Raw genomic sequence first — 179567 nt, 5'->3', positions numbered from 1 at the left:
TCAGAAATGAGTCAGAGCCCCAGTCCAACGCCGATTGACACCTTTCCTTCTTTGTCACCAAGGAGAAGACGGTCGCGTTCGTGCTTACGTCTGAGCGCTTCAATGCCGTCGTCATTGATGTCGGCCGACAGGAAATTGAAGCGGCTACGACGCGCCTCAGAGACTTCAACACCGCCTCATTTCCTTCTTCCGAGTCGCTCAGCCTCTACAAGACGCTCTTGCGTCCTCTCGAACGCTTTGGCATGAGCGAAGCAAGCCAGATAGGCATCGTCCCGCACGGCCCTCTGCACTACTTGCCATTCGCCGCGCTCTCGGACGGTTCCAAATACCTTGGTGAGCGCACACCGCTATTCTACTTGCCGAGCGCCGATCTTTTCGGGCTATCCGGTTCTGTGGGTAGCCCGAGAATCGTTCCGATTGCCGCTTTCGCCCACAGTCGAGGGTCGTGTCCCCGGCGGTGGTGTAGCTCGGTAGAGCAAAGCCGCCCGGACGCGCGCCTCAACTAGCGCCGTAGCGGGCGGGCGGCTTTGCGGTGGTCACCGGCAGTTCTCCGGTAGGATCGGGTTGCGACACGCCAACGCAACCGAGGAACCACCGATGACCGACGATATGATGAACCTGCGCACGCTCGTGGAGAAGACCCCTGATGCCGATCTGTTGCGCGAGATGATCGGCTTTGCTGCCCAAAGGCTGATGGAGCTCGAGGTCGAAAGCCAGACCGGGGCGGCTTACGGCGAGAAGAGCCCCGAGCGTCTGGCCCAGCGCAACGGTTACCGCGACCGGATATGGGAGACCCGCGCCGGCGCGGTCGAACTGCGCATTCCCAAGCTGCGCAAGGGCTCTTACTTCCCGGGTTTCCTGGAGCCGCGCCGGATGGCCGAGAAAGCACTCACCGCCGTGGTTCAGGAAGCCTATGTGCAGGGCGTCTCTACCCGCTCGGTCGACGATCTCGTCCAGGCGATGGGGATGAGCGGCATCTCCAAGAGCCAGGTGAGCCGGCTCTGCGCGGAGATCGACGACAAGGTGAAGGCGTTCCTCGCCCGGCCGATCGAGGGCGACTGGCCGTATCTGTGGATCGACGCCACCTACGTGAAGGTGCGCCAGAACGGGCGCATTGTGTCGGTCGCGGTGATTGTCGCGGTCGGCGTCAACAACGACGGCCGACGCGAGGTGCTCGGCATGGACATTGGTCCCTCCGAGGCCGAGACGTTCTGGACGGCGTTCCTGCGCAAGCTCGCCCGCCGGGGCTTGCGTGGCGTCAAGTTGGTCGTCTCCGACGCCCATGAGGGCATCAAGGCCACCGTCGCCAAGGTGCTCAACGCCAGTTGGCAGCGTTGCCGCGTGCACTTCATGCGCAATGCATTGGCCCATGCCGGCAAGAGCGGGCGGCGCGTCGTCTCTGCCTTCATCGCCACCGCGTTCGCCCAAGACGATGCCGAGGCCGCAACAGCGCAGTGGCGCAAGGTCGCCGACCAGCTTCGCCCCAAGCTGCCCAAGCTTGCCGGCTTCCTCGACGAGGCCGAGACCGATGTGCTTATATGACGTTCCCCCCGCAACACCGGACCAAGCTGCACTCGACCAATCCGATCGAGCGCCTCAACGGCGAGATCAAGCGCCGCACCGAGGTCGTCGGCATCTTCCCCAATGAAGACGCCATCGTCCGCCTCATCGGCGCGATCCTGCTCGAGCAAAACGATGAATGGGCCGTCCAGCGCGCCCGCTACATGACGCTGGAAACCATCGCGCCGTTGAGCGATGATCCCACCGTCAGCCTTCCGGCGATCGCCAGCTGACCTGCCCGGCTCTTGCCGGTGAACGCGGTGACCCACCGCCAGCTACACCACGCAACGGGACACGATCCAGTCGAGCGGGCCAAGCGCGCCTAGAGTACGCAGCGACGGAGGCGGAGAACATCGCTGCTGATTACGGTGTCGCGGCCCTAACTGGTGCCGCGGCTACCGCGACGGCCTTCAGGGCCGCAGCGGCATCGGCCTCGCGATTGCACATCGCGGCTCACGGTGTGCTCAATCCAATTCAGCCTGCGTTCTCGAGATTACTACTCGGACCTGACGACCGATCGGACGGTATCGTCAATCTCTATGAGATTCCGGGCCTTCCAATCATAGGTGTTGATCTTGTCACTCTCAGCGCATGTGACACCCAACTGGGACGTCGGAGCGTGGGCGACGAGGTAGCTGGAATTAACCGGGCTTTCCTGGCAGCGGGCGCCCGCACGGTCGTGGCCTCGCTGTGGACCGTCGATGACGAGGTGGGCGCAATCCTCATGAGGCGTTTCTATGAAAATCTTCGCGCGGGAATGTCGAAGGCGAAAGCATTGCAAGCCGCGCAAACTGCCATCCGCGCCGACCATCCGTCTCCGTACGATTGGGCGAACTTCGTCCTTAACGGAGATCCCGGCGCGGAAATCCTTCCTTGATCGTTCGGAACCAATTGCAGGCAAATATGATCATGCGCAAAGCCTTCGCGGCGCTCATGCTACTTATCCACCTACCGGGTCTCAGCCATGCAGACGAACTTGCGGCTAACCTCGTCGTGGCGGTGCAGGGCAAGGTGGTAGTCCGTCGACAAGCCTGGACGGGCACCTCGCCGGTGGTAGTGGGAATGGTACTTCGGCTCGGAGATTTCCTTGCCTCCGATGGCGGTGGTAAGGCATCAATCCTATGCGCCGACCTGACGCTCGTCACAACGGGTGACTTGCCGGCGGGCGTCCCCTGCCGCCCAGGTGGCCAACCCGAACTGCGCTGGAACGGCGCACGTGTCGCCCCGGCCCGCGCGGCTTCAACCGATTTTCCGAGACTTCTCTCTCCTAGGGCCACGGACCTCATGGACGGCCGGCCGAAGATGGTGTGGACCGCTGCTGCAGGTGTCAGTTCCTATCAAGTCTCGATCGAGGGTCCTAACTTCACATGGACTTCGCCTGCTTTGAACGGCACTGAATATGTTTATCCGACTTCCGCACCTACCCTCAAAGCAGAAACTGACTACCAAGTCGTGGTCCGCGGTGGCGGACGCAGTTCGAGGGAGGAGGGGGCGCCTGGGTCCGGATTTCGTCTGCTTGGAACAACCCGTCGGACGGCCGTCGGCGACTTCGAGAGGCGCATAGGGAAGATCCCGTTGACCGATCAGGCCCATCGATTTGCCTTGGGTCACCTCTATGCATCGCAGCGGCTCCTTTTGATGGCGATAAGCGCACTCGGCACTCCGAACGACGTAGCAGGGCTCGTATTCCTGGGCGACCTTCAACTCAGACTTCAAAGGCCTGATCTCGCGATTGAGGCATTCAGAGGAGCGGTCTCAATTGTCTCAGCGGACGATCTGGAAAACGGTGCATACGCGCGCAAAACGCTCGCGAGGCTCCTGCTTGGCACTGATGACGCGCAGGCGCGAAAACTCCTCAACGAGGCCTCGCAGCGTTACGAAACTCTAGGCGATCGCGATTCACTCGCCGAGATCACCCGCTTGCTGAAGTGAACGTGCGGCCAACTTAAGTCTACTTTCGACAGGCTACTTTCGACGCTTCTTGGTCTGTGGGGGCCGCAAGATCGCTACGTCCTCAATTCGGCGCACCTCACGGCGACCGGAAGCGCTTCTGCCGCCGGCGCCAAAGGTGTCGGCCTTCATTACGGTGGCGCCGAACGCAAGGCCGGTGATTTTCTGGAGTTCCGCAACACTGAAGTGATATTTCTTGATCTTGTCGTACGGCAACGGCTTCGAAACTGCCTCACCACGAAGCAGAGCCTCGGGAACGTAGTCTATCAGGGGTGACTGGTCCGCAACCAAAGCGGTGGCTTGAAGTTCATTGTTCTCGACCCTCAGCAACAGTTTCCAGAATTGCCGAGGCGCCTTGAAGCCGCGCATCTCCTGCCGGCCGCGGTCCCATGGGATGTCGTTCTCGTCGTCGAACACCGCCCCGGTAAAGACGCTGACCCGTTCGCGCTCGGCGCGGGCATTCGTCAGCACGAATTCTTCGAGTGCTCGCCAATAGAGATTTCCACCCGGATGGACAGCTTGCTTCTCCGAGGCGGCTCGCATTTCCGCATTCGTGCCCTGCTTGAATATTCCCATGTTGAAGAAACCTACTTGCGGAGAGCAGTTCGTCACATGGAAGGTATCGGCGTTGGCAAATTTGATGATACTTTCGTCGTCACCCCACAACGGATCCTGCCTACGCGTCAAATGGCCTTTCTGGAACATCCGGTTGCGATGCCCGCTCGTTCGCTTGTCGAGTATCTGATTTCCCTGAGCATCGAAGGTCGTCTGCCCCTCGTAGAAGTCCCTCGGCGTCTGCTCGTCGTCGCGGATGCGGTGCTCGGGAAACCATAGCTCGGATGCTTCGGACGCGTCGTCTCCGTCGATGCCCATCATTGGGTCGGTGATCTTGCCCGTCGAGCGGTCGTAGTCCTTCGATGTCGCTCCATCGATGTTGACCGCCGAGACGAAGGCAAGCTTTCGGGCTCCGTTCATGATGACGCTGTAGTGATGGTACTTCAGTTCGTAAGGATCCTCGTTGCGGCCGACCCTCAGGTTTTTGGCGGCAAGCTTGGCGAGATCGCGCGATAGCTTGGGAAGTGGAACTTCGGCACCAGGAAGGAATTCGGGATCGTAACCATCCCTGTCGGAATAGTCCGGATCGAGTTCGACGCGCGCCTCCGCCGCGCCGGTCCCCGGCGCGGATGCCGCCGCTGAAACCATTTGCGCTGATGGCGCATCGCCGAGCCTAATCGAGACCGACAGTGGAATGTTCCAGGTCGCCACACCGTCATGGACATGGGCGACCATCGGCGTCGATTGCACCCGCGCCGATGCCTCGCCAGCCGTTTGTGCGCTCGCGGCGGGCGCATCACTGGACAATCCGAGTTGCAATGCCTCGTCGATCAGCGACCTTGGCCCCGACTGAAGCGAAGTCCGCAAAGTGGTAAGGTCGGAGGAGATGGAACTGGCTCGGATTCCTTCATTGACCGTCTTGGGAATCGTCTTGCCGTTCTCGTCTGTCAGTTCGCGGTGTGGCGTACCCCAATGATGCAGGGCTACGAGCGCGAACTGAACGTTGAGTACAGGCGACCCCGAGGACCCGGGCTCGGTGTCAGCAATATAATCCAGCGTCGTACCACTCCTGGCCACCAGTTGGTTCTCGCGAATGACCGCTTCCTTGGGTCGGCCGTCGGGATGTTGGATGATATTGACGAAGTCTCCGAGCTGATGCTTGTTGCGGGCAGCGCTCACGGGAAGATATCCCAGCGCCGCAAGCTCCGTGGCTCCGGAAATTCGCCGGCCGAGCGCAACCACCGTGTAGTCCAGATCGTCTTGACTGTTGGTGACGAAGCAGCTGGTCGGTTCGAACTCGTAGGTCGTTGGGGCGAGCATTCTGCCGCCTACATCGCGCTCGTATTCGAACTCTGCGACTAGGGCTGCGGCCTCGGCTTCCGATCCGATGACATGGTTGTTCGTCATCATAAGGCGGGGCGAAATCAGAAAGCCTGTTCCGAGCGGAGCACCGTCCTTCGTGACGATGCGTGCGACTGCCCGCGCCGCTCGGCGGCCGCGCTCAAAGAAGGCGACGTCGACGAAATCGACCGTCTTTCCCCAGATGCGCTCGGCTCCCTCGTCGGGTCTCGCGACGACGCGGGCAGCCTCGTCCAGGGATACGCCAGTTCGGGCCTGCAGCACCTGCACCTTTCGTGAGTTCTCGTATTCTGCGTCGCCAGGCCTTCCCGATTCGATTGCGCTCACGGAATGGCGTATCTGTGCGATGGCGTCGGTGATCCGCTTCCTCGCAGCGTCTGCTATTCTCGGTGGGGCTTTCATCGTGACCTACCTTCAAAATGTAACGCAATCCTCGAACGTCTAAGACAGAACTTCCGCGCGCCAGGAACGAGGGGCTTGGGGGCGATCCAAATCACTTTGCGACGATCATGCTTCTGAATTTCTTCTCGCTGCATTTTTCGCCATCCGTTTTTCCGTCATCGCTCAATATCTGCAGTTCCGAACGGTTCGGAACGAGAAACAGCGCTTCCGGGTTGAAGCCGGAGAAGTCGGTTCCAGCGACCGGGGTCGGGTCATCGGCCGTTCGACCTGACCATCTATAGAGTTTCGAAACACCACTGCCGTCGATCGGGCCTGCAACGATCAGATAGCCGTCGCCGTCCCTTTCGAGACTCCTTATTCCCTGACCCTTGAGATCGATCTCGATGGGAGCGCCGAGAGATGCACGCGAACCCTGAACCACAGACCCGGGATTTTGGAGCGGTACGATCAACGCCTTTCCGCCCGGCACTGGATTGCGGAATCCGATGAGAAGCCCCCCATCGGCTGTCGAGGCTAGACCTTCGATGCTCAGTCCGCCCGGAGATTTCGGCGGAAGCTTCGCAGCGTCCGCCAGCCTGTATTTCGCAAGGCTGGGGAGTTTCGCGAGATCGTCGACCAACAGACCGTAGGGCTTTCCGACCGGCGTCACCGTCGGAACCCGCCCGCCCACGATTTCCGTGGCGAAGAACCGTCGGCGGCGCTCCTGAACCTTGCCGTTCTTGTTGGTCCCGTGCGACGAAATCCAGTAGATCCGCGATCCGACGACCGCTGATCCCTCCAGATCGGACTCCTTGTCTTCGTCGGTGCCGAGAAACTGCCACACGGGGACCGCCGAGACCGGATCGGGCAGGTCGCGTCGATATATCTGCAGCGTGTTATGCTCGTCGTCCGCGACGATGAAATGATCCTGATCCAGAGGCGCGGCCGCGGACGCATCGCAGATTCCTCGGTAGCTGATTGCGTTCTGCGCATTCGTCGGTGAGGTGAAGAGCAGGAAGGCGAGCGCCGCGAGGATCAAAATTTGCGCGCTATCGGGGACTGAAGTCCGCTTCATCGCAATTCCTCTCCCGGGACGTCGGCCATGAAAGGCAAGCGGCGACGCAGGGCCTCCCGCATTGGCGCACTGCCCGTCATACCCTGTTCATCCGGAAACTGGGGACCTTGCTCGGCTGAGCTTGCAACGCGAAGCCCATATTCTCCTTCGCGGTATCGGCGTTCAAGGCCAGCACTGCCCTGATCTCATTCACATCGTCACTGAACAAGACCTTGTCCGTGAACTGCTTCAGTCCGGCATCGTCCAAGTTCAGGCGCTGACGTATCCCGAATTTCAGGATTGAAGGAATGAGGACGTCCAGTTTGATTCCCGGCGTCTTCAGCGCCGTGCCTTCGTACGCAGCCTCGGTCTTCCAATACCCGCTTTTGTCAAAAAAAATCATCGGCGTAAATTCCTTTGCCGAGCCCGCGTAATAGTTTCTCTCCACATCCTGGAATACCTCTCGCATCGTTCCGCCGCCTCCCTGGCCATAGACGATGCCTGCCCGCGAATTGTTCACCAGCGCCTCTTCCCGAAGGCTATTCTGGAAATATTTGGCGTAGTGGCTCGCAAACGGCATTGTTGGCTCCGCGCCGTAAAGCCATGTCGGGATCGCCACGCTCAACGGCAGGATCGGCGGCGCGTAGGAGCGCACCTCGAGCGCGGATTGCAGCCAGTCCCTCGCCTTCTCGACGTCAGCGATCTTTTCCCTCTTCACGGTCCCGTCGTGATCGAACAGACCGTCGAGATTTCCGTAGCTGGGATATTTTCCGAGTTTCGCGAGCGCCTTTTCGAGATCCGAAGCGTCGTTCTTTGAAAAAGCCACACCCAGGTGAGCCGCTTCCATGATGCCGGGACCTCCCCCCGTCACGATGAGATAGCCCTCCTCGGAAAGAGTTCTCGCCAAGTGCGCGATGTCAGCAAAGGCTTGCCCGCCCCTTTTTGCAGCGTGCCCTCCCATGATGCCCAAGAGCGGCCGCCTGACCTCCCCAAGAAACCGCTTCAGAGCGTCTGCAAGGTCAGTATCATGATCCGCCTGCGCTTTGCGTATCTCGAGCGATGCTGGTACCGGGCCGCCGTCCTTTGAGAATTGGCGAAACACGGCGAAATCGCGGGTCAATGTAAAGCCGAGCCGATCGAATGGATTGAAGCCCTCGAGAAGCTGTGCCGATGTGTAGAGCCCTTCCGCACTCTTGAGCCGCATCGTCGACCTTTCCCTGTCGTGAAATCCAAGAAGCGCAATGAATTAAGTCGACCACCTGTCGTCCTGAATTCCGAGGTGACGCGCGGTTCGAAGATCAGGGCCAGATAGCGTTGAGCAGTTCAGCCAGCCTGGCACCTGCCTTTGCCAGTTGTCGCCGTTTGATAGAGTCTTGGGCTGCCAGATACGCGTTTCGGTCGTCGAACGCGACGGTCCAGTGTTGGGGCGACACGAACTTGAAATTGGCACCCTCGAAAGCGTAGTGAGCCACGGCGACGGTGTCCGAAGCCCATAGAGCCGGCCAATCCTCGACAACTCCTCCGCTTGGCGGGGTCGATCTGGCAGCGGAAAGGAGTGCGGGAGTTGCGGCCTCCCCGAGGTCATCGGGGATAGCGTCCCATTCCGTGTGGAATGGGGTGTGTTGGTCGCGGATATTGTTTCCACCCACGGTGTCGGTCGATGGGTCGATGCGATGGACGGCGTCGGGATCCACCAAATGTCCGTGGGTGTCGAGGTACACGGCGGCAACATGCAAGGGCTGGTGAAGATCTCCCAGAAAATGGGAGAGCATGAAAAGCGCCTCCTTCTTGTCCGCTATCGAAAAAGGGGCCGTCGCCGGCCGGTCTTTCAACACCGATATGGCGGCAGAGACTGCGGCAACGAGGTCGTGCTCGCTGGTGCCGAGAAACCCTCGATCGAACCGGTCGCGCTCGATGGCGATGTCGTCGAAATGATACGTGTTGTGGCACCCCCGTTCCTGGCCCGTCGGCGGATAAACGCATTGAGTCCAGTTCCGCCCGACATAATCCTCCATCCGTTTCTGCTCGCCAGAGGTCCGAAACGAAGTGCATGGGATTTCGTACTCCGGATGATTGGGGTTTTCCTTGTATTCGAAGGTGCCGTCGTCGTTTCGCACGACGCTCTTCACGCAGTCGGCCCATGGGCCGGCGATCCGGAGTTCGAAGCCAAGTATCGTCGCGACCTGTAGCTTCGCGCGTGGGTTCAACAATTGATCCGCAATGGATCCCACGATGCGGTGCCCCTGAAATCCCCAGGCGGAGGAGGCGGTCGGACAGAATACCCAAAGCAAGAAATTGAGCGAGAAAATGATTCTGAGCATATGAGCCTTGCTCGTCATCTAAACAACAAATTGTATCGTGCCCGCCGAGGTTGTCGTTGTCAACTAATTCGCGAAGCCGCTGAACCTATCGAGCCGAAATGCTTCGGGCGCTTTGGCCCTTGGATCCAGCGACATGTCCGCAAGCATGGCGCCGATCGCGCTGGCGAACTTCGCCCCGTGACCGGAGCAAGGCGACGCGACGATGATGCGTGGATCGTCGGGAAGTCGGGCGATGATAAATTCGTTGCCGTCGTCCGGACGCAAGTCCGCCCACAGCGTGTTGGTATATAGGCCTTGCTCTCGAATTGAACCGTCGGTACACGCGGCATGAGCCGTGCGAGGATCCGCGAGTCTCACCCACACTTAGAGGGTCGAACCCGATTACATCGGCCCCACGGCGCGAAAGCGCGTAGAACGCCGAACTTCCCATCAAGCCGAGGCCGACTATGGCGATTTCGCATAGGCGGCCGTGGCGGGATATTCCTTCTCGCCTGTCGCGACGATCGTTAACCCGCCCTGGAGTGACGCGAACGATAGCGGGGTGATGCGCCACACCAAGCGCATTCGCGGTTGGGGTTTTCGCTGTAAGCCATTGATCCGTAATGATCGGATATTGGCCCAGTTGGAAAAATTCGCTTGAGAAATCAATGGCGGTAGCGTGTCTCTTAATCAGCGGGTCCCAGGTTCGAGCCCTGGTGCGCCCACCAAGCTTTTCAATAGCTTAGGTGTTTGTCACGGTCGTCATTCCGACAGACGGGTCGTGTCTATTCCGACAAACCGGCTGCCTTTGTTCTTTCCTCTCGCCGTTTCTTCGTGCCGGAAATTAGCTGTTTCCGTGTGCGCTTCGCATAGGTCGGCAACTGCCGCGACGAGCGATGGCGGCCAGCGGCTCTGAGCTCGGCGTCCGTCAGATCGCTGTCGGCTCCCTCGGTAAAGCCGCCGTGGCGGAATGATGTAAAGGACAGCTCTTCCCGAAGATCCGCTGCACGGACGATCTTCTTCACGACCCCGCGTAGATAGCGAAGATCCTGCTTGGCTGTGATCCAGGGCAGCAGGGTAGATGACCTCCGGTGCGAATGGTCGCGTCGAAAGACCAGGCCGGACACGGTCGTCTGCTTGATCTCGTCGAGCTCAGCCATCAGCTCCGGGAATAAGGTCTCGCCTGTCTCATCGAACAGTGGCCACCAGGCTTCCTCGCCATTCTTTGGATGGACGATGCGAACGCTATTCGGACGTTCTTTCGGTCGGTAGTGACTGATCTCGAGCGCACCGAACACGATCCCTACAGCGAGCACGACTTCGGCTCTGTCTCCGTCGATGGCACCAATCTCTTCTGGAAAATCGACTACTACGACCTTTCGCTTCAGTACGGCTCGAACGATCCGTCCGATCCAGCACAAACCGCGCGCGTGCTGACGATCATGCTGGCCGAGGAGTACTAAAGACAGGAAAAGAGCGGTCGGATCCCGCGACCCGACCGCTCTGGTGTCACAGTCAGAACGCGCGCCGTAAAAAGACGGATACTGCGCGATTTGGAAGGTGAGCAAGCGGACGCGCACCGGTCGCACATCGGGCGTCACATCCCCAGAGAGATTCGGCTAGGTCGCCGTTTCGCCCGTCCTATTGTAAAGACCAAAAAGATGTCTCAATATCTCAAGTTGTGTGGGGCAAACCAAAAATCTCTCAGTTCGAACGAGTTGTACCGGTCATTTCCCGCCGCCGCACCATTAGTTGAATTTTGTTATGTCATCTGACCAGCAATCTCCTACAGGAGACGAACTGCTCGCCACAGGTGGTGGCAACGCGACGGCTGCCGGGGTCAGCTTCCAGGCCGCGGTCGGTGCCGCCTTCGCGTCCCGCCTTCTTGCGGACCGCAACCTCGATGAGAGGCTTCGGCTTGGCAACGCTGCTCTGCGCTCAATTCGCTTCGAGACCGAAGCTCCGCTGGACGACGTTCTCGTCGAGACCAGCGCCGGAGGCTGGGTCTTCATTCAAGCAAAGACAAGCCTCTCGCTTTCCACGAAACTCGACAGCGAACTCGGAAAGACGGCTGAACAAATCGTCCGGCAATTTCAAGCGAGCGCTTCCGGGACCGGCGCGCGTGGCTGGGACCGTCCCTTCGATCCCGAACGGGACCGAATGCTCATCGCCGTTGGGTCTGATGCCCCCGGCACGATTAAGCGTGACTTGGCGGCTGCGCTGACCTCCTCTCAGGCACCCGCCACCGCTCCTCTACCTCAAGCTCAGCAGCAAGCACTCGACAAAATGCGCGCGCTGCTTGCCAGCGCGTGGCAGCAGATCAACGGCGTAGCCCCCGGCAGCGACGATCTTGATTCCATTCTGCGGTTCCTTTCGATCATCGATTTCAATCTGGATGGACCAGACCGCACCGCAGCGGTCGAAACCCTCGCGCACGTCACGGAGAACGCGGCCGACGCATCGGCGGCCTTCTCGACGGTCGAACGCCTATGCGAGCGCCTTATGGCGACCAGACGCGGCACCGACGCTGCCGAACTTCGCCAAGCGTTGGTAGGCCGTGGCGTGCGGCTTCGTGCTGCCCCTACCTATCGGCTCGATGTTGAACGCCTGCGAACCTACAGTGCGCGCGTTCAGGCGCACCTGACCCAATATGAAGAGACCAGAGTTGGCGATGTCGAGATCAAGATCGAGCGCGACTGCACAGCCGCGACCGTCGAAGCGGCCCGCGACGGATCGCTGGTTCTTGTCGGCGAACCCGGCGCAGGCAAAAGCGCCGTCGTCAGCGCAGCCGCCGAACGTCTCCGCGCGGCAGGCAACGAAGTCATAGAGCTGGCGGTCGATCGCCTGCTTGTCGAGTCTCTCGACGGACTTCGGATCGCGCTTGAACTGGATAACGGCGTCCGGCAGGTTCTCGAAAACTGGCCCGGCGCCGGGCCCGCCTTCCTATTCATTGATGCGCTTGACGCCACCCGAGGCGGCAAGAGCGAGGCCGTGTTCCGCTCGCTGATCTCGGAAGTGCTCGAACTGCCGGGCAACCGCTGGCGCGTCATCGCATCAATCCGGACCTTCGATCTCAAACTCGGCGAGCAATTCAAAAACCTGTTCGAAGGCGAGCCGCCATCAGACCGATACGTCGATTCCGCGTTTCGCAATGTACGCCACCTCCACATTCCGCGCTGGTCCGATGACGAGCTCGGCCAGCTCAGGCAAAGGGCCCCCTTGATCGCGGCTGCGCTCGATCGCGCTGGCGATCGTCTCCGCGATCTGGCACGCGTGCCTTTCAATACGCGTTTGCTCGCCGATCTGATCGGCGATGGCGTGTCTCCGGACGTGTTCGGCGGCGTGAGCCTCCAGGTCGAGTTGCTTGCGCTCTACTGGCAACATCGTATCACCCCTCTCGGCAGCGGCGCCGACTTGTGTCTGCGAACTGCCGTCGGGCAGATGATTACCAACCGCGGTCTGCAAGCGAACCGCTTGACGGTCGCGCAGAGCGACACAGCGGCGTTCGATCATCTCTTGCGCAATAGCGTGCTCATCGGTGTATCCGGTAATCGCAACGTCGCGTTTCGCCATCACATCCTGTTCGATTATGCCGCCAGCCGCGTCTTCATCGATCCCGCGGATGTCGAAGGCACAGGCGACCTCTTGCGCCGGGATCGCGGCCTCGGACTAATGCTGGCGCCAGCGCTTTCCTATGCGCTGCAAGATTTGTGGGTTACCGTGTCAACCGGCCATCAGCAATTCTGGCAAGCCGTCGCGCATTTTGCCGGTGACCATACTTCCGATCCCGTTGCGCGCAGCGTCGCCGCACGCGCGGCATGTGAGCTGCCAGCTATCGCCGACGACATGCACGGCTTCACAGCGCTCCTTTCAGGAACTTCGGCCACACAACGCCTGGCGTTTCAAGCTTTCTCCCATATTGTCGGCGCTCTTTCCGTGAGAATCGAAGATGGCCAAGCGCTCCAGCTTGGTCCCTGGTGTTCTCTCGCATCTGCGGCCAGCAACCACATTGCCGATATCGCGTGGCCGTTGCGCACGTTGCTCTTTCTGCTCTCCGAGCGGACCTTAACGCCGCAGCAACGGGCTGAGCTCGGACTGGCCTCGCGTCGGCTCCTCGACTACGCCATTCGCCAGACCGGCCAATGGTCCCAGATTGCGTCGGCCGCCGTCGGTTTCGTCGCAGACACCTTCGAAAGCGACATCGTCGCATCGCGTCGCTGTCTGGAACAGCTCCTAGCGCCCGACCGCCTCCGCGAGCACGCCCATGAAGAAATGCCGTGGCTGGCGCGGAAGGTGCTCAAGATCGGGGACGGAGACCCTTCGTTTGTACCCGATATCTACCGGGGTGTTTTTAGTCACGCCGTCACGGAAGACGAGACGACCTATATAGGGGACAGCCAAATTCTGCCGCTGAGCAGTAACCGGCGGCAGGACTACGAGATGGCGCGATGGACATTGAAGGAAGCCTTTCCGAGGTTCCTTCAAGCGCACGCCATCGAGGGCGTCCACGCTCTCGTGGCCGCTCTCGACGCATATGTCGAAAACACACATCCGCTGGACGAGTCCGCCGAAGAGATTGCCGTTCGCGCGGGCGCTTCGACCGGCAGGCTCATCGACGACCGCAGCCACATCTGGGCCTGGAACCCGAACGACAGGCACAGCGATAACGCCGTTAGTCTTGTCCAGACATTTTCAGCACGCTTGAGAGAGGCAACCGAAGACGAAGCGCTCCAATTGGCCCGCGAAGTGATCGCCCACAACCGGCTGGCGGTCCTCTGGTCGCGATTGTTCCAGGCGGCCTCCACGCGCGGCGGATTGCTCGCCAATCTGCTTTGGCCGTTCGCTGCACAGCGCCCTTTCCTTGTGTCGCAGGACACCACGAAGGACGCGATCGATCTAATCGCATCGGGTTACGCTAGGCAAACGGTCGGCGTCCGTGAAAGTTTTGAACGCGACGTGCTCGCCATCGATTTTCCGCTCTCGCGCGCCCCGGAAAGAGCCAGACAGCATTTCCAGCAACGGGTTTTTAGGACGATTGGCATCGATCATCTGGTTACCGCGGAAGCTCAGCAGATTGTCCGGGACGCCCCCGCAAATGCCGACCAGCCGAACCGCCGTCCATTCGAGATCTCGTCGTGGTCGGGCAACGGCGGAGACCGTTATTGGTGGCTGCGCGAAGACAACGTTGACGTCACCGCCTCGCCGAATGCCGAACTCCTCGCTCAACTCGAAGACGTCAACAGCCAGTTCGGCCTCGATCCGCAAGGCCCGCTTACAGCCGACCCGCTTGAGGGTGTAGCACTGTTGAGCGCCCTGTGGCGCTCAGCCGAGGAAGCGACCGGCGCAGAGGGAGCCAAGGTCGTTTCCTACGCCAAGGATATCGTCGGCCGCGGCTGCACAAAGCTGTCCGAAAACACCGATACGCTGCGGGCGCGGCCCGACGCGATCGCCGCGCTCTGCGATCTGCTCAACACGCTGCTCGCCGATACGACACCAAATATCACCGAAGAAGACGAATCCAAGGACGAAACCGCGCTTGCCTCTGTTCGAGGCGGCCGGGTCGATGGCGCTGAATCCGTCATGAATCTCTGCCGCGTCGATGCCGAGACAGCGGCACGTTTCCCCGACGACTTGCGCCGTCTGGTGCGCGATGCCCATCCAGCCGTCCGGTTCGCCGTCGCATGGCGGCTTGTCATGCTTTGGGATACTGCCCGCGACCTCATGTGGGAACTTGCCGACATCTTTGCCGAGCATGAGACCAACCCGCGCGTCCTGCGCTTCTTTGCAGATTTTTTGACGCGTGTTCTTCACGCCGATCCCGCGCGCGTCGAGCAGTTCGTGTTCACCGTCCTGCCGAAGGCCGAGCAATTCCAGGCCGAGGACAAGAATGATGTGATGGAAGCGCTCGGCAGCATTACCGCCATTCTATGGGTAACGCATACTCGTAGCGCGGCACGAGCGCGCCTCGATCTATGCCTGTCGGATTTGCCAGCCCATGAGCCCGAAATCAGCCACGCCATTCATTCGATCCGTGGTGGTCTTGTTGTCGGTTACGGTACAAACGACGCGAACGATGCCGCGATACGGGCGCGGTGCCAGCAATTCGCAGCCGAACTTGTTGGGGCGTGCGCAACCGGTCTGCAACGGTACTTCGACCTCCCGCGCGAGGATCAAACTCCGGCCGCGAACGCAACCGCAACCAAGTTCGCGAAGCTGCTGGACAACATGTGCGATCAATTCTACTTCGCGTCCGGAGCATTCCGTGACAACGCGAATGAGGAGGAGCCGCTCGCCGACGACGCGGCGAAAACAACGTTCCTTAATGACAATTACGCGACCTTCCACCGGATCGGTGATGTTGGCACGCCGCACACGATCTTTCATTTGATCGAGATGCTCGGCTACTTGATCCCCGCCGATGCCCCGCGCGTATTCGACCTCGCCGCTCATGCGCTGCTCACAGCCGGACGCCAACAACGGTTCCAGTTCGAGTCGCTTGGCGCCGACCGCTTTGTCCAAGTGATAGGTGTCTTTCTTGCCGATCACCGCGAAGTCTTCGACGATCTTGAGCGCCGGGATCAACTGGTTGCCTGCCTCGAAGCGTTCGTCGACGCCGGATGGCCTTCCGCCCGGCGTCTCCTCTATCGCCTGCCGGAATTGCTCTAGTGAACGGGCCCCGCGACAAGGCACGCTTCAAGACCACGCTCCACGACGTCTTCGAGGCGTTCAAGTCGCGGTCGGGCGGATCGGGGCCGCCTGCTTTTATCGGCGCGGCCTATCGCGACCCGCTGGAGCATACAACCCGGCGATATGTCATCGACGACATCCTGGCCGCGCTGGGCTGGGATCTCGGACGGTTGACACGAGAGATCGTCGAAGAGGCCCGCGCTCAAGGCGACACCACGCTCTTCCTTGACTATCTGGGCGTCAATCCCACGACACGAGCTCCTTTGATCATTGTGGAGGCCAAAGCGTGGGCAAAACCACTGGTGTCGCCGTCATTCGGCGGCGCCGCTCAACAAGTTCTCACAAGCCCCTCAAGCCATGAGGCTTTGATCGCCAAGGCTATCGAGCACTGCAAAGCCGGCGGCCAGCCCAACCAATCACCGGTCATCCTCGAATGGGCGCAATGGTTACATAAACTCCACCAATACGTAACGACGCTCCACAGGGAGAGCGGCCACGTTGTGCAGTGCCTCGCCATTACGGCAGGCCGGTGGTGGGTCATCTTTACAGACCCCTATGAAACTTTCGTTGCCCGAGGCAACGTCACCCCGGCCAATATCCGCGTCATCGACGAACGAGATGCCGTCGCCCGCTCCGACGAGATTTTCGATCATCTCGCGCGTCAGGCCCTTATCAACGATCCACCAGACTATATCCAGCCGAGCCAACTGTCGACCTACGCTTCTCCTGCGGATATCGCCCGGCTCTTTCATGCGCTTTGGATCGCGCGCAAACGAGACGGCGCGCACTTTGATGCGTTCCCACAAATCAACCTCTATCCGGCAGTCGTTCTCGAACGCCGGGATGGCCAACTGATCTCCATCATCGATAACCGCCGCCCCCGCATCGCGGTGCCTCACGACTACAACGACCTGACGCGACATTTTCAGGAAGTCGAGGCCAGTTCGGTTGCGCTCCTGCAAACCGTGAATGGCGAATTGAACACGGCGCTTTCGGCCTCATCCCTTTCTGCCTTTCCGGGATTTTCCACATTGGCGAACAGTCGAGTCCCGGCCGTCGCCTCGCAGACCGCGACGTTCTTGAAGGCATCGCCTAAGCCAGACGAGTTCTTGCTCGTTACGGGCACCAATACCCACTATTGTCTGCCGCGTCCTACCGTCGATCCATGCGCCGGGCACAATTGGAGTGACTGCCTTACCCTTCGAGAGAACAAACTAAGCGCGCCGGTGGTAAGCCGTAGTTTTGAGCCGGCATCGTTTTTTACGACGCTTGAGCTTCACCATTGCGCACACCTTGGTATGCACGATCGACGCGAGCGCCAATGCCAGATCGCGCCATTTGAGGAGTTTCTGTGTTGTCGAGCCTGCGTCTTCCAACGCACCTGTTGGCAAGCCGCGGAGCAGGCTCGCCTACCCTGTGGCGTTGCCGCACCTGCTGCTGCGCAGACTGTGCCGCACGCTACAACGGCAAACTAGGACTTTAATCACCAGCATGCTCATCAATACGGAAGCTTTTCCAAACGATATTGAAACCGCAGTCGACTGGGTCAGCGGCTTAATTGGCGCTGCCGTCGATAAACGCGTGGCCGGTTTCGAGCAGCAGGAACGAACTAATCCGCTTTTGGCGTCCCACTTTCGTAATAACTTCCCATTAGAATTTGCCCTTGCCAAGGCGAGGAGATACCGCAAGAGCACCGGGCGACTCCCGCGCGACGCTGAATATGACGCACTCTACAGCTTTCTTATTCCGGCCCATCGAATTCACAGCGCGCTTCCACGGGAGGTGAAGGGGCCGTTCGAAGGGCGCCTGCGAGAAGCCGTGAACGGCCTCAATGGAGCGCGGCCATTTTCGTATGAAATCAGCATCGCAACCCATCTCATGCAAAAGGGATGGGACGTCGAATTCATCGACTATTCGGGAGCTGCGCGCTTCGACCTTCTGGCGCGTCAGGAGGCTGTCGAGATTGAGGTCGAGTGCAAGACCACCTCCGGCGACACCGGCCGAAAGATCCACCGGCAGGAGGTGAACCGCTTGGCCGACTTGCTGCTGCCAATTACGCAGCAAGTCGCGACCGAGCCAGGTTGCCACCGTATCCTGATCACAGTCCCCGACCGGCTTGGCAAATCGATACAGGAACTATCGGCCATCGCTTCGGTGGTCGCCACAGCCGTGCAAGATAAGGGCTCGGCGTCAAGTGAACTCGCCCGCGCGGACTATTCGTTCGATGGAATCGATCGGTGGCCCGAGCCGGGCGATCCCGATTTTCTGCCTTTCTTTGAGCAGCGCTTCGGCTTTCGTAACGCCAATCTTCTTTTTCAAGGCAAACACGGCGTTTCCGTTGCGGCCGTCATGATACGAAGCGCGAAGGCGGACTCGGTGGTCGATACGATCTCCAGCCAGGCTAAAGAAGCCGCCGATCAGTGCAGTGGAACGCGGCCCGCTTTAATTGCCCTGCACTTAATCGATGAGCTCGACAACTCCGACCTTCGAACCATGCTGAAAACGCCGAACGGGCTGCACGCGATAATGCATGCCCTCCTGAAAGGAGGGACACGTCGGCATGTCGATTCCGTCGCCTTCACCGTACCTCAAGTAACACAGACCGATGGTTCGGGGGCAAGATGGCGCTCCGGCAATCTTGTGATGCTGAATAATCCGGCGCCTCTTTTCCCTTGCGAAGAAGTAAGATCAATCTTCCGTCCTGGACAAAATTAGCTTCGCCTCACGCGCGGCGTCACATTTATAGATCTTTCAATCACCGCATGCTGGCTTGGCGCTCCAGATACCTGTCAGCAAGACCGGTCACTTCTCTCACTTCGCGCCCATGAGCGATGTGAAAGCCTGCGCAAGTCCGAAGGACTATGCGCGGGAGGTCGCTCTGGCAGCCATCCGGTCTGGACGGAAATCGGCGACCGACCTTCCGGGGCAGCTCGCGCTCTTCTGACGCGGATCAGACGGGAAGCCGCGCATGCCGAGGCATGCGCGGCTTTTCGCGTCCAGGCAGATAGTTCGCCGAGCGTCTCCTTTGGCGCTATTCTCATGGAATCGATTCATCCAAAGGACATGCGGTCAGACCTATGGCTTTTCCGATCGGGCCAGACCCTCGCTCTGACCAGTCAGAGACCGACTTTCTTATTCAGGACCCATTTGGGTTGCGACGAGCCGTGACGCCGGTCTTTGCCTTTGACCTGCGCGATGGAATGCTCGTCGACCCAGTCAATGGGCAGTCGATCGGCCTTGGAACATCCTTCTACGTCACGCCCTTCGGCCATCAGCTTTCGGCGATGCATGTCATCACCGACTTCCTGAATGGGCTGGGCGTTCCGATCCGGCCAGGGCCTGATAAGAAGCTGGTCCAGCCTGATCGTACATGGATCGGAATCTATCAAGATCCCGGCCTGGTCTATGGCGCGACACTGGCGGGCAGCGTGTTGCTGGCGACGGATTTCGTCATGTTCCCGTTCGATCAGTCCCAGCATCCGTTGGCCGTGACGTTTACGTCGGAGCAACTCAATCACGTCGAGCCCTCGCTCGATCTTGCGAGCTGGAACGTCTCCGGCCTCAACGAAAAGAGGACGACATTTCTTCCGATGCGGATCGGTCGCGCCCGCCTCGCCGAAGGTGATCGCGTGATGGCCCTGGGCTATCCGGGAATAAAGAGCTGGCGGCGTCCGGGCGCGCGAATTGTCTCGTTCGAAGAAGAGATGCGGGGATCGATTGGCCGGGTTACGAAGATCGATCGTACGTGGGATCAAGCCCGCAAGGTCTGGCCGACTTTTACGGTCGATGTGCACTGGAAGCCGGGAATGAGCGGCGGTCCGGTCTTTAACGAGAGCGGCGACGTGGTCGGGATCGTTAGCCGTGGCGGCGCTGTAGCTGGCGAAACAGCCGGATGGGGACATGCCTTGTGGCTCGAAGCCTTGCCTTACAAGCAAGACATCTATGGCTGCATTGACCCGCTGAATCCGGGGTGGATATGCGGCTGGGGCGTCTGCAACAATTCGCAGTCGCTCGTCGAGCTTTTCCCGACACAGGAAGCCGCCAACGCCTTCGCCCAAACTCATGGGCCGGGCTTGAGCGTGCGGTATGTTTCGACACAACATCCCGCACGGCTCGTGCGACCGGCGCGCTGATCATGGCGACCAGTCGCGCCGCGCCAGGACGACGCGAATATTGCGCAGGTTGATCAGCGCGGTTTCCCGTTCGGGCGAGCCTTCCGGCAGATTCGCCAAGGCGTTCGTGATCCGTGCCGCGAGAGTGCAAAGTTCGATCCGCGTCAGGCGCATCAGTTCGTTGATTGTCTGCGTCTGCATCATATCCTCCGTCGTTTCTCGACCGCGCTAATCGCGGCCTTCTGACGGAGGCCGTTGCGACGAAGGGGGCGGCTGAATCGCTTGCGACGGGAACGAAGAGGACGAGCGCTTTAGCGCTTGCAGCCGTTAGCCGACTAACGGTGCGAAAAGGCCAAAAGAAGGACGGGGTTGGTGTGGTGGGACGGGGTGATGATGTGTGCTACGCTGGCAATCCAAATGCGAAAAGCCTAAGCAGCGCTCGAACCATCTGGCGGTGCCACGCGCAGGGAGAATTGTGATTTGATCGGTTGGGAGCGAGAACCCTTCGAGCTGATTAACGAAGGTCTGTTTCGGGTTACGAGTCCTGGGCCTTTGCACGCGCCAATCGACAGCTTTTCCATTCGTCGAAATGAAAAGCTCGACCTCATTCTGGAGACGCGCGCGCCGGCCGACGCCCAATCATCGGCACCGGAAATCCCTTCAGGCACGGTCCGCTTGAATACCGATGCCGTAGAGCTAACGAATATTGCGGGCATCAGAGCGGTGCTGAGCGGTATTCAGCCATATTCCGTCAATAAGTCGCATCACTACGAGAAGAACCAGCATGTCTTGACGGAAGAGTCGCGCGTGCATCGAATAGATGCCGTTATCGATGGCGGCAAGACGCCTGCCTACACCATTGATTGGCTGGACAACGTTCCGCATTTTCACTGGCCGGACACCATCCGGACGGACGTATCAACCATCACGACCCGGCGTATCGCCGAAAATAATGACGGCATAACTCTGACCAGTTCTGAAGGCAGAGAAGGCTTCGGTCGACACGCTGCGAAACTAGCCGTCGCGGGCACGAATGCGTTTCTTTGCGCGCTCGACCGCGAAGAAGCCGCGGGCCGTTTGAGGCCGGGATGCATCATCTATCTCGGATCGCCGGACGATGAGTTTCGCAAGCGCGTAAGGAATGCCCTTTCATTCGCGCTCGGCGCATTTCTCGTTGACCTCGGCAGCGTGGCTTACACAGACGAGTGGGAGGTGCAGTCCTTCCGATTGAACAGCGCGTACAGCATCGGAAGGAGAGTCTTCGATTTACCGGTCCTGCATCCTGCGCCACTGCATATGAACTGGCAGCACGGCATCGATCGTTTGTTTCTCAACCGCATCGTGAATTCCATCATCGGGAAGTATGACGAACTCGATTTTGGCAATCTAGCGTGGGCCTACTGGCATGCGCTATGCGCAACACCGCACATTGCGGGTGTCCATTTCGGCGCGGCCATCGAAGCGTTGCAGCGACGGTATATCACGGCCAATCCTACGAAAGTTCAGACGAAGATCATTGCCGATCGGGCTATCTGGACCAAGTTCAACGATGAGATTGACGGCGTGATAGCTCAATCGAAACTGCCGGAAGAGAGTAAGTCCGCGCTACGTCAAAATGTCGGCTCCCTAAACAAGGTTCATCAGAAGGCCAAAATGGACGCTCTTCTGCGAGACATTGGCATCGTTCTCGGACCAGAGGAGGCGCTGGCCTGGAAGCGCCGGAACGATGCAGCTCACGGCAATGAGATGGAAGCCGGAGGAGAGCTGTCCCTTATTCAGGATAACAGGCTGCTGAAGGTCGTCTTTCATCGCATGTTGTTGCGGATCACGAACGCCAGCGACCTATATTTCGACTACGCGACGCCCGGCTTTCCCATGAGACGCCTCGCTGATCCGGCGTCGTCGGGCATCTAATTTGGACCAAAGCCCGAAGGCATGTCGTCCGCACGTTCGGCCCCGCCAGTCGACCTCTATCTGAACTGAATGACAATGCGGCCTCCATTGCCGATGTCCCTGACGGTGACGGTGCGCAAGCCGATTCCATCGCCAAGATCGACATTCTGAACTTCTATATCAAAGATGGGATCAATCGGAGTTACGAACGCGACATCTTCTGCGCCGTCGTAACTGCACGAGGCAACGCCAAAGACATGGCCGCTTTCATTGAAAACAGGGCCTCCGCTCGAGCCACCGTGAAGATGAATGTTCGTTAGATAGTATGGCGGGGTCAATCTGCTTGATGGACCTCGGTCCTTGTAGATCTCCTGCAACGTCCCGTCATAGAACGCCGGTTGTATGTGCAAAAGTTCAGTGCCATTCGGCTGAGGGCGCTTTGCGTGAAGCGGATACGCCCAGGTACTGATCGGAGATCCAATTGCCGGAGCGGCGCATTCCAGCGAAAGCACTTTCGCGCGAAATACATTCCCCGTTTTGTTGTCGAATATTTCGTGGGGCACACCAAAAGCCAAATCGGCAGTCGGGTGAACAGCGAAACTCCAAATGGGCCGAAAGACCAAGAGCCCGTTCGTCAGTGCGTAGACAAGGCCAACGGAATTCTCCGACCTGGACATCGCTTCCAGCGCTTCCAATGCGACGTGTTTCGCCGTAGCAAATCCTCCGTTCGGAAGCAGGTAGAACCCTGTACCTATCAGAGTGCCGTCTCCGGCTCCCCTCAAGCTCAACGGCGCGGCTGAGGATCGCGCCACAATGGCGCATATCGCCAGGCGGCCGTCAAATTCATCGCGGTCAATGTTCGCGATTCGCCAAGATCCGTCGGGAGCCGTTCCGGGTAAAGGAGGCAGTTTGCTTTCAGACATGGAGCTGGTCACTCGTCTCTAATATTTCCCGCAATGATCTCGTGGATCAGGTAGTCGCCCCACACGAGCCCAATCTGGGCCTCGTGCGGGTGGTCGGTCGGCACTCGACCGGAATAAACGCCTATGAACCTGTTCAGCGGCGTATCCACTAGGGCGACCATGCCGGGCTCGACCATGTGATTGGTCCAGCTTCGGCGGATGACCGGCGCGCCGGACATGCCAGGCCGGGAAGCGGTGTCGACCAGCATGTAATCCGTTGTCTGCCGGGCGAGCTGCGGTTCGGATGCGATGCTTCCCCGCTTCCAGACGGGATAGGCGGGCGGTTTGATCTCGAACGGGTAGCCGAGGATGAACACCTCCATCCCAACCTCAATACGAAGGGCCGCATTGGCCAGGACGTTGAGCGGGTAGAGGGAGATAATCAGTTCTTCCGGTTTGAAAGGAATGGGCAGGACGGCGACATCGACACGCCTACCTGGATGCACCAACCATAGCGGCTTGTCATCGTCGTCTCTGATCTTGATGTCCCATTGCTGCTTGTCGAACGAACCGGTCTGGATGTTGAAGAGCGTGCGGAGGAGGTTTGGGCGGCCTGCGTCGGGCCTCAGATTTTTTCCCGTGAAGAAGTCGCGCATGGAGAGCACGTGCCAGTTGGTCACCAGGTAGTATTTTTCCTGAATCTTCCACATGAATCCCGTGCCCTGCCCAAGCCGGGTGTCATTGAAATACTGCTCAAGCGGAACGGTCGTGAGTGTGAATTGATCGAGTGTGATCATCGCTTTGCTCGTGTCCGATTCAAGTGGTGCGATGCATGAGGGTAGCGCAACGGCGCGGCGCAGATAAAGCCAAATCGATGCAGATATAGGCGTGTCCAGCTTTGCCGGAACAGGCGCTACCCACCCGCTTTCGCGAGTGTCGTCCCTAGCTATAAGTGCCGTGGCATTTCTTGTACTTCTTGCCCGAGCCGCAGGGACACAATTCGTTGCGGCCGGTCTTCTTTGGTCTCGCTTTACTCTTACTCGGCGCGGGAAAATTGCTTATGGTTTTTATCTCGGACTTCAGCCCCGCCGTCTCAAAGAATCTTAAACCTTTGTTCTGTTCTTCGTAGAACCGGCGTTGTTTATCCGGCCACTCCTTGCAATTTAGCAAGACAAAATCTTCTGAGTTCCTTGTCGAGAATTTCGGCGCATCAATGCCGATACCCACGATCTTCGAATATTGCGAGAATTTATTGCGTGCCACGCCGCATGCGATTTCGAGGATTGCACGGCGCTTCGGCCGATACTGTGTTTCGTAATCGTCCGTGCCCTTATTGCGTATCTGCAAAAACACGTATGCCGTCGTTTTGTAGAAAGACGGCATGAGCGATATGTTGCGTGTAACCGTTCCTTCGAGGTCCGGAAAATTGTTGATGGCCCTTTGCATTGCTCTTGCAAATTCACGCCTTGCAAAGCGCGGCTCCTTCGCATTTCAAAAATCGCGCTCTGCGATTCAAAAATTCGCATCGCCAAGCAGGGTGCCGTCAAGCGCATTTTGCGACGTTAATTGAAGCAGTTCGTCCCAGAGATAGGAGGCTTGATCTGCGAGCTTCTTCCGCTTGTAAACATCGGAAGATCTGAATCCCTCCCACTCGCCTTCCGCAATTATGACGCTGTTATATCGCGCGTCCTCTGTACCGATGAAGTGCGATTCAGCGGCGTCGTCAAAATTGCCGTAGTAATGCGCCAACAAGTCTTCTTCGCCGGCATAGGAAATACTGTCGTATTTCGCTATTGCGGCCTCCTTGGCAACTATGTAGCTCGTAAAATCATAGAAGGTATCCAGCTCACCGAGCATGATATCGACGGTATGGCTGTCGAATAGATGAACCGGCTCCGCGCGTTCGAGATGAACCACGAACGGAACCGGAGACGGGGTATCATAGCCATCATCGCTGTAGATGATTCCGAGACTGCCCGACACGTTGTCGGCCGAGTATGATTTGCAGGCCTCGCTAGCGCCGTGCGCGACAATGATCGTGTGAACGAAAATGTCACCTTGCGAAAGCTTTACGGGAAGAGGCACAGTGCATGCTGCGTCCAGATATATCTTGTCTCTGTTTTTCAGAACATGATTTCGAGCTTTTTTCGCGCTCTTGATCTGCTTCGAAATTGCTTCCTTCTTCCATCGCTCCCAGGCGAGATTAAAGTCGCCCACATCCCCCATAAGGGCTTTGGTCTCTCGGTCGAAGAACAAATAGACGTGATTCTCGAACACGGCGATCAGGTCGCACAGCTCCTTTCCGCTCTCGCGATAGGGATTTGGATAGCTCCACAATTTCAGAAACGTGCGGTCGCAGAGTCGCGACAGGTACTGCTCGGTCGAGGTGAGTCCTAGCGACTTGGAGATTGCGGCCGTCACGGCGGGAGTCTCGCATTCCTCCTGTGGCGTTTCAGTAGAGCTCATCGACATCGCGCTTCGCTATTGGGGGTTTATGTGATCGTACCACGTTTCGCTATACGAGTTCGTTGAACAACCATTTTCTAATCATGTTTTCCGGTTCGCAAGCAGCTCCTGGGCGTCCCCTCTGGGTTGGGCTGTCGTGAACCGAACCCGCACGCGGTTTCGGCCCTGACGGGCTTCCATCCCTGACGCAAGTCTTAGTGTGTTTCTCGCCAGGGGCACTCGGTCCCGCGTCCCGCCGTTCGGCGGCGCTATCTGAATGCGCTAAGCGTCGAGCGCGGCGATCCCGCGCCCAGCGACAAGCAATTGCTTGAGTATGTTTCGTGGGCGGAGACCAATCGCATTCCGCTTCAATCCGAAGGCCGACAGCCGGATGGCAGAGAGCGTTCGAGAGAGGTTGTCGAGATTGAGACTCATGTGCTGGGCGAACGCGCGCCAAGACGCGATGTTGCCGATCTCATCGGTGGCGGGGACTCGCAGCGATCGGGAAGATTGCGGACTCTCTTGCCCCACATCGGAAACGATGTGGGGCTTTGCTATCTCACCCTGCTACGAGTTGTCCTCGGGCCGCTGGGGACTTGCTCGCCCGTCTTCGTCGCTGGATAGTCGACTAGCCAAGTGTTGCGAGACAACAAGCGCCGCCTCAGGGTACTGGCATTCATTCCCAAGTGGAGCTGCCGGTGGCAGTTTGGGCAACAACCGCACGCATTTTCGGCCGTATCCGGCCCTCCTTCGCTGAGCGGCCGAACATGGTGCACTTCCAAGAACGGTTCACCATCCGTTGCCACGAACGGCGCGGGCGCTTCGCACATTTCGCATTTGCCCGCAGCTCGTTTTAGAACCCATGCGATGACATTAGGGTCTCGCACGAACTTTTCGGTTGCCGAAAGTAACTTCCTGACGCTGCGCGAACCCGGCGGGGCTTCGGACATGGCGTTCGCTATTTTCTGGCGCGCGGCGATGACACGAGTGGCAAGCGCATCGTCGTCGGCCGTAGGACTTTCGAATTCTTTCGACCGTCCCCATTGCTCATTGACTAATTCAATCAGGGAGGCTTTGACACCGCCGATATTCTTCATTGGTGCATATCCCGTGGCCCGCTTTAGTCCTAATTCGTCGAGCACTGCTGAGATATTTTGCATTCTAAACTCGTAGGCACTTTCAGAGCGCGATGCGAGCCCTTGCTCCAAGGCCTCATTCCTCAAGTCGGTTTTGCTGATCCTCTGCCCTCTCGCTTCGGCAGTGATGAGCTTCCAATAGGCGACGACGCACACCTTTAACTCGGCGCTTGACCATGGCAGTCCATGCGAAGCGCTTTTGAGTCGTTCAAACGTGACTCCTAACCTACCATCGCTCGACCTAAGGAAAGCTTTGAAGCCGGCTTGTCGCCACTGGTCGCGGCGCGATCGATGATGATCCTCCGTGTTCGCCCAAAACTGGGGCTTTGATGCTTCGGCCGGCAAGCCGCCAACCATCTCTGAAATGTGCTCCAGGGAAAGCCAAAAACGTTCGGTTTTCTGCGCCTTCAGGTAGTCGCCCAGCGGAGCGTACTTGCTATTCACTGCAGGCATGCCGGTTCGGTTCCTCTGTCAAGCTTGTAGTGCGGTGGCCGCGTTAGCAGGCGCGCGAACGCAAAGAAATGCGCAGAACGAATGGCCATTTACGGGGGTAATTGTGCTGCAAGCGCCGGCTCTTCGCTTCTGCCCGGCGGCGGCGCATCTGCAGGGGGCGGATCAGAATAGAACTGCTTGAAGTCATTATGTTCACGAAGTGCTTCCGGCCGATAGTTGCCGACTTTGTCGCCTGCGCAATCAACAATCGTTTCCAGCGCAAACCGGTCCTTCACCGTCGGATGAACCTTTGCCTGCGGCGGAATAGATCGCTTGATGATCTCATAGTTGGCGTTAGCCAAAAGGCCTCGCAGCAGGCGGGGCAACCGCTCCCTGAATGCATCAATTGTATCTCGTGTACCTGCAATTTCGCTGTGCTGCATGCTCGTCGCATCAGGATAGAGATGCAACGGTGTGCCGGTGGTGCCCGTATCTGCGATGGCTTTACCGTTGACCGTCACCGGTCCGAACTTGATCGGATGGTCCAGGGTGAGGATCTCCTCCAGCATCCAGTGTAGCGAGATATCGGAAAGTCGTGACTCCGTCTCCGGATAGCTGCCACCGATATCGGAGTGGTTGCCAGCAAACCAGGCTTGCGACAATTGCGTGCTGTCGGCCTGACCCCAGGTGACGCGGTCAAAGTCCTTCCGCCGTTCATCGATGGCGTTGGCCGAACGGGCTGTGCCGACATATTTCGATAAGAGACGGTCGAAGTTCCCTGACTTCCATTCGGCCTGATGGGAATGTTTGTCGCCCTTGTTTGGGAAATCGTAGATCGTCTTGGTGTATTGCGTGCGCTGCCTGTAAAGAAACCAAACAACCGACAGCGTCACAAGGACGACACTTATCGCAAGCTCCGACCACCAGAAGCCGAAGTCAAAATAGTACTTTGCGATCATCGACGGCACGATTGCGAGGACAGCGGACGCGACTCCGGCGACTCCGGTGAAGAGAAGCGTCAGGCCTGCCTGAATCAAAAACCTGCGCATGCCGCTCGCGCCGAGCGCCGCGACTGTATCAAAAACACCAATAAAGTAGGCCGCCGCGTTGGACCTGTCCTCGTCGGCATCCTCACCGACAAAATTTGATCCATACTTCGCGCGAAACCTTCGGGCCTGTTCGTCACGCTCGGTCTCATATTCGCCGCGTGCATGTCCCGCACCGTGCTCATAGACGGTTTCAACCGCTTCCCTGGCGATATCATGAACCTGCTTTCGGTAACGCAGCAGTGAGCCATTCTCCGCCTTTGTTGGAATGCCACACAGCATGATCGTGTTGGCAAGGCAGCGGACGGTATATGCACCACGACTGAAGCCGATCAGGTAAATCCTATCGCCTTCCTTGTAGTGATTGATGATAAACTCGTAGCAGTCGGCCATGTTCCGGGTGATGCCGCGACCGGTCACAGACTGCAGCAGCTTGTCGATCTTGCGTATGATGCCGGTCAGTCCGCTGGCACCACTGTCTGTTCCTAGACCAGGATCATAAAAGCAAACCTGTTCGGTGGGGTCGATCGGGTTGTCCGGATGTACGCGGGATGATCTGTACATCTTGTAAACGTTGCTGATGCGTTGCTCAACTCGAACGCCCCCGTCCTGGCCTGTGCCGTCAGAATAAACGACAATGTTCTTCGGCATGAAAAAGCATCTCCACTGAGCGAGCAGCGAGCGTCATCAAGCGACCATACGCCACCGTAGTTGAGTCTAGCCAAAGATCCTACCCCCACGTGAACTGAGCCAGTCGAGGCGGCCGTCGTGCGGTCTGGTCGCTCCCGTTGCCCGGTCAGGACACCAACACGGCCTGATGAAGGTCGGAAGTTAGAAGGGCTGCGCGTGCCCGCAGGGCGTCCAACCGTATCCCGGAGGGAGCCCTCGGTCGGAGCCTCCTTGCAGTCCCGCTCGTATCTGCCCCGTCTTTTTGGACTCCCGACCGGTCGCGATTGGCGTGGCCGGAAAGACCAACCGGAGATACACAAACCAACACCAAGAAGAGCCGTCCGACCCACACTGTCTACGTTGTGGAAGGTGAAGGTGACTCGGACTTCCGGACCAAGATCGGCGCGGCATGGGCGCACGAGGAGGCGCGATGAGCGCCGCCTCCGGCAACGGTTCGTCTCGTCACATTGCACTCCCGTTTGGAGATCAGCACCATCCGGCCGGTGGTAAGGTCGGGGTGAATAGGCCAGCAGCGCGGGCCGGTAAGGGCATCCGTATCCAGCGCGTGGAGAAGAGAGTGAGCGCGAACCGCAAAAGCTCGCACTCCTTGTGTAAGGCAGAGCAGACTCCGGCTTTTGGCCGGCCTTTAGCGGACATGATTGCCGCTATGGCTGACCTCCGCCTATCGGAGATGGCCGACATTATCACCAAAGGCAAAGAGCGCTTCCGTCGGCCTCTCTCCGTCGGACGGAAAGGCGAGGATCGTGGATGCGCTGTCGCATCCACTCCTCAGCTGGCGAGCTTGCCCGACACCCTCGCGAACTGAGTACGAACGAAAAGTGGACGTATCTGGTGCGGTTTCTGGTGCGGCGGCCGCGCTGCAGGCAACGAAGACCAAGCAAGATGCTGATATTCTTGGTGGGCCCGGCAGGACTCGAACCTGCAACCAGACCGTTATGAGCGGCAGGTTATCGATCAGCTTCGTTGATTTTGCTGCGTTTTCGTTTCAGCTCGCTCGCATTCGTTGCGTTCTGACGTGGTCGTTTCTGGTGCGAAGCTGGTGCGGTCGATAGCCATCCGTCGAGACCGCAAGCCGGCGTCGCATTCGGCCGTATGATCTTGCGGGGGGCCATGGCCAAATTGGAAATCGACGATCTGTTTGAACACCGCTTACCGGTATGCGCAGAAGCGAGTTTCCTGACCATTTCTGATAGCCTCTTTGTCATCCCATCTAAACTATTGCGGTTTCTAACGAAACCCTGCCAATTCGTTCGAAGGTAGTAGCCCTTAAGCAACGGGATGAGGTAGGGTTAGGCGCTGGCGTAGTAGGGGAAGGCACCTATGTCGGAGGAAGTCGCCTACGAGGCGCGGCTTGTCGAGAGCTTTGTGCCGCCGCCGCTGCGCCTCGCCGCGTCTGGCGCCGCCACGTCCACCGATGGCGATATGGCGCTGCTATGGTTGGACGTCGTCGGTTTCACACGTATCACCGGCCATCTCGTAGAATCCGGGCCCGCCGGCATCGAACAGATGGCGGTGGTACTGGAGCGGCATTTCGATACCCTGATTGGCAACATTGTTGCGCACGGCGGCGAGCCATTCATGTTCGCAGGCGACGGTTTGCTCTCGGGCTGGCGATGCAGCGCCGATGCGCCACGTGAGGCGGTGTTGCGCGCTGCCGCCTGCGGCCAGGCTATCCTGTCATCCCCCGGCGCCGCATTGCCCGCGGGCGACACGCTCCAGTTACATGCGATCCTTGCGCTCGGCCCTTCTCGCACCGCCGAGGTCGGTCGCGCGACAGACCACTTTCATGTGACGGTGGGTGGCGGGCTCGCCGATCTCCAGGCGACGAGCGTCAGGCGTGCCGCCGGCCGTTTGTTGCTATCGCCTGCCGCGCGGGCGGCGCTGGGGGATGCGGCTGAAACGGTAGAAGACGAGTCGGGCACCGTAATCCTCTCCGCGCTGAACATCGTGCCGGCACCGGTGCCTCTGGTCATACCGCCGCTCTCGCCTTCCGCCCGCGAACACTTTGCGGCGCTTGTCCCGCCACCTATCCGCAGCCGGCTTGAGCGACGGTATCTCGATTGGGCGGCCGAGCTGCGCCGTGTCACCGCCGTGTTCATCGCCCTTTCGAACTTCGATCAGGCTTCCCCCGATAGTCTGCAACAGCTCGAGTTAGTCGCGGCGACGGTCGGCCCAGTCGTGCGCCGACACGACGGTTTCGTGCATCAATTCCGAGTCGATGAGAGCGGCGCGACCCTTTTCGTGCTCTTTGGCATCCCTCCCGTCGCCCATCCCGACGACTCGGTCCGAGCCGTGCGGTGCGCCATCGACCTGCGGGATGCGCTGCGCGGGATGGGTCATCGCTGCAGTTTCGGTGTCGCTACAGGGCGTGTTTTCTGCGGCCTGATCGGCAACGACATATTTCGCGCGTGGACCACCTATGGCGAGGCGATCAACCTCGCGGCGAAGCTAAAAAGTCCAGATAGCATTCAGTGTGATCAGGCCACCTATCGGGCCGCGCACGAGTCAATTGCCTTCGATCCTGTCGGTCTGCGCGGTCTACGCGGTCTGAAGCCTACCGTTTCGGTCTGGACGCCGCAGCGTTATGATCGCGCCGAGGCGCTTGTCCCCATGCAAGGCAGAGAGCGGGAGCTGGCCGAACTGGTAGCTTCAATCGATGCCGCCGCTGACGGCGCAACGCGGCTTGTGCTGGTCGAAGCGGAAACTGGCATGGGCAAATCCCGTCTTCTCGCCGAATTCCAGCAGCGTACGCCTGCCTCGCGCGTCGTCGTGCTCAACGGCTACGCTGATCGGATCGAACGCAATGTGCCCTATCGTGGTTGGCGGGATGTTCTGGCGCGACTTCTGGGCGTCGATCTGGCCGCGGCCGATACGGCGCAGCGTGAAGCTGTGCTGGCGGCTCTTGGGCCGGAATTTGCCGCGCAAGCCGCGCTCCTTAACGTCGTTTTTTCGCTCGATTTTGCCGAGACGAGTGATCTGCAGGCGGTTACGCTTCTACAGCGTGCACAGTTGCGTCTTGCCCTGCTGGTCGATCTTCTGCGTCGCGCTGCCGCCGCGCGGCCGCTACTGGTCTCGATCGACGACGCGCACTGGCTAGACGACGAGAGCTGGCTGCTGGTCGAGGCAGCGGTACGCGACGTACGCGGCCTTTGCCTGGTGCTGGCCATGCAGCCTCTCGAGGACGATACTCGGTTGGAGCGGCTTGCGGCCGCGGGAGCGCGGCGACTTCGGCTGGGCGAGCTTTCGGACGAGGATCAGGAGCGCCTCGTGCTGGCTCGCCTTGGCGCGGAGCGGTTGACCGAGGAGCTTTCTGCGCAGGTGCGCGGCCGTGCTCGCGGCCATCCGTTCTTTTGCCTGGAATTGGCGCAGGCACTGCGCGACGATGGACTGATCGAGGTCATAGGTGGCACCTGCCACATTGCGCCCCGCGGCAATACCACTGACCTGCCTCTGCCGGATTCGGTCCAAGGTACCGTAATGCGTCGCATCGATCGCCTCGACCCCGAGAGCCAGGTCACGCTGAAGGTAGCAAGCGCGGCAGGTCTTCGCTTCCCGACCTTGCTAGTCTCCGATGTCCATCCGACAGCACGCGGAGAGCAGATGACGGTAGCGCGCCATCTGGCGCTGCACGACCGCGTTGGTCTTCTGCTGCCCGAGCAAGTTGACGAGCGGGAGGGCTACGCTTTTCGTCATGGCATCATACGCGACGTCGCCTATGAGTCGATGCTCTATGCCCAGCGTCGGCAATTGCATCGCGAGATCGCGCTTTGGAACGAGGCTGCCTCTGCCTCCAACAGGTCCCGCGTCTACGCGCTCCTGGCCTTTCATTGGGAAGCGGCTGGTGAGACCGCACGGGCCACGGACTACCTCCGGCTCGAAGCGGAGCGCGTGTTCGGCGCTGGTCTGGTCCGCCAGTCAATCGAGATAGGGTTGCGAGGGGCGCGCTTGCTCGGCGGCGACATGCCCACCGACAGCGCTGGACTGCACGCGGCAATTGGCCAGGAACTGGAAGCGATCGGCAAATTGCTGGGCGATCGGCGGCCGGATCAACTGGAGGGACTGCCGCCGCTTACCGATGAGCGGGCGGCCCAGCTCATCCACCTCCTGCTCGTTCTTGCTCCTTTCGCCCATCAAAGCGAGCAGCTCGAGCTGTTTGCGTTGATGGGGTGCAGATGTCTTCGCCTGACCCTCGAATATGGCAATGGGCCGCTCGCTCCAGACGTCTACTCCATGTACTCGGTCGTCTACGGGGCGCTGACAGGAGACCGCGACACCGCCGCAGTGTGGAGCCGTCTCGGCCTTGCCCTATTGAAAGGAGAGCGGGGTGCCGGTTTTGCCCGATGCAGCTTCATACATGCCTGGTTCCACAATCACTGGGTCGCTCCGATCGGTGAAGGCATCGTATTGGCAAACGCAGGTGCTGAGGCAGGGCTCAGCGACAACGAGGTGATCTACGGCTGCTTCAATCTGTCTGCGTCTGTCGTGCTGCTAGCTGCCGCCGGTCAACCGCTCGCCGAGATCATGAAGCAGGCACGATCTCACATGGAGCGCAACGGGCGCCGTGTCCTTAATGCGTACTATCACCTGGTGTTGGAACTGCAATTTGCGAAAGCGCTGGCCGGATCGACGTCGAGCCTGCTCGCGCTCGGTGACGCGGAGCACGATGAAGTCCGGGATATCGATTCTATCGTCCACACCAACCTCAGCAACCAGATCGGCTACTATTTCGTCACCAAGGTGAAGCTGCACTTGCATGCCTGCGACTGGTCGGGTGCCCTGGAATGGGCGGCGCGCGCGCATCCGATGCTCCCCTATTTCGGCGGACAGGCGGCCGAGTTCGAACTCTCGCAGTATCGCGGCCTGGCCGCGGTAGCTGCCGCCGCGTTTGGCGCTGCGAAGGGCGGGCAGGCGCTTGTCCAGGTGGGACGCGATTGTCTCGACGAGCTACGCGGATGGGAGGCGCGCAATCCCACCGTGTTTCGCCACAAGGCCGACCTGCTCGATGGCTTGTTGCAGGCCGCGGCGGGTCGGGAGGCTGATGCGGCGCGCCTGCTCGGCCGTGCGGCCGAAGGGGCGGCTGTCGGGGGCTTTCTTCAGGATGCCGGTCTCGCGCGCGAGTATCTCGCCCGCTGCCGGCGCCTGGTCGGGGACGGTGCCACTGCATCGGCCCTGGCGGCGCGTGAAATCTTTCGCAGCTGGGGCGCCGATGCGAAGGTCCGGCTTCTCGAAAAAGAATTTGAACTGCCGCCTGACTAGACTCCAGGTAGCATTGATCTCCATGCCTTGCATCCGACCTGAGTGTCATTGATCGTCTGGACAAGAATTATTCGTTTTGCCGGAAGGGACGGGACTGGTTTCCATGTGGACTCGCCTAGTAAACTCAGCGTAGCCTAGCCTGTCGATACATCCATTGGTTGACTGGGGCCGTGGCTGAACCGCAGAAATCTGCTCCGCGAGACGGGGGGACAACGATGACGGCGCCGACGAAGCCTACCGTTGCGGATCAGATCCTAGACTACCTGGTGCTTGAGGGTGCCACGACAATGTTCGGCGTTCCCGGTGCCGGTATCATGCATCTGCTCCAGCGCATCCATGATCGCGACGAGTTCAAATACATCATCACTCGGCACGAGAGCGGCGCCGCCTACATGGCGGACGGGTACTATCGAGCGACCGGAAAACCCGGCGTGGTTCTGGTCACCAGCGGCCCGGGAGCGACCAACGCGCTGACCGGCACCATGAACGCGCAATTCGACGGTTCGGCCGTGCTGACGCTCACCGGAGAAGTGCCGGAGCAATTCCTCGGCCGCGGCTATCTGCAGGAAGGCACTGATTGCGGGCTCAACGTACGCGACATCTATGCCGCCGCCACGCGCTACAGCGCCGACATCGTTGATGCCTCGAGCGTGCCGATCCTGGTCGAACAGGCGCTGCGATCCATGCTTTCGATGCCCCGTCGCGCCGTGCACCTCGGCATCGCCGACAACGTCGCCGCCGCGGAAGCCCAGACAGCCCTCTACGTCTCGGCGCGGCCGCCGATGAGCCCGAAAGCCTACCGCTGCCTGCCTGAGGGCGCGCCGAAGCATGGCGTCCAGCGTGCGCTCGAGGTACTGAGCTCGGCGAAGCGCCCGCTCATTCTGCTTGGCAACGGCTGCTGGGAGGCACTGCGCGACCGGGACACCGCGCGTGCGCTGCGCTGCCTGGTGGAATGGTGGAACATTCCGGTCATCACCACCTCGGACGGCAAGGGCGTATTTCCCGAGACGCATCCGCTGTCGCTGCGCGCCTACGGCTTCGCCGGTTGCCTCTGGCCTCAGTACTGGATGATCGACCCGACAACCAAGGGCGCGGCGCATGACGCCTTGCTGGTGATCGGCTCCTCCCTTGGCGAGCTCGCCACCTACAAATGGAATCCGATGCTGGTGCCCAGGGGACCGTTCCTGCAGGTCGACCTCGACCAGTCGGTAATCGGCCGGGGCTTTCCGGTGACCGATGGCATCGTCGCGGAGGCAGGAGCCTTCATTCGCGCGCTGTGGGATCAGGCGCCGGCCTGGCCGCGCGACGCCGCCGCCGTTGCGGCGCGCGGTGCCGAGATCGCCGCCATCAAGGCGCAACATCCGCCGATCGTTTCGCCCTCGGACTACGCACAGACATCCGGTCCGCTTCACCCGGCAGCGCTCTGCCGGCTGCTGAACGAGAAACTCCCGGACGGCGCAATGGTGTTCATCGACAGCGGTAACTGCGTCGGCTGGTCGATGCACTACATGGTCGTTCGTGAAGGGCAGGAATTGCATAGCGCGCTCGCCATGGGCCCGATGGGCTTCGCGGTTTGTGCGGTCATCGGCGCGCGCTACGGCAGATCTGATCGGCTCTGCGTCGCGCTGGTCGGCGACGGCGCACTGCTCATGCAGCTCGGTGAGATCTCGACAGCTGCAGCAAACCAGATCGGCGCGATCTGGGTCGTTCTCAGCGACAACGAGCTGAACATGGTCACCCAGGGCATGAACACGTTCTTTCCCGAACCCACTCCATTTTCCTATCCACTGGGTGCGCCCGATCTGTGCAAGGTCGCGGAGGGTCTCGGTGCCGACGCGTATGAAGTCCGGGAGGTCGCCGACTTTGCGCCAGCCTGGGAATCGGCGCTGCGAGGCGCCGCCGCATGGCGGCCCCAGGTGATCGTCGTGAGATTGGACCCAAAGCCGGCTCCGCCGTATTGGAGCGCGCCGTTCTGGCAGAAGGCTGTCGACTGAATTCACGGTTTCGGGAGGCGAACGAAATGCATGAATTGCCGGATGTCGATATTGCGATCGTCGGCGGCGGAATCGGCGGTATCTATGCCGGCTGGCGATTGATGACGTCCCCGCGTGGACCTGGCCTGGCAGCGGACTGGGCCAACGAGCGTGGCAGCCTTAAGGTGGCGCTGTTCGAGGGCAGTGATCGCATTGGCGGCCGGCTGCTCTCCGCCCGCTCTCCGCTCATGCCCGACACCACCGCCGAGATTGGCGGCATGCGTTACGTCAGCCCCGCGCAAAAGCGGGTGAAAGGCCTGGTCGAGACCGTGCTGCGGCTACCGACGCACAGGCAGACAGTAGACGTCTCCGACAATATTGCATTCCTACGCGGTCGCCTGCTGCGCAACGCTGCGCTTGGCAACCCGGCGGCGCTCCCCTACTGGTTCGATCTAGACGAGGCCGCATGGCTCGCTGCCCGCAAGGATTCCAACCCGGCGATGCTGATCGCGCGGGAGCTGATCCTGCTCATGCCGAAGATTCCCGAGAAGCTCAAGAGCGGCAAGCTCCGGTCATATCTGGAGACCGTCGAGATCGATGGCCTGCCGTTGTGGCGGCACGGATTCTGGAATCTGCTGGCCAGGCATATAAGTCCGGATGGCTACAACGCCGCGCGCGCCACCATCGGCTACGACTGCCTGGGCGGCAACACTAACGCCCTCGACCTCATCACCGAGTTTTTCGATTTCACCCCGGATGTCGAGTACTTGATGGTGAATCAGGGCTATGAGACCGTGCCCTGGCAGCTGCAGCAGAAATTCCGTGAGGCCGGCGGCGAAGTCACTGTCGAACGCTGGCTGGACGGCTTCGTCGGCACCAAGCTCGATGACGGATCACAGGGCGTGCAGCTGAACTTCCGCGATGGCGGCAGGCTGTCCGCACGCGCCATCGTGCTCGCCATGCCGCGTCGCGCGATCGAACTGCTGCGGCCGGAGGGCGAGATTCTTGGCCCGGAGAATACCAAATTCCGGCACGATCTGGCATCGGTCTCCGGGATTCCGCTGTTCAAGCTGTTTCTCCTGTATTCCGAAAGCTGGTGGCAGGCGGCGGGCGTCTGTCGCGGTCGATCGCTCACCGACATGCCGTTGCGGCAGTGCTACTATTGGCCGATCGGGCCGAAGGGTGATGGCGTGCCAAAGCCCACGGAGCCCGGCCTGGTGATGGCTTATGACGACCTCCTGAATGTGGACTTTTGGGCTGCTCTCGACACTCGAGCTGAAGTGCACAAGGCCGGACTGCCGCTGGGCGCGCATGTACCGCACGCGCTGCCGATGTTCGCCCGTGCCGCAATTTCGGAAACCCCGCCACCGCGCGACCCATTCTCGGCGCGCCTGCGCGCGAATTGGCAATCGCACAGGGCCACCAGACCAATGGTGGAAGAACTTCACCGCCAGCTTTTGCAGATGCACGGCATTGACAGCGCACCGGAGCCGATCGATGCCGCCTACATGGACTGGTCGCGCGACCCCTATGGCGGCGGCGTGCATCTGTGGAACGTCAATTACAACTCCGGAGACATGGTCACGGTCATGACCCAGCCTGACGAGAGTTTTCCGTGTTACATTTGCGGTGAGGCGTATTCGACCAACCAGACATGGGCGGAGGGTGCCTTGGAGACCGCTGAAATCGTGCTTCGTCGTCTCGGACTTCCCCAAGCGGATTGGCTCGCATGACTGAAAGCTCCATCGGCATTATCGGCATGGCAAAACGGCTGCCGGATACCATCCGCGCCAACGACGACCCGATCTTCGACTGGATCCACGAGCATCATCCGGAGGGGGAGGGTCTTTTCACCGGCTACGACAAGCGCCGCGTGCTGGCCGACGGCGAGACCGTGCTGGACATCCTCACGCCGGCGGCACGCGTGGCGATTGACGATGCCGATCTCGAAGCCCGCCAGATCGATATCGTCATCGGCTGCATCTCACCGAATACCTACTTCGTGCCGGCGGATCTATTCGCCCTCACGCGACAGCTGAAACTGCCGGAAACCACGCTGACGATTCCGCTGGCAAATGATTTCAACAATTTCAACGTCGGGGTGGTGCTGGCCGATGCTATGATCCGCGCTGGCCGCGCGCGCAACATTCTGGTCGCGATCGGTGGCGCCTGGACGCGCGCGATGGACTACCACACGCCGCAGGCGGTGAGCGCGGCCGACGGCGCAGCAGCGGCTGTGTTGGGCGTGGCACCGACCGGTCGGCAACCGCGCTGGCGCCTGGTGGATACCGAGGTGATCGCCCAGGAGCAGAATTTCGGCGACATGTTTCTGATCGGCGACCGTCGGATGGTGCCGGCCGAACCCGGTGTCGGTACCGCCTCCGACCCGGATCCGCAGGCCCAGGATTGGACGGGTCCCTACTACCACGTCACCGCGTCTGGTCTGAAACACTTCGGCACTTTCGGTGGCCAGACGGCGCCGCTCGCCGTGAGCCGCCTGCTCCAGCGGCAGGGCATCGCGGCGGCCGATGTTACCCTCACGGGCCACCAGGCCTCGAAGACGCTGCTGGATATCTGGCAGCAGACGCTGAAGCCTGGCGCGACATTCTTTACTCTCGCCGAGTTCGCCAACATGACGGTCGCGAACATACCCGTGAACCTGAGCCTGATGCAGGACAAGGTGAAGACGCCATGGGTCGTAGCGCTCGGCCTTGCCGGCGACATGCATGCCCATGCCATGTTGCTGCGGACGTCTGAAAGCTGAGGTTTTCTTAAGAAGAGGAGCCTGTTCTCTTTGAACCAAGGGAAAAGCTATTGAGCCGACCTGACCACCAGCGAGCTTCATCCAGCAGCGTCAGTGTTTCGAAGTTTTTACGAATTGGCGCAGGTGGAGCAACGGTCGATCGACGGCGTGCTGATCAACCTAGGCGAACCAGCTCCGACCGGCACCCCTGGCTTCTCGGAAGGCATACCAACGGTCACCCGGGACGCTTGGCGAAACCGGTTCTACGCAGACGTCCTAGCCAAGGAGACTAACTTCCACCGGGCGTCGGGCAAGCTGATAGAGGCAGGGCATGTCGGAGCGATGGGCGATCGGGTTTGGCTACCGTGACAGCGTGACATTTTCCATGTCACGCGTGACATGTCACGGATGTCACGGCCCATCTTAGCGTGACGTGACGTGACAGGGGTTTATACCCTGTCACGGATGTCACGCTGTGGGGAGGATTCTTGAGAAAGAAAAAGCCAGCGCAGGGCGGTGGTCACGCCCTCCAAACGCGCTGGCGTGGCCCGTGGTGCGTTTGAGGGCTTGGCCGCTTTTGGGTAAGGACAACTGGTTGTGGCTGGAGCTCACAATGTGACTGATTAGCTATCAGATCAATGATCTTGCGGAGGTTGGCAATGACGATCTCGCTTCGATTTATAGAGACAAATGGCATTCGAATGCACCTGGCCGAAGCAGGGAGCGGCCCCGCCGTGCTTCTCTGCCATGGCTTTCCGGAGTGCTGGTATTCGTGGCGGCACCAATTGGAAGCGCTCGCTGCCGCCGGATATCGCGCCATCGCGCCCGACATGCGTGGTTACGGGCAGACGGACAAACCGGATGCGATCGATCAATACACTCTATTGCATTTGACCGGAGACATGGTCGGATTGCTCGACGCGATCGGCACGGATCGAGCAGTCGTTGTCGGACATTATTGGGGAGCGCCGGTCGCTTGGCGCTGCGCTCTGTTTAGACCGGATCGATTTAGGGCTGTCGTTGGCTTGAGCGTGCCGTTTCCGGTGCGTGGTCCCGACCGACCAAGCACTGTCATGCCGAGGGCCGAAAAGCAGCGCTTCTATCAACTGTATTTCCAGACGCCGGGCGTTGCCGAGGCAGAACTCGAAAAAGACGTCCACAACGCAATCAAGACGACATTGTTCGCCCTATCTGGCGATGCGCCGGTTGAGGATCCTGCGTCGCTCACGATGCTTCCTAGTGAGGGGGGTGGCTTGATGGGAAGCCTACAACCCAATCATTGCCGACGTGGCTCACGGACAGTGACATCGAATTTTACGTTGAGGAGTTCAAGCGCACCATGACCGCAATCGGGTTGCTGGTGAACGTCGCCAGTGGCGTGATTATCGATCGTCAAGAAGCTGAGAGTGCATGTCAGAGATTGGGCATCAAGTTGGTTCTCGCCGAAGTCCGGGCGCCCAATGATCTGGATACGGCATTTCAGGGATTAGCAAAGAACGGCGTCCAGGCAGTCATCGTGCTTGTCGATGGTATGCTGTTCAACGAGCGGGATCGGGTCGCCGCACTTGCTGCGGTCACGAAACTGCCGGCCATCTACGGCTTTCGCGATCATGTCGATGCGGGCGGCCTACTTAGCTACGGGGCCAGCCTGGCAGACAATTTTCATCGTGCGGCGGCCTATGTTGTCAAAATCCTCAAGGGCGCCAAACCGGCTGATCTACCGGTCGAATTTGCCACCAAATTTGAAATGGTCATCAACCTCAAGACTGCGAAGGCGCTCGGCCTCACTGTGCCACCGACGCTGCTCGCCCGAGCCGACGAGGTGATCGAATAACTGTGCAACCGCGCACATGGCCTTGCTGCGGTGCATGAGTCGGCTTGTGGCCCATCGCGACAAGTGTAGGAGGTCGCGCTGAGGTCTCCTGTTGGAGACGGAGCCGACTTGATTTCTCACCGCAAGTATTACGGCTCGTGGCCCCGAACTGACATGCTGCTGCAGTCGCCTAATGTCCGCAGTTCTGGGCAGACCGGAAATGGCTCAGGTCGGACGCGGCTGGCAACGGCAAGAATGTCGAGATTGGTGCGGAGAGCGATCGGATGCTGATCCGAGGTGGGCCCCACACCGCGAACGTTGGGAGGGAGCCCATCTCTACTGCGTCTAGAGGTCGCGCATTTCAACGACCTCCCTGATCTTGATGTGTGGCCTTACTCCGCTGGTCGGACCAACCATTTCCGGAAGAATGCGAGCACGTCGGCGTTGAACTCTGCATGGAATGCGACGCGGTCGAAGCCCGGCTCATCCACACAGAGTTGGGACCGCGCCTGGACCAGCGCCGGCGGACAAAGAAAAAAGGCCATATGCCCGGCGTTCGAAACCACTCGATATTCGTGTGCGACCAGAAGGTTTGCGTCCACAGCGGCGACATCGTGGAGGAGCACGCCATACCCGCCCCGTTCCGACGCCCAGAGCTGAACAGGCGCTTTGAGAGGCGCCAGGCTCTCCGCGGAGAAAAAGATGACCAGCGGATCGACAAGCACCGCGGCTTTGATCCGCGGATCGTGCGTGATCGGCTGCGATGGGTATTTCCTGTCGAGTATCTGTTTGCAGATCGGCAGCTGGCTTTGCTGACAATAGTTCGAAGCGGCTCCGGCCCAATCCGGATTGGCGCCGAGCAACACAAGCCCGGTATAGCCACCGCGCGAGTAGCCAAAGAAGCCGATTCTGGCTTGATCGATTTTTGCGGCGAACGGCGACGCACCGATCATGAAGTCGATTAGGCGCTTGATGTCGGCGGGCCGCTCGACGAAGATCGAAAGATTGCCCGAAGACCGGCTGAGATCCTGAGCGGTATCGCCGGGGTGATTGATGGCTGCGACGATGAAGCCATTGTCGGCGAGGGTCTCGGCGGTGTCATGATTGACGAGAAACGTGCCGCCTTGCCCATGGGAATCGGCGATCAGCGGCAGGTGGTTCCCTGCGAGGGGACAATCCTTCACCCCCGATAAGATGAACACGCCGGCATGAATCTCTCCCGGCGTTTCGGCGCAAGGATACCAGATCATGCCGTGAATCGCCGGACCATCGGCGTCGGCAGGGATATCGAACGATCGCAGGCCGGCAGCCTGCACCAGCGTTGCTGTGACGCAGAATCCGATCGCGGAAAAGAACATGCAAACGTGGTTCGAAGCGAGCATCGAATTCCCCTCCCTGTTATGCAAGGCTGCTTCACTGCAGAAGATCCTACGGTACCTGCTTGATCTCAGCTGAACCCGACACATGCGAACTGATCCGCACCACAGTGCCGTGCAGTTTCACGACGGCACTGCCGGAGACCGTGATATCGGCATCCTGGCGCGGCGCGAGGTCAACGTTGGCGCTCCCGTGGATTTTCGCGTTGACTCGCTCGGCGATCAAACCGCCGAGATCGGAGCGGCCGGAGCCGGCGGACTCGAGCGACACCTCGCGGGCCGCTCCGCTGGCGGTGACGACGCTGCTGCCGTGCATAATGATGCGCAGCACGTCCTGCCTGCTATCAGCGAGCTTGAGATCCGTGCTGCCCGACATCTTCACGCTGGTCTTTTGCGCGACCAGCCGGCGGAGTTCGGCTCGGCCGGAGCCGGCGGCATCGAGCGATACCTCCTTCGCTTCGCCGCTTGCCGTCACAATGCCGCTGCCGTGCATGGTGACGCTCAGCACATCCTGTCTGATATCGGAGAGGTCGAGCTCGCCCGAACCGCTCAACGTCCACGCGGCGACGGCAGGGCCAGCGAGCTGGACCACGAGATTGTCCGCCGGAAAGCAGTCGACCAGATTGTCCCATTCCACCGAGTCCCATTCCAGCGTGCCATCGTGCAGCCGCACGTGGTCGACCAAGTCGGCGTCTCCGCTGACGCTGGCCTGTGGCTTGAGGCCAGGCTGATAATGCACCTGCGCCGGAATCTTGATCTTGACGACATCGCTGCCGGCCCATTCGAGATCGACGGTGCGGCGCTCGCCCGCGCCGGTCCTTTTCGCCGATGCGCAGGCCCGCAACGGGCTGGCCCAGGACCGATAGTCGCCGTTGATCCAGTCCGTTGCCGAAGTCAGAACCGTGAATATGCCACAGGCAGCCGCGATGCTCAGCGACACCAGCGCAATCCCTCCAAGACGTCTGTTCATGGTGCACCTCTCTAATCCTGGTTAAGTCGGGTCCTCTTCCGGCTTAAGCAGCCGGTAGTGCAGCCGGGCGTAGTTGCCGAGCACCTTCACCGCGCCGTTGAGCGCCAGCAGCAGGAGCGCCCCGCCCCCGACGCTGCCAGCGATCATCCCGATGCCGGCCACCGCGCGCAGCAGCATCGCGGCGATCGAGGCGAAGTGCCCGATCTTCACGAGACTCAGCAGCAGTCCGATGCCGACGATGCCGAGCACGAAGACGGCAAGGCCGATCACCAGCATGATCAGCATCGCAGTGAACAGCAGCGGCAACAGGAACAGAATGTCGACTGTGGCCAATCCGCCGAGCGCCAGCAGGGCAGCGGCGGAGTTGCCCAGACTACGGTGATTTTCCCAGTGGCGAAGCCCGGTTTCGGCGCGCAATTCTCGCGCCAGTCGCCGCGGATCGCCGAGCGCCGCAGCCACCTCGGCCTCACTTCGCCCCGAGGCCTCGGCTTCATCAAAATAGGACATGTAGTCGGCGAGAATATCGTCGATCTCCCGCGCCGGGAGCCCGGCGAGTCCCTCGTTGAGGATGGTCAAGAAGGCGACGCGGTTCATTTCAGCGTTCTCCCAGCAACTGGTTGACGGCATCGGTGAACGTCCGCCACTCGCCCTTCTGCGCTGCGAAGGCCGCGCGGCCGGCCGGGGTGAGCCGATAGTATTTGCGCGGCGGACCGCTGTTCGATTCGGCGAGGCGCGTTTCGACCAGCCCATCGTCGTGCATGCGCCGCATCAGGGGATAGATCGTACCCTCTCCCATGCCGACACCGGCCGCGAGCGCGCTGGCAATCTCGTAGGCATAGCTTTCGCCGCGCGCCAGCAGCGCCAGTACGCACAATTCGAGCGCGCCTTTCTTGAGCTGGACTTGGTTCTGTTCGGTCATGGCAGCCGCGCGGTTGGGCTTGGTCTGAGGGTATATATTACTAGGTACCATGCATTGCAAGGTATATGTTTGTGAAGGGTAATTGCTCGGAGATCGCGAGTGCAGCGGGAGCGGTGACGTTTGTTAGGCGGGGGAAAAGAACAAAGCGGTCATCGCCTGAAGACGACGAGTAGCAGCCTTGCCGACCGGTTCAGAGAGTGTCTGTTTTGCGATGAGGACCGGAAGTGATGGGCAACCGGCCGAGGCGGCGCGATTGACCCAGAACGGACCTTTGACGCCGAAGCGCAGCGCACTTCTTTAGTAACTGCCGGATAATTCTGATGGCTGAGTTCAATAGAGGTCGGGAATGAATAACGCGACAGTAGCTGCGCTCGTGTACGAGTTTCTGTTCGAGGTCTATCGGAAAATGGATCACGACCGAGCGGAAGGGTGGATGCAATCACTTCCTGATGAAGATGGTTCGCTACGCGAGGCCTTCGACCATGGACATTTGAGCTGCTGGGAGTGGCCCGCCGGTACGTTGCAGGAAATTGGTATTCTAAAGGCGCTCCAACCAAGGCCGCGCGTGTTCGGGCCTTACTTCTACCCAGTACTGACCTTGGAAGAATGTGCAGCTGCCGACTTCTCGCAATTCGAGACCTTCGACAATTATTGCATTGCCATGTTCTCGTTCGAAATGCTGCGCAGCCATTTTGGACACCGCGGTGAGGTCAATCTCAGCATTCGATCGAGCCGCTTCATGGAAGCTGTTGCGCACCGAGATGATATCTTTCTGATCGAGGACAACGGTCAGGTCAGGTTTGATGAGCAGCGCTTCAACCAGAAAGTCATGGCTCGCTGGAATGGAGGGCTGGATGATCGCCGCATCCATGCCAAAGGAGTTGTTTAGGCCCAAGGTGTGGCGTTCTGAAAGAGTAGTGCGCCAATGTCGCCTGTTGGCCCATCGCTTCCGTTGGCGCAGGGCAGCTACATGTCGGTTCGCAGGGGTAGACCGGAAGTTCGTATCCGAGCGTCAAACCGACGCGATTGACCCTTATCGGAAGTCGGTGGGCCCAATCTGGCCGTCTACCGTTGGCGGGTATCGGAGCCATTCGCCGGATCGGATGCCTCGCGGGTCAATACCTCGGTGCGACGCGACGTAGTCGATCTCTCCGCGCGTGGTGCCGATGTCCATCAGCTCCGTGTCGCTTAACTTGCACAAGGTGGCGCGCAATTTTTGGCATTCGCGGCGCTCCCGAAAGGCATCCCAATATTTCCAGATGAAGCTGGCGACATGCCGGGTCGATACGGATGTCCGTTCCAGCCACGTTGTGCCGTGCGTCGAGCTCATTGCGATGTCCCCCTGGGACGGTGTTTCTTCCACGGCCTTGGCGTTCCCCTCTTGCCACCATGGTGTCAGGAGCCGTCACAGCCGGCACGAGGGTGCCGCGAGAGCGGCTTGTATGCTTGACCTGCATCTTACATTTTCCTCACCTGCAGCTTATTCTTGCGATGTCCAGCCACGCCAAATCGCTACCCGGCTATCGGGGGCTCTCATCCAAGGGGATTCGCATTTTGCGCTATCTCTTCGAGGATTACGCATTCGACCCTGACCGGCGCGAGCTGCATCGCGGCGCGGACGTCGTCTCCATCGCACCACAGGTGTTCGATCTGCTTGATTACCTGATCCGCAACAGGGAGCGCGTCGTCAGTAAAGACGATCTCATCAATGCCGTTTGGAATGGGCGCAGCGTTTCGGATGCAGCACTGACGACCCGGCTAAATGTCGCCCGAAGCGCAATCGGGGATTCCGGGCAGGAACAGCGATTGATCAGGACGTTACCGCGTAAGGGCTTCCGCTTCGTCGGACAGGTGCGGGAGGCGCGAGATGTTGCGAGCCCAAATCCGGGCGATGCGCCCGAAAGCGCTCCTGCAGTTCCCGACAAGCCCTCCATCGCCGTTCTGCCGTTCGCGAACATGTCTGGCGATTCCGAGCAGGAGTACTTCGCGGACGGGATGGTTGAGGAGATCACGACCGCGCTTTCGCGGTTCAAATGGCTTTTCGTGATCGCTCGAAATTCGAGTTTCACCTTCAAGGGCAAAGCGGTCGACATCAAGGAAGTCGGGCGCAAGCTTGGCGTGCGCTACGTCCTTGAGGGGGCGGTGCGCAAGGCGTCGGGGAAAGTTCGCATCACTTGCCAGTTGATTGAAGCGGCTACGGGCTCACACATTTGGGCGGACAGGTTCGAGCGTGACGTGACAGACATTTTCGCGTTACAGGACGATGTCACGCTCGCCGTTGTCTCAGCTATTCAGCCAAAGTTGCTTCAAACGGAAATTGCCATGGCGACGCGGCGGCGATCAGAGAACCTGTCAGCCTATGATTTTTTTCTCCGAGCCCTGCAACAGTATTACCTACCGACCCGCGAAGGGGTGGCCGAGGCGATAAGGCTGGCTCGTCGCGCCCTGGAGTTGGACCCTAAGTTTGGCCTTGTCGCGGCTCTGGAAGGTGCCGGCCACGGGCTCAACGTCCTTCTCGGCTACGCCATCGATCCTCAACGCGACCGCAACGAAGCAGTTCGGCTTCTTCGCTTGGCATTGAGCCTCGACGATAACGATTCTGAAACGTTAGCATGGGCTTGCCTAATCTCGGCGTACCACGTCGACGACTGTGAAAGTGCGATCGAAATGGCTGACCGGGCGGTCGCGCTCAACTCCAATTCATATTGGGCATGGAACTGCAGAGGCAATGTCTATAGAATTGCGGGGCTGCCGGAGGAAGCGATCCGGAGCTTTGAACACGCCCTTCGCGTGAGCCCGGTAGACCCACGCCTACACCGAGCGCTTTCTGGGATGGGCGTCTCCTTTATCGAGCTTTGTCGCTTTGACGAGGCAATCGCCGCAGGGAAGAAAGCCCAACGTCAGAACCCCTCCTATTCGCCAGCTTACCGCTGTCTCGCATCCGCCTTCGCCCATCTCGGACGCGACGTTGAGGCCCGTGAGGCGGCGGCGCGTCTGCTTGAGACCGATCCTGCATTTACAATATCTTCGTGGATCGCTCGGGGCGGACAATCAAACGCGAAGCTGATGACTGAGGGCCTTCGGAAAGCTGGGTTGCCCGAGTAGATCTCCAATGTTCACGAGGTGATAGAATAGCGGCACTCTTCTCCGGCGCGTAAGTCCGGAGTTGGCCCATCAGCGAAGTCGCCGAGCGCTTCGTTGAGGTCCGCTCAGTACGGCAAGGCGGACCAGATTTGCTCCGGTTGAGTTCTTCGCATTTTGACCCGAACCGGACGTGTTGCCTCTCCCGTCGGTTTGTCGGCTTCAATGCGTATCACATCACGCAAGGAGCGGGTTGGCTGTGCAGTGCCAAGGAAGTGGTCTTTGAACTTCAGGTCTGGGCGGAGACCGGGCCTATAATGGTGGCCAAGGAAAGACCCGGAGTCCGCCCGGAGCGGGCATTCATAGGTGCTTAGCAGACCGTTGCGAAGGGCGGGAAGCGCTACCTAATGATTGCGACTACAACGCAGAAGCTCCCATAAACGCTCCTGCTCAATTCGAATTGCTCTTAGCGACCCGTGAAACCCAGTCGTGGATTGGCTTTAATTCCGCATACGCCCCATCGAACGCCGAATTCAACGTGGCTTGATCGTAGTCCCGCTTCGGATCGACGTCGATTTTCGTTTGGACGGTCAGGTGTGGGGACACGTCCATCATTCTCGGGGTTTCGTCGGTCGCGGTGCGCACCGTGACGAGCTGCTTGCTTCTGCCACGGAAATTCTTGCTTGCATCAAGACATTCTCTCGCTTCAGAGAGCAACTCGAGCCAAAGCGCCGGGTCGATTTCGGAAAGCTTATGCCGCCTTCCGCCGATATGTTGTTCCACGATGGTCGGTCGCGCATGCACCTGCCACGCGTCGCGCGAGAGGATTAGGAGAATACGATCCGGGTTGCCGATCTCGGCCTTGATCTCCTCCAAGTTCGGTCGCGCCATCTCGAACTGGATGAAAGTCGCGATTGGCCAGCCGGAATACTTCATACCTTCGAGATTGACGCCCAAATAAATCTCACGCGGATCCCTGTCTATCGCGATGTTCCATTGGACTCCCTTGTATCCATCGCTGAGGCCGAAGTGCGGCTTTCCGACTTGCCCGAATGGCCTCCCTTTGACGCCCAGTCTCGACACAAACGAATAGAGGATCGGAGCGTATTCTTCGTCGCCTTTCATCCCGATGGGTCTTCTTATGTTATCCTTTGTTCTTTTCGCCAGCGTCGCCGGTGGAATTGACGGAGCGGGTATTTCTTTAATGTCGCTTTGCTGTGCCAACATTGTCTTGGCGTGTCCATAAGCCTCGTCGGCGGTCAGCTGAAAGAATTCACGGCCCTTTTGCCGGTAGCGCTCCAAGGTTCGATGAATAAGCGATTCGAACCGGATGCAATCGTCGACCGCCAAGACGTATCTAACGCTCCAAAGAAAATCTCCGGTCGAGCTCTTGTTGATCTCCGCACAGCGAACCATCGGATCCTTTTTTGTCATGCCGATTTTGCAAACTGGCAAATCGAGGTCTTTGACCTCAAGGATGTAAACATTCCCCGTGAAGCCATCTTGCACTTGAGCCATTGTTGACATTCTTCGAGTGACAATTGGTTACTTTGAGACCCATGAGCGATGTTTTTCAGGATCAGCGTCGGCTAATCTAACACGAAAGGTCGCGTCAGAGTCGAACTAAGGCCGCTTCCGGAAGGCGCATTCCTGGCGCTCTTGTGTGCCGGTGGTGGCATCCTTTGGTTCGGGATGACAAGACCGGCGCCATCGCAGCAGCAGCGACCGCGAAAGGCCGTATCGCCGTGCCGTTGCCGCGACCTTGGCGGGGACCCCGAGAGCTCTCCACAACGATCTTGAGCTTCTGCTCAGACCAGCGCCGTCGCCTGCCTGTGTCCATCACCTGAAGCTGCTCGACTTGGGCGCTGCGCCTATCACTGTCCATAGAGATAGGTTCTTAGTCCACAAGCCACTTCGCAAGACGGCCGCCGCCGGAGGCGTATGCCTAGCGCGTTGTCTGAGTGCTAAGCCTGCTTATGGCCCGTTTGAGACCTTGCGACGGGCACTGAAGATGTCCGGTTACCGGCGCGGACCGGAAGTCATCGCGGGAGGACTAACCGACGCGATTGACCCATATGAGACATTCGCTCTGAGCTAGATCGCTCGGGCGAAGCGCCGGAAGCCAGGCGTGCCGGTGAGTGAGCGCTTCGAAGGTAGCGTCGCGCTTCTCCTCTGCAAATGAGAAGCCGGCTTTCGCGTAGCAGCGCTCGGCCTTATCATTGCCGATCACAAACGTAATCGAGGCATGCGCGAAACCGGCAGCGCGACCAGCTGCAATCCCACCCACGAGCAATGCCTGAATCGCCCCGCGGCCACGAAACGCGGGCGCTGATGCGACATGCTCGATCAACCAATCCTCGTCATTGCCCTGAACCCAACACGGCCGGGCATACGCTCCGCGCGTGTAGATGGCTGCAAGATCGGCTTCACTCATACCAGCGCGGCGTGCTGCCTCATCGATTGCAGGCCGTACTGTCTCGCGCGCAAACCGTGAAGGCATGACGCAGAGTGCCGCGGCGCGCTCGCCGTTGATCTCGGCCACGAGAAATTGGGAGACGTGATACCAGGAGCTTTGCTTGGCGACCGCAAGCCGCTCCAGGAATGCGAGCACCTCAGGCTCGGTCCTGTCGAGCGCAAAGTCGAACCAGCCAAGCGGCCGAGGCCCGCGTTGCGCGAGCAGGATTGTGCGCGCGATGAATTCGGCGTCGTCAGTACGCCCTCGTCGGATTTCTGGTGTCATGATTTCGCACCAACTTGTCATGGCGAGACTTGTCCTAAAGGCCGGCATGGACGGATTGGCTCGCCGGTCCCCGAGCGAGGATGCCGCAATCGATGCCTGTAAGAGCGAAGCAAGAGGCATCGTTCCGTACAGCCGTTCCACCATGATCGCTTTTAGAAAATCCTTCTCCCGACCGCCGCTCGGTTTTGCGGGGAGAGCGCGAACCATTTGTGGCGATTGAGTAGATTTTTCTATCTATCGCTCGCTGCAGTCGAGGAGGGGCGTTCGCAGCAAGCCCTGATCGATCGCCTTTGGTCGCTGCAGTCCGCTGCAAACTGGCAATTTCCAATCATCAATATGCACGTTGGTGGGTATTTAGTTCCATGTAAGTCATTAAAATATTTGAAGAATTGTCGTTCAATATCTGACTCGAGTGTTGCGGCTTGGCTACATCAACCTGCCGGCGAACGGGATAGCGTTGACCACGCAGGTGGGCGTCGTGCCTTTTTTGAACTTCTTTCTGGGAGATTTCTCGTAATGAAAAAGCTTCTGATTGCCGCGACCGGGATGATGGCCGTGGGTCTATCCGCTCCCGCGTCGGCTGCTGATATGGCGGCGCGCCCATACACCAAGGCGCCGCCTCCAATTGTCGCTCCGATCTATGACTGGACCGGTTTCTACATCGGCGCCAACGGCGGATGGGGCCAGAGCCGCGGTTGTGTGGATTTCGTCACGCCGGCAGGGACAGTCGCGGGTGGTTGCGCTTCTCGTTCTGGAGGTCTAGCCGGTGGACAGATCGGGTATCGCTGGCAAACAAATCAGTTTGTGCTCGGATTGGAAGCGCAGGGCGATTGGGCCGACATCAAGAACACGCGCGTCAGCCTGATTGATCCGCTGCTTTCGACCACAGGCAAAACCGACGGCATTGGTCTCTTCACGGCGCAACTCGGTTGGGCGTGGAACGCGTCACTGCTCTACGTGAAGGGTGGTGCGGCCGTGACCCACAATCGTCTTGATGTCTTCAACAACCTGACCGGGGTCGGTCTGGACTCGGCAAGCCACACGCGCTGGGGCGGTGCCTTAGGCGTTGGCTGGGAGTATGGCTTCACGCCGAACTGGTCGGTCGGTGTTGAATACGACCATCTTTGGATGGGGAATGACAACCGCACCTTCGCAGGCGCAGGTGTGCTCACACCCGGTGGCGTTACCCTCCTCGGCGACAGGGTTAGCCAGGACGTGGACATGGTCACTGTTCGATTGAACTATCGCTTCGGTGGCTTCGGTGCCCCGATCGCGGCGAGATACTGATCTCATCAGTCTACGCGAAGGCCCCGGCTCGCCGGGGCCTTCGGTCGCGAAGCCCTTTCCGGAGCGCCGATCATGTGGCGCCGAAAGCGAGGCGCGGCGGTGAACTTTCAAGTCACGGTGTTGAAGGTCTTGGTGTCTTATCCCGGTGGCTTCGCCCCGATGGACGACATCAAGCGCGACATGGCGATCTTGGCGACCAGCGGCCGGGACTGGTCCGACCGGACCAAGCGGCTGGCTGCGCGCGTACCTGAGCTCGACATCTTTTCGCAAGGTCTGGTCGATCGCGAAAGCGGCGGGTGGAAGATCACCGACAAGGGGCGGGCCGTGCTTGAGTTCATGGAGGCGCGCACTTTGATCGACCAACCGCTCGTGGTGGTTCCGGCCGAGACAGTCTATGCGACGACGGTACCGCCACTGCCGCCGCTCGCGGAGCGGGCGAAGCGACGTCGGGAACGTCGCGAGCGCCGCCGCGAAGGACGTGAGCGGGCTCGATCGACCGCATCCTGAAGGCGGTAAGCGCATCAGAAGGCAGTGAAATCTAGGCCGTAGAGCATGGCCGCGACAAGCGAGAGCAGCAGTCCCAAGCCGCAAAAGATCGCGATGGTCTTGAATTCCTCCGCGCCGTCAGTCGAGCGGACTGCACGCGACGCTATCCTGGCCTCTGCATCCATCGGTTGATCCCTCGGGCGAAGTTGGTGCCGGTATCCTAACGGCCTTCGCCCGGCGGCGCGTGTGAACTGGCTCTCACGTCCAAGGCTGAGTTGCGGCTCTTGCGCGAAGAGCCTCACGTTAAGGCTGCCGAATTTCGATAGGGCTCGGTATTTCAACGGGGGTGTGCTAGGCGTCACCAAAAACTATGTTGCCGCGCTCTGAGTGAGCGTGAAATGACGAGCCGCCGCAACAAGGAAAATCCACCCGTCCTCATCTGCCAAGAATGCAGGCGACAGATGGTATATCTCGCTACACTTCCGAAGATTGCTAGCCTGCCCGCGGTACACGCTTACTTGTGTCGGCCATGCCAACGGGTCGACACCATCAAGCTAACGTAAGAGCCGGCAGGCATCGTTCTAGCCGTCCCGGCGCCGAATGCCGAAGTTGTCGCAGGTCAACGCGAAGGCTTCCTTCGCCTTTGCATCCTCAAAGCAGAAGCGAGTGCCGATGTCTGCGCGATCAGTCCACCACCCCAATTTGCTGCCCTTCGCAATGCGAGCAGCCTCTCCGCGCAGCAGATCCAATTGTCTTCCAGCCGCGTGAACAACTAAGCAATTTTCCTTTGTCATGAATGCGGTCCTCAAAATGAAGCGACGACACCAATTTGTTTCCGCCAAAAAATGAAAATAGTGTGGCGTTAATGCTGACGCTAATGACGCGGAAACAGGTCGGCACCTGACGGCAGCAGCCGCACATAGGTGCCGCTTTCGTGCAGCTCGAGCCATCCTTTCTCGATCGCATGTCTGATGCCGGCACCAAACTCCGACCCGCTCGCATTGCAGCCGATCTTGGAAAGGAACGGGCCGTTGATCTTCTCGATGTGGATGCGGTCGTTGATCACTTGGACGCTTCCGGCAAGCTCGACGAGCTTTCGTGCGGCGGCTTCCGGTTCAGCGTAGGGGCGGGCTTCAGCGTGTTTCATGTAGCTCCTGATCTTCTTTCACGCCACGTGCCACGATTCGCAATGCGCCGTCTGCAAGTGCACGCTGAAGTTGTTTGGCTTCATCCCAAGGCGCGTTCTCCAGGTCTCAACTTCATCCGGCGTCGTCAAGATAACGGGCATGGCTTTCGGGTGGATGGCGTCTACCTCAGCGTTTGGTTTGGTGGTTAGAAATCCATAGAGGTCGTTGGTCGTCTCGCCTTCCTTGACCTTTCGCACCGAGGTCCAGTTTGCCCAGATGCCGGCGAAGCAGGCGAGCGGGCGGGTTTCGTCGAGCGCGAACCAGATGTCGCCGCCTTCGGCCTTGTTGAACTCGCTGAAGCTGGTGAATGGCACCAGGCAGCGCGATTGTCCGTCTGCGCTCGATCGCGCCGCCGCCAGTATCGATGGGCATCACGCCGCCGCCATATGATCGCAACAAGCCATCGCCATATCATCCGAAGTTCGACCCGGCTGCGAGCCACGTCGGTCGCATCAAGTGCGTCCTGCCGACCTCGCCCACCAAAACGTTGAAGCGGCCGGGCTGGGTTGTGTAACGAAAGGCCTAGGCGATCCGAAGCGCCTTCATTTGCCCCCCTGTCTGCCGACCCCTTGTTGTGGGTCTGTCAGCCGTTTGCAACTTAGCAGAGCGGGCCCGCTAAAACTCCACCGGGTTCCACAGAAATTCATGTGAAGTGCCTTGTTCGCGCGCCAGTCGTTTCGCGACACAAATTTAGACACGCCGGCATCACCGCATTGATATATTTAGATTTTTTGCTCCGTGACTGTCCCCTGCGCAGGGAAGGCCGAGTGATTGGCACCACCTGTATGCTGCTGTGCGGTCTTTTTGCGCTACACATTTCGCGCAGCAGACCGCGGGTGCGAGGTCAGCACCCGGCCTTCCCTGCGCCCTCTTGGACAAGAGGGAGAGCTGAAGCAAAGCTCGGGCGAGATGAGCCGCGAGAACGAGATCCTGCGCCTGATCGTCGATCCCTCATCACGTCTCGGCTGCGATGGGCGCACCAAGCCTGCCACCGGACAGTGCTGCACCGAGCTGCCGCGCCAGATTGGCCATGTAGGCGCATTCGATGCCGCCAGCATCGTCCCACCACATCGCGCAGATGTTGAGCGGGGGCAGCGGCGGATCGGCGTCCGGAATGCGCAGCCCGAGCTCGTCGCCGAAGGCCGAGACCATCGCCTGCGGCACAAGAGCTGCTCCTCCGCGGGCGCTGGCAAGACGCGCGATGATCGCGATCGTGTCGCATGTGACGACTCTGCCGGGCTTGACTGCGCGCGCACCAAACCAGGCCATCATGTTCGTGAACAGTCCGGACGGCGGCGCCGTCGTGTAGATGGGCACATCGACCAGCACGTCGGGCGTCACCAGCGAGCCCTTGAACGGGCAATCCTTGCCGATCGCCCAGACACTATCGACCGACCATAGCGGGACAATTGAAATGCCGTCGCGAACGCGCGGTTGCGCAAGAAATGCAATGTCGCTCATGCAGCGTGGTTTCGAGTCGAGTTTTTCCTGGCGGAGATCGGTGCCGCATCAGCTCCGACATGACTTCACCGCGGACATGCGCGACGACGACATGGCGGCATCGTCTGCCACCGCGGGTCAGCGCTCGTCGTTCAACCTTTCACTTTGTCCTTAGCAGCGCGAACAGTGGGCGGACGACACCGGTCAGGAGCTCGCGTTCCGCGCTGGTCCGCGCCAGCACGCGGATGCCTAGCGTTGCGCCGAGGAAGAGGCGGGCCAGGTCAGCAGCCGGCAGTTTGGTTCGAATTGTCCCGTCTGACTGGCCGCGGACGATGCAATCGCGCATGTACTTCTCGATTCGGCCGAAGACGTTCGTAACCAGATCACGGAAGTCAGCGTCATGCGGGGCGACCTCAAGCGCGGTGTTGACGACGAAGCATCCCTTCTGCAGGGCGTCGGCCCGCGTCTCCTCTATGAGAGCGTCGAAGTACCGCTCCAGTGCGCGTAAGGGCGGGTCATCGTCCCCGAAAATCGCAGAGCAGGATTCGAGCGCCCGACGTACATACCGATCGAGCACGAGGCGGTAGATAGCTCTCTTGTCACCGAACGCATTGTAGAGGCTCGGCGTGGTCATTCCGGTGCGGTCGGCGAGGTCGCGCATCGATGTCGCCTCATAGCCGTTCGTCCAGAAGCGCTGCGTTGCGGCTTCGAGCACCGTGTCTTCATCGAATTCCCTGGGCCTGGCCATGTAGATCCGTCGGTTTATGAGAAGAGCGAATAACTTAACCCTGTTTTGTTACGATCGTCAAAAAATCTATTGCGCGTTTTGTGACGATCGATATAAAAAGAATTGAGCCGATGCCGCGCCCGGCCTCAACCACCGATAGTCCGAGACTCGATCCCGGCTTCGGCTCGGCTCTTTGCCCGTACATGCCGACCGCGATCCGCACAGGAGGAATTCGCATGATCAAGCATCTGAACCTCTCTCGCCGCGACTTTCTGAGCACGACCGCTATCGGCCTGGGCGCGGTGGCCGAGTTCACACTAACGGGCGCGGCACGCGCCCAAACCAGGAGCAAACAGATGAGCGAGCATGTCCAAGTAGATGGGATTCATCCCTTTCCGGCTGCGATGCAGACGCGGACGATCGAAACCAACGGTACATCCATCCATGTGCGGGTCGGCGGTCAAGGCCCGGCGGTGGTCCTGGTGCACGGCTTCGGCACATCGGGCGACATGTGGGGTCATCTGGCGAGCGCACTGATCGAAGACCGCACGATTATCGTGCCCGACCTGCGTGGGTCTGGCCTCTCGTCGAAGCCCGATGGCGGCTATGAGAAGAAGAATCTGGCGGTGGACGTGGTGGGCGTCCTGGATGTCCTGGGTGTGCGTACGTTCGAATTGGTGACGCACGACATCGGCATTATGGTCGGCTACGCAATTGCCGCCACGCACCCCGAGCGCGTGACCCGATGGGTGGCGATCGATGCGCCGCTGCCCGGCATCGGCCCCTGGGAGAAAATCCTCCAGGAGCCGGCCATGTGGCACTTTGGCTTCGGTGGTAAGGACATGGAGCGCCTGGTCGCCGGCCGCGAGCGTATCTATCTCGACCGCTTCTGGAACGAACTTTCCCGGCACCCGGAGCGGTTTGATGAAGCGAAGCGCCAGCACTACGCCGCGCTCTATGCGCAACCCGGCGCAATGCGAGCGGGCTTTGCCCAGTTCCTGTCGTTCAGCCAGGATGCGATCGACAACAAGGCGTTCCTTGCGAAGGGTAAGCTTCAGATGCCGGTCCTGGCCCTGGGTGGCGAAGCTACATTCGCTCCTATGATCGGCGAGGTGATCCGGGGTGTCGCCGATAATGTCGAAGTTGTGACGATCCCGGATTGCGGGCACTGGATCACGGAAGAACAACCGGCCGCGACGACAAAACTTGTCGTCGACTTCCTGCCGCGCCGTTCGTGAGTTAGCTCGCGTTACGTAGTGCGGCGCCGCGCGGTTGGGTCCAAGCGGCGCCGCAGCCCCGTCACAAGCAGGGCGATTTTTCGTGACTTCTGGCCCGTCGCGGCGGATCCAGGTCACCGCTCAGGAGCAAGATATGAATGCGCCGCCAAACATCGATCACGTCACCGCACATGCTGACGGCGATGTTCTGCACTGGCTGACAAACGACACGCGCGACGAGCGTTTCCTCGACAATATTTTCGCTGAGCTGTGCCTTCGGCTCCAGCGAGCGGGCGTTCCGGTCAAACGGGCGACGCTTCATCTCATGATTGTCCATCCGCAGTGGCTCGGCTCCCGGATCATGTGGGCCGACGGGATGCGCGAAGCCGAGCTTAGGAGAGTCGACTACGATGTCAGGGAGCGCTCCGACTACATCGACAGTCCCGCAAACGAACTCCATGACGGGGCCGCCGAGGTGCGCGAGGATCTGGAGCGCGCCCCCGCGTTGAGTCGCAAGCACGTCTTCTATGATAGGATGCGGGCGAAAGGCCTCACTGACTATGTGGCGTGGCCGCTGTACCATACATTGGGCAAGCGGCATATTGTGACCTTTGCAACCGACCAGCCCGGAGGTTTCGACGACGCGCATATCGCCGGCCTGTTAAGGCTGTTGCCTGTTCTGGCGTTGGTCAGCGAAATCCGTATGAAGAACCGGCTGGCGCGAACGCTGCTCGAAACCTATGTCGGGTCGCACGCCAGCGAACTCGTTCTGGCTGGTGCCACCAGGCGCGGAAGCGGAACGACGGTACGCGCCGCCATCATGATCTGTGATCTTCGTGATTTCACCCGGATCTCCGACAACTGGCCGCGCGATGAGGTGATTGACCTTCTGAACGGCTATTTTGACGCGATGTCGGAGCCGATTGCACGACATGGCGGGGAAATACTGAAATTCATAGGAGACGGTTTGCTCGCCATCTTTCCGCTCAGCAACCCGTCGGCCTGTGCAAATCTGCTGCATGCCGTGGCTGAGGCCCGCCAGGCCATGATTGCCTTGAACGAAAAGAACGGCGAAACCGGCCGTGAGCCGCTCAATTACGGCATCGGCATCCATGTCGGCGACGTCATGTACGGCAATATCGGGTCACAGACCCGGCTCGACTTCACGGTGATCGGCCCGGCGGTCAACATGGCTTCGCGTCTCGAAACCCTCACCAAACAACTGGGGCGAACGGTGCTGCTGTCCCGCGCGTTCGCGGACTTCGTCAACAGCGATTTCGACCTCGAACGCGTCGGCGAATATCCGGTGCGCGGCTTCAGTGATCCAATCGAGCTGTTTGCGTATCACGGCTGAATGCCGGTCCGTTGGTCAACGCCGGAGCACCCCGAGCGGGGTTAATCGGCCTAGGGAGCCCGCTGATGCCGATCGGCGGGCGAGAGACCGCTTCGGACCGCGGAAGATCCTCCGCCACTCACAAAGCGGCTGTCGGATATGGCTTCCAAATAGTGCTCGCCGTCGAGCGCGCCACACAAAGTTCTTACTTGCATTGTACCAACTAGTATGTACGATTTAACCTAGCTTGGGAGATGCCCAAGCAATCCCTTATCTGGAGCTGACTGTGCGCGTATTCGCGTTCAACACCATGAACGACAAGCGAGGCACAACGGACAGGCGCGCCGACCTATTTTCGGCGTGCCCCGCACTGGCCACCAAAGACTGAGCAACCATGGAAACTCGGATGATCCGTCAGATTCAGCCCAAAACAACGACCCGCCGTGACTTGTTGCGGATGACCGGCGCGGCCGCTGCAGCAGGGGGAGCCGCGCAGGTGTTTGGCACGGACGCATTTGCGCAGACGGCGGTGGGTAAAACCAAGGCGATCGGATTCGATGCGTTCACGATATTCAATCCGCTCTCGGTTGACGCGGTAATTGATGAAATCTTTCCCGGCAAAGGTACTCAGTTGGCCAGTGCTTGGCGCACGCGAATCTTCGAGTATTGCTGGCTCAGGACACTCAACCAGACTTATGTGGATTTTTGGCACATCCTGGACGATGCGTTGGTGTTCGCGTTCAAGGCTGCGAAGATCGAGCTCAAGCCGGACGCGCGCGACAAATTCATGGATGCCTTCCTTCGCGTGAAACCTTGGCCAGAGGCGGTCGAGGCGCTTAAATCGATGCGGCAAGCAGGGATCCGACTGGCTTACGTCTCGAATCTGACTCCCAAGATGCTAACGGAAATGAGCCAGAGCGCCGGCATCCTCGATCTATTCGAGCACATTTTGAGCACTGATCGCGTGAAGGCTTACAAGCCGGACCCGCGCGCCTATCAGATGGCCGAGGTTGTGTTCAATTTGTCGCGCGAAAATATCGTGTTTGCGGCGTTCGGCGGGTGGGACGCAGCAGGTGCCAAATCGTTCGGCCTCAATACCTTCTGGGTCAATCACGTGAACGCGCCCATTGAGGAGTTGGGTGTGAGGCCTGATGCCATCGGGACGACGCTCACCGAATTGGCAAGATACGTCACTGCATAGCTCCCCCTGCGACGAAGTGGACGTCATGCCAGCTCAGGTTTCAGGATTGTCTAGATACCCGATCAAGGGGCTCTCATATGAGCCCCTCAACTCGGCGGCATTGCAAGCTGGTCGAGGTGTGTCAGGCGACAGGGCGTTTGCGTTGGCGCTGCCCGCGACCGTGTTTGACGAAAGAAATCCTCAGCCGCTAAGCAAATTCGAGTTCATGGTGCTGGCACGCCAGGAAGCTTTGGCGCGGTTGAACACATCTTACGACGGCAGCACCGGATTGTTGTCGGTGATCGACGGCACGGAAAGATTGTCGGCAAATGTCCACTGCGCCGAGGGTCGCGCCGCGATCGCAGCGTTCTTCGCACGATTTCTTCCCGAAGATCAAAAATCATCGAAACCGCGACTCGTCACTGCGGCCAATCATTGCTTCACCGACGTCGGGGTGCACTCGTCCGAGCTCATGAACGCTATATCGGTGCTTAACCTGGCTTCGGTTAGGGACCTCGAAGCGCGCATCGGCGAACGGCTCGATCCGCGCAGGTTCCGGGCGAATGTTCTCGTCGAGGGACTCGATCCGTGGGTGGAGAACGAGTGGCTCAACCACGAGCTAATGCTGGGTGCCGTTCGGTGTCGGGGCATGCGGCTGACCCGCCGTTGTCCAGCCACTGAGGTCAATCCCGACAGCGCAACCCGGGACATCAATGTCCCGCGCGAGCTAATGCGTTTTTTCGGTCACATTCATCTCGGTATTTATCTTACCGTGATCGAAGGAGGAGTGTTGCGCATCGGCGACACGGTCGCTGCGGCTAGTTAAGCAACCAGCACGACACGGTGATCCAGCCTCGTGCGCGTCGCGGGGGCGTTATCGTCGATCTTGGGGCTAGACGGTGTGCCAACCGTCCACGAGCCATTGGTGAAATAAGCCGAACAGGCATGGCGATCATAGCCGCGCAGCGAGTAGGGCCCTTCGCAAGTTTCTCGAGCAAGCTTGCGTCGTTTTGTTCAATCTAACCCTAAAACGAGGAATTCGTCGTGACTGAGACCCGCCCGCCATTTCCACCTTTTACTCGTGAAAGTGCCACGCAAAAAGTGCGAGGCGCCGAAGACGGTTGGAATTCCTGCGATCCTGAACGGGTCGCGCTCGCCTATACTCCGGGCAGTTACTGGCGAAACCGATCGGAGTTTGTCCGAGGTCGCTCCGAGATAGTCGCGTTCCTTAGGCGCAAATGGACGAAGGAGCTCGATTACCACCTGATTAAGGAACTCTGGGCATTCACGGAGAATCGGATCGCTGTGCGGTTTGCCTACGAATGGCATGACGATAGCGAAAACTGGTTTCGTTCGTACGGGAATGAAAACTGGGAGTTCGCCGCCAATGGATTGATGGAAAAGCGCTTTGCTTGCATCAATGATCTCCCGATCAGAGAATCTGAGCGCAAATTCCATTGGGATCGTTCACGACCGCGTCCCGTGGACCATCCAGGGCTCTCAGAGCTCTGGCTTTGAGGCTCACGCATAGGGCGTGCATGTGTGCTCTCATGGTTGCCGAACTGATAGGTCGCTCGCGAGCAGCTAGTTTGCCCCGTTTGAGGTGGCCTGCGGAGCAACGCCGGCGAATGTCGCTTCTTGCGGCAAGAAGCTCCGAAAGTCGATATGCTCCTCCTTCGTGGAACTGCAGTACGGGCGACATACGATTTCTGGTGTCCGAGCAAGCTCGCCTCGAGAATACAAAAGATGCTGTACCGAAACGGCCACCGATTGAGAGTCGATGGCCGCCTCCGTCCACGTCGTGCTTGGTTATGCAACGGGCACGAAAGTATAACCCGCGCCGTCCGTCACAATCTTACCAACGGCCGGGAACGGGAAATGGTAGCCGGTAACGAGCGCATTATCGGCTACGACACGATCGAACAGCTTGCGCCGCGTCGCTTCCGCAAGCACCGGGTTAGCATCGATTGCGCCGTGCCAGTTCGGGTGCTTCGCGAACAGGGCGGGCATGTTCGTCGTGTCACTCAGCACCATGAGCTGCTCGCTACCTGATGCGACATGGAATGCGGTGTGGCCCGGCGTGTGGCCTGGTGCCGCGATCGAGCGGATGCCCGGAATAACCTCCGTATCCCACTCGTATTGCTTCAACTTGTCCTTCAGGAGTGGGAACATCGCCTGAAGTCTTTTGGGCAGGCCATGCTGCTTCTCAGGAAGCTTGGTGAAGATGCTTTCATCCATCCAGAACTTATACTCGTTGCTTGGCACGTAAACCACGGCGTTCGGGAAAGTCGGCGTGTTATCTGGAGCTTTGCTCATAAGCCCGAAAACGTGGTCCGGATGGAAATGCGAAACGATCACCTTCGTGATCTGTTCCGGCTTGATACCGGCTGCCGCCATATTGGCGATCATCGCTCCGGCTGTGGGTTGAAACTGACCGCCCGTGCCGGCATCGAACAGAACCGTTTCGTTGCCGAGCTTGACCAAGGTGACATTGAATGGAATAGGCACGACTTCATTCGCGATTCCAGCGGCCGCCAGCGCGGCTTTGGTTTCGTCAACGGACACATCCTTGATAAACGAGGGATCGTGAGGTTTCTCCCAAACGCCATCGTTTAAGATGAACCCCTCGACCTTACCGAACTTAAATGGGCGAAACCCCTTGCCGGCTTCCGGTCCCTTCTGGGCGAGCGCAGCCTCGATGAACGAGACTGGTTTGGGCAGGCCGAACGCTGCTCCTGCAACTGCTGCCGTCAACAGAGCGTTCCGGCGGGTTAGATTTAGCATCGCTGTCTCCTTACGTTTTCTGCGAAGACGGCCATTCGCGGTCCGCCGGCCGAAGCCGGCATCTCGTGTCAAGCGATCGCAAACTTCTTATTGGGGAATTTTGGTATCCTAACCCTCCGTCCCCAGATGCGGCGAGTAGCTGACAAAGTCGAACAAATGCGGAAATGCATGCTCGCGGTTCAAGACGCATTGGATGTCGAGAAAGATGAGCCTCTCAATCCCAGCGGACCGCATCGTCTCCGAAACGTCCCAGCAGATCCTGGCTCTCCCGATGACGTGCAGCATCCGACCGCTCTGGAAGTCGATGAACAGAAGCCCGGCGCGGGCGTCCGTTTCCAGATTGCCGAGCGTATTGAAGAGCAGGTTGCCGCTATAATCCGGGAAGCTAAGTTCGTTTGGCGATATCACTCGCACGAAGCCGGGACGCCCGCCGCGGTGGGAGACGTCGAGACCTTGCGAGGATTCTTGCGGGTCGAATTGCGGCGACCGAGATGCAATAAAGAAAGTATCGGCCTCGGTAATGAAGCTGACCTCGTCATCGCCCAGATGGGAAGCTGTTCGGGTTTCGGTCGCGAGCCTGGAGCAGATCTGCGACCGTTCGCTACGTGCCTGAATGTACTTCGGGCAATTTCCAAAGCTCTGTTGAACCCTGATCGAGAAACACTCGCCGATAACGCAATTTTCGATGCGGCCGTTGACCCGGTTTCGGCGACGCGTCGAAAGCTCGATTCCGAGGCCCCCGACCGGAGCACCATCTCGAATGCACGAATGCAAGGGGTCACGCAGATCGGGCCATGACTTGATGGTAAGCAGGTTCGCGTCCGAAGAATTCATGAACCCTGGAGCGCCAGACAAAGTGGTCGCCCAGGGGTGTCCGTTCTGGTCCGCCATTCCCACGAGCATAAACGGTAACGCAGCGAAGAACGCTCGATGCTGCTCCGGCATGTAGTCTCGGATGACTGCGCGCCCTCTGAGTTCCATGCGATCACGTACGCCGGCAAGGCTTTGGATCGTTTGCTCGCCGGCGTGAAAGGGAGACGTGGGCTTCATCATAATAGTACCATCATGGCCGCGCGCCTTGAGAAAACATGGCTGATCCCCATTATCGCCAGTTGCCTTTACATACTAGTAGTTACAGAATACAATCACGTTCGGTTGATTCGACGCGATCATGAGGATGTCATGAAGGCGAAGGGCGAGCTTGTTAAGGCGGCCAAGAAACTGATGTGGGAGCGCGGTTACGAGGGCGTAAGTCCGCGCGACTTGCTGGAGGAAAGTGGTGCAGGGCAAGGCAGTCTCTATCACCACTTCAAGGGAAAGCTGGACCTCGCGTCGGTGGCTCTGGGTGAGGTGTCCGATGAAATGTGTGAGTTCGCGCGCGAGACCGTCGGAACGGATGGTTCTGGGTTGGATCGCGTCTTCCGCTTTCTCGACGTTGCTCGCGACGGGCTTAAGGGTTGCAGGATGGGTAGATTTGCTTGCGAGTCGTCCATCGCTGAGGCTTCGTTGAGGAAACCGGTCGAACGTTATTTCCGCGAACTGCAGCAGCTCCTTGCGGCAGCTCTTCGTGAAGCTCAAGCCAACGGAGAAATCGCGAAACGCCTCGATGCCAACGAGCTTGCGCTGATGCTCATAACTGTCGTGCAGGGCGGCTTTGTCGTTTCGAGGGTTTACCGCGATCGAAACGCCATCAATCAGGCCACTGAGATGGCCAAGTCCTTGCTTAAACCGCTCCCTCGCCGTTGAGCAGGAGGTGGCGGTCTTCGGGTTGAAGTAGACGCCGATATTGAACGGTTTCTCCCTTTCCCATCACTTTACCCCAGGTAGGCGCCTCCATGACCGAGACACTCGACTTGCATCTTCGGCGTATGCCTCGCGTCGCTCTACTTGATCTTGCGACTCCGATCCAGAGGCTTCGACGAATTGAAGCTGCGCTAGGGGAGCAGTTGAACGGAATTGGTCTCTTTGTGAAGCGGGATGATGTGATGGGCCTTGGTGGAGGCGGCAACAAGTTGCGGAAGCTCGAATTCCTGTTGGGCGATGCTATTGCACAAGGCGCGGATACCATCATCACCGTTGGCGGACGACAGTCCAACCACGCGCGGCTGACGGCTGCTGCTGCCGCTCGGTACGGACTGCGTTGTGAATTGGTTCTTGGGCGCGTGGTAGCGCGTGACGACGAAGACTATACGGAGAATGGTAACATCATTCTCGATGATTTGTTCGGCGCGACAATTCACGATGTTGCCGGTAACGTGAGCACGCTGGCCGTCGCCGAGGAGCGCGCAGAAGTTCTCCGGGCGAGCGGCCGGAAGGTCTACGTAGCTCCGACTGGGGGGTCGTCCTCAGTAGGGTGTCTTGGCTACGCAGCATGCGCGAGTGAAATTGCGGCACAATCGGCTGCACAGGACATCCATTTTCAGCACATAATCGTACCAAATGGCAGTGGCGGGATGCATGCTGGCCTGTCGGCGGGCTTCGCCGGCCTCGGCGCAGGTGCAGCCAAAGTCAAGTCGTTTGCGGTGCTGGCAAGAGTCGAGGACGCTCGCCGCGGGACACTTGAAAAAATCAACGCGACGTTGGCGCTGCTTGAATCTCCCGGTGTTTCCCCTGACGAAGTCAATATTAGCGGCGCACAGCTTGGCGAGGGTTACGGCATTCCGACAGAGGCCATGAAAAAGGCGGTTCGGCTCATGGCTCGCCAGGAGGGCCTTCTCCTTGACCCGGTCTATTCGGGAAAGGCCTTCGCGGGCTTGCTGGACGACATTGCTAATGGAGCCCTCACGCCTGGACAAAATGTGCTGTTCATCATGTCTGGCGGAATTCCGGCGCTATTCGCCTATCGAAAGGAATTTCGGCCTGGCGAGTAAAAAATACCGTCTAAGATCAAGATAGGAAATCACAACCGAGGCCGGGACGATACGTCGTTGCCATGAAGACGTCGGTGCGATCTTATTCCAGGAGGGCGCCGGTCTAGCGATGCAGGAGATCGAGAGTTTGGATTGCTATGGAGCCCGAACCCTTTGCATCATGACAGATGCTAGAGCTACCGGAGACCGGCAAAGTTCGGTTGCCCTCGCGGCAACGTCGGTATGTAGCTCGTTTCGTCTAAGGTAAGGTCCACAAGGGGCTCTTCCAGGCCCTCAACGCTTCAAGGAATACGTGTAGCCTTGAAGGCAAGAAATTCCTTGTGGGATAGACGGCGTGCACTTCGAGTTGCCTCGAGGCCCAGTCGGGCAGCAACCTCACAAGTTCGCCTTTTTCGATCTTGTCGTTGCAATAGGTCGAGGGCAAAAGACCGATGCCGTGCCCTCGATAGACAAACGTGCTGACCGATTGGAAGTCTCGACTCGAAATAGGGCCCGCGACCCGGATTTCCGCCCGTTTGCGTCCATTCAGCAATTCCCACTCCGCTTCGTTGTTCTTGCCGTTGAGTAGGACACACTGATGTAGCCCGAGGTCGGCGGGCTTGGTTGGAGGCTTGCGATCCTTCAAATATTCAGGAGAGGCGACGACATAGCGAACCTGGCTACCAAGCTTCTTGGCAATCAAGCTCGAGTCTTTCAGTTCACCAAAGCGAATGCCGACATCGACATTTTCCGCGATCAGATCCAGGAACAGATTGGTGATGAAAAGGTCGACCTTGATCCTCGGATAAAGTTTCAGGAAATCGGAGATAAACTCAAGAAATGGATCTTGCCCTAAGACTACGGGCACGGAGATCTTGAGTGCCCCCTCCGGCTTCCTCTGGGTTTGTGTCAAAACCCGCTCAGCGTCGAATAAGAGGTTCAGCGGCTCACTACATTGGTGGAAATAATCCTGCCCTTGCGACGTAAGCGCGAGCTTTCGCGTCGTCCTTTGCAGCAGCGTGACACCCAGTTCCGATTCGAGTGCAGATACCTTCCGGCTCACGGTGGAAACCGGCATGCCAAGAGCATGCGAAGCGCGGCTGAAGCTCCCGAGCTGCGCGACCTTCACGAATACCGCAATGTCATTCAAATCGGCCATTTCGGCGATTTTTCCATAAATGGAAATGTAATTCCAGATATTTCCGCCTAATCAATCAGGCCGGCTCCGCCCATTCTCCTCCCAGCAGCGAACAACAAGCCCATGAAGAGGAGAAAGCCATGCCAACCAACGTTCTATACAGAACCAATGCGACAGCGACGGGAGGCCGTGTCGGTCATGCCGCGACGCCCGACGGAAACCTGAAGGTCAGCCTGACCCGGCCCAAGGAGCTCGGTGGCGACGGTGCCCCGGGCACCAATCCGGAGCAGTTGTTTGCCGCGGGTTATGCCGCCTGCTTTCTGAGCTCGATGCAGTTCGTCGCGACACAAGGTGGCCCGAAGGTGCCGGCCGATACCACCGTCAAAGCAACCGTGGGAATTGGTCCGCGCGCCGAGGGCGGTTTCGGCCTTGAGGTTGGCCTCGCGGTTCTTCTGCCCGGGCTGGCAAAGGCTGATGCCGAGACGCTGGTGCAGAAGGCTCATCAGATCTGCCCCTACTCGAATGCGACGCGGAACAGCCTCGACGTGCGCGTGGACATCGTCGCGGCGCAGTGAAGTTTCGAGCGGAAGGTTCAAGCGACTGACCTTCCGACGATCAACCCAAACCAACGGAGAATATCATGAGTAAGACAGTTATCGTAACAGGTGCTTCCCAGGGCATCGGTGCCGGCGTCGTGAAGGCTTTCCTCGACAAGGGCTACAACGTCGTCGCGACATCTCGCAGCGTGAGCAAGTCAAAGGAACTGCCGACGTCCGCCAAGCTCGCGCTGGTTGACGGCGATATCGGTGATGCATCGGTGGCCGCGAAGGTTGCTCAGACCGCAATCAGCAAGTTCGGCTCGATCGACGCGCTGGTCAACAATGCCGGCATCTTCTTTCCCAAGGCATTTACCGATTACACGGGTGAAGATCTGAAGAAGCTGTCGTCAACCAACCTGGAAGGCTATCTTTACATCACGCAGCATGCCGTGAAGCAGATGCTGGCCCAGAAGTCGGGCGGCAGCGTCGTTGGCGTCACCTCGTCGCTGGTCGAAAACCCGATCGCAGGCCTAACCGTTTCGGTGCCGATGATCACCAAAGGCGGCTTGGAGGCCATGACCCGCAACCTGGCAGTCGAATATGCGAAGCAGGGCATCCGCTTTAACACGGTCGCGCCCGGCATGGTGGACACGCCGCTGCACAAGGACGACCCGCACGAGTTTCTGAAGACTCTTGCCCCGTTGGGCACGGTCTCCAGCGTCAAGGATATCGTCGATGCGATCGTTTATCTGACCGAAGCGCAGAATGTTACCGGGGAATCGCTGCACGTTGATGGCGGCGCGCATTCCGGAAGGTGGTAAGCGCGGAAGTCAGCCTGCGGGAGTTGGGTATCCAACTCCCGAAGGCACCCAAGCCTTTCGGCGCGTACGTCGCGGCAGTGCAGACCGGCAATCTGCTGTTCCTCACCGGCATGCTACCCGTCGAAAACCAGAAGCCGAAATTTGTTGGACGTATCGGCAAGGAGCTGGACGGCGCGGCAGGCCGGGAGGCGGCGGAGCTCGCAGCTCTCAATGCCTTGGCTGTTGCCAGAGAGAGTCTAGGATCGCTTGACAAGGTCGTACGCGTTGTCAGGCTTGGCGTCTATATTGCGACCTCGGGCGATCTTGTTGATCAGCCAAGGGTGGCGGACGGTGCCTCTGAACTGTTCAACAAGGTGTTTGGCCCGGACAAGATGTCAGCCCGACTTGTGATAGGCGTTGCAAGGTTGCCGATGGACACGCCGGTTGAATTGGAGGTCATCCTGGAGACGAAGTCGTAAGTTGCGGACCGACCTCGGCGGAATGCTGATGTCGGTCTCAACTATCGCGTTGAAGTCGATGGGTAGAAGTGAGACCTTCACGCGACAAGAGGGTTTCTCCGCCACTTGGTGGCGTGGTTTGAGCTTTGACCGTACCAAGCTATTTGCGGAGCCTAGGGTGCTTCGCCATCCACTCGTGCGGGCCGGGCTACCTCCGCAAACTCCATGAGATCCTCGCACACAGCCTCCGTGAGGCGCAAACCAACGGCGAGCTCGTGAAACGTCTTGACGCCAGCGAGCTTACGATGACGCTCATCGCTACGGTGCAGGGCGGCTTCGTCGTTTCGAGGGTCTACCGAGATAGGAACGCCATCAATCGAGTGAGAGCGACGGCAAAAATCGCTGCTCAGATCACTACCGCGGACCTAATGACATAAAAGGCGCCGGGACCTTCAAGAAGATCCCGGCGAGTCTGGGAGAACGCACCAGAAGGGTGGTGATCTCCTTTGCCAGTCAAAAGCGACCGGCTCCGCCGAGGGGCGGCGGATTGAGAGTGGCAAGCCCGCACAATTGTACGACGGCTAACGAGCAAGCCGCTGTTCCCGGAACTCTGATCACTGAGGATGCTTTGTACTTGCGATGCTCGGCCGCAGGGCAAATTGCTCCTGCCAGGCAGTCAGCTGCGGCCGTCGCGATCGCCAGGGGCGGTCGCCGAAGCGAAAGTCAAGATATTCGAGTGCGCAACCGACTGTTATGGTGCCGAGATCGGGATCGAGTGCCGGCGCGTTGGCGTCAAGGACGTCGAGGATCTTGCCGATCCGATCAAACTGAGCGTCGACCCATCCGCTCCAGCGGTAGCCTTCAGGCCGTAGGGTTTCTTGGCGGCAGACTACAGCCCGGTCCATGATGTCCAGGCCAAACAGTTCGAGCTTGAGCACTTGCCGGCGAGCTGGCCCAGGCGCCGGCAGCAATCCACCGTCTGCGAACTCGTCCAGGTACTCACAGATCAGGCCGCTATCGAAGAGAGTCTCGCCGGTATTCAATTGAAGCGTCGGTATGCGGGTCAACGGGTTGAGTGCCGAAAGCTCAGAGTTCTGTTTGGTCGGCACCGCAGATGTCTCAATGAGTTTGACACGATCGTCGATCCGCAGCTCCTTGGCAACTACCACGACTTTTCGCGCATAGGGCGAGTTCGGCGACCAATAGAGCCTCATGAGAATCTCCCGAGAAGAACCTGTGAGTTGATGCCGTCGATGCCATGGTTGCGTGGGAATCGCCGGTTGGTGGCTGCCGCCGTCGCATGGTCAAGTACGGAGCATCTTCTCGATGGAAACGTCGATCATCATTTGGGTCGTTCGTGAGCGCATCCACCACTTGCCGTCGCCAGATGTCTTCCAGTGCGGCTTCCAAAACTAGCCTATGAACTTGATATGTGCAGGCGAAGCGATTTGAACTGAACGTGGTATCTGTCGCGCCGATAGGACGGGGGCCGGAGCTCCGCGACCGGTCGATCGGTGGTGCTGAATCGCTCTGACGGAGCCGTGCAGGGCGATCGATAGAGCCTGCGAATGCAAGATCGGCCATCGGCCAATCTCAACAGAAGATACGGCTATCTCGAAAATGCGTTTGATGGTGGCGCCAGCGGTTGCCTAGCGTTGAACCGACACGATCGCAAAATATGCGACGCACACAATTCAAAGCAGGGTGGGAAATATGCACAGAGCCGCTGAAGTGCGTCCATTACGCGTTACTGCCAACGGGCCAGATGCGCTCCGCGTCCGGTTGATGCTCGCGATGATCCTCTCATATTTGGGGATGATGGCCTTCGTGATCCATAGCGCACGGCACCCGGAGCCTGCCGCCATTGCCTCAACGACCTTTAGTCCAGCGATGATCGCGTTGGCCAGTTGCATGGCTGTCAGCGTCATCCTGACCGGGTTGTTCGTGCTCATGCGGCACGGAGATTGAGTGATGCGTATGTCACGGAATGGCATGATCCGTCTTGTGCTCGCGATTGCATATACCATCGGTGTTGGGGGATCGGCGTACTCAGCGCAGTCGGAATCTCAAGTTCGCCAGGCTGACGGTTCGACCATCTTGTTCTTCGTAGTCTTCGCAGTGCTCACGCTGCTCATCAGCTTCTGGGCGGCGCGCCGCGCAACCAGTTCATCGGAATATCTTACGGCAGGAAGCTCAATCTCGTCAGGACAGAATGGATTGGCCATTGCGGGCGATTACATGTCGGCCGGCGCCTTTCTCGGTCTGTCAGGTGCGATCTATGCTTCCGGCCTGGACGGAATGTTCCTCGCCGCAAGCTATTTGGCCAGTTGGCCTATTGTGCTGTTTCTCGTTGCCGAGCCACTGCGTCGCCTTGGGAAGTATTCATTCGCAGACGTGCTGACTCATAAATTGAGAGAGCGGCCGGTTCGCATTCTGGCGGGTTCGTCTACCCTCGTAATCGTGAGCTTCTACCTCGTCGCGCAAATGGTAGGCGCTGGCGAGCTTATCTCCTTGCTATTCGGAATCGGTTATACGCCGGCGATCATCATGGTCGGCGCGCTCATGATTGTGTTTTCGACCCTTGGCGGCATGCGCGCCGCCACATGGGTACAGATCATCAAGGCCGTCCTGATGATTGGCGGAAGCTCCATGATCGCGGCGCTGGTCCTGGTTAGGTTCGGATTTGATATGTCGAATCTCTTCAAGACGGCGGTGAGCAATCATCCGATCGGCCACGGGATCATGGACGTTCGTGGTTTCGCCCAGGACGGAGTTGCGACTCTGTCACTGGGCGTCGGGGTCCTGTTCGGGACGGCCGGGCTGCCTCATATCCTAATGCGCTTCTTCACGGTTAGCGACGAGCGCGCAGCGCGTCTGTCAGTGTTCTACGCGACCTGCCTGATCGGCCTGTTCTTTGTGATGCTGTTTTTTATCGGATATGGCAGTATCGCGCTCCTCCGTGGCGATGCCACCTACGCCGGCGCCAATGGCGCACTCTTTGGCGGAAACAATCTGGCTCCCATCCATCTGGCGAGGGCCGTTGGCGGGAGCATCCTGGCGGGATTCATCTCTGCGGTTGCGTTCGCGACGATCCTGGCAGTTGTCTCCGGACTGCTCATAGCGGGCGCTTCATCAGCTGCCAACGACCTCGTCGTAGGCTTGTCCGGACGGCAACTCACCGAGCGCGCGCGGCTTCAAGTATCGCGGATCTCTGCGGTGGCATTGGGAGTGCTCGGCATATTGCTCGGACTGGCGTGTGAGGGACAGAATGTCGCTTACCTCCTTGCACTTGCAACGGCGATCGCGGCCAGCGCCAATTTCCCCCTGCTGATCCTGGCAATCTACTGGGACGGCCTGACGACTCGTGGTGCGGTCATCGGTGGTACCTTCGGGCTTATCTCATCGGTTGTTCTGACGGCTATGGGCCCAACGATCTGGTCAAAGGTGCTGGGTCTTGGTCCCGCGATCTTTCCGTACGACTCGCCGGCGCTCGTCACCTTGCCGCTGACGCTGCTTGTCTGCTGGCTGGTATCGATCACCAAGGCAGAACCAGAGGGGGATTGGCGCCTAACGGGACCATCCGTTGCCCGATACGTAGAGTAGATCGAGGCGCGAGCCCAATCCGCACAAGTCGATCGGTGGGATGAGCCCGTCCAGGAACTAAACACTAGCTGCTTAAGCTGAGAAGAAGCCGGATGGGGATGATTTCTTGCGACATGCGGTACGGCGTACGGAGGAGCAAAAGCGCGCTCTATCTGACGGCCTGCTACGCGTCGTCTGCCAATCTCCAGAAAAGATGGGGCTATCTCGAAAAAGCGTTTGATGGCAGCGTCAACAGCTGCCTAGCCTCAATCAACGTCATCGTACAATCGGCGACGCATAATCGAGTGCAGGAAATAGTTCGCGATTTGCCTGGGGCTTGTCGAGCTGCGCATATGTTGTTCGCACATTGAGGCGTTGACCGACATCAAGTGTCAAGTGGTGGGTAAGTGGACCGTATCGACGCCATGAAGATCTTCGTCGCCGCCCTCGATGAGGGAGGCTTGAGGAAAGCGGGACGCAAGCTGGGACGATCACCTGCTGCGATAAGCCGGGCGCTTGCGTCTCTTGAGGCGCATGTAGGTGTTACCCTTCTTCACCGCACGACGAGGTCATTCAAGCTAAGCGACGCGGGGGAACGTTATGCGCTTGTGTGTCGCCGCGTCATTGCAGATCTTGAGGAGGCTGATCTCGTCGCGGCAAGTGAACGATCGACCCCGAGTGGCACGTTGACCATAACAGCTCCAGTCGCGGCGGGCGAAGATATCTTGCGCCCGGTATTGGACGAGTTCATGGACGCCTATCCAACCGTCTCTGTCAGGCTGTTTTTGCTGGATCGACCGGTGAAACTTATCGATGAAGGCATGGATATCGCCTTGCGAATTGGCAACTTGACAGATTCCACGCTCGTCGCGATCCGGTTGGGAGCGGTCAGACGTGTCGTAGCGGCATCGCCCCGCTATTTGTCGGCGCATCCGAATATCGAAGAGGTCGCTGATCTTGCAAAGCACAAGATCATCGCCATGACTCACTTCGGAATTGATTCGTGGACCTTTCCACCGGCGAAAGGATCGTCGATACCGCGATCGGTTCATTTCACGCCACGCTTCGTAGTGAATAGTGTTCGTGGCGCTATTGCCCCGGCCGTCGAGGGGCGAGGGATCACCCGGCTCTTCTCCTATCACATTGCGGAGCAACTCTCGCAAAACAGGCTACAAGTCCTTCTCGGGCATGACGACGCTTCCGCGATCCCTCTGCATCTGATTTCCCCACAGGGACGGCTTGCCGTTCCCAAAGTGCGGGCTTTCGTCGATTTTGCGGTGCCTCGTCTCAAAGCGCAATTCTCCCGCCTCTCGACCGATGCCGTGGTTCAAAAAGCCGACATTCGTACGTGCCGCGAAAGAGTGTTTTCCGACCAGTGAGTATTGGCGGCGTTGGATGTCTACGAAATAGTCGAGCGACCGTTGCGATGTCGAGCGGTTAATCAAATGCCGAACGTTCGAAGAGGAAGTGCTTGTCACTCTTACGGGGCGTCGCGGTGGACGAGAAGCCACATGGCGGAGAGCGGCGGAGCTTAGCCGCCTAACAGTGGAAAGGGTAGGACGATGATCAGGACGCGGTTGACGAAGCTGTTTAATATTGAGCACCCAATCATCCTTGCGCCGATGACGCCTGCCGCGGGCGCAGACCTGTCCACCGCGGTTGCGGCCGCCGGCGGGCTCGGCTTACTTGGCGGCGGATATGGCGACCGCGCCTGGTTCGAGACGGAGTCAGCGAAAATCACGCGCAACGATGTGGGATGCGGTTTCATCACTTGGTCGGTCGCAAAACAGCCGGAATTGCTCGATTTTGCAATAGAGCGTCATCCGCGCGCGATCATGTTATCCTTTGCTGATCCGGCACCATTTGCAAAGCGCATCAAAAAAGCCCGGGTGCCCCTCATTTGCCAAGTCCATACGGTCGACCAAGCACGGCGAGCCGCCGATGTCGGAGCCGATGTCGTCGTAGCGCAAGGCACGGAGGCGGGCGGCCACGGCCAAACAGCCCGATCGACACTGCCGTTCGTCCCGACGGTGGTAGACGCTCTGAGCAACTACGCACCTGATGTGGTCGTTGTTGCCGCGGGCGGGATCGCCGACGGGCGAGGTCTTGCTGCGGCTCTGATGCTCGGCGCCGAAGGCGCTCTCATGGGCAGCCGCTTTTGGGCAACAAAGGAGGCTCTTATCCATCCAAGTGCCAAAGCCAAGGTGGTGGCAGCTTCGGGCGATGAGACGATACGAACCAGCGTGTACGATATTGTAAGGCAGAGAGCTTGGCCGGAAGGATACACTGGGCGGCTACTGAAGAATGAGTTCATCGCAAAGTGGCATGGCCACGAAGAGAAGCTAAGGGCTCTACAGGCCGACGAACTGGAAAAGGTGGAGGCGGCGTCGCGCGTCGGCGACTTTGACGTGGCGAATGTGACGGTCGGGGAGTCAATCGGCATGATTCATGACTTGCCCGCGGCAGGTGACGTCGTGCGCCGTGTCGTTGCCGAGGCCAAAGTGAGGCTGGCCAAGTATGACCGCGCTTCGTTGGAGTGACCGAACGGGATGGGCTGACGCGCCCCCTCCGACACAGCGAAGCCGTTAGGATCCCTTCGCGGTGCACTCATTTGTTGCGGGGCCAGCAACGTTGCGATCTGCACCCAACCGCTCCAATCTGATGGACGACGAATCCTTAGAAGAGCGCTTCGATGGCAGCGGTGGTCATCGTGTCGATATCTGTGTTTGAGATATCGGTATTGCTTTTAGTGATAGCTCGTCGCAATCGGTCCTTGTGTTCGAAAACAGGCATAAGCCGTTCGGATTCGGCCTTGTAAAACGGGTAGCTTGGATCAAGATAATCACTCGACCAAGCGTGTTGATGCCGAACCGTTCGCTTCAGAAGATAGGGCTTGTTATGGACGCAACCGATCTAAGGGTCTTTGAGGCAGTTGCTCGGCACGGCAGTATGAACCGAGCTGCGGCTGAGCTGAACACTGTCCAATCCAATGTCACTGCGCGCGTAAGAGCGCTGGAGCTTGAGCTCGGTATTCAGCTATTCCAGCGACATGCACGCGGCGTGAAGGTCACGCCGGCCGGGCGCCGCATGCTCCCCTTTTCGGCACGAATAACCAAGCTCCTCAGCGACGCCAAGGCCGCCGCAAGGGATGATGGCACCCCGGGTGGCGTCCTTGAACTCGGCACCCTTGAAACGACCGCGGCGATTCGGCTTCCGTCTGTGCTTGCGAGCTTCACGAAAGCTTACCCAAAGGTTCGTCCAGTGGTGACGACCGGGACGACCTGCAGCCTCATCGAAGACGTTGTCGAGTGCAGACTGGAGGGTGCGTTTGTCGCGGGGCCGGTGGATCATCCAGATCTGCAACAGGAGTGCCTGTTTCGGGAAGAACTCGTCTTGGTAACGCCTCGCTCAATTCGGAGCCTCGAAGAGCTTTCCTCGATCAACGAACTGAAAACAATTGTCTTCCGTGTCGGTTGCTCCTATCGGATAAGGCTTGAAAATCTGCTGAATAAGGTGGGAATACTTGTGGCGCAGCCTTTGGAATTCGGTTCGATCGATGCCATCCTCGGCTGCGTGGCGGCGGGCGTTGGAATTACACTGCTGCCCAAGGGAGTGGTTGTTGCGGCATGGCGGGACGGCCAAGTCGCAGTGCATGAATTGGAGTCCGAGTTTTCTGAAGTGCAGACCGTGTTCATTCGGCGCACAGACGCTTACGTCTCCAGTGCACTCTCTGCCTTTCTTCAGATTGTACGACCTGGCCCCGAGTTGCATGCGGCGGCCGCGGAGTAGTCCGGTCATTGCGAGAGCGTCAAGTTCTGAAAATGGCAGTCGTCCAGGCGCTTTCCATTCCGGCCATTTCTGCCGGGGCCCGAGACGACGGCCGGCCGTCCGCTGACGAAGCAGGGGCGATTGTCTCTTAAACTTCGAAGCCTGCCTAAGGCCCGGAAACCGCGAGTCGCATCTAGTCGGCAAGATGGCGTTTCATCGTGGCGGATGTGAGCGACGCGACCTCGGTCGTCGCTGATTGTCTGGGTACGCAGATCTGATCCGTTCGTGCCTGAGCAGCAGCGATAAGAGATCGCTCGATCGCCGGAATTGATGGCGTCGTCTCCTAGACGGTACCACCCTGCGCAATTCCATCGCGTGATGCTGGCCCCCTTTATCCGACGAGCTCTGCAATTGGTCGAGTAATCTGCGGTGCAGATTGCCTTCTCGAATCTATTCGTTTGCTGATCGCAAATGATAAAGGCACGCTCTTTTCAAATTAAACCAGTTCAATCGTATGGGACGCGGCCAAGGACGTTTACATGCTGATGAAGAATGCGACTTCCGTATCCACAGTAAGCGAGATCGCCGGTTTTGCCGACCGGGCCGTTTCGGGATCTCTCAAGCCTGACGCGCGCAAGCTCTACAAGCGAAATATTCTGGATAGCCTGGGATGCGCGATCTCCGCGCTTCCGGGAGCGCCGTTCGCAGCGCTGCGAGAACAGTTTGCGGAGTACCGGTCCGGCGGGTCATGCACCCTGATCGGCGGCGGTAAGACCGCTCCGGACCAGGCCGCCCTGTATAACTCTGGGTTGGTGCGATATGTCGACCTCCTTGATAGCTACATGTCGCCGGGTGGACTCTGTCATCCAAGCGACAATTTCGGCGCGATCCTGGCTGCTGCCGAGCACGCCAAGGCATCCGGCGAAGACTTCATGCTTGCCCTTGCGGTAGCCTACGAAATCCAATGCCGGTTTACCGCCGTCGTCCCTGTCATGGCGAAGGGGTTCAATCATGCAATTCAGCTCGCAATATCCGCTGCCGCTGGAGCAGGAAAGCTGTTTGGGCTGAACGCTGAGCAGATCGCGCATGCGATCTCGATCGCGACTGTTGACAACATTTCCCTCACTTGCGTTCATGTCGAGCCGGTGTCGCAGTGGAAGGGCTTTTCTCCCGGAATGACCGGGATGCGCGCAGTCTATTCCGCATCGCTCGCTAAGCGTGGCTTCACCGGTCCATCTGGGCTGTTTGAGGGACCGAACGGCTTGCTGCGGATGTTTGATCAAAAGATCGACGTTGATTGGTCGGACGACTCGCTGGAGATCATCAAGCTTACGATCATGAAGAAATTCTGTTCGCTCATTCACGGTCAGCCGGTTCTCGAGGCCGTGCTCAAGTTGAAGCGTGATAATAAGTTGGCGGCCGGCGATATCGAGACCGTCCGTTGCGACATCTTCCAGTCAGGTTTCGACATCGCGGGCGGCGGCGCATTTGGCTCAAAAGACAGACCGCAGACCAAGGAGCAAGCGGATTACAACTTGAAGTACCTGATTGCGGCGGCGCTTCTGGACGATGAGGTCGGGCCTGCGCAGCTCGAGCAGGCGCGTGTCCAGGCCGATGACGCACAAGCCCTGTTGAGTAAGGTAACGATAGCTCCCGACGATGCCTTCACCGCCAGATACCCGCACGAGCTGAACACCCGGATCGCTATCAAGGCCAAAGACGGTCGTACCTTCGATCGCGAGCAGCTTGGATACGAAGGCGGGCTCGGCAACCCAATGTCATGGGAACGCACGGTCGAGAAGTTCAATTGGCTGAGCGAGCCATTTGCAGATGAAGCACTGCGTAACAGTATCATCAAGGCGGTCGAGAAGATCGACGAGCGACCGATCTCTGATTTGATGGATATCCTTGGGAAAGTGAACCCCAAGGCGGTCCACCCTGCGCTTCACCCAGGAATTCAATAGTCATTCGCGTCAACCAAGGAGTATCCCGATGTCAATGATTTCTTGCGACATGCGGTACGGCCGCTCGGATGAGCAGAAGCGAGCACTTTCGGCCGGCCTGCTGCGTGTCGTCAGCGAAGCGACGGGTGAACCGGCCAACAACATCTTCTTTGTCATCAGAGAGGGGCGAGGCATTAACTTCGTCGAGCATGGGCAGCACCTGCCCGAATTTGTCGAAGGCAATGCCAACGACAAAGAGCTCATTGCTCGCCTGAAATAAGAAAGGGAGGCAACTATGCCCTACATTGAATGTCATATCGCAGCGGGTCTCACCAAGACCCGTAAGACGCAGTTGATCCGTGACATCGTAAAGGTTACCCACGAATCGATCGGCTCCGATCCGAAGATCATCAATGTTCTCCTGTTTGAGCATCCCGCCGACAACATGAGCATTTCCGGAAGGATTCACGGCGAGGAATAGCTTAACTGGCAGGAAGCGGCTTCGAGCGGCCTCGCCAGCACAGAGGAGCCCAGGCTAAGCGCAGCGGCCCGGGCAAGATAGGTGCGGGCTGCCGAGCGGAGGGGGCGCTTCGGTTGTCGGTCCGATATCCCGAAACGTAGTGAAAGATCAAAATGACGAACAGCGTGAGTACCGCAGGGCAACGAATTCGCTCGGTAACGACCCGCGGAGTGATGGTCCCGCTGAAATTTACGCTGGGAACGAGCGCGGCCGTTGTGAGGGCAGTGCCGCTGTTGCTCGTCGATTTGCTGAATGAAGATGGCGTGACGGGCAAGGCCTACACGTTTTGCTACCGGCCCTCGGGCGCGACTGCCATATCCTCACATCTGTACGAGGCGGTCGAACTCCTCAAGGGCAAGAACGCCACACCTTTTGAGGCATCGCAGACCCTCGCGCGCCAGTTTGCACTACTCGGCGTGACCGGCGCCGTGCGAATGGCTCTTTCACTGCTCGATATGGCCATGTGGGACGCGGCTGCGCAGATGCATCGTGCTCCGCTGTCCGCCCTACTCGGGTCAGGGCCTAAATCGCTACGCGCGTACGACAGCCGCGGGCTTGGGCTGATGGAGCCGGATAGCCTTGCCAAAGAGGTGAGGGCGCTTCTGGAGAGCGGTTTAGGAGCGGTTAAGGTCCGGCTCGGATACCCCACGCTTTTTGAGGACTTGGCCGCGTTGCGGGCTGTCCGCAAGAGCGTTTCCGGCGCAGATATTGCAATCATGGTGGACTACAATCAGGCCCTGACACCCGCGGAAGCAGTTCTTCGTGGACGAGAGCTGGAAAAAGAGGGGATCTACTGGCTCGAAGAGCCGATAGCCCACGATGACTATGTGGCGAGCGCCGCACTGGCGCGTGAACTGAAGGTTCCGGTCCAGATCGGCGAAAACCTCAACGGCCCGGATGCCCTGTTGCGTGCCGTCACGACCGGCGCGAGCGACTACGTCATGGTCGACGTCGCGCGGATTGGCGGCGTAACCGGCTGGCTGTATGCGGCCGGCATCGCTGCAGCCCAGGGTATCGAAATGTCGTCGCATCTGATGCCGGAAGTCAGCACGCATCTTCTTTGCGCCACGCCCACCGCCCATTGGCTTGAGTATGTTGATTGGGCAGATGCGATCGTCGAAGAACCATTGATAATCCGCGACGGAATGGTTCTCACGCCGGAGAGTGCCGGCAGCGGGATCTCATGGGACGAGGCCAAGCTAAAGCGCCTTGCTGCAATCTGAGTCCGGACAAAGAAGACCCCCAACGCCATGGCTCCCGAAACGCGCGAGTTGTTGCGGAGCTGTATCCAGTCGGACGGATACTAGATCGTCAGGAGCGCTCTGAGCAGCGAGGTTCGAGCGATCGTTTCGGCTGATATCGGTTCTCTGAAAGACTCGTCGGCTACAACAAAACGTGGTTTGGCCACCAAGAGATATAAGTGCCAGTTTGCCGCGCGTTCCGCTCCTACATTCGGCGGCGGGAAATGTGATGATCAGATCGGGGAAACGTTATGGATCGAAGGAATCTCTTGAAGACGGTTACGTTGGCGGGATCGGCACTTGCCTTGCCGGCACTTGTCACGCCGGCCATGGCGGACAAGAAGAGCGCAGCCGCACCGTTGATTGAAAAGTTTGCAGCGACTTTGAGCGCGCACGACCTCACGGCGTTCGCGGCGCTGTTCTCTGATAATTACGTCAACCACCAGCTCAGCGCGGCCGCACCGCCGCCGCCGCAGGGCAAGTCGCCGAAGCAGGGGACGGTGGCAGTTTTTACTGCGCGGCTGGCGGGAATACCGGACCTCAAGGTGGAGATCGAGTCCACGGTCGCGTCGGGCGATCGTGCGGCCGCAAGCTTCGTCTATAGCGGCACCCACAATGGCCCGCTTTCGGGAGTTGCGCCAACCGGTCGCGCAATCCGATTCACCTCCTGCGATATCTTCAGGGTTCAGGGCGGCCTGATTGTCGAGCATTGGGGCATGGGCGATATCGCCGGAGTCCTGGCGCAATTGAAGGCCTGACCGGCAACTGTTCAAGCCTTTACCTCAGTGTTTGCGAGAGTCACATCTCCTCGGGTGACGCCCGGCTAAAACGGGCTATTTCAACCGGCGGGATTGTGATTCGAAATCCAGCACCGCTGAAGACTTCAACGACCCAGTTTTCAGCGCCGTCGGGACACTCGATTTCGTGCCCGACGGCGTATTTTTTTGATAATCGGCAGACAGGTGCCCCGAGCGGCGTCATCCGGCCGCTGGCAAGCCAAAAATTGATCCCGAGTTCCTTTAGGTCCAACCGTTTGGCTTCGACAGGTTAGAGCTCACCCGTGAGAAACTGGGCACGTCCCAGCCCAAATGACCAATCCTCATCGGTGTTCGTTACGAACGTCACGACAACGTCGCTCGACGAAATGCCGCATTGATCGGCAAGCCGTTCCACCAACGAACTGTAGAATGTTTGCTTCATCACGCGGTTGCGAGGGCGCGTCGTGATTTGAAGGATAAGCAGGTTGGGTGTGCGCTTGATACCAAGGCCCGTGTCCTCGATGATCATTCTAGAAGGCGGGTGCTCCCTCACGATTTGATAGCGGTCGCGATGAGGTACGTTGAATGTTTCGACCAACACCTCATGGGTGACGTCTAGTATCTTTCTGAGCTGCCGTTCCGAACGTCCCTCAACAAGATCGAAGCACAAAAGGGGCATTATCCATTCTCCGTGTCGCTATGGGTTGTCGCTTCGTCTTCGAGAGCGCGATCGCGGCAGTAGATCGAGTGTTGAAACCGACAGGTTTTCGCCGCCGTTTTCCTGGTCGGCCCGCTGCTGGGTGAGCAGCGGGCCGGCCGTCCCGATCATGACATTGTGGGCATCACGAACTCGGCGCCGGCGCGAATGCCGGTTGGCCAGCGGCTCGTGATCGTCTTCATCCGGGTATAGAAGCGGACGCCTTCCGGGCCGTGCATATGATGGTCGCCGAAGATCGACGCCTTCCATCCACCGAAGGAATGGAATGCCATCGGTACCGGGATCGGGACGTTGATGCCGACCATGCCGATCTTGATCTTGTGCGCGAATTCCCGCGCCGCGTCGCCGTCACGCGTGAAGATCGAGGTGCCGTTGCCGAATTCGTGCTCGTTGATCATGCGCGCGGCGGTGTCGTAGTCGGGCGCTCGGGCAACAGACAGCACGGGGCCGAAGATCTCTTCCTTGTAGATCTTCATGTTCGGCGTGACGTGATCGAACAACGAGCCGCCGATGAAGTAACCGTCTTCGTAGCCCTGCATGTTGAAGCCGCGCCCGTCGACGAGCAGCTTGGCACCCTCTGCGACGCCGGCGTCGATATAGCCCCTGACCTTGTCCAAGTGCTGCTTCGTGACCAGCGGACCCATTTCCGCTTCCGGATCCGTGCCGGGTCCGATCTTGAGACCGCGGATCTTCGGCTCCAGCGCCGAGATCAGCCGGTTCGCGGTTGTCTCGCCGACCGGCACCGCGACCGAAATCGCCATGCAGCGCTCACCGGCCGAGCCAAAAGCGGCGCCCATCAGGGCATCGACCGCCTGGTCCATGTCGGCGTCCGGCATGATGATCATGTGGTTCTTGGCACCGCCCAGCGCCTGGCAGCGCTTTCCGGTGCTGGCGGACGTCTCGTAGATGTACTTTGCGATCGGCGTGGATCCCACAAAGCTGATCGCCGAGATGTCGGGATGGTGCAGCAGCGCGTCGACGGTCTCCTTGTCGCCATGGACCACCCCGAATACGCCGTCGGGCAGACCCGCTTCCTTGAGCCATTCTGCCACGATCACGGACGCCGACGGATCGCGCTCGGAGGGCTTCAGGATGAAGGTGTTGCCGCAGGCAAGAGCCACGGGAAACATCCACATCGGCACCATGGCGGGGAAATTGAACGGGGTAATGCCGGCGACCACGCCGAGAGGCTGGCGCACCGAGTAACTATCGACGCGCGTTCCGACGTTCTCGGTGATCTCGCCCTTCAACAGCTGCGGGGCCGCCGTCGCGAACTCGACGACCTCCATGCCGCGCTGAATTTCGCCGACCGCGTCGGAGTGGACCTTTCCATGCTCGGCGACGATAATGTCCGCGAGCTGGCTGGTCCGTTCCTCGAGGATTCTGAGGAAACGGTTGAGGATCCTCGCTCGTCGCAAGGGCGTTGTCGCCGCCCATCCCGGCGCGGCCTTCACTGCCGCTGCGACGGCATCCGCCACATCCGCGGCGTTCGCGATCGGCACCGTTGCCGCTTGCTCGCCGGTCGCAGGATTGAAGACGAACGATGACCGCTCGTTACGGCCAGACACGCGCCGGCCATTGATATAATGCTGAACTTTCGTAACCATGATGAACCTCCTTGTTTTCCGCAAGCGCCATATGAAACGCCGAAGTCTGCACATCAACGAGAACTATCGCGCATTCGTTGTGCGGAAATTCAAGTCAAGGGGCGGGATCAGCAGTGACGCGGCATTTGCGTGGATCGTCACAGCCAAGGCCGTGCCGATCGCGCTGATGACGTCCAATCGTTGAGTGGAATTTCCGCCTCTCTCGACAAAGATCCAGCGGATCATCGCAAGGCCATTGGGCAGCGTGGGCTTGCGTAGCTCCAGCCAAGAGTGATGCGACCTCAGAGGTTGCGGCGGATTTCGCGCACGCCGCGGCCGAGCTTCCGGCGCAGCAGCGCGCGCAATGTCACGCCTTCGGCATAGCCGACCTCGGCCGCAATTTGATCGACGCTGGCACGGCCGGTTGTAAGCAGGTGAACGGCCCGCTCGATTCGCAAATCCTGGAGGTATTCGAGCGGAGATTTGCCGAGCACGCCCTGCATCCGGCGCGCCAGCGTACGCTTGCTGGTGGCGAGCTCCGCGGCAGCCTGATCCAGCGAGAATCCCTCGGCCAGCCGCTGCCGCGCCCACCGTTCGAACTTGTGCACCAGTGGATCGCCGTGGACTACGTGCCCAGGTATCGCGTAGGCGGCCTGCGAGTTGCGGACGTCGGCCATCAAATACTTGCCCGTAAGGTCGGCCAGCGCAGGGTCGGCGCGTCGGATCAAGGTCAGCGCCAGATCCAGATGGCTGAGCGCCGCGCCAGCGGTGACGACCGTATTGGACTGAACGATGATTTTCGACTCGTCGAGTCGCACATGCGGATATCGCTCTCGGAACAGAGGCGCCAGCCACCAGGTGGTGGTTGCTTCTTTGCCGTCGAGCAAGGCCGCTTCCGCCAGCACGAAGGTTCCGACGCAGGCGGCCGCAGCCAGCGCACCACGCTCCGACCATTTGCGCAACACCGCACCGGCCTCGCGCACTTCGCCACTGGCCAGCATCTGTACTAGCGGCTTCGGCATGATCCGGTTGACGGCTGGCATCACCACCGCATCGGGCTTCTGCGCGCGTACTGCCGAGGTCACTGGAACATTCAGGCCCTGCGCCGTTGTGACGGTCTCACGCAAACCGACCACTTTCGTCTTGAAGCGCACCGAGGAAATGCCGTGCATTTCCGCCAGCGCGTTGGCGAAGGCAAAGGCGTCGAGGACCGCGGCGAGACCGGTGTCGAGTACGTCGTTCAGAGCAAGGACATGGATGCGCATGGCAAAAACGATATCAGAATTAGGCGTTTTGCCAACACTTGGACGACCGACTCAGCTCGGATTTGCAATCCAGGACGTCTCGAAAATTAGCTGAATCCGGATATGTGTTGGCCTAATCGGTATCAAAATTGGCAATTCTGCCAATACGAGCTGAGCCGATTATCTCATAGAGATGCATCCACTCTGGAGTTTTGGCAATCAACGAGTGGAGAAGAACAATGGCGCTCAAGTGTGGGTTATTCGTCCGGCTGGAAGCCAAGCCAGGCAAGGAACGGGCGGTGAAGGATTTTCTCGTCAGTGGCCTCGACCTGACAAATCAAGAGGCGGGCACGCCGGTCTGGTTCGCCCTGCAGCTCTCGCCGACGACGTTCGGCGTGTTCGACGCCTTTACCAGCGAAGAAGATCGCCAAGCACATCTCGCTGGCAACATGGCCAAGGCCTTGATGTCGCGGGTCGAGGAAATGCTGGCAAAACCGCCGTCAGTCGAGCCGGTCGACGTTCTGGCCGTGAAAAATCAGTCGGCCTGATCTTGGCGTCTGCCAAGCCAGACGCGAACTCGCCTCTATCAACCCTGATTGGTCATCACCGGTCACCGCCCGGCGCCGAGATGGTCCTGCGAAACGGGCAAACTGAAACATACCAGGAGACTCCCATGTCCTTACTACGAAAGACTTCCGCGATTGCGCTCGTGCTTGCCATGACTGGTGCGGTCGCCCACGCCCAGACGAAGCCGGCTGCGAAGGAAGTTGTCATCGTCCATGGCGCACTGGCGGATGGCTCCGGCTGGCGCGCCGTCTACGACATCCTGACCAAGGATGGTTTCCATGTGACGATCGTGCAGGAGCCGCTCACCGGCCTCGCCGAGGACGTCGATGCCACCAAGCGCGTCATCGATCAGCAGACCGGTCCCGTCGTGCTGGTCGGTCACAGCTATGGCGGCTCGGTGATCACTGAAGCCGGTGCCGACCCCAAGGTCAGCGCCCTCGTCTATGTGGCCGCCTTGCAGCCCGACAAGGGAGAGGCCAGCGGCGCGCTGATGTCGAAGTTCGCCGCGCCGAACGATGCCATGCGGGTGTCCGTCAACAAGGCTACTCCGGACAACAAGTATTTCTTCATCCCGGCGGCGAAGTTCCGGGAAACCTATGCTCAGGACGTCCCGGCGGAGCAAGCTCAGTTCATGGCCGACTCGGAGCAACAGCTTGCTCAGAAAGCCATGGGTGCGCCGCTCTCGGTGGCGGCATGGCACAACAAGCCCAGCTACGCCATTCTGACCACTGAGGATCACGTGATCAGCCCTGAGCTTCAGCGCTGGATGTACAAGCGCTCGGGCGCCAAGGTCACGGAAGTGCCCGCAAGCCACGCTGTTTTCGTCTCTCAGCCCGCCGCGATCGCCCGCGTGATCGAGGACGCCGCGAAGTAGATGAAGAACTGGCGATCACGCCGCTGATCGCCTCATTCTGCTCAAAGTGCGCATACTTTGCGGTCCACCGACAGGTGAAGTATGTGCGCTTGGCAGGTAGCACGTCCGAAGCGCCGGAGCATGGTGTGGCCGCAGTTCCCAGCCCCGATCGGCCTGTCGTTGAGCGCTGGTACTTCCGCCATGCCGCGCTCGTGCGTGCGACGCATTGGATCAACGCCGTCTGCTTCGTGCTGCTCCTGATGAGCGGACTGCAGATCTTTAATGCCCATCCCGCGCTTTATGTCGGCGAGCAATCGGACTTTGACCATCCGGCCATGTCGATCCGTGCGCGCCTATCCGAGAACGGCCTCGTCGGGGAGACGATGTTCGCCGGCCATTCCTTCGACACGTCGGGCATACTCGGTATCTCGAACGAGGACGGCCAAATCTCGCAGCGTGCCTTTCCCAGTTGGATCACGATCCCGAACAACCAGGATCTGGCGACTGGCCGGCGTTGGCATTTTTTCTTTGCCTGGCTGCTGGTGTTGAATGGTCTCGTCTATTTTACCTGGGGCTGCGTAAGGCGACATTTCGACCGGGATCTTCTTCCCAGCCGTCGCGAGCTCAGCCATGTCGGCAGGGAGGTCCTTGAGCATCTGCGCCTGCGCTTCCCACGCGGTGCAGCGGCGAGGCGGTACAATGTGCTGCAGCAGCTGACCTATCTCATGGTCGTCTTCGTCCTGTTCCCGTTGATGATCCTCACAGGCCTTACGATGTCGCCAGGGATTGATAGCGCCGTACCGCAGCTGCTCACGCTGTTCGGCGGGCGCCAGTCGGCGCGGCTGATTCACTTCCTCGTCGCATCGAGCCTCACGTTCTTCGTTATTGTACATCTCGTGATGGTGCTGGCCTCCGGTGTCTGGAATAATCTGCGCTCAATGATCACCGGCTGGTACGATCTCGGCAATCCGAGGACGCCAGATGTCGCTTGAACATCCACGGCGTCGCGATCTGTGGTGGGCATTTGCGGCAATCAGTGGCCTCGCTTTGTCGGGCAGTGGCCGTGTCGCCGTCGCACCGCGCATCCGTTCTGTCCTCAATGCGGCAAGCAGCTTCACTTATAAAATGCAGCGCCTCCTCATCGGGGCTCATCGGCTCGCGCCCGAATATAGTGAGGCCGACATCTCGCCGGCGTTTCGCCCCAATGGTTCAATTGATCCGCAGGACGAGGACTACCTCAAGCTCGTCGGCAATCATTTCGTCGATTGGCGCCTGAAGGTTCACGGCCTCGTTGAGCACGAACTGTCGCTGTCGCTTGAACAGTTGCGTGCCCTGCCCACACGGACCCAGATCACCCGGCATGATTGCGTCGAAGGCTGGAGCTGCATAGCCAAATGGTCCGGCGTGCCGCTCTCGGAAATCCTGTTGCGCGCTGGCGTAAGACCAGAGGCACGCTTTGCCATATTCCATTGCGCCGACACCTTGGACGATGGCGAATCTGCTGATCCCGAGAACATCCGCTACTATGAGAGCATCGATCTGATCGATGCTGCGCATCCGCAGACGATTGTCGCATATGATATGAACGGCGCGCCGCTGACCGTCCGCCACGGTGCACCGCTGCGATTGCGCGTCGAGCGGCAGCTCGGTTATAAGATGGCGAAATACATCATGCGTATCGAACTGGTGCAAAGCCTTTCCGGCCTGCATGGCGGCCAAGGCGGCTATTGGGAAGATCGCGGCTATGAGTGGTACGCGGGGATCTGAGCGAATCCTTATCATAAACCGCCGGAATCCTGGTCTCTTTCCGCGGGCAAAAGCCACGAGTTAGGCACTGGACGTCGCGGCGACCACTACTGTGGGCTACCGACGATCACCTTTCGCTTTTGGCGCCGCTGGCGTAGCCCTGCTTGTTTCCACAGATTCGATATGGAATGTTGAAGTCTGCACATCATCAGAAAATTCGCGGTGTGCTTTGCGGGAATTGAACTCGATGGATTGGGACCGCATCCGCATATTCCTAGAGGTCGCCCGCACGGGTCAAATTCTCGGTGCCGCTCGGCGCTTGGGTGTAAACCACGCGACCGTTGCACGGCAACTCACCGCGCTTGAGCAGGAACTGAAAACCCGGCTGGTCGAACGGCGTACAACGGGCTGTGTCCTGACAAGCGCAGGCGAGGCCCTCGTCGCCGCGGCGGAGCGTGCCGAATCCGAATTCCTTCAGGTCGGCACCCAACTTGGCCGATCATCGGACGCCATCTCTGGCACGGTCCGCGTCGGCGCTCCCGATGGATTGGGTAACTACTTTCTGGCCAGCCAACTCGGCGCGCTCGCCGCGCAGCACCCCGACCTGCTCATTCAACTTGTTCCGCTACCGCGGACATTCTCGCTGTCGAGGCGGGAGGCCGACATTGCGATCACCTTGGACCGTCCGAAGCAAGGGCGACTGATCGTCAAGAAGCTTACGGACTACACGCTCAGTGTTTACGGTGCAGAGAGCTATCTGAAGCGCTTAGGACCAATCCGAAAGCAAGCCGATCTCGCCGGCCATCTTTTCGTGACGCATGTTGAGGATTTCGTCTACAGCCGAGCGCTCGACTATGCGTCTTCTCTCGGAAAAGTCATGACCAGGCACTACGAATGTGGGAGCGTTGTAGCGCAAATGGAGGCGGTGAGAGGCGGTCACGGCGTGGGCATACTGCACGACTACGCTGCGCGACGGTTTCCGGAGCTCAAGCGATTGCTACCGGAGATTAACTTTGTACGGAGTTATTGGCTGATTTCCCATCCCGACACTCACCACACACGCAGAGTGTCGGAGGTCCACGCGCACATCGTGGCGAGCGTGCGCTCAGCCCGCCGGGAATTCATGAATTGATCAGTTTACTCCTCTCCCATTGTTTGATTCCGCACTGTTGCGCGTTTCGGAACAGAAGTTTCAGCCCAACGACTGTTCGAACAAAAATACGAATCGGTAGATTTAGTGTGCCGGGCACGAAGTCAATGATATCAGGGACTACGACCGAATTTCAGCAGGCTTTCGAGTCTCAGAAGGCTTCGATCGGTCTAGATGGTGCTGCGGTATACGTGGCGCATCCCCTCCAGAATAGAACTACGTCAGAACTCCATCGGTGGGCCGACGCCGCTGTAGATGAGATTCTACAGATGATAGCGCGTGACCAGTCCAAGAAGAGTATACCTGAAACGGCTTAACGGATTGCGGGTTCGAGACGGCGGTTGCCGAACTCAGCTCCTGGCTGAGTTCGGCTGCGATGACCTGCTGCAAGCCAATGGCTTGTTGCACGACAAGCTTCTGGCTCGGCCTTGCCACCGGCGCTCTGGTATGGGTGCGCATTGTTCCAGTTTCAGGAACAGAACGTGCCGGACAACGGCCATTCGAGGTGAGCCCAACTCGCACTAGGTTTGCTGCATCAGACGTGGACCGTCTGGCGGGTGGTAATGACGTCGTCCGCTGATGAATGAGGCAGGCATGGGAACAGAGCAGAAGGTCGCCGTCATCACCGGTGCATCGCAGGGCTTCGGCGCCGGACTCGTGAAGGCGTACAGCGATCGCAATTACCGTGTGATTGCCAACTCACGCTCCATCAAGCCCAGCACGGATCCGGACATCTTGACGATCGCGGGCGACGTCGCGGACCCCAAGACGGCTGATCGCATCGTCGAGGAAGGCTTGGCACGTTTCGGACGTATCGACACCCTCATCAACAATGCGGGGATATTCATCGCCAAGCCGCTGATCAATTATACCGAGGAAGATTATGCTTCGGTCGTTGCGATCAATCTTGGAGGCTTCTTCCGGATCACCAAACGCGTTGCGGCCGAAATGTTGAAGCAAGGCTCCGGCCATATCGTGCAGATTACGACCAGCCTCGTCGATCACGCCAACAGCAATGTTCCCTCGGTCCTCGCCTCGCTAACCAAGGGTGGGCTAAACGCAGCCACGAAGTCGCTCGCGATCGAGTATGCAAAAAAGGGAGTCCGGGTTAACGCCGTTGCTCCCGGTGTCATGAAGACGCCAATGCATGCTCCCGAAAAGTATGAATTTCTTGCAAAGCAACATCCTGTCGGGCGGATGGGAGAAATTCAGGACGTCGTCGACGCGATCCTCTTTCTCGAAAACGCTCCCTTCGTCACCGGCGAGATTTTACACGTCGACGGCGGCCAGAGCGCCGGTCGCTGATCTCTATGGAGCGGCGGCCGGTGCCAGTTCTCCGGTTCGCTCTTCTGGACCGCGGGTTGGGTTCCCGGGCTATTGGCGGACTCAGACCTTTCAACCGGACCGGTACTTCACCGGGCAAGCGTCCCGATTTGATAATCGCGGTTCGCCGCTTTGAGCTGGGATGCCATCAGCTCGGCGTTGGCGACCCCGGGCCGGTAAAGGCGGAAACGAGCCGACGCGAACTCTAACGGAGCGAAATTCCCAGTGTTTGTTCGCGGCGAGAGCACGCCGGCAACGTCTTGGGAGGAGGTACTATGCAGCGAACACCTATTCAGGCTTCGAAGAAGGGGCCTCTCGAGGGCATTACGGTCCTCGATTTCTCGCGGGTCTTGGCCGGACCGTATTGCACGATGGTTCTGGCCGATCTCGGCGCGCGCGTTATCAAGATCGAGAAGTTCGGCACCGGCGACGATACGCGCGCGTTCGGCCCATTCGTCGACGGCGAGTCGGCCTACTTCATGTGCTTCAATCGGGGCAAGGAGAGCATTGTTCTCGATATCAAGTCGCCGCGCGACAGAGAGTTGCTCGAGCGGCTGCTGGACAAGGCCGATGTGGTCGTCGAGAACTTTCGTCCCGGCGTCATGGACCGGCTTGGTTATGGCGCCGAACGGCTCGCCAAAACTCACCCGCACATCGTCTATGCGTCGATTTCGGGATTTGGCCATACGGGGCCCTTCAGTGATCTGCCCGGTTACGACATGGTCGTGCAAGCCATGGGCGGAGTGATGAGCTTGACGGGATGGCCGGACGGCCCGCCGTCGCGTGTCGGGACCAGCTTTGGTGACCTCGGCGCCGCTCTTTTCGCGACAGTCGGCATCCTTTCCGCTCTCTACAAGCGCGTACAAAACGCGCAAGGAACGCGTGTGGATATCGGCATGCTTGACTGCCAGGCGGCTCTGATGGAGACGGCTCTGGCACGCTATGACGTGGAAGGTAAGATACCTGGCCGTACCGGAGACAGTCACCCTTCATTGGCTCCGTTCGAAAGCTTCGCCGCAAAGGACGGGCGCGTCATCATAGCCGCGGGCAACGACACGCTTTTCATGCTGATGGCAGACGCGCTTGGATCGCCTGCGCTGGCACTGGATCCTCGTTTCATGAGCAATGATCTAAGGTGCAGCAATCGCCCCGCTATGATTGCGACCATCGAGGCGATCACCACGCGCGAGCCTGTTGAGCACTGGGTCGCAAAACTCAATGAGGCCGGTGTTCCTTGTTCACCGATCAACACGATTGACAAGCTGTTTGATCACCCGCAACTCAAGGCGCGGAACATGATCGTGAAGGTGAGAGGTGAGGGCGACCGTCACATCCGTACTGCCGGCAACCCGATCCGTCTAAGCGGATACGCCGAAAACGATATCGAAACGCCCTCTCGTTCGCCGGGCCTTAATCAGCACCGCGAAGCAATTCTGAACGAGCTCATGGCGACACACGGCGCTTATGCGACCGCAGTTGCCGGAGGCGTCAACCCCGATGATGTTGATGCAGGTGGCTCGCTGCCGCGAGCGGCCGAATGACACGGGCATCTCCCAAACGTAGGAAACAGGCCATGAGCAATACTGTCGCGCCCATCCGTAAGGACGGCCCATCCTCCTCCGAACAGCCCGCCGTAACGCCCGCGACGAGCTCGCCGCAGACGATTATCGTGGAGCGCCGCGATCGCGTAGGTCTCATTACCTTGAACCGGCCGAAGAGTTTGAATGCCCTGAACGGTCAACTGGCGATCGAGGCATTGGCGGCATTGAAGGCGTTCGATGCCGACGATCGAGTCGGATCGATCGTGATCACCGGCAGTGCGCGCGCCTTTGCTGCCGGGGCAGATATTGCAGAAATGGCCGAGAAGCCCTTCACCGATTTCTACATGAATGATTTTCTCGGACCTTGGGATGACGTCAAATCCATTTCCAAGCCGATCATAGCGGCGGTCGGCGGGTTTGCGCTTGGGGGCGGCTGTGAGCTGGCGCTGCTCTGCGATTTCATTATTGCATCGGAAGACGCTCAATTCGGCCAACCGGAGATCAAGCTCGGTATCTTGCCCGGTATTGGAGGGTCACAGCGACTAACCCGCGCGGTCGGAAAATCGCTTGCTATGGATCTCGTTCTGACCGGCCGTACCATTGGGGCCGCCGAGGCGAAGGCTGTCGGTCTCGTTGCGCGAGTCGTCCCAAGCAGCGATCTTCTACAGGCTGCGCTGGAAGCCGCGCATACCATCGCCGGCTACAACGCGCCGGCCGTCAAGATGGCCAAGGAAGCCGTTAATCGTGCGTTCGAAGGACCCCTTTCGGAAGGGCTGCGGCATGAACGTCTTCTGTTTCAGGCAGCGTTTGCGACCGAAGGGCAGAAGGAAGGCATGAACGCCTTCGTCAACAAGCGGGCGCCGGTCTTTCGCCACCGCTGACCGCTCGCTGTTCCGGGTGCTGCGGTCTGTGATCCGGACGCGCAAGCCCTACGTGGGGCGCACCGCGACCCCCAACAATGGAGAAGACGGTGGTTTCCAGCACTGAACTGGATGGCGACTACGACTACATTGTTGTGGGCGCTGGGTCTGCCGGGTGCGTTGTCGCCAACCGATTGTCGACCGATAAAAGGAAACGGGTTCTTGTCCTGGAAGCCGGCGGCAAGGACAACTGGATCTGGTTTCACATTCCGGTTGGCTATCTGTTCGCGATCGGCAATCCGCGTTCGGACTGGATGTTCGAGACCGAAACCGAAGCGGGGCTGAACGGCCGTTCCCTTAAATATCCGCGCGGCAAGGTGATTGGCGGCTCGTCCGCGATCAATGCCATGATTTCCATGCGCGGACAGGCGTCGGACTATGATCATTGGCGCCAACTCGGTCTCACCGGCTGGGGGTGGGACGATGTCCGTCCGGTGTTCAAGCGCCTCGATGACCATTTCCTGGGTGAATCTGAGTATCATGGCGTCGGCGGCGAGTGGCGCGTGGAACGGCCAGGTGTGAAGTGGGATATCCTCGATAGCGTGGCGGAAGCGGCAGTCGAGATGGGCATCCCAGCGACGACCGATTTCAACACGGGAGACAATACGGGTGTCGGCTACTTCCACGTCAATCAGAAGCGAGGCTTTCGCTGGTCATCGGCGCGCGGCTTCCTCAAGCCAGTACTTCATCGTACCAATCTGCGTCTTGAAACAGGCGTTTTGGTCGAGAAGGTGCTGTTCGACGGCAAGCGTGCTGTGGGTGTCCGATTCCAGCAGCAGGGGCGGACGACCGATGTTCGTGCGAAAGGCGAGGTGATCCTATGTGCCGGCTCGGTCGGTTCGCCCCAGATCCTTCAACTATCCGGCGTCGGACCGGCGGAATGGCTCGGCGAACTTGGCATTTCCACCGTCGCCGACAGGCCTGGTGTTGGGCGTAATCTGCAAGACCACCTACAGCAAAGAGCAATCTACCGGGTCCACGGCGCCAAGACACTCAACGAGACCTATCACTCGCCGATTGGACGAGCACTGATGGGGCTTGAGTATGCATTGTTTCGGCGCGGTCCTCTTACGATGGCGCCGTCCCAGCTTGGGATCTTTACAACCTCATCGTCCCACTTCGATCGTCCAAACATCGAGTTTCACGTTCAGCCTCTCTCGCTCAATAAGTTTGGCGAGCCGTTGCACCGCTTTCCTGCGATCACGGTCGCGGCCTGCAATCTCCGGCCGACGTCCCGCGGTACCATCCGGCTGCGCTCAGTGGATCCCTCGGCCAAGCCCATTATCGCGCCGAACTATCTTTCGACCGACGACGATCGCCGCGTGGCGGCCGACGCCATTCGCGTTACACGCCGTCTGATGAAGCAAGCGGCGCTCCGCCGTTTCCGCCCTGAGGAGTTTATCCCAGGCTTGTCGGTTGATGACAGCGAGAGCGCTCTTGCCAAGGCCGCCGGCGATATCGGAACGACCATCTTTCATCCGGTTGGCACAGCGAAGATGGGCTTGGAGCACGATCCGCTCGCGGTTGTGGATCGGCACCTGCGCGTGATTGGTCTGGATGGGTTGCGCGTTATCGATGCGTCGGTGATGCCGACGATAACTTCGGGTAACACGAATACGCCGACAATCATGATTGCCGACAAAGGCGCAAACTTTGTTCTGTGGGACGCCGCCTAGATCGATGCGCTGAGCCTTCAAAAAGGAACCCGGCCGAAGCCGGGTCGAGGTACCCCACGGCATGGCTATTCGCCGTGGAAAGGAGCCGCAAATGACCGGCGCCAAGAGCCACCGGTCCACGAGATCGATACCGTATCGATCTGCGCGAGGCTCTTGAGCGCGGCATAACTCAGCTATGAAGATGGAAGACCTTGTTCATGATCTGCCACTTCCCGTCCGTCTTGAGCAGCGTGAACATGTCGGTGAAGCGTGATCCCTTCCAGTTGTCGATCTCCAAACGCACATTCGCGATCGTGCCGACGATGTCGATTTCTGAAATGCGAGATTGGATTCCCGTGGCCGCTCCGTTCTGGTCGTTCCAGTCGAACAGCCCCTGAATTGGCCCCGCAAACAAGTCGGGCCCGACATATCCGAAAATCGTCGCGTCCTTGTGGAAGGCGGGCTTCATATCGTTTCCTTTGCCCGACTTGGCGCCGTCCAGATAGTGTTGAACGACCTTCGTGATGGCTTCATAGTCACCCAAGTTCGTAGCTGTGCCACTCATCTTTTACTCCCTTGTGAAATCTAGCGGTGGCGCCATGGCCGAAGTGGAAAACACCCGCCGGCGCCCCTAACTGCTGGCGCCGTCGCAGTAGGAGCTCGCCCGCAATTTCCAGCCATAACCTAGTAAGACACCAGTGCTCCTCACAGCGCCGGTGCAGGCAAAGCATATGGTACCGGTTCGCAGCGATGTTGAGCTGATGGGCATTCTCTAAAACGCAGTGCGCGACAACACGCGCGCAGTCCGCTTCCCGTAAGGCCGCCTGGCCAAGGAGCTAGGCACTATGGCTGGCCTCACTTCCTGGAAAGCGTCAAAGCGCCTTCGCCAGCCTCGAAATTCCCTCTTCGATCGCCGTTTCCGACAATGCCGCGAACCCGAGCAGAAGATATCTATCGCAATTCTCGAGGTAATCCGCGTCGCCGATATTCTGGTCGCGCAACGTGTAAACGCCGATCTGCTGCTTCAACATGAGCGTCTGCAACTTGACGGCGCTCGGAAAATCCGGCGGCAACTCCCACACTAGGTGCGTGCCGCAATGTACCGGGTTTATCTGGACGGATCCGATATGCTTTTGAAGCGCCAGGATCAAGCAGTCGCGCCGCGCCATATAAGTCTTGCGGATTTTTCTCAGATGCTTTTCAAAGGCACCGGTCTCGATAAAATCGTTCAGCACCGCCTGCTCAAGCCAAGGGACGCCGGTGCACGGAAAGCCGTGATCGAGCAATGAAGCGGCATGAACGGCCGGATCAACCAGATGCGGCGGTAGGACCATGTAGCCCACTCTCAGCCCTGGGCCGATGGAAGCTGCAAACGAGCCAACATAGACGACCCGCCCGTGGGTATCGAGACTCTTCAGAGGGGGCGGCGGTGAACCCTGATACCTGATCTCGGTGTCGAAATCGACTTCGATAATGTGAGAGTCCGTTTGATCGGCCCAGTTCAGCAGAATGTCGCGTCGGGAAGCTGACAGCATGACGCCCATCGGATACTGACGCGCTGAAGTGGCAAAGGCGACGCCGTTCCGGGACTGCGGCAAGTGTCTTACAACGATCCCGCTTTGATCGACGGGAACAGGCGCAATATGCGCGCCATAGGCCCGGAAAAGGTCCGCTGTTGTCCGGCAGCCTGGTGCTTCCATTGCTACTGTCGTACCCGCGCGGACGAACAGGTGAGCGGCGACATTCAACGCTTGCTGAACGCCTGTAACGATGACGATTTGATCCGGGGTGCATGAAATGCCGCGCGAAGCGCCAAGATACGCGGCAAGCGTTTCACGCAACTCCCGAAGTCCCTTGGGCGTTCCGGAATACGTCAAGTTGAATTTTGACGATTGCATGCGCCAATTCGTTAGGCGGCGCCATACGCTGCGTGGGAAGCAGGCCGGATCAGTGCTCTCGAGTGCAAAGTCACAAACGATTTCACTGGGGGGCACGGATCGCTTTTTGTCGTCAGCAACCGGAACGAACAAGTGAACCGGCTTATGGTAGGTGGCATCGTGGTTCGAGCCGCTTGCAACCGACAGAGAGTTGTCGGGAAAAGTCGTCGACACGTATGTTCCAGCGCCCTCCCGCGACTCCAGATAGCCTTCGGATGTCAACGTTTCATAGGCTAGTATGATTGTATTACGAGAGACCCCGAGCTGCTCACTGAGGGCACGGGTACCGGGAAGGCGTGCGCCAGGTTTCAAGCGGCCAGACACGATCAAGCCGTGGATTTGCTTGAAAACTTGATTCTGCAGCGACGCGGCGGATAGGTCAATTTCAAGTGCTAATTGCATCGGCTGCTCCAATCGTTCGACAGTCGGTACTTGGCGAAGATGCCGGTCCGCGACTGCGTCTGTCGCCTGCTCGTTGGATCAAAGCTCGTGGGCAACTTGGGGGCCGCGGCCCTTCCGGGAGGCGACCCTCTGGTTCTGCGGGAAGCCTACGGCCGGCCGGTGCTTGCCGCAAGCATTTCTGGAATTCTCGTGAACTTCTCTCGCGGTTTGCCCAGGGGCGTACCGCGGGCCTTCTCTGCCTGATCGATCATTTCCCAATCTTGAAACGATACCGACCGCGTCGCCCGTTGTGCCAAGAGGGAAGCAAACGCCTCACCGCCTGGCTTCTGCCGAGACTCAAAGGTTGGCAAATCTGCAAGAAGCGTCGCGACGGTCGCCATGCTGTCCGCTCGGTTGGTGCCGATGATCCCGGTTGGTCCACGTTTGATCCACCCTACGACGTAGACAGGCAATTCGTTGGGTGATGTCATTTCCAAACGGCCATCCTTGTTAGGAATCGTTCCGCGCGCGTTGTCGAAAGGAATTCCTTCCAGGGCGCGGCCGCTATAGCCGACACTCCGGATCATGAGCCCGGCTTTTATGGACAGCGTCTGTCCCGTCCCGACGGCCTCCTGACGGCCGGCAGCGCCAACGAGCCTGGTTCGCTCGAGAACGAGTTCTTCGAGCTTATGCTCTCCACGTGCTTCTTTTGGGCTCAGAAAGAAATGGATCCGACAACATTTGGGCTTCTCCCGTCGCCGGGAAGCGAAGCTCTTGAATGCTTCGAAATTCCGCGCACGAGCCGGCTCGCGCACATCGGCCAATTCGGACTTGCAGACGTCGTTCAAGAGCAGGTCATTAGGATCTACAAACGGATCGCATTCAGACAGTTGGCCGAGTTCGCGCAGCTCTTTGCTGGTGAACCGTGACTGAACCGGACCTCTGCGACCAATGAGATGGATCTCACGAATGCGACTTTCGGCCAGAGCATCCAGTGCGTGCGCCGCAATATCCGTCTTTCGCAGCTCATCAGGCGATTTGGCCAAAATGCGGCAGACGTCAATTGCGACGTTGCCTTGACCGATGATGATAGCGGAGTCGCCCGACAAATCGAATCTGAGGTCGCGATAATCGGGATGTCCGTTGTACCACCCGACAAAGGAAGTCGCGGCGTGACTTCCCTGAATATCCTCGCCGGGAATGCCAAGCTTCCGATCGGTCGCTGCTCCCGTGGCAAAGATCACCGTGTGGTAGCAGTCCGTCAGCTCCCGCATGGTGAAGTCTTTGCCAAACTCGACGTTGCCGATAAATGAGAAACGGGGATCTCGAGCGATCTCGGCGTAGGTATTGGCCACGTCTTTCAAGCGCGGATGATCGGGTGCGACGCCATAACGAACTAAGCCATAGGGCACCGGGAGCCGTTCGATAACATCAACTACTGTCGTGCGTTCGGATTGCAGCAAAGCTTCAGCTGCGTAGAAACCGCTAGGCCCGCTGCCGATGATTGCCACACGTAAGGGGTTGTTTGTCGTTCCGATTGCGTTCACGGCGCCTGGCTCATTCTGTCTAGCTGGGGCCGTAGCCTAGGGCAGCGCGCCGCGCCTCGGCACCTGTTAATGGCGTCTGCTTGCTCCGGATCACCGGCGTGCTGCTCGATTTGTCGGCGTTGACTTGAATCCACATCTGCTCGTCTTGCGAGAGATCCCCGCTTTCACTGATCGCGTGCACGGGGCAGGCCGGAACGCATGCGGCGCAATCGACGCATGCGATGGGATCGATATACATGCGCTGATCGTCCCCGTGAAAGCACGCTACCGGGCAGACCAGAACGCAATCCGTGAATCTACAGTCGCTGCAGTTTCCAGTAACCACGTGGGGCATGGTCGTTCCTCACTCGAACGTTGTTCTCGCGCATCAGCCGCCCGTCGCGGCCATGATTCGTGAGATCTTCTCAGGCTTTTCATTGAACTCATGACGCTCCGGCTTTAGGCTCATGGCCGAGCGAAGTGCTCCCACTATCTCGTCGTCGGTGGCGCCGCGACGCAAGAGTGGGCCGAAAGCCAGCTGCTCACGCTGACCGAGACAGAGATACATTGTCCCGTCGGCTGCCAGCCGCACGCGATTGCAGGTGGCGCAGAAATGTTCAGACAGCGGGGTGATAAAGCCGATGCTCAATCGTGCATCTGGCGTTTTCATGTACCGAGCCGGTCCACCGCCGGGTACGTCGGTTGCAATGAGACCGCGCTCTTGCTGTAGGCGTCGCCGGACAGGTTGGAGGTCGAGGTATTGGGCGTTCCGGCCGGTTGTACCCATCGGCATCGCTTCGATCAGACGAAGAACAAATTCCTGCTCGATGCAGAAATCGACCATCTCGTCGATTTCATCGTCGTTCACACCGCGCATCACGACCATATTGATCTTGATTGGCGCGAAACCCGCTTGTTTGGCGGCCTTGAGGCCGGCCAATATCGTGGCAAGGACATCGCGGCCGCAGATTGCCGCTATGCGCTCGGCACGAAGAGAATCCAAGCTGACGTTGATGCGCTGCACCCCAGCCTCTCGTAGAGGGGCGGCGAGCGCCTGCAAGCGGGTCGCGTTGGTGCTCAAAGATAGGTCTTCGATGCCCGGTATTGCCGCAAGTCTTGCCGCAAGGTTTGGCAAGTCCCGCCGAACGAGTGGCTCTCCACCCGTGAGGCGGATACGCTTCAGTCCACGAGGAGCCATAATCGATATCAGGCGCTCGATCTCATCGAAGCGTAGCCAGGAGGCTGGTTCCTGAAATCCGCGGAATCCGCTTGGAATGCAGTAGGTACAGCGTAGGTCGCATCGGTCGGTAACCGAAAGCCGCAAATATTCAATTCGGCGCCCGAATGTGTCTACCAGGAGTGGGGCTTGCGATCTCATATGATGCTGCCGCGGTTTTATTTCGACACGCAATGCGCACGACCAAGGATTCATCAATGATCGGCCCCTTGATCCGGGTTGGTGAAGTACCGGTGCAAATGAAAGGTCTGAGTCCGGACGGACGGCAAAGGCAAGCCGGCACCAAGAGATTCGGGGCAACCGGTACTCAATTCGATTGAGTCGTTGGATTTAACTGCGAACGGCCGCTCTTGGTGACCGTAAGTCCCAGGCGCAGATTTCCCTTAACCGGACGGTAGAAGGAATATGCCGATGTCTGCCAGCATCCAAACAACAGAGGCGAGCACGAAAGAATTGTTTGGCGGTTGCCCCCACGATTGTCCTGACACCTGCGCAATGCTTTATACGGTGGAAGGCAACAAACTGGTCAATGTCCGCGGTAATCCCAAGCATCCGATCACGCGCGGCGGCTTGTGCGTCAAGCTGAACGATTACGCGGATCGCCACTACAATGCTGATCGTGTGCTGTATCCCTTGAAGCGCAATGGGCCGAAGGGCAGCCGGGCCTTTGTGCGGATCAGCTGGGAACAGGCACTCGCGGAAATTAAAGATCGCTGGACGAAGATCATTTCAAGCAATGGTGCAGAGGCCATCCTGCCAGTCAGCTATCTCGGCAATGAAGGCCTCGTGCAGGGCCTGACGGTCGGTGATGCCTTCTTCAACAGGCTCGGCGCTACCGTTTGCGAGAAAACCTATTGCGCATCGGGTTCTTCTACCGCTTGGCTCCTCACGGTCGGACCCACGAATGCGCTGGATCCGGAAAGCTTCGCCTATTCGAAATACATCATTATCTGGGGCTGCAATTCCGTCAGCACCAACCTGCATCATTGGCCCTTCGTCACCGAGGCGCGTCAAAAGGGTGCGAAAGTCGTTGTTATCGATCCGTACCGGTCGCGTACTGCCAAGCAGGCCGATTGGCATATCGCGCCGAAGCCAGGCACCGACGGCGCTCTAGCCATGGCAATGATCCAGACGTTGATCGCTGAAGACCTGGTCGATCGCGATTATGTCGACAAGTACGTTTTGGGCTATCCGGAGCTCAAGGAACATGCGGCAACCTGCACGCCCGAGTGGGCCGAGAAGATCACAGGCATCCGTGCCGATGACATACGAAAATTGACGCGAGAATACGCAAAGTCGCGCAACGCCTCGATCCGCATCGGTGTGGCGCTAGAGCGTACCGCAGGCGGTACTCAGGCCATCCGCGCTGTCATTGCGATTCCCGCCTTGACCGGTGCCTGGAAGGATGTCGCCGGCGGCATCTACCAAGCACCGCTATGGGAATTCCCCGTAAACTTCGGAGCGATTTGTCGCCCTGATTGGATCAAGCCCGGCACGCGGGTGGTGAATCTGCTCAAGTTAGGCGAAGCGCTGCTCGGCGAGACCAAGCTTGATCCGCCGATCAACTCGATCATGGTCTACAATACAAATCCTGTGACCCAGGCGATGGATGTCGACAAGATCGTCCGAGGGCTTCAGCGTGATGACCTATTCACTGTTGTCGCGGATCATTTCATAAGCGACACTGCCGCTTACGCAGATATCATCTTGCCGGCGACGATGGCCGCCGAACACGATGACATGATGTTCTCCTGGGGACACTACTACCTCACGCTCAATCAGAAGGCCATTGAGCCGCCCGGTGAGGCCTGCTCGAATGCAGAAATCTTCCGCAGGCTGGCGAAGACGATGCGATTGACCGACCCCGAGTTCCTGAAATCGGATCTCGAGTTGGCCGAAAGCACGATCGACTGGACCGCGCCGCAGGTGGCGGGTGTCGATATGGATCTTTTGCGGAAGCAAGGCTTTGCCAAGTTGAACTTGGGTCCGGCGGATACGCGAACACCGCACGCTGAGGGAAATTTCAAGACGCCGTCGGGCAAATGTGAGATCCTGCTGACCGGCGCCACAAATTTCGTAGCACCGCCGTTTCGTCAACTTTACAACGAAATGCAAAGTGGCGAGCCGATCGAACCGCTTCCCGGCTATACCAGGCCCTATGAGAGTGCGGCTGACGAACCTGAGCTTGCCAAGCTCTATCCTCTGAGCATCATAGCCCCGAAAAGCCACGCATTTCTCAATACCAACTACGCCAATGAACCCAAGAAGCGGAGACTGCAGGGGGATCAGTTCGTCCTCCTGAGTCCGCAGGACGCCGCTGAGCGTATGATCGAGCACGGCGACAAGGTGAAGGTGTACAACAGGACGGGCGGCTTCCACGGCGTCGCCGATATCACCGATGACGTTCAGGCCGGACTGGTTATCGCTACTGTCGGCTATTGGCGGACGCATAACGAAGAAGGTACCGTCAATAGCGTATCCGCAGCCCGGTTCGGTGGGATGGGCAACTGTCCTACATTCTCGGACAATCTCGTTCAGGTGGAGCGGATCGTGGGCAGGAATGCCGCACGGAGCATGTACGAGCCTGAGCCGGTCGCGTTGGTGCGAGCCTAGCCGTCTGACAACATGCGCTTGTGGGTCCGCAGCTTGATAGTTGTGGGCTGCTGGCGGGAATGATCAGCATGGCGCCGCACCTAACACGGCGTTAGAGGAAATATCGATTGCCCAAGGCTCGCAAAATTGTCCGATCTCCGACCGCTTGGCTTGAGATCGACCAACCAGCCAATGTTCCGTTAGAAGCAACAGTGTCTTTCCAGTAACGGCCCTTCAAGTCAGTGACGACTCGCACTAGCGTGAAGGCTTAGATCTGCGTATGCGTGGCTGCTCGCGCCGCAGGTTCGTGTGAGCGTCTGGAGAGCTGCAATGCAGGAGAATGTGCCGCTAACGATCGGTGTCGATCACGTAGGCCTTACCGTAAAGGATCTTGCACTGACGCAGAAGTTCTTTTGCGATTGCCTTGGTTGGCGGGTTGTTGGAGAGAATCCAAGCTATCCAGCAGCCTTCGTATCGGACGGAAATGTCATTGTAACGTTGTGGCAAGTCGAGGATCCGGGGACGTGCGTGCCGTTCGAGCGCCGCCATAATGTCGGTCTGCATCACCTTGCGTTGAAGGTTGTGGATCACAAGGCACTTGACGCATTGCACGAGCGTGTCGCGGCATGGCCCGGCAATAAGATTGAGTTTGCGCCGGAAAGGTCGGGCAAGGGTCCGAAATTCCACTTTATGATACGAGAGCCGGGCGGCATCCGGATCGAGTTTGCCTGCGTGTCTCCCGCCACCGGTTAGCCGAGTCCGGTTGGTGAACGCCACCTCGCCGATCGGTCAAGTGCCTCTCTAGTGATGTCCCGTTCCGTCGTGCCGGGCCCGGCGTGTCAAAAAGGAAGACCTTCGTGAGTAGTCCTAAGATTTTGGTTCTTGGTGCCGGGGGTATTGGCGGTTACTTTGGCGGCCGTCTGGCCGAAAGCGGTGCCGATGTCACGTTCCTCGTCCGCGAAGGACGGCGCAAAATCCTGTCCGAGCAAGGGCTACGGCTCGAGAGCCCATTTGGGGATGCGCAATTGGCGGTGAAGACCGTGGTCGCGTCCGAAGTTGGACCGATTTTCGACGGAGTGATTCTGACCTGCAAGGCATACGACCTCGATGCGGCCATAGCGACGATCGCGCCGGCTGTGGCGCCGAGCGGTTACGTTTTGCCATTCCTGAATGGCATTGCCCATATCGATCTCCTGAACCAACGATTCGGTCAACGCCGCGTGCTCGGGGGTACTGCCAAGATTCAAGCGACCCTCACGCCGAGCGGCGCGATCCGCCAATTCAACGATTGGCGGACGCTCACTTTTGGCGAGCAATCTGGCGAGATGACGGAACGCGTGACAACGCTGGCGGCTCTATTCGCTGCTGCGAAGGGCGTCGAAGCCTTTGCGGTAACCGACGTCGTGCAACGGATGTGGGAGAAAATCGTTCACCTCTCAACGGCTGCTGCGATGACCTGCCTGATGCGCGCGAATGTCGGCGAGATTGTCCGCACGCCCTATGGCCGTGAGCTTTTCCTCGAACAACTTCGGTGCGGTGCCGCGGTGGCAGCCGCCAACGGCCATGCGCCTAGCGATAGCTTTATGAAATTGTGGGAAGAGACGTTCTCGCAGCGGGAGTCGCAATACGCGACGTCGATGCTGCGCGACGTCGAACGCGGTGGGTCGACAGAGGTCGATCACATCCTGGGCTTCATGCTCAACAAGGCGATTGACGCTAACATTGAGCATCGCACATTGATGCTTGCCTATACGCACATCAAAGCTCTCGAGCAGAGGCGCGCGGCAGGCCGTCTGCCCTGATCGCAAGCTATCACGCTACAATAGCGCACGTGAACTGCACTGCGAGTCGGCCGGTACGCGCCAGAACCTCGCATCGCATGAATAGATCGGTGAAGCGACAAAAGACCAATCGCTTTCGTCGATAAGATGATCGTGTTTATTCGTTTGACCTTCGCGAACACGGCTGATGAAGTCCAATGAGGGCGTCTATCACTACCGACATCAGTTGAGCAATGTTTGAACCTAACGCCGGCTATCACATGCAGATCGGCTTGGATGACACGCCGTTGGGTCTGCGCGACGGTTGGCTCGCTCGCATGTTGCCAAAGCGGTCCGACGGCCGCTTCATTGGAGGTTACGTCTTATGCCTATGACGATGGCCGGAGAGGTCCAACTTGCCGCGAACCGAGAAACTGTGTGGGAGAAACTGAATGATCCGGATGTTCTGAAGGTGTGCATTCCGGGCTGCGAAGAACTCGTGAGGTCGGCGGACAATCAATTTAGTGCGATTGCAAAGATGAAGGTCGGCCCAGTCTCGGCGAAATTCAAGGGGCGAGTCACTCTGAGCGATCTCGTTCCCCCGAGCAGCTACCGGATCTCGGGCGAAGGTGAGGGGGGCATCGCAGGATTCGCTAAGGGCGTAGCCACGGTCGCATTAGTGGCGAACGAGGAAGGTACGTTGCTATCCTATGGCGTAGAGGCGCAAATAGGTGGGAAGCTGGCGCAGTTAGGTCAGCGCTTGATCAGCGGGTCGGCGAAGAAGATCGCCGACGAGTTCTTTTCGCGCTTCGCAGATGTAATCGAAGGTCCACCCGGCTAACTCTTTAGTGTATCTGCGCGCCGTCGCGCCTGGTGAGCCTGCGGCGAGGGCCGCGCCGGTCAGACGACTTCGGACACGGCCTTGCGGATGGCCTTCTCGAACGCCTCCGGCGGCCGGGCTCCTGTGATTAGGTAGCGATCGTTGACCACCACGGCGGGAACGCTGCTTATCCCTGCTCGATGCCATTTCTCTTCGGCGTCGCGCACCTCGTCAGTGTAGAGCCCCGAGGTGAGCACATCGCGCGCAGCCGCGCCTTCAAGGCCAACAGATTCAGCAGCGGCGACGAGCACGCTGTGATCACCGGGATTCTGCATGTTGGTATGGTAGGCGGCGAGCAGCGCGCGCTTCAGCTCTTCTTGCCGCCCCTCGATCCGCGCCCAGTGCAGCAATCGGTGCGCGTCAAATGTGTTGTAGAAGCGGGTTTCGTCGGTAGTCACCATGTCGAAGCCCACTTGCGCGGCGAGGGCACGCTGGCGCTCACGGTTCGCGATCGCCTGCTCGCGCCCGACATTGTATTTGCGGGCCACGTTGTCGAAACGGCTCTCACCCTCCGGCGGCATCGCTGGATTGAGTTCGAAGGGCTGGAAATGGATGTCAGCCGTCAATTGCCCTTCAAAGCGCTTCAGGGCAACATCCAGGTTTCCTAGCCCGATTACGCACCAGGGGCATGATACATCGGATATGAAGTCGATCTTGACCGTCTTAGTCATGGAAAGGTCGCTCGCTATTCGCTTGGTCACGTTTCGGGGACGCCACGCGTCTCCGAGCTCATTATCCAGATAGGGTGACTTAACCATCGGCTGAACCGCTGCTGGCAGGAATACACTCTTCCGTAGATCGGTACACTCATGTGCTTTCGGCCGGATGCATAAGCGCGTTCGGACACTGCCGGCAGCAACAGCCACCTAAAGCCAGACATACTGAATTACGCTGAGGGACATGGCCTTTTCATTCTGGGGACGGCAGACGCAATTCGATCAAAGAACAAGCAGACCACCAGCATTGTTTGTCGATGACGTCGATAATGCGGAGGGCGCCGCACCCTTGCTGCGCCCGCACCGCCCGTAAGCGAGCACTCGGCAAGGAGATTGCGGTTGGTTGATGCCCGGGTATGATGGCCTCTTGTATCGTCGCCCATGATCTTGCCAAAAGCGAGATAAGGGGCGCGCTATCCCGAACTGCGCCAGGGATCGCCGACACAGATATTTCAACCACTTCCGCGACGGCGCCCAGAGAGGAAGTCTATGAAGATCTCGCGCCTGCGTACCCGCGTCGCCCACTTGCCTGTCGCAAAGCCCTTTTCGACAGGCAGGTACGACGTGCGGTTGGTCGACTGTGTGTGCGTATTTCTGGAGACGGACGAGGGTCTCGTCGGGGAGGGGATGTGTTATGTGACGAATGGGCGTCGACTAAAAGTGCTGCGGGAGATGATCGTAAGCCTCGAGCATCTTGTCGTTGGTCTCGAGCTCGGCCAGAGCGGCAGCTTTGTTGTCAACGCGTTCAATGATGTTCGCGCCTTTGGGCGACAAGGGATTTCGGCTCTGGCGATTTCTGCCGTAGAGGAGGCGCTTTGGGACGTGCGAGGCAAGCAATTTGGCGTCAACATTTCTCATATTCTTGGCGCCTGTCGAACCACCGTGCCCAGCTACGTGAACTCATTGTGGCTATCGGCAACGATCGACGAACTTCACAAGGAAGCAGAGGGCCTCGTGAGGCAGGGCTTTCGTGCGATCAAGATGCACGTTGGATTGCCAGATCCCGACAAAGACGTGGAGCGTGTCAGGGCGGTTCGAGAGATGTTGGGTCCGGATGTCGTACTGCTGGTTGATGCAGCGCAACTGATTGCGTCGCCTGAGGCGTCGATCAAGCTTGCGCGCCGCATCGAGGAGTTCGATATCGGTTGGTACGAAGAACCCGTCATGGGCAGCAATCCGCTTTCAGAAGCCAAGGTCGCCGCCGCTATCGATATCCCGGTTGCAACCGGAGAGTACACGTATAACCACCAAGGCATTTTTGAGCTGCTGCAGCTCAAGGCTGCTGATATACTGATGCCTGATCTGCAAAGGATGGGCGGGCCGACCGAGTTCCTAAAAGCCGCGGCCATTTGCGAGGCATTCGATATCCCTGTGTCGTCCCATGTCTTTCCGCAAATGAGCCTTGCGCTCATGGCGTGCGTGCCCAACGCGAGCTATCATGAATATATCAATTGGTTTGACGCGCTCTACCAGGAGCCCCTGTTGAGGGACGAAAGAGGCGCAAGCATCGTGCCTAACAGGCCAGGTTGGGGCTTCACCATCGACCCGTCCGTATTGGCGGACTGATGCTCCCGGCGCTCATCTTTCACGCGCTGGCTGCAAACAAATCCCATCGACCGGGAAGGCCTTTGAGTTCATATGCTCCCCGCTCGTCGAATTTCAGTGCGGCGCCCGCCACGAGATCCGAGACAACGCGAGATACGAGGACCTCCTCGGGCCCCGAATTTGCCATGACACGGGCCGCCGCGTGAACTGCGATGCCACCGATATCGCGGCCCCTGACCTCGATTTCTCCCGTATGCAGACCCGAACGCAGGGGCAGGCCAATCTGCTTGGCTGCGGCCGAGAACGCCAGCGCGCAACGTACAGCACGACCTGGTCCGTCGAAGGTTGCGAGAATGCCGTCACCGGTGCTCTTGATCAGGTTGCCACGGTGTCTTTCGACCATCTGGCGTGCCAGCTGATCGTGACTGTCCAGCAATCGACGCCAATTCTGGTCGCCCATTTCGGCAGCGCGACGAGTTGAATCGACGATGTCGGTGAACAGCACTGTCGCCAGGATGCGCTCCAGATCCGCCGATACAGTCTCGCGATGCCCGGTGATGAACTCTTCAATATCACCGAGCAATGCCTCTACGTCGCCTGACCAGAATGCATGATCCCCGCCGGGATATTCGATATATTTGGCGTCGGGAATTCGCGCAGCGAAGTCGCGTCCCAAACGGACGGGGACCAGTGCGTCGGCTGTACGGTGCAGCACGAGTGTCGGGATCCGCACAGCCGGAAGGATATGACCGACGTCGATCTGGAAGTTTAACAATTGAGTAGCCTTCATTGCGCCGGGGCTCGCCGACAGGCGCTCGAACTTGGCAAACTTCGCGACAGCGTCAGGGTCGGACGCCCTGCTGGATATCACACCTTTCATCAGGGCACCGGTCCCCCAATTCTTCATCTGTTCCTGAGCGATCACCTCTGGATCAGCGTCCGTAAAAAGATCCCGGTAGCGGACAAACGCTCCGAACAAAGCGAGGTGCGAAACGCGCTCGGGGTAGGACGCAGCGAACATTGCGCTCATTGCGCAACCCTCGGAAAATCCGAGCAGAGCCGCACGCTGTGCGCCAACGGAGTCCAGAACAGCTCGCACGTCGTCCATGCGCTCTTCGAGCGTAGGGGCGCCTGAAATCCTGTCCGAAAGTCCTTGGCCGCGCTTATCAAAGGTGATGACGCGCGCGAATTTTGAAAGACGTTGGAGGAACGCCGTATACCCGGACATCTCGTGCAAGAACTCGACGTGCGAAATGGCGCCCGGGATGGCGATGATATTGATGGGGCCATCCCCCATGGTTTGATAAGCGACGCTTATGTCGCCGCTCATCGCGTACCGTGTCAACGGCAGTTCTGAATAGCTCATTTGGTGGCCATACCCAGTGGTCGTAGCTCTGTCGGCTGCATGATAACACCGCCCAAATTGCTGCGCGAGGTTTGTTCGGGTCATTCGCATCGTTGTGAGGACGCCGAGTGTCGGTGCGAAGTGGACATTCGGGGTAACACGGTGCGAACGCGCTATTGGACCGAAAAGTTCGCGCGACCTCGAGAATGCCGAGTAATCTGAATGAGAGATAAGGCTATCTCGGAAAAGCGTTTGATAGCGATAGCGGTCGGTGCCTAGCGTGAAATCGCTCGAGCGCAAACCTACGACGCAGATAAGCTAGTGCAACGGGGACGAGTGCGTACAAAACCACTGAAGTTGTTCCGTTGCGGGGACCGTCAGAGGGACGGCTTGCGCGTCTTATCTGACGAATTGGCGACACCTCCAAATGCAAATAGCTGGAGCGATGTCCAAGCAAAAGGGAACAGAATGACTGGGATCGTCCTCTATGGTTTCGACGGCAGTACGTATGTCCGGACAGTCCGGATGCTGCTCGCCGAGAAAGGCGCGCGATACGAACAGGTGCCAGTGAATGTGCTCAAAGGCGAACCGCGCCAGTCCGAGCACATGGCGCGCCATCCGTTCGGCAAAGTGCCCGTGCTGGACCACGATGGCTTCCGCATCATCGAAACCGGCGCTATCGCGCCATATCTGGACGAAGTGCTGCCGGGCCCGTCGTTCACGCCGGATAGTTCAAAGGACCGAGCGCGAATGCGCATGGCGATGGGGATCATTGATTCCTATGGCTACGGCGCGCTGATTGCTGTCGCTGGATATCACTTTTTTCCCGACTTGATCGGCGAGCCGGATGAAGAAGCGAGAAAGCATGCGATCGTTAGCAGCCGTCGTGTGCTGCAGGAGCTTATGAAGATTCGTGGCGGCAGTGCCTTTATCGCAGGCGAGCCTCCCTCACTCGCTGATTTCTACGTCGCTCCGATCTGTTGCCTCGTGTCACTGACCCCGGATGCTAACGAAGTCTTCGCGGTGGAGGGTTTCACCAGATGGTGGGAGCAGGTTCAAGCAATGCCGAGCTACCAGGCGACTGCACCCCGGTTCGGCTGGGATCTGTTATTTGCTGCCGCAGCGGCGGGTAGAGGCGTGAGCTGAGGCGGGCGAGGCGACCTCAGAGGTTGCGGCGGATTTCGTGGGCGCCGTAACCGAGCCTCCAGCGCAGCAGCGCGCGCGGAGTCACGCCTTCAGCATAGCCGCCTTCAGTGGCGATCGGGTCGACGCTGGCGTGGCTGGTCTTGATCAGATGAACGGCGCGTTCATGCGTACAAATCTATGACCATTTCCTGTTATCAGTCGCCGCAGGGCGATTTCGATGCTCCCTGTGAACGCGAGTAATCTGGAGGATATCGCATAGCTCGTCCGGCGTGTAGCCCGCCGCGCGGCGAAAATGATTCATCTTCGTTCGCGCTCAAGCGGCTAAAATCAACCTGCGACTACGCTTGACATGCTACAGCGCGGTGCCACTAGATGTGCCTTCAAGAGTTACGGAATGGCGCTGCCGGCGCGTGCCCGCTGCAAGTGGCTACCTTCCGGTTGTGAGTTTGTCTTGCGTTTTCGTCTCAAAATCGCTGGCGTCGTGCCGCTCATGCAGTTGGCTTGACGCGTCGCCAGTGACGCGGTTGACCATTCGCCCACGTTGGACGGCCGGCCGCTCGGCGATTGAGTCTACCCAGCGCGCAATATTCTTGTACTCCTGTGCTTGAAGGAACTCAGCCGCTCCGTAAAGCCAACCCCTCGTCAGGCCAGCGTACCAGGGCCACGCGCCGATATCGGCGATTGTGTAGTCGCTGCCAGCGATAAATTCGTTCGTTGCGAGCCGCCGGTCGAGCACGTCGAGTTGGCGTTTTGTCTCCATGGAGAATCGATCTATGGCATATTCGATCTTGGTCGGCGCGTACGCGTAAAAGTGGCCGAAGCCTCCGCCCACGTATGGCGCGCTTCCTGCCTGCCAGAACAGCCATGACATGCATTCGGCTCGTGCACCGGGTTCGGTCGGCAGGAAGGCGTCGAATTTCTCGGCCAAGTATATCAAGATCGCTCCGGAGTCGAAGACCCGGATCGGCGATGGTCCGCTTTGATCGACCATGGCCGGGATCTTGGAGTTGGGGTTCAGCGCAACGAAGCCGCTCCCAAATTGGTCGCCGCGGTCGATTCTGATGAGCCAGGCGTCGTATTCTGCGCCGCTGTTGCCAAGCGCCAGCAGCTCCTCAAGCATGACAGCCACCTTCACGCCGTTTGGCGTCCCCTGGGAATAGAGTTGGATGGGGTGGCGGCCGAGTGGGAGTTCCTTGTCGTGCGTCGGGCCTGCGACCGGTCGGTTGATATTCGCGAACCGTCCGCCATTCGGCTTGTCCCAACTCCAAACTTTCGGCGGCGCATATTCAAACGAGGAAGTCATTCTAAAAACTCCAGGTCGTTCCTCACCGCAAGTCTAATCGCCAGTACGAGAGAAATCGCATCGGTCACTTCAGCCTATGTCTCCTCCGTACGACCGTGAATGCCCGTTGTCCGGTGCACACTGTTTCGTTGAGCGATCGAGTGTGAGATCGAGGTTGGATCTTTGGAAGCAACGGATCCGTCCTACTGTCGACTGACCCAGTTAGATCAGTCCGTTTCAGCCCGCTGACACGGCGGGATGCGATTTCGCGAGCAATTTTGACTTATGGGCACACCTCGCCGGTCTGTTCACAATCTGCGGCCGAGATAGGTGCAATCTGAATTATTCGTTTTTCGGATCGACGTTGTGCCCTTACCAAGTGGCGACGCCCCTTAACCGGGCCATTGCCGATGTCCTCGCACCACGCGACGCCGGCGCGCCTGCCGCATATGAGACGAGGTCAATGGAGAGCTCCAGTGCCACTTGACCAGGAAACTGCGGACCGAGATGTGAAGATTGCGATGATCGAGGTCATCGCGGTCAGTATCCCGTTCGCAGGAGGCAGTAGATCAGCCGAATCGGCGTGGGGAGGAAAGAATGCCGGTAGCGCCGACTCGTTGCTGGTCAAGGTAACGACCGAGGGCGGAATTGTCGGTTGGGGTGAAGCGTTCGGCTTCACCGCAATTCCCGCCGTCAGAGCTGCGATAGAACAGGTTATCGCTCCCTTGTGTATCGGCCTCAGCGCGTTGAACATCGGATCGTTGATGCTCGACGTTCAGAAACGCCTTCACATATTCGGGCGAAGCGGCGCCATCATGTTCGGGATTTCCGCGATCGATACTGCGTTATGGGATATCCTGGGAAAGGTAACCGGCCAACCTGTACACCGACTATTGGGTGGTGCAGCAGTGTCCGAGTTGACTTGCTATGCAAGTCTCGTTCGCTACACTGATCCGCAGCTTCTTGTCGAGAACGTCAATCGAGCTCTGGCCGATGGCTTCTCCCATCTGAAGCTCCATGAAATCACTGTGGATGCAGTCCGTGAGGCACGAAATGCCGCCGGAGACAACGTGGAGATCACGCTGGACGTCAACTGCCCATGGACCGTGCGCCAGGCGCTCGATATGAGCGCCAAGCTGCGACAGTTTAATCTGCGCTGGCTGGAAGAGCCCATTTGGCCTCCAGAGAACTTTGGCGGTTTGGCTCGATTGCGTCGTGAGGGTGGAATACCCATTGCGGCAGGAGAAAATGTTTCAACGTTGGTTGAGTTTCAACAGATGCTTTCGGCTGGCGCGGTCGACGTCGTTCAGCCCAGCCCGGCCAAGATGGGAGGCATCTCGGAACTTCAGAAAGTGTTCTCGCTTGCCGCGGCAAACGCGACCGAGGTGATGGTCCACTCGTTCTATGATGGTCCCGGATTGCTTGCGAGCGTACACGCAAGCGCCGCACTAGGCTCAAAAGACTCCCTGGTGGAGTGGCGGTACTTCGACCTTGAGGCACAGCTATATGGGGATGCTATGCGGCCGCGGAACGGAACGATCACTGTTCCTCAAGGGCCCGGTCTGGGATTCGACCCTGACGCCGACGTAGTTCGGAGCTTCCGAGTCTGAAGTTGAGTTCTTTTTCAGCGATCGTATGGATAGAAACATGCTTCTCAGGCGCTACCTTGTTTACGCAGGTGTGTTGTTGCTCCTGGTACTATCTGTATCCGTGGGTACCAAGAATGTTTCTTCGCGAGAGTTGCCGGACGCGAGTAGCGCTGGTTTCGTGGAGAAGCTCTACAGGCTGGATTGCGGGCACTCGCTTGCCAACGATCAATCGGTTTGGACTCCGGGCGAAAACCAGGGACACAGCATCGAGTTTTCATCAACCTGTTGGCTGGTTAAGCGCGGAAACCAGTGGTTGCTTTGGGATACTGGAGTGCCGGAGGCGACGGTTAACGATCCGAACGGTTGGTCGACACTGCCAAAGCTGATCGTTTATCGCTTGGACAAGACCTTAACGAGTCAGCTTGCGGAGATCGGTCTCAAGCCGTCCGACGTTGCTTACGTCGCCATTTCCCACACCCACGGGGATCACATCGGCAATGTCGGGCTGTTTCCTGATGCCAGGATCCTGATGCAGCGAGCAGAGTATGAGTGGATACATGGAAGCAATGGGCCAAACGAAAACGTGAATCAGCTGATGGCGCTGGCGCGCCGCCTGCTTGGAAATCCCAAGGGCATGCGACTGATTGACGGAGATCTCGACGTATTCGATGACGGAAGTGTTACGCTCATATCTACGCCAGGACATACGCCCGGTAGCCAGTCGCTGCTCGTCCACCTCAGAAATTCCGGCTTCATCATACTGTCGGGCGATGTCGTCCATCTCGAAGAGAATTTCGCCAAGAGCAGGGTTCCTTCGCTCAATACCGATAAACGGGCATCCGTGGAATCGATGGACAAGATCCGGCAGATCATCAAGACCTACAATGCCACAATGTTCATCAATCACGACAAGAAGCAAACCGACGGCCTTAAGTTGCTGCCGGCATTCTATGACTGACTTGTTGTGAACCGCCAGCCCTTCAAACTCGTAGACGGTCCCTCGATCGTTGATCGAAGGCCAAAGCGTCGTTCCGCCGTTCAAGTAACGCTGGCTCGCGCAACATGGCCGGCAGCATGCAAACATATCGCGGATGTGTACGGACCGCTCGTCCAGGTTTTTGGGGTGCGATTGGTCGGCCGGTCCTGCCGTTGTTTCGCTTGACGGGACAGTGTCTTTCTAGCGGGAGATCTTCGATCCGGCAGCAATCGTCGTAGACTAGCGTGATGAATCTGCGGCTGCGTCGGTACGCGCGGCGCCACTTGTCGACCCGGTGATAACAATGTCCAGGAGGAAACGAATGACAGGCAGAAAGTTCATTGCGGCCATTTCGATCGCGATCGGTGCGGCTGCCGCAGCGTTCGTTGCCGGTGCCAACGACTCGGTCGTCAAGGCCGTCGCCAATACCGATCAGTGGGCGATCGCCGGCCATGATTATGGCAATACGCGCTTCAGTCCTCTCAGTCAGATCAATTCGGACAACGCCAGCAAGCTGTCCCTGGCCTATTCGTTTTCACTCGGTTCGCTGCGGTCGAACGAGTCGTCGCCGATCGTGATCGGAAACACGCTGTATGTCTCGACCTCGTGGGGTCCGAAATATGTTTACGCGCTCGACGCCGCGACCGGCGCACGCAAGTGGACCTATGAGCCGGAGATTCCGGACGATGTGTTACAGTACGCCTGCTGCGACGTGGACAACCGTGGCGTCACCTTCGCGGATGGAAAGATTTTCGTTGGCCGGCTCGACGGCAAGTTGACGGCGCTCAACGCAGAAACAGGTAAAGAACTCTGGACCACTGAGGTCGTCGACTACAAGCAAGGGTCAGTCATCACTTCTCCTCCGCTGGTCGTGCGCGACAAGGTGATCACTGGCTTCGGTGGCGGCGAATATGGCGTTCGCGGTGCGCTTCAGGCGTTCGATTTGAATACCGGTAAGCAGGTCTGGAAAACATTTACCGTCCCGGCGCCGGGGGAGCCTGCGAGCGAAACCTGGAAAGGTGACACAGGATTAAGGGGCGGCGGAGTTCCGTGGCTGGTCGGCTCGTACGACGCCAAGACCGATACCGTCTATTGGGGTACCAGCAACGCGGGCCCGTGGAATACAAGCGTCCGTTCTACCGGCGACGGCAATTTCGGAAAGCTGACAAACTTGTACACATCCTCCACGCTTGCGCTTGATCCGAATACCGGCAAGATCAAGTGGCATATTCAGAGTACTCCGGCCGACGCGTGGGACTACGACGGCGTTAATGAGAATGTTCTGGCCGACCTGAGCATCGGCGGCAGCACGGTTCCCGCTCTGATGAAAGCTGACCGCAACGGCTTCTTCTTCGTCGCCAATCGCGAAACCGGCAAGCTTCTGTCTGCCGAGAAGTTTGTCTTCGCCAATTGGGCGGAAAAGTGGGACGTCGCAACGTTGCGCGCTGTCGAGAATCCCGACAAACGTCCCGGGCCCGGCCATCCGGTCAAGGACATCTGTCCGAACGTGATCGGCGGCAAGAACTGGCAGCCGATGTCATTCAATCCGCAGACCGGGCTGGTCTATATTCCGTCCAACAATTTCTGCATGGACTTTTCAAACACCGATGTCTCGTATAAGCGCGGCCTGTTCTATCTGGGCGCCGATTTCCCAGCCAAAGAAGGTCCGGGAGGTTTCCTTGGTGAGTTGATGGCGTGGGACCCGGTCAATAACAAGAAGGTGTGGTCAATCAAGCAGGACCTGCCGTTCAACGGCGGCACGTTGACCACCGGTGGAAACCTGGTCTTCTACGGCAATCTGCACGGTGACTTCCACGCAATTGATGCCACAAACGGCAATATCCTCTGGAAGAAAAACCTTGGTTCCGGCATCGGAGCTGGCCCCGTGACTTACGCTGTCGACGGCAAGCAATATGTCGCCGTCGTCGTTGGTCGTACGGCTTCTATTCCCGCATTCCTGGGAGAGATCGGAAAGAAGATGACCGCAGCTGCACCTGAAGGTGGCTCGCTCTTCGTATTTGCAGTTCAATAGCCAACCAATCGGGCATCGTCCGTCGCACCGGCGCCCTGTGTGACGGACGAAAGGATCCTGATCGTCGAACGAGCCTGCAGAACTGAGCTTCCGTTCCGTACATCGTGCACAACAAAGGGGAACCGTGGATGTCAGTGAACGTCACGGGTAACTTCAAGGTCTCATGCGGAAAATTCTACGTACTCTTGCGTGCGAGTCCTCTAGCGTTGATGGTTATTCTTGCGCCGGTCGGTGCGAGCTCCAGCGTCAATGCGGACGACATCAAGCCGCTACGTCTGTGCGCAGATCCGACTAATCTACCGTACTCCAGCGATGATGCTTCCGAGCCAGGATTCTATCTCGAGGTCGGTCAGGCGATCGGAAAGGCGCTGGGTCGTCCTGTGACTTACAATTGGTACAAGACCTATTTTGGCAAGCGCAGCGTGCGCGTCACCTTGCTGGGAAAGCAATGCGACGCAATGATGGGCTTGCCGCTCTCCGACGACTTCATGGGGCCTGCGGTTATCTTCTCTCGAAAGATTTCGGAGCAGGCCTACGCCGTCGTCACCGGGAAAGACCAAGTCGTCGGCAGCATCGACGATCTGAGGGGGAAGCGAGTGGCGGTCCAGTACCAAACCACACCACAAGACCTGCTCGCTCTTCGGGATGATATCGAAAAGGTCACCGTAATGAGCCCGGACGACGGCATGAAGGCGTTGGATCTCGGTACGGTGGAGGTCGCCTTTGTCTGGGGACCAACTGCCGGCTGGCTTAACAAGACGAAATACCAAAACCGCTACAAGATCCGCACCGTCGAAGGGAGGGGATTATCTTGGGACGCCGCGATTGGATTTGCGAAAACATCGGCAGAACTCCGCGATCAGGTCGATGCGGTCTTGCCGGGCCTCGATCAGACAATTGGTGATCTGGCCACAAAATATGGCCTGCCAGGCGACACTTCGACCAGGCTCCTGGTATCCGAAAATTCGCCGAGCCTATTTGTCCTCCCGACAGCCGCGACAGAGGTCCCTTCTGCTGCGCACTCCCCTTCGGTCAATGTTATAGCGAAGGAATCGGAAGCGCATGCAGGTGACTCCGGCAGTACCGAGGCAGGCAGGGAAATCTTCAATTCAACGTGCGCTCATTGCCACGGGACCGACGCTGTGCAGGGCGAGCGTCGGATCGATCTCCGAAGATTGCAGCTTCGTTATGGCGAGAATGCGCGCTCGACGTTCTGGGCAACCGTCCGCGAGGGGCGCCCCTCGAAAGGCATGCCGGCCTGGAAAGACGTCTTTACTGACGAGGATTTCAACAACATATACGCCTATCTGGCCACCGTGCAGGCCTCGGCTGGTTCCGCGAATTGAAGGGGCCCACCAGGAGTTCGGACCTAATTCGGTCGACCGGTGGGTTCGGCGACGGCCTGAATGAGAGATGCTTCACTAACGCGCGCGAGCGCCAGGAGATGAGCTATGCAGGATAATGTCCCGTTGACGGCCGGCGTCGATCACGTCGGACTTGCCGTAAAAGATCTAGCGCTTGCGCGTGGCTTCTTTTGTGATTGCCTTGGTTGGAGAGTTGTTGGCGAAAACCAGAATTATCCAGCGTCGTTCGTGTCGGATGGAAATGGGATCGTGACGCTCTGGCAGGTCGAAGACCCCGAGAAATGTGTGCCGTTCGACCGCCGTCGCAACGTCGGTTTGCATCATCTCGCTCTGAAGGTTGTAGACCGCAGCGCGCTTGACGCATTGCACGCGCGTGTCGCGGCATGGCCCGGCATCGTGGTTGAGTTTGCGCCGGAACGATCTGGCAAGGGTCCGAAGGTGCACTTTATGGTGCGAGAGCCGGGCGGTACCCGGGTCGAGTTCGCTTGCGTTTCCCCTGCCGTCGGATAACGGGATTCGAATCGAGTCCAACGTAACGGGTCCATACGGTTGGCATATCGCTGCAACGATGATCAGGACCGGCGTCTTCCGAGGATGGTGAGCTCGATCGCCATTCTCGTGCTGTCACGGGGCGCATTTCGTCTTCTCGGTGTCGCGTAGGAGATCGCGAGGTTGGTGGCCCGGGTAGGCGCTAGCGGTTATGGTGAGGGCCCCGACGAGTGCGAGGTTCATCGCTCGCGACAATACATACCCGCAGCGGTAAATCTGTGCCGCGCGCGACCACGGAGAAGTTTGTGACGACGCATGATAGGCGCAACATCTTGATTACCGGCGTTGGCTCCGGGTTGGGGAAAGCATTTGCAGCGGAGGCGCTTTCATCCGGATACTTGGTCGTAGGGACGGTGCGGAGCGAGGAGGCCAGGTTGGCCTTCGAGGCGACGCATCCGTCTCGAGCCCGGGCCCTGCTACTGGACGTCACCGATTTCGCGGCAATCGGTCCTGCTGTTGCGAAGGTTGAACGCGAAGTTGCTCCGATCGATGTTGTCGTGAACAATGCCGGATATGGGCACGAAGGTGTCCTCGAAGAGTCTCCACTGGAGGAGATTAAGCGGCAATTCGACGTGAACGTATTCGGCGCAGTTGCGATGATGAAGGCTGTACTGCCCTACATGCGCGAGAGGCGCCGCGGACATATCGTCAACGTCACCTCGATGGCCGGATACGTGGGTTTGGCGGGCATCGCCTATTACGCGGGCAGCAAGTTCGCTCTCGAGGGTATCTCGGAGGTGCTGGCGAAGGAAGTTCATCACCTCGGCATCCGGGTAACTGCGATCGCGCCGGGCTCCTTCCGAACCGACTGGGCAGGGCGGTCGATGGTTCGGAGTCCGCGGAGCATAGCCGATTACGACTTACTCTTTGATCCTGTCCGACAAGCCCGTGCGGAAAAAAGTGGAAAGCAATCTGGAGATCCTGCACGGGCCGCCCGAGCGCTGCTGAGGGTCGTGGAAGCCGAGGACCCGCCGGTGCATCTTCTGCTTGGTACCGATGCCCTGAAGCTGGTTCGCCAAAAGCTGGAATCGCTTCAGCACGAGATCGATGCTTGGGAATCGATAACGCGATCGACTGAGTTTGCATAGGATCTTGGAGGCGACATGCTCAAGCGGCAGGCCCCGCGACATATCCGTCGGCCGGTCTTCGAATCTAACAGTTGGAGCCGTTATTGAACAGTCTGGTACCACTGATTTCATATCGACCGGAGCTATGGCCGTCCTTTACGTTCGAATAAAACTCACGAACAGCTGCGACTGTTGCGGTGTAGAGCCGCGCTGACGCTTTCGAGGTTTTGGATGATGCGTGGACCCAGGCTGTATGTGCGAGGTGCTACGGTCTATCTGACACCTAACGTATTCGCGTTGCGACAGTGACGCAGCGATCTGACAGTTCGTATCCGCAAGCCAATGTGCGGACTTCCGTGCGCCATCTCGCGAGAGATGCTCGGAGGTGAACAAGAGGGAGGTCCGGGCGTGCCGACAGTCGATTTGACGATCAACGGGAAGGCTGTATCTGTAGACGTTGAGGATAGAGCCCTCCTTGTCCACGTCTTGCGCGAGACCCTCAATCTGACCGGCACCCATGTCGGCTGTGATACCAGCCAGTGCGGCGCCTGTGTCGTCCATGTCGACGGCCGAGCGGTAAAATCGTGTACCATGCTGGCGGGACAGGCCGTAGGCTGCGACGTCACTACAATTGAAGGCATTGCCAAGGGCGACGAGCTACACCCGATGCAGGCTGCCTTCCGCGACAACCACGGCCTGCAGTGCGGCTACTGCACCCCGGGCATGATCATGTCGTCAATCGACATCGTGAACCGCCATGGCGGTAAACTGGACGAGGCGACCGTCCGGCACGAGCTTGAAGGCAACATCTGCCGCTGCACCGGATACCACAATATCGTCAAATCGGTGCTGGACGCGGCCGGCCGCATGAATGTCTCGCAGGCGGCGGAATAGCTGCCGCAGACCATCGGCTTGAATTGATGACCGCTGCGTTTCCATGGAAACCGCAGAAACAATAACTCCGGTCGGGAGGACAGGACATGGGCGTTGAGGGCATTGGCGCAAGCGTCAAACGTAAGGAAGACCGCCGTTTTATTACCGGCAAGGGCCGCTACGTTGACGACATCAAGTTGGTGGGCTTGACACACGCGCATTTCATCCGCAGTCCACACGCGCATGCCAAGGTCAAGGGCATCGCGTTATCCGAAGCGGTGAAGATGCCCGGCGTGGTCGCGGTGCTCACCGGCCAGCAGATCGTCGATGACAAGGTCGGCAATTTGATTTGCGGCTGGGCCATCACGTCGAAAGACGGCTCGCCGATGAAGATGGGGGCGTGGCCGGCGATGGCGCCGGAGACCGTGCGCTTCGTGGGGCAGGCGGTCGCTGTTGTGATCGCCGAAACCAAGAATCAGGCCAAGGACGCCGCGGAGGCCGTCGTCGTCGATTATGAAGAGCTTGAGGCCGTGCCTGATATCCCCGCCGCCATTAAGCAGGGCGCGCCGCAGTTGCATCCGGAGGCGCCGGGTAACGTGGTCTACGACTGGCATATCGGCGATGAGGCGGCAGTAAAAGGCGCGTTTGCCAAGGCGGCGAACGTGGTGGAAATGGACCTCACCAACAACCGCCTTGCGCCGAACCCGATGGAGCCGCGCTCAGCGATCGCCGACTACGAAGCGGCCGAAGAACACTACACGCTCTACACGACTTCGCAGAATCCTCACGTAGCCCGTCTCGTTCTGTCAGCCTTCTACAACATCGCGCCGGAGCACAAGCTGCGGGTCATTGCGCCTGACGTCGGCGGGGGCTTCGGTTCCAAGATCTACATCTATCCGGAAGAGATGGTGGCGCTGTGGGCGTCGAAGAAGGTCGGCCGCCCGGTGAAGTGGACCAGTGATCGGACCGAAGCCTTCCTCACAGACCACCATGGCCGCGACCATATCTCGAAGGCGGAGATGGCGTTCGACAAGGACAACAAGATCCTGGGGCTTCGCGTCAAGACCCACGCCAATTTCGGCGCCTACATGTCGCTGTTCTCGTCAGCGGTACCGACCTATAGGCGGAGCGGCTTGTCCCCTTCATCAGCAACGGCCCGTTGATTTCTTGGCTATACCTCGTCTTCAGTCACCAGGCTGCGAGCTGGTTACTTGGCGTCTCCGAGTGGGCCTTTGGCGCACTGTTGTTTGCAGGCTATTGGGATAAGCGGCTCGGCATCCTAGGGGCGCTCGGTTCGACTGCGACGTTCATCGGCACAGTCACGATCATTCCCTTCATGCCGGACGGCTGGGATCCTGTGGCCGGTTTTCCAGCCATGACTGGCAATGTCCCGTTTCTGATGAAGGACGTCGTGCTGCTGGCCGTATCACTTTACATCTTGAAGCAGGACCTTGTTCGCGTCGCGCAACGATGAAGGATCCTGGTGAAACCGGCCGCGATAGGCTGCGCGGCCAGGTTGAGCCTCAAGTGCCTCGGCTAAGACGTGTCAATTCGAAACGGCGTTGGCGTAATGGGTAGGATGGTGTGGGCTGCGATGTTCGACCGCAGCCGAGCTAGGAGGGAATGTCGCATGATCCCGACCTCGATGGCGAAGCGATCGACAAGGCATGCAGCGTTTCTCGCACGCTGTGTGGTGTTATTAAGCTGGTGGTCACTAGCCGGCGCGGCTGCGCAAGAAGTTAGCGCAAGCGTCTTTTCCGATCTCGCAGCCAGCGGCACGACATCGGAACAGAACCTTGACGTTGCGATCGGCGGTCCAGCTCGAAATAGCACCCTAATGCTGACGTCCCGTTTGCCCTGGCGAGCACCGATCGGTCACCAACAACCACGGAGAGCGGACATCCAGCTCAATGATCAAATAGCAACTTGGGAGCGGCAACAAGATCGCCTCAACAATGAGGTGGACCGCAGGCTTTTGATCTGTCGGGGTTGCTAAAAGAGTAGACAGGCGCAACGGCGCTTGCCGGTTCGTGTGCGAACGACCTCTTATGTCCAAGGATCAGCGACATTTTACACGATAGAATCAGCCGGCAGCTGATGCTGTGCGATATGTTCAAGGCGAGCGAAAGGCAACGACAGGAGTTTGCGGACTTGAGTTGCGGTCTCGCAAGAGCAGCGCCGGGGCGTCATCTCGGATAATGATCAGGACCGGGCTACGCGCGTTGTATGCTTGCTGATCCGAACAGTGCGAAGACGTCATGAGGTTGACGATTAACACTGTCTAACAACATTAAACTCGCAAAGCCGCGCGTGCTGAGTGAATCTTTACTGGCGAGAAGACGGACCTCAACTTGAGGAGAGGAGAGGGGAGAGGAGGTCATACGCTCGTAGCGATGACAATTTGTTGCCTGCCCCGATCACTTCCCAGACGTCTCGGAAAGAGATGGCTATGCCAGAAACTGAACACTTCGACATCATTATCCTCGGCAGTGGCCAAGGCGGAAAGTTGCTCGCGTGGCATCTTGGGCGTTCGGGCAAGAGAGTCGCGGTCGTCGAGCGCCGTTGGGTTGGAGGCTCCTGCCCGTCGGTCGCCTGCCTTCCATCGAAGAATGAGCTGTGGAGTGCGCGGGTGGCTCACCTCGTCCGCAGCGCTGCCAAGTTCGGTACGCTGACTGACTCCGTCAAAACAGATATGCGGAAGGTCCGCAGCCGCAAGCAGGACATGATCGATCGCGAGATCGCCTTCCATTTGAAGGCCTACGAGGAGAGTGGCGTCGAGCTCATCATGGGCGGTGGCCGCTTCGTGGGACCGAAAACTGTCCAGGTTGCGTTGAACAACGGAGAGACTCGCGTCCTCGCCGGAAGCGAGGTTGTCATCAATGTCGGTTCGCACGCAGCTGTTCCGGACATCCCGGGTCTTGAGACAGCTCGCGCACTTACCCACATCGAAGCGCTTGAGCTCGACTACTTGCCGCCGCATCTGATCGTGCTTGGCGGCGGCTATGTCGGCATCGAAATGGCTCAGGCATTTCGTCGATTCGGAAGCCGGGTGACGATCATCGAACCAGGCCGCCAGCTCATGGGACGCGAAGACAGCGATGTAGCGGAAGAGATTCAACGTATTCTTCGCGCCGAAGCGATCGAGGTGCTGCTGAATGCCCAGCCGGTCAGCGTGAATGGTCTCTCCGGCGATGCTGTGGCGGTAACTGTGCGTACGATTGACGGGGAGCAGAAGATTGAAGGCAGCGATCTTCTTGTTGCGGTTGGCCGGGTTGCGAACACCGCTGGCATCGGCCTGGACGAAGCCGGCGTCGAGCTCGATGCTCGCGGTGTGATTCGTGTTAATGAACGACTGCAGACGACTGCCGGCGGTGTGTGGGCGATCGGTGAGTGCTGCGGCAGTCCCCAGTTCACACACGTGTCGGTCGATGACTTCAGGATTGTCAAGGACAACATGGCCGGCGGCAGCCGCAGGACCGACGATCGGCTGATTCCTTATGTCGTATTTACCGATCCGCCAGTAGCCCGGGTCGGCCTCTCCGAGCAGGAAGCCAAGCGGCAAGGGATCCCCGTGCGTGTCGCGAAGCTGCCCATGAGCAATGTCTTGCGCACCGAGGCAACCGACGAAACCGACGGCTTCATGAAAGCAGTCGTTGGCGCGAACGACGATCGCATCCTCGGCTTCTCGATGATCGGCTCTGAAGCGGGTGAGGTCATGGCTATCGTCCAGGCCGGGATACTCGCGGGGTTGCCGTATCAAAAGTTGCGTGATGCCGTCGTCGCTCATCTCACCATTGCCGAAGGACTTGGCCCGTTGTTCACAAATGTACCGCCGCGGAATGCGTCCGAGTGAGGTAAAGGACCGCAGGCGACTGCCGAGCAAGGAAGCCAAACGACGACTGCGCAGGTGAGACGACGCATCGCGTAGAACATGGCGAGCCAGTCGTCGAAGATCGTCACAAGGTCCTTGCCAGGGCCGACCAGCGGCGGGCTGAAGGCGCTCCCGCTGCAGGCATTGATCCCATCGACTGTTCTCGGGAACACGAAAACGATGCAGGTTCAGATGAGTTGTCAGCCGCAATTGATAGACGTGTCGGCTAGTTCGTCGCGAAAGGTACCGGTCGCCGCACGAGACCATATTGTACTCCCTATTGTGCTCTCGTTGGCTGCCTTCATTGTCAACGCCATCTCATTGGGGCGCCTCGTCGAGGGAACCGACGCTCATTTGTTGGACGTAGATCCGAATTTTCGTCTTCGAAACGTGGACCAGATATTTCCCGCGCGATCAGCCGATGCGAGCTCACGGATCGAGCGCGCCTTGCGCGAGCCGGGGTTGCCGGAATGAAGCGCGGCGAATGTTGTGGGATGGCGACCGGAGGCGCGTTGCAATGGTGGTCGTGTCTTCCTGGCAGGTCTGAGCCGATCGCACGCCAACCTGCTGGGATCGCGAGAAAGAGGTCACTCCGAGGAAGGTCTCCGGGATGCTTATGCCAGCGTGCCGACGGCGGCTGCGGCCTTTACCAGGACTGGCTCATGCCGCAGGGGGCCGGACGTTGACGCGTTCGCCACCGCCCCGCGGAAGCGGTCGCCCTGTGTGCTGGCGGTGGGGCATCAATCCATGCCCCATTGCGCAAATGATTGGTCGGGCTGATGTCATTGCAGAGCCCGACTTCATTGCTTCGGAGGGCTGCGGCATTCGCTACAGTGTGTCGGCCGCGATGCTTGACGAGAACACTTTCGCTTGCGCCGCGAACGCGCGGGTTTCAGCGGGCTCTGAAAAGCTACATAGGCATCACTCCCGCGAAGTCAGCGGCCGGCCAGTGCCGACCAACCACCGGTATATATAGTCGACGGTGCCTGAGGCGGCGTCGTGAAGGCAACATAACTATCGGTCCAGGTCGGAGACCTCGGATCGCCGTAATGACGCTCGGAAGCTTGCTTGCACACGAGCCGCGCTTGATTGGGATGATGAGGTGTCTTGGCTAGCGTCGGTTGGACGACCGAAGTGATCAAAGCCGAGAGAACGATAGTGCAAACGAGGATCGAAGGACGTGACATTGGACGTTCCTTATGCCTGAGCAATGATTGCGCAGAGCATGTGGGTCTCGATTCAAGATCCAAAATGTCGGGCAGTTGCAATTTTACACTCTTAAACATCATACAACAGCAAGGCATCGGCTCATGCGGCGTGTGCGACTGCGGCGGTATTCAGTCATGCAAGCTCCTGCCCGGTCGGCCACGTTCTCCTTGCAGCCGTACTTGCGGAACGTTCGACGAGAGGGGCGATAAACCGTCGATGACGCTCGCCGCGAGGGCGGCGCACTCGATGGGAGAAGCATCATCTGCGAACGTCGCTGGAAGTCAGGCACGATGGACGAGGAGCAACTACACGGAGGACCATTCGCACCTACCGAGCGTATCTCGATTTGCAGTATCTTAGAACGTTTAACTCGCCTCCGGAGCAAGTTCGCGCGATGCTTCTCGTGAATTGCACTAGCCGGTGGGATGAATGGTGCACCCTGCGCATACGCCGCGGCAATGCCGGGCGCGCGGCAATTTCGTCCAGCGTGTGAGGAGATCTGTATCCGACGATTTGCGAGGAATGTCACGATGATTGAGTTCTACTATTGGCCTACGCCTAACGGCCACAAGATCACGATGTTTTTGGAGGAAGCCGGGCTGGATTACAGGATCCATACGGTCGACATCAGCGCTGGCGACCAGTTCAAGTCCGACTTCCTCGCGATTTCTCCGAATAACCGCATGCCGGCTATCATCGATACCGCGCCTGTGGACGGTGGCGCGCCGATCAGCATTTTCGAGTCGGGTGCTATCCTGCTGTACCTGGCCGAGAGGACCGGCCGCTTTCTGCCGACCGATGTGCGCGGCCGCAAGACGGTGATTGAGTGGCTGTTCTGGCAGGTCGGTGGGTTGGGGCCGATGGCCGGGCAGAACCACCATTTCGGGGTCTACGCACCGAACAAGATTTCGTACGCGATCGATCGCTACGTCCAGGAGACGAACCGCCTTTATGGCGTGCTCGATCGTCATCTGGAAAGGCGCACGTTCATCGCCGGCGACGACTACAGCATCGCCGACATGGCTTCCTATCCCTGGGTCGTTCCTTGGAAGCGTCAGCAGCAGAACTTGGACGACTTCCGGCACCTACGCCGCTGGTTCGAGACGGTGCGGCATCGCCCGGGGACTCAGCGGGCCTATGCCAGAGGCGAACCGTACTCGAATCGCCCGGCTGTTACGGAGGAAGGAAAGAAGATCCTGTTCGGCCAAACGGCGAACAGGATGTCGCCGACCTGATCACAAGGACGCAGAAACTCCCGATCTCTCGATGGGAGGAGAAAATGACCACAGTTATGTTGAATGTATTCGTCGGGTCTGCGCCAGGATATTCCAAATGACGAGGCGCGAGACTGTTGACGTAGCTGGCGTTCCCATCAGCTATCTGACCGCCGGGGAGGGCGGCCAGTTGCTCCTGCTGCTTCATGGCACTTATTGGAGCCGTGTCTGGCAGCCCGTGCTTGACGATATCGCCGCAGCGGGGCTTCGTCCGGTCGCGGTCGATTTTCCCGGTTTCGGCCGCTCCGGCGGCGAGCTTACCGTCAAAGAAGCGTCGATCCCCAGCCTTTCCGCTTGGCTGGTTGGCTTTCTCGGTGCGCTCGGACACGCGGGACCGGTCATGGTGGCGGGCCATGACATCGGCGGAGGCGTAGCGCAACATCTTGCTCTCGCAGGGGGAGTCGAAGTGCCGCGCGTGGCCATTATCAACGGCACGACGTACGACTCATGGCCGGTGCCCGGCGTCGCCCGCTTTCGGGATCCAGCAGTGGCCGCGTTGACCACGCCGGACGACATTCTCGCCGCGCGACGCGTATCCGCCATTAAGGCGCTCGGCCGCCCGGCGAGCGAAGCCGAGATTAGCGAATATCTCGATCCCTGGAGGGACCCGAGGGTTGCCCGGTCCTGGCTGGCGCTCGCGGGCGCGGCTGATCATCGGTACACGATGGAGATGCTACCTGCTCTCCTGAAATCGAAGATGCCGAAGCTTCTGATCTGGGGCGAAGACGACGAGTTCCAGACGGTTGACTATGCCGAGCGCTACGCACGTGAAATTCCAGAAGCGCGCCTAGTTCGGATCAAGTCCGCTGGTCACATTCCGATGGAGAACGACCCCAACGCCGTGGCCGCAGCCATCACCGAGTTCTTTGCTGGCAAGTGAAAGTGGCTGGAGATGTCCGTGAAGGTCGCAATCGACGACTGTCAGAATGTGGCTTTGAAGCTCGCCGATTGGTCTCCTGTATGTCGGCGTGCGGAGATCACAGTTTTCGGCGATCACCTTGCGGATCCCACAGCCGTCGTCGCGCGCCTGCGTCCATTCAATGTCGTGTGCATCATGCGCGAACGTACGCCGCTGTCGATGGAAATCCTGCGGCAACTGCCTAAACTAAGGCCCATAGCTTCAACGGGACCTCGAAACGCCTCGATCAACGGCCGGACCGCTGCGGACCTTGGCATCGCGATTGCGGCCACTGGTTACGATTCCGCTCCAACCATCGAGTTCACCTGGTCGCTGATTTTTGCCAGCGAGCGAGGCCTCGATCGGGAAACCACTTGGCTGAGGAGTGGCGGATGGCAAACGAGCCTCGGTGCAAATTTGAGAGGGAGAACCTTTGGCGTCCTTGGGCTGGGCAAGGTCGGAAGTGAGGTCGCGCGTATCGGCCGTGCCTTCGGCATAAAGGCGATCGTCTGGAGCCCGAGCCTGACCGAGGAGAAGGCGAGCGCGGCTAGCCCAACCCTCGTCGACAAGCAGACACTGTTTCGTGATGCCGACATCGTAACGGTCCATCTCATCCTGAGTCATCGCACGAACGGTCTCATTGGTGCGCCAGAATTCGCTCTGATGAAGCCAACGGCACGGCTCATCAATACGTCGCGTGGGCCTATTGTAGACGAGCCTGCCCTGATCGAAGCACTGCGAATCCGCCGGATCGCCGGAGCCGCGGTTGACGTATTCGAAATCGAGCCACTGCCGAACGATCATCCTTTCCGAACGCTCGATAACGTTATTGCGACGCCACATATCGGTTATGTCACCGAGGATCTCTATCGAGTTTTCTACGGCGACGCCGCGGTCAACATTGCAAATTGGATCGATAACAGCACCAAACGTTCACAGGCCACCACGGTCGGCATCTTCACAAACAACAGCAGGTGCGGGAACCATGACGTCAAGCGTGTCGCAGAAGCCGGTTCGGAACAAAGTCCTGATCACTGGAGCCAGCGGCCTATTGGGAGGTGCCGCCATCGAGAAATTCCTTTCCGCAGGATGGGACGTGATTGGCGTCTCTCGCCGCAAGCCGGAGCTCCTCAGCGGCCGCAGCGTAGATTTCCTGTCGGTCGATCTGCGAGACGAGAGAAATGTCCGTGCCGCGTTCGGGCGGCTCACTGACGTCACGCATATCGCGTACGCGGCTCTCCACGAGAAGCCCGAACTGGTTGCCGGATGGTCGAGCAAGGAGCAGATCGAAACCAACAACGCGATGCTGCGCAACGTGGTCGAACCCATCGTGCGCGAGGCTTCCAATTTCCAGCACGTTAGCATTCTGCAGGGAACGAAGGTCTACGGCGTGCACCTACATCCGATCCCGATTCCAGCCCACGAGCGAGATGCCCACAGCGATCACCCGAACTTCTTTCTCGACCAGGAAGCCTATGTGCGCGAGATGGGCGTCCGTCACGGGTTCGCGTACACGGCGCTGCGCCCACAGCTCGTCACTGGCCCTACGCCAGGGGCACTGAACGTCCTTCCTGCCATCGGCGCCTATGCGGCGATCCGCCGTGAGAAGGGCGAGGTGTTTGGCTTTCCCGGCGGTCCGTCGTTCGTTTGGGAAGCTGCCGATGCCGATCTCGTGGTCCGACGCGATGGTCTGGGCTGCGCAGTCGCCTCAGGCAGCCAACGAGGCGTTCAACATCACAAATGGCGACGTGTTCGAGTGGTGCAATGCGTGGCCGGCTTTGGCCGAAACACTCGGGGTCGAAACCGGCCCAGACGAGCAGACCAGCGTTGCGGCGTACCTCAATGCCAACGCCGACGTCTGGGACCGCATCGTCGCGAAGCACGATCTTCGCTCGAAGAACTTGCGGGAGTTGGTTGGCCAGGGGGACCAACATGCGGACTTCGCATTCGCCTTCGGGGCCTCGGCGGGACCGCGGGCGTTCGTGAGCACCATTAAGCTTCGTCAGGCCGGGTTCGCGGGGACGATTGATACGGAGAGCTCGTTCTGCAACGCGCTTCAGTCCCTGATTGACCGCAAGTTCTTGCCGGCACGCCCGAAGTAATCAGATCAGGCATCATACATCGAGGTGAGTATGTCGGCCATCCCGCGAAAATATAGCGATCTTGTTTTTTGGATTTTGCAATCGGGCCTGACCTGCGCGATCGCTGCGGCCATCGCTAGCTATCCTCTCGTAGACTCGGGGCACGTTCTTGCCTACTGGATTCAGTCGTGGCTTTTCTCCTGGTTAGTCATGCTGCCGGCCGTGCTCTTCGCAGCACCTTTCATCCGGAGACTAGTGGTTACGCTGACCGGAGATGGGTAGCTGCAAGTGGTCACGCGCCTGCGGATGGTTGGTGGCTACTTTCGCGGATACGGTGGCGCAATCGGCCTCGGGATTCATTCCAGGCGGGAATAAGGTTTATCGCCATTTGGAAGCTGGCTGGCCCGGATGGTGCGCCGTATCAAAGGGGCTGCGCTAACGGATGGTGGTTCGCAACAGCGGGGATTGAGATGGTTCTTCTCGTCACAAGTGCTTCGGGCGCGAATGGTTCGGGCTTCGGCAAACTGCTGGCGTTCGGCGAGAACGGAGAGGCGCGCGGATCCTTCAGCGAGGATGCGCGGATTGCGGATCCTCGGGGCCTCGGCGTCAACGGCTCCTTGCTATTCGTGAACAGCGGCTTGCACCGCATTTTGGCGCTCGACGACAAGGGGCGCGTTGTGCGCGATACAGGCGCGCTGCAAGGGCTGAATCCGGGCGGCGGCAACTTCGGGCCCGACGGCAGATACTATGTCGGCTTGCGCGCTGCGCGAACGATAATGGCGTTCTCGCCGACGCTCGATCGAGCAGGCGAAGCCGTGCTTCCGTCGCCGGTGGTCCCGTTCCCGCGCGGCTTCGCATTCGGCCGGGACGGCACGCTCTTCCTCGCATCCGGTATCGGTCCGGGCGGCGCGGGCGACAATACGATTCTGGCGTTCAGTCCGGAACGGACGATCAAGTCGTCCTGGAGGGTGAAGGATCCCGCCTTAAGCCCGCTCGATCTTGCCATTGCACCGAATGGAAACGTGATCGTGAGTAGCGAGCACCCCTTCGGGGCCGCCGATGCGGTGACGACCGTACGTGAATACAATAGGGCCGCCGGCGAGCTCGTTCGTGTCCTCGCTCCGGATCACGGGACTGGATTCAAGAAGCCGCGAGGCCTGAGGTTTGGGCCGGACGGGAAGCTGTATTGCGTGGCCCAGGACGAAGTCGTCGCGTTCGATTTCGCGACTGGCAAATTTTTGGGCGCGGTGGTGAGTTTGACAGGTCTCAACGGCCAGGCGTTGATCTTCTTTGGATAGGGAGAAATGGGATGGAGTTGTCGGGCGGAGCGCTGCGGTTCCCGCACGAGCAATGGCCTTACGAGCCGAAGTTCAAGAAGGTCAACGGCTGGCGCATGCACTACATCGACGAGGGCGCGGGCGATCCCGTCGTTCTCCTTCATGGGAATCCAGCATGGGGTTTCCTGTACCGAAAGTTCGTGAAACCGCTGACCGCGGGAGGTAGGCGGGTGATCGTCCCGGACATGGTCGGTTTCGGCTTGTCCGAGAAGCCGGTGCGCGAGCAGGCGCATACGCTCGACGGACATATCGCGAACCTGACCGGTTTGCTGCGGCAACTCGACATACGCAACGCGACGATGGTCTCTCATGATTGGGGCGGGCCCACCGGTCTTGGGTTTGCGCTCTCCAATCCCGACCGCGTGCGCGCTCTGGTCATTATGAGCACATGGGCATGGCCGCTGCCGCCGGCCGAGTTCCACAAGCGCATCTTTCCCTGGCGCATGATGCACGCCCCCCTCGTCGGCCCCTACCTTCTCGGACGTCACAACGCACTTGCCGGTCGCGGCATGTACCTGTCGGTGGTCGATCGAAAGAAATTCAGGGCGGAATCCCAAAGCGTCTATGAGGACATCCTGCCGGATCCGGGCTCGCGTCTCCTCACGTGGGCCTGGCCGCGGTGGATTCCCGTGGATGAAAGCGCCCGCGGCCTGGCACGTTTCGAGTGGCTCGAGCGCGAGCTGAGGAAGTCGAAGCTCCCGACCATGCTCATCTGGGGGAGGGAGGATGAGGTGTTCGACCACAAGACGTTCGCGACCCGTTTCAAGGACCTCCTGCCGCATGCGGAAGGACCCGAGCTTGTGACGGGCCGGCATTTCCTTCAGGAGGACTCCGGCGAGGAAATTGCGGGCAAGATCAACCGTTTCCTGGACTGCATCGACGGAAGGCACTCATGACGGCGATTCAAGTCATCGAAAATCCTGTACTCGAAGGCACGCGACGGGCGCTCGTACTCGTCGAAGACCGCATCGGGCATTACCCGGAATTTCGCGAGTTCTTCGTCCGGCAGTTTGCGCTCGACACGAGCGGGCTCTCGCGTCCCGGTCACGTACGGGCGCCGTCGGGAATGACCTACGCGCTCGTCTTTATCGGCCGCAGCGGAGAACCGTTTCCGGATGGCATCGAGATCTACGCACTGCCTGATGCGCTTGAGCCGCTGAATGATCCTGAAGTCGACGCCGATCTCTGGGTGTTATTGAGGTGGATGATCGCAGGCGTCGGCGGAGAATGGCGTGTGGAGGATCTCGAAGCGACGGGCCGCCTCTACACACTACCCCGGCGCCAATGAGCCCAGATGTCTGGCAATCCCGCGAGGAAGACGCCGGTGCCTGCTCTCTGGTCGTGCGGTGCTCCCAACATTTCCACCTGGAGTGGACGACGGCAAGGCAATCGACGGCGGAAGAAAGTCGTTCGACACTCCAAAGGACGTGCTGCGGTCGCACCAACCATGACGGCCGCTCAGCGGGCTTTGACGTTGGCGGTGTGGTAGGCAAACAGGGCCCTCGAAATCAAAACACCGCATTTTGGCCAAAACGACCGCATGAACCACAAAGACGGGAGAAGGATAGAATCGCTATCTTCCGTATTGTCGGATCGTAAGCACGAGATGCCGTACTCAGAGGCCTTGAAAGAAATTACACACGCGACGGTCAGCGGCAATGTGCCGTTGCCCGCGCGGGGTATCTGTTGCTACAGGCCAATGTTCCTCAACCGCTGCAGCGCGTATTGTCGCTGGTGCCGAAGGTATTCATAAAGGCGGATCCTATGAGCATTCGTACCCCAGAACGACCGCCCCCGTCGGGACTGCAGGCCTGCGGCCCCGTAGAGCAAGATCTTTGCGACGCACGCGGCAAAGTGCCGACGGATCGCCAGAATGGAATCGAAACGTAAATTCACAACCAACGAATGGAAGGCGCAATGAGCAAGACAGTCATAGAGCATGTACTATCGCGCCTTCAGGATGTTGGGATCAGAGATGTCTTCGGCGTTGCTGGTGACTTCGCGTTTCCGATTGATGATGCCGTCGTCAATAGCAAAGCAGTGCGCTGGGTTGGCAGCTCCAATGAGTTGAATGCGGCGTATGCGGCTGACGGCTATGCGCGCATCCATGGAACGGCGGCGCTTTGCACCACGTACGGCGTGGGCGAGTTGAGCGCGATCAACGGCATAGCCGGGGCCTACGCAGAAAAGCTACCGATCTTTCACTTAGTGGGCATGCCGGCCAGCCGAACTCAGGCGGGACGTCGACCGGTTCATCACACGCTGGGTAACGGCGAGTTCGAGCTTTTTTACAAGATGGCCGAGCCGGTCGTCTGCGCCAAGACTATCATGACACCAGAAAATTGTGCGGAGGAGACCGAGCGATTGATCGCGGCGGCCCTGTATCACCGCCAACCTGTGTATATGGCATTTCCAACCGACTATGCGATCGCCCCTGTTATCGGCAGCGCGCAGCCACGGCCAGAGCCGAAGTCTGATCCCGGCGCACTTGCAGCCGCGTGCAGCGCTATTTTGGCAGCTTTGTCCAAAGCCGAGACCGCATGCGTGTTGCCAGGGTATCTTTTGTCGAGGGTCGGTTTGAACGCGCAGGCGCGAGACCTGATCACGACGTCGAACCTGCCGTTTGCCACCATGCTGTGGGACAAAAGTGTCCTTGACGAGACGATACCGCAATATGTCGGAATGTACGACGGCGCGCTGATGAATGAGGATGTTCGTGCGTTCGTCGAAGGTCGCGACCTGGTGATCGGCATTGGAGCAATGCTCACAGACTTCAACAGCGGCTCTTTCACAGCAAAGATCGAGCGATCGAAGAGCATTAGCATCCAACATCACAGCGTCCGTGTCGGCGAAGCGCTTTTCAATAGCGTAGAGATGAAGGACGTTCTCGTCGAACTTGTGAAGCGGATCGAGCGGAAGAGCATCATGAATGCGCCGAAACCACAGGGATTGGGCAGACCAGTCGGAAAGCCTGGTGATCCAATCACAGTCGATTATCTCTATGCGCGCTGGGAGAGTATGCTGAAGGAAGGCGACGTCCTTGTCACCGAGACCGGAACAAGCTCTATGGGGCTCGCTTTTGCGAAAATGCCGAAGGGGTCGACCTTCCACAATGAAACACTCTGGGGTTCGATCGGATGGGCAACGCCGGCTGCTTTTGGCGCGGCGTTGGCGTCTCCCGGCAAGCGCCTCATCCTTATTACCGGCGATGGCTCGCATCAATTGACGGCGCAAGAGGTTGGCCAATTCCACCGCTTTGGCCTGAAACCGATCATCTTCGTCCTCAATAACGACGGCTACCTCATCGAGCGATTGCTCTGCAAAGATCCAGAAAGCTCCTACAACGATGTTGCGCGATGGCATTATCACAAACTTCCGGAGGCGCTCGGGTGCGATGGCTGGATGACGACGCGTGTCACGACATGCGGCGAACTTGATGAAGCTATCAGGAGCGCGGAATCCTGCGGTACCGGCGTCTACGTTGAAGTCGTCACCGATAAGTATGCCGCCTCTCCTCTAGCGCAAAAGCTTCACGAATCCCTCGCCACACTCTACGCCTGAGTGATTCGGTTCCTGTGATAACAGAGGGTGTTTGTATGGTGGCCATGAAGGCCCCCGAATACGACGAGGGTCTTCGAAACCCATCCTCATCCGGTGGGCGTCTCGATCAGCAACTGGTCATTTTACGAGCCGTGACCGCGAATATTGATGCGGACCGTGGCTCGGCTTAATAGCTTCTTGCTACCACGAGAACCTGCGTCAGGATCATCGCGCGCGAATTGTCCCAGGCTGTATTATCCGCGTGCTAGAAACAACTAATGGTCGCTCAGAACAGCTAACGAGCAATCGGTTCGTAGGCGACCATAAAGAAATACACGAGGCCAGAGCTCAGATCAGTGAGCCAACACATTGCTCGCGACAACACCCAGTTCCGATTCCGTAATCGATGCGGCCATGGCATGTAATATCTGCCGCTGTGGCGCCTATGTGCGGATTCGCACGACACAGGTCGGTCTTGATGGCTACCGGATACGAAATCGAACGGGAGTCCTGATTGGAAATTATACGGAACGGAGTCAGATCTTGAGCTGAGAAGGTTTTGAGCAAACGGAGTCAGTTGGCCGACTGATAAGGTAGTAGCTGAAATGGAGTCAGTGGCAGACTGATAAGAAAATTACACAGACCTTATCAGTATGCCCTGGGGGAGACGATCGCTGCCGGCTGTCCTGGTTTTGCTTTGATAGTGAATAGCTCGCTTGTCGGGGGTGCGAGTCGCTCTCCCGACTCGAACCCCCCGACCGCTTGCAGGGCGGGGGTATCGCCTCGAGCGAGATGCTCCGCGCCGTCGCGAGACAAGCCTAGAACGGTCCTGCGTAGAACAAAGCGCGCTTCAACCTGCGGCGATAGCCGTGGCCGATGGGCCAGCCTGACATCGCTTAGGGCAGGGCTCCTTTTCGGAGGGGCGGGCCAAAGGGCACTTTTGAGCGCGAAATGCACCAAAGCTTGCTGTTGTCCAACGTAACCCGTTGAAATCACAGTAAATGAGTCCGCCCTCCGAACGCGCCATAAACCCAAGCGGCGATACGTCGTCGCAATAAGCTTCAGACTGGGTAAGTCTCCAGCTCCGGAAGTTCTTTGCTACCACAACGCTCGAGACGCACCCCGCTGATGCGTCTGAGGTGACGGACAGCGGCTCAGATCGGGCACAACTTGCCAACATGGCCAGGCAGGCGAAGGCTGTTCTGAAGACCGAGACGCTCGAGGCCCTTGTCGATCGTGGCTACTTCAGCAGCCCGGAGATCCTCGCCTGCCACGAAGTCGGCATCACGGCAACTCTGCCCAAGCCGATGACGTCGGGCGCCAAGTCAGACGGACGCTTCGGTAAGCAGGACTTTGTCTATTTGCTGGAGGAAGACGCCTATCGTTGTCCGGCAGGAGAGCGATTGCCGTATCGCTATAAATTCTCTGCGCCAACGGAGAGGCTTTGGCGCGTCTCGTCCGAGCCTTTAAAGCGGTCCAATCCACTGGGAAGCATTCGAGACGTACATAGTTCCGTACGTCCGGAAAGCAGACAATTCAAGTCCCACACCTAAAAGCGGCAAGTCAAGCACAATGACGCCCGAGCCCTTGGCTGCCTCGAGTCCTCCGTACAGCGTGTGGAGTGCATTTCTTACGTTCTGAAGTAAGCCAATAGCCGTAAAGGTGTTTCGCGCATTTAGCGCGGGCGCCACGTATTTACCGTTTTTGAAGCCATCGATGAAGTACTTGCTGTTATGGATCGATTGTAGCGCTGATTTCGATATTAGCTTTTCGGTAAGTGCGACATTGACGCCCCAGTCCCTTACGGATCTACGATGCAACTCTTCTGGAACACTGAAGCCAAAGCCGATAACAGCAACGACCCCTCCGCTGCCTCCAAGGCCCACTCCCAAGCGCCTGCTAATGATCTCGAGATCGAAGGTCTCCAAATCTCCTAAGTTCACGACGTACGCGGTAGTGCTCTCGACGCCGCCGAATATCAACTGTCCGCCAGACTTGACGCCGAAGCCCAGCCAACGCTTGAAGAATTTGCGTTCCTCCGGCTCTGATTGAGGTCTCGGTTGAGGCGGCGGTGGTGGCGGTGGCGGTGGTGGCTCCGGTTTATTCCAAACTGAGATGATGACACCGCGCCAGCTTTCGTTTTCCACCCCATCCATTTCACCTGCATACATAGCCGCGCGCTCCCCTTTCGCCACCTCAAGCGCAATTTTGAAGTCGTTGGTCACTTGCTTGCGAAGCAAATCAACTACGGCCTGCAGCCTATTTTGCGACAATTGCATGTTGAAACTGTCGCTGCCGGTACGACTCGCAAGTCCTATAATTGTAAGGCTTCCTCCGGCCTTCAATTTCGGAGCGACGACACTATTCAGCCAGTTGGAATGTTCCGACTTTATGGCGAACTTGCCGACTTCAAAGTTGAATAACTTCGCCGCAATCGTATCTGGTCCCCGCGACCCGTACTCCTGGATTTTCCCGGGTGATGCCATGTTGATTATCTCCCAACGGAGAGGCCGATGCGGAAGGGGTAAAACTCAGATCGAAAGATCCTGTCGATGGGTCGCTCTGAAAGTTATGTCGGTTCATCCTCGCCCTCAGATTTTCCGTCAGCTACTTGAGGTGCGATCGATGCCGTCGAAGTTGGTGAAAGCGAAGCCATAAGACATTCCGTGGTTTTCAGCAAATGAGCGTAGGCGGCGTTGATTTTATCGCATGTCGCGGCGAAGCCATTCGATATTGCCTATATCGCGCAAGGAACCCTGCCGAATAAACCGCAGCATGTCGCTTCTGGTCCATCGGAGAAGTGGGGCGCTTCTCCACTAGCTCCCCTCATCGAGGCATGGCGGCCCCGATTTGCTCACTTGAGCTTTTCGCATCTTGGCCGGCGCATCGCCACGGAATGACTTTTGCCCGCACCTCGCCTTTGAACTTCCCCGACCGCTCACGTCACTACTAGTCATAGCCGTGGTGGGAGCCGACGCTCCCTCCAGTCCTCGGCGGGGCAGGCCACACCAGCGACGGGAGAAATTGCCATGGGACGCGCGCCGCAGCCACTGCCGCAATACACGCCGCCGGGCCCGGTGGAACAGATGCCGAATATGGCGGCGCCGCAACTGCGGTGCTCGTCGCTTGCCAAGGTTTACAGCGCCGCCGTCTTTTCCTACCTGGCCAATGAAGTCGCGACGTCCCGCACCGAGGTCGGCCATCTCGGTGTGGACGTCAGTCTGGTCCCGCCGGCCGGCATCTGCCAATATCTCATCATCTGGGATTTCGGCGTCGACTGGCGGCATCTCAAGAACATCGCCAAGCGCGATCCGCTGTTGGCAGCGCAGCTCATCCGATTCGAGACCGACAAGTCGTTGCAGTTCCAGATCGTCGGATACAGCGACAGCACCGGCGGCGAGCGGAACAACATCTTCCTGCGCACGGGCCGGGCCAAGAACGTCTTTCACCTATTCGGCCCAAGCGCCCGCTCGCGCGTCTTCGCCGTCAAGCCCGCTTCACACTACGAGTATCTGCAGGACAACACGACCGCGATGAACAAGGCCGCCAATCGCGCCGTTGTCGTCGAAATCTTCGCCGGCGGCGGGACGATCTAGCCGTCTTCCACAATGCGAACGGAGGGTCGGGTGGCTCCTAGTTGGGGAAGTCGCGGAACTCCTTGACGAGATTGAACGGAATTTTCCACCCGGCGCCTCCCCCGCGCATCAGCATCTTGATGTCTTCCGTCCTGTTTTCTTTTCCGGTTTTCGGATCGGTCTCCAGCGTGTGGCCTTGGCTGTCCCAAGGTTTGCTCGCGCTCTTCGAGTAGTAGCCGAGGAAATGCCCAGCTTCGTGGGCAGACGTGTTAGGTCCGCGTGACGAACTGATGAAGGCAAGGTCCAGCGATCGAGCAAACGAGCCGTTGGCAGGGCCGCCGTTGGACCAAACCTTGTCGACGCAGAACATGGTTAGATGAGCGCCCTGAACTTTGTGTTTGACGAAGAAGCCCTTCAGCTTTTCGACGTCGATCACATCGGGAAAGATCGCGAGGCTCGCATCCTTCATGCCAGTCGCATTGGCGAGCTCCTGTTTGACGGCAGCCTGCGAGTCGTCGATGACCAGCCAGTCGCTTGGCACCCGCTCAAAGCGGATGTTGGCCTGCGGCACCCATATGTTGTTCATCGTCAGCAATTCATCTTGCTCGTTGAAGGGCTTCTTGGCGTGAAACGCCGAAGCGCCGCCACTCCCCGGAACCATGACGTTGCGGAACGCCACCTTGATCGTGATTTCTGGCAGCACGACGACATGGAGCTTGGCTTCGATCTTCCGGCCGGCCGACCGGGCCACCACCTCGAGGCCGGGAAAGCCAATCGGCTTAATCCGGCCATTGATTTCGAAAAACCGTGCATCGCCATTGAAGGTGGCGGGAAGCGACGCCGCCCTGAGCTGCGGATCGATATCGGGTTCGGAGAAGGTGTCTCTGGCTTGCATTACGCGTCTAAGGGTATCGGCGCTATCGATCTCCTTTATCCCAAGGGCATGGGCGTTAGGGTCGACTTTGAGCTTTCTTCCGGGATCGATCAGCGCCACGATGTTGGAGCCGCCGAACGGCACCACCATGCCTGGCGGGCTGCGGCGCTCATCGATGCCGGAGCGGCGGAAAACCTCTTGAAAAGCGGCCATGTCTGGTTCTCCTGTCCTAGTTCGGTCCGTCAACGCGAAATTCGTGTATGGTGTCGGGTCCCGTCTGGGTCGTCAGGCCCGACAGGACGATCGGCAAGAGGAATTCCGCCTTGCGAGGTCCCCGCCGGTAACGTTGAGTCCACAGCACCTAGATCGCGCTTCACGCCTTTCAGCATGCTACGAATCTCATTCGTATCGACTGTATTGACCCAGATCCGAAGCTTGTCTGCCTATGCAGTACAGGTCGCATATGTAGCTGGCGGCCCGTTCGGCAAAATGTCTTGGACTGCTTCGCGCCGAACAGGTCGTGCGTTCTGTTGATGCTCACCGCTCCCAAACACCCGAGGCCGCCGAAAATCCCGCGGAGCGGTGATCTGGCGGTGGAGGTGGTTCCGCCTCGTCAGCCTCGCGCCTCGACGCGGATTGGTCGCATCCAAACTGGGACGGGTTCAAATGCCGAAGGTTCAATGAAATTGCCGGCGGTCCAGCTCAATTCTGGTCAGAGTCACACGTTAACGGTGCCTGGGCTGAAGCGGTTTGGACCCGCCGACCGGAAACGCCGATCACCGTCCTAGTCGCCGTCCTTCTCGCGAACGACTCGAAATCCATTTGCCTGATAGCGAACATTGAAATCGTATCTAAACCGTGCGGCTGAGCGCAGATATTTCGGGTCATTGTTAAACGAGCCGCCCCGAAGCACCCGCTCGGGACAACCCGGTTTGACCGAAGCGGACCCATCAGTGGGCGTCCCTCGATAGCCCTCAGTCCAGCAATCCTCGACCCACTCTGCGGCATTGCCGGCCATGTCATAAAGACCGAACGCGTTTGGCTTGAATGACCCGACCTGCATGGTGACGTTGTGCGGTTCGCTGGTGCAGCCTGCACAATTTGCTCGGTCCTTCTCCACTGACCGGCCCCAAGAATAGGTTGAGCTGGTGGCGCCTCGGGCGGCGTACTCCCACTCACTTTCCGTTGGCAATCGGTAGGTCTTCCCGGTTTTTTGCGACAGCCATGCGGCATAGATTTTTGCATCGTTCCAATCGACATCAGTGACGGGACGGCGGCCGCGTCCCGCTCCGGCGTCGTTCGGCCGGTAGGTGCAGCCCCTGTCCATGACACAGGCGTCCCACTCATCGAAAGTGACTTCGTACTTACCGATATAGAACGGCTTGCGGATGGACACCTGATGCACAGGGCCTTCAAATGGGAAGACCTCGGTTGAACCCATGTTGAAATTGCCTGAAGGTATCAGCACCAGTTCCGGGCATTGGGAACAGTCACGAATTGTAGACGTCGGCGGCGGCGGCGAAACCGGCGGCGCGGGCGTGTTGGTCACAATCGGTGCTTGCGGCTTTGCCGGGCTGGCCAATGCGCCCAGGCGTTGCAGGCCTGACCGCGCCTCGGAGGCATATGGACCGTTAGGATAGGCATCGAGATAGGCCTGAAAATCGGCCGCGCTGTTGCTGCTCTTGATCGTATCCCAGAAACCTTGTTCCACCGTATCCGGCGGGCTGCCCAATCTCGCGACCGCGCGCGATGCCATGTCTGTCGGTTCGTTGAGGCCTGTAACGACAAAATCAGCGGTCTCAAGCGACGCTTCCCAGGGGAGTTGTTTGTTGCGGCTTTCCTTCGCGACCGCAGCCCGGGTTTGGCCAAATGCTTCCTTGAAGGTTCGACCAGCGGGCTTGGCGGCCTTCACGAACTCGTCAGCAAACAGGCTGAGCGTTCCCTTTTGATCCTCCACGACCTGCCCGGGGAGTGCGGGGTAAGCTTGAGTGATGCCCTGGATGGGACTGACGTTGGCAAGCCCAATTGCCTTGACCGATGTCTTTTGCTGCCACGGATTTCGCCTCGCCGCATCAAGGATGACGGCTGAACCTCTGGGCCGGGCAACGATCAGCGGATCGAGAATGAGATCGCCGTCCACCGCGTTGGAGCGGATGTCGAGATCCGATGCAATGGTACCATCGATCGGGATGAGGAAATTGCGGCCTTCATACTGGATGGCATGACCGGCGAAATAGACGACGGCGGTCGCACCGCGTTCCAATTTTTGGCTGAATTGTCGGATAGCCGCATCCATATCGGCATGTCGCGCATCCTGCGCATAAACCACGTCAAAACCGGCGGCCTTCAAAAGTTCAGCGATCGCTTTCGCGTTTGCAACCGCCGTGCGGACAGGCGACTGCGGATAAGATCCATTTCCGATAACGAGAGCGACCCTCTTGCCGGCCTCCGCAACACTCGCGTTCTGGCCCCGCGCGGCCGAGAGAAAAAAGAGCTGTGGGATGAACGCGCCAGCCACTAAGGCGCACAAAACAACGAGCACCTTAAAAGTGCGGCTCATGCCTGACAATTTCATAGCTTCATCAGCCCTGGACCTGGATCAACGCAGATGCCCCAGACTTGGATCAGCGCAAAACTCCGGCGCATATGCACCGGCTCCTTCACCGGCGCGGTCTGCTCAGGCTGAAGCAAACGAACGGGCGCAGTGTGCAAATATGTTAGCGAGGCTAACACGCTGGCTGAGTGGAAACAAGAAGTTGCGAGATTCGGCAATTGCTCCTAGTGTCAAATCATCGGTGCCGCTCGGCAAGCCATTTGGCGGAACTCCGTCCGTGAAATTCGTTTGCACACTTTGCCTGATTGCTTGTTCCATCTGCCTGTCTCTGCTTCTTTCGTCAGAGGCTCGCGCTGACGGGCGTGTCGCGCTAGTCATAGGCAATGCGGCATATGCCAATGCCACATTGCTCCGCAACAGCCGCAACGATGCCGATGACATCTCCGATCAATTACGTCGTCTCGGGTTCGAGGTCATCGACGGTCGCGATCTCGATGGCCGCGGCATGCGCGCTGCATTGGCGCGCTTTGCGCAGAAACTGCGGGGCACCGATGCTGCGTTGTTCTATTATTCGGGCCATGGGCTTCAGATTGAAGGTCAGAATTACCTTGTCCCCGTCGATGCCCAAGTCGATCCCGATTCAATCGTGACATTCGATCTGGTAAAGCTTGAAGACGTTATCGAAGCGCTCGGATACACCTCGGGAACGCGACTTATGGTTCTGGATGCCTGCCGGACCAATCCGTTTGCGAAGGCTATAGCCCAACGCAGCGGCAATCGTGGCGGGGAAATCACCCGAGGGCTTGCCCGGATCGACCGAACCCAGGGCATGCTGATCGCCTATGCGACCCAGGCCAACGCGGTGGCGGCTGATGGCACCGGCCGCAACAGTCCGTTTACAAACGCGCTGGTTCGCGAGATGCAGGAACCAGGGATTGAAGTCGGCGCGCTATTCCGGCATGTCGCCGTCAGTGTCAACCGTGAGACGCGCGGACAACAAACGCCGGAGCTCTCGGTCTCCCTGCTGGGGGATTTCTATTTGAATCCCCAGGAGAGCGATCTGGACGCATGGAAGAAGATGGGACCGCTGTCTTCCGCGAGCGTTGCGACGTTGAAGGCATTTATCGCGAAGTTTCCGTCGAGCAGCCTTGTCGACGCGGCCCGCGCCCGGATCGACACCGTCGAGAATGCCAACGAGCGCGACCGACTGGTCAACGAATACAGCGAGAAGGAGCGGCAGCTTCGGGTTGACCTGGAGCAGGCCGAAGCCGGCTTCCGCAAAGCCAGCGAGGAATTGGCGCAATTGCGTAAGCGCGACGAGGTCAGGCGAGCCGACGAGGAAAAGCGATTAAGTTCGAGCGCTCTCGCGCAACCGTCTAGGCCTTCGCCTCCCGAGCCTGGCGCCGCGGAGAAAGATCGGCGCGATCAGCTCGCGAATGAAGTGGCGGCACTCGAAGCAAACAAGGCCAGATTGGCCGAGCAACGCGCCACTCTGGAGCGTGCGATGCAGGAGAAACTGTCGAAGGCGCAATCCGATCGCGAGCGCGCCGAGCAGCGCCTTGCGATCGAGACTGCCCGGCTGCCGTCGGGTGCGGGTGACGCGCGGGCAGCCCCTGCACCAACTCGGCAGAAATCGACGTCCAGTTGCCAGGAGATTAATGCACGTGCGCAACTGGGTGACATATCGGAATCCGATCGCATTGCCCTTCGGCAATGTCGTTAGTTCATTTGAATCAAGGTTGAGCAGACATGATTGATCGCGGTCCAATCGTCACCTGCTTCGCGATCGGCTTCCTGATGACGTCCATCCAGGCGTGCTATGCGCAGGCGACGCCGCCAACGCCTTCGCCGCCACAAGCCTCTTCGGCTCCGCCGCCACCGCCCACGCCGATCCCTTTCGACGACGCTCTGTTGCGGGCCGCCAACGATCTCTTTTCCAAGGCCACGGTGCCCGCGGGGTCGGATAAGGTCGAACTCGTCATCGATCCGTTGATTGACGCTGCGACCGGCGCGCAATCAGCTGCAACCCGCCTGATGCAGGAGCGCATCAAGGACCTCGTAGCCAAGTCATATCCCCGCTTCGCCGTGTTGCCATTTTCCAGCGAGGCCCTGAGCCGCGCTCCTGTTGTCCTGATCGGGACCTTTACAGCAATAAACAATGCCGGCGCGCCGGACGGTGTTCGAGACGCCTATAGGATCTGTCTTGCATTGGCAGACCTTCGCAGCAAGATCATCGTATCGAAGGGTGTTGCGAGGGCAAAACCCGATGGCGTTAAAGCCGACCCCACGCCGGCATTCGCCGACGCTCCGATCTGGAGCAATGATCCGGCGATTGCCGTCTACATCAAGACCTGCCAGGGGACGAAGCCGGGCGACCCGATCGATCCCCTATATGTTGAGAGGATCGCCACGTCGGCATTTGTGAGCGATGCTATCCTCGAATATGACGACAAGCGCTATCGAGAGGCTCTGGCGTTCTACCGGACGGCCCGGCAAATGTCGGGCGGCGACCAGCTTCGTGTTCATTCCGGTATTTATCTTTCCAGCTGGAAGCTCAATCGCCGGACCGATGCGACCGAGGCATTTGGCAGTCTCGTCAAGTATGGCCTGGTGGCCAATAAACTGTCCGTACGGCTTCTGTTCAAGCCGGGCACGACGCAGTTCCTCGACGACCAGAATATCACCGGTCCATATCCGATGTGGTTAAGTCAGATAGCGACGCAGGCGATGCAGAACGATTCCTGTGTCGATGTCGTTGGGCACACATCAAACACCGGACCGGCGCAAATCAATGAACGCCTGTCGGTGCTGAGGGCGCAGTTCATTAAGGATCTTCTGCAGAGTGCTTCTCCCAGCCTGGCTGACCGGCTGAAGGCCGTCGGCGTCGGATCTCGAGAGTCGATCGTCGGGACGGGCCGCGATGATGCGAGCGATGCGATCGACCGCCGTGTCGATTTCAACGTACACCGATGTTGAATGCGTATTGAAGTCTCGAGGCTGCCGCGCACTCTCTGCTTTTGTCTTGTTCCGCCACGTTGGTTTTCCTTCAATCCAGAGCGCACCGTGCTCTAAATTATCGGCCTTTAGGGGGTCTCTCATGGTATCGAAAGCCTTGGTCGCAATGACGACGTCCCTCCTGATCGTAGCGGGAGCGTTCGGCTCAGCGCATGCACAGTCAAAGCCTGCCGGCGGTCCTACAACGTCGCCTCCTGGCGCTGCGGTCTATTTCGTGGACATCAAGGACGGGCAGACCGTCCCGACAAAATTCACCGTTCATTTTGGTTTGAAGGGAATGGGCGTAGCGCCGGCCGGATCCGACAAGGAAAACTCCGGTCACCATCATCTTTTGATCGATACCGAGCTGCCGCCAGTGGATAGTCCCATTCCGAGCGACTTCAATCATCTGCATTTCGGTGCAGGTCAGACCGAAGCCGAAGTTACGCTCACGCCGGGAGACCACACGCTACAGCTGCTGTTGGGCGACAGGAACCATGTGCCGACGTCACCGCCGCTGTTCTCTGATCGTATCCATGTTCATGTCGTCGATCAGGCTGCAGCCTCGTCGGCCCAGGCCACGTCGCATTCGGGACGTCACCCGTCGCCCCCGGGAGCGAAGGTTTATTTTGTCTATCCCGTGGACGGGGCGTACGTCACGCCAACGCCTGTTGTCCGCTTCGGGCTGGTCGGCATGGGCGTCGCTCCCGCCGGCTTCGAAAAAGCGAATACCGGGCACCACCATTTGCTGATCGATACCGGCCTGCCGCCATTTGATCAGCCGATCCCGAATGATTTCAACCATCTCCATTTTGGCGCCGGTCAAACCGAAGCCAAAATCAGTCTACCGCTGGGGCGTCACACGCTGCAGCTGATCCTAGCGGACGAAAATCACATACCACACGATCCCCCGGTCTTTTCGCAGCCCATCAACGTTGTGGTGACCGCTAACGGTCGCAAGCCGCCGACGCGGAAACGTCACCGAACGTCGCACTATCATTAGACACGAGACGGGATGCACGCGAGTGCGCGCAGCCCACGGCAGTGGTCTCGCGCCTCGCTTCGAGTTGAGATCTATCGCGTCAGGCGATCAACAAGCCCAGCTTGCCGACCATTGCAAGCGAGCGTTCAACGCTCTCTCGGATTGAAAGCAACAGCGGCTCTGCCGGCTTTCCGTCCTTGTCCTTTTGTTCGATCCGGATGGTCGGGCCGAATGCTTCAGTCATGTCGGCCGTGATCTGGTCGATCGTGCGAAGGCCGTCGAGTAGTTGCAGGAAATGCCGGGTCCGATCGTCCTCCAACTGCACTGTTTGGTGGAGCAGGTTGGTGACGTGCGGGCTTGTCTGCGACTGTTTGCGGGCGAGCAAGCTCGCTTGCGGGCGGTCGGTAATTTCCTTCAGCAGGAATGGCGGCGATACCAGGAAGGAGACCTCACCGCTGCAGGCCAGGATGTACATCGCATCCGTCAGGACCCGTTCGTCATCGTCGCCGTGACGGCCATCCAGCAGCGCGCGCGCACCGTGCAGCAACTCGCCGAATGACAAGGCGCGCGGCCAGGCGCGGCCGAGGCACAGATGCGCTGCTTTCAGGACCGGATTGGTCACCGTGATCCTGCTGCCGTCCTGGTTCTCGAATTCCATTGCAGAATCGTCTGTCACACAGGCCCCGGGATCGAGGGGGCTGGTCGTGCTCAGGAGGTGGTATCGCCTGACGAAATCTGTGTCGATCTGCCGGTCGAGGGAAACATTGTCGTGGCAAAACAAGGTGCGCCGGAAGCCGTTGCCGTCGATGAAGTCCTGATACTGGTCGCGCGCCATGAACTCGCTTTCCGGGAAGCGCTGCAGCGTGGCACGGACCTCCTCGGAATAGCCGGCGAGATAGCGGCGCGAGAAATCGGAATCGCCGACATACTGCAGGCCATGGCGAGCGGCATCCTCTGCGACTTCGTGCAACAGGAAGGCGGTCGCGCCATCGTCGAGATCGTCGTGAAACAACAATTCGTCGGGAGACTGGAGAACGCGGTTGTACTGGTCCCGCATGATCGCGCCGTGAACCGTGTTGGCCTTCGAACCTTCGCTCAGGAACTTCAGGATCGCGCGAGCCTGTCCGACCTTCTCCTTTATGCCGGTGAGGCGGCGGGTGTGATACCGCATCATGTCGCGGACCATGTCGCGGAGGTGCGAGAACGGGTGCGCATTGTAACTGACGTAGCAGATTCCGCGCGGCGCCAGGTTCTGCTTGAAGATCGCCATCATCTTCTCGCGCACGTGCGGTGGTACCCACGAGTACACGCCGTGCGCGATGATGTAGTCGAACTGTCCGAAGCTTGGATCGACATTCATGATGTCGCAATGGAGGAGCTTGATGTTGCTCAGGCCAAGCGTCGTGATATTTTTCTGGCCGCGCTCGATCGTCACACCGCTCAAGTCGATGCCGACGAACTCGCTGTCCGGATATTGAAAGGCCATGGGCAAAAGATTACCGCCGACGCCGCAGCCGAGTTCAAGTACTCGGCAGCGCTCGACCGGAGCGGGTTGCATGCCGCAGACGGTGGCAATCGTTGCGAGATGGTTGGGGTGGGTGAGCCCGTAGACGTGGCCGGGGTAGTAGACCTCGTCATACCGTGTGGGGCCGGTCGTTGAAGGGCGATGCTCAGTGTGAACATTCATTGTGCTCAGTTCCACGTATATGCGAACTTGTCGTTCGCGATTGAGACGTGTGTCTGCTTGATCTCTTCCTTGGCAAGCGATTTTCTGAGGAACTCGCGCGACAGCTCCGGCAGCAATGTGTTGGTGATGATGTTGTCGATCATGCGCCCGCCGGAATCCGGGTCGTTGCAGCTTGACACGATGTGCTCCACGACCGCGTCGTCATAGCCGAAGGCCGTGTTGTGATTATCGCGTAGCCGACGGCCGATCCGGTCGAGCTGCAGCCGGACGATGCCGCCGAGCATCTCGTCCGAGAGAGGGAAGTAGGGGATCGAAACGATGCGCCCGAGCAATGCGGCCGGAAATACTTTCAGCAATTCCGGCCTGAGCATCTTCGCGAGCTCTTCCGGTTCATTGCGATACTTTGGATCGCGGGACAACCCCATGATCAGATCGGTGCCGACATTGGTGGTCAGGATGATCAAGGTGTTCTTGAAGTCGATCCGTCGTCCGTTGCCGTCCTCCATGACTCCCTTGTCGAACACCTGGAAGAAGATTTCATGGACGTCGGGATGGGCCTTCTCCACCTCGTCGAGCAGAATGACGCTGTATGGCTTGCGCCGGACCGCCTCGGTGAGGCGGCCGCCTTCTCCATAGCCGACGTAACCGGGAGGTGCTCCCTTCAGGGTCGAGACGGTGTGCGCCTCCTGAAACTCCGACATGTTGATCGTAATCATGTTCTGCTCGCCGCCGTAGAGCGTCTCGGCAAGCGCCAACGCGGTCTCGGTCTTTCCGACGCCGGATGGTCCGGCCAGCATGAAAACGCCGATCGGCTTCGACGGGTTGTCCAGCTTGGCACGGCTGGTCTCGATACGTTTGGCGATCATCGTCAGCCCGTGGGACTGGCCGACGACGCGGCGGTTGAGGATCTCCGGCAGCTTCAGCACGGTTTCGATCTCGTCCCGCATCATCCGGCCAACCGGGATGCCGGTCCAGTCGGACACGATGGACGCTACCGACTGCTGGTCCACATGGGCATAGACCATCCGCTTTTCCGGATTGATCCCCTCCAGCGTCTCGAACTTGCCGCGCAGCTCCGCTCGTTTTGCGTCTGTATCTTGATCTTCCTTGGGCTCGGACAGGATGTCACGAATGCTGCGGATGTCCTTGACGAGCTCCTGCTCCTTGGCCCAGTCGGCCTCGAGCGCGGTTAACTTTTCTTTCAACGCGGCGATATCGCCGTCGATCGCGGCGGCGCGCTCGCCGTCCTCGATGCCCAGATCGCGGTCGCTGACCAGCGCGGATTTCTCAGCTTCGCGAGCCGTGATCGCGACACGCGTGTCCTCGATCAGGGCGGGCGTCGCGCTCTGGCTGATCGCCACGCGGGCCGAAGCGGTATCGAGCAGGCTGACGGCCTTGTCCGGCAGCTGTCGGGAGGGAATGTAGCGGTGCGAGAGGTTGACGGCTGCAATGATTGCGGCATCGGAAATGCGAACGCCGTGGTGCTTTTCCATTGGGCCAAGAAGGCCACGCAGCATCACGCAACAGGTCTCGACATCCGGTTCGTCGATCTGGATCGGCTGGAAGCGTCGCGTGAGCGCCGGATCCTTCTCGATGTACTGGCGATACTCCGCCCAGGTGGTAGCGGCGATGGTGCGCAGCGTGCCACGAGCGAGTGGGGGTTTCAGGAGGTTGGCCGCATCGCCGGTGCCGGCTGCGCCGCCGGCGCCAATCAAGGTATGGGCTTCGTCGATGAACAGGATGATCGGGGTGGGCGAGCTCTGCACCTCGTCGATCACCGAGCGCAGCCGCTGCTCGAACTCGCCCTTCATCGAGGCGCCGGCCTGCATCAAGCCGATGTCGAGGGCGCAGAGCCGGACATTGCGCAGCGGCGGCGGCACGTCGCCGGCGGCGATGCGTTGCGCGAATCCTTCGACCACCGCCGTCTTGCCGACGCCGGCTTCGCCGGTGAGAATCGGATTGTTTTGCCGCCTTCGCATCAGAACGTCGATCAACTGGCGGATCTCTTCGTCCCGACCCAGGATCGGGTCCATCTCGCCCGATTTGGCCTTGGCTGTGAGATCCTGCGAGAATCGGTCGAGCGGTGTCGTGCCTTTCGGACTCGTCTGATCCGCGCCGTCCGTGCCAGCGCCTACAAGACCCGAGCCGTCCATGGGCCGCATGGTCTCCTCGTCGGAGCCGGCCCAGATGGCGCGACGCTCGGCGGCCAGTGCTTCGACGTTGACCTTGGCGAATTCCTGGGAGAGGTTGTTCAGCGCGCGACGGATGTCGTTCGACTTCAGCCCAGCCACCAGCAGGTGGCCGGTGCGGATCTGGGTTTCGCCGAAAAAGAGCGTGGCGTAGTGCCAGCCGCGATCGAGGAGATCGATGACCGGATTGGCCACACCCGGCATGTCTGTTTCGTTCTTGCGAAAGCCGTTGATGGCGCCGGCAAGTTCCGACAGCAACCGGCCCCGGTCGAGCTTGTAATGGTCCACCGAGAGGCTGAGGTCTGTGCGGTCCTGCTGCAGGATATGAAACAGCCAGTGCGCAAGCTCGACGTTGCGGTTCCCGGCGCTCTTGGCATGGCGAAGAGCCTGTATGAAGGCGTCGTAGCCGGCGCGGTTCAGTTTGCCCGTTACGGCTTCAATACTGATGTCGGTCACGGCGGCCCCTCCTGCTCAATTGCTCCGCCGATGTTTGACACCTAACGGAAATTGGCGCGAATCCCATGACATTGGGACGATCTGCGCGGTCGATAGGTTCAAATCGCCGAGGCATCGGCTGCGGCGTTCCGGCGGGCTCGCAGGCGCTCCCCGAGTTGAAAGCGGGCGTCGCGGCGATATTCTTCAGTGGAGGTCCAGTTCGGAGAGACCCAGGTGGTCCATCCAAGCCGTCCGCTCTGCCCTAGTCTGACGGGGACGACCTCTCCTGCTGGAATCGCGAGCTCGACCTCCCACTCCAGTTCGTCGCCGATGTAGAAGAAAACGGCGTCCGCCAGCGGCTCCGACAAGTTGCGCGCTTCGGTCGGCAGGAACTGTTCGTACTGGACAAAGTTCTTGACGAAGACCCGAACCCTGATCTTGTCCTCGACGCTGAACACGCGTGAGCCGAGAAGCGCGTCGCGACCGAGGCTTGCATGCGCCTCACCGAGCCGGCTGCAGTGACTTGGGTCGAACGCAAGCCAGGTGCCGACAAATTCGTCGATCTCGACCTTGACGTCGAACAGTCCCTGCAAGAACCGCGTCAGCCGTGACGCACACTTCGCCCTGGGGGCGACCAGTCCGGCGAAGCTGAGCTTCGCCATGTCGGGTACGGTGTCCCGATTGGTGAAAGCGTTGGAGCCGAGGCCGGCAAAGGAGCCGACATAGGCGATAAAGCGATCCTCCGGGGGGCGGTCGTGCTGCGCGATCGGCCGGGCGTCGGCCCAGGCGCGAAAGAAGAGCTGAAGGAACCGCCCGTTGAGCAGGTCAAGAAAGCGCGGGAAGGCGTCGTCCCGCATCAGCCACCAGCTCAGACTCTCATCGGTCGTGGCAAGTGGCAACGCACCCTGCGGACCCAGGAGGCCGAGAAACTTGACGAGTATCCTGAGCCGGCCATTCTGGTCGTCGACCGCGGCAAGATTGGAGGCGGGGAACTCGAGGTAAGGCACTTGGCCGAGATCGACGTACTCTTCGCGGCGGGCGGCGCTGTCACCGATCCGAGGTCGATCCGGATTGGCTCGCTCGAGCTGACGCAGGGTATTGAAGAAATCGAACCGCCAGGGTTCGGCCTTCATCTGGTCGATCAGCGTCACAGCGGTCTCCGCGTGCCCATGCGCGGTGGCCACCGCATGATCTCGCCACGCTCCGGCGTCGAGACGACCGTCTGGGTGAAGGTGTTGAAGCCTGAATAGTCGGCGAAGAAGCGCTCCAGCACAGCTCCGAGCAGGAACACGCCGCTCCCCTCGAACGCCTTCTCGTCAAGCGTGATCGTGATCTCCAGGCCGCGCGCGGCACCGCTGCCGGTGCGCTCCCGCACCCGTCGCACGACGGGCCGGCTTTCGATGCTGCGCACGCCCCGGATCTTGCGTTCGGTGGCGTCGTCGTACTGGTCGGCAAACAGGGACAGCATCTCGCGCAGCGCTCCGGCGTTCTTGCCGCCATTGCGCTCGACGAGGCCGAGATAGTTCAGGCTCAGCATGTTGATCAGCCGCCAACTGACGATCCCGCTGTTGGCGATTTCGCTGCGACTGCGCAACTGGGCGACCACCGGCTCGCGCGGCCGGGTTGGACCAGCAACGCACAGCAGGTCGAGGGACGTATCGTCCAGCAGGCGGAAGTCGGCGCCGCTCGCGCCGACCGGCAGGTGCTCAGTGAGGTGCCGATTGGAACACAGCGCCCGGACGCTGAGCTCGGCGGCAGAGTCCTGCCCGTTCAATTCGCCGGGCTCGAGCAGCGACAGGAACATGTCCGTCCCGGTGTAATCGGAAGATGAGCCGTACGTCTTCTCTTCCACCGTGCGGCGCCGGGGTAGGCGGCGGACGGTGAAGTAAAGCCCCTGGACCGATGCGCTGGTCTGGTCGACGGCTGCCGAATACAGCGGGCGCACCAGCCGCTTGTCTTTCTCCGCCGGAAAATGCGCGTAGACTTCGAGGACCTGGTGCGGCTCGTATTCGAGATAGCGACTACGATCCGGCACCACGTGATATTCGTGGGTATTCGACTTGACGGGGATTCGATCACTCGTCTTCTCGAACAGGTTGATCGCCGGCGCGGTGTAGAGCCTGAAGGTGTCGGGACGCACCGCGGCGGCGAGCCGCGAATTGTGTTCATCGAAGGCGAATACGATATCGATCGACTTGCTGCGCAGCCGCGGCATCACGCTGCGGAGTCCGGTCAGGTGGATGCCAAGGAACTTGCGCGGAAACATGAAATATTCCCTGAGCAGTTCCGAGCCGCGAAAGACGCGGTTGTCGTTCGGAAACAGCGACTCGGTTTCGTCGAAACCGATCTGCTGCACGCAGTCGTGTGGTGCGCGCGTCACCACCGGATCGCCGAAATCGTCGAGATGTCGGAAGTAGACGCCCTTGCAATTCGATATCAGTTGCTCGTAGAGCGCGATGCCGTCTGATTCCGCACCGACGAGGTAGATCGGGAGCTCGCCTACGCGGCAGCCCGCAAACCACGTTTCCGGCTTGGTCCGAGCCTCTGCATCCGGCAGTTCCTCGTCAAGTCGGGCCGCGGTACGGTGGGTCAACGATAGCCTGAGTCCGGCGATGACGTCGCCGCCGACCGGAATTCCGAGTGCCTGCAGCGCGCCCGCGGTCGAGAAGTATTCGGCGCCGGTGACGTCGAACGGCCAGAGTGTGATATCACGGCAAAGTCGAAATCGGCAGGCGAGGCTTCGCTCTCTTTCGCGGTAGGTGGCGTCGAAGTAGGCGCCGCGCGCGAGCTTTTTGCCGTCGCGCAGCGCCGGGTCGGCATAGGGCGGTCGTGCTGCGACCAGCATGGCCGACGGGGTAGGGGCAAGATAGTTCGGAACCAGCTGTTCGAGCAGATTTGAGGTAAATTCCGGAAATTCGTGCTTGAGCTTCAACTGCACACGGGCGGCGAGAAACGCGGCGCCTTCCAGTAGCCCGGTGATCATCGGATCCGAGCGGTCCCTGATCAGGCCGCCGAGGCGTTCCGCGATGCCGGGATACTCCTCGGCGAAATCTCCAGCCTGCTCGTACAGCAGGGATAATTCGCGATTGTAGAAGTCCAGGAATTCGCGATTCATGCTAAAGTCGGTTGATCTGGATATCGCCGCTGTCGAGCTCGACGTCGGCGACGAATTCCACGGGAACGTTGAGCGGTTCGGCTTTCAGATCGGCGTGAACGATGAAGCGCAGCTTGAGCTGCTCGGGTCCGATCGAGCCTTCGCGGCGGACGCGGATTGTCTTACGATCGAGCCTTGGTTCATAGGTGAGCAGTGTGGCGCGCAGCGCGTCACTGAGCTCGTCGTCCGTGAGCTCGTCGATCGAACGGTTCGCGATGTCGGGAAGGCCATAGTTCAGAATCGACGTTCGTACGCAATTTCGGCCGCTCATGTCCAGCGTCGATTCGAGAGCGATCGTATTGAGAAGCGTTTCAAGGTCATGGGAGACCTCGCGCCGGAGCAATGCCTCCGAGATCGGATGGCGTCCCGTGCTGCGCCGGCCTGCGATAATCCGCTCACCGGACTGATCGCGCAGATCGAGCTTCTTGCGCGCATCACGCGCTTCGTGCGCCGCGCGAAAGGCGAGCATCAGCGGCGGAGAGAGCCGATCCTTTTTTGGCGTAAACGTCATTCCGGTCCCCATGTCGGTCGGCGCGTATGCCGCTTCGAAGGGCGGCAATTGGCGTCCGACTTGACTTATCGTGGCCAGGCATCCGGCCCTAACCCGGGCCATTCGAAGATGTAATCCGGGATCGCGCCGCATGGCGCCGGTGTCCGCTATCGGCAACCGGCGCCAGGCGAGGGGCCGAAGATCAAGCCCATTCCTTGTTGGCAGGAACGTCCCAGCCGAAGGTCGGCGAGGCGCCGGCGGCACCCTTGTCCGTCTGGCTCTTGTAGGTCATCTTGACCTTGGCGAAGTTCAGACTCACGTTTTCGGTGAGGCGGTCTTCGCCGTGTGATCCGCCGGTCGACACGCTGGAGACCAGAACGTGCTTCATCTCGATCTTGAGATACTCCAGCGGGTTCTCGCCGGCCTTGCGGACAGTGAGGATCGCCGTATCGATGTGCTTTCCGTTCGCGCAGACCTTGAACAAATCCGGGGTGGCCTTGTCCACGAAGTGCGTGAAGTGGAGATCCTGGACGCTGACTTTGCCGGCGCCGCCTCCAGATCCGCTGTGGAATGTGCCGGTCTGGCTTTCGCCGAACGACCAGCTCAACACATCAATCTCTTCCTTGTGCTTGTCGTCCAGCGACTCGCCCTTGATGGGATCGAGTTTCAAGAAAATATCGACAGCCATAGCTTAGTCCTCTCAAAAATCTGCAATTGACAGTTGCGACGACGTGACGTCAGGAGCTCGGGCCTGGCAGGCGCGAGACGAGACTGAGGCCGACGTCCATCGCTTCGAGTTGGAAGTGTGGACGGAGAAAGAAGCGTGCGTTGTAGTATCCCGGGTTCTCCTCGTTTGCTATGACCTCGACCTTCGCTGCGGCCAGCGGCTTGCGCGCTTTCTGAGCTTCTGACGACAGGGCCGGGTTGGCATCAACGTACTCGTTGATCCAGGTTTGCAGCCAGACCGTCAGCTCATCCTTCTCCTTCATGGATCCGATCTTGTCGCGAACCATGCACTTCAGATAGTGCGCAAAGCGGGACACCGCGAACATGTAGGGCAGACGTGACGACAGGTTGTCAGACGCGGTTGCATCCACGCCTTTCTCGCCGAAATACTTCTTTGGCTTGTAGAGCGACTGCGCACCGATGAAAGCCGCCTTGTCGGTGTTCTTGCGATGGATCAGCGGGATCAGACCCGCCTTGGCGAGTTCATGCTCGCGACGATCGCTGATCGCGATCTCGGTCGGGCATTTCAGATCCACGCCGCCGTCGTCGGTCGGGAACGTGTGCGTCGGCAGATTGATGACCTCGCCGCCGGACTGAACACCGCGGATGCGGGTGCACCAGCCAAACTCCTTGAAGGCGCGGTTGATGTTGACAGCCATCGCGTAGGAGGCGTTGATCCAACCGTACTTGTCGCCGGTATGCCCGTCGGTTTCTTCCTCGAAGGCGAATTCTTCCACCGGCTCCGACTTGGCGCCGTAGGGGAGGCGACCCAGCACTCGCGGCATGCAAAGGCCGACATAGCGCGAGTCATCCTGGTCGCGGAGACCTTTCCAGGCCGCGTATTCCGGCGTGTCGAACACCTTGCCGATGTCGCGGGGATTGGACAGTTCGGTCCATGAATCCATGCCCATCAGCGTGGGTTCGGCTCCGGCGAAGAAGGGGGCGTGCGCGGCGCCGGCGACTTTGCTGAGATCACGCATCAACTGCACGTCGGTCGGCAGATGGCTGAAATAGTAGTCGCCGATCAGGCAGCCGAACGGCTCGCCGCCTAACTGGCCGAATTCGTACTCGTAGACCTGTTTGAACAGCGGGCTCTGGTCCCAGCGGGCGTCCGGATAGAGCCGCAGGTTGCGATAGAGCTCGGTCTTGGAGACATTCATCACGCGAATCTTGAGACTGGCGTCCGTCTCCGAATTGAAGACGAGGTAATGTAGGCCGCGCCAAGCGCTTTCGATCGCCTGGAACTCCGGCGCATGGAGGATCTCGTTCATCTGCGCGGTGAGCTTCTGGTCGATCCGCGCGATCATCTCCTCGATGGTGTCGAGGACATCCGACTTGATGACGCTCGTGTCCTTCAACGCCTCCTGAACGAGCGTGGATACCGCATTCTCGACTTCGGTCGCAGCACGTTCGGTGCGGGGCTTAAAGCTCTGCTTGAGCAGATTCGCAAACTCGTCGGCCTCGACGGTTCCGACTTGAGTGACGGTCGCCTTTTGACCAGCTTCTTTTGCCATGGTCCCCAGTCCTTCTCTTTAATTCTATTTCTCGGCGTCGGGTTCGGTCGGCTGGCTCGCTGCGCGTTCTTTCAGCGCGGCCATCAGCTGCGGATCGTTAAGGAGCTTCTTCAGCTGATCCTCGGCAGCCACCTTGCCGTCCATGTAGCGGAGCAGGTTGGCGAGCTGTTCGCGGGCCTCCAGCAGCTTGGCCGTGGCCGGAACCTGCCGGGCGACCGCCACAGGTGAGAAGTCGGCCATCTTGTTGAAGCGTAGGCTGATGGAAATCTTCTCGTCGGCCGCTTCGCTCAGGCGGTTGGTCACGCGGGCCGTCACCCCGGGCTGGATCGCGGCCATGCGGTTGTCGAAATTGTCCATGTCGAACTCGAGGAACTTGCGCTCCTCGACCTTGGCTTTCTCCACGCCGGCGTTGTTGCCGGAAAGGTCGGAAAGGACGCCCATCACGAACGGCAACTCGATCAGCCGCTCGGCGTCGTAGGGATCTTCGTAGGTGATGTGAACGCGCGGTGCGCGGTTACGACGGATGAATTTTTGACCGCTGTCCGTAGCCATGGTTCCCCTCTCTGCGAAATCATTGAGAAGCCGGTTTGCCGCGACGCAGGTTACAAGAGCAGCTCAACTTGCGGTCGGCAAAAACTCCCTATGTCCTGTTAGTGGCGTCGAGCGAAAAGCGGGTTCAATACGATTTGTCGATTGTCTTGAGCGCGCCCTCGGGCAGGACGTCATTCAAAAGGCTGAGAAAGTCTCGCGGTGCCAGATCGCGCGCGCGGTCGACCAAAAAGGGAATAGGGCTGGATGGTTCTGCGGTCCGGAAAAATGCGGCCACTTTGGCCAGCAGGCTCAAGGCCTGCGCTCTATTTTCTACAGAAAAAACAGTATCTTGAACTTCGCTCTCGATCCCGGACGCGGATGGGGTCGCAAGCTCCGCCATCCGTTCGATGGGCAGGTCGAAGAACTTGTCCCGCCCGATATTGATCGCGGCGCTCTCGACGTGGGCGGGCACCAGCATTCGCATCACTTCGATGAAAGATTTACCAACCATCTCCTGCGCCTGACGCACCAGCAACAGGGCGGGATTGGACGGTTCCATTCGGGCGAAATAGTCTGCGGCGGCGGCAAGCGCGGCAGTGGCCTGCGCCGACGACGTCAGCGCACCGGTTGCCTCAAGGGGAGTTTGCGTGTCGGATAGTTCAGCGTCGTCTGACGGCGCAGCCACAACGGCGGACGGGTCACGCTCCGCGACGAGACCCGCAAGCCAGGCGGCCATGCCATTAACGACGCCGGAGACCCTGTCGAGGCTGATGGGTTGCGCCGAGTTCAAATTTTCGTGCCAGATCGTCTTGATGCCTGCAATTTCGGCCGCGACTGCCGAACAACGTGCACTTGCCGCCCTCAGGGTGTCGAGATCTGTGTCGTCGATGATGCGCTCGATGATTGCAAGATCGGGACCGTCAATGTCGGCGTCACCGGCGGGAATTTCTCCCTTGGCAACCTGATAGGCACGATAGTTGAGGGTGCCTTGTCTACGATTTTCGATCAGCGGGAGGAATTGGAGGGGATTGATCACGGTCGGAAACACGTCGATCGCTTCGATCGTGACGGCGCGAAGAGCGTAGTCGCCGTCTTCGGCCCTCGGATGTACAGCTTCCCACTGCTCCCTCAGCAACGTGGTCGTCGCCTTCAGGCAATTGAGAAAGCCGTCAAGGTCCCGATTGAGGATGGAGAACTTGGCCAGCAGCATGTTCAAACGCAGATCGCGGGTGCGCGCCAAAAGAGGTCGTGCGGCGGCAAACTGGCCGGCGATGTCGATGGCCCTCGGATCGAAGCGCCCGCGCTCTCCATTGGCGTTGACGACCTCGAAATACGACATCGGCAGAAGCGATTCCGCACCTGCGAAGAAGTTGAGGTACTGAACGTCCCCACTTGCGTCGAGATCCGGTCCGCAGGGATCGTCCGCGGCTACCGGCTGGGTCAAGGAGGCGACGTCGAGCATGATCGTCCATCTGCTGGGCCCCCGCCGAACCCCGTGACGTTCAAGGGAGAGCGGAGAGGGGACTATAATCCGATTGTCTTATGGGTCAGATGCTTGGCGATCCCGGTTCATTCCCGGTGATCATGACAGTTTCGCGTGAACCAGCAAGCTCTTGGAGGCGACTACTTGAAGGCCGGGATGCTTCTTTGGACGGCTGCTGTGGCGCGTCAGGCGGCCAACCCCGGGCGGATGTACCGGCCTGCCAGCGGCGGCCAGGATGTCTGTGGTTCTTGCATGACGCCTGATCTGCTCTCCGGAGCCGGTCATGCGGCCGACGAGGGAGTTTACCGCCCACATGGGCCAGCTTACCCAAGATACCCGCCTCTGCGAGCTCAAGACGCCACTGGGCAAGGACGTTCTGGTTTTCGTCGGATACGAGGCTTCGGAAGGTCTCAGCGAACTCTTTGAGTACCGTATCGAATGTCTCAGTGAGGACGCCGATCTCGACTTCGACCGCGCAATCGGTCAGCAGTGCACGCTGAAGATAAAGCTTCATGAGAAGGAGCGCGAGTTCAGCGGCATTCTCACCGAGGCGCAATGGCTTGGGGTGAAGAACGACTATTTCAGCTACAGAATCGTGCTTCGGCCCTGGTTATGGCTTCTGTCGCGAACCACCGATTGCCGGATATTCCAGGACAAGAAGGCGCCCGACATCATCAAGGAGGTCTTCAACGATCGCGGCTTCACCGACTACGAGTCGAAGCTGACCGAGGAAGGTTCCTGTCCGAAGCTCGAATATTGCGTTCAGTACCGCGAGACCGATCTGAATTTCGTTTGCCGACTGATGGAACAGCACGGCATCTACTACTTCTTCAAGCACGAGGGCGGCAAGCACACGCTGGTATTGGCGGACTCAAAATCGTCGCACAGTCCGATCGACGGACTCGCCACGATCCCCTACATCCCGCTGACGGGCGCCGACCGGCGAGGCGAGCAGCACATTTACGAATGGGTCTCGGAGCGCCGGTTTCGGACCGGCAAGGTCGAGCTCAACGACTACAACTACCAGAAGCCCAATGCGCAGATGATCAGCGACGCCAACGGCAACGAGAATTACACCCGCTCGGAGATGGAATTTTACGACTATCCGGGCAAGTTCAAGGAAAAATCCGACGGCGAGCGCTACGCGAAGGTCCAGCTCCAGTCCGAGCAAGCCATGGACCGGCGGCGCCGCGGCAACGGTGATGCGGTCAGCCTGTTCCCCGGCGGACTGACCAAGCTCGAGAAGCATCACAAGGACTCGCAGAACGTCGAATATCTGGTGGTACGGGCCACCCATTCGTTCTCGATCGAAGCGTACCGCACAGGCGGTCCCAGCGACGCCGGTCAGCACGTCTATTTCGGCAGCTACGAATTCCTGCCAAGCGACCGCCCGTTCCGGGCGCCGATGCTGACGCCGAAGCCAAGGATCAACGGCGTCCAGACCGCCAAGGTCGTGACCAAGGAGGACAATTCGAGCGAGGAGATCGACGTCGAAAACCTCGGCGAAATCTATGTCCGGTTCTTCTGGGACCGTAAGAAGAAGCGGTCATGCCGGTTGCGCGTCGCCCAGGTCTGGTCCGGCAAGAAATGGGGCGGTCAGATCATTCCGCGCGTCGGACAGGAAGTGGTCGTCGAATTTCTGGAAGGGGATCCCGACCGGCCGCTGATCGTCGGCACCGTCTATAACGACGAGTACAAGCTGCCCTACGACCTGCCGTCCAAGAAAACGATCGCGGGATTGAAATCGGATTCCACCAAGGGAGGCGGCGGCTACAACGAGTGGAACTTCGAGGACAAGAAGGGCTCCGAGAAGATCACGGTGCATGCCGAGAAGGACCATGACGTGACGGTTCGCGACACCGAGACGCGGACCATCGGCGAAGCCGCGCTCGGCGGCGACACCCGCAAGACCACCCTCGTCAACGGCAACGACAAGCTCGATATCGAGTTGGGCGGTCAGCATATCACCATGACGATGGATCAATCCGTCACCGCAGGCCTCACAATCACGCTCATGGCCAACGTCAACATCACGCTGCAGGTAGGCCCCAGCCAGATCATCCTGACGCCTGCGGGCATCGTCATCAACGCGCCGACCATCGCCATGACCGCGCAGGGCGCCATGGCGCTAGCAGCCGGGGGACCGCTGGGTGCCCACGGCCTGCCAACCCTTGTCGGCTGAGTGCTATGAGCCAGGTTCGGTTCGGTACGGTGCAGGATCTCTTTCAGGCCTATCCAATGGCGCGCCACGACGTCGGCAGGGCCGAGGCCGACAAGCCTTCACTCGATTTTCTCCAGGACGCCACCGATGCGCGCAATTGGCACGGGGCCGTCTCCTTCTGCGCTTATCTGCTGCCCCGGCGCGTCGCCGTTGCCTGGGGATGCCGCTCGTTACGACGGATGTTCGACCATTTCGATGCCAACGACGGCAGGTCGCTCAATTACGTGGATACCTGGGTCAGGCAACCCGACGAGCAGTCCCGGAACAAGGCATTGGCCGTCGGCAACGCCAACGATCCCGAGCAGCCGGCGACATGGCTGGCGCTGGCGGCCGGATGGTCTGGCGGAAGCGTGGTCCCGGCGGAGTTTGCGCCGGTCGAAGCCAAGCCCGATCAAGCCGCGCGCGCGGTGCGCGCGGCCCTGCTGATCGCCCTCTGCCGGCTCCCTCGCGAGTCCCGGGACCGGATAATGACGGCGTGCCTGGAGGATGGTATTCAGTTGGCACGCGGCGAACCGCGCTCTCCGCGCTAACGAGACGAAGAGATGGTGCTTCGCTTCAATATCGAGAACGAACCGAACCTTCCGGACGGTGGCCCAGTGTCATTTACGGTCACCGGCAGGCGCTCGGTCGATATTGGCCGTGACCGTCACCTCGATTGGACGTTGCCGGATCCGGCGCGGATGATCTCCGGAAAGCATTGCGAGGTGCATTTTCGCGAGGGCGGCTATTGGCTGCATGACGTCTCGACCAACGGCACTTTTCTCAACGGCGCCGACCAGCGAATTCGGGGACCGCACCGACTGCGTGACGGCGACCGGCTCACCATTGGCCAATACATCATCGGGGTTTCACTGGAGGATGAGGCGGGCGGGCATCCGCCGGACCGCGAGGCACAGCAGCACGTTCCTCTCGTCCAGCAACATGCCGATTATCAGGAATTGTGGGCGGCCGATCGCGACGTACCGCCGCCCATCGATCCGCAGCAATTGAAGAAGCCGCGCGAGGCGGCGCGACCCGTCAATCCGGAGTTTCTGGATTGGGCGGCGAGCGTCCCCTCGCCGGGTGTGGATCCCTTTCGACGTCCACCGCCGACGTCCCCGTACCAGCCTTCCGCGCAGGACGACATGAGCTGGGCCGACGGCCCGGTCGCCGCACCGAAAGCCCCAATCGAACCGCCGCCCACGATGCCGACGCCGCGCCGGCCCTCCGTGTGGGCCGATGCTGAAGCGGCGCCCGTCCAGCCACCGCCATATGCCGAGCCGTCGCGCCCGGCGCAGGCAATGGACGAAACGCCGGCGCCCGCCATGCCGGCCGGCGGTGCCGACTTCGCGCGGCTGGTGGCACGCGCCGCCGGATTGCCCGATAATTTCTTTGCCAACACGACCGATGCCGAGCTCGCCGGACAGCTTGGTAGCATCTTGCGCATGACCGTGGACAATCTGATGGCGCTGCTGCAAGCGCGAACTCAGGCCAAGCAGCTGACGCGCAGCACCAGCCAGACCACCGTTCAGGCGATTGAGAACAACCCGCTGAAATTCTCGCCGACCTCGGAAGATGCAATGCGGATTTTGTTCGGGCCGAAGACGCGGAGCTATCTCGACGCGCAACGCGCCTTTGCGCAGGGTTTCAGCGACCTCAAATCACATCAGTTGAAGACGTACATGGCGATGCAGCACGCCGTTCACGAGCTCATCACCGGCATCGATCCGACCCTCATTGCGCGCGAGCTCGAGCTTCAGCGCGGCGCCAAATCCTGGCTCGGCTCGAACAAGAGCAAATTGTGGGACGAGTTCATGACGCGCTGGAAGGCGCATCTCGGCCGCGACAACAGCGCGCCGATCGATACCTTTATGCTGCATTTCTCCGACTATTACGACCGCTCTGACAAGGGCGGTGCAAAGTGAACTAGCGGCGGCCGTGCGGTCGCCGACATTGCTAAAGTGGATGTAGGAATGTCTTGGTACAGCAAGGTTTTTTGGTCGGAAGGTCTGTTTCTGCGGCCGCACCATTTGCAGCAGAATGATCGCTATGTCGAGCACTTGCTGGAAAAGCGCGTTCGTTACACGACGCCATACCCTTGGGGATTTGCCCAGCTCGAGATCGACACGGACCTCACTGAACAGAGTAAATTTGCGGTGCGCAACGCCTCCGGCGTCATGCCGGATGGCACGCCATTCGACATCCCAGCGGACAGCCCGATCCCGGACGCGATCGAGGTGCCGGATTCGGCTGCCGGCCAGATCGTCTGGCTGATGATGCCCATCGCCGCACCGAACACTCGCGAAGTGGACGAAGATCGGACCGACAGCGCCAGCCGCTATGTTCGCACTTCGGAGACTTTCATCGACTCGACCTCCACGCTGCGCATCGAGGAAGAGATCGACATCGCCTATCCGCGGTTGTCATTCGAATTGCGCAAGACCAGCAAGCCAGGATACATGGGCCTCGGCATCGCGCGCATTCTGGAGGTGCGCGACAAGAACGTGCTGTTCGACGACAAGTTCGTGCCGCCGATGCTGGTCTGCGCCGCACATCCGATCATCGACGGCTGGCTCAATCGCATCATCGGCTGGGTCGAGACCAAGCTCGATGAGCTCGCACGCTACGCGGTCGATCCATCGTCTGGTGGCGGATTGCAGAGCGTAGACTATCTGGTGCTGCAGGTCCTCAACCGCACCATTCCCGTGCTGACCCATCTCCAGCGCTCCGGAAGTGTTCATCCCGAACGGCTGTACGAGGAGTTGCTGAGGTTCGCCGGTGAGCTTGCGACGTTTGCCACGCCGGAACGCCGTGCACGCAACTATCGGGCATACGATCATGATGACCTCGAAAACATTTTCACCCCCCTGGTAAGCGACATCCAGGACTTCCTGAGCGCGCGGCTCGGCCGGCGGGCGATCCGCCTCGAGATCATCGAGCGTGCACAGAATGCATTCGTGTCGCCGATCCGCGATCGGGCGCTATTCCGGAATGCGACCTTGGTGCTCGAAGTTGCAGCACGGCGGCCGCTCGTGGAAATCCAGAACGATTTCCCGCATCTGTTCAAGGTCGGCCCGAACACCAAGATGAACGAGATCGTGCACGCCAACCTGCCGGGGTTGACGTTGGTGCACTTGCCGACCCCGCCGCCGCACATCCGGGCCATCACCGATCACGTCTATTTCTATCTCGATCGCAAGTCGCCGCTGTGGCCCGAGTTCAGCACGGCGGCCTCGATCGGGATGCACTTCTCCGGCGACTGGCCGGAGCTTGAGCTGTACCTTTGGGCGATCTTGGAAGATAGGCCATGAGCGACAGGGACAAGCCGGTCAATCCTTTCGGTCGGGGCGAGCGGACGATCATCCGTCCCAATCCCGGCGGGAAGTTGCCGCCGGCGCCTGCCGCCCAGCCGCCGGCGGGAGAAGGGCCTGCAGCACGCCCTGCCTATTCGCCGTCGCCCGTGCCGTCTCCCGGCGCCGCACCGTCGTCATCGTTTTCCCCGGTTCCGCAGGGCCCGAGCTACGCCGCCGCACCAACCAGCCATCCGTCGGAGGAATGGATATCGACCCCGACGCAACCCTCCGCACAGCAAGCGATGCTGCCGCCCGGACCGCCTTTACGCATCGACGATCTAGTCGCGCCGAACGCCAATCCGGTGATGCGCGCCGCAGGGCCCTTGCTGCAACTGCTCGGCCGCTTGCGGGTGGCGCTCATGCGCGCATCATTCGCAAGTCTGATGGAACAAGTGGCCGATGCCATAAAATTCTTCGAGAAGGACATCCGTTCGGCGGGCATCTCCGAGCACCAGGCCAATACGGCGAAATATATCCTGTGCGCCACCGCCGACGATATCGTGCAGCATATCCCGACCGAGGAGCGCCACGTCTGGACGCAATACTCGATGTTGAGCCGGTTCTTCGGCGAGCGGGTGGGCGGTGTCCGCTTCTTCGAGATCCTGGACCATTTGAAGGTTGATCCGCTGGTCAATTATCCGGTGCTCGAATTGCAGCATGCCTGCCTCGCGCTCGGCTTCCAGGGCATTCACCGCACATCGACGGGTGGGCTTGCCAATCTCCAGGTGATCCAGCGCAACCTGTATGAAACGCTGCGCCGGGTCCGTCCCAAGACGATGAGCGACCTGTCGCCGAACTGGCGGGGGCAGGCGCTGGCGGCTCGCCGGCAGCGCCTCCGTGTTCCGGTTTGGCTGGTAGCGGCCGTGGTCGCCGCGCTGCTGACGGGCTCTTATTTCGTCTTGCGCACACTGCTGGCCGGCCGGTCAGAGAATGCCGCCGAGGTGGCGCTGGCCCTGCATCCCACCGATCCGATCGAGCTCAAACGCAAGGTGATCGCGCCGCCGCCGCCGCCACCACAGCCTCCGCCACCACAGCCGGACCGCATCACCCAGTTGCAGCGCATCCGCAACGCGCTCGCCAAGGAGAATACCGCCTGCGCCATGACCGCGGACCAGACCGCGAGTTTCATCGTGATCAGGGTCTGTGACCTCGCACTGTTCTCGTCGGGCCAGGCCACCATCCTCGACGGCTTCAAGCCGATTGCGGTCCGGGTCGCTGCAACCCTCGACAAGGAGCCGGGACGAATCCGGGTTGTCGGCCATACCGACAGTTCGCCGATCCGCACCGTGCGCTTCCCGTCGAACTTCGAATTGTCGGTCGAGCGCGCCAAGGCGGTCGCCGCGGCGCTGAAGCCCGGCATGACCGATGGTTCGCGTGTCGACGTCGAGGGCAAGGGCGCGGACGCGCCGATCGCTCCCAATACGACACCTGAAGGACGCGCCAAGAACCGGCGTGTCGAAATCTTTATTGAACGCAGCGAATAGCTGCCACCACAGCTCACGCTGTTTGCGACAGGTACCGGTCAATGCTCGCCAAGGATATTATCCGCATCATTCTTTACGGAGTTGGGCTCAGCTCGCTCGGCTGCGTGATCTATTTCGCCGGTCCCTTCATCGCATTTGGCGACTGGCACCCACTCGAGAACCACATCATCCGCCAGATCGCAATTCTGCTGCTCACCACGGCGGCGGCTGGCATCGGCGGCTTCAGCTACTTCAAGCGACGCAAGAACGCCGAGAAGATCGCCGACGGGATCAGCGCGTCCGATCAGCCTGTCAGCGACGAACCCGTGCTCAAAGAGCGCATGAAGGATGCGCTCGCGACGCTGAAGACCGCAAGCGGAAACAAGTCGGGTTACCTCTACGATCTGCCCTGGTACGTCATCATCGGGCCCCCCGGCGCCGGCAAGACCACAGCGCTGGTGAATTCCGGGCTCAAATTTCCGCTCGCACGCGGAGCAACGCCGGCGGCGATCGCGGGGGTCGGCGGTACCCGCTACTGCGATTGGTGGTTTACCGAAGAGGCCGTGCTGATCGACACCGCCGGCCGCTACACGACCCAGGACTCCAACAGCAAGGCTGACAAGGAAAGCTGGCTGGCTTTTCTCGACATCCTGAAAAAGAGCAGGTCGCGCCAGCCGATCAACGGCGTTCTCGTCGCCATCAGTGTCGAGGATGTGCTGACGCTGCCGAAGCAGGAACTCGCGCTTCACGCCGACGCCGTCAGGATGCGCCTCCTCGAACTGCATCAGAGGCTCAAGGTCAGCTTCCCGGTCTATGCCCTCTTTACCAAGACCGATCTGGTTGCCGGCTTCACCGAATATTTCGCCTATCTCGGCGAGGCCGGTCGCCGTCAGGTCTGGGGCGCCACGTTCCAGACCGCCGACAAGACGCAGAATCTGGTGGGGCAGATTCCGGTCGAGTTTGACCGTCTGCTGGAGCGCCTGAGCGAGGAGACGCTCGATCGTCTGCAGGACGAACCGACGCCGCAACACCGCGTCCAATTGTTTGGCTTCCCCGCGCAGATGGCGCGCCTCAAGCCCCAGATCCACGACTTCCTCAACCAGATATTCGAGCCGACGCGCTATCACGTCAATGCGAACCTGCGCGGGTTCTACTTCACCTCGGGTACCCAGCAGGGGACGCCGATCGACCAGTTGATCGGGTCGCTTGCGCGCACGTTCGGCGCCGAGGAGGTCGGTTCCGGATCCTATTCAGGAACGGGCAAGAGCTACTTCCTTGCCGATCTCATTTCCAAAGTCATCATCGGTGAGGCTGACTGGGTCTCGACTGATCGTGCTGCGGTCCGCCGCGCGCTGATCATCAAGACCGCAGCGCTGTCCTTGATCGGCCTTGTCTCGATCGGGCTGATTGCGGCGTGGCTGACGAGCTACAAGCGCAATTCCGACCTGATCGAGCAGAGCCTGCAGGCGGACAACGAATATGCAGCCGCCGGGGCGCCGCTCATCAAGCAGACGCTGATCGACGACCACGATCTCGACAAGGTGTTGCCGCTGCTCTATCGGCTGCGCAACGCGCCCGCTGGCTACGGATTGCGCAACGAGGCGGTGCCCCTGTCGGCCCGCTACGGCCTCAGCCAGCATGAACGCCTGCTGTCGCCCTCCAAGGCCGCCTATCACGCCGCGCTCGAACGCATGTTCCGGCCGCGCCTGCTGTATCGCCTGGAGGAGCAGCTCAATGCGCGCATCAACGAGCCCGCGTTCGTTTACGAGGCGCTCAAGGTCTACCTGATGCTTGGCGGCCTGCAGTCGCCGGACCGCGAGCTGATCCGCTCCTGGATGCAGCGCGACTGGCAGGACAACCTCTATCCCGGCGCAACCAACGCGGAGGGACGGCGCCTGCTCGATGAGAATCTCACCGCGATGTTCGACCTCGAGACGGAGCAGCCGCCGCTTGTCCAGCTTGACGGCCGGCTGATCAAGCAGGCGCAGAACTCGCTCGCGCGCCTCAGCGTGTCGCAGCGCGCCTACGAGTTCCTGAAATCCGAGGCGCGGTCATCAACCGCAGGCGACTGGATCGCCGCCCGGCGCGGTGGTCCTGATATGGCCGTCGTGTTCGAAACCACGGCGGGGCAGCCTCTGGACGCTGTGCGGGTGCCCCAGTTCTTTACGTATAACGGCTTCCAGCAAAACTTCGTCGCGAAATTGCCGGGATTGTCGGAGCGCATGAAGAAGGAGCGCTGGGTGCTGGGCGATGCCGGCCAGCAATCGGCCATCGACCAGCAGTACGACAACCTCGCCGGCGACCTCTTGAATATTTATTCCAACGAATTTGTCACGACGTGGCGAACCGCACTGGGCAGCTTGCGTCTGAAGAAACTGCTCGCCGACAAGCCGAAATACGAGGTGCTGAGGGCGCTTTCCGCGCCAACCTCACCGATGCGGCAAATCCTGGAATCGGTGCGCGACGAGACGATGCTGACCAAGGAGCGGCCGAAGCCGGCCAACGCAGCGGCGCCCGCTGCTGCCGCGCCGGCACCGGCTCTTTTCACCAACGCCCAGGATGGACCGCCCGGGGCGACGATCGAAGCACAGTTCAAGCCCTATCATGCGGTGCTGGAAGGCGACAGCACGCACCGGCCGATCGACTCGACCATCGCCAACCTGAACGATATCGCGCAGAACCTGACGCTGATGATCGAGAATCCACAATTGACCGCGCAGGCGACCGCTTCGCTTCAGACCCAGGTCGCTGCCCTGCGCAATAATGCCTCCCGCATGCCGTCGCCGTTCTCCGACATGCTGCGCGCGGCGGCTGCGGAGTTTGAAGGCAACATCGCAGCCTCGACCGCCGGACAGATTCTGCAGACGTTGCGCGATCAGGTCACTCCGGTTTGCCAGCAGACGGTGACCAATCGCTACCCGTTCGTCCGCGGTAGCAATCAGGAGGTTCCGCTCGCCGACTTCGCCAAGGTGTTCAGTCCGAACGGCGTCATGGACAAGTTCTTCACCCAGTACCTCGCGCCTTACGCCGACACCTCGAAATCGGACTGGGCCTGGCGAAAGGAAAGTCCCGTCGGACGATCGTTCTCCCCCGACACGCTGAAGCAGTTCCAGAATGCGGCCTATATCCGTGATGCTTTCTTCCAGACCGGCGGCAGCGTGCCGGCAGTATCGTTCGCGATCCGACCGCCGGGCGCATCCGGACCCGGCGTGACGGTGAAGACGGAGATCGGCGGTACTACAATCGCGAGTCCGACCACGCCAGGCTCGCCGACCGCGTCGTCGATGTTCGGCGGCGCGCAACCTCCGCCGCCGCCACCGCAATCGCAAAGCAACCCACCGACCACCGTGCTCTGGCCGGGCCCATCGCCGCGGACCGCGATTTCGGTGAGCAACGATACCGGAGCGCCATCCATTCTCGAGCGCATCGGTCCCTGGTCGTTGTTCCGGATGCTGGAGGCTGGCTCTTTGGCTGTGAAGGCGGAAAGCGCCAGTGCGACTTTCATCGTTGCCGGGCGAGAGCTCAACTATCAGATTTCGACCGGATCGTTGCGCAATCCCCTGAACCTGTCCGTGCTCCGCGAGTTTCGTTGCCCGACCGGAATATGACCATGCGTTGCGGGCTATTCGGCAAGATCGGCGCCAAACGCGATTTCATCGCGATCGCAACGCCGCGCAGCTTCCTGGAAGCCTGGGAGCCGTGGGTGCAGGCTGGGCTGTCTGCAAGTCGCCATCAGCTTGGCTCGGGCTGGCAGCAGGCCTTCCTCACTGCGCCGGTGTGGCGCTTCTGGCTCGGCGCTGCGATCTGCGGCACCACGGTGACAGGGGCGATCATGCCTTCGCTCGATGGGGTGGGACGATACTATCCGTTGACGCTGCATGCGGTGAGTGACGAGATCGCCTTGTTGCCGCCGCCGGGCATCGACCCGCAGGATGAATGGTTCGCCAAGGCGGAGGCCTTTCTGCTCTCGACCCTGGATCGCGCTGCAACGTTTGAGCAGATCTCGGATTCGCTGGATCGTCTTGCGCTGCCGCGACTACAGCCATCGCCCTCCAATGGATCGGACGTGACCGCATTGGGCGCAACGGGGGTGGGAGCGCTTTCAGACGTCGGCGCGTTCGCCCAGTCGTTCACCGCGCTTGTTGCCGCAGATCCGCAGATCCATGCCGCTGCCAGTTTCTGGTGGACCGCCGGTGGGGAAGGCTTTCCGTCAATGGCGCTGGCTTGTCGCGGATTGCCGGATCCGTTTCACTATTCCACACTGCTGACCGGCGATCTCGGCCGTACAGCACCCGGGACCGGGTGACGCGCGATGGTGCAAGTCGCATCCTTGTTCGATGTTGGCAGCGTCACCCATGCTGGACGGGTGCGGACGCGCAACGAAGATTCCTGCCTGGTCCGGACCGATGTCGGCATGTGGGCGGTCGCAGACGGCATGGGGGGCCACGAGGCCGGCGATCTCGCGAGCCGCATCGTGGTGCAGTCGCTTGATGCAATAGGCATGACGGATTCCGCCGCCGACTTTCTGGCGGAGTGCGAGGAGAGGCTGTTCCGCGCGAACCAGCAGATACTGATGCTCAGCCGGGAACGTCAGGGCGCAACCGTCGGCACGACGGCGGCGGTTCTGCTCGTGCGCGACGGCTATTATGCCTGTATATGGGCAGGCGACAGCCGGGTGTACCTGATCAACCGCGGCGGCATCAACCAGGTGTCCCATGATCACAGCGAGCTGGAGGAACTGATTGCCGGCGGTGCGGTGTCACGCGAGGACGTCAAGGACTGGCCGAGCAATGCGATCACCCGGGCCGTCGGCGTCGCCGACGATCCGGAGTTCGAGGTCGTGACAGGTCCGGCCGAGCCGGAAGATGTCTTTGTGATCTGCAGCGACGGCCTGACCAGGCATGTGCAGGACGACGAGATCCTGCAGTATGCAGCCGCGCAGCGCGCGCAGGCGGCTTGCGATGATATGCTTGCTTTGGCTCTGGACCGAGGAGGGCTCGACAACGTGACGATCGTAGTGGTGCGGCTGCTGACGCCGCGATCCTCGGAGCCAACGAGAACGCCGCTGGATCGGGAGCCGCAAGCATGAACTCCAACGATCCGTTCCGGTCGAACTACCGCAGTGTGCCGCCCGGCACCCGGCTCAACGGCATCTACGAGATCGAAGCGGTGATCGGCGCGGGCGGGATGGGCGAGGTCTACAAGTGCCGTGAGATCCAGACCGGATCGCCGGTTGCGGTGAAGATGCTGTTGCCCGACATGGTTGAAAACGAGGCGGCGCTTGCGCTGTTCCGGCGCGAGGCGGCGGCACTCCACAATCTTCCGCACGATGCGATCGTTCGCTATTTCCTTTTCACGGTAGAGCCTGTACTGCAGCGGCCATATCTCGCGATGGAGTTCGTGAACGGCCGCTCGCTGTCGAACATGCTCGACGAAGGCCCGTTGATCTTCGAGGCGCTCGTGAAGCTGATGCAGCGCGTCGCGTCCGGGCTGGATGCCGCCCACGAGCATGGCATCATCCATCGCGACGTCTCTCCGGACAACATTATCGTCCCGCTCGATGATGTGAGGCGCGCCAAGATCATCGATTTCGGTATCGCGCGATCGACCCAGATGGGTGACAAGACCATCATCGGCTCCGGCTTTGCCGGCAAGGACAATTACGCATCGCCGGAACAGGTCGGGCTGTACGGCAACGAGGTTACCGCCAAATCCGACGTCTACAGCTTTGGCCTCGTGCTGTTTCATGCGCTGACCGGACAGAAGCTCGACATGGGCGGGAGCCAGTTTCAGCTGGTTGAAAAGCGCCGGCGCGTACCCGATCTCGGTGCGGTAGACATGCGCATCAGGCCTTTGCTGGAGCGGATGCTGCAGCCCGATCCGGCGTTGCGTCCAACCATGGCGGAAGTCGCCAGCTGGACGCCGACCGGTTTGGCTCGCACATCCACCGCGCCGTTGTCCGGCTTCGATCCGTTGGCGCGGCCCGAAAGTGCCGCGCAGGTGCGACAGGACATGGCGCCATCGACCGCTCCAAGGTGGCGCCCCCCCTGGCTCGGTGTGAGCGTGGCAGCGGTGCTGCTTGTGCTCGGCGGGGGCGGGTATGCTTTATTCGAGCTGGTCCGGTCGGCGCCCGGCGTGCCGACTTTGCCGCCGCCTCCGAAGCTTTCGGGAACGATGTCGCCGACGAAGGCTGACCCCCCGCCAAAGCCCGAACGTCAGGAGCCGGCGAAGCTATTGCCACCGCCGACGGGGACACCCACTCAGCCCAGCGATGGGCCGGCTCGAGCCGACCGCATCCGCAAATACGTGGCCCAATATTCCGGCGGCGACTGCTTCTTCATCTTGCCAGTTGCGGTTAGTCAAACCGCCGCGGTGATCGAAGGCTTCGGTGCTTCGACGGCTCCGTTTGATACGTTCGACAAAGCGTTCAGGCGGGAGCAGGGATTTGAGGCGTCGGTTGGTGTCAGGCAGGTGACCGAGGCACAGTGCCCAGCCGTCAAGTTCCTGAGCCAGCTCGGGAGCGATCAGACGCGGGTGCCGCGCATCTCCCTGTCGGCGACGGAGCTAAAGGGAGGCGAAACCCTCAATGGCACCATCGAGAACTTCGCGAACCGCGTAGTGGAGCTGCTCATGGTTTCGGACCGCGGCGAGGTGCAGAGCTTGTCCTATCTTTTGAAGCCGGGGATCGACTCGCTTTCGTTCACACTCCCGACACCGCGCGCGAACGGTCCGCAACTGCTTTTGGCTGTGGCCACGCCGCAAGTTCTTGACTCGTTGCGCCAGCCGCGACCGACAGCCGCTGATACATTCTTCCTGCAGGCGTTGAGCGATTCCCAGCGGAACCATGTGGCGATCACCGCGGCGGCACGCTACGTGTTGCTCACGAACTGATCAGCGCGCTCAGAGCATGATCCGGAAAAGTTTGAAGCAGTTTTCCGCTGGGATCATGCTCAATCAATGAGCTAAAGCGCGATGGCAGTTCATCCCAATCTCATCGCGGTTTAGAATTGTCCGACCATCAGGATCTTCAGGTCGGTATCCGGTTTGAAGTCGCTTGCTGTATATTCAGGTGTGCGCCCCGCAGGCGATGCCTTGAGCCGACCCTGACAGAAGCTGACCAGGCGGTCGCTGCCGCCAGCGTCGATGGTCAGCTTGAACGATCGGATCGGACCTGCCCAATTCGCGCCGGTCTTGAGCACGTATGATATGCGCCGCTCCTGCAGCTTCGCGCTATTGGCCTGGCCGTCGCCTGCGCGCTTATCAAGCTCGGCGAGGAATGCATCCGTGACGCAATATTCCTTCCGATAACGCGCGACCTCCAGACCAAGCGCGCTGCTGCGGCGCAGGCTCGCGCGCAGGATAGTGTCTGCGCTAGAGCCGACGCTCGGCCGGTACTGATGTTCAACGACGACGGTGCGCGCGGGCGGGAACACTTGCTGACGAACGGCGGAGGTCCTGGTGACCCAGCCGGGCGCATATTGCTGCCGACCGTTGTCGCTCATGCCGGCAGGCATCAAGAGCCCGTCGTCCACCAGCCGCGTCCGGGTTGTTGCGGGCAGGTCGGCCACCCGGATCTCGCGGCTGCCGATGGGCAGCAGCGGCAGCTTGAACTGGCGGAGTTGAGCGCTGACATCCTTGTCGCCAATCATGGCGCGCTGATCGATAGTCAGTGGCGCCGGGCTGCCGTCGACCTTGGTCTCAAAGTCGACGAAGTTCACCGGGTCGTTCGACGGCAGGGCAATATTGTCGGCTTCCGAGAGGTCGATGTCAGGCAGCGGAAAGGCCACAGTCAGCGTAACCGGCTTGTTGGTGATGTTGGCGAACTGATAGCGAACGCTGACCTTGTCGAGCGCGATACGCAGATCCTCGCTCTCCATAGCCACATCGTTGGTGTGAACGAACTGCAGTCCGCCAATCGACAATTCGGCAGCCGAGTCGTTGGCCTGCGCCGGCCAGGTGGTTGCAACCATGAACGCGGCCATCAGGGCCCGTACCCGGAACGAAGGCCGGGGCGGCGGTTCATTCACCATGCTAGTCTCCATATGGCGTGGCAACATGTGCCGGTTCCGCTCGGCAATGGATCAGTCGAGGGCCCGGTAAAGCTCGCCCCATTCGGACTTCCAGACGCCGTCCGGATCCCACACCACGATCGCGAGCTTTACATCATTGGCGAGCCGGATCGCGCCGCGAAAGGCATCCTGGGCCGGCAACGCGGCACTGACCTGGTCGTTTGACAGTCGCCCGCCGCTCGCAGCGGCCGGCATCACGACCGATCCAGTGGCGCCGTCATTGTCGCGTTTCAGGACTAACGTGATGGCGTCGGGCTGGACTTCGTTGACCTGTTCAAATCTATTCCTTGTCATGAATTTGCACCGCAAGCTGAAGAATTCGGACTATCACCGTCCAGTGATAGAATTGAACGGGATCGAGATTGCTCACCACTAATTGACGCGCCGCATTAACGGCATCTCGGATTAGTCGGTCCGGCGCGACGATCGGTTCGGGGTACACTGAGGCGAATATGTTTCGTCGATTTTGCTGGACTTGGGTCTTGATTGCCGGTGCCGGCATTTTCGCTACCGCGGCGCACGCCGAGGATACTATCGTGCGCAGCTTCGCCGGCGGTTCGGCACCCTCGATGGTAGGCATCGTTCCCGCCAGCGAGGACGTGGAACTGGGGGGCCCCCAAGCGCTCAGCGCCGACGGGCAGGGCAACCTGTTCGTGCTCGACCAGATCAACGGCCGCATTCTCCAGTTCGATCCCAAACAACCGAACTCCGCCCCGGACGTCCTGAAGATGCCGAAGGATGTCCAGCCGACCGACCTCGTCGTTCACAACGACGACATCATGGTTTGGGACGGCGGCGTGCGCACGTTGAAGGCAGCGGCGGGGCAGTCCACGCGTGGGCTCGGCGACCAGATCCAGCTCGAGGAAGTCTCAAGCCGCGGCGTGGACGATCAGGTCGCCGTCTCCGCCTTCGCCCAGATGGGGTCGCAGCCGCCAGGCAGCGCAACCGACCTACTCGACCAGAACACGCGCGCGGCGGTCATCAGGAAGGGGCGGCAGCCCGATCGGCAATACATCGCGTCCCGCAGCAAGGGCTCGGTGATCGCCGACGTCATCCCGGACAAGGGCAATTCCAGCGTACGGATCGAGATCCAGACCATGGTCACCAACGAGAGCATTGGCGCGCTCGGTCTGCGCGTGCGCGACCAGCTCGGCACGGTCGAATTTCTCGAGATTGACAACAGCGACCGCTTCTATGTGCTGGCCGAGGACATCCCGCCGTCGGGGAAGAACGCCTCGACCTTCGTCGCACGCTATGCCGCAAACGGTCGTCTCGAGGGAATCTACGAACTGCCACTCGAGAACACCCCGCTGACCAGGCGGTTCGTCACCGTCTCGGGTGATGGCGATGTCTATTTCCTGCGAACCAAGCCGGACGGTGTCGAAGTGGTTGGCGTTGGCTTCAAACCGCTGGGCAACGTGTTGGTCATCGACGTGCGGCCGTCGCGGACCTCAGCGAAGCCGGCCCCGGGCCCCGACGGCCGACCCGACAGCGACGTCAAGTTCAGCGCGACTGCCGCGGTCCGGCCCTCCAATCGTCAGCAGGCGATCGAGACCGCGTTCGCATTCGAAGGCGTGCAGTGGAAGCTGACGCAGGCGAACTATGGCAACGATCCGGATAGCCAGTGCAGCGGCTTCAACCGCATTCGTCGGCCGTGGTACCTAGAGGGCAAGGTGAACCAGGAGGTGCGCGGCGTACCCTATTGCTGGGGCTGCCACGGTTCGCTCGCAAATTTCCGGCAGCGGATCGAGAGCGGGACGCTGGCCGGCAACGTCTGCACCCGCAACGCGCCGCGGCCAGACGTGGCGGGCGTCGACTGTTCGGCGTTCGTCAGCGCCGCGTGGGGACTCTCGGTCCACTACACGACTGCCGCCATCCCGGCGATCGCGGCCCCCGTGTCGAATCCCTGGGACCTCAAGCCCGGCGATGCGCTCAACAAGCCGGGCTCCCATGTGATGTTATTCCTGCGGTTTACGCCCGATCGCAAGGCGGAGGTGATGGAATCCTCGACCGGTGGATGCAATGGACGCGTCTGCCGCAACGTCTATCCGTTGGCGGGCCTGCTAGCACGTGGCTACAATCCGGTCCGGTTCCGTGCCTTCGCGGATGACCAGGCGACAGTTTCGGCGGATGCCTATCAAGAGGACGATGCGCCGACGGGGCGCAAATCGACGGCTGCCAAAGCTGCGACCAACAAGCCAGCGACCAGGAAGCGCTGAACCCCCGGTGTCCTCGGCGCTACAGATGATTATGAACTACTGCCGGCTGGCGTTTCGAACACCCGGACGGCGGGCCACCGCCTCGATCCGACAATCTGGTTCCGGGGCGGCCTGCATGACGTCGAGGTGGATCAGGATGCGAAGCTCCAGAGGATTTGAACACAGGTTCGGCCGCTTGTGCGCCGCCATCGCGCTCGCCGCGATGATCGGCCTGCCGCTGCAGCATGCTCGGGCGGCGGAAGCGCTTTCCATAAGCAATCCGGATGGCGGGGCCGTGCGTGCGCTCGTGATCGGCATTGATGATTATCAACATGTCCGCAAGCTGAAGGGGGCGGTCGCCGACGCCGCCGATATCGTGTCCAGTCTGAAGACGATGGGGGTTGGCGACGTGCTCGAGCTGACCAATGCCCAAGCGGACAGGGCGAGCGTGCTGCGAGAAATCAGCGCGATGGTGGAGCGGACAAGGAACAACGATCTCGTCTTTCTGTCGATCGCTGGTCACGGCACGCAGGAGCCGGAGCGCATCAAGGGCTCGGAGCCGGACGGCATGGAAAACGTGTTCCTGCTGCCAGGCTTCGAAACCACGCCGACTGGATCGGTCGAACGTGTTCTGGGGAGCGAGTTCAACCACTTCATCCGGCAGTTCGAACTGCGCGGTGCGAAGGTGATTTTCGTCGCGGACACCTGCCACGGCGGCGGAATGGTGCGCGATATCGATCCGCGGGCTGAGGAGATGAGTTTTCGCCAGGTGCCGCGCTACACGCTGCTGGTCGATGAATTGAAGCCGGTGTCGGACAGCAACGATCCGAAGTCCGAGCTCGATCTCGATCACACCGCGTTCCTGGCCGCCGTTGATCGCAACACCAAGGCCCCGGAAGTGCGAATCCCCGGGGTCGATGGCCTGCGCGGGGCTCTCAGCTACGCGGTGGCGCGGGCTGTAGAGGGCAGCGCGGACATCAATCATGATGGCAAGGTGACACTCAAGGAGCTCTTCGCCAACGTCCGCCAGGTGGTCTATCAGCTTTCAGACCAGCGCCAGAACATCGTGACGATATCGTCGCCTGCGCAGACGCCGGAGACGGACGTCGCGTTCGAACTGACGCGCGGTGTGGTGCTCATTCAGGGGCCGGCCGCGAGAACCGCCACTGCTCAGGCTACGGTTGCCGCTGATGGGAAGGCGCCCTCCGCACCGGTTGCCACGACCAAGACTCCGACGGTACCAACCCTTGTCGCCGCGCCCAATGCAGCTCCCAGCAATCCAGTTCCGACCGACACCGCGCTCGCCGGCACCGCACCGGCGCCCCCCCGTCTTTCAACGCCAATCCGCTTGGCGGCGCTCGACGGCAAGATGAACTATTTTTCGAGCGTGAGCACGAAGGATGTCACCGTACAGGCGGTTCAGCCGACGGATAATCCCGACTTGATCTGGGACCCCGTGTCTCATGACGTAATCGCCTGGGGCGATGTGGTCGCTTACGGGATGGAGGTGGCCAATTTGCCGACGGTCGTGGATCGCACCGCGGCCATCCGCGAGCTCAAGCGAATGGCAACTCGTTCACCCCAGACGATGCGTATTTGGCCGGACGATCGACAGCAGCGCGCCGGCCAGACCATCGAAGTTGAACTGTCCGACGTCGCGGCGAGGGCGCTGTTGCTGTTCAATGTGTCAGGCGATGGAACCATCCAGATGTTGTATCCCGTGGGTACGGATGCGCCGTTGGCCAAATCGCCGAGCTTGCGGCTACCGCTCAGGGTGGGCGAGCCTTTTGGCGCCGAGCAGATTGTCGCGGTGACCTCGCAGCAGCGCATGTCCGACCTTGAGACCGTCCTGATCCAGCTCAATCGGCGTCGTGCGTCGGGGCAACTGATCAAGAGTCTCGAGCGTTACCTGCCGGCGGACGCGCGGATCGCCTCGATCGGCTTCTTCAGTGCTCCCTGACGGTTTGACCGGGGGAGCCATGTCGCCATCGGAGCCGATCCGCCGCGAGCGAATATACCTTGCGTTGCTGCTCCTGCTGACGGGCGGACCCGCGCACTCAGCGCCGTTGCCCCCGGAATCCTCGCATGCAAGCCCAGCGATCGCTTCATCGCTTTGGCGCATCCAGGTCACGCGCGGACAGACCAGTGCGGTGCAGAGCAATTCCGCGAACGTGTCCCTCGAGATCCTGCCGGGTCCGACGGTCGAGGTCGGCGGCAAGGTATCATTCGGCGTAACTTCCAGGAAAAAGGGCTATCTCATTCTGGTTGATGTGGATGCGGAAGGACGGATGTCCCAGATCTTTCCGACTCCCGAGTTGGTGGAGCAGTCGGACGAACGCGACATCAATCTTGTCAAGCCCGGCGTCCAGTTCGTTGTGCCGACGCCAGCAGCGCGGCAACGTGGCTTCGAGTATGTCGTCGCACCGCCGACCGGCTCGGCTATCATGGTTGCGATCCTCAGTGAGCGGCGTGTGCAATTGCTCGATTTGCCGGATCTCCCGCGCAAGCTGCAGAGCCAGGCCGACGCGTTGAGCTACCTGGCGGCCTGGACCAGCGAGTTGCGTGTGCCGGACAGCGCCAACGGAAGACTGGTGTCGAACAATTGGTCGCTGGACGTCAAATCCTATTCCATCAAGTAAGCCGGGGCCGTCGACTGGCTCAGAACTTGAAACCGAGGGTGAGCGTGCCGGATGTTTCCATCTTGCCGTCAACCGAGCAGCTGCCGTTGAGCGCGATGCTGACACGCCCGAACTTCGCGACGTCGACGCTCACTCCGACGCGAGAGAAATCGGTTGGCGAACTCGGGATCATGAAATTCACGTTGTCGAGCGCCCAGAAGGGCAGCTTGCCCTGCAAGTCGGTTTTCCAGAGCAGTTCGACAAAAATATGCCGCAGCGCGTCCGGGTCGACGATGATGGTACCTTTGCTGTCCCTGACCACAAAGCCCATCTCGTCGATGTGAAAGTTGCAGATCCGCTTCGAGACGGCACAGTGCACCGAGGTGAGATCGGGCAGGTTCTTTGAATCGCCGAACCGAGCCGAAGCCTTGGGATCCATCGCCGGCCCGGTTCGCGGGTCGGTCGTCGCAACCGGTCTTTCTTCCGGAAATGTCTGCCAGATTTGCCGAAAGCCGATGCCCTCGGTTGCCAGGAACGAGGCATTGCCGAAGAAATGACCGCGGCCGGATCGTTCTCCACGGAAAAAAACACTGTTGCCGGCGGGATATTTCAGATTCGTCAGCACATCGAGAAGCCGGTTGTGATCCTTGGCGACGAAATTGATGCCGTCGAGCACGAGCCGTCCTGCCTCCAGGTGCGAACCGATGTGCTCGTCGAGATCGACACCGAGACCCTCCACCCGTCGGTAGATCTTCCTGAACACCTCGGTGTCTCTCGCGGTAACGACCCGGGCCCGTCGCAGCGCGTCGAGACGCCGCTCATCGTCTTTCTCCAGAATGTAGATCCGGCACAGCCCGGGCCGGTCGATCGCAATGTCGAGATGCACGTGCGGAGCTTTGCCGGTCTGCGTGAAGCCGACGCTCTTGACCCCTGCCTTCAGCCACGGGTCATAACCCGGCATGTCGATCTGGTCAGAGCCCAGCCGCGGCGCCTTGCCGGCGGCGTCGAGCAATTGCCGCCAGTTGTCGCACATGAAGTCGAAGCCAAGCGGATTCCAGTACGGCACAAGGTCGTGGATTTTGTAGAAGCCGTAGAGCTGAATGCCGGCTTCGTGCAGCTTCAGCGCGACCTTGTTCATGTCCGCTCGCATCGCGGCGCGGTCCTGGCCCGTGTTGCCGGCCTTTGGTGCGGTGTTCGGGTCGAAGGGGCTGCCCGTCATCTGCGAAGGTCTCCTCGCGTCACCACGGCGGAAGCTAGCAGGTGGCCGGTTGGCCGGCTAGTCCGTGATCGGCCGCAGCCGTTCCCGCAAATCTACAGCTTGTTCAGCCGGCCGTAGAAACCGCCCCGGGCGATCATGTAATGAATGTCTTTCGGAAAAGGAAAAGCGTCGCGAACGTTTGAGATCGCCTTTTTGAGGAATTCACCGTGATGCGAGGCGGGCTTGTGGCCCAGGGGAGCTTGGTCGGCGACCTGCGGAATCATGAAGCGGTCCACGTAAGCTGGATCCAGATCATTGACCCTGACCATCTGCCCGAAGGCTGGAAATGCGTCATAGTGACCCACGCTCACATTGAGGTTCTTGAGGGCAGGGCGCGATGACAGAGCACGATCTCCATCGAGCGTTGCCAGTCCGCGTCCGATCAAATCCAGCTTCACCGATTGCGAAAGCGTCGACGGACCGTAGACGATTTCGAGTGCGCAGGTGCTCTGACCAGACAACCATTGGTACCAGAACGTCGCGTCATCGGGCTGTGCCATCGCGCCATAGAGGCAGTCAAATCCCCAGCAGGCCGACAGGTTCGGCTGATATTTTCCGAGGCTTCCGACCAGATTGCGCATGCCGTTCCCCCCGCCAGAATGGCAGGCGATGATGAGCTTGCCGATCTGGAGCTGGGGTACGGTCTCCGAGCCAGGCTTGGTCCCAAAGCCGGAACCGGTTCCGAGAGCAGGAGCCAGCCACCTGGCAAGAGCCCCGAGTATTTCGTCGAGGTAGCGTTCGCCCCATTTGGCAGAGGCCAGATCCTTGACGCTGTAGTTGCCGGCAAAGCTTTCGCCGACGGCATATTCGTAGCCCAGGAATGGCGCGATAAGCACAACGTCCCTGCCGGAATCCCGGACCTGTTCGCGCAAGCGCGCGGGATCATTGCGGAACAGGTATTCATGATCCCTGACGTAGAATCCATGCAGCCAGAGCACGACATCGAACTTGGTGGCGGTCGTGAGGTGCTTCGGCGGGAGATAGACCGCCGTCGGCCTCATGCCGGGCGCCTGCCGTTTGGTGAAGAGGGTCACACCTGGAAAGGTGCCGATATCCTTCTGCTCCAGTTCGCACGTTGTCACTCGGATCGCTCCGCTTCGGGCACCTCTTCTGCGGCGCGCTAGTTGCAGACCTCGACGTTTCCAGCATTGCCGTCGGCGCCGCCGTTGCCGCCACGAGATTCGATGTGACAGCCACGGTTGACCTGACGGCACAGAAGCCGGTCGCAATAGATCTGGCCACTGCTTCCCTTGGCTGTCGCCTGCCGCCGTGGCACGGGAGCCTCCGCAGCCGGAGCGAGCTTTTCGCGGGCCGGCCGATCCGCGCGGGTTGGGCGCTCGTCCGTGCTGCGGCTTGCAACGGGTTTCTTGCCGCGCCGTTTCTCGCATTCATTGTCGTCGTTGAGGAACGAACCTTCGGCGCAAGTAATCTTGCTGCACTGGTCGCCGTCGGCTCGGTAGCCGTGGTCGCAGATCATCGGGCAGATCCGCGACGGCCGGAGCTTGATTGCGTCAAGCGCATCGAGACTAGCAAGCTTGGTGTCGAATTTGGTCCCCGCCTGGCGGTTGAAGAGCGCCAGCGAGCGCTGCGAAGCCGCATTCCATTCGCCATCGACGGCACCCGTGAAGCATCCGACGCGGCTCAACTCGCTCTGTACCGACCTGGCAAGATCGGCTTGAGGGATATCGGCCCTGGCGGGATCGACTTGGTGCGGCCCGTCGTTCAGGGCGGCGATTTTTGCGTTCGTGTCGTTCTGGACGGACTCAGCCGCCGGAGGCGAACCAGCTGCGAGAGAATTCTCGGTCGCGGACCTCGGGGTGAGTGCAGCGATGATCGATGCCTCGGAGGCGGCCCGCTTCCGCTCGGCATCAGTTGCTTGCTGCTGCGCCACCTGCTTTGTCGTTTCGGCGGCAATGCGGGCGTTCTCCGCGGCCTTCAGGTCTGCGGCCGCCTTTTCCTGGTCGGTGCGCTGGGCGCCTTCGGAAGCCAACCGAACGCGCTGCTGTTCGGCCTGCCGCGCCTTCTCAGTTGCGGCAATCCGTGCGTCCTCCGCCTCGATCTGGTTGAGCTGAAGCTTTGCCAGACTAGCGTAATACCCGTCGGGATGCTGGCTCAGGAATACGCCCAGGGCGGCCTTGTTGTTGAGTTGCAACGCCAGTTCGTAGTCACGGCGGACCTCGGACTGGGGATTTGCCGCCGCAGGCGTCGGTTCCTCTGCCTTGGCACTAGGCACGAGAGCAACGTCCTCGCCGCCCAACGAGCCGTAGACGTAGGGCTCCTGCCGGTTTCCTGTGGCTTGCAGGACATCGTCGCGGACAAAGCCGAATACCCTGCGCAGGTCGAGGCCCGGCTTTGCGATGTACTTGACCAGAGCCGCCGCGTACGGGCTGTTCTTGCTGTTGCCGTCGAGCGCCGTCAACCCGGCCTTTGCGGCGAAGGCGATCAGCGTATTGGATACGGTGGGCTCGACCCTAGCGAGCCCGCGACTGATCGATCGTGAGGCAACCGTTCGCTTCATGGTATCGGCAAAAGGATTGTTGCGGCACGCATCGACGATCACGACCCGTAGCTGTCTCGCAGGCTCGATCGCCAGCAGCACACGGTCGAGCGAGAACGCCTCGTCGTAAATGTCCGTATCGCGTTCGAGCCTTGCATCGGTCGGGATCAGATAGTTTGCGCCATCGATCTCGATCCCGTGGCCTGCGTAGTAGACGAGAGCAATGTCGGCATCGCGTACTTGATCAGCGAAATCCCTCAAGGCTCGCTTCATGTCTGTCGCGGAGAGATTGAGCCTCGAGTCGACCACGTCAAATCCTGCCGCTTTCAACGTCGCTGCGATGGCGGCGGCGTCGTTGGCCGGGTTGGGAAGCAGGGGTGCGTTTTGATAGGTGGAATTGCCGATCACCAAAGCCACGCGCTTCGTCGCGGAAGCCGGCTCAGCAGTCAGGACCAGCAAGGCGCCGAGGACAAGGGCGAATAATTTGATTTGCGTATAAAAGCTCATGGCGCAACGTCCAGCATCAGCCGAGAGGGGAGCGTCAACGAAGATGGCCGCGCAGAATGCTTAGAAATGAGCTCTCGGCGGCCGATTGTCTCCGTCCAGGAGCAGTCTCGAGCACGATCCATTCCTAATGTTGTCGCGTATTTCAGTGAATGCGTTCAAAGGCCTGAGACGATTGTCGGGCCGGGCACGTTGGGCATGGTTGGAGCCTAGAAGGGCGTGTTTGTAATGTAACATACTGATATTTATTGATTTTTTGATCGTCTTCGATGGCTTCGTTGAAGCGCAGGAGGGCTAGGCTTGGCTGGGATCGAAGTTCCACTGGCAGCACATCAAGCGGAAGTGAAATCCGGTGTTAGACCTGCGGATCGATAGCTTTGGTCGAAAGCTCTTCGCTGGCTTGATTGGCCGATCGCCGAGGTCGTGCAGGGATCAGAAAAGGAGTTACGGCGGCGTAGGCGGCATATTCCGGAAATGCCTGCCTCAAGATCCGCTCTTCGTTGATCATCCGTCGGTATTGGCTCGTCACGACCATGATGGCGACGAGCACGGCAAGCGGTGAAAGGACCTGGAGTGTCATGCCGACCAGAGCAACCCCCTCGCAAAGATAGAGCGGATGTCGCACAATTCCATAAGGCCCTTCCGTCACCAGGCGCCTGGCCTCTGCCAAGATGCTGAACGATTTACCCAGCCAGCGGAGCACCACGATACTGAGCGAGATACCCACCAGGATCAACGTGGTGGGAACGGCCGACCAGATCGGTCCCAACTCAGCCTTCGGAAGAAACGCGAGCGCGATGCTCAAGAATGTGCCCAGCAAGGCTGAGACCCGCGTCTCAATGCCCTGCGACTTCATGATCGGGACCAGCCGGGTCACGGTTGCCAGTGCGACGAGGCCGAGGAACAGGACGTTGGCAATTCTGGCGGCGACCGTCAGCAGGTCGTGGATATTGTCGGGCGGAAGCAGGCGAGGGACGCTGGCGGCGCCCACGAGCGCGGATCCGCCATAGACGATCACGACGGCTGCTTTGGCGCTCCAGTCCGACCAGGGATTGACGCTGCGCCCGGCGGTCCGTTTCCTGGCTATCCCAGCCTGGTCGAGTTTCGCGTCAATCACAGGAGTGATCCCGCTCGTTCGAAATCTGCATCACTAAACGGCAGGCTTGCCGGGACGTCAATCGACCGGGCAGCCAGCGCAGTCCTGCCGCCCCTTGTGGGTTCCACTTGCTGACCGAGAGGCGGTTTTGAACCGCTTCGGTTGTGGCGACACAAATGATACACTACTTTGGCAGATTGTTG

At 59.6% G+C, this 179567-nt stretch carries 147 protein-coding genes and 7 pseudogenes; 95 read left to right on the top strand and 59 right to left on the bottom strand.

All coding sequences use genetic code 11. The features are described from left to right. The first annotated feature begins 80 nt into the window (after nucleotides 1-80). The 4 genes and pseudogenes from FXB40_RS50565 to FXB40_RS34175 all read left to right on the top strand — a co-directional run bounded on the left by FXB40_RS50565 (nucleotide 81) and on the right by FXB40_RS34175 (nucleotide 3492). Entirely contained in the window at nucleotides 81-506 is a 426-nt protein-coding gene (locus tag FXB40_RS50565) for a CHAT domain-containing protein (protein ID WP_148776677.1), read from the top strand. Between the two features lie 91 nt (nucleotides 507-597). Continuing rightward, nucleotides 598-1793 (top strand): annotated as a pseudogene (locus tag FXB40_RS34185) (IS256 family transposase). Next, nucleotides 1790-2437 carry a CHAT domain-containing protein gene (locus FXB40_RS34180; RefSeq protein WP_148776676.1) on the top strand — a complete coding sequence of 216 codons (648 nt, stop codon included), beginning with the start codon at nucleotides 1790-1792 and terminating at the stop codon, nucleotides 2435-2437. The pseudogene FXB40_RS34185 and the gene FXB40_RS34180 overlap by 4 nt, the downstream one beginning before the upstream one ends. After that, on the top strand, nucleotides 2434-3492 hold the full coding sequence (locus FXB40_RS34175; protein ID WP_148776675.1) for a tetratricopeptide repeat protein: 1059 nt from the start codon (nucleotides 2434-2436) through the stop codon (nucleotides 3490-3492). The genes FXB40_RS34180 and FXB40_RS34175 overlap by 4 nt, the downstream gene beginning before the upstream one ends. Nucleotides 3493-3525: 33 nt before the next feature. Here FXB40_RS34175 and FXB40_RS34170 read toward each other — a convergent pair whose 3' ends face one another. The 6 genes from FXB40_RS34170 to FXB40_RS34145 all read right to left on the bottom strand — a co-directional run bounded on the left by FXB40_RS34170 (nucleotide 3526) and on the right by FXB40_RS34145 (nucleotide 10319). Then, nucleotides 3526-5751 (bottom strand): DNA/RNA non-specific endonuclease, encoded by a 2226-nt coding sequence (locus tag FXB40_RS34170; protein ID WP_187437336.1) that lies wholly within the window; start codon nucleotides 5749-5751, stop codon nucleotides 3526-3528. Between the two features lie 166 nt (nucleotides 5752-5917). Further along, on the bottom strand, nucleotides 5918-6844 hold the full coding sequence (locus tag FXB40_RS34165) for a DUF3616 domain-containing protein (RefSeq protein WP_187437335.1): 927 nt from the start codon (nucleotides 6842-6844) through the stop codon (nucleotides 5918-5920). A gap of 112 nt (nucleotides 6845-6956) precedes the next feature. Continuing rightward, entirely contained in the window at nucleotides 6957-8063 is a 1107-nt protein-coding gene (locus tag FXB40_RS34160) for a hypothetical protein (RefSeq protein ID WP_148776672.1), read from the bottom strand. A gap of 94 nt (nucleotides 8064-8157) precedes the next feature. Continuing rightward, complete coding sequence (locus FXB40_RS34155; protein WP_187437334.1) at nucleotides 8158-9180, bottom strand: S1/P1 nuclease; 1023 nt, start codon at nucleotides 9178-9180, stop codon at nucleotides 8158-8160. A gap of 63 nt (nucleotides 9181-9243) precedes the next feature. Next, nucleotides 9244-9444: a hypothetical protein gene (locus FXB40_RS48280; RefSeq protein WP_187437333.1), complete on the bottom strand. Its 201-nt coding sequence runs from the start codon at nucleotides 9442-9444 to the stop codon at nucleotides 9244-9246. A gap of 500 nt (nucleotides 9445-9944) precedes the next feature. Beyond that, complete coding sequence (locus FXB40_RS34145) at nucleotides 9945-10319, bottom strand: hypothetical protein (protein ID WP_148776670.1); 375 nt, start codon at nucleotides 10317-10319, stop codon at nucleotides 9945-9947. 111 nt (nucleotides 10320-10430) lie between these two features. Here FXB40_RS34145 and FXB40_RS34140 point away from each other — a divergent pair, with 111 nt between their 5' ends. The 5 genes from FXB40_RS34140 to FXB40_RS34120 all read left to right on the top strand — a co-directional run bounded on the left by FXB40_RS34140 (nucleotide 10431) and on the right by FXB40_RS34120 (nucleotide 19979). Continuing rightward, nucleotides 10431-10622: a DUF3768 domain-containing protein gene (locus tag FXB40_RS34140; protein WP_347339793.1), complete on the top strand. Its 192-nt coding sequence runs from the start codon at nucleotides 10431-10433 to the stop codon at nucleotides 10620-10622. A gap of 301 nt (nucleotides 10623-10923) precedes the next feature. Beyond that, nucleotides 10924-15825 carry an AAA family ATPase gene (locus FXB40_RS34135; RefSeq protein WP_148776668.1) on the top strand — a complete coding sequence of 1634 codons (4902 nt, stop codon included), beginning with the start codon at nucleotides 10924-10926 and terminating at the stop codon, nucleotides 15823-15825. Further along, on the top strand, nucleotides 15825-17321 hold the full coding sequence (locus tag FXB40_RS34130; RefSeq protein WP_148776667.1) for a hypothetical protein: 1497 nt from the start codon (nucleotides 15825-15827) through the stop codon (nucleotides 17319-17321). The genes FXB40_RS34135 and FXB40_RS34130 overlap by 1 nt, the downstream gene beginning before the upstream one ends. A 16-nt stretch (nucleotides 17322-17337) precedes the next feature. Continuing rightward, on the top strand, nucleotides 17338-18561 hold the full coding sequence (locus tag FXB40_RS34125; protein WP_148776666.1) for a hypothetical protein: 1224 nt from the start codon (nucleotides 17338-17340) through the stop codon (nucleotides 18559-18561). A 449-nt stretch (nucleotides 18562-19010) separates the two neighbouring features. Continuing rightward, nucleotides 19011-19979: a S1 family peptidase gene (locus FXB40_RS34120; RefSeq protein ID WP_187437332.1), complete on the top strand. Its 969-nt coding sequence runs from the start codon at nucleotides 19011-19013 to the stop codon at nucleotides 19977-19979. On the opposite strand, the gene FXB40_RS34115 is transcribed toward FXB40_RS34120, so the two are convergent. Continuing rightward, nucleotides 19980-20159, bottom strand: coding sequence for a hypothetical protein (locus tag FXB40_RS34115; RefSeq protein ID WP_148776664.1), 180 nt, complete (start codon nucleotides 20157-20159; stop codon nucleotides 19980-19982). A gap of 279 nt (nucleotides 20160-20438) precedes the next feature. Between FXB40_RS34115 and FXB40_RS34110 the strand changes: the two genes are divergently transcribed. Further along, on the top strand, nucleotides 20439-21872 hold the full coding sequence (locus FXB40_RS34110; RefSeq protein ID WP_148776663.1) for a hypothetical protein: 1434 nt from the start codon (nucleotides 20439-20441) through the stop codon (nucleotides 21870-21872). 56 nt (nucleotides 21873-21928) lie between these two features. Here FXB40_RS34110 and FXB40_RS34105 read toward each other — a convergent pair whose 3' ends face one another. The 6 genes from FXB40_RS34105 to FXB40_RS34080 form a co-directional block, all read right to left on the bottom strand. After that, nucleotides 21929-22774 carry a S1 family peptidase gene (locus FXB40_RS34105; protein WP_148776662.1) on the bottom strand — a complete coding sequence of 282 codons (846 nt, stop codon included), beginning with the start codon at nucleotides 22772-22774 and terminating at the stop codon, nucleotides 21929-21931. A gap of 8 nt (nucleotides 22775-22782) precedes the next feature. Further along, a complete protein-coding gene (locus tag FXB40_RS34100; protein WP_148776661.1) occupies nucleotides 22783-23550 on the bottom strand; it encodes a S1 family peptidase in 768 nt (255 codons plus the stop codon). A gap of 145 nt (nucleotides 23551-23695) precedes the next feature. Further along, nucleotides 23696-24199, bottom strand: coding sequence for an SEC-C metal-binding domain-containing protein (locus FXB40_RS48770; RefSeq protein ID WP_210352207.1), 504 nt, complete (start codon nucleotides 24197-24199; stop codon nucleotides 23696-23698). A gap of 66 nt (nucleotides 24200-24265) precedes the next feature. Then, nucleotides 24266-25219 (bottom strand): hypothetical protein, encoded by a 954-nt coding sequence (locus FXB40_RS34090; protein WP_148776660.1) that lies wholly within the window; start codon nucleotides 25217-25219, stop codon nucleotides 24266-24268. A gap of 533 nt (nucleotides 25220-25752) precedes the next feature. Further along, nucleotides 25753-26787 (bottom strand): HNH endonuclease, encoded by a 1035-nt coding sequence (locus FXB40_RS34085; protein ID WP_148776659.1) that lies wholly within the window; start codon nucleotides 26785-26787, stop codon nucleotides 25753-25755. An 89-nt stretch (nucleotides 26788-26876) separates the two neighbouring features. Then, a complete protein-coding gene (locus tag FXB40_RS34080; protein WP_148776658.1) occupies nucleotides 26877-28463 on the bottom strand; it encodes a T6SS phospholipase effector Tle1-like catalytic domain-containing protein in 1587 nt (528 codons plus the stop codon). Nucleotides 28464-29822: 1359 nt separating this feature from the next. Between FXB40_RS34080 and FXB40_RS34075 the strand changes: the two genes are divergently transcribed. The 6 genes from FXB40_RS34075 (at nucleotide 29823) to FXB40_RS34050 (ending at nucleotide 40308) form a co-directional block, all read left to right on the top strand. Then, on the top strand, nucleotides 29823-33758 hold the full coding sequence (locus FXB40_RS34075; RefSeq protein ID WP_148776657.1) for an AAA and adenylate/guanylate cyclase domain-containing protein: 3936 nt from the start codon (nucleotides 29823-29825) through the stop codon (nucleotides 33756-33758). Between the two features lie 215 nt (nucleotides 33759-33973). Continuing rightward, nucleotides 33974-35752 carry a thiamine pyrophosphate-binding protein gene (locus FXB40_RS34070; protein WP_148776656.1) on the top strand — a complete coding sequence of 593 codons (1779 nt, stop codon included), beginning with the start codon at nucleotides 33974-33976 and terminating at the stop codon, nucleotides 35750-35752. Next, nucleotides 35716-37464 carry a flavin monoamine oxidase family protein gene (locus FXB40_RS34065; RefSeq protein WP_246208146.1) on the top strand — a complete coding sequence of 583 codons (1749 nt, stop codon included), beginning with the start codon at nucleotides 35716-35718 and terminating at the stop codon, nucleotides 37462-37464. The genes FXB40_RS34070 and FXB40_RS34065 overlap by 37 nt, the downstream gene beginning before the upstream one ends. Further along, nucleotides 37461-38495, top strand: coding sequence for a 3-oxoacyl-ACP synthase (locus FXB40_RS34060; RefSeq protein WP_148776655.1), 1035 nt, complete (start codon nucleotides 37461-37463; stop codon nucleotides 38493-38495). The genes FXB40_RS34065 and FXB40_RS34060 overlap by 4 nt, the downstream gene beginning before the upstream one ends. Nucleotides 38496-39133: 638 nt before the next feature. Then, nucleotides 39134-39817 carry an alpha/beta fold hydrolase gene (locus FXB40_RS34055; RefSeq protein ID WP_148776654.1) on the top strand — a complete coding sequence of 228 codons (684 nt, stop codon included), beginning with the start codon at nucleotides 39134-39136 and terminating at the stop codon, nucleotides 39815-39817. After that, nucleotides 39814-40308: an ABC transporter substrate-binding protein gene (locus FXB40_RS34050; RefSeq protein WP_148776653.1), complete on the top strand. Its 495-nt coding sequence runs from the start codon at nucleotides 39814-39816 to the stop codon at nucleotides 40306-40308. Before FXB40_RS34055 ends, FXB40_RS34050 begins: the two co-directional genes overlap by 4 nt. A 371-nt stretch (nucleotides 40309-40679) precedes the next feature. Here the strand turns inward: FXB40_RS34050 and FXB40_RS34045 are convergent, their stop codons facing one another. From FXB40_RS34045 to FXB40_RS34030, 4 genes are read right to left on the bottom strand one after another with little or no spacing between them, the layout of a single operon-like run. Continuing rightward, nucleotides 40680-41669 (bottom strand): alpha/beta hydrolase family protein, encoded by a 990-nt coding sequence (locus FXB40_RS34045; RefSeq protein ID WP_187437331.1) that lies wholly within the window; start codon nucleotides 41667-41669, stop codon nucleotides 40680-40682. 46 nt (nucleotides 41670-41715) lie between these two features. Further along, nucleotides 41716-42633: a GIN domain-containing protein gene (locus FXB40_RS34040; RefSeq protein WP_148776652.1), complete on the bottom strand. Its 918-nt coding sequence runs from the start codon at nucleotides 42631-42633 to the stop codon at nucleotides 41716-41718. A 21-nt stretch (nucleotides 42634-42654) separates the two neighbouring features. After that, nucleotides 42655-43227 carry a DUF1700 domain-containing protein gene (locus FXB40_RS34035; protein WP_148776651.1) on the bottom strand — a complete coding sequence of 191 codons (573 nt, stop codon included), beginning with the start codon at nucleotides 43225-43227 and terminating at the stop codon, nucleotides 42655-42657. Nucleotide 43228: 1 nt separating this feature from the next. Then, complete coding sequence (locus tag FXB40_RS34030) at nucleotides 43229-43552, bottom strand: PadR family transcriptional regulator (protein ID WP_148776650.1); 324 nt, start codon at nucleotides 43550-43552, stop codon at nucleotides 43229-43231. Nucleotides 43553-43898: 346 nt separating this feature from the next. On the opposite strand from FXB40_RS34030, the gene FXB40_RS34025 reads away from it, so the two are divergent. Beyond that, complete coding sequence (locus tag FXB40_RS34025) at nucleotides 43899-44441, top strand: hypothetical protein (protein WP_148776649.1); 543 nt, start codon at nucleotides 43899-43901, stop codon at nucleotides 44439-44441. 144 nt (nucleotides 44442-44585) lie between these two features. Here the strand turns inward: FXB40_RS34025 and FXB40_RS34020 are convergent, their stop codons facing one another. Next, nucleotides 44586-44882: a DUF1127 domain-containing protein gene (locus tag FXB40_RS34020; RefSeq protein ID WP_148776648.1), complete on the bottom strand. Its 297-nt coding sequence runs from the start codon at nucleotides 44880-44882 to the stop codon at nucleotides 44586-44588. A gap of 116 nt (nucleotides 44883-44998) precedes the next feature. Between FXB40_RS34020 and FXB40_RS34015 the strand changes: the two genes are divergently transcribed. Further along, nucleotides 44999-46657: a winged helix-turn-helix domain-containing tetratricopeptide repeat protein gene (locus FXB40_RS34015; protein ID WP_246208144.1), complete on the top strand. Its 1659-nt coding sequence runs from the start codon at nucleotides 44999-45001 to the stop codon at nucleotides 46655-46657. 426 nt (nucleotides 46658-47083) lie between these two features. On the opposite strand, the gene FXB40_RS34010 is transcribed toward FXB40_RS34015, so the two are convergent. Next, nucleotides 47084-48151, bottom strand: a complete 1068-nt coding sequence (locus FXB40_RS34010; RefSeq protein ID WP_187437330.1) for a GIY-YIG nuclease family protein — start codon at nucleotides 48149-48151, stop codon at nucleotides 47084-47086. 535 nt (nucleotides 48152-48686) lie between these two features. Next, nucleotides 48687-49580, bottom strand: a complete 894-nt coding sequence (locus FXB40_RS34000) for a GNAT family N-acetyltransferase (protein WP_246208142.1) — start codon at nucleotides 49578-49580, stop codon at nucleotides 48687-48689. A gap of 309 nt (nucleotides 49581-49889) precedes the next feature. Between FXB40_RS34000 and FXB40_RS33995 the strand changes: the two genes are divergently transcribed. Continuing rightward, nucleotides 49890-50660, top strand: a complete 771-nt coding sequence (locus tag FXB40_RS33995; RefSeq protein WP_148776646.1) for an outer membrane protein — start codon at nucleotides 49890-49892, stop codon at nucleotides 50658-50660. A 99-nt stretch (nucleotides 50661-50759) separates the two neighbouring features. Then, complete coding sequence (locus tag FXB40_RS33990) at nucleotides 50760-51167, top strand: hypothetical protein (protein ID WP_148776686.1); 408 nt, start codon at nucleotides 50760-50762, stop codon at nucleotides 51165-51167. A 14-nt stretch (nucleotides 51168-51181) separates the two neighbouring features. Here FXB40_RS33990 and FXB40_RS48275 read toward each other — a convergent pair whose 3' ends face one another. From FXB40_RS48275 to FXB40_RS33975, 4 genes and pseudogenes are all read right to left on the bottom strand, one after another. Further along, the gene (locus FXB40_RS48275) at nucleotides 51182-51331 is read right to left on the bottom strand and encodes a hypothetical protein (protein ID WP_187437329.1); all 150 of its coding nucleotides are present in this window, start codon (nucleotides 51329-51331) and stop codon (nucleotides 51182-51184) included. A gap of 396 nt (nucleotides 51332-51727) precedes the next feature. Next, nucleotides 51728-51940, bottom strand: coding sequence for a hypothetical protein (locus tag FXB40_RS33985; RefSeq protein ID WP_148776645.1), 213 nt, complete (start codon nucleotides 51938-51940; stop codon nucleotides 51728-51730). A gap of 80 nt (nucleotides 51941-52020) precedes the next feature. Then, nucleotides 52021-52293 carry a hypothetical protein gene (locus tag FXB40_RS33980; protein ID WP_148776644.1) on the bottom strand — a complete coding sequence of 91 codons (273 nt, stop codon included), beginning with the start codon at nucleotides 52291-52293 and terminating at the stop codon, nucleotides 52021-52023. Then, nucleotides 52280-52662 (bottom strand): annotated as a pseudogene (locus tag FXB40_RS33975) (SOS response-associated peptidase family protein); the annotation flags it as partial. The pseudogene FXB40_RS33975 and the gene FXB40_RS33980, both read right to left, overlap by 14 nt. Between FXB40_RS33975 and FXB40_RS33970 the strand changes: the two are divergent. Next, nucleotides 52641-52847, top strand: a complete 207-nt coding sequence (locus FXB40_RS33970; protein WP_148776643.1) for a hypothetical protein — start codon at nucleotides 52641-52643, stop codon at nucleotides 52845-52847. The pseudogene FXB40_RS33975 and the gene FXB40_RS33970 sit on opposite strands and share 22 nt — an antisense overlap. 440 nt (nucleotides 52848-53287) lie before the next feature. Here the strand turns inward: FXB40_RS33970 and FXB40_RS33960 are convergent, their stop codons facing one another. Then, nucleotides 53288-53794 carry a substrate-binding domain-containing protein gene (locus FXB40_RS33960; RefSeq protein ID WP_148776642.1) on the bottom strand — a complete coding sequence of 169 codons (507 nt, stop codon included), beginning with the start codon at nucleotides 53792-53794 and terminating at the stop codon, nucleotides 53288-53290. A 139-nt stretch (nucleotides 53795-53933) separates the two neighbouring features. Continuing rightward, entirely contained in the window at nucleotides 53934-54488 is a 555-nt protein-coding gene (locus FXB40_RS33955) for a TetR/AcrR family transcriptional regulator (RefSeq protein ID WP_347339792.1), read from the bottom strand. Nucleotides 54489-54736: 248 nt separating this feature from the next. Here FXB40_RS33955 and FXB40_RS33950 point away from each other — a divergent pair, with 248 nt between their 5' ends. From FXB40_RS33950 to FXB40_RS33930, 5 genes are all read left to right on the top strand, one after another. After that, the gene (locus FXB40_RS33950; protein WP_430648171.1) at nucleotides 54737-55738 is read left to right on the top strand and encodes an alpha/beta fold hydrolase; all 1002 of its coding nucleotides are present in this window, start codon (nucleotides 54737-54739) and stop codon (nucleotides 55736-55738) included. A gap of 133 nt (nucleotides 55739-55871) precedes the next feature. Then, nucleotides 55872-57071, top strand: coding sequence for an adenylate/guanylate cyclase domain-containing protein (locus FXB40_RS33945; protein ID WP_148776640.1), 1200 nt, complete (start codon nucleotides 55872-55874; stop codon nucleotides 57069-57071). A gap of 385 nt (nucleotides 57072-57456) precedes the next feature. Then, nucleotides 57457-58251, top strand: coding sequence for a haloacid dehalogenase type II (locus tag FXB40_RS33940; RefSeq protein WP_210352206.1), 795 nt, complete (start codon nucleotides 57457-57459; stop codon nucleotides 58249-58251). A 25-nt stretch (nucleotides 58252-58276) separates the two neighbouring features. Further along, nucleotides 58277-59056, top strand: a complete 780-nt coding sequence (locus FXB40_RS33935; protein ID WP_148776639.1) for an MOSC domain-containing protein — start codon at nucleotides 58277-58279, stop codon at nucleotides 59054-59056. Nucleotides 59057-59274: 218 nt separating this feature from the next. Further along, the gene (locus FXB40_RS33930) at nucleotides 59275-59748 is read left to right on the top strand and encodes a nuclear transport factor 2 family protein (protein WP_148776638.1); all 474 of its coding nucleotides are present in this window, start codon (nucleotides 59275-59277) and stop codon (nucleotides 59746-59748) included. 291 nt (nucleotides 59749-60039) lie between these two features. Here the strand turns inward: FXB40_RS33930 and FXB40_RS33925 are convergent, their stop codons facing one another. Then, entirely contained in the window at nucleotides 60040-60984 is a 945-nt protein-coding gene (locus tag FXB40_RS33925) for an MBL fold metallo-hydrolase (protein WP_246208140.1), read from the bottom strand. Nucleotides 60985-61122: 138 nt separating this feature from the next. Then, nucleotides 61123-62067, bottom strand: coding sequence for a pyridoxamine 5'-phosphate oxidase family protein (locus FXB40_RS33920; protein WP_148776636.1), 945 nt, complete (start codon nucleotides 62065-62067; stop codon nucleotides 61123-61125). A 129-nt stretch (nucleotides 62068-62196) separates the two neighbouring features. Here FXB40_RS33920 and FXB40_RS33915 point away from each other — a divergent pair, with 129 nt between their 5' ends. After that, nucleotides 62197-62760: a TetR/AcrR family transcriptional regulator gene (locus FXB40_RS33915; protein ID WP_187437328.1), complete on the top strand. Its 564-nt coding sequence runs from the start codon at nucleotides 62197-62199 to the stop codon at nucleotides 62758-62760. A gap of 89 nt (nucleotides 62761-62849) precedes the next feature. Further along, a complete protein-coding gene (locus FXB40_RS33910; protein ID WP_148776634.1) occupies nucleotides 62850-63884 on the top strand; it encodes a D-cysteine desulfhydrase family protein in 1035 nt (344 codons plus the stop codon). 238 nt (nucleotides 63885-64122) lie between these two features. Here FXB40_RS33910 and FXB40_RS33905 read toward each other — a convergent pair whose 3' ends face one another. Then, the gene (locus FXB40_RS33905) at nucleotides 64123-65022 is read right to left on the bottom strand and encodes a LysR family transcriptional regulator (RefSeq protein ID WP_148776633.1); all 900 of its coding nucleotides are present in this window, start codon (nucleotides 65020-65022) and stop codon (nucleotides 64123-64125) included. Nucleotides 65023-65141: 119 nt separating this feature from the next. Between FXB40_RS33905 and FXB40_RS33900 the strand changes: the two genes are divergently transcribed. The 4 genes from FXB40_RS33900 (at nucleotide 65142) to FXB40_RS50560 (ending at nucleotide 67235) form a co-directional block, all read left to right on the top strand. Continuing rightward, nucleotides 65142-65576: an organic hydroperoxide resistance protein gene (locus FXB40_RS33900; protein WP_148776632.1), complete on the top strand. Its 435-nt coding sequence runs from the start codon at nucleotides 65142-65144 to the stop codon at nucleotides 65574-65576. 65 nt (nucleotides 65577-65641) lie between these two features. Continuing rightward, the gene (locus FXB40_RS33895) at nucleotides 65642-66361 is read left to right on the top strand and encodes an SDR family NAD(P)-dependent oxidoreductase (protein WP_148776631.1); all 720 of its coding nucleotides are present in this window, start codon (nucleotides 65642-65644) and stop codon (nucleotides 66359-66361) included. 23 nt (nucleotides 66362-66384) lie between these two features. Beyond that, a complete protein-coding gene (locus FXB40_RS33890; protein WP_246208137.1) occupies nucleotides 66385-66819 on the top strand; it encodes a RidA family protein in 435 nt (144 codons plus the stop codon). A gap of 125 nt (nucleotides 66820-66944) precedes the next feature. Beyond that, a complete protein-coding gene (locus FXB40_RS50560; protein WP_430648170.1) occupies nucleotides 66945-67235 on the top strand; it encodes a TetR family transcriptional regulator C-terminal domain-containing protein in 291 nt (96 codons plus the stop codon). 177 nt (nucleotides 67236-67412) lie between these two features. On the opposite strand, the gene FXB40_RS33885 is transcribed toward FXB40_RS50560, so the two are convergent. Next, the gene (locus FXB40_RS33885) at nucleotides 67413-68012 is read right to left on the bottom strand and encodes a glutathione S-transferase family protein (protein ID WP_148776629.1); all 600 of its coding nucleotides are present in this window, start codon (nucleotides 68010-68012) and stop codon (nucleotides 67413-67415) included. 757 nt (nucleotides 68013-68769) lie between these two features. Here FXB40_RS33885 and FXB40_RS33880 point away from each other — a divergent pair. The 9 genes from FXB40_RS33880 (at nucleotide 68770) to FXB40_RS33840 (ending at nucleotide 78610) form a co-directional block, all read left to right on the top strand. After that, nucleotides 68770-70401, top strand: coding sequence for a sodium:solute symporter family transporter (locus tag FXB40_RS33880; RefSeq protein WP_148776628.1), 1632 nt, complete (start codon nucleotides 68770-68772; stop codon nucleotides 70399-70401). 386 nt (nucleotides 70402-70787) lie between these two features. Continuing rightward, entirely contained in the window at nucleotides 70788-71759 is a 972-nt protein-coding gene (locus FXB40_RS33875; protein ID WP_148776627.1) for a LysR family transcriptional regulator, read from the top strand. Nucleotides 71760-71957: 198 nt separating this feature from the next. Next, nucleotides 71958-72920: an NAD(P)H-dependent flavin oxidoreductase gene (locus tag FXB40_RS33870; protein WP_347339791.1), complete on the top strand. Its 963-nt coding sequence runs from the start codon at nucleotides 71958-71960 to the stop codon at nucleotides 72918-72920. Between the two features lie 358 nt (nucleotides 72921-73278). Further along, nucleotides 73279-74169, top strand: coding sequence for a LysR family transcriptional regulator (locus FXB40_RS33865; RefSeq protein ID WP_148776625.1), 891 nt, complete (start codon nucleotides 73279-73281; stop codon nucleotides 74167-74169). 518 nt (nucleotides 74170-74687) lie between these two features. Then, nucleotides 74688-76112, top strand: a complete 1425-nt coding sequence (locus FXB40_RS33860; protein WP_210352205.1) for an MmgE/PrpD family protein — start codon at nucleotides 74688-74690, stop codon at nucleotides 76110-76112. A 28-nt stretch (nucleotides 76113-76140) separates the two neighbouring features. After that, nucleotides 76141-76371, top strand: a complete 231-nt coding sequence (locus FXB40_RS33855) for a tautomerase family protein (protein ID WP_044999827.1) — start codon at nucleotides 76141-76143, stop codon at nucleotides 76369-76371. Nucleotides 76372-76386: 15 nt separating this feature from the next. Then, the gene (locus FXB40_RS33850; protein ID WP_092117106.1) at nucleotides 76387-76572 is read left to right on the top strand and encodes a tautomerase family protein; all 186 of its coding nucleotides are present in this window, start codon (nucleotides 76387-76389) and stop codon (nucleotides 76570-76572) included. 152 nt (nucleotides 76573-76724) lie between these two features. Then, nucleotides 76725-77834: an enolase C-terminal domain-like protein gene (locus tag FXB40_RS33845; protein ID WP_148776624.1), complete on the top strand. Its 1110-nt coding sequence runs from the start codon at nucleotides 76725-76727 to the stop codon at nucleotides 77832-77834. 269 nt (nucleotides 77835-78103) lie between these two features. Continuing rightward, nucleotides 78104-78610: an ester cyclase gene (locus FXB40_RS33840; protein WP_148776623.1), complete on the top strand. Its 507-nt coding sequence runs from the start codon at nucleotides 78104-78106 to the stop codon at nucleotides 78608-78610. Nucleotides 78611-78899: 289 nt separating this feature from the next. On the opposite strand, the gene FXB40_RS33835 is transcribed toward FXB40_RS33840, so the two are convergent. Together FXB40_RS33835 and FXB40_RS33830 are read right to left on the bottom strand one after the other, a co-directional pair. Further along, the gene (locus FXB40_RS33835) at nucleotides 78900-79289 is read right to left on the bottom strand and encodes a tautomerase family protein (RefSeq protein WP_148776622.1); all 390 of its coding nucleotides are present in this window, start codon (nucleotides 79287-79289) and stop codon (nucleotides 78900-78902) included. A gap of 146 nt (nucleotides 79290-79435) precedes the next feature. Beyond that, nucleotides 79436-80935: a CoA-acylating methylmalonate-semialdehyde dehydrogenase gene (locus FXB40_RS33830; protein ID WP_148776621.1), complete on the bottom strand. Its 1500-nt coding sequence runs from the start codon at nucleotides 80933-80935 to the stop codon at nucleotides 79436-79438. Between FXB40_RS33830 and FXB40_RS33825 the strand changes: the two genes are divergently transcribed. After that, complete coding sequence (locus FXB40_RS33825) at nucleotides 80934-81119, top strand: hypothetical protein (RefSeq protein WP_148776620.1); 186 nt, start codon at nucleotides 80934-80936, stop codon at nucleotides 81117-81119. The two genes, FXB40_RS33830 and FXB40_RS33825, sit on opposite strands and share 2 nt — an antisense overlap. A 97-nt stretch (nucleotides 81120-81216) precedes the next feature. On the opposite strand, the gene FXB40_RS33820 is transcribed toward FXB40_RS33825, so the two are convergent. After that, nucleotides 81217-82179, bottom strand: a complete 963-nt coding sequence (locus FXB40_RS33820) for a GlxA family transcriptional regulator (RefSeq protein ID WP_148776619.1) — start codon at nucleotides 82177-82179, stop codon at nucleotides 81217-81219. Between the two features lie 218 nt (nucleotides 82180-82397). Between FXB40_RS33820 and FXB40_RS33815 the strand changes: the two genes are divergently transcribed. The 9 genes from FXB40_RS33815 to FXB40_RS33775 all read left to right on the top strand — a co-directional run bounded on the left by FXB40_RS33815 (nucleotide 82398) and on the right by FXB40_RS33775 (nucleotide 91934). After that, a complete protein-coding gene (locus FXB40_RS33815; RefSeq protein WP_148776618.1) occupies nucleotides 82398-82706 on the top strand; it encodes a putative quinol monooxygenase in 309 nt (102 codons plus the stop codon). A gap of 125 nt (nucleotides 82707-82831) precedes the next feature. Continuing rightward, a complete protein-coding gene (locus FXB40_RS33810) occupies nucleotides 82832-83599 on the top strand; it encodes an alpha/beta fold hydrolase (protein ID WP_148776617.1) in 768 nt (255 codons plus the stop codon). A 125-nt stretch (nucleotides 83600-83724) separates the two neighbouring features. After that, the gene (locus FXB40_RS33805) at nucleotides 83725-84570 is read left to right on the top strand and encodes a cytochrome b/b6 domain-containing protein (protein ID WP_148776616.1); all 846 of its coding nucleotides are present in this window, start codon (nucleotides 83725-83727) and stop codon (nucleotides 84568-84570) included. Continuing rightward, entirely contained in the window at nucleotides 84560-85345 is a 786-nt protein-coding gene (locus FXB40_RS33800; protein ID WP_148776615.1) for a molybdopterin-binding protein, read from the top strand. The genes FXB40_RS33805 and FXB40_RS33800 overlap by 11 nt, the downstream gene beginning before the upstream one ends. 226 nt (nucleotides 85346-85571) lie before the next feature. After that, nucleotides 85572-86456, top strand: a complete 885-nt coding sequence (locus FXB40_RS33795; RefSeq protein WP_148776614.1) for a LysR family transcriptional regulator — start codon at nucleotides 85572-85574, stop codon at nucleotides 86454-86456. 612 nt (nucleotides 86457-87068) lie between these two features. After that, on the top strand, nucleotides 87069-87779 hold the full coding sequence (locus FXB40_RS33790; RefSeq protein ID WP_148776613.1) for an SDR family NAD(P)-dependent oxidoreductase: 711 nt from the start codon (nucleotides 87069-87071) through the stop codon (nucleotides 87777-87779). Nucleotides 87780-88072: 293 nt separating this feature from the next. Continuing rightward, nucleotides 88073-89338 (top strand): CaiB/BaiF CoA transferase family protein, encoded by a 1266-nt coding sequence (locus FXB40_RS33785; protein ID WP_148776612.1) that lies wholly within the window; start codon nucleotides 88073-88075, stop codon nucleotides 89336-89338. Nucleotides 89339-89370: 32 nt separating this feature from the next. Next, a complete protein-coding gene (locus FXB40_RS33780; protein WP_148776611.1) occupies nucleotides 89371-90219 on the top strand; it encodes an enoyl-CoA hydratase in 849 nt (282 codons plus the stop codon). Nucleotides 90220-90296: 77 nt separating this feature from the next. Continuing rightward, nucleotides 90297-91934 (top strand): GMC family oxidoreductase, encoded by a 1638-nt coding sequence (locus FXB40_RS33775; protein ID WP_148776610.1) that lies wholly within the window; start codon nucleotides 90297-90299, stop codon nucleotides 91932-91934. Between the two features lie 169 nt (nucleotides 91935-92103). Here the strand turns inward: FXB40_RS33775 and FXB40_RS33770 are convergent, their stop codons facing one another. From FXB40_RS33770 to moaA, 5 genes are all read right to left on the bottom strand, one after another. Continuing rightward, nucleotides 92104-92478: a nuclear transport factor 2 family protein gene (locus tag FXB40_RS33770; RefSeq protein ID WP_148776609.1), complete on the bottom strand. Its 375-nt coding sequence runs from the start codon at nucleotides 92476-92478 to the stop codon at nucleotides 92104-92106. Nucleotides 92479-92785: 307 nt separating this feature from the next. Continuing rightward, nucleotides 92786-94252: a MocR-like pyridoxine biosynthesis transcription factor PdxR gene (gene pdxR, locus FXB40_RS33765; protein WP_148776608.1), complete on the bottom strand. Its 1467-nt coding sequence runs from the start codon at nucleotides 94250-94252 to the stop codon at nucleotides 92786-92788. Between the two features lie 146 nt (nucleotides 94253-94398). Continuing rightward, nucleotides 94399-95778: an FAD-dependent oxidoreductase gene (locus tag FXB40_RS33760; protein ID WP_246208135.1), complete on the bottom strand. Its 1380-nt coding sequence runs from the start codon at nucleotides 95776-95778 to the stop codon at nucleotides 94399-94401. 19 nt (nucleotides 95779-95797) lie between these two features. Next, nucleotides 95798-96016, bottom strand: coding sequence for a 4Fe-4S binding protein (locus FXB40_RS33755; protein WP_246208133.1), 219 nt, complete (start codon nucleotides 96014-96016; stop codon nucleotides 95798-95800). A 129-nt stretch (nucleotides 96017-96145) separates the two neighbouring features. Beyond that, a complete protein-coding gene (moaA, locus tag FXB40_RS33750) occupies nucleotides 96146-97135 on the bottom strand; it encodes a GTP 3',8-cyclase MoaA (protein WP_148776606.1) in 990 nt (329 codons plus the stop codon). A gap of 270 nt (nucleotides 97136-97405) precedes the next feature. On the opposite strand from moaA, the gene FXB40_RS33745 reads away from it, so the two are divergent. The 4 genes from FXB40_RS33745 (at nucleotide 97406) to FXB40_RS33730 (ending at nucleotide 102187) form a co-directional block, all read left to right on the top strand. Beyond that, a complete protein-coding gene (locus FXB40_RS33745) occupies nucleotides 97406-99607 on the top strand; it encodes a molybdopterin-containing oxidoreductase family protein (protein WP_148776605.1) in 2202 nt (733 codons plus the stop codon). 309 nt (nucleotides 99608-99916) lie between these two features. After that, nucleotides 99917-100339, top strand: coding sequence for a VOC family protein (locus FXB40_RS33740; RefSeq protein ID WP_148776604.1), 423 nt, complete (start codon nucleotides 99917-99919; stop codon nucleotides 100337-100339). Between the two features lie 104 nt (nucleotides 100340-100443). Further along, complete coding sequence (locus tag FXB40_RS33735) at nucleotides 100444-101388, top strand: 2-dehydropantoate 2-reductase (protein ID WP_148776603.1); 945 nt, start codon at nucleotides 100444-100446, stop codon at nucleotides 101386-101388. A gap of 343 nt (nucleotides 101389-101731) precedes the next feature. Then, entirely contained in the window at nucleotides 101732-102187 is a 456-nt protein-coding gene (locus FXB40_RS33730; protein WP_148776602.1) for an SRPBCC family protein, read from the top strand. 59 nt (nucleotides 102188-102246) lie between these two features. Here the strand turns inward: FXB40_RS33730 and FXB40_RS33725 are convergent, their stop codons facing one another. Beyond that, entirely contained in the window at nucleotides 102247-102897 is a 651-nt protein-coding gene (locus FXB40_RS33725; RefSeq protein ID WP_148776601.1) for a DsbA family oxidoreductase, read from the bottom strand. A 534-nt stretch (nucleotides 102898-103431) separates the two neighbouring features. On the opposite strand from FXB40_RS33725, the gene FXB40_RS33720 reads away from it, so the two are divergent. Beyond that, nucleotides 103432-104508, top strand: coding sequence for a mandelate racemase/muconate lactonizing enzyme family protein (locus FXB40_RS33720; protein ID WP_148776600.1), 1077 nt, complete (start codon nucleotides 103432-103434; stop codon nucleotides 104506-104508). A gap of 19 nt (nucleotides 104509-104527) precedes the next feature. Here the strand turns inward: FXB40_RS33720 and FXB40_RS33715 are convergent, their stop codons facing one another. After that, nucleotides 104528-105853 (bottom strand): adenylate/guanylate cyclase domain-containing protein, encoded by a 1326-nt coding sequence (locus FXB40_RS33715; RefSeq protein WP_148776599.1) that lies wholly within the window; start codon nucleotides 105851-105853, stop codon nucleotides 104528-104530. 447 nt (nucleotides 105854-106300) lie between these two features. On the opposite strand from FXB40_RS33715, the gene FXB40_RS33710 reads away from it, so the two are divergent. Next, nucleotides 106301-106978 carry a glutathione S-transferase family protein gene (locus FXB40_RS33710; protein ID WP_148776598.1) on the top strand — a complete coding sequence of 226 codons (678 nt, stop codon included), beginning with the start codon at nucleotides 106301-106303 and terminating at the stop codon, nucleotides 106976-106978. A 427-nt stretch (nucleotides 106979-107405) separates the two neighbouring features. On the opposite strand, the gene yghU is transcribed toward FXB40_RS33710, so the two are convergent. After that, nucleotides 107406-108281, bottom strand: a complete 876-nt coding sequence (yghU, locus tag FXB40_RS33705; RefSeq protein WP_148776597.1) for a glutathione-dependent disulfide-bond oxidoreductase — start codon at nucleotides 108279-108281, stop codon at nucleotides 107406-107408. Nucleotides 108282-108781: 500 nt separating this feature from the next. On the opposite strand from yghU, the gene FXB40_RS33700 reads away from it, so the two are divergent. The 22 genes and pseudogenes from FXB40_RS33700 to FXB40_RS49495 all read left to right on the top strand — a co-directional run. Continuing rightward, nucleotides 108782-109870, top strand: a complete 1089-nt coding sequence (locus FXB40_RS33700; RefSeq protein WP_210352202.1) for a mandelate racemase/muconate lactonizing enzyme family protein — start codon at nucleotides 108782-108784, stop codon at nucleotides 109868-109870. A gap of 37 nt (nucleotides 109871-109907) precedes the next feature. Continuing rightward, nucleotides 109908-110807, top strand: a complete 900-nt coding sequence (locus FXB40_RS33695; RefSeq protein WP_148776596.1) for an N-acyl homoserine lactonase family protein — start codon at nucleotides 109908-109910, stop codon at nucleotides 110805-110807. A gap of 340 nt (nucleotides 110808-111147) precedes the next feature. Beyond that, a complete protein-coding gene (locus FXB40_RS33690; RefSeq protein WP_148776595.1) occupies nucleotides 111148-112857 on the top strand; it encodes a PQQ-dependent dehydrogenase, methanol/ethanol family in 1710 nt (569 codons plus the stop codon). A gap of 128 nt (nucleotides 112858-112985) precedes the next feature. Next, a complete protein-coding gene (locus tag FXB40_RS33685) occupies nucleotides 112986-114203 on the top strand; it encodes a c-type cytochrome (protein WP_148776594.1) in 1218 nt (405 codons plus the stop codon). 105 nt (nucleotides 114204-114308) lie between these two features. Beyond that, nucleotides 114309-114731, top strand: coding sequence for a VOC family protein (locus FXB40_RS33680; protein ID WP_148776593.1), 423 nt, complete (start codon nucleotides 114309-114311; stop codon nucleotides 114729-114731). Nucleotides 114732-115015: 284 nt separating this feature from the next. Beyond that, nucleotides 115016-115858, top strand: a complete 843-nt coding sequence (locus FXB40_RS33675) for an oxidoreductase (RefSeq protein WP_148776592.1) — start codon at nucleotides 115016-115018, stop codon at nucleotides 115856-115858. Between the two features lie 387 nt (nucleotides 115859-116245). Continuing rightward, nucleotides 116246-116731, top strand: a complete 486-nt coding sequence (locus tag FXB40_RS33670) for a (2Fe-2S)-binding protein (protein ID WP_148776591.1) — start codon at nucleotides 116246-116248, stop codon at nucleotides 116729-116731. 86 nt (nucleotides 116732-116817) lie between these two features. After that, nucleotides 116818-117831: pseudogene (locus FXB40_RS33665) on the top strand (xanthine dehydrogenase family protein molybdopterin-binding subunit); the annotation flags it as partial. A gap of 38 nt (nucleotides 117832-117869) precedes the next feature. Further along, entirely contained in the window at nucleotides 117870-118184 is a 315-nt protein-coding gene (locus FXB40_RS33660) for a DUF417 family protein (protein ID WP_246208132.1), read from the top strand. A gap of 975 nt (nucleotides 118185-119159) precedes the next feature. Beyond that, nucleotides 119160-120563: a mercuric reductase gene (locus tag FXB40_RS33655; RefSeq protein ID WP_148776589.1), complete on the top strand. Its 1404-nt coding sequence runs from the start codon at nucleotides 119160-119162 to the stop codon at nucleotides 120561-120563. 1757 nt (nucleotides 120564-122320) lie between these two features. Next, entirely contained in the window at nucleotides 122321-123025 is a 705-nt protein-coding gene (locus FXB40_RS33650; RefSeq protein ID WP_148776588.1) for a glutathione binding-like protein, read from the top strand. Between the two features lie 97 nt (nucleotides 123026-123122). Then, the gene (locus FXB40_RS33645; protein WP_148776587.1) at nucleotides 123123-123944 is read left to right on the top strand and encodes an alpha/beta fold hydrolase; all 822 of its coding nucleotides are present in this window, start codon (nucleotides 123123-123125) and stop codon (nucleotides 123942-123944) included. A 12-nt stretch (nucleotides 123945-123956) separates the two neighbouring features. After that, a pseudogene (locus FXB40_RS33640) lies at nucleotides 123957-124799 on the top strand (D-2-hydroxyacid dehydrogenase family protein); the annotation flags it as partial. A gap of 13 nt (nucleotides 124800-124812) precedes the next feature. Next, a pseudogene (locus FXB40_RS50555) lies at nucleotides 124813-125466 on the top strand (NAD-dependent epimerase/dehydratase family protein); the annotation flags it as partial. A 157-nt stretch (nucleotides 125467-125623) separates the two neighbouring features. Beyond that, nucleotides 125624-126064, top strand: a complete 441-nt coding sequence (locus tag FXB40_RS49505) for a Rossmann-fold NAD(P)-binding domain-containing protein (RefSeq protein WP_246208130.1) — start codon at nucleotides 125624-125626, stop codon at nucleotides 126062-126064. Nucleotides 126065-126094: 30 nt separating this feature from the next. Further along, nucleotides 126095-126325 (top strand): DUF2798 domain-containing protein, encoded by a 231-nt coding sequence (locus FXB40_RS33630; RefSeq protein WP_148776586.1) that lies wholly within the window; start codon nucleotides 126095-126097, stop codon nucleotides 126323-126325. Between the two features lie 188 nt (nucleotides 126326-126513). Continuing rightward, entirely contained in the window at nucleotides 126514-127341 is an 828-nt protein-coding gene (locus tag FXB40_RS33625; RefSeq protein WP_148776585.1) for an NHL repeat-containing protein, read from the top strand. An 11-nt stretch (nucleotides 127342-127352) separates the two neighbouring features. Further along, nucleotides 127353-128276 carry an alpha/beta fold hydrolase gene (locus FXB40_RS33620; RefSeq protein WP_148776584.1) on the top strand — a complete coding sequence of 308 codons (924 nt, stop codon included), beginning with the start codon at nucleotides 127353-127355 and terminating at the stop codon, nucleotides 128274-128276. Continuing rightward, nucleotides 128273-128668, top strand: a complete 396-nt coding sequence (locus tag FXB40_RS33615; RefSeq protein ID WP_148776583.1) for a hypothetical protein — start codon at nucleotides 128273-128275, stop codon at nucleotides 128666-128668. Before FXB40_RS33620 ends, FXB40_RS33615 begins: the two co-directional genes overlap by 4 nt. Before the next feature lie 629 nt (nucleotides 128669-129297). Further along, nucleotides 129298-130941 (top strand): alpha-keto acid decarboxylase family protein, encoded by a 1644-nt coding sequence (locus tag FXB40_RS33610; RefSeq protein ID WP_148776582.1) that lies wholly within the window; start codon nucleotides 129298-129300, stop codon nucleotides 130939-130941. Between the two features lie 339 nt (nucleotides 130942-131280). Continuing rightward, nucleotides 131281-131472: pseudogene (locus tag FXB40_RS49500) on the top strand (hypothetical protein); the annotation flags it as partial. Between the two features lie 566 nt (nucleotides 131473-132038). Then, nucleotides 132039-132338, top strand: a pseudogene (locus FXB40_RS49495) (IS5/IS1182 family transposase); the annotation flags it as partial. Nucleotides 132339-132386: 48 nt separating this feature from the next. Here the strand turns inward: FXB40_RS49495 and FXB40_RS33600 are convergent. Next, a complete protein-coding gene (locus FXB40_RS33600; RefSeq protein ID WP_148776581.1) occupies nucleotides 132387-133406 on the bottom strand; it encodes an OmpA family protein in 1020 nt (339 codons plus the stop codon). 543 nt (nucleotides 133407-133949) lie between these two features. On the opposite strand from FXB40_RS33600, the gene FXB40_RS33595 reads away from it, so the two are divergent. Next, nucleotides 133950-134516 (top strand): OmpA family protein, encoded by a 567-nt coding sequence (locus FXB40_RS33595; RefSeq protein WP_148776580.1) that lies wholly within the window; start codon nucleotides 133950-133952, stop codon nucleotides 134514-134516. Between the two features lie 37 nt (nucleotides 134517-134553). Here FXB40_RS33595 and FXB40_RS33590 read toward each other — a convergent pair whose 3' ends face one another. Both FXB40_RS33590 and FXB40_RS33585 read right to left on the bottom strand, forming a co-directional pair. Beyond that, nucleotides 134554-135582 carry a hypothetical protein gene (locus FXB40_RS33590; protein ID WP_148776579.1) on the bottom strand — a complete coding sequence of 343 codons (1029 nt, stop codon included), beginning with the start codon at nucleotides 135580-135582 and terminating at the stop codon, nucleotides 134554-134556. A gap of 571 nt (nucleotides 135583-136153) precedes the next feature. Further along, complete coding sequence (locus FXB40_RS33585) at nucleotides 136154-137929, bottom strand: SUMF1/EgtB/PvdO family nonheme iron enzyme (protein ID WP_187437327.1); 1776 nt, start codon at nucleotides 137927-137929, stop codon at nucleotides 136154-136156. Nucleotides 137930-138200: 271 nt separating this feature from the next. On the opposite strand from FXB40_RS33585, the gene FXB40_RS33580 reads away from it, so the two are divergent. The 3 genes from FXB40_RS33580 to FXB40_RS33570 all read left to right on the top strand — a co-directional run bounded on the left by FXB40_RS33580 (nucleotide 138201) and on the right by FXB40_RS33570 (nucleotide 141920). Then, nucleotides 138201-139646 (top strand): caspase family protein, encoded by a 1446-nt coding sequence (locus FXB40_RS33580; protein ID WP_187437326.1) that lies wholly within the window; start codon nucleotides 138201-138203, stop codon nucleotides 139644-139646. A 26-nt stretch (nucleotides 139647-139672) separates the two neighbouring features. Continuing rightward, nucleotides 139673-140899 carry an OmpA family protein gene (locus FXB40_RS33575; RefSeq protein WP_246208129.1) on the top strand — a complete coding sequence of 409 codons (1227 nt, stop codon included), beginning with the start codon at nucleotides 139673-139675 and terminating at the stop codon, nucleotides 140897-140899. Between the two features lie 121 nt (nucleotides 140900-141020). Continuing rightward, complete coding sequence (locus FXB40_RS33570; RefSeq protein WP_246208128.1) at nucleotides 141021-141920, top strand: DUF4399 domain-containing protein; 900 nt, start codon at nucleotides 141021-141023, stop codon at nucleotides 141918-141920. A 79-nt stretch (nucleotides 141921-141999) separates the two neighbouring features. Here the strand turns inward: FXB40_RS33570 and FXB40_RS33565 are convergent, their stop codons facing one another. From FXB40_RS33565 to FXB40_RS33525, 9 genes are all read right to left on the bottom strand, one after another. Beyond that, nucleotides 142000-143586, bottom strand: a complete 1587-nt coding sequence (locus FXB40_RS33565) for a methyltransferase regulatory domain-containing protein (protein ID WP_187437325.1) — start codon at nucleotides 143584-143586, stop codon at nucleotides 142000-142002. Nucleotides 143587-143591: 5 nt separating this feature from the next. Further along, nucleotides 143592-146231, bottom strand: a complete 2640-nt coding sequence (gene tssH, locus FXB40_RS33560) for a type VI secretion system ATPase TssH (RefSeq protein WP_148776575.1) — start codon at nucleotides 146229-146231, stop codon at nucleotides 143592-143594. A gap of 98 nt (nucleotides 146232-146329) precedes the next feature. After that, complete coding sequence (gene tssG / locus FXB40_RS33555) at nucleotides 146330-147394, bottom strand: type VI secretion system baseplate subunit TssG (RefSeq protein ID WP_148776574.1); 1065 nt, start codon at nucleotides 147392-147394, stop codon at nucleotides 146330-146332. Then, entirely contained in the window at nucleotides 147358-149325 is a 1968-nt protein-coding gene (tssF, locus tag FXB40_RS33550; RefSeq protein WP_148776573.1) for a type VI secretion system baseplate subunit TssF, read from the bottom strand. Before tssF ends, tssG begins: the two co-directional genes overlap by 37 nt. A 1-nt stretch (nucleotide 149326) precedes the next feature. Next, nucleotides 149327-149875, bottom strand: a complete 549-nt coding sequence (gene tssE / locus FXB40_RS33545; protein ID WP_148776572.1) for a type VI secretion system baseplate subunit TssE — start codon at nucleotides 149873-149875, stop codon at nucleotides 149327-149329. Nucleotides 149876-150056: 181 nt separating this feature from the next. Next, complete coding sequence (locus tag FXB40_RS33540) at nucleotides 150057-150542, bottom strand: Hcp family type VI secretion system effector (protein ID WP_148776571.1); 486 nt, start codon at nucleotides 150540-150542, stop codon at nucleotides 150057-150059. A gap of 49 nt (nucleotides 150543-150591) precedes the next feature. Beyond that, nucleotides 150592-152094, bottom strand: a complete 1503-nt coding sequence (gene tssC, locus FXB40_RS33535) for a type VI secretion system contractile sheath large subunit (protein ID WP_187437324.1) — start codon at nucleotides 152092-152094, stop codon at nucleotides 150592-150594. Between the two features lie 24 nt (nucleotides 152095-152118). Next, nucleotides 152119-152646, bottom strand: coding sequence for a type VI secretion system contractile sheath small subunit (tssB, locus tag FXB40_RS33530; RefSeq protein ID WP_148776569.1), 528 nt, complete (start codon nucleotides 152644-152646; stop codon nucleotides 152119-152121). A 124-nt stretch (nucleotides 152647-152770) separates the two neighbouring features. Continuing rightward, the gene (locus tag FXB40_RS33525; protein WP_148776568.1) at nucleotides 152771-154087 is read right to left on the bottom strand and encodes a type VI secretion system protein TssA; all 1317 of its coding nucleotides are present in this window, start codon (nucleotides 154085-154087) and stop codon (nucleotides 152771-152773) included. 334 nt (nucleotides 154088-154421) lie between these two features. Here FXB40_RS33525 and FXB40_RS33520 point away from each other — a divergent pair, with 334 nt between their 5' ends. The 9 genes from FXB40_RS33520 to FXB40_RS33480 are packed head-to-tail and all read left to right on the top strand — an operon-like array spanning nucleotide 154422 to nucleotide 168015. Beyond that, nucleotides 154422-156290, top strand: a complete 1869-nt coding sequence (locus FXB40_RS33520; RefSeq protein WP_148776678.1) for a type VI secretion system Vgr family protein — start codon at nucleotides 154422-154424, stop codon at nucleotides 156288-156290. A gap of 5 nt (nucleotides 156291-156295) precedes the next feature. Further along, nucleotides 156296-156859, top strand: a complete 564-nt coding sequence (locus FXB40_RS33515) for a DUF6931 family protein (RefSeq protein ID WP_148776567.1) — start codon at nucleotides 156296-156298, stop codon at nucleotides 156857-156859. 12 nt (nucleotides 156860-156871) lie between these two features. After that, nucleotides 156872-158233, top strand: a complete 1362-nt coding sequence (tagH, locus tag FXB40_RS33510) for a type VI secretion system-associated FHA domain protein TagH (protein ID WP_148776566.1) — start codon at nucleotides 156872-156874, stop codon at nucleotides 158231-158233. A gap of 48 nt (nucleotides 158234-158281) precedes the next feature. After that, nucleotides 158282-159619 carry a type VI secretion system baseplate subunit TssK gene (gene tssK, locus FXB40_RS33505; RefSeq protein ID WP_187437323.1) on the top strand — a complete coding sequence of 446 codons (1338 nt, stop codon included), beginning with the start codon at nucleotides 158282-158284 and terminating at the stop codon, nucleotides 159617-159619. After that, complete coding sequence (gene tssL, locus FXB40_RS33500) at nucleotides 159616-161145, top strand: type VI secretion system protein TssL, long form (protein ID WP_148776564.1); 1530 nt, start codon at nucleotides 159616-159618, stop codon at nucleotides 161143-161145. Before tssK ends, tssL begins: the two co-directional genes overlap by 4 nt. A 41-nt stretch (nucleotides 161146-161186) precedes the next feature. Then, complete coding sequence (gene tssM / locus FXB40_RS33495; RefSeq protein ID WP_148776563.1) at nucleotides 161187-164732, top strand: type VI secretion system membrane subunit TssM; 3546 nt, start codon at nucleotides 161187-161189, stop codon at nucleotides 164730-164732. After that, nucleotides 164729-165430 carry a type VI secretion system-associated protein TagF gene (gene tagF / locus FXB40_RS33490; protein WP_148776562.1) on the top strand — a complete coding sequence of 234 codons (702 nt, stop codon included), beginning with the start codon at nucleotides 164729-164731 and terminating at the stop codon, nucleotides 165428-165430. The genes tssM and tagF overlap by 4 nt, the downstream gene beginning before the upstream one ends. A 6-nt stretch (nucleotides 165431-165436) precedes the next feature. Then, on the top strand, nucleotides 165437-166213 hold the full coding sequence (locus tag FXB40_RS33485) for a PP2C family protein-serine/threonine phosphatase (protein WP_148776561.1): 777 nt from the start codon (nucleotides 165437-165439) through the stop codon (nucleotides 166211-166213). Continuing rightward, nucleotides 166210-168015: a serine/threonine-protein kinase gene (locus FXB40_RS33480; protein WP_148776560.1), complete on the top strand. Its 1806-nt coding sequence runs from the start codon at nucleotides 166210-166212 to the stop codon at nucleotides 168013-168015. The genes FXB40_RS33485 and FXB40_RS33480 overlap by 4 nt, the downstream gene beginning before the upstream one ends. Before the next feature lie 110 nt (nucleotides 168016-168125). On the opposite strand, the gene FXB40_RS33475 is transcribed toward FXB40_RS33480, so the two are convergent. Together FXB40_RS33475 and FXB40_RS33470 are read right to left on the bottom strand one after the other, a co-directional pair. Continuing rightward, on the bottom strand, nucleotides 168126-169154 hold the full coding sequence (locus FXB40_RS33475) for a DUF4424 domain-containing protein (RefSeq protein WP_246208125.1): 1029 nt from the start codon (nucleotides 169152-169154) through the stop codon (nucleotides 168126-168128). Between the two features lie 51 nt (nucleotides 169155-169205). Continuing rightward, the gene (locus FXB40_RS33470) at nucleotides 169206-169487 is read right to left on the bottom strand and encodes a hypothetical protein (RefSeq protein ID WP_148776558.1); all 282 of its coding nucleotides are present in this window, start codon (nucleotides 169485-169487) and stop codon (nucleotides 169206-169208) included. A 158-nt stretch (nucleotides 169488-169645) separates the two neighbouring features. Here FXB40_RS33470 and FXB40_RS33465 point away from each other — a divergent pair, with 158 nt between their 5' ends. The 3 genes from FXB40_RS33465 to FXB40_RS33455 all read left to right on the top strand — a co-directional run bounded on the left by FXB40_RS33465 (nucleotide 169646) and on the right by FXB40_RS33455 (nucleotide 174030). Continuing rightward, on the top strand, nucleotides 169646-171412 hold the full coding sequence (locus tag FXB40_RS33465) for an NHL repeat-containing protein (RefSeq protein ID WP_148776557.1): 1767 nt from the start codon (nucleotides 169646-169648) through the stop codon (nucleotides 171410-171412). A gap of 115 nt (nucleotides 171413-171527) precedes the next feature. Beyond that, on the top strand, nucleotides 171528-173351 hold the full coding sequence (locus FXB40_RS33460; protein ID WP_430648172.1) for a caspase family protein: 1824 nt from the start codon (nucleotides 171528-171530) through the stop codon (nucleotides 173349-173351). Between the two features lie 19 nt (nucleotides 173352-173370). Next, nucleotides 173371-174030 (top strand): DUF4384 domain-containing protein, encoded by a 660-nt coding sequence (locus FXB40_RS33455; protein WP_148776555.1) that lies wholly within the window; start codon nucleotides 173371-173373, stop codon nucleotides 174028-174030. A gap of 19 nt (nucleotides 174031-174049) precedes the next feature. Here the strand turns inward: FXB40_RS33455 and FXB40_RS33450 are convergent, their stop codons facing one another. From FXB40_RS33450 to FXB40_RS33435, 4 genes are all read right to left on the bottom strand, one after another. Beyond that, on the bottom strand, nucleotides 174050-175228 hold the full coding sequence (locus tag FXB40_RS33450; RefSeq protein ID WP_148776554.1) for a hypothetical protein: 1179 nt from the start codon (nucleotides 175226-175228) through the stop codon (nucleotides 174050-174052). 92 nt (nucleotides 175229-175320) lie between these two features. Further along, nucleotides 175321-176349 carry a hypothetical protein gene (locus FXB40_RS33445; protein WP_148776553.1) on the bottom strand — a complete coding sequence of 343 codons (1029 nt, stop codon included), beginning with the start codon at nucleotides 176347-176349 and terminating at the stop codon, nucleotides 175321-175323. A 38-nt stretch (nucleotides 176350-176387) separates the two neighbouring features. Continuing rightward, a complete protein-coding gene (locus FXB40_RS33440; protein ID WP_148776552.1) occupies nucleotides 176388-178271 on the bottom strand; it encodes a caspase family protein in 1884 nt (627 codons plus the stop codon). A gap of 352 nt (nucleotides 178272-178623) precedes the next feature. After that, a complete protein-coding gene (locus tag FXB40_RS33435) occupies nucleotides 178624-179286 on the bottom strand; it encodes a methyltransferase family protein (protein ID WP_148776551.1) in 663 nt (220 codons plus the stop codon). Nucleotides 179287-179567: the final 281 nt, after the last annotated feature.

It is taken from the genome of Bradyrhizobium rifense, assembly GCF_008123425.1.
In the GTDB taxonomy this organism is placed as follows: domain Bacteria; phylum Pseudomonadota; class Alphaproteobacteria; order Rhizobiales; family Xanthobacteraceae; genus Bradyrhizobium; species Bradyrhizobium rifense.
The sequence above is the reverse complement of the archived record's forward strand: the minus strand, read 5'-3'. Positions and strand labels throughout refer to the sequence as shown.

What these genes read in the sequence shown, in the direction of transcription:
- FXB40_RS34160 (WP_148776672.1), bottom strand. Translation starts at nt 8,063, where the DNA reads ATGCGGCTCAAGAGTGCGGAAGGGCTCTACACATCGGCACAGCTTCTC.
- FXB40_RS34155 (WP_187437334.1), bottom strand. Translation starts at nt 9,180, where the DNA reads ATGCTCAGAATCATTTTCTCGCTCAATTTCTTGCTTTGGGTATTCTGT.
- FXB40_RS34145 (WP_148776670.1), bottom strand. Translation starts at nt 10,319, where the DNA reads ATGGCTGAGCTCGACGAGATCAAGCAGACGACCGTGTCCGGCCTGGTC.
- FXB40_RS34135 (WP_148776668.1), top strand. Translation starts at nt 10,924, where the DNA reads ATGTCATCTGACCAGCAATCTCCTACAGGAGACGAACTGCTCGCCACA.
- FXB40_RS34125 (WP_148776666.1), top strand. Translation starts at nt 17,338, where the DNA reads ATGCTCATCAATACGGAAGCTTTTCCAAACGATATTGAAACCGCAGTC.
- FXB40_RS34115 (WP_148776664.1), bottom strand. Translation starts at nt 20,159, where the DNA reads ATGCAGACGCAGACAATCAACGAACTGATGCGCCTGACGCGGATCGAA.
- FXB40_RS34105 (WP_148776662.1), bottom strand. Translation starts at nt 22,774, where the DNA reads ATGTCTGAAAGCAAACTGCCTCCTTTACCCGGAACGGCTCCCGACGGA.
- FXB40_RS34100 (WP_148776661.1), bottom strand. Translation starts at nt 23,550, where the DNA reads ATGATCACACTCGATCAATTCACACTCACGACCGTTCCGCTTGAGCAG.
- FXB40_RS48770 (WP_210352207.1), bottom strand. Translation starts at nt 24,199, where the DNA reads ATGCAAAGGGCCATCAACAATTTTCCGGACCTCGAAGGAACGGTTACA.
- FXB40_RS34090 (WP_148776660.1), bottom strand. Translation starts at nt 25,219, where the DNA reads ATGAGCTCTACTGAAACGCCACAGGAGGAATGCGAGACTCCCGCCGTG.
- FXB40_RS34085 (WP_148776659.1), bottom strand. Translation starts at nt 26,787, where the DNA reads ATGCCTGCAGTGAATAGCAAGTACGCTCCGCTGGGCGACTACCTGAAG.
- FXB40_RS34080 (WP_148776658.1), bottom strand. Translation starts at nt 28,463, where the DNA reads ATGCCGAAGAACATTGTCGTTTATTCTGACGGCACAGGCCAGGACGGG.
- FXB40_RS34075 (WP_148776657.1), top strand. Translation starts at nt 29,823, where the DNA reads ATGTCGGAGGAAGTCGCCTACGAGGCGCGGCTTGTCGAGAGCTTTGTG.
- FXB40_RS34070 (WP_148776656.1), top strand. Translation starts at nt 33,974, where the DNA reads ATGACGGCGCCGACGAAGCCTACCGTTGCGGATCAGATCCTAGACTAC.
- FXB40_RS34060 (WP_148776655.1), top strand. Translation starts at nt 37,461, where the DNA reads ATGACTGAAAGCTCCATCGGCATTATCGGCATGGCAAAACGGCTGCCG.
- FXB40_RS34055 (WP_148776654.1), top strand. Translation starts at nt 39,134, where the DNA reads ATGACGATCTCGCTTCGATTTATAGAGACAAATGGCATTCGAATGCAC.
- FXB40_RS34050 (WP_148776653.1), top strand. Translation starts at nt 39,814, where the DNA reads ATGACCGCAATCGGGTTGCTGGTGAACGTCGCCAGTGGCGTGATTATC.
- FXB40_RS34045 (WP_187437331.1), bottom strand. Translation starts at nt 41,669, where the DNA reads ATGCTCGCTTCGAACCACGTTTGCATGTTCTTTTCCGCGATCGGATTC.
- FXB40_RS34040 (WP_148776652.1), bottom strand. Translation starts at nt 42,633, where the DNA reads ATGAACAGACGTCTTGGAGGGATTGCGCTGGTGTCGCTGAGCATCGCG.
- FXB40_RS34035 (WP_148776651.1), bottom strand. Translation starts at nt 43,227, where the DNA reads ATGAACCGCGTCGCCTTCTTGACCATCCTCAACGAGGGACTCGCCGGG.
- FXB40_RS34030 (WP_148776650.1), bottom strand. Translation starts at nt 43,552, where the DNA reads ATGACCGAACAGAACCAAGTCCAGCTCAAGAAAGGCGCGCTCGAATTG.
- FXB40_RS34025 (WP_148776649.1), top strand. Translation starts at nt 43,899, where the DNA reads ATGAATAACGCGACAGTAGCTGCGCTCGTGTACGAGTTTCTGTTCGAG.
- FXB40_RS34020 (WP_148776648.1), bottom strand. Translation starts at nt 44,882, where the DNA reads ATGAGCTCGACGCACGGCACAACGTGGCTGGAACGGACATCCGTATCG.
- FXB40_RS34010 (WP_187437330.1), bottom strand. Translation starts at nt 48,151, where the DNA reads ATGGCTCAAGTGCAAGATGGCTTCACGGGGAATGTTTACATCCTTGAG.
- FXB40_RS34000 (WP_246208142.1), bottom strand. Translation starts at nt 49,580, where the DNA reads ATGGTTCGCGCTCTCCCCGCAAAACCGAGCGGCGGTCGGGAGAAGGAT.
- FXB40_RS33995 (WP_148776646.1), top strand. Translation starts at nt 49,890, where the DNA reads ATGAAAAAGCTTCTGATTGCCGCGACCGGGATGATGGCCGTGGGTCTA.
- FXB40_RS48275 (WP_187437329.1), bottom strand. Translation starts at nt 51,331, where the DNA reads ATGGATGCAGAGGCCAGGATAGCGTCGCGTGCAGTCCGCTCGACTGAC.
- FXB40_RS33985 (WP_148776645.1), bottom strand. Translation starts at nt 51,940, where the DNA reads ATGACAAAGGAAAATTGCTTAGTTGTTCACGCGGCTGGAAGACAATTG.
- FXB40_RS33980 (WP_148776644.1), bottom strand. Translation starts at nt 52,293, where the DNA reads ATGAAACACGCTGAAGCCCGCCCCTACGCTGAACCGGAAGCCGCCGCA.
- FXB40_RS33970 (WP_148776643.1), top strand. Translation starts at nt 52,641, where the DNA reads ATGGCACCAGGCAGCGCGATTGTCCGTCTGCGCTCGATCGCGCCGCCG.
- FXB40_RS33960 (WP_148776642.1), bottom strand. Translation starts at nt 53,794, where the DNA reads ATGAGCGACATTGCATTTCTTGCGCAACCGCGCGTTCGCGACGGCATT.
- FXB40_RS33950 (WP_430648171.1), top strand. Translation starts at nt 54,737, where the DNA reads ATGATCAAGCATCTGAACCTCTCTCGCCGCGACTTTCTGAGCACGACC.
- FXB40_RS33945 (WP_148776640.1), top strand. Translation starts at nt 55,872, where the DNA reads ATGAATGCGCCGCCAAACATCGATCACGTCACCGCACATGCTGACGGC.
- FXB40_RS33940 (WP_210352206.1), top strand. Translation starts at nt 57,457, where the DNA reads ATGATCCGTCAGATTCAGCCCAAAACAACGACCCGCCGTGACTTGTTG.
- FXB40_RS33935 (WP_148776639.1), top strand. Translation starts at nt 58,277, where the DNA reads ATGCCAGCTCAGGTTTCAGGATTGTCTAGATACCCGATCAAGGGGCTC.
- FXB40_RS33920 (WP_148776636.1), bottom strand. Translation starts at nt 62,067, where the DNA reads ATGATGAAGCCCACGTCTCCCTTTCACGCCGGCGAGCAAACGATCCAA.
- FXB40_RS33915 (WP_187437328.1), top strand. Translation starts at nt 62,197, where the DNA reads ATGAAGGCGAAGGGCGAGCTTGTTAAGGCGGCCAAGAAACTGATGTGG.
- FXB40_RS33910 (WP_148776634.1), top strand. Translation starts at nt 62,850, where the DNA reads ATGACCGAGACACTCGACTTGCATCTTCGGCGTATGCCTCGCGTCGCT.
- FXB40_RS33905 (WP_148776633.1), bottom strand. Translation starts at nt 65,022, where the DNA reads ATGGCCGATTTGAATGACATTGCGGTATTCGTGAAGGTCGCGCAGCTC.
- FXB40_RS33900 (WP_148776632.1), top strand. Translation starts at nt 65,142, where the DNA reads ATGCCAACCAACGTTCTATACAGAACCAATGCGACAGCGACGGGAGGC.
- FXB40_RS33895 (WP_148776631.1), top strand. Translation starts at nt 65,642, where the DNA reads ATGAGTAAGACAGTTATCGTAACAGGTGCTTCCCAGGGCATCGGTGCC.
- FXB40_RS33885 (WP_148776629.1), bottom strand. Translation starts at nt 68,012, where the DNA reads ATGAGGCTCTATTGGTCGCCGAACTCGCCCTATGCGCGAAAAGTCGTG.
- FXB40_RS33880 (WP_148776628.1), top strand. Translation starts at nt 68,770, where the DNA reads ATGCGTATGTCACGGAATGGCATGATCCGTCTTGTGCTCGCGATTGCA.
- FXB40_RS33865 (WP_148776625.1), top strand. Translation starts at nt 73,279, where the DNA reads ATGGACGCAACCGATCTAAGGGTCTTTGAGGCAGTTGCTCGGCACGGC.
- FXB40_RS33860 (WP_210352205.1), top strand. Translation starts at nt 74,688, where the DNA reads ATGCTGATGAAGAATGCGACTTCCGTATCCACAGTAAGCGAGATCGCC.
- FXB40_RS33855 (WP_044999827.1), top strand. Translation starts at nt 76,141, where the DNA reads ATGTCAATGATTTCTTGCGACATGCGGTACGGCCGCTCGGATGAGCAG.
- FXB40_RS33850 (WP_092117106.1), top strand. Translation starts at nt 76,387, where the DNA reads ATGCCCTACATTGAATGTCATATCGCAGCGGGTCTCACCAAGACCCGT.
- FXB40_RS33845 (WP_148776624.1), top strand. Translation starts at nt 76,725, where the DNA reads ATGACGAACAGCGTGAGTACCGCAGGGCAACGAATTCGCTCGGTAACG.
- FXB40_RS33840 (WP_148776623.1), top strand. Translation starts at nt 78,104, where the DNA reads ATGGATCGAAGGAATCTCTTGAAGACGGTTACGTTGGCGGGATCGGCA.
- FXB40_RS33835 (WP_148776622.1), bottom strand. Translation starts at nt 79,289, where the DNA reads ATGCCCCTTTTGTGCTTCGATCTTGTTGAGGGACGTTCGGAACGGCAG.
- FXB40_RS33825 (WP_148776620.1), top strand. Translation starts at nt 80,934, where the DNA reads ATGATGAACCTCCTTGTTTTCCGCAAGCGCCATATGAAACGCCGAAGT.
- FXB40_RS33830 (WP_148776621.1), bottom strand. Translation starts at nt 80,935, where the DNA reads ATGGTTACGAAAGTTCAGCATTATATCAATGGCCGGCGCGTGTCTGGC.
- FXB40_RS33820 (WP_148776619.1), bottom strand. Translation starts at nt 82,179, where the DNA reads ATGCGCATCCATGTCCTTGCTCTGAACGACGTACTCGACACCGGTCTC.
- FXB40_RS33815 (WP_148776618.1), top strand. Translation starts at nt 82,398, where the DNA reads ATGGCGCTCAAGTGTGGGTTATTCGTCCGGCTGGAAGCCAAGCCAGGC.
- FXB40_RS33810 (WP_148776617.1), top strand. Translation starts at nt 82,832, where the DNA reads ATGTCCTTACTACGAAAGACTTCCGCGATTGCGCTCGTGCTTGCCATG.
- FXB40_RS33800 (WP_148776615.1), top strand. Translation starts at nt 84,560, where the DNA reads ATGTCGCTTGAACATCCACGGCGTCGCGATCTGTGGTGGGCATTTGCG.
- FXB40_RS33795 (WP_148776614.1), top strand. Translation starts at nt 85,572, where the DNA reads ATGGATTGGGACCGCATCCGCATATTCCTAGAGGTCGCCCGCACGGGT.
- FXB40_RS33790 (WP_148776613.1), top strand. Translation starts at nt 87,069, where the DNA reads ATGGGAACAGAGCAGAAGGTCGCCGTCATCACCGGTGCATCGCAGGGC.
- FXB40_RS33785 (WP_148776612.1), top strand. Translation starts at nt 88,073, where the DNA reads ATGCAGCGAACACCTATTCAGGCTTCGAAGAAGGGGCCTCTCGAGGGC.
- FXB40_RS33780 (WP_148776611.1), top strand. Translation starts at nt 89,371, where the DNA reads ATGAGCAATACTGTCGCGCCCATCCGTAAGGACGGCCCATCCTCCTCC.
- FXB40_RS33775 (WP_148776610.1), top strand. Translation starts at nt 90,297, where the DNA reads ATGGAGAAGACGGTGGTTTCCAGCACTGAACTGGATGGCGACTACGAC.
- FXB40_RS33770 (WP_148776609.1), bottom strand. Translation starts at nt 92,478, where the DNA reads ATGAGTGGCACAGCTACGAACTTGGGTGACTATGAAGCCATCACGAAG.
- pdxR (WP_148776608.1), bottom strand. Translation starts at nt 94,252, where the DNA reads ATGCAATTAGCACTTGAAATTGACCTATCCGCCGCGTCGCTGCAGAAT.
- FXB40_RS33755 (WP_246208133.1), bottom strand. Translation starts at nt 96,016, where the DNA reads ATGTATATCGATCCCATCGCATGCGTCGATTGCGCCGCATGCGTTCCG.
- moaA (WP_148776606.1), bottom strand. Translation starts at nt 97,135, where the DNA reads ATGAGATCGCAAGCCCCACTCCTGGTAGACACATTCGGGCGCCGAATT.
- FXB40_RS33745 (WP_148776605.1), top strand. Translation starts at nt 97,406, where the DNA reads ATGTCTGCCAGCATCCAAACAACAGAGGCGAGCACGAAAGAATTGTTT.
- FXB40_RS33740 (WP_148776604.1), top strand. Translation starts at nt 99,917, where the DNA reads ATGCAGGAGAATGTGCCGCTAACGATCGGTGTCGATCACGTAGGCCTT.
- FXB40_RS33730 (WP_148776602.1), top strand. Translation starts at nt 101,732, where the DNA reads ATGCCTATGACGATGGCCGGAGAGGTCCAACTTGCCGCGAACCGAGAA.
- FXB40_RS33725 (WP_148776601.1), bottom strand. Translation starts at nt 102,897, where the DNA reads ATGACTAAGACGGTCAAGATCGACTTCATATCCGATGTATCATGCCCC.
- FXB40_RS33720 (WP_148776600.1), top strand. Translation starts at nt 103,432, where the DNA reads ATGAAGATCTCGCGCCTGCGTACCCGCGTCGCCCACTTGCCTGTCGCA.
- FXB40_RS33715 (WP_148776599.1), bottom strand. Translation starts at nt 105,853, where the DNA reads ATGAGCTATTCAGAACTGCCGTTGACACGGTACGCGATGAGCGGCGAC.
- FXB40_RS33710 (WP_148776598.1), top strand. Translation starts at nt 106,301, where the DNA reads ATGACTGGGATCGTCCTCTATGGTTTCGACGGCAGTACGTATGTCCGG.
- yghU (WP_148776597.1), bottom strand. Translation starts at nt 108,281, where the DNA reads ATGACTTCCTCGTTTGAATATGCGCCGCCGAAAGTTTGGAGTTGGGAC.
- FXB40_RS33700 (WP_210352202.1), top strand. Translation starts at nt 108,782, where the DNA reads ATGATCGAGGTCATCGCGGTCAGTATCCCGTTCGCAGGAGGCAGTAGA.
- FXB40_RS33695 (WP_148776596.1), top strand. Translation starts at nt 109,908, where the DNA reads ATGCTTCTCAGGCGCTACCTTGTTTACGCAGGTGTGTTGTTGCTCCTG.
- FXB40_RS33690 (WP_148776595.1), top strand. Translation starts at nt 111,148, where the DNA reads ATGACAGGCAGAAAGTTCATTGCGGCCATTTCGATCGCGATCGGTGCG.
- FXB40_RS33685 (WP_148776594.1), top strand. Translation starts at nt 112,986, where the DNA reads ATGTCAGTGAACGTCACGGGTAACTTCAAGGTCTCATGCGGAAAATTC.
- FXB40_RS33680 (WP_148776593.1), top strand. Translation starts at nt 114,309, where the DNA reads ATGCAGGATAATGTCCCGTTGACGGCCGGCGTCGATCACGTCGGACTT.
- FXB40_RS33655 (WP_148776589.1), top strand. Translation starts at nt 119,160, where the DNA reads ATGCCAGAAACTGAACACTTCGACATCATTATCCTCGGCAGTGGCCAA.
- FXB40_RS33650 (WP_148776588.1), top strand. Translation starts at nt 122,321, where the DNA reads ATGATTGAGTTCTACTATTGGCCTACGCCTAACGGCCACAAGATCACG.
- FXB40_RS33645 (WP_148776587.1), top strand. Translation starts at nt 123,123, where the DNA reads ATGACGAGGCGCGAGACTGTTGACGTAGCTGGCGTTCCCATCAGCTAT.
- FXB40_RS49505 (WP_246208130.1), top strand. Translation starts at nt 125,624, where the DNA reads ATGCCGATCTCGTGGTCCGACGCGATGGTCTGGGCTGCGCAGTCGCCT.
- FXB40_RS33630 (WP_148776586.1), top strand. Translation starts at nt 126,095, where the DNA reads ATGTCGGCCATCCCGCGAAAATATAGCGATCTTGTTTTTTGGATTTTG.
- FXB40_RS33625 (WP_148776585.1), top strand. Translation starts at nt 126,514, where the DNA reads ATGGTTCTTCTCGTCACAAGTGCTTCGGGCGCGAATGGTTCGGGCTTC.
- FXB40_RS33620 (WP_148776584.1), top strand. Translation starts at nt 127,353, where the DNA reads ATGGAGTTGTCGGGCGGAGCGCTGCGGTTCCCGCACGAGCAATGGCCT.
- FXB40_RS33615 (WP_148776583.1), top strand. Translation starts at nt 128,273, where the DNA reads ATGACGGCGATTCAAGTCATCGAAAATCCTGTACTCGAAGGCACGCGA.
- FXB40_RS33610 (WP_148776582.1), top strand. Translation starts at nt 129,298, where the DNA reads ATGAGCAAGACAGTCATAGAGCATGTACTATCGCGCCTTCAGGATGTT.
- FXB40_RS33600 (WP_148776581.1), bottom strand. Translation starts at nt 133,406, where the DNA reads ATGGCATCACCCGGGAAAATCCAGGAGTACGGGTCGCGGGGACCAGAT.
- FXB40_RS33595 (WP_148776580.1), top strand. Translation starts at nt 133,950, where the DNA reads ATGGGACGCGCGCCGCAGCCACTGCCGCAATACACGCCGCCGGGCCCG.
- FXB40_RS33590 (WP_148776579.1), bottom strand. Translation starts at nt 135,582, where the DNA reads ATGGCCGCTTTTCAAGAGGTTTTCCGCCGCTCCGGCATCGATGAGCGC.
- FXB40_RS33585 (WP_187437327.1), bottom strand. Translation starts at nt 137,929, where the DNA reads ATGAGCCGCACTTTTAAGGTGCTCGTTGTTTTGTGCGCCTTAGTGGCT.
- FXB40_RS33575 (WP_246208129.1), top strand. Translation starts at nt 139,673, where the DNA reads ATGATTGATCGCGGTCCAATCGTCACCTGCTTCGCGATCGGCTTCCTG.
- FXB40_RS33570 (WP_246208128.1), top strand. Translation starts at nt 141,021, where the DNA reads ATGGTATCGAAAGCCTTGGTCGCAATGACGACGTCCCTCCTGATCGTA.
- FXB40_RS33565 (WP_187437325.1), bottom strand. Translation starts at nt 143,586, where the DNA reads ATGAATGTTCACACTGAGCATCGCCCTTCAACGACCGGCCCCACACGG.
- tssF (WP_148776573.1), bottom strand. Translation starts at nt 149,325, where the DNA reads ATGAATCGCGAATTCCTGGACTTCTACAATCGCGAATTATCCCTGCTG.
- tssE (WP_148776572.1), bottom strand. Translation starts at nt 149,875, where the DNA reads ATGACGTTTACGCCAAAAAAGGATCGGCTCTCTCCGCCGCTGATGCTC.
- FXB40_RS33540 (WP_148776571.1), bottom strand. Translation starts at nt 150,542, where the DNA reads ATGGCTGTCGATATTTTCTTGAAACTCGATCCCATCAAGGGCGAGTCG.
- tssC (WP_187437324.1), bottom strand. Translation starts at nt 152,094, where the DNA reads ATGGCAAAAGAAGCTGGTCAAAAGGCGACCGTCACTCAAGTCGGAACC.
- tssB (WP_148776569.1), bottom strand. Translation starts at nt 152,646, where the DNA reads ATGGCTACGGACAGCGGTCAAAAATTCATCCGTCGTAACCGCGCACCG.
- FXB40_RS33525 (WP_148776568.1), bottom strand. Translation starts at nt 154,087, where the DNA reads ATGCTCGACGTCGCCTCCTTGACCCAGCCGGTAGCCGCGGACGATCCC.
- FXB40_RS33520 (WP_148776678.1), top strand. Translation starts at nt 154,422, where the DNA reads ATGGGCCAGCTTACCCAAGATACCCGCCTCTGCGAGCTCAAGACGCCA.
- FXB40_RS33515 (WP_148776567.1), top strand. Translation starts at nt 156,296, where the DNA reads ATGAGCCAGGTTCGGTTCGGTACGGTGCAGGATCTCTTTCAGGCCTAT.
- tagH (WP_148776566.1), top strand. Translation starts at nt 156,872, where the DNA reads ATGGTGCTTCGCTTCAATATCGAGAACGAACCGAACCTTCCGGACGGT.
- tssK (WP_187437323.1), top strand. Translation starts at nt 158,282, where the DNA reads ATGTCTTGGTACAGCAAGGTTTTTTGGTCGGAAGGTCTGTTTCTGCGG.
- tssL (WP_148776564.1), top strand. Translation starts at nt 159,616, where the DNA reads ATGAGCGACAGGGACAAGCCGGTCAATCCTTTCGGTCGGGGCGAGCGG.
- tssM (WP_148776563.1), top strand. Translation starts at nt 161,187, where the DNA reads ATGCTCGCCAAGGATATTATCCGCATCATTCTTTACGGAGTTGGGCTC.
- tagF (WP_148776562.1), top strand. Translation starts at nt 164,729, where the DNA reads ATGACCATGCGTTGCGGGCTATTCGGCAAGATCGGCGCCAAACGCGAT.
- FXB40_RS33485 (WP_148776561.1), top strand. Translation starts at nt 165,437, where the DNA reads ATGGTGCAAGTCGCATCCTTGTTCGATGTTGGCAGCGTCACCCATGCT.
- FXB40_RS33480 (WP_148776560.1), top strand. Translation starts at nt 166,210, where the DNA reads ATGAACTCCAACGATCCGTTCCGGTCGAACTACCGCAGTGTGCCGCCC.
- FXB40_RS33475 (WP_246208125.1), bottom strand. Translation starts at nt 169,154, where the DNA reads ATGGTGAATGAACCGCCGCCCCGGCCTTCGTTCCGGGTACGGGCCCTG.
- FXB40_RS33470 (WP_148776558.1), bottom strand. Translation starts at nt 169,487, where the DNA reads ATGACAAGGAATAGATTTGAACAGGTCAACGAAGTCCAGCCCGACGCC.
- FXB40_RS33465 (WP_148776557.1), top strand. Translation starts at nt 169,646, where the DNA reads ATGTTTCGTCGATTTTGCTGGACTTGGGTCTTGATTGCCGGTGCCGGC.
- FXB40_RS33460 (WP_430648172.1), top strand. Translation starts at nt 171,528, where the DNA reads ATGACGTCGAGGTGGATCAGGATGCGAAGCTCCAGAGGATTTGAACAC.
- FXB40_RS33455 (WP_148776555.1), top strand. Translation starts at nt 173,371, where the DNA reads ATGTCGCCATCGGAGCCGATCCGCCGCGAGCGAATATACCTTGCGTTG.
- FXB40_RS33450 (WP_148776554.1), bottom strand. Translation starts at nt 175,228, where the DNA reads ATGACGGGCAGCCCCTTCGACCCGAACACCGCACCAAAGGCCGGCAAC.
- FXB40_RS33440 (WP_148776552.1), bottom strand. Translation starts at nt 178,271, where the DNA reads ATGAGCTTTTATACGCAAATCAAATTATTCGCCCTTGTCCTCGGCGCC.